The organism is Halobacillus sp. Marseille-P3879 (assembly GCF_900240285.1).
In the GTDB taxonomy this organism is placed as follows: Bacteria; Bacillota; Bacilli; order Bacillales; family Halobacillaceae; genus Halobacillus_A.
Window position 1 is genome coordinate 1,323,093 of sequence record NZ_OESS01000001.1, and the last position, 230,686, is coordinate 1,553,778.

Here is a 230,686-nt window from a genome sequence, read left to right on the forward strand (position 1 = left end):
ATCTTGAGAATTTATAACGTCAAAGTTATGATGATTTTCTAGAATAAGCTTTGATAATAACTGCTTTCGCTGAAAGTCATTAAACAGCTGACCTTTACCGTGTTTCACTTTATTTAATAGGAACCCGGGCCCTTGAGCATATACTTTTCTTTTCCAATTTGGGAGCTCAGAGAAGGAGAGAACTTTTACGGAATGCCCACTTTGTTCCAATCCTTTCTTCAAAGTATAAATATGAGTGGAAAGCCCGCCTTCGTGGGGATAATCAAAAATGGTCGTTATTAAAATTCTCATGTTGAGGCACCTCGATTCAAAATGTAGTTCCATTCTCTTTTGAATGATTCAACGTTAAATACCCATAACATAATTCCGAATAATGGGAAAGTGATGGTGGTTACCACCATTAATTCCATCCACTTGTTTAGCGGAGAACAAAACTCCGCAATTCCCCAGGCTAACGGAAGGATGATTAAGAAAATAATAAGACACTTCACCCAGTCTTTTTTAAAAGGAGATGTGCTGTTACCAGTTTTCTTTATAAGATGTAAATATAAATATAGGGACTGAACTATCATAGAAGCACCGGTAGCAGCTGCGATGCCGCCCACACCAAAGAACGGTGCCAATGTAAGACTTAAAGCGATATTTATTATAACGCCTGCTACACAGGATTTTAACGCCGTATGATTTGAATGACATGCATAGATGCTGTTCATTAAATATTCACGCAGGGCGAAGAAAGGAAGAGCCGCTGAATAGAAAAGAAAAGCTGTTGATGTTAAAGCGGCAGCCCGTTCATCAAAGGCTCCTCTTTCAAAAGCGATAGAAACAAGGTGTCCGGCTTCTACGATCATAATACTCATGAGGGGAATGGAAAATAAAATGATGATAGTTATCCCTCTGTGCACCAATTGTATAAAGGAGTTAAAATGCTCGACCGCTTGTCTCGCTAATTGCGGGTAGAGTATGGTTGAAATCGGCATTAACAGAATACTCAATGGCAGCCAGAGTAACCGGTTTCCATAATTTAAAGCTGATACACTGCCGTCTGATAAGAAGGAAGCTATAACACGATCGACAACACTGTTCAATTGAACGACTAAAGCTGCAAGTATTATTGGCCAGAAGGGTAGAATTAAGTTCTTAAGAGCAGACCATTCTTTCCATGGCCAGATCCATTTAAAGTCTTTCAAAGGAAGAAATGGCCATTGAACAATGATTTGCAAAACACTTCCAATAAATACTCCAACAGCTAACCCGTAAATTCCTAACCATTGGTATAAGAGAAACATAGTAGCAATGATACCTGTATTATTAACAATCGGTGCCCATGCCGGAGGACCGAACTTGCCTTCAGCATGTAAAATCCCCTGGGTAAAAGATTGTGCAGTCATAAATAGTAACGAGGGCATCATTATTAAAGTAAGCCCCGCTGCTAAATCAGATTGTTCTGCATTAAATCCGGGGGCAAACAAATAAACTAGCGGTTGCACAGCAATCATACCTATTAAAGTGATAGCTAATGAAACAAGCAGAAACAGAGCAGCCAATTTATTTAACAATGCCCTGGCTTCCATTTGGGAGCTTTTTTGTTTCTGAACGTACAAAGGAATAATACCGGCCTGTATACCTGTTCCAAGGGCAGTGAATAAAATAGTAGGAATTAAATAAGCAACAAAGAAAACATCTGCTGTTTCACTTGCCCCGAATAGAGAAGCAATAAGGGCTTCTCTGAAAAAGCCTAAAAACTTACCTAATCCCGAAAGGACCGTAATCATCCCGAATACTTTAATCCATTTCATAACGATTCTCCATGCTTAGATTGTTATTTAATACGTAACCCATTAGGAAATAGAAGTAAAGAGTAAAAGTTTTATCTTCGAGAATATTATAAAAAAGCCCGGCTGTAAGTAGGACTGCAATAGCACTTAAGCTTATACTGCGCCATTGGTTATTTCCTATACTCCATGCTTTCTTTATTAATAGAAACATCAGGATCGCAGCCAGGATAACGCCGCAGAGTCCAGTGCTTACTAATAGAGAAATGTATTGGTTATCTGCATAAAGGTTTTCAGGAATTCCATATTTCTCGTAAATAGGTGATTTATAAGTTTGAGATGCCGCATCCCCATAAGTAGAAAATCCGGTGCCAAACAGTGGATGATCCGTGAAGATTTCAACTCCCTTTAAAACCACGTAAATACGACCCCATTCTGCACTCGCCTGAACTGTTTCACTTGAAAACATTTCTTTAAATCTTTCAATTAGCACATTGTTCTCTTTTATAATAGGGGAAGGTTCTTTTTTGCTTACTTCGTCGGGCGTATGTTCTTCTGATGCTTGGGAAAAATAACCCGATTCGTTAATCGCTTCGGAAGCATTTACAATTGGATAATAGATAACTGTAAAACTTAGAACGACATAAAGCAGCAGGGGCACAACTTGTCTCCATGCCCTTTTCAAAATGATAAACAAGATCACACCTGTGGCAAATGCAAGCATGGCTCCTCTGGAATACGTAAGTAAAGCTGTTCCCGCAATTAAAGTCCGAATAATTATTAGATGCCAGTTTTTCAGGGTAGTGCTCCTTAATAAGAAGGTGCTGAAAAATATTATGAGAAGATAGGTTGCAAGAACGTTAGGGTTGGCAATTAATCCATAAATCCGCATTTCATTGGCCGCAGAAAGGTTCCATTCTTTCCATGAAGCTGGAAGCAGCCATTGACGAAGGCTTAATTTTTCTATCCACCCATGGACACAAACAACTAATGCAGTACCAATAGATATAAGGATCAATCTGTTGAGATCGACCTTCGACCAAATTACTTCTTTTCCAATAATTAAAAGAAAGAATGTGATCAGCAGGGAACGAATTTGAAAGATACCTGCAGCGAAAGAAACACCGTTGTAAAGACCGGAAAACAGCCCAATAGCTAATAAAGCAGACACTAAAGTCAACCAGCGGTATTCTGTAATCCAATATTTCAGTGATGAAGACTTTTTTACCAGGACTACACATAAGGAGGTTAATATAATAAAATCAGCTAAATAGGCAAGTCCGCCATTAACTTCAACCATAAATGGACGAACTGGAAATACGACGAAGAGCAGCATGATTCCATTTTTGAGATAAAACAAATTTGTCCCCACAATAATAGCTGATATTATATAACCTAAAAATTCAGATGGGAAGGTAAGCCCTATAGCAATTAGGACAATATGTAAGGAAAATAGCCAGTATTTAAATTCATTCATTTGAACACTCCTGAAAAAGTGGTGCCTTCCTTCTATCATAAGCCTGCAATGGCTGTAAATCTATCCGTGTCATGTAAGAACTTTGTAAATATCATTTTAAACTTTGTTAAATAATAGGAAGGTGTCTTGTGATGAGAACAAATCAAGCGTATGTTGAAATTAAAGGAATTCCTTTTTTAAATACCACTCACGATCAATTACTTGGTCAGTATTTGTTTCCTGATTTGATGGAAAGCAACAATGTCTTTTTAGTTACTGCAAACCCAGAAATCGTAATGGAAGCCGATCGAGATCCTGAGTATGCAAACATTCTAAGACAGGCTGATTACGTAATCGCAGATGGGATCGGTGTAATCATTGGTTCTAAAATAATGCGGCAGCCATTACCAGAAAGAATCGCAGGTTATGATGTACTGCATGATTTACTCCAGAAAGCCGATCGTGAGAAGCTGAGATGTTATTTCTTAGGAGCGAAAGAAACCGTGCTCCAAAAAGCTGTCTCCGAAGTACAAAAACAATATCCTGATCTTGTGGTGGCAGGTTACCATCATGGATATTTTGAATTAAATGACCCCAAAGTGGTCAATACTGTTAAAAGCAGCTCACCAGACATTGTATTTGTAGGATTAGGATTTCCTAATCAGGAAAAGTGGATACATCAATTTAGGAATGAATTTTCCCACGGGTTATTTATGGGGGTGGGAGGAAGTTTTGATGGATTAGCCGGGCATGTTAAACGGGCGCCTGCAATCTGGAGGAAACTGAATCTTGAGTGGTTTTACAGATTAATCAAGCAACCGGCTCGCTGGAAACGAATGCTGCAATTGCCAAGATTCATTTGGCATATTTTATTAAAAAAGTAGCACTCTAATAGCAATGACGGTAGAAATGAGGGGATTTGCATATGAAAATACTTCATTTGAATGCGGGTAATGAAACGGGCGGTGGTATGAGCCATATCTTATCATTATTAAATATGCTGGATCATGATGAAGTGATCCTCGGCGTATTAGAAGATGGAGAAATGTTCCGCAGAGCCCGGCAGTTATCGATTGATACCGTAAATTTTAATCAAAGCTTCCCTTATGATTTATCAGTTCTGCTTCATATTAAGCGTTATATTGAGGAAGAAAACATCGACATCGTTCATACTCATGGTCCTCGTGCTAATGTATTAATGAACATGCTGAAGCCTTCATTATCTATTCCCTGGGTTTTGACGCTTCATAGCAACCCAGATGATGACTTCATGGGGAACGGAACAAAAGGAAAGCTATTTGCCAGACTTCATAAGGGAGCAATTCGTAAAGCTGATCGCTGTTTAGCGATTTCAGACAGCTTTAAGCATCTGTTATTAAATATCGGTGTGCACCATGGAAAAATCTCTACAATTTACAATGGCGTAGATTTTAATGTTCTCCCTGACCAAAATAGTTACCGTGAGGAATTTGGCTTTGAAGAGAATGATTTTCTTATAGGTATGGTGGCTCGTCTTGAACCAGTCAAACAACACGAATTAGCGATCCAATCTTTTGCAGAGTTGAATCGAAAAAATTCGAACACCCATTTAGTGTTAATTGGTAACGGTTCAAGAGAGCAGGAATTAAAACAAATGTGTACCACCTGTAAGCTCGACGGTCATGTGCATTTTTTAGGACATCGTGAAGATGTTTCTTCCCTTCTTCCTCTTATGGATGTTACTTTGCTTACTTCTAAAAGCGAGAGTTTTCCCTTGGTATTATTAGAATCTGCACGGGCCCGCGTTCCTGTTATTACAACAAATGTTGGCGGAGTTCCTCAGTTGGTCCCATCTAATAAATATGGGTGGGTAACCGAGTGTAATAATATTACCGCAACTCTTCACTCAGCTTATGAAAAGGATGCCGAGGAAAGAAAATTAATGGGAGACCGTTTTTATAATTTTGCTCGCAGCCGTTATTCCTCAAACCATCTCGCACAGCAAGTCACTAAAATTTATGACTTGATGTATAAATCACCCCTTGAAGTAGAATCACACGTGTAATTCAGCCGACATCATCAAGATCAAACAGAAAGGAGGCGCACAGTGGAACTTCAAGCGTTTCTTTTCTGTTTTATTATTACTGTTGCGATCACACCAATAATTATTAAATTAGCCGTTTATATTAATGCTTTGGATACCCCGGATATAAGGAAGGTTCATACGAAACAAATGCCGCGGTTAGGTGGACTGGCTATTTTTATAAGCGTTTTGTCAGGAATGCTTATTTTTACCCCTTACAGCTCTAATGTCTATCCCCTGCTGGTAGGCGGTATTATTATTGCAATCACCGGAGTACTGGATGACATTATTAGTTTAGCACCCATATACAAACTATCCGGACAAGTTACAGCTGCATTGGTTGTTATTTTAAGTGGAGTCAAAATAGAATTCGTTAACCTTCCATTCGGCGGTCCATTTGAATTTGGTGTATTAAGTATCCCAATCACATTGATGTGGATTATTGGGGTTACCAATGCGATTAATCTGGTAGACGGTCTGGATGGACTTGCAGCCGGTATTTCTTCTATTGCTTTGTTGACTATCACCAGTATGGCCGTCATGATGGGGAATGGGTTCGTAGTATTTACCGGCATTATTGTGTTAGGGGCAACCTTAGGGTTCTTAGTATTTAATTTTTATCCGGCAAAGATCTTTATGGGAGATACTGGAGCGATGTTCTTAGGGTTTATGATAAGTGTCCTCGCTTTACTGGGATTTAAAAACGTAACCCTGTTCTCTTTCGTAATACCAATTTTGATTTTGGGTGTTCCCATATCAGATACGCTGATTACAATTATAAGGCGTGTGTTGCAAAATCAACCCATTATGAAGCCGGACTTTTCTCATTTACACCACAACTTGTTAAAGCTCGGGTGTACCCATCCACAAACTGTAATCATAATCTACACATTAAGCGCACTGTTTAGTCTGGCGGCAGTTCTGTTTTCGCAGGCAACACTTATTAATTCTCTAGTCGTTGCCACTATTCTTATCTTCAGTACAGAAATCATGATAGAAGTCTCTCAGGTGGCTGGTGAGAAATACCGTCCTATATTGAATAGAGTGGGGTTATCCCGCAGTAAGGAGTGAGAATCCAATGTCGTACATTCTCGCTCTTTGTATTTTTTTAGGGAAATTTTTGGTTTGTTCCTACAAAATAAAACAGATTATGATATAATGTGGATATCTTTTTGAATATTTTACATAGTTGGAGGTACATTCATGGAGGAAACAATTTCTCTAAAAGAGATTTTTGAAGTTTTAAAAAAGAGATTATGGATGATTCTCGCAGTGACAGCTGGCGCTGCGATTATTAGTGCAATTGTAACATTCTTTATCCTAACGCCTACATACGAAGCATCATCTGAATTTATCGTTAATCAATCAGAGAGTATGGAGCAGGACACACCTTATGACGTGAACGATATTCGCACGAACGTAGAATTAATTAGTACATATAACGTCATTATTAAAAGTCCGGCAATACTAGATGAAGTTATTGAAACTATGAATCTTCAAATGTCTGCTGAAGAGTTAAGCAATAAGATTGAAGTTTCAAGTGCTGAAGAGTCTCAAGTGGTTACAGTAACAGTGACCGACGAAAGCCATCCGATGGCAGTAGAAATTGCTAATGGTACGGTAGAAACTTTCCAGGCAGAGATTCCGGAGCTTATGAATGTAGATAATGTTAATATCTTATCTCCGGCAGTAGAACGGGTGGATGCGTCACCTGTCAGTCCTAAACCGTTACTAAATATTGCTATTGCCATAGTAGTGGGCTTAATGGTAGGCGTAGGTTTAGCCTTCTTACTTGAATACCTGGATAATACCATTAAAACCGAACAGGATGTTGAGAAAACACTGGGCGTTCCATTAATGGGGGTAATTTCAACTGTTTCTGAAGAAGATTTAGGACCAGAAACAATGAACAGCCAGCCAAGCCGTGCATCGAAAGTAAGAGGTGAGTCAGTTGGTACGTAAATCAAGGAAGAAACAAATAGCTTTAAAAGCAAGGAAAATTATTGCAAACGATAACCCAAAGTCACCGATTGCTGAGCAATACCGTACAATTAGAGCTAATTTACAATTTGCTTCTGTTGACCATGACTTACAATCTCTTTTAATTACTTCTTCAGGTCCCTCTGAAGGTAAGTCTATGACTTCGGCCAATATGGCGGCTGTCTTTGCTCAACAGGGGAAACGAGTGTTACTAGTAGATGCTGATTTAAGAAAGCCGACTGTACACCATACTTTCCGACTAAGTAATACTAGAGGTTTAAGTAACTTCCTTGTCGGCCGCGAAGGTTTAAAAGAGATTGTGCAGGCCACTGCTGTTGACAATTTAGAGGTTTTGACAAGTGGTCCGATCCCCCCTAATCCATCAGAATTATTAGGCTCTAAAGCAATGCACAAATTAATGATGGAAGCCAGACAAAACTTTGACCTTGTTATTTTTGATACACCGCCTGTTTTAGCGGTATCTGATTCCCAGGTGCTGGCAAGCGATGTAGATGGTGTAATGTTGGTCATAAGAAGCGGCCAGACGGAATTCTCTGCTGCCGAACGTGCTAAAGAGTTGCTTGAACAATCTAGAGCTAACTTGCTGGGCGTAGTTTTAAATGATAGGGAAAAGAAAAACAGCAATTACTATTATTATTATGGGAATGGATAAGACAGAGCAGAATTTGCTCTGTTTTTTTTGTTTTAAAATGCTTGATAAGTGAATAAATATAAATTAGAAAATAAAGAGTTCATAAATAGATTTTTAAGTGAATAATCAAAATTTTCACCCGTATTAATATGAAATTACTTGCCATATGTATTAATTTCCATTATCCTATATTTTAAATTGCAAATGTTGAAAGGGGTCATTATTGTGTTTACACCAGATACAAAGGTAGCGAGCCCAGGAAATATTATAGAATTTAAGAGAAATGAAACAATGTTTAAAGGAAAAGTTATCCCGAGCCAGTGTCAAAGATCTGTTATTGTAGACTTGACGATTATGGATAACTTAGATGAAATTGACTTTGAATATGACCGCACGGTTGTAGCACATGAGAATTATCGCATATTGTCGTAATTTTTCCCCTCATAAAACACATAAAATTATAGGAAAAAGCATGAGCTTCTCAAAATGGGAAGCTCTTCTTTTTAAGAATTATGATAGAATAGAAGTAGTTTTGTGGAAAAAGGGGGAAAATTCTGATGGGAGATTGCCAAAAGTGTGGTAAGTCTACTAATGACCCACAACCATATTGTGATAATTGTCAGCCGAAACAGGATATCAAACAGCCGGCTGATTTTGCAAAAAGCAGTGAATGGCTTGAGGCGAGCAATTTCTATGAAGAATATCAGGAAGTACAGAAATCGTATAAGAAAAGAAACTGGAAAAAAATCTTTGCGTCTTTGGTTACCTTGCTATTATTTTTAGGTTTTGGTGTAACAGGCTGGTTTTATTTAACGAAAATTACTTCGGCAAATCATACAGTGCAGGAATTTGAAAGAGCTGTGAAAAATGAGGAAGCTGACCGTCTCGCCCAGCTTGTGACCTTTAACCATGCAGACAGTGATTTCAATAAATCCCAGGCTGCCGATATGATTCAATATTTTAATGAGCATACGGATCGGTTTGCTTCAACCATTGCTTATCTAAGGGCATCTGCAGAAGGAGCGGATGAAGAAAAAGATCAGCTTCTGCACGTAACTAACGTGGGAGACAGATTGGTTCTATTTAATCACTATAAGCTCACCCTTGAACCTGAACACCTTAACATTGAAACCTCACAGGAAAATGTCAGTCTATACATTGACGGAGATAAGGTGGGTGAAATGACGGAAGGGGTTTATGAAGTACAGGGGGTAACACCTGGAGAGCATGTTGTTAAAGGTGAAGTAGAAGTAAATGGGGAACAATATGACCAAATGATGTCAGTAAATACATATGAATCTAGAGAAGAGCCTGTGGCACTAGAGTTTGACGAACTATCGCCAGAGGCTGCGGAAGCAGATTTAAGAGAAACTCTTGATGATGATATCAAGCAGGCAGTGGAGCAGCACATTCAAGAATACATTAAGGCATACGAAACAAAAGATGTCACCGCCTTTACCGTGATGAAAAATGATTCCTACATTGAGGATACTGAACAAAGTATCGAAGAGATGGAGGACTCAGGGAAGAGCTTTTTCGGAGAAATAAAAAACATCACTTACGACGATGGAAGTATTGAGTTTAGGCATCATGAAGAAAATGAGCTATTTACTTCATCGATCATCGTTTCTTTCCTATTGGACACAGGTTATTATTTAAATGGGGATGACGCTGAAGACGTGTTGAGTAGTGAGTCTACCTACTCCTGGGAATATGAATTGTCTTATGACCAGGAGGACAGGCGCTGGGTCATTTCCTCAGGAACTCCAATGGCTATGTTTGAAACAGATGAATTAGATGTAAAGGAATACGATTAAAAAAAGAAAGCCGGGACATAAGTAAAACAAGGATGTCTAAAAAACGAGCAATAAATTTTAGCCACAGAGCATTAGTATACTTAAAAACACCGGTGGGACCACACGACCCGCAGTTTTGAGTGCCAGTTGGTAAAAACCTTTCTTGGCACATTAATAATCCGAACTGATTTCAATAAAATCGTTCGGATTATTTTATGTGTTATTTAGTTTTGTCCATAATTCTTAAATTTTTTCTTTTCCTAAAATCAAGTAGTTTAATTCCTCTTCTGAAAGCTTGTTGTATCGCCTTGAATTAAACAGGTAAAATAAAACACCTAATAGAACCCATACTCCCAGAGCAATTAGGGACTCTCTTCCTAAAGCAGCAGGCGATCCAGGAACTAATAATAAGGCGAGAAATACAAGGGAGCTTATCATTCCAAGTAATGCTAAAAACTTTTTACCAGGTGCTGCAATACTTGCCTGGTTTGTTGATTTGCTTTTCTCCGACCATTTAAAAACCTTATAAGCCGTGGCTGTACAGAAAAAATAGGCAATAGCTACGCCGGTAGATGACATATCTACTACCCATAGCAGCGCTTCACGTCCAAACCAGGGGGCGATTAAGCAGACACCCATAGTAAAAAGAATACCTACGTAAGGCGTTTGATATTTTCTGTGTAAGGATCTAAACGCATTGGGCAGAATACGCGCCCGCCCCATGGCAAAAGTTAACCGGCTTGCTGACAGGTAAAAACCGTTTAAACCAGTAAAAATACCCATACATATGGCTGCCGCAATAATGAAAACTCCGATCCGGCCCATATAACTTTCAATGGCATCCCCCGTACCCCAGACCGAATTCTGCTCATTAATTTGGGTGATTAATTCCTGCCAGGGCAGGGTGCTCGCGGTAATTGTAATCATAAACGAATACGCAAGGCCAGCTGCAATAAGTGACCAAATAATCAATCCAAAAGCCTTCTTTGATTCAAACTTAAACTCTTCGGCTGCTTGAGGAATATTATCAAACCCTACATAAGCAAATGGTGCTACAGCTAAGATGGTCAGGATCGATGCGATAGCAGGTTTTGAAGGTTCGAAAGCAGGTGTGAGGTTTGTCAAACTTGGTCCCTCTGCTGTAATGGCACCTGCAGCAAGCATCAGAATACCTAAAATCAAAATAATGCTGAATACAAATTGAGTTTTACCAGAAAAGCTGGCCCCTCTGATATTTAACAGTGCAAAAACAACTAGAGCCAAACTGGCAATCAGAATCTGGACAATAGAAACGTCGTAACCCGCTATATTATACAAGGTTCCTGCTGCGGCAAATTGCGGGAATAAAAACTTAGCCAGCAATGCAAGAGCTGAAGCATTTAAAGCAACGATACATATGTACCCGAGCGTTAAAAACCATCCTGCTACAAAGGCCCATTTTCTTCCGAATCCTATATAGGCATAGGAAAATTCGCCTCCTGTTACAGGGAATTTTTTTATTAAATATCCGTAGCTTACGCCGATTACCATCATAAGTACAGCGCCAAGTAGAATACCAATTATTACACCTAAAGGACCAGCATCTCCTATCCAGTCAGTGGGTAATACGAAAGCCCCCCAGCCAATTGCAGAGCCAAACGCAATTGCCCAGACCCAATGAGGTTTCAGGGATTTCTTAAGTTGTTTTCTTTCAAGTTCTGCCATAATTTCAATATAGCCTCCTACAAAAATGACATGCAAAACTCATTCTACTTATTATTCCGCACATGCACAAACATCATCCTTCGTATAGATGAAAAAACTATTCAAATGAAAAAAACCGCTCATAAAAGAGCGGTTTTTAGATATTTCCCCGGAAATATTATTAATATCGATTTTCTTCGGCACGTTCCGATTCAGATTTCTCCTGTTTTTGTCCTGCAAAAGAACTTGGATCTGCTTGCTGCTCGAGATCTAAGTGGGCTCGAAGTGAACTTTGGATCTCCGTTAGACTGGTTTCATCAATTTGGAAATACCAAACCCCATCGTTCATATAGCCTCCTTCACCATCCAGCTGCATCTCATCAAAATTCAGCCCGTTTTCGTTTATAACGTAATCTTTGTAAGAGGTCATTTGATCAAAAGTTAAATTCGTTTTCATGTTATTGCCAATCGAATCAATAATGTTGCCATAGTTGTTAATTGAGCCGACTGATGCAGTCTTGTCTACAATAGCCTCAATCATTTCCATTTGGCGCTCACCGCGGGCAAGGTCACTGTCATACTGTCTGGACCTTACGAGAGCCAGGGCTTCTTCACCATCTACCACTTGTCGGCCTTCTTCCAATTTAACAGCATTCTGGGTATCTTTACTGTTTTGTTCTTCTAAATCAAAAGGAACATTGAATTCGACTCCGTTAATCGCATCAACTACGTCCACGAAAGAATTAAAATTCAGCCGTACATAATAATCAACGGGTACGTTCAATAAGTTTTCCACGGTCGCAATTGTAGCATCTGTTCCTCCAAAAGCATGGGCATGGGTGATTTTGTCTTTATAGCCCACTTCCGGAATGTACGTATAAGAGTCTCGTGGAATACTTACAAGCTTAACGGACTTATCATCGTTATTAAAAGTAGCCAGTACAAGGGCATCAGATAAACTTCTTTGGTTCCCGTTTTCTTGATTTTCCCTCGTTTTACTATCATCGACCCCAATAAAAAGTACAGAAGTAGAATTCAAATCAGGAGTAACTGCTTGCTCTCTTTTATCAGATTTTTCTCCACGTTCCAATGATTCATGGGAAGAGTTGGCTGTGTCCTTTGCCTTATCTGTTAAAAAAGCAGCATAACCAGCAGTTGCCCCAATCGTTAATAGTACTAAAAAGGCAGTCATCCATAAGGCAATTTTTAACTTCTTCCTTTTCATCCGTGTATTCTCCTTAATATAGGTCTCTTTATATCTTTTATTTATCAGCGGGTGATTCCATATACTCGTAGTCCCCGTATGTGATTGAGGATTGTCCATTCGTTAGATTTGTTACCAAGTTATCAAACTCTTCAACTTCGTTTTTCTTCACATATACTTCTATTTCCACTTTTTCTAAGTAATGAACCTTTTTAATGGAATATTTAGAATTTCTGAGCTCATTTTCGAGCTTTCCAAGAAGTGAATAATCAGCACTTACTGTAACTTCCTGCACCAATTCTCTTATTATAATCCCTGTTGCTTTTATAGCTTCAGAAGCAGCGCTTGAGTAAGCGCGGATTAACCCGCCTCCTCCCAGCTTAATGCCTCCAAAATACCTGGTGACTACGACAGCCGTATCTTTTATATCCATTCTTTTCAGCACTTCAAGCATAGGTATTCCTGCTGTCCCGCTCGGCTCCCCATCATCGTTCGCTTTTTGGATTAGGTTATGTTCTCCGATCATATAAGCTGAGCAGTTATGGGTGGCATCAGGATGCTTCCGCTTGATGGACTGGATAAATTCCTGAGCTTCTTCTTCAGTCTCACATCTTTGGACATACCCGATAAATCGGGATTTTTGTATATTTATTTCATGGGTTCCTTGATATTTTACAGTTGTATAACATTCTAGCATCGACATTTAACCTCCTAAATTTTTATTATATAATGGGTAGTGCAAATGGGGCAAATTAATGTTCGATTTTTATAACATAAGTGTTCGACAAATCACCCCCATAAATAGACATGGGTCCGACGAATGATTATCGTGAACATGGAGGAGACTGCTATGAAATCTGGGAATAAAGAACTCGACGACATTATTAAAGATATGGTGTCAACAGTAACGAACAGTAAGGATGAAATTTTCCAGATTGGCGAGGACTCCCGGGGAGAGTATGATAAGTTACATCAAGAGCTCGAATCTATTAAACATCAAGTGGTGGGGCTGATCGATAAAGGAGATGAAATAGAAAGAAAGGTTCGCTCCTCGAGACTTCGTCTATCACAAGTCAGCAAGCAATTCAGACAATATTCCGAAGAAGATATCCGTAAAGTATATGAACAGACTCATGGATTACAGATGGACCTGTCTATGACGAGAGAGAAAGAGAAACAACTTCGGGAACGGCGCGATGAAATTGAGATGAGACTACGCAATTTGGATGCAACGATTGAACGGGCCGAGGCCCTGAGTGGTAAAATCTCTGTCGTGCTCAATTACTTAACGGAAGACTTTAAGAATGTGACACAAACGCTTCAATCAGCAAAAGAAAAACAAGAGTTTGGATTGCAGATTATTGAGGCTCAGGAAGAAGAACGCAGGCGGTTGTCCCGAGAGATTCATGATGGACCTGCTCAGTCGCTTGCCAACGTCATGCTTCGCTCTGATTTGGTTGAACGGATCTTTGATGAACGGGGGGCGGAAGAAGCCCTGGTTGAAATGCGCAATGTAAGAAAACTTGTACGTTCTGCACTATATGATGTAAGACGTATTATTTACGACCTTCGACCTATGGCTTTGGATGATTTAGGTTTAATCCCTACGTTAAAAAAGTATTTAGCAACGATTGAAGAGTACAACAAACTCCAAATTAACTTCACTTCCCTGGGAAGGGAGCGGAGGCTGGAAAGCAAGTATGAAGTGGCGATCTTCAGATTAATTCAAGAAGCCGTTCAAAACGCTGTGAAGCACGCGGAGGCAGATTCGATTGATGTTAAGGTTGAACTTAGAAATGAGAAGACGAGGATTGTCATTAAAGATGATGGAAAAGGTTTCGATCCGGAAGTAAAGAAAGATAAATCATTCGGATTGATGGGAATGCGGGAGCGAGTCGATATGGTAAATGGAGAATTACATATCCAATCCTCTCCAGGTCAAGGGACCATCGTCACAATTGAATTGCCATTAAATGAATAAAAATAGAGAAAAACTATGTAAAAAGGCATGAATCGTTTATAATAGGAATTAGGATTAGGGTCGATCGACTAAAGTTAGAGATAAAGAGACATAACAGATGATTCATTCGAGACATACAAACAATCGAATGATGAAAAATTTAGGAGGTAGGCTCAAAAAATGACCAGTATCGTTTTGATTGATGATCACAAACTATTTCGCGAAGGTGTAAAACGTATCTTAGACTTCGAATCCAGCTTTGAAGTTGTGGCAGAGGGAGACGATGGCTCTGTTGCTTTAGATTTAATTGAAAAACATAACCCGGATATCGTTTTAATGGATATCAATATGCCTAGTAAAAATGGAGTGGAAGCTACGGCTGAAATTACTCAGCGTTACTCTCACATCAAGGTGATAATTCTCTCCATCCATGATGATGAAAACTATGTCACTCATGCTTTAAAAACCGGGGCTCAAGGTTATCTTCTAAAAGAAATGGATTCTGACGCGCTTATAGAAGCCATTAAAGTAGTCGGTAACGGAGGGTCTTATCTTCATCCAAAAGTGACTCACAACCTAGTAGCGGAATACCGCCGTTTATCAGACACGAATTCCAACGAGGCATTCCGCACGATTGAATATCGCAAGCCGCTTCACCTGCTTACTCGTCGTGAGTGTGAAGTTCTGCAGCTGCTTGCGGATGGACAAAGCAATCGTGGAGTGGCTGAGGCATTGTTTATTAGTGAGAAGACCGTAAAAAACCACGTAAGTAATATTTTACAGAAAATGAACGTCAATGACCGTACTCAAGCTGTAGTCACTGCTATCAAAAACGGCTGGGTGGAAGTAATATAAGATGATAATCAATTCTCTCTGACTACTTATCTAGTCAGAGGGATTTTTTTGTATTTAAGAAAAACTATTAAAGAGTAACAATTACAGTGGCGAATGTGAGAATTGCCATCATTGTGAAACAGCAGGTGCAATTCGAAAGACGTTGATGTAAAATAAATACTAAATCAGGGACATACATATAGTGGGTAAATGATATAATAAGGAGCTTGATCTATGAAAACAGCAGTACTTACTGATAGTACAGCCTATATTCCTAAAAAGACACGCCAATCGAAGCAGATTCACATGGTTCCTCTTAATGTAGTGTTTGGAGAAGAATCATATCAGGAGGAAATCGACATTACTACTGACGACTTCTACGATATGGTAAAGGAAAACGAAGAGCTTCCTAAAACTTCCCAGCCATCGATCGGACTAATGACTGAAAAGCTGGAGGAACTGGCTAAGGATTATGACGCTGTAGTTGCGATTCACCTTTCAAGCGGCATCAGCGGGACGTATCAAGGTATGGTAACAGCCGGAGAAATGGTTGAGGAGATTGACGTCCATGTGTTTGATTCAGAAATGAGTTGTCTTATGCAGGGCTTTTATGTGCTGGAAGCTTCCGAGCTTGCAGCAAATGGTGCACTGCCTGAACAAATTATAGCAAGGCTGGATGAGATGAAGCAGTCGATGAACGCTTACTTTATGGCAGATGATTTATCCCATCTTCAGCGGGGAGGCCGGCTGAACGGAGCTCAGGCTTTTGTGGGCAGTCTTCTACAGGTTAAACCTGTGCTTCATTTCGTAGATACAAAGATTGTTCCATTCGAAAAGATACGTACGCGCAAAAAGGCACTAAAACGGATTCTTACTTTGTTTGAGGATTCGGTAACTCAAGAAGGACAGTATAAAGCAAGTGTTATTCATGCCAATAGAAGAGAGGATGCTGATCAGATCAAACAAGAGATTGAATCTCAGTTTCCGAATGTGGAAGTGACGGTCAGCTATTTTGGTCCTGTAATTGGAACCCATCTGGGTGAAGGTGCTATGGGGCTGGGCTGGTACCGCAAATCCTAATATTGCAGCACCTGTTTGTGAGACTCAGGCAGGTGCATAATTTCATTAAAAAGCAGGTGATGATTGGATGAAACTTTTCCGAAAACCTTCTTCTTCGTTTTCCCCTTATTTTTCCCCCTTCTCAGAAGATTCTCCCCACCAGCATTTAGCAGGCAAACTGTTAACTCGCAGTGAAATTACGTTAAAAGAGAGTGAACTTACTCAATTAAGAAAAAATTTGCTCGTCCAAATCGTTTCTTCCATCACAGGTCGGCAATGTCAACGCTGCGGCGTTCGTCAGTCTTATTTTCTCTGTTGTTTTCCCCACTCTGTCTGTCAGAAAGAATGTTGTTTCTGCCGCAACTGTATTATGATGGGACGAGTTACGGAATGTGAACCTCTCTATTTATTCAGTCCTCTTGCATCCTTTAAGAAGCATGCCTCACCTTGCCGTTGGAAGGGGGATCTAACACCAGGCCAGCAAGCAGCTGCAGACCGTATTATCAGTTCTATTCATAAGCGGGAGGAACTGCTTGTCTGGGCAGTTTGCGGCGCCGGGAAGACAGAAATGCTGTTTCCAGGTTTAACTCATGCCCTTAAGCAAGGAATGAGGATCTGCCTGGCTACCCCACGTACAGACGTGGTTCGGGAACTGGTGCCGCGACTTCGGTCTGCGTTTCCTGATGTTGAAATCGAAGCCCTGTATGGAGACAGTGAAGATAAAATGGGATCTGCTCAGCTGCTCCTCTCTACCACCCATCAATTGTACCGATACGCTGGAGCTTTCGATGTCATGATTATTGATGAAATTGACGCCTTTCCCTTTCATAATGATAATTCCCTAAAATGGGCAGCAGCTCGGGCTGCAAAGGTGGAGGCGGCAAAAATTTACTTAACAGCCACTCCGCGGAAAAAAGAAAAGCGTCGCATCAAAAATAAGCAGCTTCCCGCCGTCTTTATACCTTCCCGCTTTCATGGTCATCCTTTACCTGTGCCCAAACTCAAACTTACCCCAACGCTGCGTTCCCAATTATCTAAAGCTTCTCTTCCTAAGTCTGTCCTCAACTCGATTTCCATTCAGCAAAAAGGCAGGCGGCAGCTATTATTATTTGCCTCTACCATTTCCTACGCAGAAAAAATCGCCCGATTGTTATCATCCGATTATTCAATAGACTCCGTTCATGCTGAAGATCCAGAACGGGCGGATAAAATAGAAAGCTTTCGAAAGAGAGAGCTTGAGGTTCTTGTTACAACGACAATCCTTGAACGTGGTGTGACGTTTCCTTCCGTTGATGTATTTGTCATTGATGCAGGTCACCATGTGTTTGATGAGGCAGCCCTCGTACAAATTGCCGGAAGAGCTGGCAGAAGTCCTGAGGACCCTACAGGAGAAGTCATCTTTTTTCATATTGGAAAAACCGATGCGATGCTGGAAGCGCAGACAGCTATTGAAAAAATGAATCGGAAGGCAAAAAAGCTATGAGATGCGTGATTTGTTTTGCGTCTATTTTACCAAGCGTGAACTGGACTAACTTTTTATCACCGCAAAAAGAAGAAAAGGTTTGTCAGGTCTGCTGTGAAAAACTAGAATTCATCGATGACCCTGGCTGCCCCCGGTGTGGGCGGAGTGAGGGCACTCAACTATGTTTCGACTGTGAACGTTGGGAACAGTCCGACTATCAGAGTGTACTTACAAAAAATATATCGGTATGCACTTATAATGACTTTGCTAAGGAGCTGGTCGCACGCTGGAAATACAGAGGGGACTTTACGCTCATTGAGGCTTTTACTGAAGCTGTCCAGACGAAGTATAAAAACCACTTTAATGGGATGGAAGCTGACCTTGTCGCGATTCCCTTAAGTAAGGAGCGTTTAAGGGAGCGGGGGTTTAATCAATCTGAAGCGCTGATTACGCAGCTCGGTGCGTCTCCTGAACGCTTTTTAAAAAGAAAAGGAAGTGAGAAACAGTCCAAGAAGGGGCGCAGGGATCGGATAAGTGGAGAGAATCCTTTTGAGCTGATTGGCAGAACGGAGCGGCCGGTGGTGCTGGTGGATGATATTTATACGACTGGGATGACGGTGAGGCATCTGGCTCATCTGCTTCGGGAGGCGGGGTGTCCGGCTGTCTATTCCTTTACACTTTTTCGTTAGGAGCTCTTTTGATTTTGTGAGGTTTGCCGATATAATAGAAAAAGAGATTTATTGGAGGATTATATAGTGGCTGAGTTAGCGAATTGTCCAAGGTGTAATGCTTTATTTATGAAGGGTCCTGTAAAGGTTTGCAGGGATTGTGTGAAGCAGGAGGAAGAGGATTTTCAAACGGTTTATTCATTTGTAAGGCAGAAGAAGAATCGTACGGCTACAGTTTCTGATATTGTAAGGGAGACAGGTGTTGAGGAATATAAAATTCGTGAGTTTGTGAAAGCGAAGCGGCTGCATCCGGCTAAGTTCCCTGGATTGGCATACTCCTGTAAGAAGTGCGGAGCAGATATTAAGGAAGGCCAGCTGTGTGAAGGATGTACCGGCCAGCTTCAGGCCGACATGCAGAAGCAGGAGGAAATAAAAGCAATTGCTGAGAAAAATAAGAAAGAAGACGCAGGTCAAGTTACTTATTATTCAGTAAAGGGGAACAATCGCTAAATGAACCATAGGTGATGACCGATATAAGAGAAAGACAGTCCGATAGAAAGAGGTGGATGGTGTGAAGATCCAAGGCACGAATCATACGAATTTAAATCCATATCAGAAACAGTTTAATCAACAAAAGGATGTAAAAAATAATAGTAAGCAGCAACAGGATAAAGTGGAAATCTCTGAACACGGCAAAGCACTGCAGGATTCTGGGAAGAAGAGTGAAGATCGTCAGCAGTACATCAATGAGATTAAAGCCCAGGTTGATAACGGGAACTATAAGGTTGATTCGCAGCAGACCGCGAAGAATCTCGTTGATTTTTTTACGGATCATAAAGGAGAATAAGTGTGTTCATTAAACAGATAATAGATTACCTGGAAAGATTGAAGCAGCTGCATGAAAGTCTTCTTGCTTTATCGAAAAGAAAGACAGAAGCTTTGAAGACGAACGATATCGATGGCCTGAGATCATGCTTGAATCAGGAGCGGAAGCATATCTCTGCTATTGAGACGCTGGAGAAGAAACGGATTGCAGCTGTGAAGGAGTGGGCTGCCAATGAGGCTGACTACGAGGGAGAGAACCCGACGATCTCAGAAATTATTGAGTGGGTGGACTGGGCAGGACGGCAGCAGCTTAAAGAAGTGTATGACGCGTTCATTCTTGTACTGGCGGAGTTAAAGCAGCAGGAAGTATTGAACGGAGATTTAACGAGACAATCGCTTCAATTTGTAAATATGTCACTTGATTTATTACAGCCTACGATAGAGAGCGTCAATTATGGTGGGACCTCACGAGCAAATGGTCCCAAGCGTTCTGTATTTGATTCGCAGGCTTAAAGATAGAGGGGGAGTACGATGGGATCGACGTTCGGAGGTTTGGAAGTAGCGAAAAGCGGTTTGTTTGCCCAGCAGTCAGCGTTAAGCACGACGGGACATAACATATCGAATGCCAATACAGAGGGATATACAAGGCAGCGGGTCAATTTTGAACAGGCCGGTCCTTATCCGCCGTCTTCACGTAACCGCCCTGAAATTCCAGGACAGATTGGCGGCGGTGTTACGGCTGGGGCGATTGAACGGATTCGGGACGGTTATTTAGATGATCAATATCGAGCGGAGAATAATAAGTCCGGTTATTATGAGTCCCGGTCAGATGCGTTAGGCCGCCTTGAAGAGGTTATGAACGAACCGTCTGAGGACGGATTGTCTAAAACGATGGACCGCTTCTGGGACTCATTGCAGGACCTTTCAGTAGACCCGGAGGATTCGGGGGCACGTTCGGTTGTAAGGCAGCGAGGTCAGGCAGTGGCTGAAACTTTTAATTATTTATCCGATAAACTCAATGGATTAAAGGGTGATATCGGGAAAGAGGCAGATGTCACAACGAAAGATATTAATTCGATGGCTTCACAGATTAACAGCTTAAATCAACAAATTGCAGAGGTAGAGCCTCATGGCCAGGTGCCGAATGATTTATACGATGAACGTGACAACTTAATTGATAAGCTGTCAGAGCAGGTAAACATAGAAGTTACATATGAAAACCCACCTTCTTCTGCTGACGCGATGGCGACGGGGAAAGCGAATATTACTTTAATTGGTGAAAGTGGAGAGGCTATGGAGCCCAAGCTGGTAGATGGGTCGGATAATTCTACGAATGAGATTCAGGTAAATTACGACGAGGATCAGCTTGCTGAAAATGTAACGTTAGGTGACGAAGAATTTTCAATTAGTGAATTTACTTCAGCCGGTAAATTAAAAGGGCTGCTGGATTCAGGTGGTTTTGTAAACGAAGACGGAGAAGCGGACGGCACGATGGAAAACATGCTAATGGACTTAGATAAAATGGCAACAGGGTTTGCACAGGAATTCAATGAAGTACATACAGGTGGAGAATCTTTAAATAGTATCGAAGACGGAGCAGATGTTCCTGATTTCTTTCAAATGGATGGAGAAAAGGAAGATGGAGTTATTAAAGGTCTAGCAGGTACGCTGGATATTACCGATGAGATAAAAGAAGATACCGACCATATTGCTGCTGCCAAGGACCCTTATGCAGGAGATGGAGATAATGCAAGTGCGCTTGCCGAAGTGCAGAACCAGTCGAACGAATTGTTCGGGGAAGAAACCTCCCTGGATGATTATTACGAGTCTTTAATTGGCTCGATGGCTGTGGAAGCTCAGGAAGCGAATAGGATGAAGGGCAATGCAGATACGTTAAAAGAATCGGCGCAGGAGCAGCGCGATTCTGTAAGTTCGGTCTCTTTAGATGAAGAAATGACGAATATGATTAAGTTCCAGCATGCGTATAATGCATCAGCACGGAACATTACCACAATTGACGAACTGCTTGATCGTGTAATAAATCAGATGGGTGTAGTCGGAAGGTAGGTGAGTGAGTCATGCGCGTAACACAAGGAATGTTGTCTAATAATATGCTGGGTAATTTGAGTAAAAGCTATAGTGAGATGGGGAAATATCAGGAACAGCTTTCAACAGGTAAAAAAATCAGCAAGCCTTCACAGGACCCTGTGGTGGCCATGAAAGGGATGAATTATCGCTCTCAGGCCGGTCAGGTGGAGCAGTTCCAGCGTAATATTGGGGAAGTTCATAACTGGATGGACAACAGCGATTCGGCATTAGACGAAGGCACTCAGGCGATTCAGAGGATTCGCGAGTTGAATGTTCAGGCCAGTAACGGAACGTATGAAGATGATGAACGGGAAAATATAGCGAAAGAAGTCCGCCAGCTAAAAGAGCACTTAGGGGAGATTGCCAACACTGAGGTGAACGGAAAGCATATTTTTAATGGAGAAAATACGACCGAAAAGCCTGTGAATATGGATGATTTTACGATTGATTCGAATGATTCTCCTGTCGAGCTGGAAGTTTCCCCTGGAGTGAAACTGCAGGCTAATGTAACACCTAGTTCTGTTTTTAACGAGGATTTATTTGCGGATATTGAAAAATTTGCTTCAGATTTAGAAAACGGGGCAAGCGAAGATGAGTTAGGAAGCAGCCTCAGTCAATTTGATGATCACGTGGATAGCTTTGTCGGTGAGCGGGCCGACTTAGGTGCACGAATGAACCGTGTGGAGCTCATTGAAGATCGTTTAGGAACTCAGGAAGAAAGCGCAAAACGTATGATGTCTGATAACGAAGATGCTGAAATCGAGAAAGTGATTACGGAACTAAAAACGCAGGAAAGTGTTCATCGTGCAGCTATGGGGGTTGGAGCCCGCGTGATGCAGCCATCTCTGATGGACTTTCTTAAGTGATAAAGAGAACAGGAAAATCCAGTGAAAGCTGGATTTTTTCCTTTGAGGAGGTTTTGCTTATGAATGTACCTCAAATACAAATTCAATCAACACGGGCCAGGCTTGGACTAACTATTAATAAAGGACAGCAGACGATCCGTCAGCCCAAAGCCGAGCAGTCGATAGAGCAGCTGCAGGCGGAAATGTCGATTAAACAGCGGACCGGGCATCTGACGATTGATCAAACGAAAGCCTGGCATAATATTGATTTAAAAAGCATAGCTGAGCGTACAAAAGAAACAGCGCAGGTCGGTGACCAGAAATGGATGGAAGGTCTAGCACGGGTTGCGTCAGAAGGCGATGAATTAATGCGTATTGAAGACGGAGGAAATCCGATTGCCGCCCAGGCCGAAAGAAATGCAGGGTTTGAGTTTGAGATTCAGCCGGGCGGCCGTCCTGCCTATGAACTAGTAGATATCAGCTACGAACCCGGCGATGCAGAAATCTCTGTCGAACCGCAAAAACCGATTATACACACGACGAAGCGGGATCCACAAACTTCGGTGCAGCCAGGTAGCGTCAGCGGTTTTATGGAACAATATCCGGACTTAAAGATTGATTGGAAAGTGTAAGGAAAGGAGCTGCCTATGAAAATAGAAACAAAATATTTTGGTCAAATAAATGTGGAAAGAGATGGGATTATTCATTTTGAACAAGGGCTGCCGGGATTTGAAAGTTATCAAGACTTTGTATTGCTGCCTGTTGATGAAGACGGCGTGTATTCAGCACTGCAGTCTGTAGAAGAACCGGGTATAGCATTAATTGTGACCAACCCCTACTTGTTTTACAAAGATTACGAATTCGATTTAGATGAGAAATCACTGGAAGATGTTCAGTTAGAAAGGGCTGAGGATATAGCCGTGTACAGCGTAATTACTGTCCAGGAGCCTTTTACTCAATCAACTTTAAATTTGCAGGCACCCGTTATTGTGAATATAGAGAAGAAATTAGGAAAGCAAGTCATTCTGCACGACACAAGCTATCGAACGAAACATCCACTACTGCAGGAACAAGGCGGTGAAGCCCATGCTCGTCCTTAACCGCAAAGCAGGAGAGTCCGTTCAGATCGGTGAAGACATCTCGATTAAAGTCGTTTCTGTAGAAGGCGGGCAGGTCAAGCTTGGGATCGATGCACCGAAACACGTCGATATCCACCGTCAGGAAGTATACGCTGCAATTAAAGAAGAAAATGCCGAAGCAGCAGTATTTAAAGAAAATCTGCTGAATATGTTAAAAAGTACAAAAAAGAATTAAACTCCTGGCACAGCCGGTCGATATAAGTAATGTAACGCATTACAAAAGTCGGCCGGCTGTTTGTTTTGTATAAAAGAATTTCACAAGGACGTGGAATTACTTACACATTCAAGGAGGAATTATTAACATGAGAATTAATCACAATATTGCAGCTTTAAACACACACCGTCAAATGGGACAAGCCAACCAGGGACAGCAGGCGTCTATGGAGAAACTCTCTTCCGGGCTTCGTATTAACAAAGCAGGAGACGACGCAGCGGGTCTTGCCATCTCTGAAAAAATGCGGGGACAGATTCGCGGTCTTGACCAGGCTTCCCGTAACTCTCAGGATGGGATTTCAATGGTACAGACAGCTGAAGGTGCGTTGAACGAAAGTCATGATATCCTCCAGCGTATGCGTGAACTTTCGGTCCAATCTGCCAACGATACTAACACTGATACAGACCGTGAGGAGCTTCAGAAAGAAGTAGATCAGTTGTCAGAAGAACTAACTCGGATTTCTGACGATACAGAGTTTAACACGCAAAAACTTCTTGATGGCTCATTTGAAGGAACGCTTCAAATTGGATCTAATGAGGGACAAAATCTAGGCATAGAAATTGGTGAGATGGGGGCAGAAGCATTAGGAGTTGCTAGTAACGAAGGTGTTAATTTTGAAGTTGGGGACTCAACAGCTGCTAATACTACAGGGGCTCTAGAGAATGACACAACTTATTCAGTAGTAGAGCTTGGAGAAGAAGTGAATATTGCGGACGATGGAGATAATGGTAGCATAGATGCTAAATTTGGCCTTGAAGATTCTAATGGAGAGGTCGTAGCTGTTAGTGAGGATGGAAGTGAATACCATGCTTTGAAAAATGCTACAAAAGAATCTGAGCTAGGTGAGGACGCTTTGGCGGAATCTGATATTACATCTAACGATGGAGCAAAATTTGATGACCCTGTAACTTCAGGAACAGTTACTACAAATGGCGCAGGTGACAGTTTAACTGGTGCTACTGCCACTATAAAATTTGATGGGGGAGAGAGTCTTACATCTGGTGAATATACAGTTGTAGACGATAGCCATAATGATATATCTTCTGGAGAAAATGGGCTTGTGGATAATAAAGGTAACTTAGTAGCAGTGAGCTCGGATGGAGAAGATTGGGATACTGTAAGTGGAGAAGATTTATTTACCTCTACCACTACTCTAGATACATCAGACCAAAAAATATCAGTTGAAGGTGACGGAGGGATTGATATTTCGTCTCAAACAGCAGCTGACAAAGCTATTACCACCATCGACGGTGCAATTGAATCAGTATCAGCTGAACGTTCTAAACTAGGTGCTGTACAAAACCGTTTAGACCACACAATCAATAACCTTGGTACATCTTCTGAAAACTTAACAGCTGCGGAATCCCGTATCCGTGACGTTGATATGGCAGAAGAGCAGATGAACCAAACAAAGAATTCTATTCTTGGGCAGGCATCTCAAGCGATGATGGCTCAAGCAAATCAGTTACCGCAGGGAGTTCTTCAACTTCTTCAATAATGAAAGAGTCAAAGGAGGCGCCAATGAGGTGTCTTCTTTTTTCGTGTTTATTCGCTGAATTACTAGGGAGTAACCTACTAACTCTTTAACTAACTTTATGAGACTTCATTATTTATATAAAAACGTTACTAGGAAGTTTAATAGTTTAATTTCCTCAACATTTGACTAATAAGTCCGATATAAAAAAAAACTACATAATATGAGGAGTTGTAGAAGGTGGATGTCAAACAAAACATGACCCAATCACAGCTCCTGCAGAGAAGTGCACAGCAGCTTGGTGACGTTACAACGGTTCAGGAGAATTTAAGAGAATTAAAGAAAAAGCCTTTAAAAGAAGATACAAACTATGATCTTTACCCTTCTCCAAAGGAAGAGAGTAAAGAGATGGTAGATGGGTTAAATGAAATATTGGAAAATAAGGAAACGTCTCTTCGTTTTCAATTTCATGACAAGCTTGAGGAATACTATGTAACAATTATAGATAGTGACACGGAGGAAGTGGTGAAGGAGATCCCTCCTAAGAAGATGTTGGATTACCACGCTGCGATGGCTGAATTTCTCGGCTTACTCGTAGATGATAAAGGATAAGAGGTGAAAATATGAGTGGCATGAGAGTAGCGGGTAACGCTACAGGTATGGATATCAATCAGATCGTTGATGATTTAATGACAGCGGAACGCGAGCCTTTAAATAAAATGGAGCAGGATAAGACGAGCATTGAATGGGAGCGCGATGCTTATCGTGATGTGAATAAAGACTTTCTAGAACTCGATAATCTCGCTCTTGATATGAAGCTGGATCGTACATTCCAATCGAAAGAGGCTTCTTCTTCAGGGGCTGCTGTAAGTGCCGAGGCTGGATCTGAAGCCGGAGAAGGCCGTTATGATGTAGAAGTGACGCAGTTAGCTTCAGCTGCCTATAACATCAGTGAGAATAAATTATCTCCTTCTGAGGAGGAAAAGATTGATCCTGATGGAGCGGTCAGCGAACAGTTTCCTGACTGGACGAATGATGGATCCTTTACTATTACGACTAGTGAAGGAGATGAAACATTTGAAATCGAAGATGCTGATTCTTTAAATGATGTTTTAAGAGATATAAGTGATGCGGGTATTGGGGTGCGCGCATTCTATGATGAAAGTGCAGATAAAGTAATGATGGAGCGGTCAGAAACCGGAAATCGAATGGAAGGAAATGAAATACAGTTCTCGGGTGACGGTGCCGGTTTTCTAGAAGATACTCTTGGCCTGAACAATGAAAGAGGCGGAGAAGACGCTGAATTTAATTATGGGGATGAGGATTTTAAAGTAACTTCTCACGACAACAATTACTCTATTAACGGTTTAGACCTTACGTTTAATGAAGTCGGCTCCTCTACTGTCAATGTGACGAATAATGTGGATGGTGCAGTAGAAAAGATTACTGATTTCGTTGATAAATACAACGACATCATAGAAGGACTCGGCGAGAAATTAAATGAACGGAAGAATCGAGATTATCCTCCCCTAACCGAAGAGCAGAAGGACGAAATGGAAGACGATGAAATTGAAAAATGGGAAGAACAGGCGAAGAAAGGTCTTCTTCAGAATGATTCTGTTATCTCAGGTGCTCTCTCTCAAATGAGAAACAGTTGGTATAGTAATGTCGAAAATAATGGGGACTTCGAGCATCTTTCTGAAATTGGAATAGATACTTCTTCTGATTATCGTGAACGTGGAAAGCTTGAAGTGGACGAAAATAAGCTTCGTGATGCGTTATCGCAGGATGCCGATTCGGTGAAGAAGTTATTTGCTAATGATGGAGAAGGGAACTCCAAAGGAATTGTCCGTCAGATTGAAGATACGATTGCAAATACGCGTCAATCTATTGAACGTAAGGCAGGTAAGGAGACCAGCTTGAATCAATCGTTTACTTTAGGCAGGGATATCGTTGACCTTGAAGAACGTATGCTGAATTTTGAAGATAAGTTAACGACTGTAGAAAATCGCTACTGGGATCAATTCGGTGCAATGGAAGAAGCGATCCAGGAAATGAACTCACAGTCTGCCTATATTCAGCAGAACTTCGGTGGAGGCATGATGTAATGATTATAAGGAGTGGTTTTTAGATGTCTATTCAAGCCTATCAAAACAATTCAGTAGAAACGGCTTCTCCCGGTGAGCTGACGTTAATGCTTTATAATGGCTGCATTAAGTTTATCCGTGCCGGGAAGAAAGCAATGGAAAAGAAAGATTTTGCTAAAAAAAATGAAGGGCTGCAGAAAGCGCAGGCGATTATCCGCGAGCTGATGGTGACGATGAATCAGGATTATGCGGTAGCGGATGAGGTACTTCCTTTATACGATTACATGCTTCGTCGCTTGATCGAAGCGAATACGCAGAATGACGTGGAGATTCTTGATGAAGTCGAGAAGCTCGTTACGGAATTTCGTGATACGTGGAAGCAGGTTCTCATTCAATCACGCAAGGCTCAATATGGAAAAGGCGGTACGGCTTAATGAGCAGCTGGGCCGTCTTTTTGCAGTATACGGAAGAGTTATCACAGCAGGTAAATCAAAAGGTGAAGGACGAGAACCGAAGCCAGGTGATACAAGAGGTGCAGCGGCTGCTGGAGGAGCGTGCTAAGTTATTAAAGGATTTGCCGCAGCCAGCAGATAATGAGGAGAAAGAAATGGTTAAACAAGTGATGCGTTTAGGCCTGGATATTAATCAGAAGCTTGAGTTTTTATTTAAGGACTTAAAGGTAGAGATGAGGCATATGAAACAGCAGAAGTCGAGTAATCAGAAATATACCAACCCCTACCACAGTGTGGCTTCTTATGACGGCATGTTCATGGATCGTAAGAAATAATGAGGCAGAATCGATTAACAGTTTCCCAGTTTTATGAACTGAAGGACTATATGAGGACATTATCTGATATTAGCCATCACTTTTATGGTCTGGAAAAGGGATACTCCGATATGGAGCTTGCTCATATGATCGCTGATTTTGAGAAAGCTGATCATCATCACTCTACTGTCGCTGCTGTGCTTGGTGAGAAAGCTTCAAACGAAAGGTTCAATGAGTTCCGTGACATTGTTTTATTACTGGAGGAGTGGGTCGAAGCCCATATGGGAGATAAGAAAAATCAACTGCTGAGTGAAAAGCTTATGCCTCGTTTTGAACAATGGAAAACTGACATTCAGGCTGGTTTACTGCCTTATCTTACTCATTAAAAAGAGCCTCTCCGCTTAAGGGAAAGGCTCTTTTTTTTCGATTAATTATTGATAAATGTGGTATCTACTAACCCATTTAAGTTCGGTTTCTCTTCAAGGAACTGCAGTTCATAGGAAGAGTCGGCAAACATTTGGATTTCTTTTTCATCCACTTCGTAGGTGAAGTTCATGCGTTCCCAGGAGCTGTCAACTACTTCCTGAGATAATTCCTGATCTGTGATTTCTTTGATTTTATCAATCGCAATTTGTTTGGATTCTTCAGGGTTCTCGTTTACAAAGTCTGTTGCTTTTTTGTGGGCATCCACCAGGTTTTGAATAAGGGCTGGATCTTTTTCTTTTAATCTTTCAGAAGTAACAAATACAGAAGCCGGCATATCAGCATTGTGAGCCACTTCATCATTCTGGAACATCACTTCGCCTGTACCCTCCGCTTCAATGTAAGCTGCCCATGGTTCCGGAACAGCCGCTACGTCTACTTTGCCTGCTTCAAACATGCTGCTGTAAGTTGCTGGTTTGCCTGTTACGTGTTTCATTTCTCCATCAAGACGGTCCGATGTAATATCGAATTCATTCATCATCAATGTTTCAAACTGGACATCGTGTGTACATCCAACGCGGGGTGAAATAAAGGTTTTGCCTTTAATATCTTCTGCGGACTCGATATCTGCACCATTTCTTTTCATAATCACGGTTCCGCCGGTAGCTCCTGCAGCTACGACGTTAATCTCTGCTCCGCTTGTAAAGTGGTTCATGGCAGGGCCTGGTCCGACAATCCCACCTTCGATTTCTCCCGTTTCAACTGCCGTCATAAACGCCGATCCATCTGGAAAGTATTGATAATTTACTTCTGTGCCATCCGGCAGTGTTTCTTCATAAAATTCTTTCTCTTCAGCTACCATTCCTGCAGCGTGGTCAATGTTAGGGAAGTATCCGATCGTTACTTCATCCCCTGAACCAGAACTGCTGGTAGAGCCTTCTTCGCTTCCGCATGCTGCTAGAATGCCTGCTAGTGCGATTAAACTTATGATGGTAAAAATTCTCTTCATCTATCCTCTTCCTTTCTTTATTTACGCTAATCCCCAGCGGCTTCTTACGTTTTTCTCAAGTTTAGAAAAAATGAACTGATCCGCAATGGCCCCAATTACACCAATAATTATAATAATTCCAACTACCTGATCCATTCGAGCATAGTCCTGTGCATAGGCTAGTGAGTAGCCGAGGCCGGGACCGTTACTTAGAAGCTCTCCTGCCATTAATGCTCTCCAGCTGAAAGCCCAGGCCAGTCTCAGACCGCTCATGAAGTAAGGTACGCTCGATGGTACTTCTACTCTAAAGAACATACTTAAACCGCTTGTTCCCATTGTTTTTGCAGCTCTGACGAATTGCGGGGGAACGCTTTGGATCGCTGTCCGTACATTCAGGGCCATAACAAACGTCCCGCCGAGAACAACAACAAAGATAACGGCAAATTCGGAAAAACCAAACAGCATAATGGCTAACGGTACCCAAACAATACTTGGAATACTCTGCATCGCGATTAAGTACATACCGGCTGTTTCATCTGCCTGTTTTGATTTTCCTAAGATCACACCTAATGCGGTGCCAAAAGCAATCGCCATAGAAAGCCCGATTAATAAATGTTTAAAGCTTGCTCCTAATGCACTAAAAAAATCTCCCTGTGTAAAACCGTTGTACAAAGCTTCTCCTACACTGACTGGTGATGGAAAAACGATTTCTTCAAGCAGTCCAGAAGTAAAAACCAATTGCCATGATCCGATAACAACGAGTAAAAAAACAATACGTTTAATAAGAATATTCAACTTCATCCGTCAATTCTTCCTTTAAAACTTTATTAATTTCCCCTTTGAGCAGGTTCATGACCTGATCCTCAAGTTCAATCACCCGCTCGTCAGCACGACTTCTTGGCCGGGGGATGTCAACTTGAAAGTCAGCGATAATACGTCCTGGCCGTGTTCCCATTACAATAACCCGGTCACTCAGTTTGATGGCTTCCTGAATACTGTGGGTGACGAAGAGGATCGTTTTCTGTGTTTCTTCCCATACTTTGATTAATTCGTCATGGAGAATATGCCTTGTTTGTTCATCCAGGGCACCAAACGGTTCATCCATGAGGAGAATTTTCGGGTCCATAGCAAGTGCTCTCGCTATAGCGACACGCTGCTGCATCCCTCCTGAGAGTTCGTAGGTGTAATGCTTTTTAAACCGGCTTAAGTGCACCATTTTTAAAAAGTGATCCGCACGCTCTCCTGCTTCCTTTTTACTCATCGTCGATTTGAGTGGAAACATTACGTTATCCCGAACGTTCAGCCATGGAAACAAGGAGGCCTGCTGGAAGACCATTCCGCGGTCGGGTCCTGCTTTTTTTATCTCTTGACCTTCGAGTACTATGGATCCTGCTGAGGCATTCTCAAGTCCGGCTACCATGGAGAGAAGGGTTGATTTTCCACAGCCCGAGGGACCTAATAAGGAAACGAATTCTTGTTTCTCAATCGTTAAGTCGATATCGGAAAAAACTTGAAAACTTCCTTGATCTTTATCTTTAAATGTTTTACCGACTTGATTTAATTCAAGAAACATCCTAACCCCTCCTTTATCTATAATTCCTATTGATTTAGTTGGTTATGTCATAATGTATGATTATACCGTTGTTTCAGGACGGTTGCAATATTTTTATACTATTTAAAAAAATAAACACCTTCATGAAAAGAAGATGTTTATAAAGTGTATGATTTAATCATCGTTTGGGTTTCATCCATATTGTATTTTATATTTTTTCGATTGGAAGGGACCAGGGTCACAATGTACTGACTATAAGGTAATAGTGAAATCACCTTTAGGACGATGACACAAATCAGCACGACCATAATGTGGAACGGAATGATATAAAAAGGTTCTGCAAATACATCGTAAGGAGCATAGCGCTGGTACATATCGATTATAAAAGGATGGATAAGGTAGATCCCCATTGACATGTTCCCAAGCTTAATAAATGATTCCATAATAAAATTCTTCCAGAAAATCAGTTGATAATACAGACTGATCAGTACAATAAACGCAATTGGAATTGTAATAAAATGAAGGATATTCTCATTTGAATTAATAATCTGCTGGTGAGAGTGATAATCAAGCACGGTAAACAAAAGAACGAAAAGTCCTGTTACCAAAGCGTATATTTGGTTAATTCTTTTTAATAAAATTTGATGAATATAGGGCCATAGCTTCACGAGTAAAGCACCAAGCATAAAATAATAAATCCATTGCAGCAAAAAGGTGCGGCTGTTAATAAATGATGTCACATAGGAGTTCATGAATTCGAACTCATTTGTGATAAAGAGGTAGTTAACGTAAAAAGAAATGATCGTTAGTAAGGTAACGGTCTTTAGATTCATCCACTTTCTAATCAACAGAAACAGGAAGTAAAATTGAATAACTAAACTAATAAAGTATAAATGAAAGTAAGAATCACCGGTCACGAACATATAAATGAAGTCAAAAACTTCGGTTGAGTTAGAAAAATCCGGGAAAACCTCGGTGCCATAAGAAGCGGAGTAAATTAAATAAAATAGACTCCATACGACAAACGGGGAAATAATTTTAGTCATCCGGCTTTTTAAAAAACGATGCACATTAAACTCTTTTTTTGCCATCTGGTTATAAAGCAGAAAACCACTCATTACAGCAAACAAAGGAGTACCAATTCGTGATATTTGGTTGAAAAAATTAGTTAATGTAGTATGGCTTCCATCATACGCTCCGTAAAAACGTGCGCCTACGTGAACCATTACAACCAGTAAACAGGCGATGGCCCGAACGAAATTGATTTCGTATAAGTATTTTTTCTCCAATGACATTCATCCTCATGCAGATTCTAGGTGTACCCCTTATAGAATTAGACAATTCGCAAATCTTTTGGCCGTATTTTAAAAAATCGAAATAAAATATATTAAGAAAATATTAAATTCGTATGTAAAAGGGTTGGTGATCTATTTAAATTATTTAAGGAAAGTATGTGTGTTCAACGTGTATTTAAAAAAGAAGCCAATCCCTTTGCTTAGTCTGCACGTCATTTCCGGATATAACGCCTTTAAAATTGATATTCCATCATTTACCGACATAAAATAGTCAAAAGATTGCGTAAGTTTATGCAGGAATAGGCCAGGGTATGGTAGAATATAAACTACATAAGGATGAAAGGAGGACACTTCTAGATGTTAACTTACAACATTCGTGGTGAAAACTTAGAGGTGACGGATCCTATTAAGGATTATGTGGAGAAAAAGGTGGGCAAGCTGGAACGCTACTTTGAAACTCCCCCGTCTTCTGAAGTACACGTTAATTTAAGTGTCTATAATGATGAGCAGACTATCGAGGTTACAATCCCGATGAAGAACTTGCTTCTTCGTGCCGAGGAACACAATACAGATTTATACGCTGCCATCGACCTTGTGGTAGATAAATTGGAAAGACAAATTCGTAAGTACAAAACAAAAGTAAATCGGAGATCACGCCAGGAAGGCGCACCGAAGTATGTGTTTGCTGAATTGGAGAGAGAAGCTCAAGAGCAACGCGAAGAGAATTATAATGAAGATTCAGATGTTGAAATCGTAAGAACGAAGCGTTTCGATTTAAAACCGATGGATAGTGAAGAAGCTGCATTGCAAATGGATTTACTGGGCCATGCTTTTTATGTATTTACCAACGCAGAGACTGATGAAACGAACATTGTGTACAAACGACGTGATGGGCGTTATGGATTAATTGAAACGTAATAACTATTAGGAAGAGCAGTCCTTTTGCAGGGCTGCTCTTTTTTGAGAATAACTATGAAAGTACTTTTACGATTATATTATTACATATGAAAAATGCTTTTTAATGTATAAAAACGTTATTTTTATCGCTTAAACTGCTTGAAAAAAACTCCAAACCCCGCTTTTTATTCCCTCCGTATCTCATGATATAAAGATTATGTAAGAATCCTACCTCGGAGGCGATAGTATGTCAGATACTTATACTTGTTCTGATTGTCTTTATCTATATGAAAAGATAAAGCAGCAGGAAGAAACGATTGCTCAGCTTGTCGAGATCATAGGTGCGGCCAACCGTCGGATATTTGACGTAGATCAGCGTCAATTGAAGTTGGAGCATCAGCTTGTTCGTGAGCACAGCCTCGCCTGGCCCCATCCCTTAACCCCATAATCGCCTCCAGCGAATGAACAGTTCACCCCCGTTCTGTTCATTCGTCTCCTTTTTAACCCAGTCCCCTCAAATTAGGTTTTGTTGTCACTATGCTTCCTTTAGTGTTATGATAATGGGTGGATTAAACTAAAAAATTCAACCGGGGATAGGTAATTAAAGAGGAGCGGTTGCAATGATTGGAACGCTTAAGAAAATCTTTGGCGATGGAAACTCACGCCAATTAAAAGGTTTAGAGAAAACGACTGAGAAAGTGAATGAATTAGAGACAGATATATCAAAACTCTCTGATGATGGACTACGTAAGAAGACAGAAGAGTTTAAAAAACGCTATGAACAAGGTGAAAAGCTGGATGACATGATGGTGGAAGCTTTTGCAGTCGTGCGTGAAGCTTCTAAACGTGTACTTGGCATGCGTCCATTTGATGTTCAGGTTATGGGAGCTGTTGCTCTCCATGAAGGTAATATTGCAGAAATGAAAACAGGGGAAGGTAAAACGTTAGCCTCCACCATGCCTGCCTATTTAAATGCGATCACCGGCAAAGGCGTTCATATTATTACTGTAAACGACTACTTAGCAAGCCGTGACTCAACAGAGATGGGTGAGCTTTTTCAATTTCTTGGACTAACCGTGGGTCTGAACCTTAATGGGATGTCCAAGGATGAGAAACGTGAAGCTTATCTGGCTGATATAACGTATGGTACAAATAACGAGTTTGGGTTTGATTACCTGCGTGACAACATGGTTTTATATAAAGAACAAATGGTGCAGCGTCCTCTCCACTACGCTATTATTGACGAAGTCGACTCCATCTTAATCGATGAGGCGCGTACACCGCTTATTATTTCAGGAACGGCTTCCAAATCGGCGGACTTGTATCAAGGAGCCAATTCCTTTGTGCGTCTGCTTAAACGTGATGATGAATATACGTACGATGAGAAGACGAAAAACGTTCAGCTTACTGAAGAAGGAATTAATAAAGCCGAGAAGTATTTTAAAGTGGAAAATTTATTCGACCTTGCCAACGTCTCGCTGATCCACCATATCAATCAGGCATTGAAGGCTCATACTACCATGCAGCGTGATACAGACTATGTCGTTGAAGAAGATGAAGTGGTGATCGTTGACCAATTTACCGGTCGTTTAATGAAAGGGCGCCGCTACAGTGACGGGCTGCATCAGGCGATCGAAGCTAAAGAAGGTTTACGTATTCAAAATGAGAGCATGACGTTAGCCTCGATTACATTCCAGAACTTATTTAGAATGTATGAGAAGTTGGCAGGCATGACAGGGACAGCGAAAACAGAAGAGGAAGAATTTCTAAATATTTACAACATGCGTGTTATTTCTATACCGACCAATAAACCGATCGTAAGGGAAGATAAACCCGACCTCGTCTATAAAACTATGGACGGTAAATTTAAGGCGGTCGTGGAAGATATTAAAGAGCGCTATCAAAAAGGACAGCCCGTACTTGTGGGTACAGTAGCAGTTGAAACTTCTGAAATCATTTCGCGTTATTTAACGAAAGCGAAGGTCCCGCACAATGTGCTTAACGCGAAAAACCACTTCCGGGAAGCTGAAATCATTGAAAATGCAGGGCAGCGCGGTGCGGTTACGATTGCCACAAACATGGCCGGACGTGGTACTGATATTAAACTAGGTGATGGCGTGCGCGACCTTGGCGGACTGGCTGTACTAGGTACAGAACGTCATGAGTCCCGCCGTATTGATAATCAGCTTCGTGGGCGTTCAGGGCGTCAGGGTGACCCGGGAATGTCTCAATTTTATCTGGCTACGGACGATGAATTAATGCGTCGTTTTGCTTCAGACAATATGCGTAATATGATGGAACGTCTGGGAATGGACGATTCACAGCCAATCGAGAGTAAAATGATCTCTCGAGCGGTCGAATCTGCACAAAAACGAGTAGAAGGGAACAACTTCGATGCTCGTAAGACCATTCTTTCTTATGATGACGTACTTCGACAGCAGCGTGAAGTTATTTATAAGCAGCGCTACGACGTGCTTACTTCTGACAATCTTCGTGAAATCATTGAGCAGATGATCGAACGAGTCGTACAGCTGACGGTCCAGGCACATACAAGTGAAGAGCTGGACGAAGACTGGGAGCTCGAGGCTATCGTAGAATATTGCCGGGCGAACCTGCTTCAGGAAGGCGATGTAACCGTTGATGACTTAAAAGGTAAAGATCCTCAGGAAATGGAAGAGTTGATCTTGAAGAAGGTTAAAGAACGTTACGATGAAAAAGAAGCCGAGCTGTCTGAAGAACAAATGCGCGAGTTTGAAAAAGTAATTCTTCTGCGTACAGTGGATCAGAAATGGATGGACCATATTGACCAAATGGATCAATTACGTCAGGGTATCCACCTTCGTGCCTATGGTCAGAATGATCCTCTTCGCGAGTATCAATTCGAAGGCTTCAGTATGTTTGAAACCATGGTGCAAACCATAGATGAAGAAGTGGCCAAGTACGTTATGAAAGCCCAGATCCGAAATAATCTTCAGCGGCAGGAAGTTGCTCAAGGAGCAAAGGCTGTGTCTGGAGACAGCGAGCAAAGTAAAGAGAGCAAGAAAAAGACACCTTTTGTCAAAAAAGATACGGTAGGTCGTAACGACCCTTGTCCTTGTGGCAGCGGAAAGAAATATAAAAACTGTCACGGCGCATAACAAACGAGACACTTCCTGGCTGGAAGTGTCTTACCTTGTGTTCAGTACCATTTTAATAGGAGTGATGGAATCATGGATATGGCCGATATTCGCCACCAATTAGACAATACAGCTAAACGTTTAGCGGACTTCAGGGGGTCTCTTTGACGTCGATCAAAAGAAGACCCGTATTGCAGAGCTTGAAGAAGAGATGACTGAGCCTGGCTTTTGGGATGATCAGGATAAAGCCCAAAAAGTCATTAATGAAGTGAACGGGCTTAAAGGTCTCGTTCATACTCTCGAAGAGCATGAGGAAACACATGAAAATTTAGAAGTATCGTATGAGCTTGTGAAGGAAGAAGACGATGAAGACTTACGTGTTGAGCTTGAGGAAGAAGTAACTCAGCTGTTGAATAACTTAAATGAATTTGAACTGAATATGCTCTTAAGCGAGCCTTATGATAAGAACAATGCCATCCTGGAACTGCACCCAGGGGCAGGAGGCACAGAGTCACAGGACTGGGCCAGCATGCTGCTTCGCATGTATACCCGATGGGCTGAAAAGAAAGGATTTTCCGTAGAAACGCTGGATTATCTGCCTGGTGAAGAAGCTGGTGTAAAAAGCGTCACCCTTCTTATTAAGGGGCATAACGCTTATGGTTATTTAAAGGCAGAAAAAGGGGTTCACCGTCTTGTGCGGATCTCACCATTTGATTCATCCGGCCGCCGTCACACTTCTTTTGTATCCTGTGAAACGATGCCTGAATTTAATGATGAAGTCGAGATCGACGTAAAAACAGAAGATTTAAAGATTGATACGTACCGTTCAAGCGGAGCCGGCGGTCAGCACGTAAACACTACTGACTCAGCCGTACGGATCACTCACTTGCCGACCAAAACCATCGTTACATGTCAGTCGGAGCGTTCTCAGCTGAAGAACCGTGAGCAAGCGATGAAAATGTTGAAGTCTAAACTGTATCAGCTTGAGATCGAACGTCAGCAGGCTGAAATGGACGAAATTCGTGGGGAACAAAAAGAGATTGGATGGGGAAGCCAAATACGCTCTTACGTTTTCCACCCCTACTCCATGGTGAAGGATCACCGTACTAATCTAGAGAATGGTAATACTCAGGCAGTCATGGACGGGGAGCTTGATAAATTTATCAATGCTTATTTACGCTCCCGGATGGATTAATAATAAAAAGCTCCTTTCTTTAGGTAGAGAGGAGTATTTTTTATACTTGAAGAATGTTTAATTTTGTTAAAGAACTAAACTATAAGAAAAGCTGGAACGTAAGCCAAGTTTTTCTCATACATTCGAAGAAGGTGAACAAATGGATATTAGACACCTCAAATATTTTATAGAAGTATCAAAGTTTAAAAGCTTTACCAGGGCAGCCGACCATTTATTTGTAACCCAGCCGACGATTAGTAAAATGATCAAAAATTTAGAAGCAGAACTTGGAGTCGAACTTTTTGAACGTTCCAGGAAACAGCTGGTACTAACCGATGCCGGGCGTGTAATTTTGGATCAAGCTCAAACCATTGATAAAGCTTTTAACAATCTTCAAACTGAACTCGATGATTTACTTGGTTTACAGAAAGGGCACATACGAATCGGACTTCCTCCCATTATGGATGCTGATCATTTTATAAAGATACTTGGCGAATTTCATCAGCATTATCCTAATATTACTTTTCAGCTGCTCGAGAATGGGGCGAAAAAAATCGAGGAAGATATCCTACAGGAGAATCTGGATGTTGGAATTACTGTGCTGCCAACAGAAGAAGAGGAGTTCCATTACTTTTCCTTTATGAAGGAAGAACTGCGAGTGGTCGTGCCTCCCTCTCATCCTTTAGCGGGTCGAAAGCAGGTTAGGCTTGAAGAGCTCGAGGAAGAACAGCTGATTCTGTTTAACAAGGATTTTGCATTAAATGACCGGATTACAGGAGCCTGTAAGGAAGCGGGATTCCAGCCGAAAGTCGTATCCGAAAGTTCGCAATGGGATTTTATTGGTAAAATGATTGCCTCAAAGCTCGGAATTTCGATATTACCTTACAGTGTGGCACAGCTTTTAAAAGAAGAAATCCGTACGATTAAAGTGGTTAAACCGATGATTGAATGGGACCTTGCTATTATTTGGCGTAAAGACCACTATTTGTCTTATGCTACAAAAGAATGGCTTACTTTTACGCAAGACTTTTTGTCTGTAGGGAGCATCTCCAAGTAGGAGGTGCTTTTTTTGTTATCGATTTCGCTAATTATATGCTTATACGGCATAATTGAAAGCAGTTGCATAGATGTTGTCTATCTTAATCATGATTAATAACCATTTCACTTATGTGTAAGGGAGTTTTACACTTGTACTAGAATTTAAATAAGGGAAGGGAACTTGATATGACTGAAATCAAAAGTCCGAAAGAAAGTTTAATTGTAAATACAGATCAAGTAATGATTAATGATTTAAATAATTACAACACATTGTTTGGCGGGGTTTTGATGAAAAAACTTGATAACAACGCTACACTGTCTGCCCGTCGTCATGCAAGAGTGAAAGAGTGTGTAACTGCCTCAACGGATTCAATTGATTTCTTATACCCGATCACGCAATCCGATTCAGTGTGTGTTGAGTCTTTTGTTTCCTATACAGGGGAGAAATCCATGGAAGTCTTTTGTAAGGTAATTGCTGAAGATATGATGACGGGAGAACGCCGAATGGCAGCCACTGCATTTCTTACTTTTGTTGCTTTAGATGAAAATAAAAAACCGATGACTGTTCCGGAACTGCGGCCAGAAACGGAGGAAGAGATATTCCTTTATGAATCTGGTAAGGCACGTGCAGAGACACGACGAATTCGAAGAAAACACAGTAAAGAATTAACGGAGAAGGTCGGATTAGACAAACCTTGGGAAGAAGGAGAGATGAAAGGTGAGTACAATGTTAGCGGGATTAAATGATATTTATAAAGCACAGGAAGACTTGGAGAACCTCAAGCTGAATTATCCGGATCTTTATGAACAGCTGCATCACGTCGTCAGTTTAACACGACAGCTTCAGATCAAATATGGTTACATGGGTTCTTTATTGAGAGATGAAGACCTTCCTAAGTATCGGCCGCAATTTGTTCGGGATTCGATCCTTTCCCTGTATCAGAACGAAGTCGAAAAACTGAAACAGAACCCCGACTTTGGGAAAGTTAAAGAACTAATAAAGGATCACGCCAAAGTTGGCGATCCCAAATTGTTTCTCTTAATACTTGGAGCTAAGCCTGAGCTGCTTCAAGGGTCTACCATTATGAAATAACAGAGAGAAAGCAGCGCTCTTAATGTAGGGTGCTGCTTTTCTTATTTTAATTGGGTAACCTGTAAATAAAGACATTGTTCTGCTATGCTGAAATTAAAGTCTAAGAAGTGAGGCGATCAATATGACCGTAAAAAAAGCAATTATTCCTGCAGCTGGATTAGGTACTCGTTTTCTCCCGGCTACAAAAGCTATGCCTAAAGAAATGCTCCCTATTGTGGACAAGCCTACGATTCAATACATAGTAGAGGAAGCGATTGCTTCTGGTATTGAGGACATTATTATTGTAACAGGCAAAGGGAAGCGAGCGATTGAGGATCATTTTGATCATTCCTTTGAACTGGAAGACAATCTTTATAAGAAAGAGAAGTTTGAGCTGTTAGAGAAAGTGAAACAGCCGGGGTCAGTTGATATTCATTACATTCGACAAAAAGAACCTAAGGGGTTAGGGCACGCTATTTGGTGCGCGCGTAAATTTATTGGAGAGGAACCGTTTGCCGTCCTTCTGGGCGATGATATTGTAGAGTCAGATACACCATGTCTTAAACAGCTTATTCAACAGTATGAAGCAACCCATGCCTCAGTCATTGGTGTAAAACAAGTGCCTGAAAATGAAACCTCGCGCTACGGGATTATTTCTCCTATTGAACAAACAGGCAGACGGTATCAAGTTGATCATTTCGTAGAGAAGCCGAAACAGGGAGAAGCACCTTCCAATCTGGCGATTATGGGGAGGTATATATTAACTCCTGAAATCATGGAGTTGTTAACTAATCAATCCGAGGGCGCCGGAGGGGAAATCCAGCTTACCGATGCCATTGAACGGCTTAATCAATCACAAACAGTATATGGATACGAGTTTGAAGGTGAACGGTACGATGTAGGAGATCAGCTGGGTTTTATCGAGACTACGATTTCTATGGCTTTAAAAAGAGAGGATGTGCGGGAAGATGTTTTACGGCTTATTCGTTCTATTGTTAAGGAAGAAACTACGAAGAAGAATGAGTAGTTCTTTAGCATGTTAATGCGTTATCTGAGTTGCGTTTACACGTTCGCTGCTCAGTGTTATACTCCTATCGGTAGTTACCGATTCGGGAGGAATTCAGCTTATGATGATGGCAAAAAAATATAGAAGAGAACCTATGCCCCCATTAGTAAAACATGTGATTGAATATAGTCTCGTGGTACTGGGGTCTTTTTTTGTAGCTTTAGCATTTAATATCTTTTTACTTCCTAACAATATTGCTTCTGGCGGAGTTGCTGGCATTAGTACCATTACAAAAGGAGTTTTTGGCTGGGAACCGGGAATTGTTCAAGCTGTACTTAATGTTCCCTTATTTATTACAGGGATCGTCCTGTTAGGTAAAAACTTCGGGATAAAGTCTTTTGTAGGTACTATGGTTCTTCCTCTTTTTGTACTGCTGACCAATAATTTAGAGCCGGCTACACCGAATCCGCTGCTTGGAGCAATTTTTGGCGGCATGGGCGTTGGACTTGGGCTTGGGATTGTTTTCCGGGGACGAGCTTCAACTGGCGGTATTGATCTGGCTGCCCAGGTTCTTCATAAATTCACACACCTCCCGCTTGGAATAAGTGTGGCTTTGCTTGATGGAATGATCGTCTTAACTTCAGCTTTTGTATTTTCCGTAGAAGAAGGCCTGTATGCGTTAATCGGGCTGTTTGCAACAAGCCGAACGATTGACTTTGTCCAAGTAGGGCTGAATACTTCTAAAAATGTCATGATTATCACAGAACATGTGGAAGAAGTACGAGCTGCTATTTTAAATGAGATTGATCGGGGAGTTACGGTTCTGCAAGGATCTGGAGGCTACACAGAGCGGGAACGACAGGTCATCATGTGCGTGGTTCAGCAGAACGAATTCATCAAATTGACACAAACAGTTAAAACAATTGACCCGGGGGCGTTTGTGGTAGCTATGAACGCTACAGAGGTCTTAGGCGAGGGTTTTAAAACAACGTAGCTGGGTTATACTATTTTATATCATTTACTATAAAATTGAAATTGGGGGATCGGTATGAAAAAATTTTTATGGGCCATGCTGATAAGCTTCTTGTTTATCTTAGGCGCCTGCGGTGGCGGTGGAGATGAAGAAGGCGGGAACGGCGGAGATACAGAGGAATCTTCAGAAGAGCAGACAGATGGTGACGTGGATGTAGAAGCGGCCGAACAAGTTTACGAACAAAGCTGTGCAAGCTGCCATGGTGGGGACATGGAAGGAAATGTAGGACCTGCTTTAAATGAAATCGGATCAAAATATTCCTCAGAAGAGATTCAGGAAATCATCCATAATGGAAAAGGATCCATGCAAGCACAGAATGTAGAAGACCAGGACGCTGAACTCGTAGCAAACTGGCTTGCATCAATGGAATAAAAGTAAATAAACATATGGAAACCTGACAATGACTGTCAGGTTTTTTTGTTGGGGTAATTTAGGAAGGGGAGGTTAATTGAAGTAATTAGGTTGAGATCTCCTTCAAAATTAATTAAAAGTTATAAGCCTTTTTATCTATTTTTTTGAAAGGTATTTTAATAAAATGTTGTTTTTTTATAGTATTTCTTATACTAAAACGCACGTAATTAAATTTTAAAATAGAATAATCAACAGTTGATGCTATCATGTTTATTAACTTTTAGAACCCTTACATATCAAGCAGGATAAATGAATTTTTTGTCGAATATTATCTATAAGTCGAAAAGTTTGAAACAAAAATGTAATAATTTTTTGTCTTAAAAACTCGAATCTAAATGTTATAATGTACGAGGACTTGAGACGAAAGATTAATAGAATGCTTATTTATAGCAACATAGAACAACGACAACAAAGGAGTTAAGGTGATCACTTTATGATAGAAATGAAGGGTGTCTATAAGACTTACCCGAACGGTGTAACTGCGTTAAATGGAATTGATGTACATATTGATCAAGGCGAATTTGTGTATGTAGTAGGTCCAAGTGGCGCAGGTAAATCAACGTTCACAAGACTTATGTTCAGGGAAGAGAAAGCAACTAAAGGCTCAGTTAGTGTAAACGATTTTAATTTGACGACTATTAAAGAACGGCAGGTGCCTTATCTGCGTCGTAATGTCGGTGTCGTTTATCAGGATTTTCGTTTACTTCCAAGACTGACCGTTTATGAAAATGTAGCGTTTGCTTTAGAGGTTATTGAGGAGGCTCCTAACCAAATACGGCGGCGTGTAATGGATGTTCTCGATCAGGTGCGTTTAAAGAATAAAGCCCGGTTTATACCTGATGAACTTTCCGGTGGGGAGCAGCAAAGAGTTTCAATTGCCCGTGCAATTGTTAACCACCCGCAGTTGTTAATCGCAGATGAACCTACAGGAAACCTCGATCCGGATACCTCGTGGGAAATTATGCACATTCTTGAAGAGATTAATGAAAAAGGTACTACAGTATTAATGGCTACCCACAGTCAGGAGATTGTAAACACGATTCGTAAACGAGTGATTGCAATTGAGGATGGCCAAATTGTACGTGATGAAGCTCGGGGGGAATATGGTTATGAAATTTAGGACCCTTGGGCGGCATACGCGTGAAGGTGGAAAAAGCGTTTGGCGTAACGGCTGGATGACTGTTTCAGCTGTAGGAGCAGTAACTACAACATTATTACTTGTAGGTGTTTTCCTCGCTCTTATGCTGAATTTAAACGAAATTGCCGGAAATATTGAAGACGATGTTGAAGTGAAGGTTTTAGTCGAATTAACAGCCAGTGAAGAAGAAGTGTCAACTTTAGAAAATGAGCTGGAATCTATACCTGAAGTCGATGAAATTAACTATTCATCTAAGGAAGAAGAATTGGATGAACTGATTGACAGTTTAGGTGATCAAGGGAAAGCTTTTGAATTGTTTGAACAGAGCAACCCGCTAAATGATGCATTTGTTATTGAGCCGGATGATCCTGTAGAAGCTTTAGCGATTGCTGATCAGGCTGAATCTATGGATCAAGTGGAGGAAGTAGATTTTGGTGAGGAAATTGTTCAACGTTTGTTCCAATTTAACGAATATGCGAGGTATATAGGATTAGGGCTGATTGTCGGCTTAGTCTTTACGGCTATTTTCTTAATCTCCAACACTATAAAGATCACGATTATAGCACGTAAGAAAGAGATTGGGATTATGAAGCTGGTAGGTGCAACCAATTCCTTTATCCGCTGGCCGTTTTTTATTGAAGGACTGCTTCTTGGAGTGCTTGGGTCAATCATTCCAATCGCAGCTGTATTAAGCGGTTATTACTACTTGTACTATAACCTTCAGGACAGGATTCAATTTGATTTTATTCAATTGCTTCCATATAATCCGTTTGCCTTTCAGCTGGCTGGACTAATTTTAGCCATCGGGGCGTTCATCGGCGTTTGGGGAAGCGTGATGAGTGTACGCAAATTCTTAAAAGTATAACAGAATACAGGGGAGGATCTTTACCAGATGAGAAAGTTTTACACAGCAGCATTTACAACTCTACTCGTAGCTGGCACTCTGCTTTCGCCATTAAAAGCAGATGCCAATTCAGAATTAGACGAAGTACGTGAAGAACTCGATGAATTGCAGGAAGAACAAGGCAGTGTAGACGAAAAGAAAAATGAAGTTTCCGACGATAAAAGCAGTACAGAAAAAGAAATTGCTGAAAATGAGAAGGAACAAGATGAAACTGAACAGCAGATGGAAGAGATAGACAACCAGTTAAGTGAAACGCAGGAGAAGCTGCGTGTAAAAGAGGAAGAAATTGCTGAAACAGAAGATGAGATTGAACAGCTTAAAGCAGATATTGCTGATTTAAAGCAAAGAATTGAAGAACGTGAAGAGCTTTTGACTGAACGTCTCCGTGCCCTTCAAAAAAGTGGCGGAGATGTTCAATACTTAGAAGTACTAATGGGTTCACAAAGCTTTGGTGATTTCTTAGATCGAGCTTCTGCTGTTACGACCATCATGGATCAGGATAAAGACATTATGGATACCCACATGGAAGAGAAACAGCTTCTTGAGGAAAAACAAGTAGAAGTTGAGCAGAAGATGGAAGAATTAGAGAAGCAGAAAGCTGACTTAGAGGGAATTAAGGCAGACCTTGATCAGCAAATGGCGGAAAAAGAAGAACTAATGGAAGAATTAGAAACACACGAAGAAGAACTACATGATCATAAGATGGCGCTGGAAGAGGAAGAAGAACTTCTTCAGAGCCAGGAAGCATCGATTCAAGAAGCAATGAAAAATGCGGAAAATGAAGAAGCTAATATTCAAGCGGAAATTGAACGTCAAAAAGAATTAGAAAAGCAGCGTGAAGAAGAACTACAGAAACAAAAGGAAGAAGAAGCAAAACAGGAAGAACAGACTTCCGGCAGCAGTGCAAGTGCTTCTAGCAGCTCAGAAAGCGCGTCAACGAGCAGTTCTGCAGCTTCTGTTCCAAAACCGACATCAAGCGGTAAGTTCATGCGTCCTGCAAGTGGTCCGGTAACTTCAGAGATGGGAGCCCGCTGGGGAACTACTCATGCTGGAATTGACATTGGTGGTAATGGTACTCCGATTGTTGCTGCCGCTTCAGGAGAAGTGTTAAGATCCTATTATTCTAGTTCTTATGGTAATGTAGTATACATTACTCACTACATTGATGGACAAGTCTTTACTACCGTATACGCTCATATGCAGAACCGTGAAGTAAGTTCAGGAGATTCTGTGACCAAAGGACAGCAGCTGGGCCGTATGGGGAACACAGGCCAATCAACTGGTCCTCATCTTCACTTTGAGGTTCACGAAGGAGCCTGGAATGCGGATAAGAGTAATGCTGTTAATCCTAGAAACCATGTAAACTTTTAACCGAATAATTTAATAGTATGCCAGGCCGTCGAGAAAGTCTCGACGGCTTTATTTGTTTTCGACAAGGCCGGTGAGCCTCTAGTTATTATGGTGTATTTAAAACTCGTTGACTGGCTTTGTAGGCTGGGCGTTTAAAGTCAGCGTTTATATCTTCACTGAATTGTTCTTTTTCTTAGTAGCCACTTGCTTTTTTATTTGGTATAAATAAAGTAGATTCTTTACCCAAGAGAGACATTGGCACAGGGTTAAGTTCCCTATAACAGCGGGAGCTCATACTCATTTAGAAAGCTCCTCACCTGAAGCCGGGGACACCGTGACCGAGGAAAATCCTCAAATTACGTTGACTTGGTATGCTTTTATTGAATGGTTTACTTTCTTTGCTATAGGCTGTATTGTCCTGCTTTCATTTACAGGTATGTTTATGAGCTTTTCACTAACTGAAAGTGTGGTTTCATCGTGGACCTTACCGTATGGACAGGCTTTGTTAATCAAGTACCTGCTTTTTTTGATTCTGCTTGTTTTTGCTTTTATTAATGGATTTTTAATCAGACAAAAAGTAAAAAACAACCCTCACTTTTCTCCACGTCCCTGGTGGAAAGCTGAGAGTGCAATTGTCCTGGCAATCTTCAGTATAACTGGTTTTATGACTGAGCAGGAGCCTCCTCATAACTTGGAGCCGACATAAAATAGGGAGGGGGCTTCGGTCCTCTTCCGGACATTTAGTTCAGTTGGCGTTAATCAGGATTTGTTGTTACGTCCTAACCTGATTGGTTTGTTTTTTATTGGGTTATCCATGTTATTTTTACTTTTAACGCTTTTTCTATTTGTAAAGCAAGAAACCGTCGGGGGAGTCCTGTTCATGAGTGGAATCACTATTGTCAGTTTATATATGGGGCTTATGAACAGTTTGGAAAGTATGCAGGAGGCTGCAATAACACCAGCATTTCTCGTCTTCGGACATGCTATAATAAATTGTGGCATAAGTTTATAAAAAGAGTATCGCACATTTACGTGGCGGTGTTTTTTTTGCTAGTATAGAATCATCTAGTAGAAATTTTTTACACAGAAGGGTGAATGCGATGAATGTAAGGACACGTTTCGTCGCGATCATAGTGGTGCTTGCTGTTCTCATAGGGGCCGCCGGGTCGTATGTCGGAATGCAATACTTCGGGACGACATCAGATGATAATTCCGATCAAACTGCCAATGCTGATCAGGAAGCAGAGAATTTTGCAAGTTTATCCGAGGATGAGCAAAAAGAATTCATTGAAGGATTGTCGAATGGCGCAGACATAGAAAAAGTTGAACAGGCCTATAACGTTATTCAGGAAAACTCCTTAATCGAAGCTGATAAAAGTCAGTTGGTTGAAGGAGCTATTGAAGGTATGCTTGAAACTTTGGACGATCCTTATAGTACTTATATGGATAAAGAAACAATGGAAGAGTTTGATCAGTCGATAGAATCGTCCTTTCAAGGAATTGGTGCCGAGGTCAGCATGGTCAATGAGAAAGTTACTGTAGTCGCACCTATTAAAGGCTCTCCTGCCGAAGAAGCTGGATTAAAGCCGAATGATCAAATTCTGGAAGTAGATGGAGAAAGTGTAGAAGGTTTAGACTTATATGATGCGGTATCGAAAATCCGCGGGGAAAAAGGAACTGAGGTTACATTAACTGTAGAACGTCCAGGTTCCAGCGAACCATTAACAGTTGATTTAGTAAGAGATGACATACCTCTTGAAACAGTATATACCGATACAAAAACGATAGATGGGAATAAAGCTGGCGTGATTGAAATTACTTCATTCTCAAAAGAAACGTCTAAGGAGTTTGAGGAGGCGTTAACTGAGCTTGAAGGTGAAGATATTGATGGACTCGTAATTGACGTGCGTGGAAACCCTGGAGGGCTTTTTACTGACGTTCAAGACATTCTTGAAGAGTTTATTACAGATGACCAGCCATATGTCCAAATTGAAGATAGTGAAGGGGAAGTTACGGAATATGCTTCTGAGTTAAAAGAAAAGAAGGATTACCCAATAACTATTCTGCAGGATGAAGGAAGTGCTTCTGCTTCTGAGATTTTATCAGCAGCGATGAATGAGGCAGGGGGATATGATATAGTTGGTACGAAAAGCTTTGGAAAAGGTACCGTTCAACAGACGATTCCAATGGGAGATGGCAGTACGATTAAGCTCACTCTTTATAAATGGTTAACACCTGAAGGGAACTGGATACACGAGGAAGGTATTGAACCTACTGTTGAAGTAGAGCAGCCGGAATACTTTTATACCAACCCTGTTGAGATCGAAGAAACATTATCTTATGATGAAAATAATGAGCAGATTGAAAACGTACAGATTATGCTTAAAGGATTAGGATACGATCCAGGTCGAACTGATGGTTATTTCAGTAAAGAAACACAAAACGCTGTTTCTGAGTTTCAAGCTTCTGAAGGAATGAAGGAGACAGGAGAAGTAAATGAAGAAACAGGTGGAAAAATTCAAGAGTTAATTGTTGAAGAAGTTCGCAGCGAAGAAAATGACCGTCAGATGGAGAAAGCATTCGAGGTCTTGTTCAATTAAGCAGGAATTGATGGTTTTATCTCGAATATAATCCGTAGTCGAAGGACTGCGGATTTTTTCGAGAGAATGGAGAAGGGGAGATCGCTTGTGGAAATTTGGCTGGAAGAAATAAGCCGGGGACTGTTAAGGCTGGGAATGCAGCCGCTGATTTACTGGTCCGTTTTGTTATTGTTTATCATTTCAGTTCGCAGGATGAAAGAAGAAAGAAGATGTTTTGGCACACGAGTGTACGATGTATTCACAGAAGGGCGGAGCACATGGAAGATTGCTTTACTTTCAGGAGTAGGATTGTCTATATTTGCCGTCGGAGCGGGAGTCGTATTGACTTATGAATTTCTTTTGCTGCTGGCAGCAGTAACGATACTTTTTAGTCTGCCGCTTAAGTTAAAGCTGCTCTCCCCTGTGTTTACTGTTGGTCTGACTGTTATACTGCTTTACTTTCTCCCTTTATATCCTATGGGGAACATATCTGATGACCTCGTTCAACCGTTATCTTCAGTTTCACTACCTGCAGTAGTTGTATTGCTGAGTTTGCTTCTAATGGTGGAAGGCCTTTTCCTGACGAAAACTTCTTCCCGGAGGACGTTCCCTGAACGAATAACAAGCCCTCGAGGTAAAAAGATTGGGCAGCACCGTGTGAAAAAACTGGCTGTCATCCCGATGGCTTCCCTATTCCCTGCAGGCCTGATTGAACCCCTGGCTCCTTGGTGGCCGCTGTTCGACATTGGTGAGCATACATATGGTGTAGTCGTCTTTCCGATTTTACTTGGATATGAATGGATTGCGCGTGCACAGTCTCCGAAACTAGCCTCAATTAATTTAGGCAGACAGACTATAGGATTGTCTGTACTGGTCTTTTTTACAGCTGTCGGAAGTATATTTGTGCCTTTACTCGCCCTTGCCGCGGTAGTTATAGCGCTTTTAGGCAGGATTCTTATTTATTCCTTTCATAACAGCAGAGAAAAGAATAAACCGTATTTTACGGAGGATCACCATGGCGTAAGGATACTTGGCACGATCCCTGGGAGTCCTGCTGATCAAATGGACCTGCTTCCGGGTGAGTTGATCATTAAGGTGAATGGTATTCCTGTGAAATCTGTACATGAATTCTATGAAGCGTTACAGTCGAATCGGGCTCTTACAAAAATAGAAATAAGAGATTTCAGAGGAGAAAATAGATTTGAACAAAGAGCACTGTACGAAGGAGACCATCATCAACTGGGGCTTTTATTTGTACAGGAAAATTCCTATGAATCTATGGCACAATAAGGGAGGGCGGCCCGTGGGCTGTCTCTTATTTTTTGAAAATTTAATGAAATGTCAGTAATTTTAATGAAAATGATTCTCAAATTCATTGACATTAAGCAATTTAGATTCTAAACTAAAGAGAGTTGAAACACACATTCTTGCACATAATTTTTTCGAATATACATGGAATTGTACTTACACCATAAGGCAAACTGGGCATTTGTAAAGGAGAGAGAGCAGATGGAGTCACTTTTGGCAAACAATCTGACGTTAGGTTACGGAGACCAGGTAATTATTGATTCATTAGATATTAAAATTCCTAAAGGGAAAGTGACCGTATTAATCGGAGGTAATGGATGCGGAAAGTCTACACTGCTTCGATCACTGGCACGCTTACTGAAGCCGAAATCAGGCGAAGTTATTCTGGACAGTTCAGACATCTCAAAAATGAGAACTAAAGATGTAGCTAAGAAAATGGCGATTCTCCCTCAAAGTCCGACTACACCAGAAGGGCTTACAGTATATCAGCTTGTTAAACAAGGACGTTACCCTTACCAGAGCTGGGCGAAACGTTGGTCTTCCGAGGATGAAGAAGCTGTTACAAAAGCCTTAGATGATACGAACTTAACAGAATTAAAAGACCGCTCAGTTGATTCCTTATCAGGCGGTCAGCGCCAGAGGGCCTGGATTGCAATGACACTTGCACAGAACACGGACCTGCTGCTACTAGATGAACCAACGACCTACTTAGATATGACTCATCAAATTGATATACTAGACTTGCTGTTTGATTTAAATCAGGACAATGGACGTACAGTTGTAATGGTGCTTCATGACATTAATCTTGCCTGTCGTTATGCTGACCACATTGTTGCTGTGAAAGATAAAGAAGTGTATGCGCAAGGTAAGCCGGAAGATGTAATAACTTGTGAGCTTATGCAGCATGTGTTTGAAATGAATTGTGACGTTCGTCAGGATCCTTTGTTTGGAACACCGATGTGTATTCCACATGGGAAAGGTCGGTGCCTCATTAAACAAGCACAAGCGGAAGCTCAAGCCCAAGCCCAACAACAAGAGAAAACAGTCATTTAACTATTAAAGCCCCTCACGGACTTAACCGTGAAGGGCTTTTTTTAATGCTGTCCAGGAATTTCTTTTAAATTTTGCAGGATATAATCCGGTTCCAGTCCTATACTGGGCCAGGCTTGTTTTTCCCTGTTTACCCAGGCCGTGTGAAACCCATACTGGCCTGCGCCTGCAATATCCCAGGGATTACTCGAGAAGAACAGGACTTCATCTTTATTTACGTTGAGCTGGCTGGCAGCATATTCATAAGCAGCAGGTTGAGGTTTGTAAACCCGTACGTCATCAGCACTAAGCAAGGTGAAAGAACGGCTGAGATTATTATTGATAAGCAAAGGCTTCAGCATAGAACGAGTCCCGTTTGAAAAAATAGTTAATTCAAGATGAGGATAGTTCTCCTTTAAAGAGTGGACCTCTTCATATGGTGATAATTTTTCATATTCTTCCATTAACGAAGCAATTGTACCTTGGTCTGGACTAATGCCATTTTTTATTAATGCATCATGTAGGGCCCAGCTTGTCACTTTATTAAACGGGACATAGCCTCCTATTAATTGACGCACCATAAAGTAGTGGACTTGATTGCTTCTCCACGCCTGGCTGATATGATCACCTTTCTCCGGAAACTGGTTATGAAGGCCTTCAGCAACGGAGTGTACATCAAATAATGTGCCGTAAGCATCAAATACGAACGCTTTATAACTCATTGTGACCTCCTCCTTCTATGAATTCTTTTCCTCTGAAATCACTTCAATAAACTGTTTATAAATGACAAAGAATCGAAAGAAGAGTAAACTAGAATGTGATTTCAATCCATTTATGTGGAGATGTTCACAAAAATTTCAGAGGGTAAAGCCTTATGACTCGGCTATTTCATGATATGATTTGTTAGTAAGATTTTTAATACATGACTTCAGATATAGGAAGGGTAAGACGATGAAGAAATTTTCAATCCTGACAACGGTCGTCACGTTTGTTGCTCTTATCCTTGGAAACCTTGTAGTGGCTACAGATTCCGGGGATGCATGTGGTACGACTTGGCCCGTTTGTAACGGCCGGATCATTCCGGACCTGACAAATTATCATATCCTCATTGAATATTCACACCGCTTAATGGTTCCATTACTAGCACTGTTAACCTTTATTAATGCAATGGGGGCCATTAAAAAGCATAGAAAGCGTAAATCCGTATTAGTTCTTGCTCTTTTAAGTTTAGGAATGCTTGTCTTTCAATCGGCTGTCGGCGGACTTAACGTGTTATTGGGCACACCGCCTGGATTTACCACACTGGACGTTACCTTCAGTCAAGTCCTGCTGTTAGTACTTGTGCTTCTCAGCTACAGTCTGCATGAGAAAAAGATGGAACTCAATCAAGTAAGCTGGTCAACCGTCAGTATGAGCTACCGGGCATTCGTGCTAGGTTTTGTTGTGTATGTAGCACAAGTTATTCTAGGGGCTTTCTTTAAACACAGCAGAGCAAGTAATGTGCTGCTAGATATACCTGCTGCAGAGTATTTGATTGAAAGTGAGTCCATCGCAAATATGGTCTATTCCCTCCATTGGGTAGCTACGGTTGTCATCTTTGTTGCTGCATTGTGGTATGTCATCTATGCGACACGATTTAAGTATCATAAATTTTTAGCGTGGGCGTACTTCGTTACAATCCTATTAAATGCTGTAGTTGGGTTTGTTATTGTGATTACGGGGAATGTAGTACTTGCTTCTTCTATACACATGATTATCTCCACCTTAACGATGGTGATTGGCGGAATGATCTTAGGAGGGTATTGGTTTAAGCTTCAGAAGAAATCGATCATAACTTCTTAATAGTATAAGGTGTTCATCAACAACCATTAATAGACAAATAAAAAGGCTGCTCCCAGGACATTACCTTACCTGGAGGCAGCCTTTCCTTATTATTGAAACAATTCACGGATTTCTTCTTCGCTTAACGAGGTGAGCATGGATTCTCCGGGTTGAATAATTTGATCAACGAGGTCACGTTTTTTCTGCTGTAATTGAAATATCCGTTCTTCAATGGTTCCTTCAGAAATCATGCGAATCACCTGGACTGCTTTCTCCTGTCCGATTCGATGGGCGCGCCCAGCGGCTTGTTCTTCAATAGCAGGGTTCCACCATAAGTCGTAAAGAATTACCGTATCGGCACCAGTCAAGTTCAGTCCGGTTCCTCCGGCCTTAAGAGATATAAAGAAGGCATCTTTCTCGCCGCTGTTAAAGCGTTCAACCATCTCGACCCTTTCTTCGCTTTTTGTACCTCCATCTAAATAAAACGAGCTTACACCTTCTGTGGAAATTTCTTCATGAAGAATTTTCAGCATACTTGCAAACTGGGAAAAAATTAAAACACGGTGTCCACCGGCTTTTAATTCATTCATGAGCTCCTTGAGCTGCTCAAGTTTCCCGGACTCCCCTTCATAGTTTTCTAAGAAAAGTTTTGGATGACAGCAAATTTGCCGGAGTCGCGTCAAGCCAGCTAAAATCTCCAGTTTCCCACGCTGTATACCTTTGGTTGCAATTGTTTCATTCACTTCGGATTGAATTTTTTCCAAATAACCAAGGTAGACTTCTTTTTGGTCACGGGTAAGTTCAGAATATTGGACAGTTTCGATTTTGTCGGGAAGCTCTTCTAGAACTTCTGTCTTCATTCGTCTTAAAATAAACGGCCTTGTCATACGGGCGATTTTCTCAGGTTTCATCTGCAGAAATTTCTTTTTGCTCGTATAAAAGCCGGGCATAATCGTACGAAACAGAGACCATAGCTCATTCAGAGAATTCTCAATAGGCGTCCCGCTTAAAGCAAATCGGTGGGTCGCTTTTAAGGCCCGTACCGCTTGAGATGTTTTAGTGGATTCATTTTTGATAGCTTGTGCTTCGTCTAAGAACATAGCATGAAACGTCTTGCCTTCATATAATTGGATATCCTGCCGCAGTAAAGGGTACGAGGTAATAAATACATCGACATTCTCCTGTAGCTTTTCCTGCCGCCCTGCTGGATCCCCGGAAATAACCTGAATGGATAGCGATGGCGCAAACTTTTCTAATTCCTTTTTCCAGTTATAGACCAATGAAGCTGGAGTTACTATTATCGTCGGTGCAGTTAGTTCTTCATATTCTTTTTCGAATAAAAGGAAGGCAATGCTTTGAATCGTTTTACCTAGACCCATATCATCTGCTAATACTCCTCCGAGCCCGTAAGTAGACAATGTCTTCAACCACCTGAATCCAGTAAGCTGATAGTCTCGTAAATCAGCATCTAAAGCAGCGGGCGGCTCGATATTAAAAGACTGGGGAGACTTTAACCGTTGCACTAGTTTCGTAAAGCGCTCATTTTTTTCCTGCTCTTGTAATGAAAGAGCATCGTTTACTTGCAGACTGCGGGCTTTCGAAACTTGAAGGCTCGAGTGATTTACATCTGAAGAGCTTAAATCGAGCTCTTCAGCAAACGATTGGAACCGTTCAAAAGACTCTGTCGTCAAGGAAAGAAGGGCTCCATCTGAAAGCCGGTAGTACCGTTTCCGTTCAATCGCAGCGCGCAAAGCGTTTGTCACATCTTCCTCTGAAATCCCATCAATGCCAAAGCGGATATCAAGCCAGCTTCCCTCACTGGTAATATCAACAGAAGGAACAAGCTCACGATCCTGATCCATAATCAAGGACTTCACAGAATTTGAGGTGTATACTTCTGCTAACTGATTGAGCTCGGGTAAAAATTCCGTTAAAAAGACATGTAAGGCCTCATCATCTTCGAGATAAACCGTTTCTCCGTCAAATTTAAACTCTGCCTGTTCAATCACGTGGATAATCGCCTGCTCTGTTTTTCGGTCACGTTTTATAATATATTGGGAATTGTCATGAGTTTTGAATGGGTGTACCTCATGACCGCCGTACACAAATTTCACATCCATCGTTAATGCCCATTTTTCAAAATCAAGATAGACCTCGGCCTTTAAGTCCTCCTGAATAATTTTGGACTTCGCTTTTGAATCTAAATTAATCTGTGCAATGGTTTCCAGCTCTGGCAGAACGTAAGATACAATGCCTTCCATATCGGCCTGGCCTACTGTATGATTCCCATTTGAATTATAAGGCAATAGTGAATGAAGCGTCTGGAGAACTTCTTCTTTATCTGGATCCACTGGGAAAAAGGTTCCATTATCATGGAGTAGGTGATAATCCTTCAAGTATTCATACTGCTTTAAGTGATTCATATGAAGGTGGTACCGGCCGCGTTCCTCGGCAACGTAGAATGTAAGTTCAGGAAAATCTTCTTTCACCGTTAACTGCCCTTTAGACTGTCCTCGCTCCACCACTTCACAATACTGCAATTGCAAGTCCTTTAAAAGGTTGGAAGCTATAGAGGGAGGAATAGTTAACATCCGCTGCTCCCCTGCACCCCAGTGCCGGTCGTAAAATAATTCCTGTTCGTAGCTGTGGTAAAGCTGTTCGATAATTTGGCGGTCCTTTTCGTCAAATCTGTGTTCAGCAGGGTCGTATGTGAATTTCTTTGAGATATTATAAGGTTTTTCTTGTTGAATATGCTGGAGAAGAGCTCTTATGTCCTTGATTACATAGGCGTAACTTTCTCCGAGCTTAACTTCTATGCCTAGACTTTTACTTCCAAGCCAAGTCTGAACATGAAGGTAATATTGAACATTCAGTTTTGATTTGTGAGCATCATGATAGCGGTTTTCCTGTCGATCCCGGAATGTCTCAAACAATCTCGCAGCAAATACACGATCAATTTGAGGGTCAGGACTGTCAGTTTGCTCTGCTGTTACTCTTTCTGCTAGATTAAGAGAGCTTTCACTGATCGCCCTTTCCCTGATGGCACAAAGGACAGCTGCAATATGCTTGCAGCTATAGTAGGTTTCATAGGCGGGACATTCGCAACGGGCTTCTAGGTCTTCATCTTCAAAAAAGAAAACGCGTACTTCATAATCATGAGTACCCGTCACGACAGCGCGCCAGGAGCGAATAGCGCTATTATGGGTGAGTCCGTACACTTTCCCTTGTTTGTAATACTGTTCTCCTCTGGAATAAAAGGTAGAACCGGTTATTTTTTTTATATCACTTGGTTGTAAGAGGTATGACTGCATAGCTTGCATCCTAACTAATCTTTTTTTTCATTATAACAGGTGAAGGGGGAAGATATCTGCCTTAACCTCTTGTATTTTTCCCTGAAAGGTTTTAAAGCATACGCTTTAGCCTGGGTGGAGACTTTCCATGATTGATTTTACTGCCGTCTTATGCTAACTTTCAAGTTAGAGAGTTTTTTAATTCGACCAGCCGCTCATTTTGAGGGAGCGGCTTTTGTTATGGAGTGAACATGCCGATGTAAAACGTATATCCTGCCCACTATTCAAATCAACTTAATTAATCAAATGGAGGATATGACGATGACGATACAAGAAGAAATGAAAAAGCGACGAACGTTTGCCATTATTTCCCACCCTGATGCGGGAAAAACGACGATGACGGAGAAAATGCTTCTGTTTGGGAATCTAATTCGGTCCGCAGGGACGGTTAAAGGTAAAAAGTCGGGAAAATTCGCTACCTCGGACTGGATGGAAATTGAAAAGCAGCGAGGAATTTCGGTTACATCCAGTGTCATGAATTTCCCTTATCAAGGCTACCAGGTGAATATTTTAGATACTCCAGGGCACGAAGATTTCAGTGAAGATACGTATAGAACATTAACCGCAGTGGACAGTGTAGTAATGGTCATTGATGGAACCAAGGGGATCGAGGCTCAGACTTTGAAATTATTCAAAGTGTGTAAAATGCGCGGGATTCCTATTTTTACTTTTATCAATAAAATGGATCGTGAAGGTCGTGAACCTCTAGAGTTAATGGAAGAAATTGAATCTACCTTAAATATTGAAACATACCCAATGACATGGCCGGTAGGAATGGGTAAACGATTCATGGGCGTATTTGATCGGGAGAATGATCAGTTTGTCCGTTATACAGGAAATGAGGAAGAAGAGTATATTCCTTTCTCCCAGCTTGAGCAGCACCCTGAATTAACAGAAAATCCGACTTATAAGGAAGCAGAAGATGAGCTGATGCTTGTTGATGAAGCAGGCGATGGATTTGATCTTGAAAAAGTAATGAAAGGCGATCAAACGCCCGTCTTCTTCGGCAGTGCCCTTGCGCCTTTTGGAGTGGAGACATTTTTCAATACGTTTATCCGTTATGCACCCGAGCCTGCTCCCCGCCGCTCGACTGAAGGTGTTGTGTCTCCAGATCATGAGGAGTTTTCCGGGTTTATTTTCAAAATTCAGGCGAACATGAATCCGCAGCACAGAGATCGAATTGCTTTTGTGCGGATTTGTTCAGGAAAGTTTGAACGGGGCATGAATGTCAGCTTATCAAGAACCGGGAAAACATTTAAACTTGCCCAATCTCAACAGTTTGTTGCTTCTTCTCGTGGCACTGTGGAGGAAGGATATGCAGGAGATATCATCGGGATTTACGATCCGAATGTATATCGAATTGGGGATACGATCGTAACAGGAAAGCAGAAGTTTGAGTATGATGAACTGCCGCAGTTCCCGCCGGAGCTTTTCAAAAAAGTAACAGCGAAAAACGTCATGAAGTCCAAACAGTTTAAAAAAGGACTGGAACAGCTCGTGCAGGAAGGTGCTATTCAACTGTTTAAGCATTACCCCTTTGAAGACTATATCATTGGTGCTGTTGGAGAACTTCAATATGAAGTGTTCGAATACCGTATGAAAAATGAGTACAATGTTGAGATCGAGCTGACATCAATAGGTGAACGTATTCCCCGCTGGCTGCGTGAAGACCAGGTGGATGAGTCGATGTTTGACGAACGTAATATGCTCGTACTGGATCGTGAACAAAAGCCGCTGGTTTTGTTTAAGAATGATTTTTCACTTCGCTGGTTCCAGGATAAGCACGAAGATGTTGAATTAATTGATTTGTTTGAAGTAAACAAGTATGATCAATCGTATGACTAATAAGATGAAAGCCTAAGGATGACCTCATCCTTAGGCTTTTTCGTATGTAATTCCTTCTCACCCAGGGACCCATTCAAATTCGCCAGAGACTGATTTATCACATAATAGCCAGGTGAAAAAAGTGATCAAGAAAAACTTACCACAGAAATACGGATGCGAATGTTTGTTCGTTTTATGTTAGAATGGTAAAATATTGTGGTAAACTATTGAAGAACTAATGTAGATCGGAGGATTGTGAAAATGAACAATCAATTTGAATTAGTTTCTGAATACGAACCTCAAGGTGATCAGCCTCAAGCGATAGAAGAACTCGTAAAAGGTATTCAAAACGGCCAGAAGCATCAGACCCTTTTAGGTGCAACAGGTACGGGGAAAACTTTTACGATGTCGAATGTGATTGAACGTGTTAACAAGCCGACGTTAATTATCGCTCATAATAAAACGCTGGCCGGCCAGTTGTATAGTGAGTTTAAAGAATTCTTTCCAAATAATGCAGTTGAGTACTTTGTGAGTTTCTATGATTATTATCAGCCGGAAGCATATGTACCCCAAACCGATACGTTTATCGAAAAGGATTCAAATATAAATGATGAAATTGATAAACTGCGTCACTCTGCCACGACGTCTCTTTTTGAGAGAAACGATGTCATTATTGTTGCCAGTGTCTCCTGCATTTATGGCTTAGGTTCACCGGAAGAGTACAGCAGCCAGGTGTTATCATTGAGACCGGGAATGGAAAAGGATCGCGACGAATTGCTGCGGAGCTTGGTTGATATTCAATATGCCCGGAATGACATTGATTTTCAACGTGGAACCTTTCGTGTACGTGGAGACTCTGTAGAAATTATTACGGCGTCACGAGAAGAGCATGCGATCCGTGTAGAATTGTTCGGAGATGAGATCGACCGGATTCGCGAGATTGACGTATTGACCGGAGAAATTATCGGCGATCGTGATCATGTTGCTATTTTCCCTGCATCTCACTTCGTTACCAGGGAAGAAAAGCTGAAAAGAGCCATTGAGAACATTGAGAAAGAAATGCATGAACGGGTCAAAGAGTTAAAAGATCAGAACAAGCTTCTCGAGGCTCAAAGGCTGGAACAGCGCACAAATTATGATTTAGAAATGATGAACGAAATGGGATTTTGTTCAGGAATTGAAAACTATTCCCGGCATTTAACCTTTCGGGAAAAAGGGGCCACTCCCTATACATTGATGGACTATTTTCCGGAAGACTCTCTCATCATGATCGATGAGTCTCACGTCACCTTACCGCAGATACGTGGTATGTATAACGGAGACCAGGCGAGAAAACAGGTCCTTGTGGATCACGGGTTCAGGCTGCCTTCTGCACTGGACAACCGCCCGTTACGATTTGAAGAGTTCGAAAAACATATCGATTTTATTACGTATGTATCGGCAACACCTGGGCCTTATGAGCTTGAACATACGCCACAAATGACAGAACAAATTATACGTCCGACAGGTCTGCTTGACCCTGAAATTGAAATTCGTCCGATTCACGGACAGATTGATGATTTAATTGGTGAAATTAACAAGCGACAGAAGCGCAATGAGCGTGTCCTGGTGACCACATTGACGAAGAAAATGTCAGAGGACCTTACGGATTATTTAAAAGAGATTGGCATTAAGGTCGCTTATCTTCATTCCGAAATCAATACGATGGAACGAATAGAAATTATTCGGGATCTACGTTTAGGTAGGTACGATGTTCTGGTCGGTATAAACCTGCTGAGGGAAGGTCTCGATATACCTGAAGTTTCTTTAGTAACTATATTAGATGCAGATAAAGAAGGATTTCTGCGTTCGGACCGGTCGCTTATACAGACAATCGGAAGGGCGGCCCGTAATGAGAACGGACGTGTCATTATGTATGCCGACAAAACGACAGCTTCTATGCAGTATGCAATTGATGAAACTTACCGACGTCGTGAAAAACAAATAGCCTATAACGAAGAGCATGGCATTACGCCAAAAACGATTAAAAAAGAAGTTCGCGACTTAATTCAGGCAACAACCGCCGCAGAGGAAACAGAAAGTTATGGAACAGAGAAGAAGCCGTCTGAAATGACGAAAAAAGAACGTCTTGAACTTGTGGATAATCTGGAGACAGAGATGAAGCAGGCAGCGAAGGATCTGGACTTTGAACGAGCAGCAGAACTGCGCGATGTGATCCTTGAATTAAAAGCGGAAGGGTGAGGACCTTTATGGCCAGTAAGAACATTAGCATTAAAGGCGCCAGAGCGCATAATTTGAAAAATATAGATATTGATATCCCCAAGAATAAATTAGTAGTGATGACAGGCCTGTCCGGTTCAGGTAAATCATCTTTAGCCTTCGACACAATTTATGCTGAAGGGCAGCGCCGTTACGTCGAATCATTAAGTGCATACGCCCGGCAGTTCCTTGGGCAGATGGATAAACCGGATGTGGATTCCATAGAGGGACTTTCGCCTGCTATTTCAATTGACCAGAAGACCACAAGTAAAAACCCGCGTTCAACAGTTGGAACAGTGACTGAAATCTTTGATTACCTCCGTCTTCTTTACGCCAGAGTAGGTCGCCCGACATGTCCAAATCACGGAATAGAAATCAGCTCGCAGACTGTCCAGCAAATGGTTGACCAAATTATGGATCACCCTGAACGTACAAAAATGCAAATTCTTGCTCCGGTTGTTTCCGGCAGGAAAGGGGAGCATGTCAAGGTCTTTGAGGATCTGCAGAAAGAAGGGTACATCCGTCTAAGAGTAGATGGAGAAATGCGTGAGATTTCCGAGGAAATAAAGCTGGAGAAAAATAAAAAGCACTCTATAGAAGTGGTCGTCGACCGTATTGTAATAAAAGAGGGCGTCCAGGGACGTCTGTCTGACTCACTTGAAACAGCTTTGAAACTTGGAGGAGGGCATGTGCTCGTTGATATCATTGATGGCGAAGAGTTAATGTTCAGTGAACATCACGCCTGTCCAATTTGTGGGTTTTCTATTGGAGAACTCGAGCCGCGCATGTTTTCATTTAACAGTCCATTTGGGGCATGTAATCGATGTGATGGACTTGGCACTCAGTTGGAAGTTGATTTAGATCTCGTCATTCCTGATTGGAGTAAATCGCTTAAGGAGCATGCTATAGCGGCATGGGAGCCTACAAGCTCTCAGTACTATCCTCAGCTTCTCCAGAGCGTAGCAAACCATTACAATATTGATATGAACAAGCCGGTCAAAGACCTGTCCAAAGATCAATTGGATCGAATTCTATATGGAAGCGGAGATGAGAAAGTTCAATTCCGCTACGAGAATGATTTTGGAAAAGTACGGGAAAATGAAATCTTTTTTGAAGGCGTTATCCCTAATATATCAAGGCGGTACCGAGAGACAGGATCAGATTATATTCGGGAGCAAATGGAAAAGTATATGGCTCAAAAACCATGCCCTAAATGTAATGGAAACAGGCTGAATGAAGAAGCATTAGCTGTTTTGGTCGGTGGTAAACACATCGGTCAAGCAACCGAGGCGTCTGTAACAGAAGCGAAAGAATTTTTTGAGTCTCTTGATTTAACAGAAAAAGAGAAAACGATTGCTAAAATGATTTTAAAAGAAATATGTGAACGTTTGAGCTTCTTAGCAAATGTCGGTCTTGATTACTTGACCCTGTCACGCTCTGCCGGAACTTTATCCGGAGGAGAAGCCCAGCGTATTCGTTTAGCTACCCAAATTGGCTCTGCGCTGACGGGTGTTCTTTATGTTCTTGATGAACCTTCTATTGGACTTCATCAACGAGATAATGATCGTCTGATTAACACACTGAAAAGAATGCGGGATTTAGACAATACATTGATCGTAGTGGAACATGATGAGGATACGATGCTTGCCGCCGATTATCTTATCGATATCGGACCCGGGGCCGGGGCTCATGGTGGTCAGATAGTAACCCAGGGGACACCTAAGCAAGTCATGAAAAGTGCAAAGTCGTTAACCGGGCAATATTTGTCCGGAAAAAAATTCATACCGCTTCCTGCAGAGCGTCGTAAGCCCGACGGACGCTGCCTTAAAATTAAACAAGCCGAAGAAAATAATCTAAAGAAAGTGGATGCTGAAATTCCGCTGGGACTGCTGACGGCCGTTACAGGAGTATCGGGTTCAGGAAAAAGTACGCTGATAAATGATATTTTATACAAAACCCTTTCTATGAAGCTGCATAACGGCAAGCAGAAGCCCGGAAAGCACAAAGAAATTCATGGCATTCATCAGCTTGAAAAAGTAATTGATATCGACCAGTCTCCTATCGGCCGAACACCAAGATCGAATCCGGCCACATATACCGGAGTGTTTGATGACATCCGCGAAGTATTTGCTCAAACAAACGAAGCTAAGATTAGAGGCTATAAAAAAGGCAGATTCAGTTTTAACGTTAAAGGCGGCCGCTGTGAAGCCTGTCGCGGAGACGGTATAATAAAGATTGAAATGCATTTCCTTCCGGATGTTTATGTTCCTTGCGAAGTATGTGACGGAAAGCGATATAACAGGGAAACACTGGAAGTGAAATATAAGGGAAAAAGTATTTCCGATGTGTTGGGAATGACCATAGAAGAAGCCCTGGACTTTTTTGCTAACATTCCTAAAATAAAGCGGAAAATGCAGACAGTGGCTGATGTAGGACTTGAATACATTAAGCTGGGTCAGCCGGCCACGACTTTATCAGGCGGGGAAGCCCAAAGGGTGAAACTGGCAAGTGAACTCCATCGCCGCTCGAATGGAAAATCGTTTTATATTTTAGACGAACCGACAACCGGCTTGCATGTAGACGATATTTCCAGATTGCTTCAGGTTCTTCAGCGTCTTGTAGACAACGGTGATTCTGTTCTTATTATTGAGCACAGTCTTGACGTAATTAAAGAAGCCGATCACATAATTGATTTAGGGCCCGAAGGTGGAGAAAAAGGCGGCCAGATCATTGCAACCGGTACACCAGAACAGGTAGCTGAAGAAAGAGAATCTTATACAGGTAAATATTTAAAACCTGTTCTTGAGCGGGATCGCGAGCGTATGAACGCCAGAGTTAAGTCAAAAGAAAAAGTCTCCAGCAAGTAGATGCTTTGACGGCAGATAGTGAATTAAGTATCGTTAAACAAGAGACGGTTTAACGGGAGGAATTTTTTAAATGAGAGCAATTGAGCAGTCTGTTGTACAGGAATATATCAACCAGTTTGCGAATAAAGATGTCTATATTCATTTAGAAACGACAAATGGTGCTTATGCCAGTCATTTCGATGAAAAAGCTTATAATGTCGGTGCCTTCATTCGCAATGCCCGCGTGAATTACCAACATGGGAAAATAGTGAGCACCAACGGCTCTTACCGGGTGGGCTTAAAGCTTGATCTTGGCTGGGTTTATGCTGAAGGTGTCAGTGATTTTGAAGTAGATGAACTTGGCCGTTTACTCTTAGCCGGGCATGACCGCGAGGGCCGGTTAATGGTTGCGCTGGAAATTAGCGAGAAACCATTTACTCATGAGGCTGAAGAAGATGAGGAATAAGGAAAAGCATGTATTAGTTATTTTCCCCCATCCTGATGATGAATCGTTCGGGGCCTCAGGGACGATTTCAAAGTTTCGCAGCGAAGGTATTCCTGTCACTTATTTATGCGGCACGTTAGGTGAAATGGGCAGGAACATGGGGAGTCCAGTTTTTGCTAATCGCGAGACATTGTATACTTTTCGTAAAAAAGAACTTCAGGAAGCGTCACGCAAGCTGGATATTAATGTAGAACTTCTTGGATACCGTGATAAAACACTGGAATTTGAACCGCTTGAAGAATTGGCCAGCCACCTAAAAGCGCGAATCCTTGCCTGGGGGGGAACGACAATTATTACCCATTATCCAGGTTACGGCGTTCACCCGGATCATGATGCTTTGGGAAGAGCAGTCGTAAAAGCAGTAGAAATGATCGAGCCAGAGGCACGCCCTGAAATCTGGATGCATGCGATTAGTAATGACACAGAAGATCAGTTAGGGAAGCCTGATTTCATTTTTGACGTGACTCCATATTGGGATAAGAAAGAAGCGGCCATTCGGTCACATCTTTCACAGGCGGATGGAATGATGAAATTAATTGAAACACAGGACAAAGATTCTGAACACGTGCAGCGCCTGAAGATGGAACGATTTTATCGCTGGACGTTCACAACTTAACGCACACGTGAAGACACCTTGATTCTCTTACTTTCGCCTTCAAGGTGTCTTTTTTATAAATTTCTTTTAAGTGTCACAGTTTTTTCTATAAGAAGTCAGGGAATAAAAAAGTAAAAGGAGAGATCTATGATGAGCGAAGAAAGAATGAAAATACTTAAAATGATTGAAAGTGGAACTATCTCTGCTGAAGAAGGTGAGAAACTTCTTAAGGCAGTTGAATATTCTAAAGATGAAGAAGGGAAAGCCGCTGGTAAGAAATATGGTTTTAAGGATTTTGTAGGTGAAGCACTGGAAAAAATAAAAAATGCTGACTTTGACCTTTCCTTTGGGGAAGCCGTTGAATTCCAGTACCATTTGGAGACTTCGGATGAGGCTTTTCATGACTTAGATATTTCGATTGCTAACGGATCTCTCCATTTGGAACCCTGGAAGGAAGGCTATGCCCAGGCAGAGTGTCACGTGAAAGTGTACCAGGCTGCTGATGAAAAAGAGGCGAAGGAGCAGTTCCTGACAGGTGGCCAATTTGATGTCACAAATGGTATTCTGCGGATAGCTAATCCATCCAAAAAAATTAAGACGTTTGTAAAACTATATCTCCCATCCAAGCGCTATGATTTTATTAAGGCAAGGCTATCAAATGGAACGATTACTTCGCACGACGTCTTATCGAATCACTTTCATTTAAAGACGACGAATGGTTCGTTAAGGGTGAAACGTTCAAAAGGAGAATCGTGTAAGCTCGAGACAGGAAACGGTTCAGTGACCATCAGTGAAAGTCAGTTTGAGGTATGCGAAGCAGACACTATCAATGGTTCCGTCAAGCTTGATGGGCAGTATGGTAAATCTGATGCTTCTGCCGTGACAGGAAGTATCACAGTTAACAATGAGGGCGAGACCGCTCATACTGGTTTCTTTAAGACCACAACAGGTCAAATTACTGTAAGCCTGCCGGAAAACAAAAGAATTGATGGTAAAATCAGTACGTCGATGGGAAGCCTTCATTGTGATATAGAAAATTATAAGATTCTCAGCAATAAAAAAGAAATGATTAATAAAGAACTCATCTTTGAAGCGCATGAGAATATAGAACAGGTGTATCATTTTGAAGCTGAGACAAAAACGGGATCTGTCACTGTGAAAGAGAATAATGGTTGATTTGAGGTAAAAGGAAGGGATAAGAATTGAAAAATTGGCTGCTTCATATTTTAGTCAATGCGGTTGCGATTATTTTTGTTAGTTTCGTTTTTGACACGGTTGAGATCGATGGATTTGCGGGGGCATTGATAGCTGCGTTGATCCTTTCGATTTTAAATGCTGTGGTTCGTCCGATATTAGTTATTTTAACATTGCCGATAACTTTGATTACGCTGGGGTTATTTTTATTGGTTGTGAATGCGGTGACCTTAGCAATGACCGACGGGCTGTTAGGGTCAATGTTTGAAATCGACGGCTTTGGGATGACGATTCTCGCTGCTCTTGTCATCTCTTTAATTAACCTTGTGCTGAATAAAATGATTAAAGATTAATAGGAAAGCCCTGAAGGTGGTCATTCACCTTCAGGGCTTTTTTTATCCAAGACTTTGACAAAACGTGCTACAATAAGGGACAGTGAAGTTACGATTTCAAGGAGGATTAAGTATGAGCAAGGTGAGAACAGAGCATTTGTTAGAGCGGTTTGAGCTGGAGTTAGTCGCAGGGGGAGACGGCGTTCATCGTGAAATACATATGAGTGATATTTCTCGTCCAGGAGTAGAAATGACCGGGTATTTCAAGTTTTATCCTAAAGATCGGCTGCAGCTGCTTGGTAAAACGGAGTTGTCATATTTTAATGAATTGACACATGAGCAAAGAAAGCATCGTGCCGAGCAGCTATGTACTGATATTACCCCCGGAATTGTTATTACCAGAGGAATGGATATCCCTGAGGAACTGGCGGTTGCTGCCAGAGAAGCCGGTGTTCCTTTGATGCGGTCGCCTTATAAGACTACCCGGGTAATCAGCAGGTTAACAAATTTTCTGGAATCGAAGTTTGCTCCTTTTACTGCTATTCATGGTGTCCTTGTTGATATCTATGGGATTGGAGTTCTTATAACCGGCCAGAGCGGTGTAGGTAAGAGTGAAACGGCTCTGGAGCTTGTAAAACGTGGCCATCGGTTAGTTGCTGACGATAGCGTTGAAATTAGACAGGAAGACTATGATACATTGATCGGCAATAGTCCGCCATTAATTGAGCACCTTCTGGAAATACGAGGTCTGGGAATTATTAACGTAATGACATTGTTTGGCGCCGGTGCTGTAAGAAGCTATAAACGTATTACGTTAGTTATCAATCTTGAAATATGGGATAAAAACAAACAATATGATCGTTTAGGTCTGGAAGAGGAAACCATGAAAATTATGGATGCAGAAATACCAAAGGCCACCATTCCAGTACGGCCGGGTCGTAACTTAGCGGTCATAATTGAAGTAGCGGCTATGAATTTCCGCCTGAAACGCATGGGAGTAAATGCAGCCGAAGAGTTTTCTGAACGTTTAACAAAAGTTATTGACGAAGATCATACAACAGACGAGTAAGGAGAGAACTATTTTGTCTTGTACACCTGAATCATTGGATCGAGTCCTGCTGCAGCTGGGACCGTTATCCATTTATTGGTATGGAGTCATTATCGCTACGGGGGCATTCCTCGGGTTGCTTATAGCTACTCGTGAGACAGAACGGCTTGGTTTAAAAAAAGATTATATGGTCGACATTGTGGTTTATGCCATACCTATTGCCATCTTGAGTGCCCGCCTTTATTATGTGATTTTTGAGTGGGATCGCTATGTAGGAGAACCATGGTGGAAAGTATTTGCCATTTGGGAAGGCGGCATTGCCATCCATGGTGCCTTAATCGGTTCTTTCTTAACGGCGTATTTCTATACAAAAATAAAAGGTTTATCGTTCTGGATGATAGCGGACATAGCTGCTCCAAGTATAATTCTTGGGCAGGCCATAGGACGATGGGGAAATTTTATGAATCAGGAGGCACATGGCGGCCCGGTTTCGGAAGCCTTTTATAATAATTACATGCAATACCTGCCTGATTTTATTAACCAGCAGATGTGTATAGAAGGAACGGTTTATCACCCCACCTTTCTATATGAATCCTTGTGGAATATCTTAGGGTTTGCTCTTTTATTAGTCCTGCGTCATAGGTTCAACCCGCGCCGTGGAGAAGTATTCCTTAGTTATGTAATTTGGTATTCAATCGGCCGTTTCTATGTAGAAGGTCTACGTACCGATAGTTTATACTTGTTTAGTGAAATAAGAACTGCACAGTTTATTTCTATTTTACTTATTGGGGCTGCCATTGTTCTTATTGTATATCGCAGGAAAGCCGGACTGGCAAATAAGTATTACAATGGAAAAAAAGTGAAGTAAGGGAGGGGTCAAGTATGCAGTCTATTTTACTGGAAGGGCTGAAAAAAGGAGTGCAGTTAACGTGGACACTCGGAAAGGTAATTTTTCCAGTGACATTGATTGTGACAATACTACAGTTCACTCCTGTCTTACCATGGGTAATGAAACAACTTGAACCGCTTATGAGTCTTCTTGGTCTTTCCGGGGAAGCAGCTGTACCATTAGTGCTTGGTAATTTTTTGAACTTGTATGCGGGCATTGCAGCGATTATTACTTTTGATTTTACCGTAAAAGAAGTATTTATACTGGCTGTTATGCTTTCGTTTTCACATAATCTTATTATTGAATCAACGGTAGCTAAAAAAGTTGGAGTCAGCTGGTGGCTGGTGATCGGTGTACGTATAGGACTGGCTTTGGTCTCAGCCATCCTCATAAATTTAGCATGGAGCGGCGGTCAGGAGCAGGCTAAATACGGATTTGCTCCAGAGAGTCAGGCAGCCCCTGATGGCTGGGCTGAGATTATAGTACAAGGATTATATACAGCGGGTATGGGAATTGTTCAGCTGGCCTTCATTGTTATTCCATTAATGATTGTCATGCAGTATTTACGTGAAAAAGGATGGCTTGACCGTTTCTCTGACTGGCTCGCACCGGCAACTCGTTTTCTTGGTATGGAACGTAATACTTCTATGACGCTGGCTGCTGGGTTGACCATAGGGTTAGCTTATGGAGCTGGACTAATGATCCAGGCTGTTGAAGAAGACGGCGTTTCTAAAAAAGATATGTTCTTAGCGATGATCTTTCTCGTTTCCTGTCATGCTGTCGTAGAAGATACTTTAATTTTCATTCCGTTAGGTATACCGATCTGGCCGTTGCTTGCTATTAGATTAATAACAGCCGTTTTATTAACTGCTGGGGTTGGTTACGTATGGAACAAAGCACAACGAGAGAAAAGGGGAAGTTTAACTCATGAGTATTAAAACGATTTTATTTGATTTAGATGGGACACTTATTGATACAAACGAACTGATTATTGCCTCATTCACCCATACCGTCGGCCAGTATGCCCACCGTCCATATACGCGTGAAGAAATCCTGCATTTCATTGGTCCGCCTTTACGTGAAAGCCTTGCTGCTGTTAATGCAGAACAGGTGGAAGAAATGGTGACAACTTACCGGGAGCATAACGTAGCAAACCACGACAGCTATGTTAGGGCTTATGATGGTGTTGTTGAAACCATTAAAGAGTTAAAAGCAAGAAACTACCGGTTAGGTATTGTAACCACCAAAATGCGTAATACTGTACAGATGGGGTTGGATTTAACAGGGCTCAACGATTTATTCGAAGTTGTGATAACCCTGGATGATGTGGTGCATGCCAAGCCCCACCCTGAACCTATTGTGAGAGCCCTGAATCTATTGGATGGGCAAGCAGATGAAACTCTTATGGTCGGAGATAACACCCACGACATTGAAGCGGGAAAAAATGCCGGGACCTTAACAGCAGGAGTAGCGTGGACCATTAAAGGTCGTCAGGTTCTGGATGAGTTGAATCCTGATTATATGCTGAGTCATATGAGTGATCTGCTTGATATTTTAGGAGGATAAGAAATGCGGCGTACCGATCGTTACCAGGTTTATGGAGCGAATTCCCTTTGGCATATCTATAAGACCGTACCTTTCTTAAAAGTGGTTAAAAATTTTATTATTATTCAGCTGGCGAGGTACACTCCATTTTTAAATATTAAAAATGGAATGTACCGCCGTTTTTTAGGAATGAAAGTAGGGGACCATACGGCGTTTGCCTTAATGGTAATGGTAGATATTATGTTCCCAGAGAAGATTTCGGTAGGGCGCAACTCGGTGATTGGTTACAATACGACCATTCTTGCTCATGAGTATTTAATTGAAGAGTACCGTCTGGGTTGTGTTGAAATTGGTGACGAAGTATTGATTGGTGCAAATTCCACGATTCTGCCCGGAGTAAAGATTGGAAACAGGGCGGTGATTTCTGCCGGGACACTGGTACATAAAGACGTTCCTGAGGGAGCTTTTGTGGGCGGAAATCCAATGAAGCTTATTTACACTAAAGAAGAAATGGACGAACGAAAGCGGGAGGAGCAGGAAAGAAATGAGTCTTGACCAAGTAGTTTTACCAGCTGTTAAGAATATGAAGGATTTTGAAAAGCTCCTTTCAACTTCTACTGAATATATCATCATACTAGAAAGTAGATTGGGTCTCCTTCATAAAATCGTACGAGCAGGTCAGAAGGCTGGAAAGAAAGTATGGGTTCACGTTGACTTAATACAGGGATTGAAAGCGGATGACTATGGAATGGAATTTCTTGGTAGAGTCGTGATGCCTGATGGCGTAATTACTACTCGCTCTCATGTTATCCAACAAGCAAAAAAATATAACCTTACTTCCATTCAGCGGTTGTTTCTTATAGATAGTCAGGCCGTCGAACATAACGCGGCCATTATTAAAAAAGTGAAGCCTGATTACGTGGAAGTTTTGCCAGGAATTGTTCCGGGAATGATAAGAGAGATAAAGGATCAATTAGGAGTTCCAGTTATTGCAGGCGGTTTAATTCGTACAAAAGAAGAAACAAAAGCAGCCATACATTCAGGAGCTTCAGCCGTTTCCACTTCACGTTCAGAGCTTTGGGAATTCAACTGACACTTTGATCATGAAGGGTATTGAAAGATCCACACAAATAACAATAGCATGCAGCTATTTTATCTGTGTGTTTTTTTAGTTCTAGAAAATTATAAAATTCCAAGCTGTGGGTAATTTCCTTGTGGAACGACATTCGGAAAGACTACATTCTTCCGGCTGTTTTACTCTTGGGTGTTGTATTTATCAGGGCGTCTTCTTCGCATTGAAAGGGGATTATGATGACCGAATTTACGGGTGAGTTGATTGGAACGATGATTCTAATCATCCTCGGCGGCGGTGTTATAGCAGGGGCTAACCTAAAGCATACAAAAGCAGAAGGAAGCTGGGTGCTGATTACCATAGCCTGGGGATTGGGTGTAGCCATGGGTGTTTATGCCGTAGGTGAATTAACAGGGGCTCATATTAATCCGGCAGTTACCCTGGGGCTGGCTGCAGTCGGAGATTTTGAATGGGGAAAGGTCCCAATGTATATTGCTGCTCAATTGACAGGGGCGTTCATTGGAGCTGTTCTCGTATTCTTTCATTATCTTCCTCACTGGGCAGGGACAGAGGACCCTATGGCGAAGCTGTCTGTTTTCTCTACAGATCCAGCCATTGAGAGCCCGATTTCAAATTTACTTAGTGAAATAATAGGTACATTCATACTGGTTATGGGGATTTTATTTATAGGAGCTAATGAGTTTACGGATGGACTCAATCCTCTAATTGTAGGTCTGCTTATCGTTGCGATCGGTATGTCTCTTGGATCCACCACCGGTTATGCTATAAATCCAGCCCGTGACCTCGGTCCGCGGATTGCACATGCTGTACTGCCCATTCCAGGAAAAGGTGGTTCAAACTGGGGGTATTCGTGGATCCCGGTATTAGGGCCATCGATTGGCGGCATATATGGAGGATTGTTTTACCAGGCCATTTTTGAGGCTTCTCCTAATCTGCCTTTTTGGCTAATGAGTGCTTTGATCATCGCTATAATGACCGCATCAATGAAAGTAGAACTTAACAAAGTAAAGAAAGCATAGAAAGAGGAGGACTTTATCATGGAAAATTATATTTTATCAATAGATCAGGGTACTACTAGTTCACGAGCGATTTTATTTAATCATGACGGGGCTATTGTAGAAACGGCTCAGAAAGAATTCGAACAATATTTTCCTAAGCCCGGTTGGGTGGAACATGATGCAAATGAAATTTGGACCTCCGTTCTCGGGTGTATAGCTGATGTGCTTACTCGGGCCGATGTGGAAGCAGAACAAATTGCCGGTATCGGTATCACAAATCAGCGGGAGACCACAGTAGTTTGGGATCGCAACTCCGGGAAACCGATCTATAAAGCCATTGTTTGGCAATCCAGACAAACGCAGGGAATCTGTAATGAATTACGCGAACAGGGATATAACGACACGTTCCGTGATAAAACAGGGCTGCTGCTCGACCCGTATTTTGCAGGTACAAAAGTAAAGTGGATTCTTGATAATGTAGACGGGGCAAAGGAAAAAGCGGAAAAAGGCGATCTTATGTTTGGCACAATTGATTCATGGCTCGTTTATAAATTGACTGGGAGAAAAGAACACGTTACTGATTATTCCAATGCATCGCGAACACTTATGTATAACATTCATGACTTGGAGTGGGATGAAGAGCTGCTTGATATTTTAGGTGTACCTAAATCGATGCTGCCGGAGGTGAAGCCTTCTTCGGAGGTATACGGTCACACGGTGGATTATCATTTCTTTGGCAGTCAAATCCCTATCGCAGGGATTGCGGGCGATCAGCAGGCTGCATTATTTGGACAGGCTTGTTTTGAAAAAGGGATGGCGAAAAATACTTATGGCACAGGTGGATTCTTGCTTATGAATACAGGCGAGGAAGCTGTTCATTCTGAAAATGGTCTGCTTACTACACTGGCCTGGGGCATTGATGGAAAAGTAGAATATGCTCTGGAAGGAAGTATTTTTGTTTCCGGCTCTGCCATTCAGTGGCTGCGAGACGGGTTAAAGATGATTGAATCTTCCAAGCAAAGCGAAGAATTTGCAAGCCAGGTAGATACAACAGAGGGAGTGTATGTGGTACCTGCTTTTGTCGGGTTGGGAACTCCCTACTGGGACAGTGAAGCACGTGGCGCAGTATTTGGTTTAACAAGAGGAACGAAAAAAGCTCACTTTGTTCGGGCAACATTAGAATCGCTGGCTTACCAGGCTAAGGATGTAGTGGACGCCATGGTCGAAGACTCCGGCATTGAACTTAAACAGCTGAGGGTAGACGGTGGGGCTGTTAAAAATAATATGCTGATGCAATTCCAAAGTGACTTATTGCATTCATCGGTGGAACGCCCTAAAGTTAATGAGACTACGGCTCTGGGAGCGGCTTATCTAGCAGGATTGGCTGTAGAATTTTGGGAAGATCGTAAAGAGATTTCCAACCAATGGAAAATGGACCAGGAATTTAACCCTCAAATGGAGGAAGAAGAGAGTAAGAAGCTTTATAAAGGATGGCAGAAAGCAGTCGAAGCTACCCGTGTATTTAAAATGGATGATTAAGGATAGATTTTTCCTTTCAGGTTTGGTATACTCTATGTAAGTTAATAGATTTAGGTCGGAGATTCGGAGAGACCGCGGACCTTTGTAATTTTAAATTGCAAAGCTGTTCGTGGTCTCTTTTTTTATTAGCTAATGCTCATTCTTACACATAAACCATTAAAGAATAGGGAATAAAGGAATCAGACGCCCTAAATTTAACCGATGGATAAAAGGAGAGGTAACATGAAGACATTTTCTAACTACAACCGAAAAGAACAATTCAATCAGCTCGTCCAGGAGGATTGGGACGTACTTGTAGTCGGTGGTGGAATAACGGGCTCTGGAATTGCCCTGGATGCGGCAAGCAGGGGAATGAAAACAGCTGCAGTTGAGATGCAGGATTACGCTTCAGGTACGTCAAGCCGTTCCACAAAGCTTGTCCACGGAGGCTTGCGCTACTTGAAACAGTTTGAAGTAAAAATGGTGGCTGAAGTAGGAAAAGAGCGTGAGATTGTTTATGAAAATGGTCCTCACGTGACGACTCCTGAATACATGATGCTTCCTTTCCATGAAGGAGGAAATTTCGGACCGTTCAGTACGAGCCTGGGTCTTAGAGTGTATGATTATTTAGCAGGTGTGAAGAAGAAAGAAAGAAGAACAATGCTTAACGCCAAAGAAACGATCGACCGTGAGCCGCTCGTTAAAAAAGAAGGGTTAAAGGGAGCAGGCATTTATGTAGAATATAAAACAGATGATGCTCGGTTAACACTTGAAGTAATGAAAAAAGCGGTTGAACACGGTGCAGCTTCCTTAAATTATGCAAAAGTTAAAGACTTTTTATATAACAATACAGGAAAAATAATAGGAGCTGTTGTTGAAGATACAGTGAGCGGGGAAACCTATAAGGTAAATGCCAAGCGGGTAGTAAACGCAGGGGGACCTTGGGTAGATGAACTTCGGGAAATAGATGGATCTAAAAAAGGAAAAACCCTTCAATTAACAAAAGGGGTACACCTTGTATTCGATCAATCTGTTTTTCCCCTGCAGCAGGCGGTTTACTTTGATACTCCAGATGGGCGCATGATTTTCGCCATTCCTCGTAATGGAAAGACTTATGTCGGCACGACGGATACTCCTTATGATGAGGAAATTGCTCACCCAACGATGACAACCGCAGACAGAGATTATATTATCGACGCCATACACTTGATGTTTCCATCAGTAAAAGTGACAATAGATGACGTGGAATCAAGCTGGGCAGGAGTACGCCCGTTAATTCATGAAGATGGAAAGGACCCCTCAGAGATCTCTCGAAAAGATGAAATCTTTGTATCAGATTCAGGCTTGATCTCTATGGCAGGAGGAAAACTGACGGGCTATCGCAAAATGGCTGAGACGGCTGTCAATCTTGTTCGTGATCAGCTAGCGGAAGAGTATGGCGTTCTCTATTCAGACTCTGAAACGAAGCATATGCCTATTTCCGGCGGTGAGGTAAAAGGGTCAGAAGGGTTTAAAGAATTTAAAGAAGAACGTGTAAGAATTGGAGAATCAATAGGGATGACTTCAGAAACAGCGACAGCGCTTGTTGAACTGTACGGAAAAAATGTGGACACAGTATTTCAGTTTTTTAAAGATGATAAGGCTGAAGCTTCTGCCGCATTAATTGACCGGGTGGTGTTTGCTCAATTGAAGATGGGGCTTGAATATGAAGCGGTGTACAAGCCAGTTGACTTCTTTGTTCGGCGTACAGCTGCTCTTTTCTTCAATATTGCCTATGTTCATGAGCATAAGCAGGCCGTCATTGACTATATGGCAGAAGAGTTAAATTGGACAGAAGCTCAGAAGATCGAATATACAGAAGAACTTAATAAGCTTTTAACGGAAGCAGTGGAACCTGTAAAAGTATAATATAATTAGGCGAACTCCTTATTGAGGGGTTCGCTTTTTTTGATATACTAAAGGTATCCAATTTTTGTTAAGGGGGTGTTCTTATAATCAGTGTCCAGCAGTTAATTCGAAAAGATGGGGTCAGACAGCTGATAACAGGCATTATTTTAATCGCCGTGATGACTTTATTTCTTGTTTCTTTTTTTATTCTAGGTTTTGAGTCTATACTGCTTAATTCAATTTATATCATTGCTTTTGGATTAGCTGGTATCGCTGTATTTAGAAGTGGTTGGCAGGACGTCATACAGGCCGATAACTCTGTTGGATTTCACCAGGACTTACACCATGTCAGCTATGATCAATTTCCTGAACGGATGTATATTGGACATCAGCCATCCTCCATATTTCATGCGTGTTTATATGATATGGGAGGTAGAGAGTATAGTGAAATCAGTCAATCCACTCATTTTGATATTAAATTTTTCCGTCCTTTTATTTATTTCTTTTCAGGAGGAAATATTTTTCCTGCTGCTTATGACATGACAGATGAGGAAGGTTTATTATCCTATCGTTTAATCAAAAAAGGCGGCTTTACGTGGAGGGGTTATGTCCAGCATCCTGACGGCCCGTACCTGGCTTATACTATCCAGACGAAGCAGAGCGGCAGGAGCAAATTCCGATATATTGAAGGTGATCAATGCCGATGGGAGGCCGAAGGTGATGCATTTATTGGCCACTTTACGGTTACAGATGAAAAAGGACACATATGGGCCGTTATCAAAAGGGATGCCGTTCCGTCCGAGGCTGCTGATCGGTTTGACCGAATAACTGGTTACTTGATTGAGTGGAAGGAAAGAAGAGATATTCCTCAATCGCTTATCGCTTTTCTCTTTTTAATTCAGACGAATACGAGTATATAGAACTATGACTGTTTCGGTCATAGTTTTTTATATAAAATTACTTGATATTTACGTTAACGTTAATGGTACGATTTAATTATCGGAAAATTTGAAAAACAAGGGTGAATGAACCATGCATGAATCGATTTCAGATATTGCACATGCTTATCAAGTATCGGCGAGAACCCTTCGTTATTATGAGGAACTGGGTATGCTCTCCCCTCAACGATTAGAGGGAAAGCGTGTCTATACCTCACGGGAAAAAACAAGACTAACTCTCATCTTGAGAGGAAAGAAATACGGGTTCACTTTGCAGCAGATTAGGGAAATGATTCAGCTTTTTGATCAGGATCCTACCGGGGTTCAACAATTAGAAGCAACGATTAAGTACGGTCAGGAAAAAATTGAAGAGATGGACCAGCGGATTGAGGAATTACAAGAATTACGGACTGAAATGAATGGCTGGCTTGCAAAGTTCAGGGACGAATTAAAAAGCAGAAAGAGAGAATCCATATAAATCTATATGAAATCTAACCAGTCGATTTATCCATATACCCAGGACCCGTTTCTCGTTGATAAATCGAATGCACTAAACTCAGTTAGAACCAGGACATGGGGGGCAGGGAGGGAAATCGATGAATTTTTACAGTCTGGATGAGGATTTGAAGACGATTTTGAAGAAGCAGCTTGATGACTCAATGTTCTCCTGGGCGGAAGAACAACTTACTGAATTTGGAAGGAAGTGTGGTGAAGAAATAGATGAGAGGGCTGTGCACACAGACAGAGAAGGCCAGCCCCGGCTGATTAAATATGATCAGATGGGAGAAGACATTTCTGAAGTATGGGTAAATGAAGGGTATAAAAAAACGGTTGAAGAAACATACAAAGAAGGAATTGTCGGCTATATTCATAAACCGATCCCTGATTTAAATAGAAAAGGGAACTACACATATTCTTTTGCTCAGGGCTACTTGTTATCACAGGCCGAGCCTGGATTTTACTGTCCTGTCACCCTTACGATGGCAACTGCGTATTTAATTGAACATTATGCCAGTGAGGAAATAAAAAACAAATACTTTCCTCACGTCATCTCAACGGGAGAAGTAGAGTTATATGAGGGAGCTACTTTTTTAACAGAACGCCAGGGCGGATCAGATGTGGGAGCCAACAAAGTAAAAGCAGTAAAAGAAAAAAATATCTACCGAATCTATGGAGAAAAATACTTTGCAAGCAATGCCGGAATGTGTGGGGTTGCTATGGTACTGGCTCGTATAGAAGGGGCTGGAGAGGGGACAAAAGGGCTGAGTTTATTCTTAGTCCCCTGGCGAAAAGACGACGGAAAACTTAATGGAGTATCGATTCGTAGACTGAAGGATAAATTAGGTGTGCGGGCTGTCCCTTCAGCGGAAGTTGAATTTCAAGGAGCAGAAGCCTATTTAATTGGAGAAGCTGACCAGGGATTTTATTACATGATAGAAGCTTTAAACTTATCGAGAGTATGTAATGCGGTTGCTTCTATAGGAATTATGCGCCGTGCATATTTGGAAGCTGAATTATATGCTAACAAACGAACTGCTTTTGGACAGAAACTTATTCAATACCCTATGATCCAGGACACTTTAGTTCGTATGAGAGTGAAACAAGAAACAGAAACGAGTTCCGTTTTTAAAATGGTTGAGATGTTTGACCAGGCGGCCCGTTTTCCGAGAGAAAGAAGCCATAAGGAACAAGTGATTAACAGACTACTTATTGCAATTATGAAGAAAGAAACAGCTGAGCAATCGATTCATTTTTCCCATGAAGCCATTGAAATGCATGGGGGAAACGGATTTATTGAAGATTTTGTAACTCCAAGATTACTAAGAGATGCTCAGGTGTTAACGGTTTGGGAAGGGACAGCTAATATTTTAGGGTTAGAAGTACTTCGTCTGCTGAATAAGTTTAAAGCACATAAACTGTTTTTTTTAGACCTGAAAGGTGTATTAAATCGAATTTCTATTCTGCCCTCAGAGAAACAAATGGTTGAGGAATCGATTCATGAAACCGATCAATTTATTGACTCAGTGCTTGCAATGACTCAAGAAACTCAAACATACTACAGTAAGAAAATCGCTAAGAAACTCGCCGATTTATATGAAGGAGCTCATGCCCTGTCAAGAGCGGATGAAAATGATAGAAAACGAAAAGTAGCTGAAGTATTCATCTCCATGACTTTTGGTCAGGAACTCCCTCTGCAGGATCCGTTATCATTAAAGTATGCAGAAGATGTGCTGGAAACTGCTGATGACTTTGTGAACAAAAACTGATGTGAATGCTCACATCAGTTTTTTTGTTCACTTTCCGGTAGTAAGCAAAGGTTTTAAATGATTAGATTCTTAATAATGATACGAATCGATTTTGTTATTATAAATAGGGAAGAATAATCCTGTAACGATTGACGGTCAAACTTCAACATGTTAGCATATTAGCAGACTAAAGGATTTGCGGAGAGAAGGGAAGGAATCTATTATGGCGAAACGGCTAATGTTTGAAAAGCCACTAGGAATGCGCGACACGCTTCCTTTTTTTTATAATCAAAAGTCAAAAGCGAGAGAGCAGTTAAAGACATCGATTCTATCTTATGGGTATGTATTTATGGATACACCATTTCTTGAGTATCACGAAACCATAGGGAAGGTCAGTGCTACCAAAGAACAACGACTATTTAAGCTGTTGGATCAGCAGGGTCATACACTCGTTCTTCGTCCAGACATGACAGCACCAATTGCCAGAGTAGCAGCTTCTCAACTAAAAGATGCAGAGTACCCTCTGCGCCTGGCCTATGATGGTCCTGTATTCCGTGCCCAGCAGGCTGAAGGGGGCAAACCTGCACAATTTGAACAAGTTGGAACGGAATTGATCGGGGATCATTCCTCTTATGGGGATGCAGAAGTGATTGCCCTGCTTGTTGAATCGTTAAAGCAGACGGGTTTAGATGATTTTGTTATTACTATCGGACATATAGGATATGTAAAAGCCTTTTTTAAAGACGTAATGGGAGAAGATATAGAAACTACTGAGCAGCTGTTGGAATACCTTTATCGGAAAAACTATGTAGGATATCGTGAGAAAGTAAAGCAGCTGGGCTTAAATGACGAGAAGAAAAAAGCACTGCTTGCTCTGCTGGAACTTCGTGGGGGAGAAGAAGTATTTACAAGAAGTAAATCCCTCGCTCGCAACCAAGTGTGCATGCAGGCTGTAAATGAACTAAAGCAGCTGTTTAAATTGTTGAGCAATTACGGGGTAGATAAACATATACGTTTTGATTTAAATCTCATTAGTCATATGAATTACTATACAGGCATTCTCTTTGAAGGATATGCACCTAATCTTGGAGCACTGTTATGTAACGGAGGCCGATACGACACATTGCTTCCTTCTTTTCAATTAAATGCATCGGCTACAGGTTTCGCTATTCACTTAGAGCGTCTGGTAGAAGCTTTGAGTGATTATTCAAATGGGGAAACACGTGTGGGAATTATTGTAGACGATGAGACGCATGCCCAGGGAATAAAGCGAGCTGCTGAGTTGAGAAGAGAAGAAGGATATCAAGTTCTTCTGCAGCATATCGATCAAATTCCTGATCTAAATGAATTTAAAAGCCAATTAAGAGAATATGAAGATTTTACTTTGAAAGGGGCGGAAGGGAATGAGTAAACCTTTAACAATAGCCATGCCTAAAGGGCGTATTTACGAGGAAGCCGCTGAACTGATGCAGCAGGCTGGCTACGATTTGTCTGCTGACGCCGAAAAATCGAGAAAGCTCATTCTCGAATTCCCAGAACAGAACATCCAGGTAATGATGGCTAAACCTATGGATGTGGTAACCTATGTAGAATACGGAGCTGCCGATATAGGAATAGCAGGAAAAGACGTGCTTTTAGAACAGGATCGAGATGTTTATGAAGTACTCGACTTGAAGATCAGTCCATGTTATGTGGCTGTTGCTGGATTGCCAAATCAACCATTAAGTCGTATCGCCCCTAAGATTGCAACGAAATATCCGAAAATTGCTTCTGATTATTTCCGTGAACAAGGCGAACAAATTGAAATTATTCCACTTAATGGTTCGATTGAACTGGCTCCCATTATTGGACTGACTGACAGAATCGTGGATATTGTTTCTACAGGAAGAACACTAAAAGAAAATGGGCTTATCGAGTACGAAAAAATCTCCGATATTACATCAAGACTTATTGTGAACCCTGTCAGCTATCGTCTTAAGAGTACAGAGATTGATGAAATGGTAGCAGGTCTCAGTCAAGCAGTGGGGGTAGAAGCCTAATGAAAATTATAAAGAAAGAAGAAATCAGTTCTTTAAAGAGAAGTGTCGATCAGGGCACAGAAGCACAGCGCGAAACCGTGAAGAAGATTATTGAAGAAGTTCGCACTCATGGAAATATGGCCGTTAAGCGTTTTACTGAACAATTTGATGGAACGACACTGGATCAATGGCGAGTTACAGAAGACGAAATTGATGAAGCTTATGAGACATTAGACGGGGAATTTGTTCAAGTGCTGAGTGAAGCTGCAGAAAACATTCGCAAGTTTCACGAAAAGCAACAAGCTAACTCCTGGTTTCAAACGGCTGAAGATGGATCGATAACAGGACAAAAAATCACCCCGATAGATGCAGCAGGCGTATATGTTCCAGGCGGCACAGCAGCCTACCCTTCTTCTGTGTTTATGAATATAATCCCGGCCCAGGTGGCCGGTGTTAAAAGGGTTGTTATGGTAACTCCCCCTGGACAAGACGGCAAGGTTCCTTCAGGAGTTTTAGTTTCAGCGAAATTACTCGGCGTTACTGAGATATATAAAGTCGGCGGTGCTCAAGCTGTTGCAGCTCTAGCCTACGGAACTGAAACCTTGTTACCTGTAGATAAAATTACCGGCCCGGGGAATGTTTATGTCGCGTTGGCTAAACGAGAAGTGTTTGGTGATGTGGATATTGATATGATCGCTGGACCAAGCGAAATTGCGGTCTTAGCTGATGAAACGGCCCGTGCAGCAGAAGTAGCAGCAGATTTATTATCTCAGGCAGAGCATGATGCACGTTCCTCAAGTGTCCTTGTTACAACAAGCAAAAAGCTGGCCGAAGAGGTCCATCAGTCCCTTAATGAGCAGCTCAGTACTCTACCTCGTTATGAGACTGCTAAGGCCAGTATTGAGGATTATGGGGCCGTAGTTTTATGCAGTAGTAAAGAGGAAGCAATCGATGCTGTTAACGAAATTGCTGCTGAACACCTTGAAATTGTTACTGAGAACCCTTTTGAAGACATGGCAAAAGTAAAACATGCCGGGGCAATATTCCTGGGCCCTTACAGCAGCGAGCCTGTTGGTGATTATTTTGCAGGCCCGAACCATGTATTACCTACAAGCGGAACGGCCCGTTTTTCCAGTCCGTTATCCGTAGATGATTTTCAAAAAAGAACAAGTATTATTTCTTACAGCTCGGAGGCGCTTAAAAGAGATGGTGATAAAATTGCCCGGTTTGCCCGGTTAGAAGGGCTGGAAGCTCACGCGAGGGCAGTAGAAGCCCGGAAAGGAAGATGGAAATGACCAATATCCGTAAAGCAAGTTTAAATAGGAAGACGAGAGAAACAGATATCGAGCTTGCCTTTTCAATCGATGGAGAAGGTAAGTCAGAACTCGATGTCCAGGTCCCTTTTATGTCTCATATGCTGGAATTGTTTACAAAACACGGATTGTTTAATTTAAAGGTAAATGGAAAAGGCGACGTTGAAGTGGACGATCACCACCTGACAGAAGATATTGGTATTGTCCTCGGTCAAGCTTTACGGGAGGCATTAGGGGATAAGTACGGAATAAAAAGGTACGGATCGATGACCTTGCCGATGGATGAAACTTTAGTTACTGTAGCCGTTGATTTAAGCGATCGTCCACATTTGGAATGGCGGGCTGAGCTTCCAAAAGACCGGGTAGGCACTTTCGACACGGAAAATGTTCATGAGTTTTTCTGGAAGCTGGCTGTCGAAGGACGGATGAACCTACATATTGTGGTGCATCATGGTCACAATACCCATCACATTATAGAAGCCATGTTTAAGGCTTTTGCAAGAGCACTGGATGAGGCCACTCAGGTGGACCCGAGGATAAAAGGGGTTCCCAGTACGAAAGGAAGTTTATGATGATCGGGATTATTGACTACGGCATGGGTAATTTGTTCAGTGTTTCCAAGGCATTAGAGCGTCTGGAAGTTCCCTATAAAATTGGTGCCCGTCCAGACGAAATCTCTGACTGCGCAGGATATATTTTACCTGGTGTGGGAGCCTTTCCTGATGCTATGAAAGCATTAAATGAACATGGTTTTATTGATTTTATTAAACATAAAGTCGTGAGCGGTGTACCGATTTACGGAATCTGTTTAGGGATGCAGCTTCTATTTGAAGAAAGTGAAGAGGGCGGACTGACCAGGGGCCTTGAATTATTTCCCGGGAAAATAACCAGGTTTCCGGGTGAGGATGAAGCAGGCCGGCATTATAAGGTTCCTCATATGGGATGGAACCAGCTGCAGCTGCATGAAACAAGCCATCCACTAATGCAGAATGTCGGAGAGGAATATGTATATTTCGTCCATTCATACGTCGTTAATACTTCATCTGAAGATATATTGTTCGCTGCAGCGGATTATCATAGGAAAGTTCCTGCTATTGTAGGAAAAAGCAACCTAGTAGCAAGCCAGTTCCACCCGGAAAAAAGTGGACGGGCAGGTATTCAATTATTAGAAAACTTTTGCAAAAGAATGGTTAAACAGTGAGGAGCATTTACAATGAGCTTTACAATTTTTCCGGCGATTGATATGAGGAATGGCCAATGTGTCAGATTAGAACAAGGGGATTTTAATAAACAAACCGTATATGGAGATCATCCATTTGAAGTAGCGAAAGGTTTCGCTGAGGCCGGGGCTTCCTGGATTCACATGGTTGATTTAGATGGAGCCAAGCAGGGCTCTAAACAGAACGCGGCCCATGTGGTGAAAGCTGCCAAAGAGCTTGATGTGAAAATTCAAATCGGGGGCGGCATTCGTTCGGAAGCTGATGTTGAATATTATTTAAGCCGAGGTGTGGACCGTGTAATTATCGGCTCGCTTGCCGTGCGTGATTTGTCCTTAACGAAAGAACTCTTAAATAAATTTGGCGAGCAGATTGTCATCGGGCTTGATGCAAGAGATGGCTACGTAGCGACAGAAGGCTGGCTTGAACGTTCAGAAGTGACAGCTGTGGAGCTTGGAAAAGAATTAGCGGATGCCGGAGCAGCTACCTTTATATACACAGATATTGCAAAAGACGGTATGCTGCAGGGACCCAATGTAGATGAAATTGTAAGACTTGGCCAGGAAACCGGTGTAAGTGTTATTGCTTCAGGTGGAATTAAAGGTATTGAGGATTTGCAGGAACTTAAAAAGCATCAATCAGATAATGTGATCGGTTCTATTGTAGGTAAAGCTTTGTACACCGACCGTATTCAATTAATTGACGCGCTGCGAGAGGAGGAACGCTAATGCTCTCAAAAAGGATCATTCCCTGCCTTGATGTTAAAGAAGGCAGAGTTGTAAAAGGAATCCAGTTTGTTGATATTCGGGATGCAGGCGATCCGGTTGAGCTGGCTAAAGTCTATGATGAACAGGGAGCGGACGAACTTGTTTTCCTTGATATTTCTGCTACCCACGAGGGAAAGGAAACGATGATTGATGTCGTTCGTTCAGTAGCATCAGAACTGGCGATTCCTTTTACAGTCGGCGGAGGTATACGTACATTGGAGGACATGAAAGCCACCCTCCGAAATGGAGCAGATAAAGTCTCCTTGAATTCAGCAGCTGTAAAAAGGCCAGAGCTGATTAAAGAAGGAGCCGACTATTTTGGTGCTCAATGTATCGTAGTAGCTATAGATGCACGTTATGATGAGGAAGTGGGCACATGGCGTGTCTACACGCATGGAGGCCGGACACCTACTGAACGTCTTGTGACTGATTGGGCTCAGGAAGCCGTCAGGTTAGGGGCTGGAGAAATACTGCTAACTTCAATGAACCAGGATGGTGAAAAATCAGGTTTTGACCTTCCTCTGCTTAAAGCTGTGCAGGAAGTGGTGACTGTTCCGGTTATCGCTTCGGGAGGGGCTGGATCAGCCGAACACTTCAGTGAAGTATTTAAAGAAGTTGATGCTGATGCCGCATTAGCTGCTTCTATTTTTCACTATAAAGAAACATCGATCGAGAACGTTAAACAGCATTTGCGTTCGAAAGGAGTAATTGTACGATGAATATAGACGAAATCAATTTTGATGAAAAAGGTCTGGTTCCTGCAATCGTACAGGATGCCAGATCAAAAGCAGTACTTACTCTCGCTTACATGAATAAAGAATCATTAAAAATGACAATCGAAAAAGGGGAAACCGTATTTTACAGCCGTTCCCGCGAGGAGCTCTGGCATAAGGGTGCAACCTCCGGTAACATTCAGAAGGTAGAGAGTCTCCATTATGATTGTGATCAGGATTCGGTTTTAGTGCAGGTTACTCCTGCAGGTCCTGCCTGTCATAAAGGAGATTACAGCTGTTTCTCAAACTCGCTTATTAATAAAAAGCCTTCTCCCAAAGAGGAGCCTTATGCGATTATAGATAAGCTTCGTGACATTCTAGCTGAACGTAAAGCAACCCTTCCAGAAGGGTCCTATACTTCTCAGCTTTTCCAAGAAGGTGTCGACCGTATCGCCAAAAAAATAGGTGAAGAAGCAGGCGAAGTAATTATTGCTGCCAAAAATAATGACAAAGACGAGTTATCTATGGAATCTGCTGATCTGTTATTTCATTTACTGTTATTACTAACGGATCGCGATGTAAGTTTGGAACAAGTTCTAAGCGTATTAGAACAACGCCATCAATAATGAATTAAAGAAAATAACAATTTCTCCTATTTCAAGCCAGCTTTCTATGTTATACTCCATAATTAGTGAGTACGGATATGGAAGTAGGAGGACAGTCATGACGACATCACCGAATCCAACCATTACAGAAAAACAGTCCAACATTATTCCGTTTTTACACACGGGTAATTTCTATTTTTCTTATGGCATACAAGCCTTTAAAAAAAGACGATTTGATTCGGCTGTTAAATGGTTAAAAAAAGCAATTGAATTATCACCAGATGAACCGCTCTATCCATGCCAGCTTTCGGTTGTATATACGGAAGTTGGCTCTTATCATGCCGCCAACCAGGTGCTTAGTGATGTTGTGACCAACTTTGGGGAAGAGTATGTGGACTGCTATTACTTAATGGCAAACAATTACGCCCACCTTGGTTTATTAAGCGATGCCAAAAAATATGCGGAAAAGTACATGGAACGTGCGGAAGAAGGAGATTTTCAGGAAGCGGCCCATCAACTGCTAGAAATGCTGAATTCTTTGGACGAAGAGGAAGCTGAAGATGACTTTACTTTCGAACACGAAGATGAACTGATCATCTACCAGGAAACGGCATTCTATCATCTAGAGCATGAGGAGTGGGAAGAAGCTCTTCCTGTATTACAGGAGATGATACAGCTATTCCCTGAATTCACCCTCGCAAAGCATCAATATGCATTTGCTCTCTTTAACAGCGGGAATGAAGAAGAAGCAATTGAAATGGAAAGAAAGTGGCTGGAGACAGATAATAATGACATCCACAGTCATGTAAATCTAGCTACCTTTTATTTGCTAAATCAACAAAAAGACTCCGCAACTCAGCATATTGAGCCCCTTCGGAATGTTTATCCGATGCATGAACAGCAGAAATTAGCAATTGCTGAAATTTTGACGAGAGCCGGGCACTATGAAGAAGCGGTTGAACGTTTCCGTGGATTGAAAAATAAAATAGTGGTAGGCAGGAGAGGCTACTATAAATGGTTTAGTATTGCCTCTTACCAAACAGGAAAACCTTCCCGTGCGCTCCAGCTTTGGGAAAAGGGGTGCAAGCAGTTTCCTCTTCTGAGTGAAGAAGGCGGGCCCTGGATTCACCAGTAAGCACATTAATGGACGCTTTTTCGACAATTTATTATGATAGGTAAGAAATATGGCAGAATGAACTGAGGAGTTGATCATCATGACAGAAGAGCGTATTTATGATGTTATAATTGCAGGTGCTGGTCCAGCTGGTATGACAGCTGCTGTGTACACCTCACGTGCGAACCTTGATACCCTGATGATTGAACGCGGGGTACCTGGAGGGCAGATGGCGAATACGGAAGACGTTGAGAACTATCCGGGATTTGAAAGTATTCTTGGACCAGATCTTTCTAATAAAATGTTTGAGCATGCTAAAAAGTTTGGAGCCGGGTATGCTTATGGAGATATTAAAGAGATTGTAGACGGCAAAGAATATAAAACAGTAAAAGCCGGATCTAAGGAGTATAAAGCTCGCAGTGTTATAATTACAACTGGTGCTCAATATAAAGAATTAGGCGTCCAGGGTGAGAAAGAACTTGGTGGCCGTGGGGTTTCTTACTGCGCGGTATGTGACGGAGCGTTTTTCCGGAATAAAGAACTAGTAGTTGTCGGCGGGGGAGACTCAGCTGTAGAGGAAGGCGTGTATTTAACTCGTTTTGCCAGCAAAGTCACTATTGTTCACCGTCGTGACGAACTGCGTGCACAAAAGATTTTACAGGACCGCGCGTTCGATAATGATAAAATTAACTTTATCTGGAATACTGAAGTCAAAACAATTAACGAAGAAAACGGAAAAGTAGGCAGCGTAACTCTGCATAATAATAAAACCAATCAAGAATATGAATTCAAGACTGACGGAACTTTTATTTATATTGGCATGAATCCTTTAAGCGTTCCTTTTGAATCTTTAGGGATTACGAATGAACAAGGATATATCGAAACTGATGAACGCATGGAAACGAAGGTGCCGGGCGTTTTTGCAGCGGGAGACATTCGAGAGAAAGAACTGCGGCAAATCGTTACTGCTACGGGTGACGGAAGCATTGCAGCCCATTCAGCTCAACACTATATCGAAAACCTGTTAGAAGAGTTAAAAGTCGTTAACTAAAAAGTAACCACTTCTTAACGATTCTGTAACATGAACGAAATATTTATGGGTTACACTTAAAGTGATTAATTGACCCCCTTTTAATAGATAGATCTCTATTAGGCACAGGTGTACATCACCTGTGCATTTTTTTGTGCGTGGAGTTCGTGAGCGCATAACATTGTGGCGAATCACGTATTCATTGTATAATGAATAAAGGTGTCCTCGTGATGGATAAATTGAGGTGAAAAGATCGTGCAGCGTGTTGCTAACTGTATTTTACGAGTAGATAATCAAATTCTAATGCTTAAAAAGCCAAGGCGCGGCTGGTATGTTGTGCCTGGAGGAAAGATGGAGGCCGGGGAGAATATTAAGGACTCGGTGATCCGGGAGTTTAAAGAAGAAACCGGGCTGGACATTTTAGAGCCCGAGCTTAAGGGATCCTTTACATTCATAATGAAGGAAGAGGGGCGAACTGTTCAGGAATGGATGATGTTTACGTTCCAATCAACTTCATTTCAAGGGGAACTTCTTGAGGTCAGTGAAGAAGGAGAATTAGAATGGGTCGAAGTGAACAGAGTCTTGGATAAACCGATGGCTGAAGGAGATCGTTATATTTTTAAACATATCTTAAATAGTGAGGACCAATTATATGGAACTTTTGTATACACAACTGATTTCACATTAATTGACCAGGATATGGACCCTTCTCGACCTAAGTAACCAGGGGGCGGATGCAATGTCAGAAAAAGAACAAAACACTCAATTAGTGATTATTACAGGGATGTCAGGAGCAGGTAAAACGGTAGCCATTCAAAGTTTTGAAGACTTAGGTTACTTTTGTGTTGATAACCTTCCTCCGGCTCTTTTGCCGAAATTTCTGGAATTAATGAAAGATTCAACCAACGATATTCGTAATGTCGCACTTGTAATGGACTTGCGGGGGCGTGAATTTTTTGATGCTTTATTTGATGCACTGGATCAAGTAGGGACTGAAGACTGGCTTGAAGCTCATATTTTATTCCTTGACGCAGAGGATCAAGCGCTTGTATCAAGATATAAAGAAACGAGAAGGTCGCACCCTCTTGCGCAGGATGGTCTTCCTCTTGAAGGAATTCAACAGGAGCGTAAATTACTGGACGAATTACGAGGCAGGGCTCAAACCATTATCCATACAACAAGTCTGAAGCCGAGAGAATTAAGGGATCGCATCTTAGAACAATACAAAGCCAAAGAACAACAGGTGTTTTCTGTTCAGCTGGTATCCTTTGGTTTTAAATACGGAATCCCGATTGATGCTGATCTGATGTTTGATGTTCGTTTTCTTCCAAACCCGCATTATGTAGAACAAATGCGCCCATTAACAGGATTAAATTCCGAAGTATCCTCTTATGTATTAAAATGGACGGAAACTCAGAAATTTTTAGAAAAACTAACCGATTTACTTCAGTTTATGCTTCCCCAATATCGGAGAGAAGGCAAAAGCCAGCTTGTGGTTGCCATTGGTTGTACAGGGGGGCAGCATCGTTCGGTTACCTTAGCAGAACACCTTTCTAATTATTTCTCAAAAGATTTTACAACTCATGTAACCCATCGAGATATAGATAAAAGAAAGGGACTGTAAGTATGAATCATTCAACGAAACCAAAAGTGGTTGCCATTGGCGGCGGTACTGGAATGCCTGTTTTGCTCCGGGGTCTTAAGTATTTTCCAATAGACCTTTCGGCGATCGTTACGGTTGCTGACGACGGTGGAAGCTCCGGCCGGCTTCGGAATGAATTGTCAATACCCGCGCCTGGAGATATTCGAAATGTTCTTGCCGCCCTTTCTGATGCAGAGCCAATGCTTCTTGATTTGTTTCAGCATCGATTTGCAAATGGGAACGGGCTCTCGGGGCATTCTATGGGGAATCTTCTATTAGCAGCCATGACCTCGATGACAGGGGATTTTTATAATGGAATTAAGGAAATATCTAAAGTACTAAACGTACGAGGAAAGATCTACCCGACAGCAAACCATTCAATGAATCTTCATGCTGAAATGGAAGACGGTACGATCGTTTCGGGTGAATCCAACATTCCAAAGCAAAACAAAAAAATCAAGAGAGTTTTTGTGAGCCCTTTACCTATACAGCCTCTCCCTGAGGCCACTTCTGCTATTAAAAATGCTGATTTGGTAGTCATAGCACCAGGAAGTTTATATACCAGCATCATGCCTAACATTATTGTCCCTGAAATAAGAGATGCCATCCAAACAACGAAGGCCAAAGTAACATACGTTTGTAATGTTATGACTCAGCAGGGAGAAACATCCGGATATTCAGCCGGGGATCATGTGCAGGCTTTGCATGATCACGTAGGAAAAGGAACTATACATTCTATTATTGTACACAATCAACCGATTTCTCCCGCAGTAAAAAAAGTTTATGCGGAAGAGAATGCTGAACCCGTTATTTATGATATAGAACGAGTGAAAAAGATGGGACTGGAAATTATAGAAGAAGACATTTTAGACCGTAATAAGTCGACGATTCGTCACGATACGAATAAGTTGGCACACTTATTGTTTTCTATGATTTAAAAAGGTTAGGGGTGATCAGTCATGTCATTTGCTTCGGAAATAAAAAAAGAGCTGACAAACGTGGAGGCGGATGAATGCTGTAACGAGTCTGAGCTTGCTGCCCTTGTTCGTATGAACGGTACTTTCTCGCTTTCGAACCAAAGTTATCTGCTGGATATACAAACCGAAAATGCAGCAATAGCAAGGCGTATTTATACTTTAATTAAGAAATTATATCCATACCCTGTAGAATTGCTGGTAAGAAAGAAAATGAGGCTTAAAAAGAATAATGTCTATATCGTCAGGTTGAAAGAAAGTGCCGAGAAGGTTTTAAACGATCTTGAGATTTTAAAAGGCCCTCTTTCGATTAATCCGAATATCCCTGGGAAATATTTAAGAACAACTTGCTGTAAGAGAGCTTATTTGCGGGGAGCATTCCTGGCAGGCGGATCAGTAAATAATCCGGAAACTTCCTCCTATCACTTAGAAATTTATTCTTCTGATAAGGAGCATAATGATGCACTTTGTAAGCTGATGAACAGTTTTGGATTGCACGCACGTACACTTGAGCGGAAAAAAGGTTTTATAACTTATCTAAAGGAAGCAGAGAAAATAACAGAGCTGATTAGTAATATTGGGGCTCATCAAGCTCTTTTTAAGTTCGAAGATGTACGGATTGTAAGAGATATGAGGAACTCGGTAAATCGTTTGGTGAACTGTGAGACTGCTAATTTGAATAAAACCATTGGAGCAGCGTTTAGACAGGTGGAAAACATTAAATTCATTAAAAGTACTGTCGGACTGGAAGCTTTGCCTGATAAATTACAAGAAATTGCACGACTGCGATACGACCATCAGGAAGTATCCTTAAAGGAGCTTGGTGAATTGGTTTCAGGAGCTCCAATCAGTAAATCAGGTATAAATCACCGATTGAGAAAAATTGATGAATTTGCTGAAAAGGTTCGTCGCGGAGAGATTCAGGAAAGTAGTCAAAAATAATGTAAAAAACGTTATTTCGTGCTATAATGAGTTCAATAAAGAGCGCACTCTTTAGAGTAGCGTTCTTTCTTTAAACTTTTGTGAATGCGCTTTCTAAATTTACATAAAGTTAGGAAGGAGAAATGATAGATGAAGGAACAAAATATTACGATTGATTTAAATACGGGGCTTCAGGCGAGGCCTGCTGCTCAATTTGTACAATTGGCTAACCGTTATACTTCTGATGTATTTATTGAGAAAGATCGTAAAAGGATCAATGCCAAGAGTATTATGGGGTTAATGAGTTTAGCAGTTGGACAGGGAGAAGAAGTCAAGTTAATTGCTGAGGGCTCAGATGAAGAAGAGGTCATTAAGCAGTTAAGTGAATTTGTAAAGCAAACGTGAGGACATACATGTGAAAACATGAACAGAATAAATAATTAAGCACCCGCTGAAGATTTTCAGCGGGCGCTTAATAAGCTAAATGTACAAATTACTCGTTTGTCTTCTCCATGACTTTATCGATGAGACCATAATCTACAGCTTCGTGAGCTGACATGAAGTTGTCACGGTCTGTATCACGTTCGATTACTTCAATAGGCTGACCCGTTCTTTCGGATAGAATCTGGTTAAGTTTCTCACGCATTTTAATAATTCGTTTTGCATGGATTTCAATATCAGCTGCCTGACCTTGCGTTCCTCCTAAAGGTTGGTGAATCATGACTTCACTATTAGGAAGCGCATAACGCTTGCCTTTAGTACCAGCATTTAGAAGGAATGCACCCATGGAAGCAGCCATCCCTGTACAGATTGTTGATACGTCCGGCTTAATAAATTGCATTGTATCAAATATCGCCATTCCGGCTGTAATAGAGCCACCCGGTGAATTAATATAAAGAGAGATGTCTTTATCTGGATCATCTGCAGCTAAGAAGAGCAGCTGAGCAACAACTGAGTTGGAGATGTTGTCGTCAATAGGCGCACCTAACATAATAATACGATCTTTAAGCAAGCGTGAATAAATGTCATAGGCACGCTCTCCTCTGTTTGTTTGTTCAATAACTGTAGGGACTAAATTCATTTCAATTCCTCCTTATTATCATACCTTTATGATGGAATGTAATTTTATAATACAGTTAAGGTCAGAAAAGGTCAAACAAAACCCTTTGACATATTTCCTTTAACCATCTTTCCCTAATTTTTACTGGATAAACGTACGATTCTTAATAGAGACTAAAGAAGATTGGACGAACACGGTTGCGTTTCTCCTCGTTTATGAGTATAATAGATTTTGCCCGTTTTCATTTGCGCCCGTAGCTCAGTTGGATAGAGCGGTAGATTCCGGTTCTACGTCAGTCGGGGGTTCGAATCCTCTCGGGCGCGCTCTTTAAATAACCCGGCATAAGCTGCCGGGTTATTTTTTTGAATTTATTTGCTATATCTAAATAGTGAAAGATGGTTGATAAAAAGACCGGCGGTGACGTAAACGTTCAAATTTTTATTGTTCAATATAATAGTACGGGTTTGTAAAAATAGGAAAGTGTGTTATTCTAAAAGATGAGTTAGGAACTGTTGCTTGTTTTTGTTAGAAAAGGAGTTTTTATGACAAACGTTCTTCGATTTAAAATCGTGTCGACGGAAAAAGTTTCAGATGATCGTAGAATACATGTCTTTGATATGATGAACCAGCGTAACTTATCGTTTAACTTTGATTCGATTAAACGATCCCCAGAGCGCTTGGAAAGCGAAGAAGAGCTTTCGCAGTTTTTGAATACGAAAAAACACAAAATTGAACATGGTTATTATGATGAAAATGAAGGGCACGTATCTTAACGTGCTCTTTTTGTTTTCTTAATGTCCCTTATTGTTAATATTGAGCTTTTACTCACAGGTTTCCCTGGTTGTGAACCTCAATTGCAGCCTGTAGAAAGAGAAGCTTCCAGATGTATGTAGAGGACCTGTTAACTTTAAACTGGAGGTATATATGATGAATGAGATAACAATTTACCGTAAACCCGCATGTGGTTTATGTGATGAAGTGGAAACATTAATTGAAATTATCCAGCAAGATTATGAAATAAAGGTTAATAAAATCGATATAACGGGTAATATAAACTTAGAGCAAAAATATTTACTGGAGATTCCGGTTCTCTTAATTAATGGAGAAGAACTGGAATACCGTCAAATAGATCTCTTGACAATAAGAGAGCGTTTACATTGACGTTCAGTTGTTTTATAACTTGCGCAGGCATTTTCACACTGTTAATATAATAGGTGAATAAAATATTTTTTTGCTCCTAGTGGGACAGAATATGGCTGCCTGGGACGCATTTAGCCCGGTTGATGTATTTCGCAATTTTAAAGGAGCTATTACGATGAGAGCTTTAATTGATCTGCAAAAAAAATTATTCCCTGATGTGCTCGAAATCATGCAGCGTCGTTATCAGCTGCTTCACTACATACAACTCATGCAGCCGGTAGGGAGAAGGACATTGTCCGACAATATTGAGCTTGCTGAGCGTACCGTGCGTAGTGAAGTGGATTACTTGAATAAGCTTGGGACGATTGAGATTACTTCTAGAGGAATGCATTTAACCTATGAAGGACAAAGTATATTGGACCAGCTTTCCGAGTTTATTAAAGACGTAACAGGCATAAAGGTTTTAGAAAATCGTTTAAGGGAAAAATTAAAGTTAGATTACGTCGTGGTAGTACCCGGGGATAGCGATGAGCTCGATTGGGTAAAACATGAAATGGGAAAAGCTTGTGTCACTTTCCTGCAGAGTAAACTTAAGTCGAATAATACCGTAGCCATCACGGGTGGCACCACAATGGCAGCAGTAGCGGAGAAGATGACGCCGTTTGCTGACGCCGAGCATTGTATGTTCGTCCCTGCAAGAGGTGGACTTGGGGAACGAGTAGAGAATCAGGCGAACACTATCTGTGCAGAAATGGCTAAAAAGGCTAAAGGGGATTACCGTCTCCTGTATGTTCCGGATCCCTTGAGTGAAAGTTCTTATCAGACCATCATTGAGGAACCTTCGATTAAAGAAATTCTCAATATGATTCGGAATGCGGATATTGTCATTCATGGCATAGGCGATGCCGTAACAATGGCGGAACGCAGAAAGACATCTAAAGGTGAAATGCAAAAGATTCAAGAGAATAACGCCGCGGGTGAAGCTTTTGGTTATTATTTCAATCAGCATGGAGAGATTGTTCACAAAGTAAGGACAGTCGGACTGCAGCTTGAAGATTTGAAATACGCCGGAAATATAATTGCCGTTGCGGGCGGGCACTCTAAAGCACAAGCCATAGAATCCTATTTCAAACCTGGGCAGAGTAATGTGCTCATCACAGATGAGGGAGCAGCACAAGAGCTTTTAAGGGATTCGTCCCTTTAAGATAAATTTTTCAATCAATTTCAAGGAGGAATTTTGAATGACTGTAAAAGTAGGAATTAACGGTTTCGGCCGTATTGGACGTAACGTATTTCGCGCATCTTTAAATAATGAAGAGGTAGAGGTAGTAGCTGTTAACGATTTAACAGATGCAAACATGCTGGCTCACTTGCTGCAGTATGATACAGTTCACGGTAAACTTGATCAAGAAGTTACAGTTAACGGTGACAACCTGGTTGTTGGCGGTAAAGAAATCAAAGTAATTTCCGAAAAAGATCCAGCACAGCTTGGCTGGGGCGACCTGGGTGTAGAAGTAGTTATCGAATCTACCGGCCGCTTCACACAAGGTGAAGATGCTAGAAAACACCTTGAGGCAGGAGCTAAAAAAGTTGTCATCTCTGCACCAGCTAAAGGTGAAGATTTCACAGTGGTTATGGGTGTGAACGAAACTGATTACAACAAAGATGAGCATGATGTTATTTCAAACGCGTCTTGTACGACAAACTGCCTGGCACCATATGCTAAAGTTCTTAACGACAAATTTGGTCTTAAGCGCGGTATGATGACTACAGTTCACTCTTACACGAACGATCAGCAGATTCTTGATCTTCCACACAAAGACTACCGTCGTGCTCGTGCGGCTGCTGAAAACATCATTCCAACTACTACTGGTGCTGCGCAGGCAGTAGCTAAAGTTCTTCCTGAATTAGAAGGCCGTCTTACTGGAATGGCAATGCGTGTTCCAACTAAGAACGTTTCTATCGTTGACTTAGTAGCAGAACTGGATCAAGATGTTACAGCTGAACAAGTTAACGAAGCTCTTAAAGCCGAAGCTGAAGGCGAGCTGAAAGGCATCCTTGGTTACAGTGACGAAGCGCTGGTTTCTTCTGACTATAACGGCAGCACTTACTCTTCAGTAATTGATGGGCAGTCTACTCTAACTCTTGAAAACAACATGGTTAAAGTTGTTTCCTGGTACGACAATGAGTTTGGTTACTCAAACCGTTGTGTCGATCTTGCTGCGTTCCTTAAAAAGCAAGGACTTTAATATAAACAACTTTATCGGTCATACTAAGTAATCCATTGTAAAGGAGGGGGTCTCATGTCCTCCTCCTTTATCCATGTTCAAAAGCCTTATTCATGTGTTTCCATAAGTATAGTTTGTGGAAAAGTACATAATGGATAAGGGCAGTATTTGATTAATAGAGGAGGGTGTCGTTCATGAATAAAAAAACAATTCGTGATGTAGAAGTACAAGGGAAAACGGTGTTTTGCCGCGTTGATTTTAACGTTCCTATGAGTGGTGGAGAAGTCACTGATGATACCAGGATTAAAGCAGCACTTCCAACTATTCAGCATTTAACGGGGAATGGCGCCAAAGTTATTCTTGCAAGCCACCTTGGCCGACCTAAAGGAGAAGCAGTCGAAGAACTTCGGCTTGACCCTGTGGCTAAACGACTTAGCGACCTGGTAGGGAAAACGGTAACGAAGACGGATGAAGTATATGGAGACGAGGTAAACACAGCTATCTCTGAAATGGAAAATGGAGACATCCTGCTGGTAGAAAATGTTCGCTTCCATCCAGGTGAAGAGAAAAATGATCCTGAACTTGCGAAAGCTTTTGCTCAAATGGCAGATCTTTATGTCAATGACGCCTTCGGGGCAGCCCATCGTGCCCATGCATCTACAGCGGGCGTAGCTGAACATATCCCTGCAGTTGCAGGCTTTCTATTGGAAAAAGAAATTAATGTACTTGGAAAAGCTTTATCAAATCCTGAACGTCCTTTTACCGCGATTATCGGCGGTGCTAAAGTAAAAGATAAGATCGGTGTAATTGACAATCTGATCGATAAAGTAGATCACTTAATTATCGGTGGAGGTTTGGCTTATACCTTTGTCAAAGCTCAAGGACATGAAATCGGCAAGTCATTACTAGAAGAAGATAAAATTGAACTAGCAAAAGAATATATGAAAAAGGCAGAAGAAAAAGGTGTAGATTTCGTTATGCCTGAAGATGTTATTGTTGCAGACGATTTCTCTGATTCTGCTAATACGCAGGAAGTGGATATTGCCAGCATTCCTGCCGATTGGGAAGCACTGGATATTGGTCCGAAAACGCGTGAAAAGTACGCGAAGATCATTAATGATTCTAAGCTGGTGATCTGGAACGGCCCAATGGGAGTGTTCGAGTTAGAAACATTTGCTAACGGAACAAAAGATGTAGCACAAGCACTTTCTGAAACAAAAGGTTACACTGTTATTGGAGGCGGCGATTCCGCAGCTGCTGTAGAGAAATTCGGCTATGCAGATGATATGGATCATGTTTCTACAGGTGGAGGAGCTTCCTTAGAGTTCATGGAAGGAAAAGAACTTCCAGGTGTCGCACTGCTCAACGATAAATAAACTGGAGAGGTGATGAAACAATGCGTAAACAAGTCATTGCAGGGAATTGGAAAATGAACAAAACTCATACAGAAGCAGAAGATTTTATTCAAACTGTAAAAAATGAGGTTCCATCTTCAGAGCAGGTTGAATCTGTAGTCTGTGCACCTTTTCCTTTTCTTCAAAAGCTGGTTGAAGAAACAAAAGGAACGTCCGTTGAAATCGGAGCCCAGAACATGTACTTTGAAGAAAGCGGTGCTTTTACGGGTGAAGTCAGTCCTGTCATGCTTAAAGAGCTTGGCGTAAAGTATGTCGTTCTCGGCCACTCTGAGCGTCGTGAGATTTTCAAAGAATCAGATGAAGACGTGAACAAAAAAGTTCATGCTGCATTTAAACATGAACTTACACCGATTGTTTGTGTAGGAGAATCTCTAGAACAGCGTGAAGCGAATCAAACCATGGACCATGTGGAAAGTCAAGTCAAACAAGCATTTGAAGGATTAACAGATGAGCAGGCATCTAAAGTCATTGTAGCGTATGAACCGATTTGGGCGATCGGCACTGGACGTACAGCTACGTCTGAACAAGCGAACGAAGTGTGCACCCACATCCGTCGTGTTCTCATCGATTTCTACGGTTCAGAAGTAGCTGATGAAGTCCGCATTCAGTACGGAGGCAGTGTAAAACCAGCTAATGCAGATGAGTTACTTTCCCAATCAGACATCGATGGAGCCTTAGTTGGAGGGGCAAGCCTTGAAGCGGAATCTTTCCTAAAATTAGTGGAGGCAGGTAAGCATGAGTAAACAGAACTTAGCCGCATTAATTATTCTTGACGGCTACGCTCTTCGTGAAGAAGAAAAAGGAAATGCCGTTAAGCAGGCTAATACCCCAAACTTTGATCGATACTGGAATCAGTATCCTCATTCTCAACTACAGGCGTGCGGAGAAGCTGTAGGGCTCCCGGAGGGGCAGATGGGTAATTCAGAGGTTGGTCACTTGAACATCGGTGCCGGCCGAGTGGTCTATCAAAGTTTAACTCGTATTAATTTGTCTATCCGCGAAAAAGAGTTTGAAAAGAATCAAGAGCTTGTAAATGCTGTTAAACATGCTAAAGACAATGATAAATCCTTTCACATTTTTGGTTTATTATCTAATGGTGGCATTCATAGTCACATTGATCATATGTATGCGCTATTAAAGCTGGCCAAGGAATATGATCTCGAGAAGGTTTATGTCCATGGTTTCTTAGATGGACGGGATGTAGATCAGAAGTCAGCGAAAAAGTTCATCACAGAGGCCCAGGATAAAATGAAAGAAATCGGCGCAGGCCAATTTGCGACAATTGGCGGCCGATACTATGCCATGGACCGCGACAACCGCTGGGAAAGAGTAAAAAAATCCTACGATGCTATTGCCTATGGGGAAGGACCGAAATATTCTGACCCAATTAAAGCAATTGATGAATCTTATGATCAGCAAGTTTATGATGAGTTTGTCGAGCCATTTGTAGTAACAGATGAAAACGGGGAACCAATTGGGAAAATGGAAGATGAGGATGCCATTGCATTTTATAACTTCCGCCCGGACCGTGCGATCCAATTGTCACGGTCATTTGCAAATGACGAATTTAACGATTTTGAGCGCGGTGAAAACGCACCTAAAAACCTTTACTTTGTAGGAATGACGCAGTACAGTGACGCGGTGAACAGCAAAGTTGCTTTTCCGCCGAACGACCTTAAAAACACAATTGGGGAAGTCCTTTCAAACAATGGGTTGAAACAGCTTCGCATTGCTGAAACGGAGAAATACCCCCACGTTACATTTTTTATGAGTGGCGGCCGTGAGGATAAATTCGATGGGGAAGAGCGCATCCTTATCGATTCTCCTAAAGTAGCTACGTATGACTTGAAACCTGAAATGAGTGCATATGAGGTCACGGATGCATTGTTAGCAGAGCTTGATGCAGATAAGCACAATGCCATTATTTTAAACTTTGCAAACCCGGATATGGTTGGCCATTCAGGAATGCTGGAACCAACGATAAAAGCGGTTGAAACTGTAGATGAATGTCTTGGCAGGATTGTTGATAAGATTCATGAAAAAGGTGGTAAAACGATCATTACAGCCGATCATGGAAACTCTGATGAGGTGACGACCTTAGAAGGAAATGCCATGACTGCCCACACGACGAACCCTGTTCCAGTGATTGTTACGGAAGAGGGCGTACAACTCCGTAAGGACGGAGTTCTTGGAGACCTTTCTCCAACATTGCTGCAGCTCTTAGAGGTAGAACAACCAGAAGAAATGACAGGAAAAACATTAATAAAAGGAGAGAAATAATTATGCCATATATTACTGACGTATACGCACGTGAAGTTCTGGATTCCCGCGGGAACCCAACAGTAGAAGTTGAAGTATATACCGAATCAGGTGCTTTCGGCAGCGCATTAGTGCCAAGTGGAGCATCTACAGGAGAGTATGAAGCTGTAGAACTGCGTGACGGAGATAAAGACCGTTATCTTGGAAAAGGTGTCCAAAAAGCAGTAGACAATGTAAATGAAAAAATTGCACCAAACCTTTTAGGGATGGACGTTACTCAGCAAGTAATTATTGATCAAATGATGATTGAGCTTGATGGAACAGAAAACAAAGGCAACCTGGGTGCTAATGCGATTCTTGGAGTGTCTATGGCCGTAGCTCATGCCGCAGCAGACGTACTTGATCTTCCACTTTATAAATACCTGGGAGGCTTCACAGCTTCTACGCTTCCAACACCAATGATGAACATTCTTAATGGAGGAGAGCACGCGGATAATAATGTAGACATTCAAGAATTCATGATTATGCCGGTAGGAGCACCGACCTTCAAAGAAGCAATTCGTATGGGTGCAGAGATTTTCCACGCCTTAAAGAAAGTTCTTAAGTCCAAAGGTTATAACACAGGCGTTGGTGACGAAGGCGGTTTTGCTCCAAACTTAGGCTCTAATGAAGAAGCTCTTTCTACTATTATTGAAGCAATTGAAGAAGCCGGCTACAAGCCCGATGAAGAAGTTAGACTGGCCATGGATGTGGCATCTTCTGAAATTTATGAAGATGGCAAGTACAATCTTAAAGGCGAAGGTGTTGTCCGCACTTCTGAAGAGATGGTTGACTGGTACGAAGAACTCGTTAATAAGTATCCAATTGTTTCAATTGAAGATGGCTTAGATGAAAATGACTGGGAAGGAACTAAGCTTCTTACTGACCGCATCGGTGACCGCGTACAGTTAGTCGGTGACGACTTGTTTGTAACGAATACGAAAAAATTAGGTCGCGCCATTAAAGAAGGAGTCGGAAACTCTATTCTGATTAAGGTTAATCAAATCGGAAGTCTTACTGAAACGTTCGAAGCGATTGAAATGGCCAAGCGTGCAGGATATACTGCCGTTATTTCGCACCGTTCTGGTGAAACCGAGGATGCCACAATTGCTGATATTGCAGTAGCTACAAATGCTGGTCAAATTAAGACAGGAGCACCGTCCCGTACGGACCGTGTTGCGAAGTACAACCAACTTCTACGTATCGAGGATCAGCTTCTTGGTACAGCTAATTACGCTGGCAACGAGGCGTTTTATAACCCTAATAAGTAATTTTAGCTGTAAAGTCTCTCTCGTAATTTCGAGAGAGGCTTTTTTTAATGTTTTCCTGTATGATGAAAAGTACTTAATATCTTACAAATGAGCGGTAAAACCATTGAGTATGTTTCGCACGAGTATGGACCGGCTATCGTTAGTCGAGGAGTATTAACTGAAAGACTACAGTTTCAATGAATAATAGAGGTGGATATTTATGGATTTATATAAAGCAATAACGGAAAGAAGATCGATTCACGAGTTTAAATCCACACTAATAGAAGAAAAGGAATTAAGGGGAATATTTCAAACAGCCAGCTGGGCTCCAAATCATAGGATGAAACAGCCCTGGAACGTGAAAATGTTTCAAAAGGATGGGGCAGTTGATCTTGCACAGCTTATAATTGATAGTTATAAAAGAAGTGGATTTACTGATGGCTATTCTGAGGAAAAAGCGGAGAAGATGATGGAGGGTATAAAAAAATTTCTTTTAAAGATACCTCATCATGCGCTTATTTATATGGAAAAAGATCAGGATTTTCATAGATATGAAGAAGACTATGCGGCAGTATGTGCTTTTATACAAAACGTTCAATTGGCAGCCTGGGGAAAGAATATAGGGGTATTATGGACTTCAAGCCCGTATATTTCAGACGAGAAGTTTATTGAAGAAGTCGGATTAAATGAAAAAAAGCATAAAGTGGTTGCAGTATTGCAAATGGGCATTCCTGAGAGAATTCCTGGGGCAAAACCAAGAGATGAAGTGCCGATTACTTTCTGCAGGGAATCGTTTATTAAAAGAAGCTGAGCCTTTTATTTGTGCTCAGCTTTGGATAGAGATTGCTGGTGGTTGTTATCATGCAGGTCATCTGGGTGGGGATCAATTGTATGCTTATAATCGTAGCCTTTTGAAATAGCTGCCCAGAATGCTCCCGCAACACCGAGCACAATGATAATACATACAATCATTACAATAGTAAAAGTCATGCCATTCCTACTTTCTAAAAATCATTATTAAAAGAAGGAGGGGGATCCCCCTCCTTCTTTTAATAATAGTGTAACATGCCGTACTTTCAAAGATTTATGATTGGTTTGTTTTTTCTTTGACAAATTGGACGACTTCTTCAGATGTCCCCATGGAAAGGATCTCACTCTTAAAGGAAGCTAGTTCTTGTTTAGATAGCTCCTTGATTTGAGTACGAGCCGGAAGAATTGAAGTCGCGCTCATACTAAATTCATCTAATCCAAGCCCGAGAAGGATAGGGATTGCGATTTCGTCGCCTGCCATTTCGCCACACATACCTGCCCATTTACCTTCCGCGTGAGCGGCTTCAATTACATTATTAATCAGGTTTAAAATGGCTGGGTTATATGGTTGGTATAAGTACGAAACCCGCTCATTCATACGGTCGGCAGCCATCGTATATTGGATAAGATCATTTGTTCCAATACTGAAGAAATCAACTTCTTTAGCAAATTGACGTGCAATGACTGCAGTTGCTGGAATTTCAACCATCATTCCAACTTCAAAAGTCTCAGCTACTTCTTTTCCTTCGTCTATGAGGTTTTGTTTTTCTTCATTAAGAATTGCTTTCGCTTCACGAAACTCTTGAAGAGTCGCAATCATAGGGAACATGATTTTTAAATTTCCATGTATACTTGCACGCAGTAAGGCACGCAGCTGAACACGGAAAATATCATCACGCTCTAAGCATAGGCGGATCGCACGATAGCCTAAGAATGGGTTCATCTCATCCGGGAGGTCTAAGTAATCTAATTCCTTATCTCCGCCAATGTCCAGAGTACGTACTACAACTGGCTTGTCTCCCATTTGCTTTAAAACAGAAGAATAAGCTTCATACTGTTCTTCCTCGGTAGGGAGCTGGTTTTTACCCATATAAAGGAACTCTGTGCGGTATAGACCCACACCTTCGCCTCCATTGTTTAGAACACCTTCAACATCTTCGGGAGTACCAATATTAGCAGCAAGTTCTACATGCTCTCCTTCAGAAGTCACTGTTGCTTCATCTTTAAGTTTTGCCCATTCCTGCTTTTTCTTCTCAAATTCCTGCTGTTTTTGCTCGTATTTATTAATCTCGTCAGACGAAGGATCAATAATAACGTCTCCATCAATACCGTCAACGATGATCATGACATCTTTCTCTGCTTTTTTCGTAATTTCCTTAGTTCCAACAACGGCTGGAATTTCTAAAGAACGTGCCATAATCGCAGAGTGGGAGGTACGTCCTCCAATGTCCGTAGTAAAGCCTTTAACAAACTGTTTATTTAACTGGGCTGTGTCTGAAGGAGTTAAGTCGTCGGCAACAATTACTACTTCTTCATTGATAAGAGCAGGATCCGGGAAAGTAACATTAAGAAGATGTGCCATTACACGTTTGGTCACATCCTGAATATCAGCCGCGCGTTCACGCATATATTCATTGTCCATTCCCTTAAACATATCGATAAACATGTTAGCTGTTTCGTCTAATGCCGCTTCAGCATTTACATTATCAGCTTTAATCTTATCTTCAATTGGTTTAATCAATTCAGGGTCACTTAATACAAGCAAGTGTGCTGAAAAGATTTCCGCATGCTCATCCCCTAAGGATTTTTTGGTGTGATCTTTAATTTTTTCAAGTTCCTGTTTGGATATATCTAAAGCATCATGCAGTCTTTTAACTTCTTGTTCCGGATTGTTTACTTCTGTTTTGTTATAAGAAAGGTCTGGAGCTTCCAGACGGTATACTTTAGCAATTGCTATACCGCTGGAAGCTGCAATCCCTTGAAGCTGTGTCATGCTGTTATTCCCCCAACCCTTCGTTCTTCATCGTAGTAGAAAGGTGATCGATTGCTTCCTGCTCATCGCTGCCTTCTGCTGTAATCTTTACATCAGCACCTGCAGGAATACCAAGGCTCATGATCCCCATAATTGACTTTAAATTGACAGCCTTCTCTTTGTAGTGAAGGTTAATATCAGACTCATACTTCCCTGCGTTTTGTACAAGTACTGTTGCTGGACGAGCGTGTACGCCATCTGATGATGTAATATTGAATGTTTTCTCTACCATATTAATTCCTCCTCAAAATAAGTCTCATTGAAAGATTACCCTAACTCTATTATTTTAAGCTTTTCTCAGGTCTTTTTTCAAGGTTCCTACAATAATTGCTGCAACTATCGAACCAATTAAGATGGCTGCGATGTAAAGAGCCGCTTGTACAAACCCGCCTTCAACTAATCCAATTACCACTACGCCACCATGGGGTGCAGTCAGTCCGATGCTGAATAACATGGTAAGAGCACCGGTTATAGCTGAGCCTACGACCATCGAAGGGATAACTCGTGCAGGGTCGGCTGCCGCAAATGGAATAGCTCCTTCAGTAATAAAGAAGGCACCGAGTGCATAGGCCGTTTTACCTGACTCACGCTCTTGCTTCGTAAATTTGTTTTTAAAAATAGTGGATGCAAAGGCCATTGCTAATGGAGGTACCATACCGCCAGCCATAGCAGCCGCGATAATTGTGTAGTTTCCTGCATCCAGTGTAGCAATTCCGAACGTGTAAGCAGCTTTGTTAATCGGTCCGCCCATATCTACTGCCATCATACCGCCAATAATTATACCGAGAAGAGCAACGTTAGCCCCGGTCAGTCCTTCTAACCAGTCCAGTAGACCTGTGTAAATACTGGTTAACGGCGGATTAATTAGAAGCATAATCATTCCTGTACCAAAAATAGCTAATACCGGATAAAAAAGCACCGTTTTTAAGCCATCAAGAAATGCTGGTAGGCCTTCTAACATCTTTTTAACTCCGAGTGTTAAATAACCAGCTAAGAAACCTGCAATTAAACCTCCCAGAAAGCCTGAGCCACCGTCAGCACCTTCTACGCCGGAAGTGGTAGCTATTAACCCACCTACCATACCAGGGGCAAAGCCCGGGCGGTCAGCAATACTCGAAGCGATAAATCCAGCCAGGACTGGTACTAATAAGAAAAAGGCATTTCCTCCGCCAATGGTATTCAGCATTTCAGCAAAACGGTTGTATTGTTCGCTCTCTGGATCTGCTGAATTAATTCCAAAGAAGAAGGAAATAGCAATAAGGATCCCACCTCCCACAACAAACGGGAGCATGTTGGATACACCATTCATTAAGTGCTTATAAATACCGGTCCGCTGCTTACTGTCTCCTGCGGGTTCTGATCCTCCGCCTTCATGACGGTAGACAGGAGCGTCTTGATTTACAGCTTTAGTGATTAACTCTTTAGGCTCGTGAATCGCTTTTGCTACTGGCACTTCTATTACAGGTTTTCCGTCAAAATCGCTCATATCTACATGAGTATCTGCGGCAACAATAATAGCACTGGCTTCTTCAATATCTTCAGCTTTTAACTTGTTTTTTACTCCACTTGAACCGTTAGTTTGAACTTTAATATCGACGCCCATTTCTTTAGCTGTTTCTTTTAGTTTGTCGGCTGCCATATAAGTGTGCGCGATTCCTGTTGGACAGGCTGTAACAGCAAGAACTTTTCCTGCTGAATCCGTTGATTCTTCTACGTCTTCGTCATTTTCTTCAGCTTCTTTAGCATTAATCGCTTCAATGACGTCATCCTCTGTTTTAGCTGTCTCCAGTTTCTCGCGGAATTTCTTATCCATTAAGAATGAAGAAAGGCTGGAAAGGGTTTCTAAGTGAGCCTGGTTAGCACCTTCTGATGCCGCTATCATGAAAAACAAGTTTGTAGGCTGGCCATCCAGGGATTCGTAATCCAAACCTTCCTGAGATCGACCAAATGCAATAGCTGGCTCTTTAACGGCAGAGGTTTTTGCGTGTGGAATCGCAATCCCTTCGCCAATTCCGGTTGTACTTTGTTGTTCGCGTTCCTCGATTGCCTGCTTATAACCATCGCGGTCATTCAACTTGCCTGCCTGATCAAGTTTGCCAATTAATTCGTCAATCGCTTCAGGTTTTGACGAAGCCGTCATATTTAATAAAATCGTATCTTTTGTTAATAGATCGGTAATTCTCATTATTGACCCTCCTTTATATGAATAGGGGTGATTTCAATCTCGTCCTTTAATCGTTCTGCATCTTCTTTGTGACATAGATCGTCCTGGAAAGCTGTGGCACTTCCTGCCGCCACGCCGCTAATAAAGGCTTCTTTTATATCTTTACCGTTATTGATCGAAGCAATAAATCCAGATACTACGGAATCACCGGCGCCTACTGAATTTTTAACCTCACCTTTAGGGACAGTAGCAAACAAATGCTCTTCTTTGCTGACGTATACTGCCCCTTTTCCTCCCATCGAAACGACCACATGCTCTGTACCCTGTTCAATCAGTTTACTTGCAAAGTAGGCTGCCTGTTCTTTTGTTTCAATTGTCGTATCGAACAGTTCTCCTAATTCATGATCATTCGGCTTTAAGAAATACACCGGCTTTCCAACTAATTGGCGAAGAGCATCCCCGGATGTATCAGCCACAAAAAGGATATTCTTCGAAGAACAGAGATCAGCGACCTGCGAGTAAAAATCCTCAGGCAGGGAAGAAGGTACACTTCCTGCAAGAATGAATATATCGCCTGAATTCAATGATTTAATTTGGTCAAAAAGTGCTTCCAATTGCTCGTCCGTAACCTTTGGGCCGGGTCCGTTAATCTCGGATTCTTGTTCTCCTTTAAGCTTTACATTAATTCTCGTGTAATCGTTGGTATTTACAAAATGATGATGGATATTTTCTTTCTCCAGGAAGTCTGTTATAAATTGACCAGTAAACTGACCAATAAATCCTAAAGCGGTCGTTGATACGCCGAGCCGTTTCATCACCCGTGAAACGTTGATTCCTTTCCCTCCTGGATAGTACATGGCTTTATTCGCTCTGGTAAGACCTCCTGGATGGAACTCATCTACATGCATGATGTAATCAATAGAAGGATTTAATGTACATGTATAAATCATGATGTCACAACCTTTATATTCGTTATTTCTTCGATTTTGTTTACTAACGGTCCATTATAGTTTGTAATAATCTCTGCTTCAGCAATCGTACCAATATGTGAAAAAGTGACTTCATTAAACTTTGAAGAGTCGATCAGCATGTGTCTTTTTTGAGATAGCGAGAGAGTTGTTTTTTTAACTGCCGCTTCTTCTGGATCAGGTGTAGTATACCCATCAACCATGCTTATACCATTGGCTCCCATAAAGCATTGATCAAAACGGTACTGCTTGAGGTTCTGAAGCGCACTGGCACCTACAACAGCTTGTGTCTTTTCTTTTACAAACCCTCCTAAAACATAAGTCGGGATACTATGAGCTGTTAATGCATTTAAATGCTGTAATCCATTGGTTACGACAGTGATTTTTTTTCCTGTGAGGTGAGGGATCATCTCATACGTTGTGGTTCCGGCATCTATATAAATAGATTGTCCGTCTCTGACTAACTGAGCAGCTTCTTTAGCAATTAACATTTTCTCGTGATGATGTTTGGACAGTTTTTCCCCTACGCTTGGCTCTTCGATGGCTGGTTTTCTTATGGAAGCTCCACCATGAATTCTGCGTAATTCCCCATACTGCTCTAACTGATCTAAGTCCCGGCGGATTGTTGACTCGGAGGCCCCTGTGAAATCGACAAGTTCTTTTAACTTAACGGTGTGCTGTCTGTTTAGAAGATCTAAAATAAATCGATGACGTTCAGGAGTAAGCAACCAGCTGCCCCCTTTCGTAGAATCTTTAATCTTATTTTAAAGTAAGCCCTTACAGAAATCAATCAAAAACATTCATGTTCGCCCAAAAACTTTCGTTATTTCTTTCAAAATCAATCAAAGAAGGCTTGGATTATTATGTAGTTGCCGTGCTCTTTGTTTTGTGCTACATTTAAAATAGTTTATTGTGCGTCTTTAGGAGGTGTCGGTACATCATGGAAACACTTGCGATTACTTTGCTGGCTATTGATACGATCATCTTAATCGTGCTCGTCCTCCTGCAATCCGGAAAGAGTGCAGGGTTATCAGGGGCGATTTCTGGTGGTGCTGAGCAGTTGTTCGGAAAACAAAAAGCCAGAGGAATAGATGCGGTCTTACACAGGGCAACAGTCGTAACGGGAGTATTGTTTTTCGTTCTTGCATTTTTATCAGCTTATATTTTAGGGTAAATTACAACTGTTTAAGCCGTGCAGCCTGCACGGCTTTTATTATTGTTGAAAATCGCCTGGAATATGAAGAGGATTTGGGAACGATAGGAGCACTCTATATAGAAATAGGATTGGCACCAGGCGCCGGAGGGCATAATTAAAGAGCGCTAATTTTTATCATAGTAAAGGAGAATTGACACAAATGAAAATCAAACAACCAGAACCGTTTACTTTTGAAGGCGGAGATAAAGCAGTCCTTTTATTACATGGATTTACAGGCCACTCGGCAGATGTACGTATGCTGGGGCGTTTTTTACAAAAGAAGGGTTATTCCTCTCATGCTCCAATCTATCGCGGGCATGGCAAAGAACCAGAAGCGCTTGCTGAGGCAACCCCTGAGCAGTGGTGGAGTGATGTCGTAGATGCCCTAAATCACCTTCGTGAGGAAGGATATGAAAAAATTGCCGTTGCTGGTTTATCTTTAGGGGGAGTTCTAGGATTAAAACTTGCATATTCTGAGCAGATTAAGGGTATTGTGACAATGTGCAGTCCTATGTTTTTCGATAACGAAGAGCAGTTGACCCAGGGATTTCGCTTTAAAGCTAAACAGTACAAGCAATTAGAAGGAAAAGATCAAGAGACGATTCGTCAGGAAGTGGAAGAATTGATGGATGAATCAAAAGATATGTTTAAGCAATTGGGTAACTTCATCACAAGCGTTCATGATGAAATTGATCAAATCTACACGCCCACATTTGTTGTTCAAGCTGAACAAGACGAAATGATTAACACAGATAGCGCTACATACATTTATGAGAATGTAGAAGCGGATCACAAAAACATTAAATGGTACAAAAACTCTGGCCACGTGATAACGATGGATAAAGAAAAGGAGCAGCTGCATGAAGATATACTCGAATTTCTCGAGTCGCTGGACTGGTCCTAAAGCAGGTTAGAGTCTTGTTCCTTTAAATAAGGAGGAAAGGTAATGAACCCAGAATTAAAACAACAAATATTACATTATTTTACTGAAGCAGCCTCAAAGCCTCTTTCTGTTCAAGAGCTGGAAGAGGTCCTGGAACTAAACGACTCTCAAGAAGTAAAAGTGTTGATGAAAGCATTAAATGAATTGGAAGAAGAAGGCGAACTAGTGCGCACGCGTAAAAACAGATTTGGACTGCCGGAAAAAATGAATCTGATTCGCGGTAAAATTCAAATGCATGCGAAAGGATTTGCTTTTCTGATCCCGGATGATGATGCAAAGGACGATGTTTATCTGCATCATTCTGATCTAAACTCAGCAATGAACAATGATAAAGTATTGGTGCGTGTGGAGAAGAGAGATGAAGAAGGCAATCGTCCTGAAGGTACAGTTATCCGCATTTTAGAAAGGGCCACTACTCGCGTTGTCGGCACATATGAATCCAGCCGTAATTTTGGTTTTGTTGTTGCTGATGATAAACGGATACCACACGACATTTTTATACCTAAATCTCAGGCAAACGGAGCAGTGGATGGTCATAAAGTAATCGTTGAAATTACTAAATTTCCTGAAGAGAGAATGAGTGCAGAAGGAGAAATTGTAGAGATACTAGGCCATAAGAATGATCCTGGTATCGATATTATATCCATTATCCATAAGCATGGGATAAAAACAGAATTCCCCGAAGAGGTTCTGGCCCAGGCTGGAGAGACCCCGGAGAAGATTTCCGAGGATGAGATCAAAAACCGGCGCGATTTACGGGAGGAAACGATTGTAACCATTGATGGAGCAGATGCTAAAGATTTAGACGATGCGGTAACCGTAAAAAAACTGGACAATGGCAATTACAAATTGGGTGTTCATATTGCTGATGTAACGTACTACGTGGAAGAGGGCTCACCTATTGATAAAGAAGCAAGAGAACGTGCAACGAGTGTCTATTTAGTTGACCGCGTGATTCCGATGATCCCTCACCGCCTTTCGAACGGCATATGTTCATTAAACCCTCAAGTAGACCGTTTAACGCTTTCTTGTGAGATGGAGATCAATGCAGAAGGTGAAATTGTAGGTCATGAAATTTTTCAAAGCGTTATTAAGACCAATGAAAGAATGACGTATAAAGATGTCAACTTAATACTGGAAGAAAACGATGAGGAATTAAAGGAGAAGTATAAAGATCTTGTCCCGATGTTCCAGGAGATGGAAGACCTGGCTGCCACTCTCCGCAAGAAAAGATTTGAAAGAGGGGCAATCGATTTTGATTTTAAGGAAGCTGGAGTTGTTGTAAACGAGGAAGGAAAGGCAGTAGACGTTAAATTAAGGGAACGGTCTGTGGCTGAACGTCTGATTGAAGAATTTATGCTGGCGGCTAATGAAACAGTAGCTGAGCATTTTCACTGGATGGACGTCCCGTTTATTCACCGTATTCACGAAGACCCAGATGAATCTAAACTTCAGAATTTCTTTGAGTTTGTTGCTAATCTCGGTTATTCTGTAAAAGGTTCAGCTGAAAACGTTCACCCACAGGCATTGCAGAATGTGTTGGAATCCGTTAAAGATACACATGAGGAAATGATTATATCAAAACTCATGCTCAGGTCGATGCAGCAGGCTAAATATGATCCACAAAGTCTGGGACACTTTGGTTTATCAACTGAATTCTATACTCACTTCACTTCTCCTATACGCCGCTATCCGGATTTAATCGTTCATCGATTAATCCGTACGTATTTAGTAAATAAAGAAATGGATTATCAAACACGGAAGCATTGGAAGGACCAGCTTCCTGAGATAGCTAAGCATTCGTCTGAAATGGAAAGAGCAGCAGTGGATGCCGAACGGGAAACAGATGATTTGAAAAAAGCAGAGTATATGGAAGATAAAATTGGAGAAGAGTATGATGGTGTCATCAGCTCTGTTACCAGCTTTGGCTTATTTGTAGAACTGCCAAATACAGTAGAAGGCTTAGTGCATGTCAGTACGCTGACCGATGATTATTATAATTTCCAGGAAAAGCAGTTTGCTATGATTGGTGAACGTACGGGCAACATCTATCGAATCGGGGATGAAATTACGATTCGTGTTTCAAATGTGAATCTCGATGAGCGAGTCGTTGATTTCGAAATTGTAGGAATGAAGCCTCGCAAACAAAAAGAGCGCCCTGCACGGCCGAAACAAATTGATGCGAAAGGTCCGGAGAATAAAAAGAATAAGAAGAAAAAGAAACAAAAAGGGAATAAACCATTTTATCGAAACAAAGGGATGCCGAAAAAAGGAAAGAAAAAGAAAAAATAATAGAAAGAGGCTGCCCCAAAACTTGCCGATAATAGTAAATAAGGGTTCCGGTCATCGAATTTTCGTGACTGGAACCCTTTTGCTGAATTAACCTCCTATTTGGTTTACGGTTTCCGTTTCCAGCCGTGTACTTCTTAAATTCACAGCGAGGAAGGTAAAACCCCCATTCATTTTCCCCACACTCTTTGCCCCTCACGGTCATTTCGAGTCAAACATAAATTAGCCTTCAGAAATACAAAAACCGGTTCCACGTCCACCTTGAATTGTGTAGTAATTTTTATCACATGGTGCTCTTATTTTTACGGCGAATGAAATTGTCAACATCAATGGAGGAGCCCTATAAACCAATGTGGTTTGTAGGGCCCCTCTCTGTTTTAAAGACGGAGTTTTTTTATCAAGCTTCTTTTTACTATTAAATTCCTGGTCGATAAGATGTTTCTGGAATCTCTTCATAGCGTTGTGGATCAAGCTCATTTACTGAGCCGTCTGCTACACCCTCAATAATTGCTTGTAACCCTGTTTCTACAGCATTAACAAGCATTCCTTTTTTCTTTTGTCCCATGCTTTGTGTTTGTCCAGTAACTTCAAAAAGAACCGTTCCACTTCCGTTTAAAGCAAAAGAACCTAGCGCCGTACCCGGCAAGTCCAGGCCTTGACTGTACAACGTAATATTGTCAAATGGTGAATTTCCCATAGATTGAAGAGCATCATAAGCGGCTAAATTTAGCTGACGGGAGAAATCGTAGTCATAGTTGTCTTCGTACTCTGTATATTTAGCACCTGCTTCGCTTGAAGGATCAGGCACGAACTGTCCAGATAACGACAATGTGACAGGATCTGACGTCCCTTCCACGTAATAAAGTCCCTGGTGATGTAAGTCTACAAATACATCGACTTTACCGAATTCGTCTTCTAATCCTTTATACACATCTCGAACGGTTTGAGCTTCAGGAGTGATATACCAACCGGGTTCTGAAGAAGAACCAGGCACATCATCTGGTTCAGGAGTGTAGTCTAAGTCTGGATTGAAATCTCGGTTTACATCAAACCCAGGTTGAGAAGAATAGTCATCTCCTTGCAAGGAGGAAGAATAGAAGTTCCACGTCGGACCATCTGCTCCCTCTAATTGAGGGAAGTCTTGTAGAACTTCATCCCACGACATGGCATTTCCGCGACGATCGAGTTCTGAAGCATCTGGGTTCATTTTAGGCAGCGTAACAAGCGTAACCTCTTCGAGCAAGGCTCTTACATCAGGAGAGCTGCTGGACCCTAAATGCTGAAGTAAATTTAAAATTGCCTCTGTCCCTGTTTTCTCATTGCCGTGTATTTCACTTTCGATTAAAATGACACGATCTCCCTCACCGACACGTGCCTGATGAATGTCTCGGCCGTTGTTGGATTGTCCTACAACTTCAACATCTACACGCCCCTGGCTTGATTGTTCAATCTTCTCAAGTTTCTTACCAAGCTGTTCATAGTCCGTAAAACCAGAGCTGTTGTAGTTTTGCTGATCAGGTGTACCTGGGTGGTTACCTGCTGCATATGTTGGCATTGCTAAACTTGTACAAAGGGCTAGAGTACTGACAAAAGTGAATACTTTATTCCTCATGTTTTCCACTCCTCAAATTTTGTTGTCTAGACCACTTCAACAATGAATATTAGACTTCCTTTTATTTTGAGGAAAATAATAACAAGTGACTAGATAAGGGTAGGTGATTAGAAGGGGAGAGTGTTAAATTTTTAGGACGATAGTACTGGATCGACGAGATTGAAATTTTGGGTTAAATGACACAAAAAAGGTTGAACAATCATCATAATGACTCTTATTAAAGTCAATTCAGATGATTTATGTGTCAGGAAAGGATTTTTACCTTCGCTTCTCCAAAATACTTCCCTTTTCTTAGGAACGGACTCAGATTTCTCGAAAAGCTAAGAGCACATCCTGCGGGAGCTTCGACTCGCGCTGTTATCAAATGAGTCTTAAGCATTTTGATTACGCTAATGCTCTCCTTTTAAACGAGTTGAATTTTTCATTTGTTTTTGACTCCTCCTTATGTCCATGAACCATATAACATCCAGGGCTTCTGCACGTCGTAAGGAGTAAGATCAGGGATGTTTCTAAATCCCTGGTCTGAAAAATCAATCCAGCACCCGGTGTTTTGCGGGTTTTGGTGCCAATGTTGGAGAACGGTTTCAAAGAATCCGGGCTGTTCATAATGGTCATTCCAGAAATACTTGACATGGGAGTAATCATGCTTTTTTTGATCATTTTTAATAAGTACTACTCGAGAATGTGATGAGTTCATGTATAAATGAGCATCGGCTAAATATTGATTGGTGAAGAAGGCCTCATCGTATGGGAAAGGGTAATAACACTCATATGGGAATAATCCTAACTCGTTATTGTTTAGACTAGAAAGAATTTCACGTTTTTTCTGTGTGTCGGTTACTTCTTCCCATAAAAAACCTGGGGTGTGTTGAGTTAACGCTTGCTGATTAATTAATGTTAAGTAGTGAGTGACTTTCCATGGAGCGAGACCTGCTTTTTCAAGCAAGCGCCTTGCTGAGAGATTGTGGACTTGGGTGTTCGCTCCCATCCACTTCACTGTATTCAGCTTTTTAATATGGTCTGTGACGTGTGCAAGGAGTTCAGTTGCGTACCCCTGTGCTTGATACCGCAGGTCACTGCGCAGCCGGCCGATCATCGCAAACTGGCATTGTCCAAACAGGCTGTAGCCAGCAATAGAAATTAACTGTTTCTGTTTAAAGAGTCCAAACAATTTTTGTGTCGGTGATTCCATTAAACGATCGAAGATATGAATGACATAATCGTCTTTAATCCCTGTTTTCATTCTTTCTAAAGCAGGTAAGTCTTCTGGTGTTAATTGACGGACTTGAAGAAGTTGCTTCTCCATGTAATTAAGCTCCTCCATTTTATGTATTTTCAAAAAGTATATTCTCATATTCATTCTCCCAATTCTATCAAAATAACCTCGTCAAAATTGGATTAGTCTTTCATTTTTGTTACAATAAATAAAGCTGAAATAGGAGGAAACCGCTATGCCACGAGGTCAAGGAAAAACTATCGCACAAAATAAAAAAGCCGGACATGATTATTTTATAGAAGAAACCTTTGAAGCAGGAATTGTCTTACAGGGGACAGAAATAAAAGCGATTCGAGCCGGAAGGGTAAACTTAAAAGAGAGCTTTGCCCGTATCAGTAAAGGGGAAGTCTTTATTCACAACATGCACATTGCTCACTATGAGCAGGGCAATATTTATAACCATGAACCGACCCGAAGCCGTAAATTGCTGCTGCACCGAAAAGAAATTAATCAACTTATCGGAGCAACTCAGCAAAAAGGATACGCCTTAGTGCCGTTAAAGCTGTACATTAAAAACGGTGTAGCTAAGCTTCTGATTGGGCTTGGCCGCGGTAAAAAGAAATATGACAAGCGTGAAGATCTAAAACAAAAGCAAGTGAAGCGTGAGATCGACCGCGCGATAAAAGACAGCCTTAGGTAACGCGGGGTTGAAATTTACTGTGTTTGTGATATAATTATTTATGTCGTTAAACTGATATCAATTGAGCTTGATGCTCTCTTTTTAATCCTAACGGGGACGTTACGGATTCGACGGGGATAGGTCGAGCTCGGGTTGCAGGTCGAGGCGACGACTCGTACAACGTCATTTGCCTAAAATAACTGGCGAATCTAACGATAACCTAGCTGTAGCTGCGTAAGTAGACTATAGCTGATCCTTCCTGGCATTGCCCGTGTGCCAGATTGAAGGGTCTCAAACTGAAGCGGGCTACGCGTTCTTCCACCACCTGAGGAAGGACGAAGAGACTAATCAGGTTAGCTGCTCGGAAGCCTGTTGATAGGCTGAAGAGTAAGCGAAAGATAATATATCAACTAAGCTTGTAGAAGCCCGAGTGCCGATATCTCCGGACGTGGGTTCGACTCCCACCGTCTCCACCAATACATAATTGGTGGTTTTTTTATATTTTAAGAATGTTTAATTTTGTTAAAGGACTATAGTATATTTGAGTTCATGTCAGTAAGTTTATTGCCTGGTTTCGTATATCACGTCTTCATAATCGAACATTGAAAAATCCGTTCACTTCTCATAAGTGAACGGATTTTTTTTTAGGCAAAGGACACAATAAAAACTACTTATCCAGGAAAGGAGCTACGGTTAATGGAAACAAACAAAAACAGGTGGTTGATTGCTTTATCAGCAGTTGCCATGCACTTGTCCATCGGTTCGGTTTATGCTTACAGCGTTTATAAGACTCCAATGTCTGAAGAGGTAGGTTGGAGTGGGACCGACGTTGCATTTGCTTTTACAATTGCTATATTCTTCCTCGGTCTGACGGCTGCATTTATGGGGAAATTTGTAGAAAACCAGGGACCCCGGAGGTCGGGTTTCCTTGCAGCAGGATTATTCAGTGGAGGGATGCTGCTTACAGGCTTAATGGTACAGTTCGAATGGCTGTATGGATTTTATATTACGTACGGAGTTATTGGAGGAATAGGATTAGGGATTGGGTATATTGCACCGGTGTCCACGCTTGTAAAATGGTTTCCTGACCGCCGTGGGCTGGCTACAGGAATGGCGGTGTTTGGGTTTGGAGCTGGAGCACTGATTGCTGGACCTACAGCTGAGTACTTAAATAATACACTAGGGATCCATTGGTCTTTTTATATATTAGGAGCTTGTTATTTGATTCTTATGCTGCTCGGCTCTGCTTACATTACAGTGCCTCCGGAGAACTGGAAACCGGAAGGGTATGAACCTGGGAAGGAGAATGATAAAAACAAAGGGGATCTTGATCAGATGACGCGTGGCGAAGCTGTCAAAACAGCGCGTTTCTGGATGTTATGGTGGATGATGTTTATTAATATTTCGGCCGGAATAATGCTTATCTCTGTAGCTTCTCCGATGGGACAGGAAAAAGCGGGCATGTCTGAAGCAGCAGCTGCAACGATGGTTGGAATAATGGGGCTGTTTAATGGGGGCGGCCGGTTGGTTTGGGCTGCTTTATCAGATTATATTTCGAGAGCCTATACGTATATTATCTTTTTCTCCATTCAAGTTGTTCTTTTTTTCTCTCTGCAATTTGTTACAAGTGATATTGTATTTCAGGTATTTATGTATATCATTGTATCGATTTATGGCGGTGGATTCTCTAATTTGCCAGCCTTCATAGGAGATTTGTTTGGAACAAAACAACTGAGTGCCATTCACGGATATTTACTTACTTCCTGGGCGGCTGCAGGGGTGGTAGGCCCTATGGTGGTGTCTTTTATCAGAGAAACAACCAATAGTTATGAAGCTACGTTTATCATTTTTGGAGTCTTAATTGCCACGGCCCTTCTTACCGCCATAGCCATGAAAATACTCATCGTTCGTTATCGTAAAAAACAAGCAGAGCCTGAGCTCAGCCCTGCGTAAAAAAGTATAGATCTACCATATAAGGTAACACTTATGAATAATGCAACTTTTATATAGGCAGGTGAAGAGAATGGCAGATGATAAAATCACGATTAATGGTGATTCTTATTCGTTCAATGAGGGAGAAACCATATTAGAGACAGTTCGAAATTTAGAAGTCTACGTTCCGGGTATCTGTTCCACACAGCCTGATCTTGGAATAGGTGTCATTCAGACGTGTGATACGTGTTACGTAGAAGTGAATGGAGAAATGAAGCGGGCATGCGCAACTAAATCCGCCCCGGGGATGCAGGTAAATACTCAATCTGGAAAAGTAAAGGAAGCGCAGCATGAAGCCATGTCTCGAATTCTTGAGAATCATGAGCTCTACTGCACTGTTTGTGATAATAATAATGGGAATTGCGAGGTTCACAACGCGGCGGAGTATTTGGAAATAGAACATCAGGAATATGATTTTCGGCCAAAGCCTTATCCTCAAGATAACTCCCATCCTTTTTACCGCTATGAACCGGATCAGTGTATTCTTTGCGGTATGTGCGTGGAAGCGTGTCAGGACTTACAGGTAAGCGAGGTCTTATCCATAGACTGGGAGCGGGAGATTCCAAGAGTGATCTGGGATAATGATGTCCCTATTGATGAATCTTCATGTGTCTCTTGTGGACACTGTGTATCCGTTTGTCCATGCAATGCCCTTATGGAAAAATCGATGCTCGGTGAAGCGGGTTATATGACAGCCATCCCAAATGATGTTCTCGAACCAATGATCAATCTCACAAAAGAAGTAGAACCAGGTTATAGAGAAATTTTAACTATTTCAAACATCGAAGCAACAATGAGGGAAGACCGTATTAAAAGAACGAAAACCGTGTGTACGTATTGTGGTGTCGGGTGCAGCTTCGAAGTATGGACGAAGGGGCGCCATATTCTTAAAATACAACCAGATGAAAAAGCACCTGTTAACGGGATTTCAACTTGTGTAAAAGGGAAGTTTGGCTGGGATTACGTGAACAGCGAGGAGCGTTTGACGACCCCTCTTATCCGAAAAGGTGAGAAATTTGTAGAAGCTACGTGGGAAGAAGCTCTTACGTTAATGGCTGAAAAAATGAAAGATCTTCAGAAGACATACGGAAACGACTCCATTGGTTTTATTGCTTCTTCAAAATGTTCAAATGAAGAAAACTATTTGTTTCAGAAATTAGCACGCACTGTATTCGGAACGAACAATATTGATAATTGTTCCCGCTACTGTCAAACACCTGCTTCTACCGGTTTGATGCGCACAGTGGGAATAGGAGGAGATGCGGGCACAATTAAAGACATTGAGAGCTCAGAGCTGGTTCTTGTCGTCGGTGCAAACCCGGCTGAATCCCACCCTGTATTAGCTACACGAATAAAACGAGCCCATAAACTATTTGATCAGAAGCTTCTTGTATTTGACTTAAGAGAGAATGAATTGGCTCACAGAGCTGATATGTTCATTAGTCCAAAGCCAGGCACTGACCTCGTATGGCTGAATGCCATTACGAAATACATTATTGATAAAGATTGGCATGATAAGGACTTTATCGAGAAACGGGTGAATCATTTTCCTGAATTTGTTGAATCTTTATCACAGTATACTCTGGAATACGCAGAAGAGAAAACAGGGCTAAGTAAAGAATTATTGATAAAAGTGGCAAACATTATCCACGAAGCTAAAAGTATGTGTGCTTTGTGGGCAATGGGAGTGACTCAGCACATTGGAGGTACGGATACGAGTACGGCGATTTCCAACCTCCTTCTCGTCACTGGAAATTACGGCAAGCCGGGGACAGGCGGATATCCGTTGCGAGGCCATAATAACGTGCAAGGGGCGAGTGATTTTGGCACGATGCCAAACTATCTGCCTGGATATGAATCGATCGAAGATGATGCTATACGAGCCAAATATGAAAAAGCGTGGGGCACAAAACTCCCGAAAGAGCCGGGTTACAACAACCATGAAGTTGTTGAGGCCATTCAAGATGGAAAAGTAAAAGCAATGTATTTGTTTGGCGAAGAAATGGGGCTTGTTGATTCTAACATTAATTATGTGCATACGGCTTTTGAAAAATTAGACTTCTTTGTCGTCCAGGACGTATTTTTTTCAAAGACTGCTCAGTTCGCAGATTTAGTGCTTCCTGCGGCACCAAGTCTAGAAAAAGACGGAACCTTTACAAACACAGAAAGAAGAATTCAGCGTTTTCACAAAGTGTTCGAGCCATTAGGCCAGGCAAAAGCAGACTGGGAGATCTTTCAGGATCTGGCTAATAAAATGGGGGCCGATTGGAATTATCAACACCCAGGTGAAATTATGGAGGAGGCAGCTTCTTTAGCTCCTGTCTTTGCCGGCGTAAGCTACGAGCGACTGGAAGGCTGGAAAAGTCAGGTTTGGCCGGTTCAACATGACGGCACTGATACACCGCTTCTTTATGAAGAAGAATTTGCTTTTGAGGATGGTAAGGCGAATTTATTTCCGGTTAAATGGTCCCCTCCATACCATCCAGGAGAAGAGTACGATCTCCATTTAAATAACGGTCGAATTCTGGAACATTTTCATGAGGGGAACATGACTTATCAATCCGAAGGTATTACTCATAAAGTTCCTGAGCCGTGGTTGGAGGTTTCTCCTCAGCTTGCAGAAAAACGGGGAATAAAAACAGGATCACTTGTCCGATTGAAATCCCCTTATGGAGAAGCAGAAGTACGCGTCTGGGTTACTGATCAGGTAAAAGGAAATGAATTGTATTTTCCGATGCATACAATGGTTGAACAGAGTGCTGTAAACCGACTAACGAGCAGTTATCATGATACGGTCACTCATACTCCTAACTATAAAGAAATGCATGTAAAAATGGAGGTAATAGAATTTAGAGGACCAAGTCCCATCCCGGATCATAACCACCGATTTGGAAATCCTCAGCCGCAGGCAGGCGTGGAAGTGGAAAGGAAATGGAGTCGTCCTGAATTCACTACGATTGCAGAATTTATAAAGAGAAAGGGGTTTGACCATGGCGAAAGCGATCAAGCAAATTGATAGAAAAATACGAACCCCTGAAGATCGGCGGACGGAAGAGTTAAATGACATTTTGTCGTCTCTCGCCGAACAAAAAGAATCTTTGCTTCAGTTATTAGAAATAATTGAAGAACTTCGAAAAAGCGGCGTGCTGGATATGATTCAAGGTGTGCTTGCTACGCGTCATAAGCTCGGATTACTTGCCATGGAGGAGCTTGATAAGCCAACTGTCCACGATCTTGTGAAAAGTGGGATAGGGGCATTTAATTTTTTAACTAAAATAGATCCCGCACAGCTTGATCGAATATTAAATGGAATGAGTGAAGGACTTAAACATTCATCGGAACAGCTGGATAAAGACGAGAAAATTGGTGTATGGGGAATGATGAAATCTGTTAAAGATCCAGCAGTAAATCGTTCTTTATCAACCTTCATTCACTTTCTCGAAGGCATGGGCAGCGGATTAAAGGCGAAGTAATGAGGTGGAAAAGTGAAGGAATTGGTAATTAAAATAGATGGAGTTAAGAGCTCAAGTGAAGAGTTGCTTTCAAAACACGTAGCTGCTGTGTGGGGAGTAAGAGAAACGAAAGTGAATTCAAAATTGGGGGAAGTCGCAGTCCTTTATAACGAAGAAGCAGCTTCTCCTATCGACATTGAGCAAGCCGTGATAGACAGCGGATATACGATTAAAAAATAAATGAACAAGAAGAAGAACGTCCAAATTTGGTCGTTCTTCTTTTTTTTAGGAGAAAGGTAGAAGTCTACTAGTATGGACAAAACCCTTTTTTTAGCTTAATAGGGCGCTTTAGCCATTCATTTTAGCTGGTGGCGCATATGGTAGTTAAGAGACGTCTCCTAAAAGATGATAGAGGGAGGGGAAATAAATGATTCTAACTACACTAGCTGCACTTTTGATTGTAGTTCTGCTGCTGCTAGCTTTACTAATTGCGCTTCTTCTTGGTTCCGAGGAACAAAGAGACATTATTACTCAAGCAATTAGTGACATTCTTGGAACTATTGGTTGTTAATTTAATTAACCCCATGTGAGAGTCCCTCTCGTGTCCTCAAGGTAGCTGTACCGGGCCGCTTTGAGGACTTTTAACTATAAGATATTCATTAAAAGCAGAAGGAGTGAATAAAGAAATGGGTAAATCTAAAAAAGAAAATAAAGAGATGGATGGAATTATGGAATTAGCGTCAAATTTGTTAGGGCAGCTTAACGATCCAAAAAATGTTGAAGCTTTAGAGGAAAAAGTGGAGCTTGAATCTGAAACTTTAAAAAAAGCTGAAAAGTCTATTAATTCCCTGTTGAATAACTACGAGGTTACAGGAGATTCAGCTAAATCCGGCGGCAATTTCATGATGGAAGTTCAAAAGTTTAATCAACAAGTTCAGGACCTGAAACAGCAGATGAATGAAGTTCGAGCTCAGTATACAAAAGTTTCAAAATTGATTAAGAAAAAATAGACAATACTTCCTGGTTAAGAAAAGCATAAATGCTGCTCATTTATGCTTTTCTTATTCATTGTGAAAACTATTAAATTAAATATTTATAGTGGAAAATAGTTGACAGCGCTTACAATATAGTTTAGATTAATAACAACAAGTTAACTATGTGACGGAGATTAGGAGACTCACACGAAATTAAGTACTGCATACAAGCAGTTTACTTTATTTTTGTGTGGGTCTCTTTTTTTTACCTTCATAGTTGACGGGATAAAAGGAGGAGAAAGCAATGTCGGAATTCGCAGCAGAGGTCATTGGCACAATGATTCTTATCATTTTTGGAGGAGGAGTCGTTGGAGGGGTTGTTCTCAAAGATTCTAAAGCAGAAGGTGCTGGATGGGTAGTCATTACGATCGGCTGGGGACTTGCAGTGGCAATGGGTGTATATGCTGTAGGGAATTTCTCCGGAGCGCATATTAACCCTGCTGTAACGTTAGGATTTGCAGCAATAGGAGAGTTCGACTGGGCTAAAGTACCGTTATATATTACAGCACAAATGATTGGTGCCTTTATAGGTGGTGTCATAGTATTTTTTAATTATTTGCCTCATTGGAAGAAAACGAGAGACCAGGGAGCAAAGCTTGCAGTTTTTTCAACAGATCCAGCGGTTCGAAGCCCATTTTCCAATTTAGTCAGTGAAATGGTTGGTACCTTCGTTTTACTTATGGGCCTATTGTTTATCGGTGCGAATGAATTCACGGACGGTTTAAACCCTTTGATCGTAGGAGCTTTAATTGTGGCGATCGGTATGTCGCTTGGGGGAGCAACGGGCTATGCGATTAATCCTGCGCGAGACTTAGGACCACGGATTGCCCATGCTTTACTTCCTATCCCGGGAAAAGGAGGGTCAGACTGGGGGTATGCCTGGATTCCTGTAGTAGGCCCGATTCTTGGAGGAATTTACGGTGCAGTTTTTTATCGAGCCTTGTTTATAGGAGATTATACTCCTCTATTCTGGGGATTAAGCGTGATTGTGGCTGTTATCTTAGTTGGAGCCGCTTCATCGGAATTGAAGAAAGGAGAAACTAAAGCGGATCAAATCGAAGAAAAAGTGGTTTAATTAAATTTACGGAGGGGACAAAATATGAGTGAAAAATTTATTCTATCGTTAGACCAGGGGACGACCAGTTCAAGAGCGATTCTATTTAATGAAGCGGGAGAGATCGTTGAAACCGGCCAGAAAGAGTTTGAGCAGTTTTTTCCTAAACCGGGCTGGGTTGAACATGATGCGAATGAAATATGGACTTCCGTATTAGCATGTATAGCTGATGTATTAAGAAAGGCGGACATCGAACCTGATCAGATTGCTGGAATCGGTATTACGAATCAGCGGGAGACTACTGTGGTTTGGGATAAGCATACTGGAAAGCCGGTATATAAGGCAATTGTATGGCAGTCCCGGCAGACGGAGGAGATTTGTAAAGATTTACGAGCAAAAGGACACAATGATCTTTTTAATAAAAAAACGGGCCTGCTGCTTGATCCTTATTTTTCAGGAACTAAAGTGAAATGGATACTGGATAACGTCGAAGGTGTCAGGGAGAAAGCGGATAACGGGGATCTGTTGTTTGGAACGATGGACACGTGGCTGGTATACAAATTGTCAGGTGGGAAATCTCACATTACTGATTATTCTAATGCCTCACGTACACTTATGTTTAATATTTATGACCTTACATGGGATGAAGAACTGCTCGACATCTTGACAGTACCTAAAAGCATGCTTCCAGAAGTCAAGCAATCTTCTGAAGTGTATGCAAAAACCGTGGATTATCATTTCTTTGGTCACGAAGTTCCTATTGCCGGAATCGCAGGGGATCAGCAGGCCGCCTTATTTGGACAAGCCTGCTTTGAAAAAGGAATGGCTAAAAACACGTACGGTACCGGGTGCTTTATGCTTATGAACACCGGAGATGAAGGGGTTAAGTCTGAAAGAGGATTGCTGACTACGCTTGCATGGGGTGTAGACGGCAAGGTTGAATATGCGCTGGAGGGCAGTATTTTTGTTGCAGGATCAGCGATTCAATGGCTGCGCGATGGGCTGCAGCTGATTGAAAGTGCCCCAGCCAGTGAGCAGCATGCACTGAAAGTAAACTCAACAGATGGAGTTTATTTAGTCCCTGCATTTGTAGGGCTTGGAACACCATATTGGGACAGTGATGCTCGTGGAGCCATGTTTGGATTAACGCGTGGCACATCAAAGGATCACGTGATTCGTGCTACGCTGGAATCTCTAGCTTATCAAACGAAAGACGTGCTTGATGCGATGATCGCAGATTCGAACATTGACTTAAAAACACTACGTGTGGATGGAGGAGCTGTAAAGAACAATTTCCTCATGCAGTTTCAGAGTGATATTCTAGGGGTGCCTGTTGAACGGCCTGTCGTACAGGAGACGACCGCGTTAGGGGCTGCTTATTTGGCTGGGCTCGCAGTAGGGTATTGGAAAGATAAAAATGAAATTGCTAACCAATGGAAGACTGAAAAAACATTCTCGAATGAGATGGATGAGACGGAACAGGAGGAGTTGTACAGAGGATGGAAGAAGGCTGTAGCTGCAACTCGTGAATTCAAATAAAAAGGTGCCCGCGGGCACCTTTTTTATTATGTGTAAACGATCTGCATCAGACCTTTAAATTTTTCAGTACATCGAGCAGCTGCATGCCTTCAGTAATAACGTTTGAGTTATTCATAATACCTGTTAGATCAGTAAGATCAACATTCATGAGTACAAGCACAGCGATCAAGAATAATAAAAAGTTATCTTCTTCATTTTCTGTACCGTTTTCCAGTTCTTCCTTAAGCTCCTCAATTTGCGCTTCTAATTCATAGATTCGCTGGTACATATCATAAGCGGACATAGGAGAACCCCCTTTTCCTTTTTCTCTATCCTATGAAAGGGTCCTATTTAAAGAGAGGGTATATGTCCAGCCTTTTTAATAAAAGCAAAAGCCGGCTGAAAATTCAGCCGGCTAATCTTCTCCAATAATCCGCACTTCTCGTTCCAGGTCAACACCGAACTTCTCTTTTACCGTTTTTTGAACGTGTTCAATCAGGGAGATGTAGTCTGTTGTCGTAGCGTTATTTTTATTAACAATAAATCCCGCATGCTTTGTAGAAACTTCTGCCCCGCCAATGTTTGTCCCCTGGAGCTGGCTGTCCTGTATAAGTTTTCCCGCAAAGTAACCAGGAGGACGCTTAAACACACTGCCGCAGGAGGGATACTCTAACGGTTGTTTAGATTCTCGTTTATAAGTTAAATCGTCCATCACTTCTTTAATATCTTGATACTTACCTGGTTTCAAGCTGAAAGTTGCTTCAATCACAATATCTTTCTGTTCTTCAATGTTACTTGTTCGATAATCAAGTTCGAGATCCGATGCCAATCGTTTTACTAAGTCACCGTTGCGGTCAACCACATACGCGTAATCAAGCACATCTTTAATTTCACCGCCATATGCTCCAGCGTTCATGTAGAGTGCCCCTCCCACTGTCCCAGGAATGCCGCAGGCAAACTCTAATCCAGATAAGCTTTCCTTAAGGGCATGACGGGAGGCATCGATAATCCGAGCACCGCTTTGGGCCACGATAGTATTACCGTCCGTAGAAATATCATCGAGGTTTTTAAGGCTGATTACGATTCCCCTGATGCCGCCGTCTTTAATGATAAGGTTTGAACCATTCCCCAGCAGGGTGAAGGGAATGTTCTCTTCATTTGAGAATTTCACTACGTTTTGAATTTCTTTATAATTTGTAGGTGTTATAAAAAAGTCTGCTTTGCCGCCAAGCTTTGTGTATAAATGATTTTTAAGTACTTCATCTGTCTTAACATTCTCTTTCTTAACGAGCTCCAGCAGTTTATTATAAATTCGCTTTTTCTCCATTCATATCATTCCTATTAAATAGTTTATTCCTTATGAAGTTTATAACAAAACAACTGCAATTCAAAGCATTTTAACAAAATTGTATTATTTGTAAACTGCCTTAAAGGCATGTATTAATTGCTTTCTTGTACGTTTTCTTTCATTAGTATATGGATGTATGAGAAAAAGTTACACAAACAACAAACATGAAAGCGTTTTACTTAAGAGAAAGTTTCCTATTTTCAGAATATTGATTGCGATATTTAGTCGAAATCTGTATCATCATTGTAAGTAGCTAAATTTTACTCTTAATTGTATGGATATAAGGAAGGATGAGCTTAATGGATGAGCAAAAAGATCTACGAATCAGAAGTAAAGTTATCAGTGAAGGAGTGAACCGTGTTCCGAACCGTTCCATGCTGCGTGCGGTAGGCTTTAAAGATGAAGATTTTAAGAAGCCGATGATTGGGATCGCCAGTACTTGGAGTGAAGTAACGCCTTGTAACGTCCATATCGATGAATTAGCTAAAGAGGCTAAATCCGGCGCATCGAATAATGGTGGGGCACCCATGATTTTTAATACGATTACTGTTTCGGACGGAATCGCTATGGGACATGAAGGAATGCATTATTCTCTGCCAAGCCGTGAAATTATTGCAGATTCCATTGAGACGGTATCTAACGCTGAGCGTTTGGATGGAGTAGTAGCGATAGGTGGCTGTGATAAAACGACTCCAGGGTGTTTGATGGCACTGGGCCGCATGAATATTCCATCCGTATATGTATATGGAGGAACTATTCAACCAGGTAAATTAAAAGGCAAAGATATTGATATCGTTTCATCCTTTGAAGCTGTTGGTCAGTATCATGAAGGAAATATGAATGATGAAGAACTACATCAGGTTGAATGCCACGCGTGTCCAGGAGCAGGAGCATGCGGAGGTATGTATACGGCCAATACGATGGCCTCAGCAGTAGAAGCCCTTGGAATGAGTATCCCAGGCTCCTCTTCAACTCCAGCTGTTAATGATTATAAGGAACAGGAATGTAAGCAGGCAGGTGAGATGGTAGTAGAACTTCTGGAAAAAGGGATTTATCCTCGTGATATTATGACCAAGAAAGCATTTGAAAATGCGATAACGGTTGTTATGGCTTTAGGCGGGTCGACAAACGCATTTTTACATCTGACAGCTATGGCACATTCTGCTGGTGTTGATTTGTCCCTGGATGATTTTGAACGTATTCGTCAAAACGTTCCCCACCTGGCAGATATGAAACCAAGTGGAAAATATGTCATGCAGGATCTTTATGAAGTGGGCGGCGTACCTGCAGTGATGAAGGTGTTGCTTGAAGAAGGTCTGCTTCATGGTGACTGCCTGACGGTGACAGGAAAAACTCTGGCTGAGAATTTAGCAGAAGCCGATCCTTTGAAAGAGGGACAAAAAGTCATTGTACCATTTGACGAACCGATTAAGCCGAACGGTCCACTTGTGCTTTTAAAAGGTAACTTAGCTCCTGAAGGCGCAGTAGCTAAAATGTCCGGCCAGAAAGCAAGCCGTTTTGAGGGGCCGGCCCGTGTATTTGACAGTGAAGCTGAAGCTACTACTGCAATTGTTGACAATAAGGTTAAAGAAGGAGACGTCGTAGTCATCCGCAATGTTGGACCAAAAGGCGGACCAGGAATGCCTGAAATGCTTTCGATAACAGCGATGATTGTAGGTAAAGGACTCGGCGGCAAAGTTGCTCTTCTTACGGATGGCCGATTCTCTGGAGGATCTCACGGATTTGTTATTGGGCACGTAGCTCCTGAAGCAGCAGTCGGAGGACCGGTAGGACTGTTGAAAGAAGGAGATACCATAACAATAGATAGTGAAACCCAACAAATTAATTTTGATGTGACTGATGAGGAACTTGAAAAAAGAAGCAGAGAATGGGTTAAACCAGAACCGAGGCATAAAACGGGTATGCTTGCTAAATATGCGAGACTTGTTTCTTCTTCTGCCAAAGGTGCGGTCACGGATCTAGATTTAGAATAAAATAATTGTTTTTACTGTGTAAAGTTAGTGAGAAATACCCCGTTTATATTACAGTTTAAAACGAATTAAAATAACTTTGAGAAGAGACGCTGTTTCTGGCGTCTCTTTTTTTATGGCCGGAAATTGCAGGCTCCTCTTTGTCATTTATCGTAGTTGTATTTTCCTAAAAGAGATATTTTTATTTCTTTTCATTAAATGGGAAGTGAGACCCAAGTATCATTGACAATGAAAATCATTATCAATTAAGCTGAAGTAGCACATTCATTGATAATGATTTTCATTTAGAAAGGAAGATGTCAGATGACAATAGATACAGCAACAAACCAGTCCTTACTTCAATCTCAATCAAAAAGGGAGTCAAATGCGAGGTCATATCCTCGGAGAATTCCAATTGCAATTGATAAAGCTCGGGGAATTCATGTTACAGATATGGATGGCAGGTCTTATATAGACTGCCTGGCCGGGGCCGGGACGCTTGCTCTAGGACATAATCACCCTGTTGTAATTGAAGCGATGAAAAAAGTATTAGACGATGAAAGTCCATTGCATACGCTTGACATTACAACAGAAGTAAAAGAGAAATTTGTCAGTGAACTGTTTTCCAATGTACCTGAACCTCTAGCTTCTAGAGCAAAAATACAATTTTGTGGACCCACGGGCGGTGATGCTATAGAAGCGGCTCTTAAATTAGTGAAAACCGCAACGGGGAGAAGAGGGATAATTACATTCCATGGCGGCTATCACGGTTCGACCCACGGAACGATGTCGATCAGCGGAACAATTGGGCCAAAAGAAAAAGTGAACAGTCTCATGCCGGATACTTATTTTATGCCATATCCATATGAATACCGCTGTCCTTTTGGATTAGGGGGCAAACAATCTCATCAAGTAAGCAGTCAATATCTTGAGAATATGCTCGATGATCCTGAGAGCGGTATTCTTCCTCCTGCTGCAGTGATTCTAGAAGTAGTTCAAGGAGAAGGGGGTTCAGTGCCTGCCGATCTGGAGTGGCTGAAAGAAATTAGAAGGATAACGAAAGAGCGGGGCATTCCCTTAATAATCGACGAAATACAAACAGGTATTGGAAGAACAGGTGAGTTTTTTGCCTTCGAACATGCCTCCATTGTTCCTGACGTGATAGTCTCATCTAAAGCAATAGGAGGGAGTCTGCCTCTATCGGTAGTGATTTATGACAAAGAATTTGATCAATGGGGACCGGGAGCTCACATCGGAACCTTTAGAGGGAACCAGATGGCAATGGCAGCAGGAACAGCAACTATGAAATATATTAAAGAACATCGACTAACTGAGCATGCTGCTGAAATGGGAACCCGGTTAATGGATGCTCTCTCCCACGTTAAAAGTTCGATCCCGGAAATTGGTGATGTAAGAGGAAGAGGACTAATGATTGGAGTGGAAATGGTAAAACCTGAATTGAAACAGGCTAACAATGGAAGTCACCCGGCAAATCCGGAATTGGCAAGTACAATTCAAGCGGAGTGTCTTAAACGCGGACTAATTGTAGAAGTAGGCGGAAGGTATGGAGCTGTGATTCGGATTCTTCCTCCATTGATTATTACGAAAGAAGAGGTAGATATAGTTGCCGGCATTTTAGAAGATTCTATTCAACAAGCTGTGAAAATGGAGGAAGGTTCATGAAGTGGGAAAATCATCAAGCGCTTTATACAGACGAGGAAGATACGTTTGATCAATTATTTTTCCACGACGGACAGGAAGGGATTAAAGCTTTCGAAGAAGTGATCGAATTGGTTATGAATCAATTGATAGACAGACAAATGGTTCACCATAAACCTTACTGTGGCAAACTCCCTGCTGAAGTTAAAGAAGCAGTGAAAGCAGTAAAGACTTCGAGTCACAAAGGAGAATCTCTTTCCCATTTCCTTAAGGAAATGGATCAGACCATTCTACGGAATAACATACAAATCACCAATCCAAAGACGATCGGGCATTTGCATTGCCCCCCTTTACTCACTGGGATAGCAGCAGAATTAATTGCTGCAGTCTACAATCAGTCTATGGATTCCTGGGATCAAAGTCCTTCAGCTAGTTTTATGGAAGAAGAAATGATTCACTGGCTTACGGAGCAATTTCAGCTAGGGCGAGATTCGGGGGGCACCTTTTCAAGCGGTGGAACGCAATCAAACTACATGGGCCTTCTTCTGGCAAGGGATCATGTTTGCGAGAACAAATTTGGACATAATGTTCAGCAGGACGGCCTGCCCCCCCAATCGAATAAGTTGAAGATTCTGTGTTCTAAGGAAGCGCATTTTACAGTGAAAAAGTCAGCCTCCCAGCTTGGTCTGGGAGAGGGGGCGGTGGTAACCGTTGAAACGGATGACGATCATAGGATGTGCATCCACGATTTAACCAGTAAGGTTGATGAATTAAGGAAGAACGGGGATATACCTTTTGCCCTTGTTGCTACATGTGGCACAACAGATTTCGGAAGTGTAGATCCATTAAGCGAACTGGCGGACTACACAGCCGATAATCAACTCTGGTATCACGTAGACGCCGCCTATGGTGGAGCTCTTATACTAAGTGATTCCCATAGAAATAAACTTACAGGCATTGAAAAGGCTGATTCGATTACTGTTGATTTTCACAAATTGTTTTATCAGCCGATCAGCTGTGGTGCTTTTCTCGTAAACAATGAAAGTCATTTTAAATATCTAAATCATCATGCCGATTATTTAAACCCAAAGGAAGATGAGGATGAAGGCATCCCTCATTTAGTTAATAAAACTGTAGCTACTTCAAGACGCTTTGACGCGTTAAAGCTATGGATCTCCCTGCGTGTAGTAGGAACGGACAGGTTCCAGAAAATGATTGACCATACATTTTTGGTAGCTCAACAGGCAGCTGAGGTGATTGACGGATGGAAGGATCTTGAGGGAGCCAACCGGGTTCCAGAACTTAACACTGTACTGTTTCGTTTCAATTCAAAAGAGGTTCCAGAAGGAGAAGCAGATCAGTTGAATCGAGAAATTCAAAAAAATCTTTTCCACGAAGGTTCAGCTTTTGCAGCAAAAACGAAGGTAAACAATAATGTTTATTTAAAATTTACGATTCTTAACCCACGGACAACGCTGGCAGACGTAAAAGAAATTCTATCCGATGTGACACGAATAGGCATACAGGAATTAGAAAAAAGGAGGGTCTTATTATGAAGAATGCAAAATCGTTAGCTGAAAAAGCGTCAATGCAAAGTTTTTTGAACTGTTATTTAAGAGAAACCGATAATTACCAATTCACAGAGGAAGAAGAAGGATTGGAACAAAAAGTGCAGGTTCATTTAAAAAATTTAGATCAGACCATTATTGCTCCTGTTAGATACTGGTCGCCTACAGGAAGGCATTCATTCAGCTTTCCTATTTATTTAAACAACAATCGATCAGTGATCGAGCTGGACTACGTTAGTTTTGTCTCGGCTGTTATTAAAGAGTTGTCCCTACAAAACAACCGTAAAGAGGCTGAGGATGAATTAATGCTGCGTGTCTTGTTAAGCTGTCAAAAAATACAGCAGTATATTGCTGAAAGACAACATGAATCTGAAGATCTTTTATCTTTAGATTTCACCTACATTGATGCTGAGCAGTCCCTGCTTCTCGGCCACCTCCTGCACCCAACACCAAAAAGTAAGCAGGGCTTGTCTGAACAGGAGGACCAGCTTTACTCTCCTGAACGACAGGGAGAGTTTCAACTCCACTATTTTAAAGTGAAAAATCATCTTCTTCTGCAGGATTCTTCCCTTGAGGAGTCAGCTGCACAAGGAGTAAAGAACCATTTATTAAAAGATCAAGCGGTAGATCAACGATGGTTAGAGAGCATCTCTGAAGAGCAGTATTCTTTCCTGCCTATTCATCCTCTGCAGGCGAAAGACATGCTCGAAAATGAGGAAGTAAATGAGATGATGGAGCACCGGGACTTATTTTACTTAGGACCTGTGGGTTCAAAATTTAAAGCTACTTCATCTTTCAGGACGGTATACAACGAAAAATCAGATTATATGTTTAAATTCTCGCTGCCAATAAAAATCACGAATTCCTTGCGAGGGAATCTGCAAAAAGAACTGGACCGCGGAGTGGAAATATCGCGATTGCTTCGTACGGAATTTGGAGATCAGGTCAAGCATTCGTTTCCTGGTTTTCATGTAATCGAAGATCCTGCTTATATCAAGCTTAACGTCGGAAACTCAAAGATAGCGTATGATGCGGTCATGCGGGAAAATCCGTTTAAAGAGAATAACACTAGCGGGGTTACATTGATTGCCGGGCTTTGCCAGGAGCAAGTGTACTCAGGACATTCTCGTCTATATACCATTATTAATCAAATTGCTGCCAGCGAAGGAAGATCGACAGCAGAAGTAAGTAAAGACTGGTTTAGCAAATATCTATCCATTTCGCTCGACCCCATCCTTTGGTTATTCAAACGTTATGGACTCGCACTTGAAGCACACCAGCAGAATTCCTTAATTAAATTGTCATCAGGTTATCCAGCAGAATTTTATTATCGTGATAACCAGGGCTATTATTTTAGTGAATCTAAGGCAGATGAGCTGAAAGGTTACCTGCCCTCCTTGAATCATTCGAGCGACACAGTCTGTACAGATGAAATCGCCGTCGAACGACTTCGTTATTATTTCTTCTTCAATCATTTATTTGGTTTGATTAACAGCTTTGGAAGTAACGGTCTAGTGAGCGAATATGACCTGCTCGGTATTCTTCGGGAGAAATTGGAGTTGGATGATGTCCACTTAACGTTAATTAATAGTCTGTTAAATGAAGACAAGCTGCCGTGTAAGGCAAATTTGTTAACACGATTTCATGATATGGATGAACTACAGGGGTCATTAGCTACCCAGTCCGTTTATAAAAAAGTGAACAATCCTTTAGCGAGTAAGGTTGGTTGCTATGAAGCATAAGGTGATCGATACAGAAGTAAAAAGAGAGATTTCTTTTAAGCCGTTTACTATGGAAGATGATTTCCAGAAGATCTATCGCTGGATGCATGAGCCCCATGTCATTCCATACTGGCAATTAAATTTGCCAAAGGAAAAGTTAAAGAAACACATGAAAAAAGCCAGCACGGACTCCCATCAAACCTTATATATAGGCTTTATTAACGAAGACCCAATGAGCTATTGGGAAGCTTATTGGGTTCAAGGGGACATAGTAGAGAAATATTACGATCCCGCTCCATATGACCAGGGTATCCACTTATTAATTGGAGACCCTTCCTACCTTGGGAAGGGACTGGCCCTGCCCCTTCTCAAGGAGATGGCGGCATTCCAGTTCAAATGGAGTAAAACAACAAAACTTATAGCTGAACCAGATCATCGAAATGAAAAAATGATTCATGTATTTGAACAATGCGGGTTTAAAAAAGAAAAAAAGATTAATTTGCCGGACAAAACAGCATGGCTTATGTTTTGTGAACGCGAAGATTTTGAAAAGAGGTGCAGAGATGAGTAAGCAAATCTATGATGTCATAGGAGTAGGCCTAGGCCCATTTAATTTAGGGCTGGCGGCTCTTTCGGAAGAGAGCGGGGAGATAAGGAGCTTGTTTTTCGAAAAAGAAAATGAATTTAATTGGCATCCGGGAATGATGATCGAAGGCACTACCCTTCAAGTTCCTTTCTTTGCTGATCTCGTCAGCATGGCGAATGTGAGAAGCGAATTCAGCTTTCTTAATTATTTACAGAAAAATGGACGCATGTATCAATTTTACTTCCTGGAAAAATTCCATGTCTCAAGAAAAGAATACAACGCTTACTGCCAATGGGTTTCTACTCGTTTAGAAAATTGTCAGTTCGGCAGGGAAGTGACGGGGGTATATGTCGTGGATGACCGTGAAGAGCAGTTGTATGAAGTATGCGTGCATAACCTTGCCACTCAGCAAGCAGAAAGCTATTATGCTAAAAATCTTGCAGTTGGAATAGGAACCATTCCTTCTGTGCCTGAGCACTTGCGCGGAACTCTTGGTGAATCAGTGTTTCATTCATCGGATTATTTATATAAGAAGGGGTCAGTTGCTCATGCTGAATCTATAACCGTCATCGGTTCGGGCCAGAGCTCGGCAGAAATTTTTCTTGATTTATTAAAGGAAAAAGGAACGAGCGCTGATCTTCATTGGTATACACGCTCGAATGGCTTCTTTCCTATGGAATACTCAAAACTTGGGCTGGAGCATTTCTCGCCTGAATATACGCAGTTCTTTTATCAGCTGCCTCAAGTGAAAAAAGATGAACTTCTAAAACAACAAGATTTACTTTACAAAGGTATAAGTGCCGAAACAATCGCTGAAATCTATGATGCCCTTTATGAAGGAACCGTGGACAATGAGCCTTTAAATGTGCACCTTCAAGCTATGTCTGAAATTGAAAACCTCGAAGCTGAAGGAGAGCAATGGAGATTGCTCGGAAAGCAGCTTGTAAATGGAGAGAAGTTCGAGCGGAACAGTGAGGTCGTGATACTAGGCACAGGCTATGAACAGGCAAAACCGGACTTCCTGTCTCCGATCAGTCATTGCCTTACTGGAGATCGTTATGGCAGATACAGAGTTGAAGAGAACTATGCAGTTGAAAGCGAATTGGATGCAGATATTTATGTTCAGAACGGGGAAATGCATACTCATGGCGTAGGTGCTCCCGACCTGGGGCTAGGAGCTTATAGAAATAGTATTATCATTAACAGCATAGCCGGCAGAGAAGTATACCCTCTACAGGAAGACTACGTTTTCCAAACTTTTGGGGTGCAAAAAACAAATAGAAAGAAGGCGACTTATGCTATACGCTGAACAAATCGAAACAGTACTTCAACGAAATGAATGGACAAAAGTAAATCAAAAACTGCTTGCAAAAATGATTTCTGAATACATGTATGAAGACATGATCAAACCAGAGTTAATTGAAAGTAAAGAGTGGTCAAGTTACAAACTCAGGATCACAGAGCAAAAATGCTATAAATACAAAGCTAAAGCTCGATACTTTGACAGTTATCAGGTAGATGAGACCTCTATTACTGTTAGAGAAGGGAATGAAGAGAGAAGAGCCACCAGTGCGATTGAATTTTTGCTGGATATTCAGCCGCAGATAGGAATGTCCTCGGAAACTGCCGGGCATCTAGTCAAAGAATTAAATCATACACTGCTGGCCGATGCCCATATGCTTAAGGAAGCTTCAACCCCTTCAGATCAGTTAATCTCTCAAGACTATGCTCAACTGGAGGGAGAAATGGCCGGCCACCCATGGATTACGTATAACAAAGGGCGTATAGGATTCGGATATGATGATTATTTACAGTATGCTCCTGAACAGCAGAAGCCGGTAAGATTATTATGGATTGCAGTTCATCGAAAATTGGCAAGCTTTCAATCTGTCCAGGACTTAACGTTTGAGGACCTTGTCTATGAAGAGCTGAGTCCTGATGAAAGAGAAAGACTGTATCATAAACTAGAAATATATGATGCGGCACTGGAAGACTATTTTATCATGCCGGTCCATGAATGGCAGTGGAAGAAGGTGATCATCCAACAATATTCCGAGGATCTGGCTAATCGGTTGATCATCCCTTTAGAAACCGGAGATGATGAATATTTGCCTCAGCAATCAATCCGAACGTTTGTCAATCAGGATTATCCTTTGAAAAAGCATGTTAAAGTCCCTATGAGCATATTGAATACGCTTGTATATAGAGGGCTTCCAGCAGAACGAACCTTAATTGCACCGCAAATTACTGAGTTTATTAAGGGAATTTATGAAGCAGATTCGTTTTTAAGTAAGGAGTGCCGTGTCATCCTGCCAGGAGAAGTAGCGAGCATCAATGTGCCGCAAAAACATTATGAGCAGTTAAAGAATGCGCCCTATCAATACCTGGAAATGCTTGGGGTCATTTGGAGAGAGAGCATTTATGGATATCTGGAAGATGGGGAGCAGGCGATTACACTCGCTGCACTGCTTCACGAAGATGTTGAAGGGAAACCGTATGTTCAAAGCTTAATTGATAAGTCAGGTTTACCTGTAGAAGAATGGGTAGACCAGCTGTTTAAAGTTATTATGGAACCTTTGCTGCATTTTCTTTATCAATATGGAACAGTGTTCTCCCCTCATGGTCAGAATACAATTGTTGTGTTAAAGGACTACAAGCCGCACCGGCTCGCAGTAAAAGACTTTGTGGACGATGTTAATATAAGTGATCAGCCTTTTGAGGAGTTAGATCAGTTGACAAGTGAGATAAAAAGCGTGTTACGAAGCGAGCCGCCGGAAGGCTTAACCCAATTTATTTTCACTGGCCTGTTTATTTGCCATCTAAGGTATTTAGCCCGTCTATTAGATGATCATACACGTATGGATGAAAAAGATTTCTGGCACGCCCTGGCCAAGTCAATTCATAACTATCAGGAAAAATTTCCTCATCTTAAAGAGAGATTTAAAGTTTTTGATTTCTTCAAGGAAGAATTTACAAAGCTTTGCTTAAATCGAAATCGAATGGTTGACTATGGATATGAAGATGGAGATGACCGCCCTCATGCATCTGAATATGGAAAGGTAAAAAATGTCCTTTCCTTATGGAAAAAGTAAAGTCCTCGCCCTGGTGAGGGCTTTTTCCTATGGTAAAATATGGGGAGTGAGGGAGGGGTTTATATGAGAATCGGTTTTATTAGACATGGCACTACTTCCTGGAATAAATCGGGAAGAGCACAAGGACATTCTGATGTACCTTTAGATGAACAAGGATACAAAGATGCCAGGGCGCTGGCAAAAAAACTAAGCAGGGAAAAATGGTCTTATATTTACAGCAGTGACCTGAGCCGTGCCAGTCAGACAGCTCAGGCGCTTATTGATGAAGGATTGATAAACAACGTAATTCATGATCATCGTTTGCGCGAGCTTGGCGGCGGTCAAATTGAAGGCACTACGGAAGACGAACGACTGAACAAGTGGGGGCGGGGATGGAGAGAGCTGGAACTCGGTCTAGAAACGAAAGAGGAGGCTCTAAAACGAGCACTGGCTTTTCTTTCTGATATAACCGATTGTCATCTTAAGGATGATATTCTAATTGTCAGTCATGGTTCTTTCTTAAAACACTTAATTGGTGAGCTAACAGGGAAGAAAATCGAACAATCGTTAGAGAATACTTCCTTAACCATTTTAGAACTGAAAGACGGAGAATGGAAAGTTGAAGTTTTAAATGATGTGAGCCATTTACATGCATAAAGTTTGGTTTATCCAAAACGTGGTAATAGGATTATGTGACTAAAACCAAAGAGAGGGATGAAGGGATGCATAAGCAAATCAAACTTGGAAAGTCGGATATAACAGTCAATCCTATTGGTCTTGGAACGAATGCCGTGGGCGGTCATAATATTTATCCAAACCTTGATGAGGAAATCGGTAAGGACGTAGTCAGAGAAGCTATTTATAACGGAATAAACTTTCTCGATACAGCATATATATACGGCCCGGAACGCTCGGAAGAACTGGTAGGCGAAGTCGTTAAAGAGACTGGTCGACGGGAAGATATAGTCATTGCTACGAAAGGCGCTCATCAATTTAAAGGAGAAGAAGTCATCTTTAACAACACTCCAGGTTTTTTGAAAGAATCTGTGGAGCAGAGTTTAAACAGATTGGGGACAGACTATATTGATCTGTACTACATTCACTTCCCTGACGAAGATACACCTAAGGATGAAGCTGTGGGTGCATTAAAAGATTTAAAAGATGAAGGAAAAATTCGTTCGATCGGTGTTTCAAACTTTTCTTTAGACCAGTTAAAAGAAGCAAATAAAGATGGGTACGTTGATGTGGTTCAGTCTGAGTATAATTTGTTTAAGAGAGAGGCGGAGAGAGACCTTCTGCCATATACAGCAGCTAATCAAATCACTTTTGTCCCTTATTTTCCATTAGCATCTGGTCTGCTGGCAGGCAAGTATAATGAGAATTCTACCTTTGACGATATTCGAGCAAAAAATCCGCTTTTTCAAGGGGAAACGTATAGACGTAATTTGGAAAAAGTCGATCAAATCCGCAGTTTGGCTGACTCTAAAGGGATAGAGGTTGCCCATCTGGTGCTCGCCTGGTATTTAACTCAGGATTCTGTGGATGCAATTATACCCGGGGCGAAAAGAAAAGAGCAGGTCATCGATAATCTTCGTACTCTAGAAGTAGAATTATCGCAAGGGGAAGTCCATGAGATTGACCGTATTTTTAAATAAATCAAAATGAAGAACCCCGCCGGATCAGGCGGGGTTTTTACTTTAAAAATGTTTAACTTTGTAAAAAGATAAGAAACTTCCTCCATTGGACGTGGCGTAAGCTAAGTTTTCTAATGTTGGAAAGTTAATTAAATGTGAAGAACTATATTTTGATATCCTTATTTTTCTAATTAAAAGTTTTTTGCTGAAGGCTTGAGACGGCGGGCATTCTAATTAAAAATTCAAAAAAATCAAAATTAGGGGTTGCATTTTCAAAAGAAGCATCGTAGACTGTTTTATAACAGAAATTAAACATTTAAATCTGTTATATAAAAAGGAGGAGAAACAAATGAAAAACAATCAAACACGTAGAAATGTAGGCGTTCCTTGCCCTCAATGCGGATCAGATATTGAAGGTGGTAATTATACCTATATGATGGAATGTAACCGCTGTCTTGCCAAAAAAGAAGAGTAATTTTTATGAGATTTCTGTTATATAACATTAAATTATAAAAGTTTTTAATATATAACAATAGAGGGGGTGATTAATGAGTGAGGATAAATTTACATGAGGGCCGCTAAAGAAAGTTGGTTTAAATAAGAAGGTCTAGATAGCTCGAGCATCTGCACCTTACCATTGCACTGATGAAAGATGATATTTTAGGGCTTAAGATTCCACAGTTTATGAAAGCCTGACCCTTGTTACTGAACCTATCGAAATGACATCAATCAGCGACCAGCGTTATAACAATGATCCATTATCCGATGAATTCCTAATAAGTAACACTAGAATTATGATGAACAAGACGGGACATGATCAGCCCGCCCGGGCATAATGGGTACCGCGCCAGACGCGAAGATTATCTATATTAAGGAGGAACAAAAATGAGAAATGAAAGAATTGAAGCGTTGCGTAACGATTGGGAAAACAATGAGCGTTGGGAAGGGATTACGCGTCCTTACGAACCAGAGGATGTTATTAGACTTCGTGGCTCGATTGATGTTCAGCACACATTGGCTGAACTCGGGTCAAGTAAGCTTTGGGAACTTCTACATAAGGAGGATTATGTTCACGCATTGGGAGCCTTAACTGGTAACCAGGCTATGCAGCAAGTAAAAGCAGGACTAAAAGCAATTTACTTAAGCGGTTGGCAGGTGGCTGCAGATGCAAACCTTTCGGGGCATATGTATCCTGACCAAAGCTTATATCCGGCTAACAGTGTTCCACAAGTAGTAAAGCGAATCAATCAAGCATTACAAAGAGCTGATCAAATTCATTATATGGAAGGAAAAGATGAAATTGATTGGTTTGCTCCAATAGTTGCTGATGCGGAAGCTGGTTTTGGGGGACAGCTCAATGTATTTGAGCTCATGAAAGGAATGATTGAAGCGGGAGCAGCTGCAGTACACTTTGAAGATCAGCTGTCTTCAGAAAAGAAATGCGGTCACCTGGGCGGAAAAGTACTGCTCCCTACTCAAACTGCCGTTCGAAATTTAATCTCAGCGAGGTTTGCAGCTGACACGATGGGAGTACCTACTATTATTATTGCACGGACAGATGCCAATGCTGCTAATTTGATAACGAGTGATATTGATCCTATAGATAAGGAATTTATTACGGGTGAAAGAACTGCAGAAGGGTTTTACAAAACAAGAGCAGGAATTGACCAGGCGATAGCGAGAGGACTTGCGTATGCTCCATATGCTGACTTGATTTGGTGTGAAACATCTGAGCCGAATATTGAGGAAGCCAAGAAATTCGCTGATGCAATTCATAAAGAATTTCCTGATAAATTGCTGGCCTATAATTGCTCTCCATCATTCAATTGGAAAAGTAAACTGAATGACCAAACAATTGCTTCGTTCCAGAAACAGCTTGCGGAAATGGGATACAAGTTCCAATTCGTTACACTGGCTGGTTTTCATGCTTTAAATCACGGCATGTTCGAGCTAGCGAGACAATATAAAGATCGAGGAATGGAAGCTTATTCCGAACTTCAGCAAGCTGAATTTGCCAGTGAGCAGTATGGATATTCAGCGACCAGGCACCAAAGAGAAGTTGGAACTGGATATTTTGATGAAGTGGCACAAGTAATTTCAGGAGGTACATCTTCCACTACTGCTCTTGAGAATTCAACAGAATCCGATCAGTTTAAAAGCCAAACTATTAAATCCTGATTCAAACGAGGCTGAGACATAAGCTCAACAATAAAAATTGAATAATATAAACGCAGATCATTGAGCGTAGTCAAAATGCTTAAGACTCCTGTGGGAAACACGAGTCGAAAATCCCGCAGGAAAGCGCTCTTTGCTTTATCGAGGAAGCTTAAGGCCGTGCCAACGAAAAAGCGAAGAGTTTTGACGGAGCGATGGTCAAAATCCTTTCTTGGCAAATAGCTAATCCGAACTGATTTCAACAGAATCGTTCGGATTATTTTATGCTTTATTCAGTTTTGCCCCAATCGTTATTTTAGTGTAGACACTTTTTCTATACCTGGCCATAAACTGTAGTAGTGACTTTTAAAGGAGCAGGGATAATTAATGGCTATTATTACAGGGGCTGAATACTTAGAAAGAATCAATCATTTAGGAACGGAAACTTGGGTATCTGGTGAAAAGATAAAAGGACCAGTTTCAGAGCACCCTGCATTTAAGGGAGTGATGAAAAGCCAGGCGGAGCTGTATGATATGCAGCACAATAATGAGGCGGCGGAATGGATGACTCACCTTTATAATGGAGAACGGATAGGCTCTTCCTATTTAATTCCAAAATCGAGAGAAGATTTAGAAAAAAGAAGAAGAATGATTCAAACCTGGGCCAGCCATACAGGAGGATTAATGGGGCGGAGCCCTGATTATATGAATACCGCCGTGGCTGCATTTGCGAGTTCCGTTTATTTGTTGGAAAACCAACCTAATTGTTTTCCTGAACATTTGAATGCTTTTTATGAATATGCAGTGTCAAAGGATTTATCGTTTACACATACATTTATAAACCCTCAGAATAATAGATCAGCTTTAAATTATTTAAATGAAGATACAACAAACGCACGAGTCGTTAAAAGAATAGAAGAGGGTATTGTAATTAAGGGTGCTAAACTGCTTGCTACACAAGGGGGTATTACGGATGAACTTATAGTGTTTTCAGCTCCGGGCATCCAGGATTCTTCTCATGCATTTGCTTTTTCTATACCGAGCAACACTAAAGGAGTAAAGTTTGTCTGCCGGAAATCTTTCGTTATAGATGAGTCTCCTTATACTTCTCCCCTTAGCTCCCGGTTTGAAGAAATGGATAGCACGGTAATTTTTGATAATGTTTTAGTACCGTGGGATCGTGTGTTTTTTTACGATAACCTTAAAGTGGCAAATGATTTTTACAAAAAAGGAAACTTCATACCATTTAATCTTCATCAAATTGTCTGCAGGCAGGTGGTAAAGACAGAATTCACGCTGGGTGTCGCAAAATTAATCGTTGATACGATTAACATTAATGAATTCCAACATGTACAAACTAAGATGGCTGAAATAATAAAAACACTTGAAAGCACAAAAGCTTTACTGGTGGCTTCAGAGATTCAAGCCGAAAAAGATCAATATGGCGTAATGGTACCTGACCGCACCCCTTTGTATGTAGCTGTGAATCAGTTTCAAGAACTCTATCCCCGCATTACAGAAATCATTCAACTGCTGGGCGCCAGTGGTATGGTTAATCTGCCGGAAGAAGAACAGTTTACTTCAAAAATTGGCCAAGAGGTTAATCATTATTTACAAGGATTTGAAGTTAGTGGAAAAGACCGGGTCCAGCTATTTCAGCTTGCTTTTGACCTCTGTATGAGCAGTTTTGGTTCCAGACAGACATTGTATGAACGCTTTTTCTTTGGTGATCCCGTTCGACTATCACAAATGATTTATCAGACATATAATTTAGAGCCATCCGTTGCTTTAGCAAAAGGGAAACTCTTAACGAAGAAAGCTGACTGAAGCCAGTCAGCTTTTACATTTTTTTATTATGTTTTTTCGCCTCTTGTTCGAGTTGAGAATCAGGTTGCTGATCAGCGATATCCTCAGATAATCCCTGCCGATTCACCGTTTTAGGATTTTTACTCTTATTTGCATTGCTTTTCTTGCTCAAATTTACCACCTCCTGATGGTAGTATGGAACGTGTATTACCTACTTTATTCAGGGATTATATTTGTTTCTTTAATTTTAACCATCCTCAGACAATAACACTTGCCGGCATAAACAAAAGATGAAGCTGAGTATTTGCATGTAATACTTCTTCCTGAACAGGCAGCCGTTCATAATAATCTCCCTGTTTCATGCAGCATCTTTCGATTTCCTTCTTAAGTCCTTTTAAGTAGCGGAATTGGACAGGCCCATAGTTACACAAAAAGAATGGTTCCAATTATTATTAGAAATGTCCAAATATTAACCCCCTCCATATAAGGTAGATTATACTGGTTGACGATAAAATTAATATTAATGAATTGGTTGCAATAAACTCAGGTTTAATGACTCCTTTACTCCAATATCGTAGCCTCTGTTATACCACACCCTAATGGATAATCCTCAGGCATTTCACTTATAGGAGATCTCTATGTTTATTCAATCGGAAATTGCAAATAAATATAATAAGAGGAGGTTATAATATGAAGAGAGAAGAAAGAAAAACGATAGGTGATCGAAAATATGAAGCCGCTGATTATGAACGTAATGATGAAACTTCAAAAGGACTGGCAGACACACACGAACAAGTGTCTGATACTCTGACTGAGGGAACATATGATGCTAAAATCGATGAAGTAGATGAAGACGGCCACTTAATCACTCATAAAGGAAAGGATATTCAAAGCGATAAAAGAAAGTAAACAAAAACCCTGCTGTCTAGTTTTAGGCAACGGGGTTTTTGTTCTCTCCATAAGAAGAAAGCAGCATTTCAATTTCGTTTAATTGAGAAGCATACAATGAAAAATGATCTTTATCATGAACATCCAAAGATTGATTTACTTTGTATTGTAAATAGTTTCTCTTTAATATAAGGTCATCGTAAGTTGTCACATATCCTTCTCTATAGTATTCCTCCAATTTATCAGAAGACATATGAAATGTGGTGGTACTATTAACTAAAGGTATATACCAGCCAACTGGATCTATATAATGTGGAGATCCATTAAGAGAAATTGTTTCAAATTTATGAAAGGGTATCGATTGTCGAAGCTCAGGAAAAGCTGCATTTTGCACGTGATTGAAAGCTTGGGTCACAATTAATGACTGTTGCTGCATCCTTATTCACCTCATTATCAGGTTTTCTCTTATTTTAATTGATAATGATTATCAATGTCAATAAAGAAGTTGTATATTTCAAAAAATAATTCTCAAAGAAGCTGTATTAAAATTAACTACCACTGATGGCATTGAGAATAGTTTGTTATTCTTCTTCACAAGCTAAATAACGAAAAGGAGGAAAACTCTATGACGAAAAGAAGAAAAGGGCCAAAGCAGAAGGATCATCCAGATTTACCTCAAAGCCCAAAGCAGGGTTATGGTGAAAAAATGGAGGGCTCGCATAAAGTAAAGCAAGCCAACCACAGCCGACAAAATCAACATTCTGATCATGATCTATAACACAGTTCTTAAACCGCTTAACACTTGTTGGCGGTTTTTTTATGTAGGAATAATCAAATAAACTATATAACGGATTTCATTTTCAATAAAATCATTATTTTTAGATAAATTTTGCTATAATGGGGAAAAGAAGTTCTGTAGAGGGGATGACCATGAAAACGAAAAACATTGCTGAATTAGTTCAGGATGTTCGGTTTGTTGATCAAAAAGTGAAGAATATTCCTGAGGAGTTTTCGTTAATTGGGCAGGGAAGAAGCGCGGCAGTATTTAAGGTGACGGGGTTCAGGTCCCTGGCAATTAAGGTATTCTATCCTGAATACAAGGATTTGGCTTTCAAAGAAGCGGCTATTTACTTAAAGCTGGAGGATCACACCTATTACCCTGAACTTATTGAATATGGGGAAGGTTATTTAGTAATGGAATACTTAAAGGGTATTACTTTTTATGACTGTCTAGTGAATGGAACTCCTATTACACCCAGTATGGTAGCAATGGTAGATGAAGCTCTAAATTATGCAAGAGCGCGCGGGCTGAACCCTTCAGATACTCACTTAAAAAATATTATCCTTACAGAAGATCATAATATTAAAGTAATTGACGTTGTGCGTTTTACCCAGTCTGAAGAATGTCCGCATTGGTCTGATCTCAAGAAAGCTTATTACAGTTATTATCAGAAGCGCTATTTTCCTAAACGGTTTGCTCCGTTATTTATCGAACTGATTATTCGTCTATACCGCAAGCGATTATTACCTATTTAGTACGCTCGTAACGTTTTACCCACTGAATTCCTGGGAATTGTTATTCAAAAGGAAAAGAAAGGTGGGGAAAAGATGTCACAATACCGTCTTGATAACGTAGAGGTCGGGAAGAATTACTCTGCCAAAGAGTTAGACAGCTTTGTGAGTACAACAGATGTAGTGCTTCTCGCCAATAATGAATCACAGCTTTTTACAGATCCAGATAGAGAATATAAAGTCACAGATGTATTTGAAGGTTTTTTTGAGCATTCCTCAGAGAATGGAGAAAAATACTTTCGAGAGAAAAAAGCCTACGTAGTGGAAAAGGCATAAGGCTTTAAAGACTCCCGCACAGCAGGGGGTCTTTTTTAATACCTTAATCTCATTAACAGCTTCTTAATCTCTTCATCTTCAAGGAGAGTTTTTTCATATTTTTTTGTAATAGTAGTTAAAGCTACATCGTGCTGAAAGAACTCAATAAAGAATTTAACGAGAGGTTTTGCCTTCGTAGTTATACCCTGCCATAAGTCTTGTTCGACACCAGCAAAAATTATTTCTTCTTCATCAATAATGACAAGTTGATACTGTTCTAACGCTTCGTGCTTTTCATTTGGATGTAAGACGTGCAAGTTTGGAAGTTCGGTTTCTAAAGCACCGACTGAAAGGATCTCAACTTCCACTCCTTTATCCTTTTTAGTTTCTAGGGTTTTTAGAACAGATTTTAAGTCATGATTCCAACCAGATAATTGGATAGAACTTTCAGCCTCCAGAAGCTTATCATTCATTAACGAGTCAATGCTTTGTTTGTTTTGTAAGGTCCATACACGTTCATCACCGGGCGGCAAAGAATATTTTTTTTCTTTCAATTCCTGAATATGGGATTCAAATTCTAATGTTAACTTTTCAATTGTTATCTCAAGGGGAAGGGCACGATAAAGCTTCTTATTTTTTTGAAAAGAAGTCAGGAGGAGTCCTTTTTCAACCAATCGATTTAACACTTCATAAACCTTCGACTTGGGAACACCAGAATACTTAACAATCGAAGTGGCGTCTAATGGTTCAGGACTGCTCGTTAAGGCTTCAAATACTTGACTTTCGTACTGCGTAAATCCAAATTTTTGTAACATAAATCCTTCCTTCCTTTCCGTCTTCTCTTGTATTCAGCATACCGTAAATTTTCTTTTCGTAAAATGGTTGTCTTTTTCTGTTTATAAGGTTACCCTTGTAGTGGTAACCCTATAAAAAGGAGGAAGAGAATGAATAAAAAAGTTTATATGTTAGCGGTTGTGTCTTTTGTTGTGGGGACGGTTGAACTCATAATTGGCGGTACACTGGATTTAGTTGCGAATGATTTGGGTGTCAGCATCGGACAGGCTGGTTTATTAATTACTATATTTTCACTGGTATTTGCCATCGCATCGCCTATTCTATTAACCATGACCGCGAATATCGAAAGAAAAAAATTAACTTTGATATCACTGTTCGTCTTCTTCTTAGGTAATCTGCTTGCTTTCTGGAGTCCCACATACTCTGTAATATTATTAGCCAGAATCATATCAGCAGCAAGTGGATCTCTTCTCGTAGTCCTTGGAATTACAATTGCTTCATCCATCGTCCAAAAAGAATTTCAGGCCCGCGCCATCGGCATTATTTATATGGGAATCAGTGGTTCCTTAGTACTTGGTGTACCCATTGGTCTTACTTTAAGTAATGCTTTTGGCTGGCGCTCGCCTTTTTTATTAGTTGCTGTTCTTACAGTGGCTTCAATGATAGGTGTTACGTTCTTATTAGAGAAAATAGAACCTAAACCTGCTCTGCCTGTAAAACAGCAAATTCGCACATTAAAAAACAGTAAAGTATTCTCGGCCCAGCTTACTTCATTTCTATTTCTTACCGGGCATTTAACTTTGTATGCTTATTTAACACCTTTTTTAAAAACAATGCTAGGGCTCAATGGAACGTGGGTTAGTATTGTATATTTCATATTCGGCGTGGCGGCCGTATCGGGTGGAGGGATTGGTGGTTTAATATCAGACAAATGGGGAAGAGAGCGCAGTATTTTAGCGATAATTGGATCTTTTGCTGCTGCTATTTTTCTTATTCCGTTTGTAACCTTCTCTTTTCCTTTGTTTTTAATCGTTATGGTGGTATGGAGTATGTTAAGCTGGGCTATTACCCCTGCTCAACAGAGCTATCTTATTGCATCTGCACCAGAAACTTCTGACATACAGCAAAGTTTGAATAATTCAGCGCTTCATTTTGGAATTGCCATGGGGTCAACAGTGGGAGCGGTAGTCATTGAACAATCCTCAGTCATTCACAATGCTTCCATTGGAGGTTTGTTTGTATTGCTCGCGTTAGGTACGGCTTATTTCTCAATCACTCGAACCCAGGAATCTCTGGCTGCTGAGAATGCAGGTTGAAAACAAACAGGGTTACTCTTTGTATAAAAGGGCGATCCTGTTTTTTATTTAACAAATTCTTCATGAAAGGTCTATCGTTTACAGCGGATAAGTAATCTTCTCCTTTATGATAAAATAAATGACAAGGACATTTTTGAGGAGGGATTAAATGTTTAAGAAAATGGCAACCGATGCTTTAGGTTTAAGTGATATAGGTAGTGTGATTTCTCCTGAAGACTATGACAAAGTGGATGCAGACGATTATGTAATGCATGAGGATGGAGAGAAAATTTATTTTTTAATTAAATCTAAAGCTGATGAGTACTGCTTTACAAATAAGGCGCTCATTCACGTTGATGGCACAAGTGCCACCAGTAAAAAACGTACATTGAGAAGATACCCTTACTATACTCATACGTTTTCAAGTATCGAATTAGAGACGGCAGGCACGATCGATTTAGATGTTGAAATAAAATTTAATCTAGGCAGTGAAGAATTTGATATTGATGTGCATAAGAAGTTTATTGAGGAAGTTAAAGATCTGTATAAATCACTTCTGAAAATCGCCGAAATTTCTGAAGAGAACCAGGTGTTTACGGAATATGCAAATCAAAGTCTGAATACAGCTTCAGTAACCCTTCAAAACAGCCGTACCCATGAAACACGCCTTTCTCACGAATTCAGGGATATTAATGAGACGACGTTTAATTGGTTGTTGGAAGCGAAAAACCAATACCATATAAAAGATTTCGGTCATGTATTTGAATTATTTATAAAGAATTAAGCAGGAAAAAAGGGGCTTAAAAAGCCTTATAAAAGTAAAGGGAAACCCACAGAGAAGTAAAACTTTCTGTGGGTTTTTTTAAGTTTAAAAATCCCTCCGTTTGAATAACTGGAGTAAAATTTGCTTCGAAAGAATAAGAACTATTTAATGACAAATCATAGTAAAGAAAAATACAGAAGGAGGGTAACCATGGGCAGAGATGAGCATAAGAAATCAAACGCCAGAAAACAGCAAAAATTATCTCAAACACCTAAGCGTGAAAAACATGATGGATTAGATGTAGAATTCTCTCAGGATATGGCTGACCATGATGACATGGAAGCAATGAAACGCAGCGAAGCAGCTGACCGTCGTGCCAATCACGAACAAAAAAGAAGACGTTAAGAAATAAACCAGGCTGAAACAAAAATGAATAAATCATAAAATAATCCGAATGATTCTGTAGAAATCAGTTCGGATTATTTATGTTAAAGAGAATTCACACCATTGCTCCGTTAAAATACTCCGCTTTTAAGTGGGCACGGCCTTAAGCAAAGAACGCTTTCCTGAGGCATCTTCCGCTCGATCTATTCCCACAGGAGTCTACGTATTTTGACTACGCGGATGATCTGCGTTTATAAGAAAGTTCGTTTTTTGACATCACTGCTTTACTTATGTCGCAGTCCTGTTTTCTATAAGAAGAATATTCAGTTTCATTTTTTTGTACAGTTTAAATTGTTTTAACTTTCGACAATTTATGATATACTTCGTAACTGTGTTGAAAAATCATTGTAATATTCAAAAAAGTAGAGGGGGAAATACTTATGCAACGTGTACGTAAATGGCTTCCAGCTGTTTTATTAGGTTCTTCTTTAGTGCTAGCAGCATGTGGAAACGATTCTGACTCAGATTCATCAGGTGACGGTGGCGGAGAATCTTCAGGGAGCAAGGAAGTAAGTATTGGGATGAACAACTGGGCTGAAAACATTGCAGTCTCCAACATGTGGAAAATTGTTCTTGAAGAAGAAGGATATGATGTAGAACTTGAGCAAGTTGAAAAAGGCGTATTATACGAAGCCCTGTCTGAAGGAGACCTTGATATCGGTATGGAAATATGGCTTCCAAATACGGATGCATCTTTCTACGAAGAATATGAAGAAGAAATTGACTGGCGTGAAACTTGGTATGAAGGAACAGAGTTGGGTCTCGTTGTACCTTCTTATATGGAAGATATTAATTCAATTGAAGACTTAAACGATCACGTGGATGAATTTGACGGACAAATTGTTGGGATTGATTCTGGAGCAAGTATTATGTCTCTTACAGATGATGCAATTGAAGAGTATGATCTTGACTACACATTAGCTGCCTCGTCTGAAGGTTCAATGATGACGGAATTGACAGGGGCAGTTGAAAACGAAGATCCAATTGTGGTTACCCACTGGACTCCGCACTGGGCATTCTCAGAAATGGACCTTAAGTTCTTAGAAGATCCGGAGAATGTTTATGGCGACTCGGAGGATATATCTTATGCAGCCAGACTAGATCTTGAGGAAGATAACCCTGAACTCGTTGAAATGTTTGATAAGTTCATGTTGGATGATCAACAGTTAGGAGAACTTATGTCTTCCATAAATGAAGCAGATTCAGAAGAAGAAGGTGCTCAAGCGTGGGTTGACGAGAATCAGGATGTCATTGATGAATGGATAGAATAAAATTTGTAGAAAACAGTCTGCCCTTATAAGCAGGCTGTTTTTTAATGTCTGGAAATAGGAGAGGCAAGACAAGTGAAAAAGCAAAGAGAGAATGAAGTTTAACATCACTCCGTAGAGGAAACATAGTAACTAGAACAGATAAAGCAGAAAAAGGAGTCGATGTAGTTTATGGATTTAAATAAGGAAATTAAGAAACTAGAGAATATACATTTAGAAAAGCCTCAGCAAGTGTTCACTATGTACTTGAACACAGATCCTTCTGACCCTGAGCAGCAAGGAGGAGAATGGAAGATCCATTTAAAGAACGGCTTAAATAATTTTGAAGCCTATCTAAAGGAAGACGGTGATTCAGAAGAAAAAAGAAACTTTTGGGCCGTCAAAGAGAAAGTCCAGACTTTCATTGAAGAAAATGAACAGAACTTTGCTAAAAGTGCAGTAGTGATTGCGTCTGCTGATGATACCGTTTGGTTTGCGGAACGGTTTCAGATGCCAGTAGAAAGTGAGTTTTATTGGGAATCTGAGCCGGTACTTGATCAATTAAAACAAATGCGTGAAAAATTTCCAAAAACAGGAATTATTTTAACTCAAAAAAACCAAATTAAATGTATTGATGCTAATCTAGGAATGGTTAACGATACTCAACTATTTGAATTAGATTTAGATACTGAAGATTGGAGACAGCATCAAGGGCCCCACCGTGCGGATGCTTCCATGGGATCTGGCGGAGCTAAAAATACGAAACAGGATCAATTTCAAGAGCGCTTTGAAGCCAACCGCTACCGCTGGTACAAGAGTGTAGCACCGAAATTAGATAAGCTCGCAAAGGATAACGAATGGGAGCGGATTTATATGGTGGGAGATAAAGAAGAGCTTAAAGACTTAGAAGACAACATGAACAAACAGGTGGACGACTTTGTGAATAAGAATTTATTGGACCATGAAGAGACTAAAGTGGTAAACGAGATTGTCCAACATTTATAAAAATATATTAAAATAATAAAAGGGCTGAACAAGAGTTCAGCCCTTTTATAGTGGTTTTATCAAATCCTTCTATGTTAAGTGGATGGCTGCAGGTTATCACCTGATCCAACAATATGATAGAATAATATTCAGTAGAAATTAACGAAGAGGAGCTTTAAGCTATGTATGTTGTAGATTCAACTGTTGTGGTACCTGATCATAAAGCAGATGAGTTAATTTCCATTTATCAAAATCGGTCCCGGCTGGTTGATGGAGCAGATGGATTTTTATCCTTTCAATTACTGCAGAACGAACGAAAACCAGGAGAGTTAACTGTCCATATGGAATGGAAAGATAAATCATATTATTTAAATTGGGCCCGCAGTGAACAGTTCAAGAAAATTCACGAATTAGAAAAGAACTACCCGGATCAGGAATTGCAAGGGATCGTACCTCATGTAAAAAAATATGAGGTAGTGGCCCAGTGAACCCTAATGAAAGAGACACATTAGTTGATCAGGTCGTAACGGAAATATATGATGCTTACCCCTGGCTGTGGGCTGAGTTTGGCCAGCACGGCCGTGAACGGACTAAAGAAGACAACTATCATCATATTGATCATTTATATACTGCTTACGAAATGAAAAGCGCTGTCTTTTTTATAGATTATACCTTGTGGCTGCAAAATGTCTTAACATCTCGTGGTATAGGCAATAAATTAATAATTGATAATTATGAACGGCTGATTCAAAATCTGGAGATGATGGAATGGGAATCTAAAGCAGAAAAGCATTCATTCGTTCATCATTTGAAACTGGCGCTTGGAAGTCTTCGTGACTGATAGCAATTAGGGGTGAAATCTTTGACGCAGCATCATGAAAAATTAGCTCACTATTTCTTAGATGGTGATGAGGAGAAAGCTTTGACTTATATAGAGGACCGGTTGTTAAACCATCCAAGGCTTTATCTTTATGAGGATATTATCACCCCCGCGATGTATTATATAGGAGAACTTTGGGAGAACAATGAGATCTCTGTGGCTGATGAGCATCTTGCTACTGCAATTTGTGATTTTGTTTTATCAAAGATAGATGCCGAAGCAACTTATATTCGTGGGGATCATCAGAAGAGTTTTAAAGCTATTTTATTTGGAGTAGAAAAAGAACAACATTATATAGGATTGAAAATGGTGGCTGATTCATTTAAGGAACAAGGGTGGAGAGTGCGTTACTTAGGGCCGGATCTGGGTATGGAACACTCTCTTACTCAAATTCACCGCTATAAGCCGCACGTCATTGGAGTATCTGCAGCTCTTTCTTATCGTCTCCCCACTTTAAAAAAACTTGTGCAGAAATTCTGTTCACTGGAATGGAAACCTTTAATTATGATTGGAGGAAGAATGGCGAGGAAATTTGATCTAAAAGAATTTGAGTCTGATCAGGTTATAATTATTAAGGATCTAAATCATTTAAATAAATGGTTTATGGATGGAAGGGCAGGAGTAGTTAATGAAACAAGCTGACCGAACTCTCCCGCTCCCTTTCTACAAGATTAACAAAAACTTTACCGTCCAGGCTTATTCAGAAGAGGCTATGAAACTCGGGAAGATCCCAGAAAACCTCTTGGAGATTATAGATGATGGAAGCGTGGAAAAAGTTAAGAAATGGGTATCATCTGATATCTATAAATCAGTCCTGGAAATTCATCTGAAACCTTTAGAAGAACAAGCTGATCCGATAACAGCGGATATGTATGTCGTATGGAATAACGACTTGTATGCAGAAGTTATTCTTATGATAAAAGATGAAAAGCTGATACAGGTAACTAATAGGTTATCTCAACTTCGCTCGCGGCTGAATGAAACCAACTTTGAATTACTCGAAGAAAAAGAAAAGCTTGAAGAAGCCATTGAACAAAATAATAGGCTTTCCGCCCCTTTTATTGAACTAACTAAAGATACAGCTTTAGTACCTTTGTTCGGAGATTTAACTTCAGATAAAATGCAAGCAGTAGAAGACTACTTGTTAAAGGCTTCCCAAAAAGAGGAGATCGACCAATTGTTATTTGATTTTACTGCAGTTGGTGAGATAAACAGAGAGGGTATTTATATGCTGGTCAACCTGATAACCTCACTATTTTATATGGGCATAGAGATTATCATCACTGGAGTAAGGCCTAAACAGGCTAAAATGCTGCACGAGCTTAATCTTCCTCTTCAAGTAAGCTTTATTCATTCCCTGCAACAAGCAATTGCCAAATATTGTACGTAAACCGGCTCACAATCTGAGCCGGTTTTTTTAGTGCGAAGCAGAATAGTTTCATTTTATACGATACCCGGGTATAGTATATATAAGAAATACATCGAAAAGGATGGGAGTTACCAATGAGTCAATTACCTGACCACAGTGGAAAGCAGCCAGTAAAGAAAAGAACGGAGGATGAGAAAACCCAGGTTATTAATCGCCTAAGGAGGATAGAAGGCCAGGTAAGAGGTATACAAAGCATGATTGAAGAGGATAGATATTGTGTAGACGTTTTAGTTCAGCTTTCTGCCATCGATTCAGCTTTAAAAAAGGTTGGTTATTCTCTCATGGAAAGACATGCGAAGCATTGTGTAAGCGATGCTGTCCGCTCTGGTAATGGGGAAGAGGCAATGGATGAATTAATTAAAGTAATGAAGCAATTCAGTAAATAAGGAGTGAATCGAATATGAGGCAGCAATTATCACTTCCTATTGAAGGAATGACATGCTCTGCGTGTTCCTCACGGATTGAGAACGCATTAAACAAACAAGAAGGACTCACAGCTGCTGTTAATTTAACTTTAGAAAGGGCCAGTGTAACTTATGACGATCAACAAACGAACTTAAGTGATATTGTAAATCAGATAGAACAAATGGGTTATAATGTTCCTTCACAGAAAAAGGAATTTAGGATTTCAGGAATGACTTGCGCAGCGTGCTCTACCCGAATTGAAAAAGTTCTTCAGAAAACGGATGGTATTGATACAGCTTCAGTTAACCTCACAAATGAAACTGCAGCGGTTACCTATAAAGAAGGGATTATTGATGTAAATACGATTATTGATACAGTTCACCAACTTGGCTATGAAGCGAAGGAGCGTGAAAGTGAGGAGATATCGGGTAAAAGAAAAGAAAAGGAATTATCTCATAAAAAGAACTATGTGATTATCTCTTCAATTCTTTCGTTTCCTTTACTCCTTACAATGCTTGATCACCTGCTGCAAATAGATGTGCCGATGATTCTTATGAATCCCTGGGTGCAATTTGCATTAGCGACCCCTGTGCAATTTGTGATGGGGTGGCAGTTTTATCGCGGGGCCTATCATACGTTAAAAAACAAAAGTGCTAATATGGATGTTTTAGTAGCCCTGGGTACAAGTGCTGCCTATTTTTATAGTTTAACTGAAGCGATTCGAAGCAGTACTGGCGGAAACGGAGAAATTCATCTGTATTTTGAGACAAGTGCAATTCTTATCACACTAGTTCTACTTGGTAAGTATTTCGAAACTAGAGCCAAAGGCCGTACAACTCAAGCTTTGTCCGCTCTTCTAAATTTACAGGCAAAAGAAGCAAGAGTACTGCGAGACGGAAAAGAAACAACTATTCCACTTCAGGAGGTTGAAGTAGAGGACATTGTTATAGTTAAACCTGGTGAAAAAATTCCGGTAGATGGAATGGTACTCAGTGGGGAAACTTATGTTGACGAGTCTATGGTGACGGGAGAATCAATTCCAGTTTCTAAGAAACAGGGGGAAGAAGTCATTGGTGCAACATTAAATAAAAATGGCTCGATTCAAATGAAAGCAACTAAAGTAGGTAAAGATACGGCTTTAGCTTCAATTGTAAGAATTGTAGAAGAAGCTCAGGCTTCCAAAGCCCCTATTCAGCGCATGGCTGATGTAATATCAGGTTATTTTGTCCCGGTTGTTGTAGCCGTTTCCGTGTTGACATTTCTCGTTTGGATCAGCTTCATTGATCCTGGAGCGACCACACCTGCCCTGGTAGCAGCTATTGCTGTCCTGGTTATTGCCTGCCCGTGTGCACTGGGCTTGGCGACCCCAACTTCAATAATGGTTGGAACTGGTAAAGGGGCAGAGCAGGGAATTTTATTTAAGGGTGGAGAACACCTTGAAAAAGCTCAAGGAGTAGATACAGTAATATTCGATAAAACCGGAACGATAACTAAAGGCAAACCCGAAGTTACAGATTTCACAGGGGATAAAGAAACATTAGAGTTAGCAGCTAGTGCCGAAAAATTATCAGAACACCCCCTGGCAGAAGCCATTACCGCATATGGTGAATCTTATGGAGTAGAGTTTCATGATGTTAGTCAATTTGAGGCGGTTACCGGCCACGGTATAAAAGCAGTAATAGAACAACAATCCGTATTAATTGGGACCAGGAAGTTATTTAATGAGGTAAATGTGGAATACAACAAATATGAAAGCCGCATGACTGAATTAGAAAATGAAGGCAAAACCGTAATGCTTATTGGTGTTAATGGTGAAGCTAGAGGTCTAATTGCTGTTATGGATACAATTAAAGAATCAGCAAGACCAGCATTACAGCAGCTGAAACAACAAGGAGTTCAGTTAGTACTACTGACGGGAGATAATTGGCGTACAGCACGTTACATTGCTGAGCAGGCTGGAATTGATCAAGTAATTGCCGAGGTACTGCCGGAGCAAAAAGCAGAAGAGGTAGAGGATATGCGCAGGAAAGGCCATGTAGTAGCCATGGTTGGAGATGGAATAAATGATGCCCCTGCATTAGCTGTAAGTGACCTGGGCATCGCTATAGGAACAGGTACAGATGTCGCAATAGAAGCTGCCGACGTAACCATTCTTGGTGGAGACTTAAATCTTATCCCAAAGGCTTTTCAACTGAGTCAAAAAACAATGAGGAATATCCGTCAGAATTTGTTTTGGGCTTTAGCTTATAATACAGCGGGGATTCCTATCGCGGCAATAGGATTACTTGCTCCCTGGATTGCGGGAGCTGCCATGGCCTTTAGTTCAGTTAGTGTGGTATCTAATTCATTAAGGTTGAAAAAAATAAAATTGTAATAGAAAGGTGAGATTGTTCATGCAATTAACTTTAGAAGTAAACGGAATGAGTTGTGAACATTGTGAAAAATCAGTAAAAAATTCCTTGAATGCGTTGGAAGGCGTTCATGGTGTGAATGTAGACTTAACAAGTGGAAAAGTTGACGTTACGTTTGATGAGGCATATGTAACAAAATCAATGATGAAAGAAGCAATCGAAGCCCAGGGATATGAGCCTGTGGGATAAAAAATAGGTCCAATTCGTTTTTCGAATTGGACCTATTTTTATTGCACTGCATACGGAAACTGGTTTTTATAGCCTGAGAACTGCTGGTAAGAATTTTGGACTTTTGTTTGTTCTGCTTGCTCTACGGAATACCAGCCGTTTTTAAACATTAAATTATATAAGTTGCGCTGGCAGTCCTGCGTTTCCTTGAAAATGGTGGCAATATCTTGATAAAGTGTCTGGTTACTAGCTTCATTAAGGGCTACATTATACGCACTAGTCATGTATTTTTCCGTCGTCAATAAATCATTAACGAAATCACGTTCATTCATTTGAGGGGTCTTTGGAACTTGAGTTTCTGGGTTTTGAATTTTATTTGTCTGATTTTGCGGCATGATCTGCACTCCTTAGTTCATGTTTTGGGGGCTTGTATTTAAGTGCTCTAAAATCTTATTGTAGTGGCGTTGATGCATTTGTCCGGCATTCTCCAGAGCCTGCTGCAATTCAGGGGTCTGGCATTGTTCTGCAAAGAAATGGGCTTTCTTACAAGCGTTCAAATTCCAAGACAGCATATCCGTAATATACAGCTGATCTTTCGTGCTCACGATCTCAGGCACCTGAGCCATAGGCTGGGATGACTGAATATTAGGGTTCGGGTTCTGTTGTTGCATGAGTGCATCCTCCTTTAATAAATTCATTTTTAATATGTCCTAATAATTGTCGAATATGCCGGATACAACATGTAGAATAATTAATAATTTATACGAATTTATACCCAATTTTGTAAACTGGTGATAAAATATAAGGAGGCGTTACCGCTTACAAACAAAGTATTCCTGTTATTAATAGAGGAGAGCCGCTGAAGTATAAAGATTAGCTTATTTTTGGGGGTAGGGTTTGCATGGAACAACTACTAAGAAACTTTTTCCTGTTTTTATCTAAAAATAAATTTTTTACAAAATTGGCAAGAAAGTATGGACTTCGGTTTGGAGCTGGACGGTTTGTAGCTGGGGAAACCATACCAAATGCTGTGGAGACTATACAAAAATTAAACAACCAGGGTATGAGTGTCACGATTGATCACTTAGGAGAGTTCATTGACACAGAAGAAGAGGCTAAGGAGGCAGCTGAGGAATGTATAGAAGCTGTTAAAGCTATTGCTGAGCATCGCCTTGATTCGCAGCTGTCTCTTAAATTAACTTCAATGGGACTGGACATTTCTTATGAGCTGGCTCTGGAAAACATGAAGAAAATTTTAAAGGCAGCTGAGGAAAATGATGTTTTTATTACAATTGATATGGAAGATTTCGAACGCTGTCAAACAACGATAAAACTTTTCAAAGAATTAAAAGCCGAATATAAGAACATTGGAACCGTTATTCAGTCTTACTTATACAGAGCAGTAGAAGATATTGAAGATTTAAATCAGTATAATCCCAACTTGAGGCTGGTAAAAGGAGCCTATAAAGAATCACCAAAAGTAGCTTTTCCAGACAAGAAAGATGTGGATGAGAACTTTAAACGTATTATAAAAATGCATTTACTGAATGGCAATTATACGGCTGTCGCTACTCATGATGATGCAATGATCGAATATACCTTAAATATAGTGGAAGAACATAATATTCCTCTTCAACAATTCGAGTTCCAAATGCTTTACGGCATCAGGGTTGAACGTCAGGAGGAATTAGTCAAAGAAGGTTACAAAATGAGAGTATACGTCCCTTATGGCACTGACTGGTATGGTTACTTTATGAGACGTTTGGCTGAACGGCCGGCGAACGTAGCATTTGTGTTAAAAGGTGTAGTGGGGAAATAAAAAAGTACGTTTTACAAATTGCTCAGCTTGTAGAGAAATTTCTGTTTTTCTGCAAGCATTTTTATATTTTCGAGTTAAAGGGGTATTAAGTGCTCTTCGATCAAAATAAAAAGGGGGATGGTACCGGGCGGGGGAAATAAAGGATTTAAGAAGCGATTTGATTTCCGTTGCTTGCATTGACTTCCTCAGGCTTCACCATGTTTGCATCCAACCTTGCTTGTTTTTACGTTTTCTTAAACTTTGATATGAAAGAACTAAAGAATAACAAGTGTCGGTCCTTCAATTTTTAAAATCATAAACAAGCATCCTGGTTATTTAATGAAGGAGCAAAATCGGTCCTCTGAATTGGTTTCCTTTAAACAGCGTTTGTCAAAGCTTTAATCTATAATTTTAGAAAATGTCTTTCTGGTTTTTTTATTATTGAAAACGATTGCGAAATATCTGAATATAATTTATAGTATAGACAGAAACCAATATTTGCTCCACAATATTTTTTTATCCACAAAATGAATGAGTATTCATTCAAAAATGATAGGGGGATAACTCATGAATCAGAAAATCAAGCGTGCTGCAGTGTTGGGCTCTGGGGTAATGGGGGCCGGTATTGCTGCTCACTTGGCAAATGTAGGGATACCAACATTAATGTTAGACATGGCACCTCGTGAACTTAATGATGCAGAAAAGAATAAAGGATTAAGCCTGGAAGATCCTGCTGTGAGAAATCGAATTGTTTCTGCAAATAAAGAAGCATTAAAAAAACATAAACCTTCACCATTAACAAGCCGTAAAAATCTTGACTTAATTGAAGTTGGGAATTTCTCGGACGATATGGATAAGCTTGGAGAAGTGGATTGGGTAATCGAGGTCGTTGTAGAGAACTTAGAAATTAAAAAGGAAGTTCTCGCTAAAGTGGACCACTACCGCAAGGATGGAAGTATTATAAGCTCGAATACATCAGGAATTTCGATAGAGGCCATGGCAGAAGATTGCAGTGAAGATTTCCGAAAGCACTTCTTAGGCACACATTTTTTTAATCCTCCACGCTACCTGAAGCTCCTGGAGGTTATACCTACGAAAGATACAGATGACAACGTATTGCAGTTCATGAAGCGTTTTGGTGAAGACACGCTTGGTAAGGGAGTCGTTGAAGCAAAAGATACCCCTAATTTTATTGCTAATCGGATAGGAACGTACGGTTTATTGATTACTGTAAAGGAAATGCTGAAAAACGGATATAGTGTTGGCGAGGTAGATTCTGTTACAGGTCCTTTAATTGGTCGCCCGAAAAGTGCAACTTTCCGAACATTGGACGTGGTCGGATTAGATACATTTATCCACGTAGCCAGGAATGTTTATGATCAAGTAGAAGGCAAAGAAAAGGAAGCATTTGAAGTCCCTGAATTCATGAAAGCCATGCAGGAAAATGGCTGGTTGGGGGCTAAGACAGGGCAGGGATTTTTCTTGAAGAAAAAAGGGCAGGAAGGAAGTCAAATTCTTCAATTAAATCCTGACACCATGGATTATGAACCAAACGAAAAACTAAAGTCTAAAGCAGTGGAGCTCGCAAAACAGGAAAAGGATTCAAGACGTAAATTAAAGGTGCTGGCAGCAGCTGAAGGTGACCGGGCAGGAGATTTGATATGGTCAATTGTAAAACCAGTACTTATTTACTCTGCTGAGCTGCTCGGTGAAATAGCAGATGATATTCCTTCGATCGATGAAGCGATGCGATGGGGATTCGGCTGGGAATTAGGACCTTTTGAGATGTGGGATGCAATAGGTGTAAAAGAGTCAGTTACTCGTATGAAGAAAGATGGCGAAACGATCCCGCAATGGATTGATAACATGATCGATCAAGGCTTTGAAAGTTTTTATAAACAAGAGAACGGCAGCGTTTTCTATTATGATAATGGAAGCTATGAGCCTCAAGCATTCAACCCTAAAGCTATTAATGTAAAAAGGTTGAAGCAGACAAGTGAAGTAATAAAGAAAAATGCTGGAGCGAGTCTGATTGATTTAGGGGATGGAGTTGCCGGGCTAGAATTTCATTCGCAGAGTAACGCTATAGGGCTGGACATTATCCAGATGATTAACTATGCCTTAGAAGAAGTAGATGCTCACTATGAGGGGCTCGTTATCGGCAATCAAGGTAAAAATTTCTGCGTTGGTGCTAACCTTGGAATGATTTTAATGGAAGCCCAGGACTTTAACTTTTTTGAAATTGAAATGGTGGTTAAACATTTTCAAGATGCAGCTATGCGTATTAAGTATTCCGATAAACCAGTTGTAGCGGCTCCATTTGCTATGACACTAGGTGGAGGAGCAGAAGTTTGTCTTCCTGCTTCGTCCATTCAAGCATCTTCTGAGACTTACATGGGACTTGTAGAGGCGGGAGTCGGCTTAATCCCTGGAGGAGGCGGAAATAAAGAATTATATATAAAGCATTTACGCAACATTCCAAAAGGCGTGGACTTTGATCTGCAGAAAGTTGCTAACAGCGTATTTGAGAAGATTGCCATGGCTAAAGTTTCTACATCCGCTGAAGAAGCAAGAGAAAATGGTTTTCTCGATAGCCAGGATGCAATAAGCACAAACCAGGATCATTTGTTACATGATGCAAAACAAAAGGTTCTCGGGCTAGCTCATTCAGGCTACCAGGCACCTAAACGTACGAGAGTACCAGTTGTAGGTGAGCAAGGTTATGCAACTATGCTCCTTGGTGCAAAATCACTGGCTCTGAGTGGTTATGCCAGTGAGCATGATTTAAAGATTGCTGAAAAACTTGCGTTTGTATTGGCAGGAGGACGTGTGCAGGAAGGTTCGGTAGTAGATGAACAATATTTATTAGATTTGGAGAGAGAGGCTTTCTTAAGTCTAGTAGGTGAAGCTAAATCTCAGCAGCGAATGCAGCACATGTTAATGAAAGGAAAACCATTAAGAAACTAATTTTTAAAGGGGGAAAAATCGTGAAAGAAGCAGTCATTGTTGCAGGAGCTAGAACCCCTGTCGGCCGTGCGAAAAAAGGGTCACTAGCCAATACTAGACCAGATGATCTAGCTGCCATAACGATAAAAGAAACTCTAAAAAGAGCCGGTAATTATGAAGGAAACATAGATGATGTAATCATTGGTTGTGCAATGCCAGAGGCAGAGCAGGGAATGAACATGGCTCGAAATATTGCAGGGCTGGCCGGCCTTCACTATAAAGTTCCAGCTATTACAATTAATCGGTATTGTTCTTCTGGCTTGCAAAGTATTGCTTATGCTGCTGAAAAAATTATGCTGGGCCATAGCGACACTGCGATAGCAGGCGGGGCTGAATCAATGAGTTTAATCCCGATGGGTGGGCATGTCATTAAACCTAATGTACAGCTTGTAGAAAATGCACCGGAATATTATATGTCCATGGGCCATACGGCTGAAGAAGTAGCAAATCGTTTTAAAATTTCAAGGGCGGACCAGGACGAATTTGCAGCTCAAAGCCATAGAAGAGCAGAAGCTGCAATAAAAGAAGGAAAGTTTCAAGACGAAGTAGTACCTGTGGAAGTGACTTCACGTACTGTAGCAAGTGATAACAAGGTTTATGAGTCTGTGAGTACCTTTTCTATGGACGAAGGAGTCCGACCGGGGACAACGGTAGATGTACTAGGTAAATTAAAACCTGCTTTCTCAGTTACTGGTTCCGTAACAGCTGGAAATTCTTCGCAAATGAGTGATGGGGCTGCAACTGTCCTGGTTATGGAACAGGAAAAAGCGAAGGCTGAAGGACTAACTCCTTTAGTGAAATTTCGCTCCTTTGCTGTAGCCGGAGTGGAACCGGAAGTGATGGGAGTTGGTCCTATAGAAGCTGTACCTAAAGCATTAAAAATTGCAGGTTTACAGCTGGAAGATATCGGGTTGTTTGAATTAAATGAAGCATTTGCTTCCCAATCCCTCCAAGTAATTAGAGAACTAGGGCTTGATATAAACAAAGTGAATGTGAATGGAGGAGCGATTGCGTTAGGTCACCCTCTTGGGTGTACAGGTACAAAACTGACATTAAGCTTAATCCATGAAATGAAACGAAGAAATGAACAATTTGGTGTAGTTACGATGTGTATTGGCGGCGGAATGGGAGCTGCGGGAGTTTTTGAATTAATATAATCCAGGGAGGAACTAGAAGATGAGTGAAATAAAAGAGATGGTTAAAGGTGGAGGGTTTTTAGTAGAAGACTTAGCAGCAGCTGACGTGATTACACCAGAAGACTTTACAGACGAACATAAAATGATTGCAAAAACTACAGAAGATTTTGTATTGGGGGAAGTTGTTCCTAAAATTGATAACCTCGAAAATCACGAGTTCGAGCATTCAGTAGATTTATTAAAAAAAGCTGGCGAATTGGGCCTCTTAGGTGCAGATGTGCCAGAAGAATATGGAGGACTTCAACTCGATAAAATCAGTTCTTCATTAATTACAGAAAAATTTTCCCGGGCGGGCGGGTTTTCAGTTACCCATGGGGCTCACGTTGGAATAGGCTCCCTTCCTATTGTATTTTTCGGAAATGAGGAACAGAAGCAAAAGTATCTACCGGTTCTGGCCACCGGGGAAAAGATTGCGGCTTATGCTTTAACAGAGCCGGGGTCGGGCTCCGATGCACTCGGGGCTAAGACTACAGCAAAATTAAATGAAGCAGGCACCCATTATATTCTAAACGGGGAAAAGCAGTGGATTACCAATTCGGCATTTGCTGATGTGTTTGTCGTCTATGCAAAAATTGATGGAGAGAAATTTACCGCCTTTATTGTTGAGAGAGACTTCAAGGGTGTATCTACAGGACCTGAGGAGAAGAAGATGGGAATTAAGAGCTCTTCGACCCGCACTTTGGTTCTTGAAGATGCGGAAGTACCTGTTGAAAATGTACTTGGTGAGGCAGGGAGAGGCCATGTGATTGCGTTCAATATATTAAACGTTGGACGATACAAGCTTGCAATCGGCGGAGTCGGCGGATCTAAGCGTGCATTAGAGCTGGCTGTTAAATATGCGAATGAAAGAAAACAGTTTAAAACCCCGATCTCTAGTTTTCCACTCATTCAGGAAAAGCTTGCTTCTATAGCAGCTAACACGTATGCGAATGAAAGCTCGGTTTATCGCACAGTTGGTTTGTTTGAACAAAGTATGGGTAAGCTGTCACAAGAGCAATTAAATGACGGAAAAGAAGTCGCCAAAGTGATTGCGGAATATGCAATAGAATGTTCATTAAATAAAGTATTCGGCACAGAACTACTGGACTTTGCTGCCGATGAAGCTGTACAAATCCATGGTGGTTACGGTTTTATGCAAGAGTATGAAGTAGAAAGAATATACCGTGACTCAAGGATTAATCGCATATTTGAAGGTACGAATGAAATCAATAGAATGATTGTTCCCGGAACACTGCTTAAAAAAGCGATGAAAGGAGAGCTGCCTTTACTCCAAAAAGCACAGAAGCTTCAGGAAGAATTAATGACTCTTATGCCTGAAGAGCCGGGGGATGAGGCTTTGGAGCAGGAGAAGTACCTGCTTAAAAATGCCAAGAAGATTGCACTGCTTGCAGCTGGATTAGCTGCACAAAAGTACGGTGAAAAACTAGAAAATGAACAGGAGCTATTAGTAAATATAGCTGATATTACTGGAGAACTCTATAATATGGAATCTGCGGTTCTGAGAACTGAGAAAGCTATATTAAAAGACGGGGAAGAAAAGAACGCCCAAAAGCTCCTTTATACTCAAATCTATGTTCAGGAAGCTTTCAACCGAATTGAAGCTCATGCTAAGGAAACGTTAATTGCTGCTGAATCTGGTGATTCGTTACGTATGATGCTGGGAGCCTTACGAAAGCTGACTCGTCACACTCCAACAAACGTCATAAGGAAAAAACGAGAAGCGGCACAAACATTAATCACAGCACAGAAGTATATAGTTTAACCCAAAAACCGGCTGCCATAAAGGCGGCTGGTTTTTTAAATAGAGAAGTTACCGAATTCAAATGAATTGAGGGAGTTGAGTATGGTAAAATAAGAATCAACCTAGTAAAAGAAGGGTATGATAATCATGTCGTTAACCTTTTATTGGTATCCAAACTGCGGAACCTGTAAAAAAGCAAAAAAATACCTGGACGACAATAACATCTCTTACACTCCGGTACATATAGTGGATTCTCCCCCGAGTGAAGAGGAGTTGTCAGTACTTATTCAAAACAGCGGCTTATCCGCCCGGAAATTCTTTAATACAAGCGGTAAAAAGTATAGAGAATTAAACATGAAAGATAAACTGCGTGATGCCACAGAGCAGGACATGATTAAATGGCTCGCTTCTGAGGGAATGCTGATCAAGAGACCTATCGTCACGGATGGGGAGAAGGTAACAATTGGATTTAAAGAGGAACAGTTTAAAGATTACTGGGATTAGTGAGCAGAACATTGGAAATAAAAGCGGAAAGCTTTTATGTTTATAATTGTTGTTTATATTAATTTTAATCTGGAGGGATATTAATGAGTTTACCAAATGAATTGCTTTATTCTGAAGAACATGAATGGGTTAAAAAAGAAGGCGAAAAAGTTCGCGTAGGAATTACTGACTTTGCGCAATCGGAATTGGGAGACATTGTTTTTGTGGAATTGCCTGAAGAAGGCGATGAAGTAGAAGCGGATGAGCCATTTGGAAGTGTAGAATCGGTGAAGACTGTTTCTGAGCTTTATGCACCGGTAAGTGGGAAAGTTGTTGAAATCAATGAAGAGCTTGAAGACAGCCCTGAGTTTGTTAATGAGTCTCCTTACGAAAAAGCCTGGATGATTGTTGTAGAACCAAGTGACTCTTCCGAACTGGATGAATTGATGTCTGCTGATGAATATAAAGAAATGATTGATGAAGACTAAACAGATTTAATGATGTCATGTACGTATCAGATTACATAGGTGCATGACAGTTATGGTCTAATTACAAGATACAGGCCGTGCTTAACAGCATGGTCTGTTTCTGTATAGTAGGTGACTATGATGATGGATGATAAAATTTTGATCGTTGAAGGAATTACCGATAAGAAGCAAATTAATAAAGTGCTGCAGGCACCCGTTGAGATTTTGTGTACCCACGGAACTCTGGGAATTGAGCGTATGGAAGAACTAATTATGGACTTTAACCTGGACCACAGGCCTGTCTTCATTTTAGTTGATGAAGATGACTCAGGAAATAAATTAAGAAAACAACTAACAGCCGAACTTCCACATGCAGAACATATATACATCGATAAAATGTTTAGAGAGGTGGCTGCTACACCTGAATCTGAGTTAGCTCGAGCATTACTAAGCCACCACTTTAAAGTGAAATCCATTTATCTTACCTAATGCAGGGGGACTATTTTGCAAGTAATCGAAAGATCTGAAATAGTTGAAGTTGCTCAGAAAGAATTGGCATTAACATATATATATACTCCATTTTGCGGGACCTGTAATCTCGCCAGGACGATACTCGAAACTATTGAGCATGCATTTGGACGCACAGTATATTATGAAATGAATGCATCATTACACCCGGGTTTTATGCAGAGTTATCAAATTGAAAGCGTACCGTGTTTATTAGTAACGAAGAACGGTGAAATAATTGAAAAAGTTTATGCCTTTCATTCCGTTTCACATATGTATGAAAAAACAAAAGAATATGTTTTATAATAGCGTCATTTCCCGGGAAATGGCGAAAGATTTTTAACAGGAATATAAAGGAAAACCCTCCTTTGTTGCAGAAGTAATAGATAATGCATAAGAGGAGGGTTTTGTATGGAAACTGTTCTTGAGTGGATGAATAATGTAAACGAGCGGCCTGATTTACTTCCTTTGTGGAAAGAGAGACCTATTGTGATTTTCATTGAGGAAGAAGAGGGAGTGGTACCGCTAACCGTAAATTCCAACGAAATTAAAATAGATTATGATTACGAGTTTCATCGTCAAGTTTACATTCAAGGCAATTCTCGTGTTATTAAAAAAATTCTAGAAGGGGAGGTGAAATTGACCTCCCTTGGAAAAGATAATGGCAGTGTCAAAGGAAAGCTTAGAGACCTTTTATATGTGGAATCATTATTCTTGCTTGCTAAATAACTTTCCCTATTGCTTCTACAATTTCCAAAAATTCAGATTTATCACCGAAGCGATTTGTGATAAATCCTTCCTTATTGATTATAACAGTAGTGGGTACGCCTTGAGCTTTAAAGTTGGAATAGGTTTCAATTCCGTTATCCACTAAAGTTAATTCCCGTAAATGACTTTGGTAAAAGTCAACGGCATCCTCGGAATAGCGTTCTCTGCCTGCAACATTTATTGTGATCATTTCTACCTTTTCGGTATTTAATGTCTGGTAGAGATGTTCTTTTTTAGGTAAATCCTTTTGGCAATCCGGACACCACGAAGTCCAAAACGTTAATATTACTGCTTTACCTAGAAAGTCTTCCAATTGATAAAATGTATTTGATTGAATTTGTGGCAGTCTAAAGTTTGGGGCTTTTTCCATTGTATTCACTCCTGCTATTTATTGACGTCTCTAATGAACAATGCTAACATATAAGATAATTTCATAGCGACATCTTCACTTATCCAGAGAGGCGGAGGGGACTGGCCCTTTGAAGCCCAGCAACCGGTTTAAATCGCACGGTGCTACTTCCAGCAAAGCAGAAGCTGCTTTGAAAGATGAGAAGAGATAGCAGGTACTGCTCTTCTTTAATGTGAAGAGTTTTTTTGTGGGTAAAATTCTTTGATTGTATCACGGAGTTGACAGCTTTACGAGCGGGTGCTAAAATCCATTCTGGTATATTAATTGTTTAGTGCATTAATAAATTAAAATACAAATTTACCTCTTATCCAGAGAGGCGGAGGGACTGGCCCGTTGATGCCCGGCAACCGTCAAGTAAATTACGCTTGAAAAGGTGCCAAATCCTGCAAAGAGTCAATCTTTGATAGATGAGAGAACAGATATGAAGTCCACGCTTTTCTGTTCTTATGCAGAGAAGCGTTTTTATTTAGGAGGAAAGATTCATGATTTCAATAAATAACTTATCAAAGGTCTTTCACACGAAAGATCAGGACGTTCGAGCTGTCGATGAGTTAAACCTATCTATAGATAAAGGTGAAATCTTTGGAGTGATCGGATATAGTGGTGCGGGTAAAAGTACTTTTATTCGATTGCTCAATCGACTGGAAGAACCGACAAGCGGTAATATCGAGCTAAACGATCAGGAGATAACAAGCCTCAAAAAAGGTGAACTAAGAGTAGCCCGTCAGGAAATCGGGATGATCTTCCAACACTTTAATTTGTTATGGTCAAGGACTGTATTCGATAACATTGCGTTTCCTCTGGAGATAGCGGGTGTTTCTAAAGCAAAAAGAGAGGAGCGAGTCAATGAACTTATCGAATTGGTCGGCTTATCCGGACGCGGCGGCTCTTATCCTTCTCAATTAAGTGGAGGACAGAAACAGCGAGTTGGAATTGCTAGAGCGTTAGCTAATAATCCAAAGGTACTTCTTTGTGATGAAGCTACTTCTGCTCTGGACCCGGAGACCACGGATTCAATTCTTGATTTGCTTGTAGATATTAATGAACAGTTAGGGCTTACTATTGTGCTCATCACTCATGAGATGCACGTCATCAGAAAAATTTGTCATCGTGTTGCAGTTATGGAGAAGGGGAAAGTCGTTGAGGATGGAGATGTTCTGGACGTCTTCCTTCACCCAAAAGAAAAAGTAACCAAACGTTTTGTTGATCAGGTAATGGGTGATCCTGACCGTGAAGAATCATTACACCTCATACAGGAGAATTATCGTTCTGGAGAAGTCGTGCAGCTCCATTTCATAGGAGAAAACACGAACCAGGCTCTCATCAGTGAAGTTTCAAGGAAGTTTAATCTTGATGTTAATATCCTTCACGGTAAAATTACACAAACTCAAAAAGGGGCATATGGTACAATGCTTGTCCAGCTGGTTGGGGATGCGGAAGTTGTGAATCAAGCCATTGCTTTCATCCGAACAACTTCAGTAGAAGTGGAGGTGAGTCCGGATGCTTGAGGCATTGATTCCGAATGTAAAAACTGAAGACATGATTGAAGCGACAAATGAAACACTATATATGACCTCAGTGTCTGTTATAGGAACGTTTATTTTAGGGTTATTACTTGGTTTACTCCTGTATCTTTCAGGTCCAGGCGGTTTATGGGAGAACAAACTGCTGAATTGGATTACCGCATCAGTAGTTAATGTGTTTAGGGCAATTCCTTTTATTATTTTAATCTTATTACTCTTTCCATTTACCGACTTTTTAATGGGCACTATACGCGGCCCGGGTGCTGCATTACCCGCTCTCATTATAGGGGGGGCACCGTTTTACGCGAGGTTAGTTGAAATTGCGCTCAAGGAAGTGGATAAAGGTGTCATAGAAGCAGCAAAAGCTATGGGAGCTAAATACCGAACCATAATATTTAAGGTTCTTCTTCCTGAATCTATGCCGGCCCTCGTATCAGGGATCACAGTAACAGCTATTGCTTTAATCAGCTATACGGCAGTTGCGGGAGTTATTGGAGCCGGCGGTCTTGGTGACTTCGCATATTTCTATGGTTTTCAGCGCAGAGATTTCGACGTTGTAGCTGTATGTACTATTTTAATCGTCATTATTGTGTTTATTTTTCAATTTATTGGAGACTTTGTTTCCCGTAAATTGGATAAAAGATAATAATACTAATATAAAAAAGGGGTAAGTATCATGAAAAAAATTTGGTCAAGTTTAATATTTACAGTTTTAATACTTGTTTTAGCAGCGTGTGGAACTTCAGAAGAGGAAGGCTCTTCAGATGATGGAGAGGACCAGTCAGAAATTACAGTAGGGGCTTCAAGTACCCCGCACTCTGAAATTTTAGAGGAAGCTCAGCCGCTTCTAGAAGAAGAGGGAATCACATTAAATGTCGAAGAATACCAGGACTATGTATTACCTAACCGAGATTTAGAGGAAGGTGAAATTGATGCCAACTATTTCCAGCACATTCCTTATTTAGAAGAACAGGAAGAGCAGAATGGCTACGACTTTGCTAATCTTGGAGGAATTCATATTGAACCTATGGGAATTTACTCTAAAGACTTTGAAAGTCTGGATGAAGTAAAAGACGGTACTACGGTTTTAATGAGCAACTCTACAGCTGACCATGGACGAATCCTTTCTCTATTAGAAAAAGAAGGATTAATTACACTAGATGAAGATGTGAATAAAGTGGATGCTACAGTAGATGATATTGCGGAGAATCCAAAGAATTTAGAGTTTGATACCGGTATTGATGCAGCGCTTCTTCCTGAGAATTACGAGCGTGAGGACAATGTATTAGTAGCAATTAATACAAACTATGCAATTGAAGCAGACTTAAACCCAAGTGAAGATGCACTTATTTTAGAGGGCTCGGATTCCCCATATGTAAACGTTATTGCCGCTCAAAGTGATGACGAGGATAATGAAGCGTTAAATAAGCTTGTTGAAGTTCTTCGTTCTGAAGAAATTCAAACGTTTATCGAAGAAGAATATGAAGGAGCAGTCGTTCCTGTAGACGAGTAATATGAATGAAATCCATCGTGTGGTTGATACTAACCTCATGATGGATTTTTTTATTGGAAGGAGTTTAAGTAGTGGAAATGGAAAATACCGAAATTAATCTCGCAGAAGCTTATTTACAGGAATACAAACATGGAATGGGTGTATTCTCTGAAAAAATGCCTCATGTTTCCCATGCTTTTAGTGAGTTTTCTGAAGCTTGCTTTAGAGAGGGAGAACTTTCTAAAAAGGCAAAGCAGTTAATGGCCTTAAGTATTAGTGTTGTAGCTCAAGATGAATATTGTATTGTTTATCATACAAAGGGTTGTATAGATCAAGGGGCAACTGAACAAGAGTTAATGGAAGCATGCGGTGTTGCAGCTGCGTTTGGAGGAGGTGCTGCTCTTAGTCAGGCGGTAACTCTGGTTCAAGAAGCGGTCTCAGATTTAAAGCATCATTAACTGAAAAGTTAGAAAATAAAAGCATGTATTAGTAATAAGGATAAAATCAAAGGTACAATCGCTTACATCCGATATATAAACTATAAAATCGAGCAGAAAAGTCTTTAAAGGAGTTTGGAGTAAATACCAGTGTATGGTAACCTGAATTGTGTAAAAAATCTGAAAGGATTGATTTATTATTACTGACAATTTAGGTTTGAATTACACCCCTGATATGGAAAAAGCAATGCACCAGAAGCATAATATGAGCTATGCTGAGTATGCTAACAGTCTAGATCAAATGATGAAGGTTGAGAAAGAGCGGGAAAAGGAATTCAAACAAAGTCAGAAGCTTGTTACTGAAGTTGATCGTCAAATCTTTAAATAATAAGTTTTATAAAGAAATCGGATGACTGGTGAAGTTATCCGATTTTTTTATTTATATATTTTTGTTATTATATTAAGGAAGTAAACGGGTTGAAAATTCTTTGTGAAATAACCATTACCAACTGGTGTCGAAACATGGAAATCAGTTGATATCAGTTTCGAAATGATATAAGATTGTAATGAGAATAAATTGAGAATGGTTTTTGATCCAATTCAACCAGAGCATGAAATAAAATAGATACTGGAGGTATTATTTATGGCAGGATCAACTCTTGAAATTAAAGATCTTCATGTAGAAATCGAAGGTCAGGAAATCTTAAAAGGTGTAAACCTTACAGTAAAAGGTGGAGAATTCCACGCAGTTATGGGACCTAACGGAACTGGTAAATCAACTTTGGCTTCAGCAATTATGGGTCACCCTAAATTTGAAGTTACACAAGGACAAGTTCTCCTTGATGGTGAAGATGTGCTTGAAATGGAAGTTGATGAGCGTGCACAAGCTGGTCTTTTCCTTGCGATGCAATACCCAAGTGAAATTAGCGGCGTAACGAATTCTGATTTCTTGCGTTCAGCTATTAATGCTCATAGAGAAGAAGGCGACGAAATTTCTTTAATGAAATTTATTAAAGAAATGGATACTGCAATGGATACGCTTGACATGGATAAAAACATGGCGCAGCGTTATTTAAATGAAGGGTTCTCCGGCGGTGAGAAGAAGCGTAATGAAATTCTTCAGCTAATGATGATTCAGCCGGCAATTGCCATCCTGGATGAAATTGACTCCGGACTTGATATCGACGCACTTAAAGTAGTAGCAAAAGGAATAAACGAAATGCGCGGCGAAAATTTCGGCTGCTTAACCATTACTCACTATCAGCGTCTGTTAAATTATATTACTCCTGATAAAGTACACGTAATGATGCAGGGGCGTGTTGTAAAATCCGGTGGACCAGAATTGGCTGAACGATTAGAGGCCGAAGGTTATGATTGGATTAAGCAGGAGCTTGGCATCGAAGACGAAACGATTGGTCAAAAAGCGTAATAGAGATAGGAGGGATACAATGACTGTAAAAGTCTCACTACCATACGATAAAGATTATGTTTCAAATTTCTCTCAAGGCTTAAATGAACCAGACTGGATGAAGACCCTTCGTCTAAATGCGCTGGATAAAGCAGAATCTTTAGAAATGCCTAAGCCTGATAAGACAAATGTTAAAGATTGGAATTTTACTGAATTTAAACATCAGGTAGAAGGTGAAACGATTCAAACGATCCAGGACCTTCCAGAGGAAATGCTCAGCCTGATTGATCAAGATAAAGAAACACAAAATTTAATATTGCAGAGAAATCATTCTGTGGCTTTTGCTAATCTTGAACCAAGTTTAGCAGAGCAAGGTGTTATATTTACAGATATTCAAACAGCTATACGCGACCACAGTGAGTTGGTAGAGAAGTATTACATGACTGAAGCAGTTCATGTGGACGAGCACAGGCTTACAGCCCTGCACGCAGCCCTTATGAACGGCGGGATCTTTCTCTATGTTCCTAAAAATGTAACGATCAAAGAACCTCTACAAGCTATCTTCTGGCAGGAAGACCCTGAAGCAGCGTTAGTAAATCATGTGCTGGTTGTGGCTGAGGAAAATAGTTCTGTAACGTATGTAGAAAATTATACGTCTAATAATAAAGAAGAGAAGACTTCTGCCAACACGATAACTGAAGTTTTTGCAAAAGCGGGCGCCAAGGTTTCCTTTGGTGCAGTAGATAACTTTGAAGCAGGGACCACCGTTTATGCAAATCGTCGCGGAGTAACTGATCGTGACGCTGTTATTGAATGGGCACTTGGACAGATGAATGAAGGAGATACTGTCTCTGAAAACATTACACATCTTATTGGTGACAACTCCCAGTCTCATGCCAAAACTGTTGCTATCGGCCGCGGTTCCCAAAAACAAAATTTCACGGCTAATATCACTCACTTTGGTAAAGGCTCAGACGGTTATATTCTTCAACACGGTGTTATGAAAGATAAATCTTCCGGAATCTTTAATGGCATTGGAAAAATTGAGCATGGAGCTTCAAAATCAAATGCAGAGCAGGAATCTCGTGTATTGATGTTAAGTAAAGATGCTCGCGGGGATGCCAACCCAATCTTATTAATTGATGAAGATGATGTAACAGCAGGACACGCAGCTTCTGTTGGCCGTGTTGATCCTATGCAGCTCTTTTATCTAATGAGTCGCGGAATCTCCAAATTTGAAGCGGAGCGTTTAATTATCCATGGCTTTTTAGCACCTGTCGTCAACCAACTTCCAATTGAAGCTGTTAAGCAGCAGCTAAGACAGCTTATCGAAAGGAAAGTATATTAATGGATGTAAAAGCCGTCCGTGATGCGTTTCCTATTCTTCATCAGGAAGTAAATGGACATCCACTTGTGTATTTAGATTCTTCAGCAACTTCTCAAAAGCCGGCTCAGGTGATTGAGAAGTTGGAGGAATACTATAAAGGATATAATTCTAATGTCCACCGTGGAGTTCATACTCTTGGAACAAAGGCAACCGATGAATATGAAGGTGCTCGTGAGAAAGTAAGAAGGTTTATTAATGCGGGCAGCACGCAGGAAGTTATTTTTACAAGAGGGACGACGACTTCTATAAATACAGTTGCTGCAAGTTATGGACGTGAGAATTTAACAGAGGGTGACGAGATTGTCATCACTCCTATGGAACACCATAGTAATATCATTCCCTGGCAGCAGCTTGCTAAAGAGACAGGGGCCGCTTTGAAATATATGCCATTACAGGAAGATGGCACGATTTCAATTGAAGATGCTGAAAACACGATTACCGATCAAACAAAAATTGTCGCAGTTATGCATGTTTCTAATGTTTTAGGAACGATAAACCCTGTGAAAAAAATTGGTGAAATTGCTCATAGCCATAATGCTGTTATGCTTGTTGACGGAGCCCAGAGCGCACCTCACTTAAAAGTAGATGTGCAGGATATGGACTGTGATTTCTTTGCATTTTCCGGCCATAAAATGTGTGGACCTACCGGAATCGGAGTTCTTTACGGTAAACGTTCTTTGTTAAAAGACATGGAGCCTGTAGAGTTTGGAGGAGAAATGATTGATTTCGTTAATCTTTACGACTCTACATGGAAGGAGCTGCCTTGGAAATTCGAAGGGGGTACGCCAATTATTGCCGGAGCTGTAGGGCTTGGAGCTGCAATTGAATTCTTAAATCAAGTGGGATTAGAAGAAATAGAAGCTCATGAACACAAACTTGCTCAATACGCTCAGGAAAAAATGACTCAAGTGGATGGTCTTAATATTTATGGACCTAAACAAAGAGCAGGCTTGGTTACTTTCAATATTTCTGATGTACATCCTCATGATGTAGCTACTGTTTTGGATGCGGAAGGAATTGCTGTACGTGCTGGTCACCATTGTGCACAGCCGCTTATGAGGTGGCTGGAGGTAACAGCTACGGCTAGAGCCAGCTTCTATTTGTACAACACAGAAGAAGATATTGATCGCCTCGTTCAGGGATTACAAACTACAAAGGAGTATTTTGGCGATGTCTTTTAATAATTTAGATACGCTATACCGCCAGGTTATCATGGATCATTATAAGAACCCTCGTAACCGCGGATCCGTTGAAGGCGATCATCTGACGGTTGATATGAATAACCCTACTTGCGGCGACCGTATTCAATTACAGCTGCAAGTAGAGGATAATGTCGTTCAGGATGCCAAGTTCGACGGGGAAGGCTGTTCGATCAGTATGTCTTCAGCATCTATGATGACCCAGGCGATTAAAGGAAAGTCAGTTGATGAGGCACTTAAGATGTCAAACTTTTTTTCGGAAATGATGTTGGGTAACGAAGTAGATGATGATAACCTAGACTTAGGGGACATCGAAGCCCTTCAGGGTGTTGCTAAATTCCCCGCCCGAATAAAATGTGCCACTTTAGCTTGGAAAGCAATGGAAAAAGGTGTAGATGAAGACGAAGCGTAATTGCTTGATATACCAAAAGGAGGTATTTAACAATGGCTAAAAAAGCGCCAGAAGTTGGAGAGTACCAATACGGGTTTCACGAAAAAGATGTCTCTATTTTCCGTACTCAAAAAGGTTTAACAAAAGAAGTTGTTAAACAAATCTCTGACTATAAAGAAGAACCGAAGTGGATGCTTGATTTCCGCTTAAAAGCATTGGAACAGTTTTATAAAATGCCTATGCCTCAGTGGGGCGGAGATCTTTCAGAATTAGATTTCGACGATATCACGTACTACGTTAAGCCATCAGAACGTTCTGAACGTTCCTGGGATGAAGTACCAGAAGAAATTAAAAACACGTTTGACCGACTGGGTATCCCGGAAGCTGAGCAGAAATATCTTGCAGGGGTTTCTGCACAGTACGAATCTGAAGTGGTTTACCACAACATGGAGAAAGATCTGGAAGACCTTGGTGTAGTATTTAAAGATACAGACACAGCGTTAAAAGAAAATGAAGATATCTTTAAAGAATACTTTGCTAAAGTAATTCCAGCTTCTGATAATAAGTTCTCAGCATTAAATTCTGCTGTATGGTCCGGCGGTTCATTCATTTATGTACCAAAAGATACAAAAGTAGAAACACCGCTCCAGGCTTATTTCCGAATTAACTCTGAGAACATGGGACAATTTGAGCGTACCCTCATTATCGTAGATGAAGGTTCTTCCGTCCACTATGTAGAAGGCTGTACAGCACCAACGTATTCTTCCAGCTCTCTTCACAGTGCGGTAGTTGAAATCTTTGTTAAGAAAAATGCGTACTGCCGTTATACCACGATCCAGAACTGGGCGAATAACGTGTATAACCTTGTTACGAAACGTGCAGTTGCTGATGAAAATGCCACAATGGAGTGGGTTGACGGTAACTTAGGTTCCAAACTTACAATGAAATATCCTTCTGTTATCCTTAAAGGAGAAGGAGCACGCGGGATGACTCTATCTATCGCGCTTGCAGGTAAAGGACAGCATCAGGACGCTGGTGCGAAAATGCACCACCTTGCGCCTAACACATCTTCCACAATCGTTTCTAAGTCAATCTCCAAGCATGGAGGAAAAGTGACGTATCGTGGAATCGTGCAATTTGGCCGTAAAGCGGAAGGTGCACGTTCCAATATCGAGTGTGACACATTGATTATGGATAACGAGTCCACTTCTGATACCATCCCTTACAATGAGATCATGAATGAAAATATCTCACTTGAGCACGAAGCTAAGGTATCTAAAGTATCTGAAGAGCAGTTATTCTACTTGATGAGCCGCGGCCTTTCAGAAGAAGAAGCAACAGAGATGATCGTAATGGGCTTCATTGAGCCATTTACGAAAGAACTGCCTATGGAGTATGCAGTTGAAATGAACCGTCTCATTAAGTTTGAAATGGAAGGTTCTATCGGTTAATATAGTTAGAAACGTGCAGGTGGTCTTCCATCTGCATGTTTTTTTTTGCAGCCGCAGAGGCTGTTGACAGAGGCGGTTTTTATGATCGTTAGATGAATTTCGCATAGGAATCGTGATACTATAATAATATCTTATATATAGATAGAAGGCTGAATATGTTAATTGCACTTTCTTTGTTTATTGGATTTATTACTGCTTTTATTGGTAGTATAGCAGGATTAGGAGGGGGAGTAATCCTTGTACCTGTACTACTGTTTTTAGGTGACCAGCTGGAGTCTTTCCATTGGGTGACACCTCAGTCCATTGTAGGAATTTCACTTGTGGTAATGGTTTTTACCGGACTTTCCTCAGCTCTTTCCTATGTAAAACACAACAGGGTGGACCTAAAGATGGGTTTCCTCTTAATGGGAGGAAGTATCCCGGGCGGCCTTTTTGGTTCCTGGCTTAATCAGTTTTTTAAAACGGATAGCTTTGAATTATTCTTTGGAATTGTGATGATTGGGGTTTCCTTAGTTTTTTTTCTGCCCAGAGATACGAATTGGCGTCTATTTAAAGGGGGCATTCCCCGGGAGAAAAGAGTAAATGGACAAACTTATTTTTACCGTGTACCTGTAATAGTTAGTATAATTTTCGCCTTTGGAGTCGGGGTGCTTTCCGGTCTGCTTGGAATTGGCGGTGGATCTCTTATTGTGCCGGCGTTAATTTTATTGTTTAAGGTCCCGCCACATATTGCTACAGCTACCTCAATGTTTATTATCTTTTTTGCCAGTATTACAAGCTCAGGGGCACATGTGTATTTAGGAAACGTGGATTGGATGCAGACTCTGCTCTTTATTCCTGGGGCATATATTGGAGGAACTGTGGGGGCAGCTGTAAACCGTAAGTTGAACAGTAAATCTGTCGAATGGTTCTTAAGAATATTACTTATATTAATCGGTATTCGTCTAATTTGGCAAGGGATCGGATAAGGAGAATGGACATGAAGGAAAAAATCTTTCTTTATTATACGAGCGACTTACATAGCCACTTTGAGAACTGGGCACAGATTGTAGGTTATTTTAATCAAAAAAAAGAGAAGCATATTTACCGAAATGAAACGTATTGGCTTCTTGACAATGGGGATCATGCTGATCGATTTCATCCGATTACTGAAGGACTGATGGGACAAGGAAATGTAGAGTTATTAAATGAAGCAGGTTATAACTTTGCAACTCTGGGTAACAACGAAGGAATTACTCTCTCTTATGACGATCTTTATCGTTTGTATGACGAAGCTGAATTTAAAGTGTTGTGTGCAAATCTTCGTTCACTAAAAGACCCCCAGCCCAGTTGGCTGCTGCCATATACGATAAAGACCACACCCTTAGGCACAAAGGTCGCTGTTATTGGCTTGACAGCTCCATTTGAAACGTTTTACCGAATGTTGGGATGGGAGATAGCCTCCCCCTATACTGTATTGGATAAATATTATGAAGAAATCTGTAACCAGGCCGATATTTTTATCCTTCTTTCTCATTTAGGTATTCATGATGATGAAGAAATCGCAAGACACTATCCGGCTATTGATGTAATTATTGGAGGACATACTCATCACTTATTTCAAAACGGAGAGCATTATGGAAACACTCTATTAACAGCAGCCGGTAAACATGGAACCCACCTGGGCGAAGTTCTATTGGAGTGGGACCATACAAGCTGTGGTTTATCTAAAAAAGAAGCCTATGCTGTGTCTACGGAAAACCTTTTGAAAGATAAAAAGGTTACTGACGATATCGACAAAATGAGAGAGAAAGCTTTAAAGCATTTACAAACCAGTGTAGCTGTATTGAAAAAACCTTTGCAAGTAGCCTGGTTTAAGGATACCTTGTTAATGAGAAGGTTAACAGAAGAGTTACGGGAATGGACCAAAGCTGATGCAGCCATGCTGAACGCAGGGGTGCTACTTGACCATTTAAACCCGGGGAGAATTACGTATGAAGATATACACCGCATTTGTCCACACCCAATGAACCCTTGTAAGGTAGAAGTTACTGGTGATGAACTTCTGGAAATAATCAGGGTGGGCCATACAAAAAAACTTACCCAGATTCGTTTAAAAGGCTTAGGATTCCGTGGTGAAATTATAGGTAAAATGATATTTTCCGGAATAGTGATTCAAACGGTTGTAGGCAGTGATGGAGAAGAGAGAGTTCGTCATGTTACAATCAATGGCTCACCAATTGACCGATATAAAACTTACACGCTGGGGACTGCTGATACATTTACTTTTGGGCGGTTATTTCCCGAAATTGCTTATTCTAAAAATAAGCAATATTATATGCCTGAGCTTTTACGCGATGTGTTGGCAAAAGCCTTAAAGAATATCGATTGAACTAGTCTAAAATTACTGCCTGCTGTCACGGTCGGTATTTAATTGAGAACCAATAACTTACATTTCACGTTATCCCTAAGGAGTTGGAGGAAGGTGAAGTGGTTGCCTGTCAGGGACTTTTGTAACAAGAGACACTCTTAATATCATGGGCTGTCTCATAATTTTATTTAGTTAGTTTTAAACCCTTTCTGCTTATCATATAGATAAGGGCAGGAGGGGTTGTTTTATGGGAAAAATCAGGGCGAGTCCACCCTCATTTGGTAAACGTATCGTACTAACCTTGTTATTCTTTATTATTTTTACAGGAATTTGTTTAGTTATTATCGATCGTGGAATCACCCCCACCCTGGAAGAAATTGCTGAAACAAAAGCACAGCAATTAGCAAGGGATGCAATCAATGAAGCAGTAAGCAAGCAAATCTCAGAAGAAATTCAATTCGAGGATCTAATACGAATGGAGAAAGACAATGAAGGTAATGTTGTTTACATGGGTTGGAATTCTGTGGTCGTTAACAGGACTTTGCGGAACACAACTTTACGAGTACAGAACTTCTTAAAGCGAATGGAGTTAAACGAACTTCCGTTAGAAGATACTTCTTTAGATGCTGAGGTTTTTCCTGATGAAGAGGCACCTGAAGAACCAGGAGAGGAACCTGCTACTCTAATAGAAATACCCGTCGGTTTAGCGACAAACAATTCTATCCTTTCCAACCTGGGTCCAAAAGTGCCGGTACAGCTGCGGGTCATAGGAGATGTGCAGTCTGAATTTAAGAATGAAATTACAGAGTACGGAATCAATTCTGCTCATTTTCAATTATCGATTAATTTTACTGTCAGCTTGCGAGTGGTAATTCCGTTTTCTACAGAAACAACGGTGGTGGAAAACGATATTCCAATTGATTCAAGCACGATTATGGGAGAGGTTCCGCAGTTTTTTAATGAAACTGGAGAAACGGGAAAATCGCCAACATTTTCCTATCCTATGGATCCCTTGCAATAACAACGTCCACCTGTTAAAATGTGAAAGAATTAAATATGCGTGACCTTATCAGATCGGTGAGGTAGAGGTGCAGGCTTCATTAGTATTCAGTGGGAGTGGACAGCAAAGATCACATGAAGAAAGGGGAGACTTGCCGAAGTTTATTGGAGTTGTCAGCTCCTATAAGCTGGTATATGTCTAAAGAAGAGATATACTGTCATGCAATCACTTTGGGTGCATGGTGCGCTACTGATCGAAATGGAGGATAATCAAATTGCTATTTTAGGCAGTGGTAGGTTATTTTCTATCATTGCCTTTTTGTATGCATTTTTATTTGCAGCTAGAGATAGCACAACTTGAAGTGCTCCGCTTCATCATCCCTCATTTTCAAAAGTAGTTTTCCACACACCCCGTTTTCATCAATAGAAACACGGAGGGAACCACACATGGAAGGAACAATTTATTCAGTTATTCCAGCATTACTAATGCTGATTCTTGTTATAGCTACAAGAAAAGTAATTTTATCTTTAGGGATTGGTATTCTTGTCGGTGCATTTATGCTGACCCAATTTAATCTTGTAGAAGGATTTAATTTAGTTTGGGAAACGTTTTACACGATATTTTTTAGTGAAGGTGAAGTAAATACCGGCAACTTGTACTTGTTAACGTTTCTGATTCTTCTAGGGATTACAACAGCTTTTATGACCGCTTCAGGTGGAAGCCGAGCATTCGGGCTTTGGGCGATCGAAAAGATAAAAAGCCGTAGGGGTGCTAAACTCATCCCGTCTTTGTTAGGGATTATGATTTTTATTGATGATTATTTTAATGCATTGGCTGTTGGTCAGGTTGCCCGCCCGGTAACAGATCGTCATAAAATTTCCCGGGCTAATCTGGCGTACTATATCGACTCCACGTCGGCACCAATTACCGTTATTTCTCCTATTTCAAGCTGGGGAGCCTACATTATAGGTACAATCGGTTATATTCTGGCTGACAACGGAATTGAAAATTACCAGGCTTTAGAAGCGTTTATCTTGATGATTCCGGCAAACTTCTACGTATTTGCTGCTTTACTTCTCGTCTTTTTAACAATCTTTTTAAAGTTAGATATAGGGGCAATGCGTCATCATGAAAAACGTGCATTAGATACAGGAGAAGTGACGAATCTCGATAAAGGGAATGTACCTGGTGATTTAAACGATGAATTTAAAGAGCATAACAACGGTCGTATTTATCATCTGGTATTACCTATTGCAGCTCTAATTCTTGGTACCGTTACGTCTATGGTTGTTACTGGGATTCAAAATGGAGAGAATGCCACCAGTATCTTATCTATTTTTGAGAATACTGATGTAAACATTTCATTATTCTTGGGTGGTCTGGCAGCAGTCGTACTGGCAGCGGCACTCTATTTTACACAGCCGACACCAAAATCAGGGATCAGCCACGTAACCTATGAAGGAATTAAAGCTATGCTTCCTGCTATTTATATTCTTGTTTTTGCATGGATGATTGGAGATGTAATCGGCCAGCTGGAAACAGGGGAATATCTGGCTGAGCGTGTTACACAGTCTTCTATTAATACAGCCTATTTACCGTTTTTATTATTTATTGTTTCGGGTTTTATGGCTTTATCCACAGGTACATCCTGGGGAACCTTTGGAATTATGCTGCCCATTGCCGGAGAAATTGCTGCTGTTACAGATGTGAATCTAATACTGCCGGCATTAGCTGCTGTATTAGCCGGGTCAGTATTTGGAGACCATTGTTCACCAATCTCTGATACCACTATTTTATCCTCAACCGGGGCAGGAGCTAACCATATCGATCACGTGATTACTCAGCTGCCTTATGCTCTAATAGCTGCTGCAGGTGCTTCAATTGGATACCTCGTCTTAGGTATTACTGGACAGGTGGTCTTTCCTCTGTTGATAACCTTAGTGGTTGTATTTATTGTAGGTATTTTGATTCATTTAATGAATCGTCAAAAATATTAAAATTGGAAAAATATAAGGGACAACGAAGTGCGTCAAATGTACTTTGTTGTCCTTTTTTTGTATCAAAGAGAAAAATAGTAATTTTCTTATATTACTTTGACATCGAACTAAGGTACCGGTATAATAAGCATGAATAATCTGAAAAAAATAAAAATTAGAAACATTCTCTTCTGTACATGCTCATATTATAAACAGAAGAGAAATGTATCTAAGGGAGGTCTTACACATGGAAAATCGTGCACAATGGGGGACGAGAGCCGGGTTTATCTTGGCAGCTGTCGGGTCTGCAATCGGCCTGGGTAACATATGGCGTTTTCCTTCAGTCGCCTACGAAAATGGTGGAGGGGCATTTTTTATTCCGTATTTATTTGCTCTTATAACAGCTGGTATACCGTTACTTGTCATGGAATTCACGATAGGTCATAAGTACCGTGGATCAGCACCGCTATCATTTTTCCGTATGAATAAGAAAACAGAATGGCTTGGATGGTGGGCCGTAATCGTATCCTTTGTTATTTCAACGTATTACGCTGTCATTATTGCCTGGGCAATTTCGTATAGTATTTTTGCGTTTAATTTATCTTGGGGTGAAGACACGGAAGGCTTCTTGTTTAGCGAATATTTGAATTTATCCGTAGATCCTGGCCAAGCAGGAAGCTTAGTACCTGGAGTCTTAATCCCGCTTATCGTCGTCTGGGTAATTACCCTGGGAGTATTGTTTAAAGGGGTCAAAAAAGGGATTGAGGCAGCCAACAAGATATTTATTCCGACGTTGGTCGTATTGTTCTTGATCATAGTGATCAGGGCGATTACACTGCCAGGTGCTGCAGAAGGTCTGCAAACCTTTTTTGCACCGAATTTTGAAACGATTACTTCAGGTTCAGTATGGGTGGCAGCTTATGGACAGATTTTCTTTAGTTTATCCATTGCATTCGCGATCATGATCACATATTCCAGTTATCTGCCGAAGAAATCAGATATTACTAATAACGCTTTTATTACTGGTTTTAGTAACTCTAGTTTTGAACTTTTAGCTGGTATAGGTGTGTTCGGAGCTTTAGGGTTTATGGCATCACAAATTGACGTACCTGTTGAGGAAGTCGTTAGTGGAGGCGTAGGACTTGCGTTTGTAGTTTTCCCGCAAATTATTAATGAATTCCCTGCGTTGAATGGACTATTCGGTTTCTTGTTTTTTGCATCTTTAGTTTTGGCAGGTCTGTCTTCCTTGATCTCTATCTCGGAGACCTATGTTGCAGGGATCAGCGAGAAGTTTGGTTTATCAAGAAAAGCTGCAGTTGGCTTTGGCGGCGGAATTGCTGCCCTTATTTCCCTTACTTTCGCCACGCAGGGCGGTCTGTATTTCTTGGATGCGGCTGATTACTTTATTAACCAGTTCGGCGTAGCATTCGTCGGGTTAGTTGAAGTTATCGTCATTGCATGGTTTGTTCGTAATCTTAATGACTTTCAGACTCATGCAAATGGGATTTCTGATTTGCATCTGGGTGGGTGGTGGAAGATTTGCCTTGGTGTAATTACCCCACTTGTACTTGGTTATATGATGTTTGATCTTTTCAAAACAAACCTGCTTGGTCAGTTTGAAACTGAAACCGGCAACTACGAAGGATATGGTGATACGTTCATATTGTTTGGCGGATGGGCTGTAGCAGCTTTTGCTTTAGTAGTTGGTTTCCTGATGACTTTGAAGCGTTGGGATGCCAAAGCTCTTGAAGAAACACACAGGGAGGTAGAATGATATGACAGCAAGTGCAATATTAATGATGATCATAGGAATGGTTGTAATTTGGGGAGGCCTTGTTGCGAGTATCATGAACGCAGTCAAAAAATCTAAACAATCATAAATATAAGAAGTAAAGCAGTGATGTAAAAAACGAACATTCGTATAAACGCAGATCACTAGCGTAGTCAAAATACGCAGACTCCTGTGGGAATAGCGCGAGCCGAAGATCCCACAGGAAAGCGTTCTTTGCTTTCCTAGGAAGCTGAGTCCGCGCCCACGGAAAGCGAAGTGTTTTGACGGAGCGATGGTGTGAATTCTTTTTAACATAAATAATCCGAACTGATTTCTACAGAATCAGTTCGGATTATTTTATGATTTATTCAGGTTTGTCCCAGCCTGTTAATTTTTTGCTGCTATGCGCTCCCATCTTTTTAAGTATGGATAGGGATCGAAGGACCATTCGTTCTTTCCGTTATCCTGATACATTCCGTAATGCAGATGCGGGGGAAACTTTCCTGAAGTCCCGGGTGGTCCATATCCGGTTGACCCTACGGACCCTATAACATCTCCAGGCTGGACTACATCTCCCACTTTTTTATCTTCTTCAAAACCGCTTAAATGAGCGTAATAATGATAAATGTTATAGATATCTCTAATTCCAATTCTCCAGCCCCCGAATTTATTCCACCCTTTCATTTCAATTACTCCATAAGTAGTGGAATGGACAGGAACTCCATAGTCAGCAAAGATGTCAGTACCCTCATGGATGCGACGCCCCCCAAAACCACGTGCGTCCCCCCATGTATTATGATACGTATAATTAGCAGTGATCGGTAAAGGAAAGTCTCGATCTGTTAATGTCACGGTTTGGAACTTTTCAAACACCTCAGCTGTATTCATAATAGTCTGGACTGTCAGGTCTCTTTTGTAGTAATTCCACAAGGCAATACGGATATCTTCTTCTGAAGTACCATAGGATTTTAAATATTTCCCAAGGCTCCACATAATATCCTCATCATTCGTCATATCTATTTTCTTGTTTCCGTCGCCCGTATCACCCCAGCCTTGCGGGAAAAAAGAAGGTTCGGTGTCTATTCCATTCCAAAATAGTGGGTCAGGACGAAAAGCAGTCACTCTTCCTTCAGGGGGGTCATCATGCACCTGCCGTTCATATTGGTCGATAGCGGCGAAGTAAGTCCATGGAATGCTGCTGACAGCTGCCGTCTTTTTATATATCGACATTCGTTCCACATCTTCTTCCTCAGTTGCTGCTGAGGCGAAGGAAGGTATAGAACTTATTAGAAAGAAAAGAGTGAATAAATAAAGTACTTTCATGTTGTACACCTTCCTAAAAAAATTTAATTTTCTTTAATATTTTCACTATTAACAGTCCCTTGAGGAGACTCTTTCATCTTTTCTACGATCCGCTCTACCACTTCACTATATTGTTCATCGTATACGGTTGAGTTACTAAGACTTTGAATATCTCCAAAAGAAGCAGGGTCATCAGATACGTAAATCTTATAAAAACTTGGAACTAATGAATAGGCTGTTTTCTTAACCATATCCGCAGCTTCGTCTCTGCTTTTATTCTCGGGAGCCTGGTAAGCAATAAGAATTTCATCGTCGGCTACAAGTGTGGCCACATCCTCGAATTCTTTATAGCGGAGAATCATCCTGGTGATCATGTCTGCCATCTGTTCCCTGTTTACCTTAATTTTGTGGTTAGCTTCTTCTTCCTGATCTAATTGATCTTTCTGAAAGCGAACATAACCAACCTGCCCATTATTCGAAGGCTCGTTATAATTATCCATCGCGTTCCCTTCTATAGAATGATCATTATCAGCTTCATGTTCAAGTTCCATTCCTTGTTCTTCCGTGTTGTTACAGCCTGTCATCAGTGCAATTGGAATAAATAGGGCTAGTATCAACTGATATATCTTCATACGACTCATCCTTTTTTCGTTCTTTTTTTTAGCTTGGACGGAATTTGAATTATGATACAAATTTTTCTGATCTATTTCCTTCAACAAATGGAAATATGGTACACTAAGAACTAGTTAGAGGTGATGGTATTGATCGAATTGTATGGAAAAAATTATGAATTAATTGAAGATCATAGAGAGGGGTTCAATGAAGAGGAAATTGAAGCCCGTTTTAGTGATATTTTGAGCAAGTATGATTATATTGTCGGGGACTGGGGTTACGGACAGCTAAGATTAAAAGGGTTCTACGATGATCAAAATACAAAGGCTTCATTTGATACAAAGATTACAACCCTGGACGATTATCTATATGAGTATTGTAATTTTGGCTGTGCATATTTTGTGTTAAAGCGAGTTGATTAATAAACCGACGTGTCCATAATCAGCACGTCGGTTTTATACTTACATATTCATTTGAATTAGACCGGGATTGTACTCCGCTAGTCATCGCTCTCGAAGCAATTTTTACAAATACTGGTCAAGGCATTCTCTTAGCTCATCCGCCTGCACTTGGCTAATGTGAAACACTTGTTCAAGGTGGCCTTTTTCATGAAGGGTCTGATGGTTCAATGAAAAATTATGATTCCCGAGCAAGTCGACAACTAACGTATCATCTTTCAAATAGTCTGCCTTTAAAAAGGCAAATTCAAAGCGTCTGCCACTTGCAGAGAAATTAATAAAACGAGTTAAAGCATGTTCTTCCTGGTCTTTAATTACTTTAATTATCGTCATATGAGGAACTCCTTTTTAAATTTTTTACTAAAAATACGCAATAGTAGGAGGAACGTCCATGTATTTTGTTAACCGCCAGCATATTGAAAATATCTTACAATATATGGAGGAGCTTCTGGAAGAGCAGCAGAAGCACCACTATCAAACTTTTGCTGAATCTCTATTGTTGGAACGTATCACTCATCTCCTAATAGAAACCATTATTGATACAGGTAATCAAATCATTGATGGGTTTATTATGCGGGATCCAGGCAGTTATGAAGACATAATAGATATTCTGACTGATGAAAAGGTACTTCCTGCTAATCAGGAAGAAAGTTACAAAAGTATAATAAGGCTTCGCAAATCTGTTGTGCAAAACTATATTAAAGTGGATCATCAAGAGATCAAATCCGTTTGGGAAAAGGAGTATGATACTTTACTGCAATTTCCCGAGCGTGTAAGAAATTACTTAGAAAACGAGCTTGGTCCTGTATCAGCTTTTTCAAAAGATGGAGTGAAACAAAAAGAAGATGACCAATTATAAAGGCTACCTTATTGATTTAGATGGCACCATGTACAGAGGAAATGAACGCATTCCGGGTGCAGCTGAATTTATTCATCGTTTAAATCAGGCTTCTATTCCGCATTTATTCATTACGAATAATTCCTCCTCAACTCCAGAGGAAGTGGCATTAAAATTAAAAAGCATGGGGATAGAGGCAGATTCTAATCAAATCTTTACTTCAAGTATGGCTGCTGCAAAGTATATTCATACAAAAAATCCTAAATCTAAAGCATACGTAATTGGGGAAAATGGACTTTATCATGCGTTAGCCATAGAAAATATTGATATTGACGATCATACTCCAGACTATGTAGTGATGGGGATCGACCGATTGATTACGTATGAAAAACTGGCAGAAGCATGCCTGCTGATTAGAAATGGAGCAAAATTTATAAGTACTAATTCAGACCGCGCTATTCCAACCGAACGAGGGCTCTTGCCGGGAAATGGAGCACTAACCTCCACAGTGGCCGTCAGTACCGGGGTAGAACCTATTTACGTAGGGAAGCCAGAACCCATTATTATGGAACAGGCGATCAGCTATTTAGGAATTCATAAAAAAGATATTATTATGGTAGGGGATAATTACCAAACTGATATATTGGCAGGAATTCGCGCTGGGATTGATACATTGATGGTAGAAACAGGAGTAAGTTCACAGGAAAGCATAAAAGGGATGAGTTCACAGCCGACTTTCGCAATAGGTAGCTTGTCAGAATGGGAAATCGACAGAACGCATATTTAAGCGTCCTGTCGATTTTTTTATAATAAATATGGACCAAAAAATATAGTAATAAATAATAGGTGAATCCCTACGAAATAACTCAATTTAAGGGAGACCGACCAATCAAGACTTTTTCTGTGCCCCATCAGTATCCCGAATACCAGCAAAGCGAAAATAAAAATATAAATAAACGGACTTGCTGGAAAACTCAAATAATCGGGAGCCCGTACCATTAATTCAGGTGTAAACACTCTATCCTTATAGAAAAAAGCAGCAAGTAAATATACACCAATACCGGTAAATAGAATCCAAGGTCGGTCACGATCGAGTGCTGAACCTTTTCCAAACATAATAAACAGCATAAACACCATAGGCCAGATAAACCAAAGCAGCCCCAGGATAATGGTTAAAAAGCTGTATGACAGCATCCCAAGTGTTTTCCCAAGGGCATCCATTAAATAATGCCCGGCTATTTGTTCGGATATTACAACCGCTTCGTCTGCAGTTGAAGATAGAAGCAGTTGATTTTCCTCTCCCATAATATCCAGCCAGACGATCGTATCTTTGTCAACCCACTGAGGGGACGCTGAGGATTCAGGTGTATTGCTTACTCTTGTGACACTGCTCGCAGAGTCACCCTTCAAAGCAGCCTTATATATGTTGAATTGATTATCGGATCTATATTTAGTTTCTGTGTAACCCAGACCTTTAAATAAAATCTCATTTTGGTCCTCTGTCACCCTCATCGTAATATCCGAGATTTCAGCTAGTTTTTGATCGGCCTTTGGATCCTGGAACTGTATTTTTTTGAATTCAGGGTCTTCATCTAAAGCGTGACTCGCGAAATAGTTAAAGCTTTCAGGTGATCCTGACATGTTTTTCTTTAGATAAGTAGTCAATACAACGGAATAGGTTTCGTTCTGAATGGTAAATTGAAGGTCTTCTATAACTTCAGATTGATTTACTGTAAATTCACTTTCTCCAATCAATTCTGTTCCCTTTTCGCTCACTTCATAAAAATTTAACTGAGTATTCCCATTTCCATTATATTCAGTAAGCAGATAAGTGTTTTGCTCATTTTCGTATGTATGCAGTTTAGTTTTTTCGTTTTCCAGAGTTAAAATTGAAGTGGACTCTGAGGTCTCCGGGTTATAGAGGTAAACCTCCATATCATATTGATAAAGAACGAATTGATCTAGAGCAATAAACTGTTGGATATCCGATATCTTTTCATTACTTTCCCCGTCATACATGGAATAATAGTCAGAATAGAGGAGGTGATCTTCGTCTAAATAATATTTAGTCCACTTATCATAAGGAATAGGGTGCATTTCCTCCTCGATTATAGTAAAAGAGTTGTCAAAAGATCGTATGTTGACCCCGTCATTAGTTAAATAAGATGTTTTTAAATTATCGGTTGTTTTCTGAATGATGGGAAGGTTCGTTGAAGGAGTTAACCCCAGTTCAATCTCTCTGCTCCAATTTTTACTTGGGGGTTCTGTAACTTTGAGATAATTTTCATAAAAAAGAAGACCAATTCCAATTAAGATAACCAATGTAGGCCATATCCATATATACCGTTTTCTCATTTTTCCTATCCTTTCCATAAGTGTAATTATATTACGATTATATACGAAAAAATATGAGAAAAGTTTCGATATGTTAAAAAAACCACGCAAGATTTTTTGCGTGGTTTTTTTAGCAGATGGTATATTTAATATTCTTCACCGACTGCACTATGGGCCAGCCGGCTTGAAGCTGCTGCTGCAATAGCACCGACAATATCATCAAGGAAAGTGTGGCACTGGCCTGATGATTTATCGTTTAATTTTTTTAATATTCCTGGTTTCTGTTTGTCTATATATCCGTAATTGGTAAATCCAATAGAACCGTAGACATTTACAATCGAGAAGGCAATGATTTCATCCACTCCGTACAGTCCTTCATCTGCTTCAATGGTAGATTGAAGGGGTTCCTCAAGCGTGTTTTGTTCAGCTAATACATCTAATTGAATGCCTGTAATGATTGCGTTTTGAACTTCTCTTTTTTTAAGGACCTGATGCACATTGAACCGGCAGTCTTCCATGGTTAGATTAGGATGATATTTGGATTGCAAGTAATAGACCAACTCTGCCATATCGTCGATGGTAACGCCTCTTTCTATCAGCCAATCTCTGGCTTTCTTTTCAAGTGTACTCACTTTTCGATTTTCGTCTGACACTGTGATGACCTCCCTGTGTACAATGATGTCCTGATTAAACATTGGATGCGATAACAGTATTATACCAGAAGTAATTGCGTTATTTCTAAAATATGTGCTATACGCTTTCATTTCCTTTATAATGACAGTTGAGGTGATAACGATGGCCAAACCGTATATTTTTATTACAAGGAAGCTTCCTGAAGAACTGACAGCACCTTTAAGAAAAGACTTTGATATTCACATGTGGGAAAGTGAAAATACTGCCGTACCTAGAGAATTATTGGAAGAAGAAGCAATGAAAGCTGATGGGTTATTAACGATGTTAACAGAAAAAGTGGATGACAATTTGCTAAAGCAGGCGCCGAACCTGAAAATTGTAGCTAATCTGGCTGTTGGTTACGACAATATTGACTTAGAATCAGCCAGGAGTCATAACGTGATGGTGACAAATACGCCGGATGTATTAACGGACACGACCGCTGATCTCACTTTTACTTTATTGCTGACGACAGCAAGGAGGATTGTAGAAGCAGCAGAGTATGTTAAACAAGGAAACTGGCAGCATTGGTCTCCTTTTTTGCTCGCAGGATCTGATGTACATCACAAAAAAATAGGAATAGTTGGAATGGGGAGAATAGGGGAAGCGGTAGCCAGGCGTGCTTTAGGTTTTGACATGAACGTTTCATACTATAATCGTTCGCGAAAAATAGAGGTAGAACAGAAATACGGAATTCAATACGAAAAATGGGATGACCTCATTGCAAGTTCAGACTATATTGTATGCCTTGTTCCTTTGACTGATTCAACTAAGCACTTATTCAATGAGAGTGCATTTAGAAAAATGAAAAGCAGTGCTGTTTTTGTAAATGCTTCAAGAGGAGCTACAATGAATGAAGAACATCTTTATGAAGCATTAAAAGCAGGAGAGATAAGAGGAGCCGGACTGGATGTTTTTGAAGATGAGCCGATTCCTTCAGACCATCCGCTTCTTACATTAAACCAGGTGGTATGTCTTCCACACATAGGTTCGGCTTCACTTGAAACCAGAGAAGCCATGATTAAGCTCAGCTTGAGTAACTTAGAGAGCTTTTTATTAGGAAAGGGAGCAGTTACTCCTGTGTCTTAATGAAAGATCCGTACACGTTATTCGCGTACGGATCTGTGTTAAGGCTAATTTAAAATACTTGTTCGACTTCATAAATCCCTGGAACTTCTTGAGCAAGAGCACGTTCGATTCCTGCTTTAAGAGTTATTGTTGAACTCGGGCAGTTTCCGCAAGCTCCCATAAGGCGCAGGCGTACGATACCATCTTCAACATCAACAAGTTCTACGTCTCCTCCATCACGAAGTAAAAATGGGCGAAGTTTATTAAGCACTTCTTGAACTTGAGCTTCCATGTTCAATCTTCCCCTTTCATTAATCTTATTATAAATCGGAATCATTAAAAAATCTATTCATGACTCATAGAAAATAAAATTGAGAACCATTTTCATTTTATCTTTTTTATGAAGTTTTGTAAACTTGAAGAACGAGTAAAACAAGTGACAAGGGAGAATGGCCATGAATGAAAAAGTGCAATTGACCGTATACGGTTCTAGTGAACGCTGTGCAAGCTGCGTTAACGCTCCGGGGTCTAAAGAAACGTATGAATGGCTGCAAGCTGCGATTGGAAGAAAGTATGATCCTGAAAGGTTGACCTACCGGTATGTAGACGTCTTTGAAGACGAATACACTGAGGATGACGAAAAATATGTGGAACAAATCAAGGCTGACGAGTTATTTTACCCGTTAGTCATTATCAATGGAGAAATTGCCGGCGAAGGAAATCCAAGATTAAAAGATGTCTATATTTGCTTAGAACAAAATGGCCTACAGCCTTTAAAATAAGTTCTTACCTACTTTGAATGAATTATGATATCATAGGAATGGACTGGGGTTTCATCCAGATTAAAGAGGTGAATTGGATGAATCCATTAATCGAGTTTTGTGTTAATAATTTAATTAGCGGGTCTGATGAAGCAATGGAAGAGCTTGAGAAAGACCCGGACTTGGATGTTGTTGAATATGGATGTTTAAGTCATTGCGGCATATGTTCGCAAGGCTTGTTTGCATTAGTAAATGGAGAACGAGTTATGGCTGATACTGCTGAAGAACTTGTTTCAAATATATATCAACATCTGGAGGAAAACCCCTTGTTTTAAAAGCAGGTCGGTATACAGCCCTTTGCAGAGTTATTCTGCAGGGGCTTCTTTAATCGTTAATAACCTGCCATTTATTAAGGGCAATAGAATTATTTTAAACCTCATTTGTTTGATAAAAGTAATGGCAGTTAGTATAATTTCATTAAGGAATGGAAAGGAGAGTCTTAACATGATTCTTAACATTACAGATGCGGCTAATCATCAGATTCAGCAAATGTTGAAAGAAGAAGAGTCGACTGAGGTCAGCCTTCGTTTTGGCGTAAAAGGCGGCGGGTGCAGTGGATTGTCGTATGCCATGGGCTTTGAAGACGATATTAATGAAGAATTAGATACGATAGAAGAACACAATGGAATTCCAGTAGTTATTCGAACGCAGGATATTCCGATTATTGAAGGGACCACGATTGATTTTAAACAAAACATGATGGGCGGCGGGTTTACGATCGATAATCCGAATGCCATTGTATCGTGCGGCTGCGGATCTTCTTTTAAAACCGCAACAAATGAAGGTACGCCGGATCCTAACTGTTAAGCTGAAGAATAATAAAAGGAAGAGATTCAGGTTGTCGACAAAGTCTCGACAACCTGATTTTTTTGCGTTTTTCCGTAATTTTCACTAGTTAGCTCAGAGATCGACTGCTATAAAGGGAAGGCGGGGTTTCGGTGCTGCCGACAAGAAAAAAGCTTGCGGAAAAAATCTCCACAAGCTGAACCACTTTCTAATTATGAAAACATGCTGGTCGAATGCTTAGGCTGGACCCGCGCATCTGGATCCATATAAGCTTTTGCATTATTTACCGCAGTAGGCCCTTCTCCGAATCCTGAAGCAATTAATTTAACCTTTCCAGGATATGTGCAAATGTCTCCAGCTGCATAAATCCCCTTTATATTAGTTTCCATCTTCGAGTTAACAACAATGCTGTTCTTTTCAATTTCGAGCTCCCAGTCTTTAATAGGGCCGAGAGAGGAGATAAACCCATAATTGACAATCACTTCATCCACATCGATGAGTTTCACGTCATCGCCTTTTACCTCATGAAGCTCGATTTGTTCGATTCTATGGTCACCAACCATTTTTTCTGGCGTATAAGGAGTCAGTCTGTTAACTTTTGAGTTGGTTAACTGTTCCACACTATGTTCATGAGCTCTAAACTTATCACGCCGGTGGACAAGGTGTACCTGGTTGGCTATTGGCTCAAGCATAAGTGCCCAGTCTACCGCTGAGTCCCCGCCGCCGCAAATCACAACATTTTTGCCGGCAAACTTGTTCATATCATCCACATAGTAGTGAAGATTTGTCTCTTCAAATTTTTCGGTATCAGCAATCTTCAAACGTCTAGGCTGAAATGCTCCATTACCAGCAGTTACGATAATGGTTTTTGTATAATGAACTTCATTGTTGGTCGTAAGCTTAAAAGAACCATCCTCCAGCCGTTCAATGGTTTGCACTTCCTGCTCTAATGAGATTGCTGGATCGAAAGCCAAAGCTTGTTCTTTTAGATTGTCGACTAACTCCTGTGCCCCTACTCTAGGAAATCCGGCTACATCAAATATATATTTTTCAGGATAGAGAGCTGACAGCTGACCACCCAGGTGAGGTAAGCTTTCAATAATTTTAACACTGGCTTGGCGCATGCCACCATAGAATGCAGTAAATAATCCGGTGGGGCCGCCGCCAATAACAGTTATATCGTAAACTTTATCGCTCATACTAGTTGTCCCCCTATAAGAAATCAAATTACACTTTTTCTATTCTATCATAAAACATGACATATGATCATGTAAGTTGGAAGGAAAGCGCTTACTAATTATTTAAATATTTAAACTTTTCGGATAAAAAGGCAAAGGGTTGAAAATGCAAATAAAAAGGTCTAATATTGAGACTAGAAACCATAACGATTTTGTGACAGAAATATATACGAAACGACAGGCTTTTTTTTATGCATGATTGTGTGAAACGAGTCACAAGGGAAACAAGTCACAAGGGAAACAAATTAAATGAGATGGAAGTGATAAGGATGAAAAACCCTAACATTGTCATTCTTGGCGCTGGTTATGGCGGGATTATGACAGCAGTTAAGTTACAGAAGAGTCTTGGACCAAATGATGCTAATATTACATTAGTGAATAAGCACAGCTATCATTATCAAACTACCTGGCTTCATGAAAATGCGGCTGGAACTCTTCATCATGATCGTACTCGTATTAACATTAAAGATGTCATAAACACTAGTCAGGTTAATTTTGTACAGGATACAGTTGCAAGTATCCTTCCTGAAGAGAAGAAAGTAGTACTAGAGAATGGCGAACTTTCTTATGATTACTTAGTTATCGGTCTGGGATTTGAAGCAGCAACGTTCGGCATTCCCGGTCTTAAAGAGCATGCGTTTACTATTAACAGTATTAATAGCGCACGTCTGCTTCGTCAGCATATTGAATACAATTTTGCAAAATACAACAATGAAGTTAGTCCTAAAGAAGAACGCTTAAATATTGTGGTCGGTGGCGCCGGCTTTACTGGCATCGAGTTTGTTGGTGAGTTAGCTAATAGAATTCCTGAATTGTGCAAAGAATACGATATTCCACGTGAAAAAGTTCGTATTATTAACGTAGAGGCTGCCCCAACGGCTCTGCCTGGATTTGACCCTGAACTTGTGGAATATGCCATGAACTCCCTGGAAGCAAGAGGAGTAGAATTCAAGATTGGTGCTATGATTAAAGAGGTTACTGAGAACAAACTCGTGTTTGAAAAAGACGAGCAGCGTGAAGAGATAGCTACCAATACCGTTGTGTGGGCTGCAGGTGTAAGAGGAAATTCACTTGTGGAAGAATCAGGGTTTGAAGCAAACCGCGGGCGTATACCGGTTGAAGCTGATTTAAGAAGCAAGCAATATTCTGATGTGTTCATCGTTGGGGATTGTGCCTTAATCTTTAACGAAGAAACAGAACGTCCTTATCCTCCAACTGCACAAATTGCCATTCAAATGGCTGAAAACACAGCTGCGAACCTTACGAAACTGGTAAAAGGTGAGGATCATATCGAACCATTTAAACCAGATCTTAAGGGTACAGTTGCTTCTCTAGGTCATAATGATGCAATTGGTGTCGTTTTTGAAGATAAAAAGCTATTTGGCTGGTCTGCAACAGCGATGAAGAAAGTTATTGATAACAGATACCTTCTTAAATTAGGTGGACCAAGTCTATTGTTGAAAAAAGGAAAGTTGAATTTCTTAAAATAAAGGAAGATTGAAAAGCAAAGACAGTCAGTCTGTCTTTGCTTTTTTACAAGTAGGGGGATCTTCTGTTGAATGTTGTACAATTTGCTGTATCCATGCTTCTGTTTTTTGTTCTTTTCTTCGGAATCGGGTTCTTGTTAAACATGATTCTGCGCTCTTCGTGGATAATGGCTGTATTCTATCCTGTTGTAGTCTTGCTTATTGTAGATAACTTTAAGACTGGTTTATATTTTACCAATCCGGCTGAAGCCTTTTCTACTGTGTTCAGTATGCTTACTAATTTAAAAGTGGTAGATATCATTATTTTATCAGCCGGTTTCATCGGTACGATAGCAGCTGGAATTGTGATTAGATGGCTTAGGAAAAATGGTTATCAAATGTTCTAATTCACACTTTAAAATTGAATAAAAATTCACTACTTTGGACATGATGAACATCGAGAGGTGATTCATCATGTTTTTGGTGCTTAAGCGGCTGGGATTGCTTTTATTGTTTCTAGGGGCTGTATACAGCACCTGGTATAATATTTCTAATGTATCGGTGAAAGATCTAAATGAATGGTTTAGAAATAAGGATAGAGATAAAAGTATGCAGGCGAGCTTTTATACCTCCAGTCAGCAGGCGGCATCTGCCCAATCTCTCGAACACTCAGAGTTGACCAACTTTCTCGATCTTGCTCAATACCCTTCACGTAATGTTGTAGCAACTGGGTATACAGCGGGTTATGAGTCTACCGGCAAGAATAAAGATCACCCTGCATATGGTATTACTTATTCAGGTGTAGAAGTTACCCGGGATTTATATTCTACAATTGCGGCTGACACGGATATTTTTCCTATTGGAACTATTCTTTTTATACCTGGTTATGGATATGGTGTGGTAGCTGACACAGGCTCAGCTATAAAGGGGGATAAAGTAGATTTATATTATCCTACAGTGGACGCAGTTTATCAAAATTGGGGTAAGCAGAATGTGGAAGTATATGTAATTGAAGAGGGAGACGGCACATTAAAAGAAGAAGAGCTGATCCATTATAATAACAACGAAACTATGCAAGTATTTCGTGAAGCCATATTAAATGAGTAAAAATCCGGCTGTGTAGTACAGGCCGGATTTTTGTTTATTTTATAAGTGCATGTAATAGGGTGGTTAACAGAACACCTGTAAGACCACCAAAGAATACTTCGATCGGTTTGTGGCCTAACAATTCTTTTAACTCTTCCCTCTTTTGGAACTGCTCCTTATTTGCCCATTCTCTTGCTTCATTCACAAATCGATGGAAATCATTCAGTAAGATATTCAACATAATTGCTTGTTCTCCCGTTTGCCGTCTAACTCCGGTAGAATCAAACATAACAATAATAGTAAATACAGCGGCCACAGCAAACATCGAAGAATCAAATCCCTGATCTAATCCCACTGCAGTTGAAAGAGCTGTCACTGCTGCGGAGTGACTGCTGGGCATGCCTCCAGTACTAAAAGCGAGGCCGGGATTGAGGGTTCTGGATGCGATAAATTGAATGGGTATTTTTACTATTTGAGCAAATAGGATAGCTGCAATAGAAGCCCAAAGCGGAAAGTTGTGGAGTAAATCCATTTCTGTAACGAACATCCTCTCTCAACTGATAATACGTGTCGTATAATGATTGTAGCATATTACTAAAATATTTGTCTGTTCTGTAATAGGAAGAAATAAAATATTTTAGTATACTTTAGTTGGGAGGAGATCAGAATGTTTCAAATTACTAAATCTTATAAGAATGAAGAGGAGACGCTTGTAATAGGTTTATTTACGAATAAGGCCCCTTCGCCGACGTTTAATAATTTAAATGAGCAATTAAAAGGGGCTCTTCAGCGCTACATACAAGACGGAGATATATCGACTAATTATAAAGAAATAGAAAAAGTATTGGTCCCTGAATATTCAGGGGTTAAAAGAATTTATTTTATCGGACTAGGGAATGAATCGAGCATAAATAAAAGCAGGTACCGTAAAGCTTTCGGGAATTTATTTAAGAGAATGCAGAAGGATGGGATCCAGCGTGCTGCTGTTGATGTAAACAGCATTCTTTCAGTTTTTGCAACTGAAAATGATTGTGCTTCCCTTATTTCAGAATGTATGGGAATGGCTACTTTTCAGCTCTCTCACTTTAAAACAAAAAAACAGAAAGAAACAGCTTATATTGACCAGTTAACCCTGATTACAGAGGCAGAGGAAAGCGAGTTAATGTTTTCTTTAGCTGCAGGGTACGCTTTTAGCAAAGGCGTAAATACTGCAAGACATCTTGTTCATTCTCCTGCAAATTTATTAACTGCATCATCTATGGCAGAATTTGCGAGAGAACTGGCATTGATGCATGATTTTTCTGTGGAAATATTAGAGGAAGAGGATCTTGAGAGATTAGGTATGGGAGCTTTATTGGCTGTAAATCAGGGGTCGACAGAACCGCCGGCCTTAATTGTATTGAAGTATCAGGGACTTGAACAATGGGAGAACGTGACTGCATTTGTAGGAAAAGGAATTACTTACGATACTGGAGGATATTCTCTAAAATCGAAAACAGGGATGCCTGGAATGAAGGGGGACATGGGAGGAGCTGCGGCTGTTCTTGGAGCCATGGAGACCATAGGCAGAGTAAGACCTAAGTGTAATATTTTAGCGGTGATTCCTTCTACTGATAATATGATCTCAGGAGGAGCGTTTAAGCCGGATGATGTCATTACTTCAATGAGCGGGCGGACCATAGAAGTATTGAACACTGATGCAGAAGGGCGTTTGGCCTTAGCAGACGGTGTGACCTATGCCAAACAGAATAAGGTGGACCGTATTATTGATGTCGCCACACTTACCGGAGGCGTTGTCACTGCTTTGGGTTCCTGGATGACCGGTGCAATGACGAACAACCAGGATTTCTATAAAGAGATTGAGCAGACTGCCGAAGAAATGGGAGAACCTATTTGGCAGCTTCCTTACAACGAGGATTATAAAGAACAGGTTAGAAAAAGTGACGTAGCGGATTTAAATAACTCTCCAACTAGAAAAGCACATCCTATTATGGGAGGAGCATTTGTTGGAGAGTTTGCGGAAGATACCCCATGGGTACACCTTGATATAGCTGGGACTTCAATGGCAGATGCCCCACATGAGCTTGGCCCTAAAGGACCTACAGGAGTAATGGCGAAAACATTGGCTGCCTATGCAATTAATTCATAAAAAGTACCCTCTATGAGAGCACGCAGGCTGTCGAGAACTTTCTCGACAGCCTTATCTGTGTGCCCGCCTGCCGCTGTCAGACTAGAAAAGGCTCTGTGGCTAAGTGGAAGTACCAGTAGGACGTGTATGGGAAAAAAGAGCGGTTTCGTTTGAATCGACTTTTCAATGAGGGAAATGGATTATCGTCGTGTGAGAATAGAGAAAGCGGAGCGTTGCTTACCAGGTTATAAAGAACAGGTTTCTTGGAAAGGAAAATGTCTGCGAAAAGCGAGTGGGTTTTGGCCGCACGTGCGCATAAAAAAGCTTGTAGAAAAACACGAGGTTTCTCTACAAGCTGAGTGCCCTCTATTGATGACACTTTTTTATTCCTGGATCGCTGCTTCTAATGCTACTTCAATCATTTCGTTAAAAGTAGTTTGACGTTCTTCAGAAGAAGTTTCCTCTCCTGTTAGGATATGATCGCTTACTGTTAGAACGGATAACGCTTTCCGGCCAAACTTGGCAGCTAACGTATAGAGTGCCGTTGTTTCCATTTCTACGGCAAGAACGTTATACTTAGCCAGCAGGTTGAACAAATCCATCGCATTATCGCGATAAAAGCTGTCACTTGTGAATACGTTACCTACACGGAGTTTCAATCCTTTATTAAACCCAGCATCATAAGCGTTCTTCAATAAATTAAAATCAGCGGTTGGAGCATAATCGATACCGCCGAATACCATGCGGTTCATTTGGGAATCTGTAGTTGATGTTGAAGCAAGAATAACATCACGAACCTTGACGTCTTTTTGAAGAGCTCCACATGTACCTACTCGAATCAATTTCTGAACATCATAACTTTCCATCAATTCATTGATATAAATAGAAATAGAAGGAACACCCATTCCGGTTCCTTGAACGGAAATACGTTCACCTTTATAGGTTCCTGTGTACCCATACATTCCTCTAACTTCATTATAGCAAATTGCATCCTCTAAAAAGTTCTCAGCTATATATTTTGCTCTTAGCGGATCTCCGGGTAATAGAATTTTATCAGCAATATCGCCAGGTTTAGCACCAATATGTACACTCATTGGTTGACCTCCTTTTCATTCTTTCGCACTATTAAAATTACCACACTCGTTGGGATAAAACAAATAAACAAGTGGAATGGCAAATAAGCAGCTGATAGAATAAAAATAACCGTATGGATATTATGTAAGCGTTTTAAAGTCAAGGAGCTGTGAAATCCTGAATTAAAGAGGAAAATCTGGCGACCTTATGGTTAGATATTACGATAATGAGTTCGACGAAAACAAAGGGCTTCCGCAATAACCAATTATTCGCTGTTTTAAGGACGATCATTCTTTTAATACGTATAGTATAGAAATTATTGATTTATCTAAAGATACAACGACGCGTTTCCATGAATAACAGCGTCGTGGCAGAAAGGAAGGACGACATGAATATTTCTATTTCTCAGCTGCCGGGAATCGGGCAGAAGATTTCTCTGAAAACAGCCGAAGAAAGTATGCTTGTACTTATTGTTCATCATACCGGCAAACGGGAATTATACTTTTTCGATGATAAGGATAGTGAGGAAGCTGACTTCGCTATGGATTTAACTTCTGATGAAACAAGAGAGCTTGGTGCTCAGCTGTTAGGGGCAACCTATCAGCCTGTGAATGCAGACCAGCTGAAGATATTTAAAAACCAAATTGTGATTGACTGGATTGAACTAAAGCCTGGTTCTCCACTTGTACACAAAACAATAGAAGAATCTGAAGTTCGTAATTTAACTGGCGTAACTATTATCGGTATTGTCAAAGGAGACGAAACAATTGCTATTCCGGATGCAGACACTAAATTGCAGCCTGGAGATGTTATTATGTCAATAGGGAAACAAGATCAAATAGATAGTATGACATCTTTGTGTAATGGAGGGGAATGATCCAACTTGCATACCGACTTTCCTGATTTGTTAGGGGCGGGGCTCATTTTATTATTCATTTTTTATTTGGGGTACCTGAGCCTTAAAATCAAAATGCCAAACGTTATTCTTTATATTCTATTAGGAATTATTTTGGCAGACGCGCTTGCTGAAAGTGAGATCCTTCACTTTGCGAGCGAAGTAGGGATAGTTCTGCTGTTTTTCCTGCTTGGGTTAGAGTTTAATGTGAAACGTCTTGGAGGGATTGCGAAGAAAGTTTGGCCTGCAGGCTTGCTGGATGTGTTTTTAAGCCTGGGAATTACAACGGGAATTGCCTTGTTATTTAATCTTGATTTATTTTCCAGTTTTCTTGTTGGTGGTATTGCATACGCTACAAGTTCATCGATTACAGCAAAGCTGTTGGATGATCGAGGAAGAATGGCGAATACAGAGACAGAATTCATACTTGCGATTTTAATTTTTGAAGACTTAGTAGCACCTATTGTTGTGGCTGTATTATTTGGAGTAAGTTCAGGAGAAAATTTCACAAGCCTGTCTACACTATACTTATTAGGAAAAATAATAGGGTTAACCTTATTAGCAGTCATTATTGGTAAAACTTTATTCAAGAACTTTGAACGCTTTCTTGATCGAATATCAGATGAGGATTTTAAGATTTCACTGCTTATAGGGATTGCTTTAACTTATGGAGGGCTTGCTCTGTTTTTGGGGCTCTCAGAAGTACTGGGAGCTTTTTTGGCAGGTATGATGCTTGCTGAACTAGGAAAGATCGAGAAGGTGGAACAGACGGTGTTTCCTGTTAGGGATTTAATGCTTCCCGCATTTTTTGTTTATTTTGGGACAACCATTGAGCTCGGTAATGGTGTCCCTATGGCTTTGTTATTAGTTATCGTGATCATGTGGTCGATCCTTTCAAAGCTCCTTGTTGGAATCGTGGGAGGGCCTATTTATGGTCTGTCTAAGCGATCGTCTCTGCGAGCAGGTTTATCCTTGTGTGCCAGAGGCGAATTCTCAGTTGTAATAGCAAGTGTCGCAACCGGCACTTTAAAGGCTTTTAGCGGGCTTTATATATTAATCGCTGCATTTATCGGCATGTTTCTATTTGAAAAAGCTCCAAAAATCACGACAAAAATCTATGGTCAACCCTTGAAGAAAAAGAAGAATCTTAAAGTGCCGGGAGATTGAAATTACTTGAAATATTGTTTTTCTAAATCATCAAGCTGTCTTAGAGCTGATTGATTAAAATTGGTTTCACGTCTAATGAGTTTTTCTTTCAGTTTTTCTACTGATTTTCTTAACGAGTCTGTATAGTCGGGAACTTCTTGGTCTTCGAGTATTTCTATTGCTTGTTTGTTTATGTTTGCTTTTTCCAAATAGCTTAACGCCTTTCTTTGGTGAAAAAATACTTCATCTGTCTGCCCGGGATTATGCAAATCACCTTGCATCGGGTGTTTATCAACAGCTAACACCTTAACTAAATAAGCGTGGGGGCGTTCTTCTATAAATTCTCCTATATAAATTCCGGTCTTATAATGAGCCTTTACAATATCACCTTGTTTTAATTCAGTCATATTATTCCTCCTCTTTGTAAGCTCAAAGTATTTTAAATGTGATGGAATGGTTAACATTATTCCACTGCATCTTTTACATGTTATAATATCATCGAAAGGTAGTGGTTGTCTTATGATGGAATTTCTATATTTTCCCGAAGATAAAACAGAATACATTCCAGCTGTTTTAATGCTTGCGGTTTTTGTTATTCTAGCTGGGGTTACAATGTACTTCATTATTAAAAAATCCCGTAAGGAAGAAAGAAAGACGGAAAACTTCTCCCGGTCACATACGGTAAGTGAACAATCAAGTAAAGATTACTCAAACAAGGCTTAGATTATTATATAGTCTTGTTTTTTTTGTTATAAAGTGGACTGCTTATGGAAAAACTAGCCACTATACTGTCTTCTGAAAGGGCGTTGATTATGAAGAAGTGGCTAGGTTTAGCAGGTTTGGTATTATTAATAGGTTGTAACGATGCCAGCCGCTCTCCTCTTGAAACACCAATTTATAACCAAGAAGGGGATCGAATAGGAAATGCAATTTTTACTGAACAGCCTGATGGAGTGGAAGTAAGTGTTACTGCTGAAGGACTTTCTTCAGGCGTACATGGGATTCATGTTCATGAACGACCGGAATGTAAAGGTCCTGATTTTAAGAGTGCAGGCAACCACTTTAATCCAAAGAATGCGGACCACGGGTTAATGAATGAAAAAGGAGCTCATACAGGTGATCTTCCTAATATTGAAGCCGGCGGTGATGGCAAGGTTGACGTAGAATTAATGCTTCCAGAAGCTACACTTAAAGATGGACAAACTTCTCTATTGAGAGATAAAGGGACTTCGTTGGTGATTCACAGTGAGGCAGATGATGGGATGTCTCAGCCGGCGGGTGATTCTGGGGAAAGAGTGGCTTGTGCAGAGATTACCCAAGAGGCTGATAAAGATGAAACCAGTGATCCAACAGAGCTGGATGAGAATAATGAATAAAAACAACTTCCTAGTGTGACTAGGAAGTTGTCAGCTTGTAGAGAACTCCCGTGTTTTTCTGCAAGCTTTTTTTGTGTGCACGGGCGGGCGAATACCGCTCGCTTTCCGCGGACGAACGCCCGGGCCTCCTCGTGAAACCCACACTGCGGGGTCTCGGATCGCCCGGTTTTCCGCAGGAGTCTCGCAGTATTCGCCAGCCCGTAACAGAAAACGACTCTCCTTCACCTGGCTAACCCTGTCCAGGTGAAGGGCAATCTTTTTTCATGTTCAAACAGGCAGCTGTCAGTAATGCCTTTGAACCGGCTTTTGAATGAAGTCAAGTGGATTTATCGAATGAGAAAAGAAAAAGTGGAACGTAGCTTCGCAGATACCAAAGAACTGCACGGGCTGCGTTATTATCGTTTTGTCTTTCCAATTCCAGTTCCGAACGAATCCCATAGAAATAGCCGATAAACATCATTTTGAATACCACAAGAAGATCAAGAGAAGGACGGCCATTGTCTTGCACGTACTCTTTCAGGGATAAAGGAAAAATCTATGTATTGATCAATCTTACGAAGCAAGTGATCTTCGGGCACCAATTCTTCAATGGTCAATATTTCGATTTCATTTTGGCGTTCTTTTCTAGAGTGAAACATGACTAACACCGCCTTAGAGAATTCTTACCTATAGTGTACCAAACTAACGCGGTGAAAAGTGAAAGTTACAGAAAAAAATAAAGACTGTCGAGACTTTCTCGACAGTCTGACAACTTCCTAGCATGACTAGGAAGTTGTTTTTTGCCGTACGGCATCGACGATACGTTGAACCCCATTTTCTATTATTTCCTGGGGAGCAGCAAGGTTCATCCTCATAAACCCTTTCCCTTCTTCTCCGAAAGAAACTCCATCGTTTAGCCCTACTTTAGCTTGCTTTTGCATAAATGATTTAAGTTCAGCCTGGGACAAATTTAGCGAGCGGCAATCCAGCCAGAGTAAATAAGTGCCTTCAAGTGGAACTGCCTTTATTAAATCCGTATGTTTTCTAAACTGTTCTGCAGCGAAGTCTCTATTACTCTGGATTGTTTCAAGGAGCTCCTCCAGCCATTCCTCTCCGTGTATATAAGCATTCTCCATGGCAGTTAACCCCAACGTGTTTAGCATATGCATTCCTTGTTTATCAAAGTTCTTCTTAATGGATTCACGTTTTTCTTTATCAGAAGTCACTATATAAGATGCTTGCAGCCCTGCTAAATTAAATGTTTTTGTGGGAGAGTAGCATGTTACTGTTTGATTGTTCAATTGATTACTTACAGATGCAACAGGGATATGCTTGTGCTCATCCAAAATCAAATCCGCATGAATTTCATCTGAGGCAATGATTACATTATGCTTTACGCAAATCTCGCCCATTTTCTTTAATTCTTCTTCTTTCCACACTCTGCCGACAGGATTGTGAGGGTTACAGAGAATAAACATTTTTACGTTATTTTTTACTATCTGGTTTTCAAAGTCTTCAAAATCGATCGAATACATGCCTTCACTATAGATTAAAGAGTTCTTAACAACATTACGCTGATGTTCTTTGATAACACTGTAAAAAGGTGGGTAGACAGGTGTCTGAATAAGTATGTTATCTTGTTCTTCAGTCAGGGCCTGCACGATCATGTGTAAGCTTGGTATAACTCCAGGACTGTAAGTAATCCAATCGGATTCTATGTTCCACTGATGCCTTTTAGCAATCCAGTCTATTATAGAGCGCTTTATCTCTTCATCAGGCATGGTGTATCCAAAGATTCCATGCTCTACCCTTTGTTTTAAAGAATCGATGACCTCTTGTGGTGCCTGAAAGTCCATATCAGCTACCCACATTGGGAGTATTTCTTTGTCTTGATATAAATGTTCAGCATAATCCCACTTGACTGAGCGGGTACCTTTGCGTTGAATAACATTTGAAAAACGGCTCATATCCTACCACTCCAATCCATTCATTCACTTTCTTAATCATACCTAAAAAAGCTGTTAAGAAAAAATAATGTGATTTCATTTAAAAGCAAAAAAAAAGCAAAGCGATAAAATCGCTCTGCTACACAGGGGGAATACGAGAAAGTCTTACGCTAATAAATATAGCCATTATTTAGGCACTTTAAACCTATTTTTTTATTTTTTTTCGTTTTTTAAGTCATAAAGTAGATTCATAGCTTTTAATACTTCCTCCTCCGAGAAGTCTAACGCTTTTCGAAGCAGAAGTTTAGTTCGTTTCACGCCTACCTGGTTAACCAGTTCCTGTAATTCTTCGTCCATTACCTGGGTTTCGTCGTCTTCCATAAGCTCTGATGCAGGGATATCAAGGACGGTTGAAATTTTCAGTAAGGTGTCCAGTTCGGGAATTCTTTCATTAGATTCGTAGGATTTCAACGTTTGGGTACCGATTCTTGCTTTTAAGGCTAACTCTTCCTTTGATATTTCTTTGAGGTTGCGATACTTTTGGATATTCTCACCAACAGCCATTTATTATCCCTCCTCATTTATAGTTTTATTATAGCATGAACGAGGCGGTGTATCTTTCATGAACTCTTTGCTTAAAGTGTAAAGGTGTGGTAAAATCAATAATTGCGTGAAAAGAAACGAATAATTTATATCAGGAGTTGTATAGCATGTCAGATAAGTTTCAAGAAGGTCAAGTTCTAGAAGGAAAAGTTACAGGTATTCAACCATATGGAGCGTTTGTTGCTTTAGATGAGAAAGTACAAGGTCTTGTTCATATTTCTGAAGTAACACATGGTTATGTAAAGGATATTAACGAACATCTTACTGAAGGTGACGAAGTACAAGTTAAAATTCTAAACATTGATGAAGAGAAGAATAAATACTCTCTTTCTATTCGTGCGACTCAGGAAGCACCAAAGCAGGAACAGCGCCGTCCACGTAAACAAGCTGTTGCAAAACCTCAACAGGAAGAAGCATCTGCAGGTTTTAACACCCTTAAAGATAAACTTGAAGACTGGATTAAGCAGTCAGACGATCGAGAGAAATATCGTAAATAATCAAAAACCCGGCGGTTAGCCGGGCTTTTTTATTTTTCTGTAACATCCGCAGTGGCATCATGGTATTCAGCGGCACGTGAGAAATAGATCGAAATGGCTATAAGTCCGCTAATTCCTACAAGTGTATAAATAACACGTGCGAAAGCTCCACTTTGCTCGCCGCCTCCAAACAAACCTGCCACGAGGTCATATTGAAAGAGACCGATTAAACCCCAGTTAATCGCTCCGACGATAATTAAAAACAATGCTGTTTTTTGGATCCAGCTCATATTATCCCTCCTTTTAATGTTTACATGTATAGGTTAAACATTCTTTTAATTTTTATACACAACGCATTTCTTTTGAGTATCAACTTAATATAAGGGATAATGAGATACTGTAAGAACGATCTTCATACAAGGAAGGAGAATTGAAATGGATTCATTTACATTCCATAATCCGACGAAGTTAATTTTTGGTAAAGATCAAATCCAACAATTATCAGAACAGCTGCCTGAAGGCACCAGAAACGTCCTGGTGGTTTATGGCGGTGGCAGTATAAAGAAAAACGGTGTATATGATCAAGTTATGCAACAGTTAAATCAAGTTAATGTTAACGTGTTTGAATTAGCAGGAGTAGAACCTAACCCTCGCTTGACAACTGTGAGAAAAGGAGTAGAGCTCTGCAGACAAGAAAACATTGATTTCTTGTTAGCAGTCGGGGGCGGAAGTGTGATTGACTGTACTAAAACTATTGCAGCCGGAGCGAAATATGACGGAGATGCATGGGATTTAGTTACCCGCCAGGCAACTCCAGACGGGGCTTTGCCTTTTGGTACAGTGCTGACTTTGGCAGCTACTGGGTCAGAAATGAACGGGGGTGCGGTTATTACAAATTGGGAAACAAATGAAAAATATGGATGGGGATATGCACCATATACTTATCCTGCTTTCTCAATTCTGGACCCTCAAAACACAATCTCTGTTCCGCGTGACCAAACGATTTACGGAATTGTAGATATGATGAGTCATTTATTTGAACAATACTTCCACAATGATACTCAATCCCCGATTCAGGATGAGATGATCGAAGGTGTGCTTCGAACAGTTATAGATACAGCACCTAAGCTTCTTGATAATTTAGATTCCTATGAACACCGCGAAACTATTCTTTATGCAGGTACGATTGCTTTAAATGGGATGCTGCAGATGGGTTATCGCGGCGACTGGGCCACTCATAATATTGAGCATGCGGTTTCAGCCGTCTATGACATTCCACATGCAGGGGGACTGGCTATTTTATTCCCTAACTGGATGAGGCATACTCTTGAAACAAACGTTGAACGATTCGCTCGACTTGCTGTTAAGGTATTCCACGTAGAGGAAGAAGGCAGATCAACTCGCGAAGTAGCAGAACAGGGGATTGAAGAACTACAATCCTTCTGGTCCTCCCTCGGAGCTCCTAAGACTTTAGCTGATTATGAGATCGGAGACGATCAATTTGAAGTAATTATTAACCGTGCGATGAAACGCGGCGCATTTGGTAACTTTACCAAGTTAGAAGAGAATGACGTTGAGAAAATTTTAGAGCTATCGAAATAAAAAAGAGGGCACACATATGTGCCCTTTTTTAAATGAAAACGATTACAAAAACAACTCCACTTGATTTGGTTGTAAGGTTTCGATAAAGTGAAATTGACATAGTAAATAAAGAACCTGGAGGAATTTATACATGACACATGTGCGGTTTGATTATGAAAAAGCACTGCCATTCTTTGGCGAGCACGAACTGGAATATATGGAAGACGCGGTGAGCCTTGCTCATAAAGCTTTACACGAAAAAACCGGGGCGGGAAATGATTTTCTTGGATGGCTGGATCTTCCAGAGAATTATGATCGCGACGAGTTTGCCCGAATCCAGAAGTCAGCAGAAAAGATTAAACAGGATTCGGACGTTCTTCTTGTTATCGGAATCGGAGGGTCTTACCTCGGTGCACGTGCGGCTATCGAAATGCTGAATCACAGTTTCTACAACGAGCTTTCTTCAGCGCAGCGGACAACCCCGCAGGTATTCTTTGTCGGGAATAGCATAAGTGCTCCTTATTTAAATGATTTGTTCACTTTATTAGAAGGTAAAGATGTTTCTGTAAATGTTATTTCTAAGAGTGGTACAACCACGGAGCCGGCGATCGCATTTAGAGCTTTCCGTAAGTATCTTGAAGATAAATACGGCCAGGAAGAGGCTCAGAAACGAATTTATGCCACGACTGATAAAGAAAAAGGGGCTCTTAAAACACTAGCAGATGAGCAAGGCTACGAATCTTTTGTGGTTCCGGATGATGTTGGCGGCCGCTACTCTGTCCTGACAGCTGTTGGACTCTTACCTATTGCCGTAAGCGGCGTCAATATTGAAGAAATGATGCAAGGCGCACATCAAGCCCAACAAGATCTAAGCTCAGAAAAGCTCTCAGAGAACCCTGCTTATCAGTATGCAGCAGTTCGAAACACTTTATACAGTAAAGGAAAGACAATAGAGATGTTGATCAATTATGAGCCATCTCTCCAATATTTTTCAGAATGGTGGAAACAGCTTTTTGGAGAGAGCGAAGGGAAGGATCAGAAAGGGATATTCCCTTCTTCTGCGAATTTCTCGACAGACCTTCATTCATTAGGTCAGTACGTTCAGGATGGCCGCCGAGACCTATTTGAAACAGTGTTACACGTAGAAAAGCCGAAGTCAGATTATACGATTGAAGAGGACGCTCAGAATCTGGATGGATTGAATTACTTAGCCGGACAGACGGTAGACTACGTAAATGAAAAAGCCTATCAGGGCACCATGCTTGCTCACACTGACGGGGAGGTTCCTAACTTAATCGTTCACGTTCCAGAGCTGGATGCTTATACGTTTGGATACCTTGTCTATTTCTTTGAGAAAGCTTGTGCCGTAAGTGGTTATCTACTTGGTGTTAATCCATTTGATCAGCCGGGTGTTGAAGCTTATAAGAAAAACATGTTTGCGCTGCTAGGTAAACCTGGCTTCGAAAAAGAAAAAGAAGAACTTGAAAAACGATTATAATTAGTATGAAACCACCTCCAATTATTGGTTAATCGGAGGTGGTTTTTTTGGGTAAACTAAGCGCTAAAGGAGGGATGAAAGTGATTACGTTGGACTCAGAACTAACTAATAAATTTTATGTCTATCACGAAATGGAAGAAGCGCTGGCCCCGCTGGGTTTTACTCTTGCTGATAATTGGGATTATGACCATGGATATTTTGATTATAAAATAGATAATCACGATGGATATCTTTTTTTACGTCTGCCTGTAGAAGTAATGGGGGGTTTTATGGATTCACCTACAGATTCAACAATGGTAAAAATTAAAGAACCATTCTTGCTTTATCATCAATTTCAAGATGAAATTGATGATCACGTAAGAGAAGGAAATTTCAGAGCATCCATCGATCAGTTCCAGGAACCGAAGGATCGTGATGCCCAATTTCCTAAAGAGTATGTTGAAGCAGGGAAGCAGGCGCTTCAAGAAGCGGAGCAGGTTCTACGGGCGCAGCGGGATAAGTAAAATCAGTGTTTGAACGTTCTTTAATGGGGTAGAAGGATCCAATGAAAAATAAAGCTTCTTATTGTAGCGATACCCTATAACGATAGTTCCTTTTTTTAGATAAAACTGAATGGCATCCGATAAAAACCTGTCATTATAACCTGGAGGAATAGCTTCTTCATGAAACTGCCTGGACGTTAACAACTTAAGCAAAAGATCAAATGGCTCAATAGGGTCCGTGTGATACAGTTCATGATAGAATAAGGTACTCATAAAATCATTTGAACGTATCACACGGTCCGCCCCTGCTCGTTCAGCGTTAATTTTTTGTTTTTCTGTCAGTACTTCAGCAATAATAAATAATTTGGAATTGTGTCCTTTTAGAGATACAATTTGATGAATGACGGACTGATCGGCAGCATGCTCTGATTTAGAAGGATCTGCCGTTACAATCGCAAGTTTAGATTCACTTGTATTCGCTTTCTCCAAAGTATCTTCCAGTGTGGCGTCACCATGTATGAAATGGACGTTTGAATGGTTTTCATAAAGCTGTTTCATCGACCGGTCAATCAGCACAATGGATTCATGGCACTGGTTCTCAGTCATCATTTCAATCAACTGGCGGGTGCGCTCATTCCAACCAATAATCAGAATATGGTCTTTTCCTTTATAGTTAACTTTTCCTTTGGATAGGTCCCGTTCGTGTTTGACAGTAGCTGCAGACAAAGTAGCCATATAGAAGGTTACTAATCCACCTCCTGAAAGAATTAATAATATAGCTGTTACTTTACCTGCCGTACTTAAAGGCACATAATCTCCATAACCCACCGTGGCGCCGGTTACGAAGGCCCACCAGATACCATCAAATACCGTAGGGAAATTGTCCGGTTCAATCATATGAATAACGATTCCAAATGAAATCATTAATACAAATACTGTACTGAGAAGCCTTAGAAATAAAGGAAGCTGAAAATAATAGCGCATCAAGTGCTGCACAACACAAGCACCTCTTTTTTAAAATTAGTATGGCTTTTAAACGCATTCTTCAAACATGAAAAAGAAGCTCCCTGCGTGGAAATTAGTTTCCGTACAGACCGCTTATCCTCTAATTTCAAGAGGTTTGTGCCATCTATTCTTTCAGTAGTTTGACGATTCGTTGTACAGTTGCTTTAAAATCGCCATCGCACCCTGAATGCGCATACCTTCGAGACCCGAAGATGAGGCGTCCTCATATCCGTGTCTATGCTTCAATCCGCTGTTTTTTCTTCAATCTTATATCGTTCCTTCGCCCTTTCTTTAAAGGTATCACTGTTTTGAAAGGTGAGTTGATCGATCTGTTCTTCTGAATCACACCTTTTTCAAGAGCGACTTCCACGGTTTTTCCAATCAGAAGATCTAAAAGGTTTTTGTCTTTTAGACGTGGGCGACGGAAGTAAGCTAATGAACAGCGTTCCGCCCATTGTCATGACACTATTTGTCCTTGAATTCGTCATAAACGAAGGAAAAGTCTATTTAAGGAAAAAATGGCAAAAATTAAAGCTGTCGAGAACTTTCCCGACAGCCTGAGAAGCTTCCTGCGAGGAGCTTCTTTTTTAGTACTTGCAGATTAAAGAATTTTGTTCCCATTGATTTTCTAATTGGTTATGCTAGTGAGTTTATTCTTTAAATCCCTATAGACATAAAATCTGAAGTCTTCATTGTCTCTATAAGCTTTGGTGACGAATTGAAACATTTCTTTTTGCTTTTCTTCAAATTGAGGATTGTCTCTGGAAGGCAGTGATGATGAGGCATCATCTATAAATTGCTGAAGTTCCGGAGCACGAGGGCCCCAGTTGAGCACTTCTTTCCCTTTTTCGTTAATGATGATGATTTTTGGGATTGCTCTTGCTTTGTTATTGGAAAGATACTGATCCATTAATTCAATATTTTCATCTCTAGATAAAAATTGAGTATTTATCTTTCCAGCTTCCGCAATTCTTAAGAAAATAGGGAGATTCAGCATAGCATCTCCACACCAATCCTCTGTTAATATAATAGCTCTCCAGTTCTTTCCCCTTAAGCTCGCAAATAAAGGTTCATCCTCGGTCGGGATTTTGAAATGTTCATAAATATAAATAAAGCCCTCCTGGTGTTTGTTCATAGAGTCTACATATTCTTGGGCACTTAAACCTCTTGAATACCAATCATTTAATTCCATCGTGATACCTCCTCCTAAACCGCATCTTTATACTCATTCCCTAATTCAGGAAAGTTTAAGCTCCCTTTTATATTTTCCAAAAAGGAGTGGTATAATCTAGTTAGACACGAATGGAGGGTATACATATATGAGCTTACAAAACCAGAATTTTTTATTAGAGCTTTTACAAACTCCTTCACCGTCCAGCCAGGAAATGATGATTCAAAAGCGCTGGATCAAGGAAATGAGGGATCATGCCGATGAAATTCGAACGGACAATGCCGGAAATGCCATAGCAGTATTAAATCCCGACGCAGAATTTAAGGTGCTGCTCGCTGGTCACTGTGATGAAATTGCTTTGGTTATTAACCGAATCGATGATCAGGGGTTTTTATACTTCGATAAAATGGGAGGAATAAACCCGAAGGCAGCTGTCGGGATGAAGGTCACGGTTTTAAGTGAAGAGAAACCACTCAGTGGTGTAATAGGTGTAAATGCTCAGCATCATGGGGGGCTTAAAGGAGATTTTGGATTAGAAGATCTTTTTATCGATTGTGGAGCTCACTCGAAAGAAGAGGTTGCTGCTTTAGTTAAAATTGGAGATCTGGCTGTATATAAACGTGAACCTGAAGTTATGATGAATCGTTATGTTACTGGCCGAGGCCTCGACAATCGCACTGGTCAATTTGTAGTAGGAGAAGTGCTTCGTAAGCTTTCCGGAAAGAAACTGAATGTTGGTTTGTATGCGGCAAGTACCGTGAATGAAGAAACAAATATGGGAGGGGCATATTTTGCTGCTGCTGGTATTAAACCAACTATGGCCCTTGCCTGTGATGTAACATTCGCAACCGATTACCCGGGAGTTAATAAAAACAAGTACGGAGATATAAGACTTGAAGGAGGACCTGTGCTGGCTAAAGGGGCTCCCATTAACCGAAAAATTAATAATCTCCTGGAATCCAGTGCTCGTGAATTGAATATGGATGTCCAGTACGAATTAACTTCCCGTGCAACAGGAACGGATGCCGATCGAATGAGATTAACCGGTAAAGGAGTACCGGTTAGTCTTGTCTCACTTCCTCTGCGCTATATGCATTCTCCAGTAGAAACTGCCAGTCTGGCTGATATCAACCAGGAGATTGATTTATTAGTGCATATGATTGAAAACATGACAGGGCAGGAAAGCTTAAATCCATTAGACAATTAAAAACATGTTAAAGAAGAGCGGGATATCAGCCTCGCTCTTCTTCTGCTTCTTCTACTGTAAAACGGGCTGTCGGCATAGCTTTCAGTCGTTCCATAGGGATCGGTTTGCCTGACTTTTCGCTCTTTCCGTAAGTGCCCTCATCAATACGTTTTAGCGCATCGTTAATTTCCATCAGTTTTTCTTTGGATTGTTCATAAAAAGTTTGATCTTTTTCACGTTCATGCTGGACGGTTCCAAGATCCCCCGGATGGTCAGAAACGCTTGATAATTCACCTTCGTAATCGCTTGAAGACTGATCCTGATTCTGTACATAGCCAGCGAGTTCTTTCTCCGTTTTTTCTTTCATTTCTTCTAATTGTTTCTTAAATTGTGAAAGTTGTTTTTCTGACAGCATTCTAATATTCTCCTTTCTTTTCGTTAGGAGTTTTGTATAGGAACCACCCCCACTGTACAGCGGGAGATAGAAATAAGCTCATTGTGTTCGTCTGTCACTTTAATTTCCCAAACCATAGTCCTTTTACCGATATGAAAGGGTTTGGCTGTACCGAAGACAACCCCTGAACGAACACTCCTAATATGGTTAGCATTGATTTCGATTCCGAAAATTTGTTGAGTCTCTGGATCAATATTTAAGTAACCCGCTATACTGGCAGCTGATTCAGCCAGAGCTACTGTAGCTCCACCATGTAAATATCCCATAGGCTGGTGAGTGCGTTCGTCTACCGGCATTTTTAGAGTAACTTTTTCGGGGGCAGATTCTACAACCTCTATACCTAACGTGCTCATTAAAGTATTTTCCATAGATAGCTTCATACAAATCATTCCTTTTTATTATTCCCTTGCACGGGTTTGTCAAACCTATTGAAAAAGGATGGTTGTGAACCATCCAGATGTTTACAGCGTAAGAGGTATATATAATTGTAAGAGTAAAGAAAGGCCGAGCAGCAGGCCGTAAAAAGTGTTTGTCTGTGCAGTGGCCTTCATAGCGGGCATCATCTCAATCGGTTGATTCTTGGCAATAAACCCTTTAACGGAGGCGATTGCTTTTAATACACTTATAAAAGTAAGAATCGACCATAAAGGCAGGATCCCTAAAATGATAAAAATTAATGTTAACCCGTATGCCACAGTATAATTGGCTGTTAAAAAGCGTATTGAACCCTTATGACCAAACAGGATAGCCAGCGTTTTTCGTCCATTCAGTTCATCGCCAACCCTGTCTCTTATATTGTTTGCTAATAAAATCAGGCCAATAAATACAGCTACGGGGATGGAGATAATTATAACGTGGGCATGTAAGGTTAAAGTTTGAATATAATAACTGATGCCGATTATAACGGTTCCCATAAAAATTCCAGCAGTAAGTTCACCGAATGGGGTGTAAGCTATGGGATAAGGACCGCCGGTGTAGAGATAGCCAAACAACATACAAATAATACCAATTAATGCGATCCACCAGCTGGACGAGGCGCAAATATAAATCCCTAAGAGAGTAGATAAGCCGAGGAAAGTATAAGCTAAGCCCTTAACGGTACCAGGGCTGATCCCGTCTCGTACAATTGCCCCCCCAATCCCGACAGATTGGTCATTGTCAAGGCCGCGTACGTAATCGAAGTACTCGTTGAACATATTCGTCGCCGCTTGAATTAAAATTGAAGCCAGCAGCATGGCTGAAAACAAACCAAAATTAAGCGATCCTTCTAAAGCAGCAAGCATTGAACCAATAAAAACAGGAACGAATGCAGCGGTCAGGGTATGGGGACGTAATAATCGCCACCAGACTTGAAATCCTTCTCGCTCATTTAAGGAAGCTTTCAGATCTTGATTAGATACCGTGCTCATGGAGGTCATCTCCCTTAGATTAAGTAATATCAATTTAAGTTTAGGGAAACGGTACCCAAGTGTCAATCGTTGTAAGAATATGCTTGAAAAAGTGAGGATTTCTTGAGTCCGAGACAGAAAGAGAATAAAATAGAAGAGGGTCTGTTTAATCTTTGATAGGACCGATTAAATGCAGCGTCCCTGTTTGGGATGGGAGGAATTTTCATGCTTCATACAAAAATACCTCAGATCGAAGAGATCATCGAGGAAGCTATAAACCAGGCTTCTTTAAGTGAAGAGCCACAATTTATCAGTATTGTTAACCAAATAGAATATACAGACAGCATTGCTTTTTTGGATCGAGCGAGAAATGTGGACAAGCATCGGTTGTTCTGGCAGAGTGCTGACGAAAAATTCACCTTAGCCGGGGTTGGATCTACCAAGAAAATTCTGTCTTCAAGTTCTTACCGGTTTAATGAAATTGAAGCGGTCTGGAATGAATTACAGAAGAAGGCGAGTGTGTATGATATTCTTCACGAGAAAGGGACAGGTCTTGTTACCATTGGTGGCTTTAGTTTTGATACAGAACAATCAAACGACAGCCCATGGGAAAACTTTCCTGACAGTCAAATGACAATCCCTATGTATTTGTTAACAAATAAAGGAAGTCAATCTTTCCTGACAACCAATATTCTAATCTTCAAAGAAGATCACAAGCAGCAAATCGTTCATCAGATTCTTAACGACCATGAGCAATTATTATTTGGTGAAAGAGAAGAGTTAAACTTGCCGATCAGGGTAAATAGAGAAGACCTTCGATCCGTTGATTGGAAAAAAACAGTGGAAGACGCCACTGAAGACATCAAAGATAAAGCACTTGAAAAAGTTGTGTTAGCCAGAGAAGTCAGAGTCAAATTCAGGCAGGATGTCGAGCTGGCAGCAGTTATTCAAAAGCTTTGTGAAACTCAAATGAACAGTTACGTTTTTGCTATAGAAAGCGGTGGGGATTATTTTGTCGGAGCCACTCCTGAAAGATTAGCCAAAGTGGATAACCAGAAACTTGTGTCTACTTGTTTAGCCGGTACAGTACAGCGGGGTCATTACCCAGAGCAGGACCGGCAGCTTGGAGACGCCTTGCTGAATGATCCTAAGAATCGCCAGGAGCACGAGTTTGTTGTTCAAATGATTCGTGAAGCTGTGGAAGCGTGTTGTTTTAATGTTGAAATTCCTGATGAGCCGGTGGTTTATCCGCTTAGGAACTTACAACACTTATATACACCCGTTACAGCTACTCTGGAGAAGGGTTACACACTCTTAGACGTAGTGGCAAGGCTTCACCCTACACCTGCCATTGGCGGCTTACCTCAGCAAAAATCAGTGGACTATATACGAAAGAATGAACAGTTAAATCGTGGATGGTATGCAGGGCCTTTAGGATGGTTTGATGGAAAAAACAACGGAGAGTTTGCTGTAGCTATTCGTTCAGCATTAATTCAGAAAAATGAAGCCTCATTGTTTGCTGGCTGCGGTGTAGTTGAGGATTCCGATCCTGAAGCAGAATTCGAGGAAACAGGGGTTAAATTAAAACCGATGCTTTCAGTTTTAGGAGGATACTAATGGAACATACAGCTGCACTGACTAAATATATGACAAACTTTGTCGATCAATTAAGCTATTCAGGAGTTCAAGACGTTGTCATTTCTCCCGGCTCCCGTTCCACTCCTCTGGCCTTAACTTTTCGTGAACATGGTGAATTTAAGTACTGGATTAACCTTGATGAACGTTCGGCCGCATTTTTTGCATTAGGTATAGCAAAAGAACAGCAGAAACCTGTAGCGTTAGTTTGTACTTCAGGTACAGCAGCTGCTAATTATTACCCTGCCATAGTAGAAGCATACTATAGCAGGGTTCCTTTACTTGTATTGACAGCTGATCGACCTCATGAATTAAGAGATGTAGGTGCACCTCAGGCGATTGAACAAAATCATATGTTCGGCGGCTATGTTAAATGGTTTCATGATTTAGCGTTGCCTGAGGACCGGCTGGTTCCATATGTAAGAAAGCAAGCCTTACGTGCTATAAGTGAAAGTGCTTCAGGACATCCGGGTCCTGTACATTTGAATATCCCTTTAAGAGAACCTCTAGTTCCTGATTTCTCGATACCGGGCATATGGAGAAATCATACACGGCCGGTTCCTCATTATATTCAGGGGAATGCAAGCTTAACGAAGGAACAGTCTGCCATCTTTAAAGAATTATTATGGAGTGGCCAAAAGGGTTTGATCGTTTGTGGGCCCCAGGCGAACCAGCAGCTTCCGGATTTGATCGCGAAACTTGCCTCCAAGGCAGGTTTGCCTGTGCTGGCAGATCCCTTATCACAGCTTCGATCAGGCGGTCACGACAAAAGAAATGTAATTGAGAGTTATGATGCCCTTTTAAGGTCAGATACTTTTAAAGAATTAAACAAGCCTGATTTCATCATTAGGTTTGGCGCAATGCCTGTATCTAAAGCGTACCTTCAATGGATTCAAATGCACGGCAGTGATATAGAGCATTTTGTCATTGATGAATTTTCTAGTTATCGAGAGCCCTCAGGGGTTCCAACTGCTTTTATTTATGCAGATCCAGTTGACTTCTGCCGGCAGTTGACCGGGGAACTCGGGGAAGACGGTAAGAATTCACATTGGCTTGATAAATGGCGTGGATTGAATACTGAAGCAAAAAAAATTATGCTTTCAAGTCCTGATGACACATTAAATGAAGGTCATGCGGTTGTATTCTTAAGTGAAGCGATTCCTGAAAAGTCCGTTTTATTTGCTGGCAACAGTATGCCTATTCGTGAAGTAGACAGTTTCTTTACAGCTTCACCTAAGAATATTACAACGATGGCCAACCGCGGGGCAAATGGAATTGATGGAGTTGTCTCTACCGCCTTAGGCACTGCAGCGAGTGGAAGGAAAACGACATTGATTCTTGGTGATTTATCTTTTTTCCATGATTTAAATGGGTTATTAATCGCCAAGCAAAACAAGATAAACATTACGATCATCGTTATAAATAATGACGGCGGGGGGATCTTTTCTTATCTTCCACAGGCCTCGCAAAGCCATCATTTTGAAGAGTTATTTGGGACACCTACAGGGCTCGACTTTCAAAAAGCGGTATCCATGTATGGAGGGACTCATAGAGCAGTAAAGGACTGGAGTGCTTATAAGGAAGCTTTATCATTAAGCTATGAAGAAGAAGGGCTGTCAGTAGTTGAAGTTATAACCGATCGCAATAATCAAGTGGCTTTTCACCGTGAAAAATGGAATCAAGTTAATGACTTAGTTGAAAAGTGGGGGAGTTAAGACCATGTATGTCGCGACGGCAAATCGTAAATATTGGGTCGAAGAAGAGGGAACAGGACCTCCTCTCTTTTTATTACATGGTTTTACAGGGAGTTGTCACTCTTTTGATAAAATAAAGCCTTCCCTGTCTTCTAAATTTCGGGTGATTTCAATTGATATGCCCGGCCACGGTAATACGGGGGAAATCGGGCCGGTTAGTATGGAAGATTTTACAGGGGACTTAAAACAGATAATTGAGCATTTCACTTACAAATCCGTTCATTTACTCGGTTATTCAATGGGGGGACGTTCAGCTCTTTCATTTGCCATGCTTTACCCTCAATATGTGAATTTATTAATACTTGAAAGTGCCTCACCTGGATTAGAAACGTTAGAAGAGCAGTTAGCACGACAGTCTAAGGACCAATCCCTCATAGATAAATTGCTGGAGCAAGGATTGAATGCCTTTGTTCAATACTGGGAGGACATTCCTTTGTTTTCCACCCAACGCAAGCTGCCTGAGTGCGTTAGTCAGCAGCTGCGGGAAGAGCGGTTAAGCCATACAGCCCGGGGGCTGGCTCAATCTCTTGAAGGGATGGGAACAGGTACACAGCCTTCATGGTGGCCTCAGCTTCCTGACTTAAATAAACGAATATTGCTGGTTACCGGGGAAAAGGATGAAAAGTTTGTAAAACTAAATCAAAGAATGAATAACCTTCTGCCTGGGAGTGAATTATTTACGGTAAAAGGGGCTGGTCACGCGGTTCATGTCGAGGACCCGAAAGCTTTCGCTAAAATTGTGGAAGAATTCATGCTATAATGAGTGATGGAAAACGGGATAATGCCGTTAATTTTTTGATCAAGGAGGCTTATTTGTGAGTTATAATTGGATTTCAGAACGAGAGTATGAAGATATTTTATATGAAACTTATGAAGGTATTGCTAGAATTTCGATCAATCGTCCCCAGGTGAGGAATGCTTTTCGTCCAAAGACTGTGCAGGAATTGATTGATGCTTTTGCCTACGCACGTGATGATTCTAATATTGGAGTCATTGTGTTAGCAGGAGTGGGAGATGATGCCTTCTGTTCAGGAGGAGATCAGAGTGTTCGAGGACACGGAGGTTATGTAGGAGACGATCATATTCCTCGTTTGAATGTTCTTGATCTGCAGCGTTTGATTCGTGTTATTCCGAAACCGGTAGTAGCTGAGGTGTCCGGTTATGCAATTGGTGGAGGACATGTCCTACATATCGTTTGCGATTTAACGATTGCCGCAGACAATGCTGTGTTTGGCCAGACTGGTCCTAAGGTAGGCAGCTTTGATGCAGGCTATGGTGCAGGATTGCTGGCCCGTATAGTCGGTCACAAGAAAGCTCGTGAAATTTGGTATCTCTGCCGTCAATACAGTGCAAAAGAAGCTCTTGACATGGGGCTCGTTAACACAGTAGTGCCGCTTGATCAGTTGGAAGATGAAGTGGTTCAGTGGGGAAGAGAAATGCTTGAGAAATCACCTACAGCTCTTCGCTTCCTTAAAGCTTCCTTTAATGCAGATACGGATGGCTTAGCTGGGTTGCAGCAAATGGGCGGGGACGCGACATTGCTCTACTACACCACGGAAGAAGCGAAGGAAGGCCGCGACTCATTCAAGGAAAAACGAAAGCCTGACTTTAAACAGTTTCCTCGTTTCCCATAATATTTCTTAAATTAGGGCTTTCCCAGGACGGGAGAGCCCTTTCTTTGAAAAATATTATAAAGAAAGAAGGATGAGTGATGACAGAGATTCCTCACTGGCTGGAGAAACAATTTGAAATACAACCGGATGCAATTGCTATAGAGACAGAAAATGGTCTATCGTTAACCTTTGCAGAATTAAGAACACAAAGTCGACGGATAGCTGCCGGTCTAAAAAGTAAGGGTGTTTATAAAGGACAGCATATCGCTTTCTTAGCGGGGAATCACCTTCATTATGTTGTGCTTATTCACGCTGTAAGTTATTTGGGAGCGGTTGTGATTTGTTTGAACACAAGATTATCGCCTAATGAGCTTGCCTATCAAATAAATGATTCAGACGCCGCGCTTCTAGTTGCAGATAACCAATTTATAGAATTAGGTGAGCAATCAATCTCAAAAGGTGAAGCTGAAATCCCGTTAATATCGTTGGAAAGCATACCGAAAAAAGAGAAAACAGAGGATCTCGTTGAAAGTCTTGATTTAAGTAAGCCATTTACAATGATGTATACTTCTGGCACCACCGGCAAACCCAAAGCTGTGATTCACACTTACGGGAATCATTGGTTTAGTGCGGTTGCCTCCGCGTTAAATCTTGGTTTGAGAGAGAACGATAAATGGTTGGTGTGTTTACCGCTGTTCCATGTCGGCGGTTTTTCGATTTTAATGAAAAATGTCATTTACGGGATGCCGGTCGTATTAATGGAGAAATTTAGTGCTGAGGCTGTTAATCATCAAATTACTGAGCGTAAAGTGTCTCTAGTTTCACTGGTTACCGTAATGCTCCAGAGATTAATGGATCAACGACAGAAAGAAGTCCCTGGTACTTTTAGGGGGGCGTTGCTCGGCGGCGGCCCTGTGCCTGAATCCCTTCTTCGCAAAGCCTCTCAAGCCAATGTTCCTGTTTTTCAAACTTACGGAATGACAGAAACGAGTTCACAAATTTCTACATTACGGCCAATAGATGCTGTTCGTAAGCTAGGTTCGGCCGGAAAGGCCCTTTCCCCGGCCTCATTAAAAATTTTATCACAGGACAAGATCTGCTCTCCTTATGAAATAGGTGAAATTCAAGTAAAAGGTCCAATGGTATCGAGCGGATATTATAATCATGCTCCGCACCGTGAAGAATATTTCTCAACAGGAGACTTAGGCTATTTAGATGAAGAAGGATATTTATATGTTGTGGATCGCGTGACCGATATGATTATTTCAGGTGGTGAAAATATTTATCCGGCTGAAATTGAAAGTACTCTTCTTGAAATAGAAGGAGTGCAGGAAGCAGCTGTAACTGGTGTGGACCACCCTGAATGGGGAGAAGTGCCTGCTGCTTTTATTGTAAGAAATCATAATCATAAAGTGACAGAAGAAGATATTCATGCTTATTGTAAAGACAAACTGGCTGGCTACAAACTGCCTCGCTCAGTTTATTTTATTAAAGAAATTCCAAGGAACGCTGCGAATAAAATGGTAAGAAGAAACCTTCAGGCTGCCATTCAGAAGGAAGATATTGATGAATATAAATAAAATAACATTAAATGAGGTTACCATTCCTTTAAGGAATCCCTTTAGCACTCATTTAGGAGAGCTGAGGGAAAGGTCTGTCATTATCGTTGCTGTGGAGGATAAGGAGGGGATGACAGGGTATGGAGAAGTACCCGTTTTTTCTACTCCCTTCTATACCCCTGAAACGCTGGGGACGGCTTGGCATATTCTTAAAGACATTTGTCTTCCATCTATTCAATATGCTTCTATAACCCATCCATCTGATTTTGAAGAAGCATCCTCTTTCATAAAGGGGCATCAAATGGCTAAGTCAGGTATAGAGGGAGCTTTATGGGATTTGTATGCCAGGCAGCATAATCGTACTCTAGCAGCTATGATTGGGGGTACCCGCAGGATTGTTAAAGCGGGAGCTGTGTTAAGCTTATCGAGCAACTTAGTCTCAGAGGTCGATCATTTACTTGATAAAGGGTATGAACGATTTAAGTTGAAAGTTGAGAAGGGCAGAGAAGAAGAAATTATTTCGTCCGTAAGGGAAGCTTACCCTGATATTCCTCTTATGATTGACGCAAATGGAATGTATACCTTTGATGATCTTGATGTACTGAAGCGCCTTGATCAATATAATCTTCAAATGATTGAACAGCCTTTTAGGGCGGGGGATTATTATATGCATCAGCAGCTTCAGCAAATGGTAAATACACCTCTGTGTCTGGATGAAACCATTAACAGTTTTCAAGATGTTGTCCAGGCCGTTTCTATGGAAAGCTGCCGGGTAGTAAATATAAAAATAAGCAGAGTCGGGGGTTTGACAGAAGCTGTCCGCATTCATGACTATTGTCAGGCATATAATATCCCTGTATGGTGCGGTGGAATGGTGGAGACCGGAGTATCTAAAGCACATAACCTGGCCCTTGCGTCTTTAAGTAATTTCACAATACCTGGAGACCTATCACACTCTACGCGTTATTTGGAAGAAGATATTATACAGCCATATGTAGAAGTAAATGATGGACAAGTAGAAATCCCCTCAGATCCAGGAATAGGTTTTAGTGTAGATGAGGAGAGATTGGCTCGGCTTTCGAAAAGAAGCTGGGCTCATCATATATAGAAGAGGTGAAGTTGTTTGAATTCCTTAAGCAGGGAAGAAGAATATTTTCTTCATAAGCATTTTAGGTATTTTATTGAGGAAGAAGACGAGAAATATGGAATCACAGAAGGAACAACGCTATGTACTAAATCAGGAGTTCAGGAAACAATCGACTTTATACACGTTTATATGCAGTCTGAATTTCTATTAACGTCAGCATCTATTCTTTCAAAAAGATATAGCTATTACATCGCTTCGGTTCCATTAGCTTCCATGACCTTGTTTAACAAAATGCCCAATATGAATTTGGAAAACATAGAGTTAATACGTACGACTGAAGAAAAGAAATGGTTTCCTAAAATTAGGCTCCTTTCGCAGGAAGTCAGTCAACCAGCTGAAGGAGAGCGGATGGATTGGATGCTTAAGGAACTTACAAACCTCTTTTCATTTCATATCCGTCCATTATTTTTACACATCAATCAATTAACCAGACTATCTATGGACGTTATGTGGGAAAATATTGCACTATATATGTTTCGGTTTTATGAAAAAGAATTAAGTTTATGGTATGACGAAGCTGATGTTAGAAACCTTAAGGAGGATCTCTATTTTATAGTAGAGCGTCTGCCGGGAGAGGTGTTCGGCATGAAGAGGAATCCATTTAGTTATTTCTTATACCAGCCCCTACTGAGCAGCGGCGCAAGGAAAAGAAAATGCTGCTGTTTATCCTATAAGCTATATCAGGACAGTAATTTTTGTAAGACATGCCCTCATTTGGCAGATCAGTAGCCATTTCTGTAATAAAAGCCGTCTTTTTGTTCAACCTAAGTACATAAAGGAGGCTTTTTGTGTATGGATAAGAAACCGTATTTTGTAAATATAGGTACCAGAGAAATTTCGATTAATCATGATGGCAACAACGATGATTTCGTAATTTATGCCGATGGAGAGGATTTGTTATTGTTAAGGGAAATGTTTGATGAAATGTATAATTCAGACACGCGGGCATTCTTTAGGGCTCACGTTCCATTTGATCCTTACCATAGAGATCAGTCAAATGATGAGTTTGATGAAGGAATGAAATCTGCTTTTCGGAAAATTTACGAGCTTGGTGATGAGCAGACGAAGCAGCACATTTCATCAATGGGTGTCCTTGAAGATTTAGACAGTAATAAGCCGCTTCAAGACTGAAGCGGCTGAAAAATGGATTAATTTAATTGTCCCATATCAGGTAATTCCTCAGCGTTTTCTTTAACATCATCGGGAATTTGAATATCTTCGACTTTATTAAAGTTGCTATAGTTTCCGCTTATCACCTGGTTTATGGAGGTTTTCTCGCCATCCATTTCGATTGTGAAATCCAATTCAGCATCAAGCTTTCTAGGGTAGTAACTTTCTTTGTCTACTTCAAAGGAGTAATCGACTTTCTCTACTGTTAAGTCCTCCATCGCATCTTCAGGCATTGTGCCATCAGGAAATGTTTCTTCCAACGAATCTTCGATGAGAGACTGAACGTTTTCGCCTTCTGAACTAAAAGATAAAATATAAGAGTTATCATCTTCTCCTAGGTTGATTTCGTCGACATAACCTTCAAGGTTTTCAAGCTGATTTCCTGGAGACTGCTCTTCAGAGCTTATCTGATTAAGCTGATCCACAAGATCTTCAGGTGCTTTAAACCACCCATCTTCTCCGGGCATCGACATATACATGCCCTCTTCCGTATAGTACTGTTCCATGGACTGCCCCATAAATTCTATCGTTTGATAAAAGGCAACTGGATCCATCTGCATGTCTGAATCCATTTTCGTTTTTAAAGGTACGCCTTCCGGAACAGCTTCTTCTGAGTTACTGGAATTAACATCCATATTCTGGGTCATTTCCATATCCATAGAGAAGCTCTCGAGCTCTTCAGACGCTGCTGCTGATTTCTCGAATACGTCTTTCGCTTTTTCTCCCTCGGCACTTGAGCAGGCAGTAATAAAAAGCAGGCTCAGTATGGCAAAGGGAATTAGTTTTAATTTCATCATGGTCCCCCTTTTATTCTACTCTCTATACATACGATTGGATTAAGAGAAAGTTTCAGAAATTCAACATTTGTGTAACATAAGTGTAATAATCACTATTGTTTTTAATCTTGTAAGCTTATGATACGATTTAATGCAGAAGTACATATCTCGTTAATTAAAGGCAGTTGATTTAACATGAAAACTTTTTACGATTATTATAGAAATCAAGTGAAGCTCTCTTTTGAGGATCACCCTTTTTCAACTGCACCTAAGCATGTCTGGGTTATTTGCCGGTACGATGATCAATGGCTGTTAACTAAACATAAGGACAGAGGTCTTGAGTTTCCTGGAGGGAAAGTAGAAGAAGGAGAATCAGCTGACGAAGCGGCTGTAAGGGAAGTGCGGGAAGAAACGGGTGCGGAGGTTAAGCGTCTGTATTATATTGGCCAGTATTATGTGGCGGGCAAGGGTGGAACAATCATTAAAAACGTATATTTCGCCAACATTTCATACTTAATGGAACAGCCTCATTATTATGAGACAGAAGGCCCTTTTCTGCTTGAGGAATTACCTGCATCTATAAAAAATAATCCGCTTTACAGCTTTATGATGAAGGATGAAGTGTTAATAGAGTGTTTAAAAGTAATTAAAAGGAAGCATTTAGAATCTCATTAAAACACCGTGCCAGAAGAGGCACGGTGTTTTGTATATATTAAAGAAATGAGGAAACAGTATCATCAAGCTCTACCGTAATTTGGGCCCGCCTTTATAATATCATTGCTTGCTTGCTTAAATTGTTTAAAGTTCTCATGGAATTGCTTTGCCAGGTCATTAGCTTTCTTATCATAGGCATCCGGATCTTTCCACGTTTTTTTAGGGATTAATACATCATCAGGTACACCAGGGCAATGGACTGGGATGTTTAAGCCGAATACCGGGTCTGTATATGTGTCTGCAGAATTGAGCTCACCTTCCAAAGCAGCGTGGATCATGGCCCGCGTATAAGAGAGTTTCATACGCTTACCTTCCCCATAAGGTCCGCCGGTCCATCCCGTGTTTACCAGGTAGACGTCTGAATTAAATTGGTCAATTTTTTCTCCGAGCATTTCAGCGTACACAGAAGGGGCTAACGGAAGAAAAGGTGAACCGAAACAAGCTGAGAATGTGGCTTGAGGTGAAGTTACTCCCCGTTCAGTGCCTGCAAGCTTACTCGTATAACCACTTAAAAAATGATACATCGCTTGCTCTTTAGAGAGCTTACTGATAGGAGGAAGAACCCCTGTAGCATCAGCTGTTAGAAATACAATTGCATTTGGATGCCCTGCTACACTAGGAATCACTGTGTTTTTAATATGATCTAGAGGATAGGCGGCTCTAGTATTTTCAGTTAAGGATGTGTCGTCATAATCAGGCTGATTCGTTCCTTCATTTAAAATGACGTTTTCTAAAACTGTTCCAAAATGAATAGCATCGAAAATTTGAGGTTCTTTATCATAGGATAGATTGATGCATTTAGCATAACACCCACCCTCAATGTTTGAAATGCCGTAGTTTGACCACGCGTGTTCATCATCCCCGATCAGTTTTCGATCTGCATCCGCTGACAGTGTAGTCTTGCCTGTTCCTGACAATCCAAAAAAGAGAGCGACATCGCCTTCTTTCCCTACATTTGCTGAGCAGTGCATAGGAAGAACATTTTGTTTAGGTAATATATAATTCATTACAGAAAAAATAGATTTCTTAATCTCCCCCGCATATTCCGTGCCTCCGATAAGCACCACTCTATGCTTAAAGGAAATCATAATGAAAGCTTCTGAATTTGTACCATCAGTATCAGGGTCAGCCTTAAATGTAGGAGCGGAAATTACTGTAAATTCAGCATCATGGTCAGTTAATTCATCATGTTCTGGTCGGATGAACATTTGTCGTGCAAACAGGTTGTGCCAGGCAAATTCGTTGATGACTCTTAAAGGAAGGCGGTATCTTTCATCTGCACCGGCATAACCGTTGAATACAAAAAGTTCATCCTGCTTCTTTAAGTAATCCAACACCTTATGATAAAGCTTTACAAACGTAAGCTCATCAATCGACTGATTTACTTTACCCCAGTTTACAGTATCAGCAGCTTCATCGTCTTTTACGATGAATTTATCGTGCGGAGAACGGCCTGTATATTCTCCTGTTGTCGCTTGAATAGCGCCACTATTTGTCAGAGTGCCTTCATTGCGCGCAAGGATTCTCTCGACAAGATGTGGGACTGATAATTGGTGTTGAACATTAGGCTCATTTAATAGTTGAGTCAAATCAGACATCTGATTAATGGTGCTCATATGGGACTACCCGCCTTTACTTAAAGATTTGGTGCTACTTTGAAATAAAGTATAACACATTAGTTTGTTTAGTCCATACTATTAATTGAAATTGCTTTCATTTTATTTTATTACATAATGAGCTATAATGTTATTGAAGGGATGTGAAATAGTGAGCAAATCTATAATTCTCTACGATGCCGGGTGCTATTTGTGTCGGCAGAGTAAAAAGTGGATACAAATTTTAGACTTTTTTAAGTTTTTTCAATGGGAAACAATCCAGAATGCCGGAAGCACTGAATGGGAGAAAGACGTGAATTTAAATGAGGAGAATTTGTCTAAAGAGATTCACTTGATCACCCCTGATGGAAAGATACTAAGAGGCTTTTATTCACTGAGATACGTATTAATAAGAACGCCTCTGACATTTATTGCAGGATTATTTATGTATATCCCGGGTTCTGGATTGGTTGGTGTTCCCGTCTATAAATGGATTGCCCGAAATCGATACAGGATCTTTAAGAACCGCTGTAAAAACGGCTCTTGTTCAATTTCTTAAAGGGGAAAATTGATTGACATGCTTACAGTATTTCGATACTATTAGTCCGAACGGATACTCTCTTATCCAGAGCTGGTGGAGGGACAGGCCCAATGAAACCCGGCAACCGTCAATTATTTGACATGGTGCTAACCTGCAGCAAGGTCGTGTTTACGATCTTGGACGATAAGAGCGAAAGGAACGGATGCCTTTCCTCTTTAAGAAGGAAGGGTTTTTCTTTATGTACAACCTTAATTGGAAATATAGATAAACAAATATGAAGTTCCTAGCGTAATATAAACTTCTATAAAGTAATACTGGAAAGAGTGCCGTCGAATCTTTGTATTGACAGAAGGAGGAGTTTTTAAGAATGCCTGCTAATCGCCGGTTATTCACGTCAGAATCTGTCACAGAGGGTCATCCTGACAAAATTTGTGACCAGATTTCTGACGCGATTTTAGATGAAATATTAAAAAATGATCCAAATGCACGAGTGGCGTGTGAAACTACAGTTACCACTGGGTTAGTATTAGTATCTGGTGAAATAAGTACCAATACTTACGTAGATATCCCTGCAATTGTTCGAAAAACGATCAAAGAAATAGGATACACCAGGGCGAAGTACGGGTTTGATGCTGATACTTGTGCCGTGCTTACAGCTATTGATGAACAATCACCTGATATTGCCGGAGGGGTAGATGTAGCACTAGAATCCCGTGAAGGTCAAATGAGCGACGACGAAATTGAAGCAATAGGAGCGGGGGACCAGGGATTAATGTTTGGATTCGCTAATAATGAAACCCAAGAATTAATGCCTCTTCCTATTTCATTAGCACATAAAATCGCAAAACGCCTTTCTGATGTAAGAAATGACGGAACTTTAAGTTACTTGCGCCCAGATGGTAAAACGCAGGTTACGATTGAGTACGATGAGAATGACCAGCCAGTTAGAGTGGATACGATTGTTATTTCTACTCAGCATGCTGAAGAAACTACGTTAAAGCAAATTCAAAAGGATTTAAAAGAACAAGTGATTAATCCTGTGGTTCCAGGTCATCTGATAGACGAACAGACAAAATATTTTATTAACCCTACAGGTCGTTTTGTTATCGGAGGTCCTCAAGGAGATGCAGGGTTAACAGGAAGAAAGATTATTGTTGATACTTATGGTGGATATGCCCGTCATGGCGGGGGCGCTTTTAGCGGAAAGGACGCTACCAAGGTAGACCGTTCAGCTGCTTATGCTGCCCGTTATGTGGCTAAAAATATCGTCGCTGCCAAATTAGCTGAGTCTTGCGAGGTCCAGTTGGCGTACGCTATAGGAGTTGCCCAGCCTGTCTCTATTTCTATAAATACCTTTGGGACAGGAAAGGTTTCTGAAGAGAACCTTGTAAAGGCGGTACGGGAATTATTTGATTTAAGACCAGCCGGTATTATAAAGATGCTTGATCTGAGGCGCCCGATTTACCGCCAGACTGCTGCTTATGGTCACTTCGGCCGTACGGATGTCATCTTTCCATGGGAACAGACAGATAAAGCAGAACTACTGAAAGGAAAAGTAACACAATAAAGAGGAAGCGCCGTTCCAAACGGCGTTTCTCAGGCTGTCGAGAAAGATCTCGGCAGTTTTATTTTTTGCTTTTTTCCAGGAATTTCTTTTTCTTAAGAAAGAACTCCTGGAGCCGGTGGTGAGTGGTTTCAACCAAAAAGAGTTGGATCGTTTGAACGAACTTTTAAATGAAGGAAAGTGGGTTTTTAGTATGGGAAAAGACTTCCCGGATTCGAAAGCACTCCATGGGCTGAAGTATTGGCGCACACCGAAAGGTAAATGTCCGTCAACAAGCACTGATGACGGGTACCTGCCAGAACACAGAATATTGCCCTTCACCTATCCAAAGTAAGTTAGAATAGGATAGTCTTTTTCGGTGGAAGGCGGGCGAATACCACAAGACTCCGGCGGAAAAATAGCAGGCGTTATGAGACTCTGCAGCGGGGTATTCACGAGGAGGAGGTCGCATTTACCCGAACGATCTCACAAAAAAGCTTGTAGAAAAACTCTACAAGCTGTGAAGCACCGTTCTATACGCCACTTCTTTTAATTTTTTTCTATGTTTTTATAAACTTGCCCTTTCTCCACATAAGTGGCTCTGATTCGATCAAGTTCTTTGTAATCATCTTCAGTTAATTCCCGGATGACTTTAGCGGGACGCCCTAAAGCTAAGGTTCGTGGAGGAATTATTTTTCCGGGCGGAACTAAACTTCCGGCTCCGATAAAAGCTTGTTCCCCTATGACAGCTCCATCTAATATGAGGGACCCCATCCCGATAAGCGCATTCTTCTTTATATGTGACGAATGTAACGTCACCTGATGCCCGACTGTGACACCGTCCTCAATAACTAATGGCTGGTTCGGGCTTTGATGAAGCATACTTAAATCCTGGATGTTTACTTCACTGCCGATATATACAGGAGCTACGTCTCCCCGTATTACTGTTTTAAACCAGATGCTCGATGATGCGCCAATGGTAACATCTCCAGTGATAACAGCGTCTTCAGCAATATAGGCACTTTCATCAATCTTAGGCTGGATGCCTTTATATTCGCAAATCATGGTCAACCCCCTTATAATTAATAATAAATTCAGTATAACAAATAGACAGGGAGAACAAAGTGATGATTAAGGATAAGTTAGCAACGATTATAGTTGTCCACGGAGCATTCGAACACTCCGGGCGTTACACTTATTTAGTAGAGAAGCTGCAGAGGGATGGCTTCCATGTTGTGATTCATGATCTCCCTGGCCAAGGAAAATCGGAAGGATTAAAAGGCCATATCCGTTCTTTTGATGATTATTTACATAAGGTGAAAGAATGGGTGAAGGCAGCGGATCCTGATTTGCCCGTCTTCCTGCTAGGGCACAGCATGGGGGGTCTGATTGTTGTACGAACGCTTCAAAAGTTGGGAGTTACAGTGGATGGGGTTATTTTATCCTCTCCGGCGTTTGGTATTTTGAATGGGGCAAGTAAACCTATGGCTGCCTTATCCAGGTTGTTGAATTTCGTGTGGCCTTCTTTTCGTGTGAATTCAACGCTCCAGCCGGAATCCATAACAACAAATCCCCAGGTAATTAAGAGGGATCATAACGATCCCCTCATTATTGATAAAGTATCGGTAAGGTGGTATAACGAATTTCAACGCTCCATTAAAAAAGCGTTTAAAAACGTGGATAAGTTTCCTGATGTACCTTTACTTGTTATGCAGTCCGGAGATGATCTGGTTGTCGATCGTTTAAAGACTTACCAATGGTTTCATGAAGTGAAAACAAATGAAAAAAATTACAAAGAATGGCCGGGTTTTTACCATGAACTATTTAATGAAGCAGAATGGCAGCTCCCTTATATGTATTTGTATAACTTCGTACAACAGCAGATGACTAAGCATCAAACACAAAGGAGAGATTAATGTGGGCGAGAAAGTACCTGAACGTGCGCTTCCATTAATGGTGCGCGTCTATAAACAAATTTTCCCTTACGTGCACAAGCAGCTTAACCAATGGAGGAAAAAAGCTGAAACCATTCCAAATACAGAATTAAAAACTCAGGCACTGGCCAGTATTCAGCATAAAACCTTCCATTGTGAAGGTGGAGGAATATATTCTTTATTAGCCAGGGAAAACTGGAGAGAAGCCGTTCGGTTTATTGTAGCTTATCAAACCATTAGTGATTACTTAGATAATTTGTGCGACCGCAGTACTTCAATGGACCCTGAGGATTTTCGGATGCTGCATGCTTCAATGACGGATGCACTTAACCCAGGGAATGAATTAAAAGACTATTATTATTACAGGGAAGATAAAAATGATGGAGGATATTTACACTCACTTGTTCTAACCTGTCAGGAAGTATTGCGTGATGCTTCACCTTATTCATTTGCCCAGCCTTATACTAGTAAACTGGGTTATCTCTATAATGATCTTCAGGTCCATAAGCATGTGCAGGAGGAAGAAAGAATACCGAGGCTGAAGGGGTGGTTTGAGCATTATCAGCAAGAATGTCCGAATCTTGAATGGTATGAGTTCTCAGCTTGTACAGGTTCCACTCTCGGCATCTTTTGTTTAGTATCTTACTCGCTAAGCGGAGAGATGACAGAGGAGTTGGCTGAACAAGTAATGTGCAGTTACTTCCCTTATATGCAAGGCCTCCATATCCTGCTTGACTACTATATTGATCAGCAGGAAGATGAGGAGGAAGGAGACTTGAACTTTTGTTCCTATTATGAACACGAAGAATTAATGAGGGATCGGTTTGTTTATTTTGTGAAACAAACGAACCTCTCTGTGAAAAGTCTGCCTCATGCAGCTTTTCACGAGATGATCCGGGAAGGGCTGGTCGGATTATACTTAGCAGATCATAAAGTTAAAAGGATAAGTCATGCAAAGAGCTTTGTAAAAGCACTGCTCAGGGCAAGTGGAAAAAAAGCTACCTTTTTTTACTACAATTCGAAAATGTACAACAGATTAAGGAGTATACAGTCATAGTCTATTTCTTTTCTATGGCCAGGACGAATGGGGGAGAGTTCTTTTGATTAATAAACCCGTATTGAAGGACGCTGTAACTATTTTGTTCAAGAGAGGTTACAAATTGGAGAACCTCATCTTTTTCCTCTCTGCCTCCGGGATGACCGTGGTAAACCACCAATACAATTAATCCACCGGGTTGGAGGTGCTGTAGGATTGAATTAATTGAACGCAGTGTCCCTTCAGGTGTAGTGATAATAGATTTATCACTTCCTGGAAGGTAGCCTAAATTAAAGATCGCGGCTTTTAATCGGGACAAATCTTTATGTGGAATCGTAGAACCGATCTGATCATGGCTTTGTTGGAATATCGTTGCACGTTCAGAGAGTAGGTCAGCTTCCAGGCGGGCTATGGTATTATTAACAGCCTGTTTTTGAATGTCATATCCGTACACATGACCGCTTGAACCGACTAATTTACAAAGGTGTAGGGTGTCGTGCCCGTTACCACATGTTCCATCAATCGCTATATCCCCTTCTGTAAGGGTATCTTCCATTAAGTCATGAGCATATTGCAAAACTCTTTTTAATTTCATTTGCGTTAAACTCCTCTGTTTAAAATCGTAGAAACACTGCATTATTTTAGCATGAACCATAGTTCTAATAAACTTTTTTTGTATAGAAAGAAGGGATAGAATGGAGTTACATACCATTGATGCTCATTCATCGCATGTAAATAAAGTGAAATACCACCCTGAGGAAAGTTTGATTTTATCCGCTGGGTTTAATGGAGAACTTTACTTATGGGACGCTGTGAAAGGGAAGAAAATGGAGGAATATTCAGGACATAAGGTTAGTGTAAATAGTGTGCAGTGGATTGAAGGTGGAAATAAACTCGTCTCTGCTTCAGCAGACGGGACTGTTCTGCTCCATGAAATTTCAGCCTCTGAGCCTCTTAAGACCATACATGATTTAAAATCCGGCGTCAGTCATTTGCGTTTCACCTACGATCACCGTTATTTGCTGACGAGTAATAAGCAATCGATGTTACGAATCAGAGAATGGCCGGATGGAGAGCTGGTCCATAAATTGAAGAGTGACCAGCAAAACAGCGGTGTTCTAACAACAGCAAGCACGGATCTGCATGCGATTGTAGGTGGTGTAGGTTCGAAGCTCCGACGTTATTTAATTCCTTCAGGCGAAATTTTAGAGGAATTTGAAGGTCATGAAACCGCAGTAATGGGGTTTAGGTTCATTAGGGAAGATTCACATGCAGTGTCAGTAGGGTATGATGGTACATTAAATATTTGGGACATGGAGAACCACCAAAAAATCGAATCATATAGCTTAGGAGGGGAAGGGTATTATTCGATCGCAGTCTCTCCTGATGAAAAAGAAGTAGCTATAGCCATGCCTTACAAGTTGTTAAGGCTAAGATTAAAGGATTTGAAAACAGAGCAGCACGGACTCCCAGCTAAAGGAAATTACAGTGTGGATTATCTTTCTAACGGTAAACAGTTGGCTATAGCTTCAGCAGACAAAAAAGTAAGGCTGATTTTCTTATAAACGAGTAAAACTACTCTTTACTTCTTCCTTTTTTGTCTGTTTGTACTACTCGTTTAGGGGTATTAATTGTACGCTTTAAATTGTTTTTGGCAGGAGAACCGGGGTTTCGGATCGTTTTTTTATGAATAATATCGCCTCCTTCAATTTATTTTGTACCCAGTATAGTAGATATTATAAACATGACAACTTGACAAAGACGTATGCTTTCAATAGTATACAAAATAGATATGTAAAGACGTTGAAAAGGAATAGTAATAAATCTACTCAAGTTATAGAGAGGCAGCGGTAGGTGTAAGCTGCTCTTGAGCATTTATGAACTCACCTTGGATGTCGAAGAGGAGTAATCTTCCGGCCTAATCACCGATATCGATTGCAAGTGAACGTGCAGAGCGTTAATTTGGGTGGTACCGCGGGAGAAGTCTCTCGTCCCTTTTTCAGGGATGAGTGGCTTTTTTTATTTTATCTAAATGGAATGAAAAGATAGTTTACTTTGTTGATTAATTTAGGAGGAAGACAAATGGCATTCGACCACAAAACTATTGAAAAGAAATGGCAGAATTACTGGTTAGAGAATAAAACCTTTAAAACGGATACAAATACAGACAAGAAAAAGTACTACGCCTTAGATATGTTTCCATACCCATCAGGAGCCGGGCTGCATGTTGGACATCCTGAAGGATATACAGCTACAGATATTCTTTCCCGTATGAAGAGAATGCAGGGATATGAAGTTCTCCATCCTATCGGGTGGGATGCTTTTGGTCTTCCTGCTGAACAGTATGCCCTTGATACAGGGAATGACCCTGAGGAATTTACGAAACAAAATATTGCAACTTTCAAGAGACAAATTCAAGAGTTAGGCTTTTCCTATGACTGGGATCGTGAAATAAATACTACTGATCCTCACTACTATAAATGGACGCAGTGGATCTTCCTCAAACTTTATGAAAAAGGGCTGGCTTACATTGATGAAGTGGCAGTAAACTGGTGCCCCGCACTAGGGACTGTACTTGCAAATGAAGAAGTAATAGAGGGCAAGAGTGAAAGAGGCGGCCACCCGGTTGAACGCCGTCCTATGAAGCAATGGATGCTGAAAATTACTGAATATGCAGACCGTCTTCTCGAAGACTTGGAAGATCTGGACTGGCCAGAAAGCATAAAAGATATGCAAAGAAACTGGATTGGCAAATCAGAAGGAGCAGAGATTACTTTTGATATCGCCCACCACGACGCTTCTTTTGAGGTGTTTACTACCCGTCCGGACACTTTGTATGGTGCTACCTATGCTGTTCTTGCACCAGAGCATCCTCTTGTCAGTGAAATTGTAAC

General features: G+C 40.8%; 240 protein-coding genes, 1 tRNA gene, 1 other RNA gene, 2 pseudogenes, 4 riboswitches and 1 other annotated feature (2 of these 249 only partly in view). Of the genes and pseudogenes, 190 read left to right on the forward strand and 54 right to left on the reverse strand.

Going from position 1 to position 230,686, the window contains the following annotated elements; translation table 11 throughout:
• The 3 genes in view from C1A12_RS06470 to C1A12_RS06480 are tightly spaced (each overlapping or abutting the next) and all read right to left on the reverse strand, a layout consistent with a single transcriptional unit that may run on beyond the window.
• A protein-coding gene (locus C1A12_RS06470; RefSeq protein ID WP_101843009.1) for a glycosyltransferase family 4 protein crosses the window boundary here: on the reverse strand, positions 1-291 show its 5' end (the start). 891 nt of this gene lie to the left of the window's left edge; only the first 291 of its 1,182 coding nucleotides appear in the window; the start codon lies at positions 289-291; the stop codon falls past the left edge of the window.
• Entirely contained in the window at positions 288-1,799 is a 1,512-nt protein-coding gene (gene murJ / locus C1A12_RS06475) for a murein biosynthesis integral membrane protein MurJ (protein WP_101843010.1), read from the reverse strand. Before murJ ends, C1A12_RS06470 begins: the two co-directional genes overlap by 4 nt.
• Entirely contained in the window at positions 1,786-3,252 is a 1,467-nt protein-coding gene (locus C1A12_RS06480; protein ID WP_159462153.1) for an O-antigen ligase, read from the reverse strand. Before C1A12_RS06480 ends, murJ begins: the two co-directional genes overlap by 14 nt.
• A 131-nt stretch (positions 3,253-3,383) precedes the next feature.
• On the opposite strand from C1A12_RS06480, the gene C1A12_RS06485 reads away from it, so the two are divergent.
• From C1A12_RS06485 to C1A12_RS06515, 7 genes are all read left to right on the forward strand, one after another.
• Entirely contained in the window at positions 3,384-4,115 is a 732-nt protein-coding gene (locus tag C1A12_RS06485; RefSeq protein WP_101843012.1) for a WecB/TagA/CpsF family glycosyltransferase, read from the forward strand.
• Between the two features lie 41 nt (positions 4,116-4,156).
• Positions 4,157-5,275 carry a glycosyltransferase family 4 protein gene (locus C1A12_RS06490; protein WP_101843013.1) on the forward strand — a complete coding sequence of 373 codons (1,119 nt, stop codon included), beginning with the start codon at positions 4,157-4,159 and terminating at the stop codon, positions 5,273-5,275.
• A gap of 42 nt (positions 5,276-5,317) precedes the next feature.
• Positions 5,318-6,364, forward strand: coding sequence for a glycosyltransferase family 4 protein (locus tag C1A12_RS06495; protein WP_101843014.1), 1,047 nt, complete (start codon positions 5,318-5,320; stop codon positions 6,362-6,364).
• A 132-nt stretch (positions 6,365-6,496) separates the two neighbouring features.
• Positions 6,497-7,255, forward strand: a complete 759-nt coding sequence (locus C1A12_RS06500; protein WP_101843015.1) for a YveK family protein — start codon at positions 6,497-6,499, stop codon at positions 7,253-7,255.
• On the forward strand, positions 7,245-7,946 hold the full coding sequence (locus C1A12_RS06505) for a CpsD/CapB family tyrosine-protein kinase (RefSeq protein WP_101843016.1): 702 nt from the start codon (positions 7,245-7,247) through the stop codon (positions 7,944-7,946). Before C1A12_RS06500 ends, C1A12_RS06505 begins: the two co-directional genes overlap by 11 nt.
• Before the next feature lie 204 nt (positions 7,947-8,150).
• A complete protein-coding gene (locus C1A12_RS06510) occupies positions 8,151-8,357 on the forward strand; it encodes a YkvS family protein (RefSeq protein WP_200816554.1) in 207 nt (68 codons plus the stop codon).
• Between the two features lie 125 nt (positions 8,358-8,482).
• Positions 8,483-9,742: a hypothetical protein gene (locus C1A12_RS06515; RefSeq protein ID WP_101843017.1), complete on the forward strand. Its 1,260-nt coding sequence runs from the start codon at positions 8,483-8,485 to the stop codon at positions 9,740-9,742.
• Between the two features lie 222 nt (positions 9,743-9,964).
• Here C1A12_RS06515 and C1A12_RS06520 read toward each other — a convergent pair whose 3' ends face one another.
• From C1A12_RS06520 to C1A12_RS06530, 3 genes are all read right to left on the reverse strand, one after another.
• Positions 9,965-11,425, reverse strand: a complete 1,461-nt coding sequence (locus C1A12_RS06520; RefSeq protein ID WP_101843018.1) for an APC family permease — start codon at positions 11,423-11,425, stop codon at positions 9,965-9,967.
• A gap of 160 nt (positions 11,426-11,585) precedes the next feature.
• Complete coding sequence (locus C1A12_RS06525) at positions 11,586-12,629, reverse strand: LCP family protein (RefSeq protein WP_101843019.1); 1,044 nt, start codon at positions 12,627-12,629, stop codon at positions 11,586-11,588.
• A 37-nt stretch (positions 12,630-12,666) separates the two neighbouring features.
• On the reverse strand, positions 12,667-13,305 hold the full coding sequence (locus C1A12_RS06530) for a YigZ family protein (protein WP_101843020.1): 639 nt from the start codon (positions 13,303-13,305) through the stop codon (positions 12,667-12,669).
• Positions 13,306-13,458: 153 nt separating this feature from the next.
• Here C1A12_RS06530 and C1A12_RS06535 point away from each other — a divergent pair, with 153 nt between their 5' ends.
• The 19 genes from C1A12_RS06535 (at position 13,459) to C1A12_RS06625 (ending at position 28,415) form a co-directional block, all read left to right on the forward strand.
• Positions 13,459-14,589, forward strand: coding sequence for a sensor histidine kinase (locus C1A12_RS06535; protein ID WP_101843021.1), 1,131 nt, complete (start codon positions 13,459-13,461; stop codon positions 14,587-14,589).
• Between the two features lie 159 nt (positions 14,590-14,748).
• Entirely contained in the window at positions 14,749-15,423 is a 675-nt protein-coding gene (locus C1A12_RS06540; RefSeq protein WP_101843022.1) for a response regulator transcription factor, read from the forward strand.
• 213 nt (positions 15,424-15,636) lie between these two features.
• A complete protein-coding gene (locus C1A12_RS06545) occupies positions 15,637-16,482 on the forward strand; it encodes a DegV family protein (protein WP_101843023.1) in 846 nt (281 codons plus the stop codon).
• Positions 16,483-16,549: 67 nt separating this feature from the next.
• Positions 16,550-17,944 (forward strand): DEAD/DEAH box helicase, encoded by a 1,395-nt coding sequence (locus tag C1A12_RS06550; protein WP_101843024.1) that lies wholly within the window; start codon positions 16,550-16,552, stop codon positions 17,942-17,944.
• Positions 17,941-18,612, forward strand: coding sequence for a ComF family protein (locus C1A12_RS06555; protein ID WP_101843025.1), 672 nt, complete (start codon positions 17,941-17,943; stop codon positions 18,610-18,612). Before C1A12_RS06550 ends, C1A12_RS06555 begins: the two co-directional genes overlap by 4 nt.
• Positions 18,613-18,678: 66 nt before the next feature.
• Complete coding sequence (locus tag C1A12_RS06560; protein WP_101843026.1) at positions 18,679-19,101, forward strand: TIGR03826 family flagellar region protein; 423 nt, start codon at positions 18,679-18,681, stop codon at positions 19,099-19,101.
• Positions 19,102-19,162: 61 nt separating this feature from the next.
• The gene (flgM, locus tag C1A12_RS06565; RefSeq protein ID WP_159462154.1) at positions 19,163-19,438 is read left to right on the forward strand and encodes a flagellar biosynthesis anti-sigma factor FlgM; all 276 of its coding nucleotides are present in this window, start codon (positions 19,163-19,165) and stop codon (positions 19,436-19,438) included.
• Between the two features lie 2 nt (positions 19,439-19,440).
• Positions 19,441-19,929, forward strand: coding sequence for a flagellar protein FlgN (locus C1A12_RS06570; RefSeq protein ID WP_101843028.1), 489 nt, complete (start codon positions 19,441-19,443; stop codon positions 19,927-19,929).
• A gap of 18 nt (positions 19,930-19,947) precedes the next feature.
• Positions 19,948-21,483, forward strand: a complete 1,536-nt coding sequence (gene flgK, locus C1A12_RS06575; RefSeq protein WP_101843029.1) for a flagellar hook-associated protein FlgK — start codon at positions 19,948-19,950, stop codon at positions 21,481-21,483.
• An 11-nt stretch (positions 21,484-21,494) separates the two neighbouring features.
• Complete coding sequence (gene flgL, locus C1A12_RS06580; protein ID WP_101843030.1) at positions 21,495-22,370, forward strand: flagellar hook-associated protein FlgL; 876 nt, start codon at positions 21,495-21,497, stop codon at positions 22,368-22,370.
• Positions 22,371-22,429: 59 nt separating this feature from the next.
• Complete coding sequence (locus tag C1A12_RS06585) at positions 22,430-22,981, forward strand: DUF6470 family protein (RefSeq protein WP_101843031.1); 552 nt, start codon at positions 22,430-22,432, stop codon at positions 22,979-22,981.
• 15 nt (positions 22,982-22,996) lie between these two features.
• Positions 22,997-23,449 carry a flagellar assembly protein FliW gene (gene fliW / locus C1A12_RS06590; RefSeq protein WP_101843032.1) on the forward strand — a complete coding sequence of 151 codons (453 nt, stop codon included), beginning with the start codon at positions 22,997-22,999 and terminating at the stop codon, positions 23,447-23,449.
• Positions 23,436-23,663 (forward strand): carbon storage regulator CsrA, encoded by a 228-nt coding sequence (gene csrA / locus C1A12_RS06595; RefSeq protein WP_101843033.1) that lies wholly within the window; start codon positions 23,436-23,438, stop codon positions 23,661-23,663. Before fliW ends, csrA begins: the two co-directional genes overlap by 14 nt.
• A 127-nt stretch (positions 23,664-23,790) precedes the next feature.
• Positions 23,791-25,200: a flagellin gene (locus C1A12_RS06600; RefSeq protein WP_101843034.1), complete on the forward strand. Its 1,410-nt coding sequence runs from the start codon at positions 23,791-23,793 to the stop codon at positions 25,198-25,200.
• Positions 25,201-25,416: 216 nt separating this feature from the next.
• Positions 25,417-25,788 (forward strand): flagellar protein FlaG, encoded by a 372-nt coding sequence (gene flaG / locus C1A12_RS06605; protein WP_235001545.1) that lies wholly within the window; start codon positions 25,417-25,419, stop codon positions 25,786-25,788.
• A gap of 11 nt (positions 25,789-25,799) precedes the next feature.
• On the forward strand, positions 25,800-27,284 hold the full coding sequence (locus tag C1A12_RS06610; protein WP_101843035.1) for a flagellar hook-associated protein 2: 1,485 nt from the start codon (positions 25,800-25,802) through the stop codon (positions 27,282-27,284).
• 23 nt (positions 27,285-27,307) lie between these two features.
• On the forward strand, positions 27,308-27,697 hold the full coding sequence (gene fliS, locus C1A12_RS06615; RefSeq protein ID WP_101843036.1) for a flagellar export chaperone FliS: 390 nt from the start codon (positions 27,308-27,310) through the stop codon (positions 27,695-27,697).
• Positions 27,697-28,050 carry a flagellar protein FliT gene (locus C1A12_RS06620; RefSeq protein ID WP_101843037.1) on the forward strand — a complete coding sequence of 118 codons (354 nt, stop codon included), beginning with the start codon at positions 27,697-27,699 and terminating at the stop codon, positions 28,048-28,050. Before fliS ends, C1A12_RS06620 begins: the two co-directional genes overlap by 1 nt.
• A gap of 50 nt (positions 28,051-28,100) precedes the next feature.
• Entirely contained in the window at positions 28,101-28,415 is a 315-nt protein-coding gene (locus C1A12_RS06625; RefSeq protein WP_145997036.1) for a hypothetical protein, read from the forward strand.
• A 41-nt stretch (positions 28,416-28,456) separates the two neighbouring features.
• Here the strand turns inward: C1A12_RS06625 and C1A12_RS06630 are convergent, their stop codons facing one another.
• The 4 genes from C1A12_RS06630 to C1A12_RS06645 all read right to left on the reverse strand — a co-directional run bounded on the left by C1A12_RS06630 (position 28,457) and on the right by C1A12_RS06645 (position 32,281).
• The gene (locus C1A12_RS06630) at positions 28,457-29,461 is read right to left on the reverse strand and encodes an aliphatic sulfonate ABC transporter substrate-binding protein (RefSeq protein ID WP_101843039.1); all 1,005 of its coding nucleotides are present in this window, start codon (positions 29,459-29,461) and stop codon (positions 28,457-28,459) included.
• A gap of 21 nt (positions 29,462-29,482) precedes the next feature.
• Entirely contained in the window at positions 29,483-30,241 is a 759-nt protein-coding gene (locus tag C1A12_RS06635; protein WP_200816555.1) for an ABC transporter permease, read from the reverse strand.
• The gene (locus C1A12_RS06640) at positions 30,219-31,013 is read right to left on the reverse strand and encodes an ABC transporter ATP-binding protein (protein WP_101843040.1); all 795 of its coding nucleotides are present in this window, start codon (positions 31,011-31,013) and stop codon (positions 30,219-30,221) included. The genes C1A12_RS06635 and C1A12_RS06640 overlap by 23 nt, the downstream gene beginning before the upstream one ends.
• A 137-nt stretch (positions 31,014-31,150) precedes the next feature.
• Positions 31,151-32,281 (reverse strand): acyltransferase, encoded by a 1,131-nt coding sequence (locus C1A12_RS06645; RefSeq protein WP_159462155.1) that lies wholly within the window; start codon positions 32,279-32,281, stop codon positions 31,151-31,153.
• Between the two features lie 363 nt (positions 32,282-32,644).
• Between C1A12_RS06645 and hpf the strand changes: the two genes are divergently transcribed.
• The 17 genes from hpf (at position 32,645) to C1A12_RS06730 (ending at position 50,366) form a co-directional block, all read left to right on the forward strand.
• A complete protein-coding gene (gene hpf, locus C1A12_RS06650; RefSeq protein ID WP_101843042.1) occupies positions 32,645-33,205 on the forward strand; it encodes a ribosome hibernation-promoting factor, HPF/YfiA family in 561 nt (186 codons plus the stop codon).
• A gap of 226 nt (positions 33,206-33,431) precedes the next feature.
• Positions 33,432-33,632 carry a hypothetical protein gene (locus C1A12_RS06655; RefSeq protein ID WP_101843043.1) on the forward strand — a complete coding sequence of 67 codons (201 nt, stop codon included), beginning with the start codon at positions 33,432-33,434 and terminating at the stop codon, positions 33,630-33,632.
• Between the two features lie 172 nt (positions 33,633-33,804).
• Positions 33,805-36,321 carry a preprotein translocase subunit SecA gene (gene secA, locus C1A12_RS06660; RefSeq protein ID WP_101843044.1) on the forward strand — a complete coding sequence of 839 codons (2,517 nt, stop codon included), beginning with the start codon at positions 33,805-33,807 and terminating at the stop codon, positions 36,319-36,321.
• 72 nt (positions 36,322-36,393) lie between these two features.
• Positions 36,394-37,495, forward strand: a protein-coding gene (gene prfB, locus C1A12_RS06665) for a peptide chain release factor 2 (RefSeq protein WP_145997037.1) whose coding sequence is annotated in 2 segments (ribosomal slippage) — positions 36,394-36,465 and positions 36,467-37,495 — 1,101 coding nt in all. Because the reading frame shifts where the segments join, the coding sequence is not laid out codon by codon here.
• 139 nt (positions 37,496-37,634) lie between these two features.
• The gene (locus tag C1A12_RS06670) at positions 37,635-38,531 is read left to right on the forward strand and encodes a LysR family transcriptional regulator (RefSeq protein ID WP_101843045.1); all 897 of its coding nucleotides are present in this window, start codon (positions 37,635-37,637) and stop codon (positions 38,529-38,531) included.
• Between the two features lie 167 nt (positions 38,532-38,698).
• Positions 38,699-39,259 carry an acyl-CoA thioesterase gene (locus C1A12_RS06675; RefSeq protein ID WP_101843046.1) on the forward strand — a complete coding sequence of 187 codons (561 nt, stop codon included), beginning with the start codon at positions 38,699-38,701 and terminating at the stop codon, positions 39,257-39,259.
• The gene (locus C1A12_RS06680; RefSeq protein ID WP_235001568.1) at positions 39,240-39,605 is read left to right on the forward strand and encodes a hypothetical protein; all 366 of its coding nucleotides are present in this window, start codon (positions 39,240-39,242) and stop codon (positions 39,603-39,605) included. The genes C1A12_RS06675 and C1A12_RS06680 overlap by 20 nt, the downstream gene beginning before the upstream one ends.
• Before the next feature lie 121 nt (positions 39,606-39,726).
• A complete protein-coding gene (galU, locus tag C1A12_RS06685) occupies positions 39,727-40,611 on the forward strand; it encodes a UTP--glucose-1-phosphate uridylyltransferase GalU (RefSeq protein WP_101843048.1) in 885 nt (294 codons plus the stop codon).
• A gap of 106 nt (positions 40,612-40,717) precedes the next feature.
• Positions 40,718-41,584, forward strand: a complete 867-nt coding sequence (locus C1A12_RS06690) for a YitT family protein (RefSeq protein WP_101843308.1) — start codon at positions 40,718-40,720, stop codon at positions 41,582-41,584.
• A gap of 54 nt (positions 41,585-41,638) precedes the next feature.
• Positions 41,639-41,995 carry a cytochrome c551 gene (gene cccB, locus C1A12_RS06695; RefSeq protein ID WP_101843049.1) on the forward strand — a complete coding sequence of 119 codons (357 nt, stop codon included), beginning with the start codon at positions 41,639-41,641 and terminating at the stop codon, positions 41,993-41,995.
• Between the two features lie 472 nt (positions 41,996-42,467).
• Entirely contained in the window at positions 42,468-43,154 is a 687-nt protein-coding gene (ftsE, locus tag C1A12_RS06700) for a cell division ATP-binding protein FtsE (protein ID WP_101843050.1), read from the forward strand.
• Positions 43,144-44,037 (forward strand): permease-like cell division protein FtsX, encoded by an 894-nt coding sequence (gene ftsX / locus C1A12_RS06705; protein WP_101843051.1) that lies wholly within the window; start codon positions 43,144-43,146, stop codon positions 44,035-44,037. Before ftsE ends, ftsX begins: the two co-directional genes overlap by 11 nt.
• Before the next feature lie 27 nt (positions 44,038-44,064).
• Positions 44,065-45,447 carry a murein hydrolase activator EnvC gene (locus C1A12_RS06710; protein WP_101843052.1) on the forward strand — a complete coding sequence of 461 codons (1,383 nt, stop codon included), beginning with the start codon at positions 44,065-44,067 and terminating at the stop codon, positions 45,445-45,447.
• A 313-nt stretch (positions 45,448-45,760) separates the two neighbouring features.
• The gene (locus tag C1A12_RS06715) at positions 45,761-46,132 is read left to right on the forward strand and encodes a copper resistance D family protein (protein ID WP_159462156.1); all 372 of its coding nucleotides are present in this window, start codon (positions 45,761-45,763) and stop codon (positions 46,130-46,132) included.
• Positions 46,133-46,526: 394 nt separating this feature from the next.
• Positions 46,527-48,026, forward strand: coding sequence for a S41 family peptidase (locus C1A12_RS06720; RefSeq protein ID WP_101843054.1), 1,500 nt, complete (start codon positions 46,527-46,529; stop codon positions 48,024-48,026).
• An 87-nt stretch (positions 48,027-48,113) separates the two neighbouring features.
• Complete coding sequence (locus tag C1A12_RS06725) at positions 48,114-49,295, forward strand: PDZ domain-containing protein (RefSeq protein WP_101843055.1); 1,182 nt, start codon at positions 48,114-48,116, stop codon at positions 49,293-49,295.
• 219 nt (positions 49,296-49,514) lie between these two features.
• Positions 49,515-50,366, forward strand: a complete 852-nt coding sequence (locus tag C1A12_RS06730; RefSeq protein ID WP_101843056.1) for an ABC transporter ATP-binding protein — start codon at positions 49,515-49,517, stop codon at positions 50,364-50,366.
• Between the two features lie 41 nt (positions 50,367-50,407).
• On the opposite strand, the gene C1A12_RS06735 is transcribed toward C1A12_RS06730, so the two are convergent.
• Positions 50,408-51,064: a haloacid dehalogenase type II gene (locus tag C1A12_RS06735; RefSeq protein ID WP_101843057.1), complete on the reverse strand. Its 657-nt coding sequence runs from the start codon at positions 51,062-51,064 to the stop codon at positions 50,408-50,410.
• 229 nt (positions 51,065-51,293) lie between these two features.
• Here C1A12_RS06735 and C1A12_RS06740 point away from each other — a divergent pair, with 229 nt between their 5' ends.
• Positions 51,294-52,184 carry a heme A synthase gene (locus C1A12_RS06740; RefSeq protein WP_101843058.1) on the forward strand — a complete coding sequence of 297 codons (891 nt, stop codon included), beginning with the start codon at positions 51,294-51,296 and terminating at the stop codon, positions 52,182-52,184.
• An 89-nt stretch (positions 52,185-52,273) separates the two neighbouring features.
• Here C1A12_RS06740 and C1A12_RS06745 read toward each other — a convergent pair whose 3' ends face one another.
• Entirely contained in the window at positions 52,274-55,474 is a 3,201-nt protein-coding gene (locus C1A12_RS06745; RefSeq protein WP_101843059.1) for a DEAD/DEAH box helicase, read from the reverse strand.
• A 300-nt stretch (positions 55,475-55,774) separates the two neighbouring features.
• Here C1A12_RS06745 and C1A12_RS06750 point away from each other — a divergent pair, with 300 nt between their 5' ends.
• From C1A12_RS06750 to C1A12_RS06915, 34 genes are all read left to right on the forward strand, one after another.
• On the forward strand, positions 55,775-57,358 hold the full coding sequence (locus C1A12_RS06750; RefSeq protein ID WP_101843060.1) for a peptide chain release factor 3: 1,584 nt from the start codon (positions 55,775-55,777) through the stop codon (positions 57,356-57,358).
• A 240-nt stretch (positions 57,359-57,598) separates the two neighbouring features.
• A complete protein-coding gene (uvrB, locus tag C1A12_RS06755; protein ID WP_101843061.1) occupies positions 57,599-59,578 on the forward strand; it encodes an excinuclease ABC subunit UvrB in 1,980 nt (659 codons plus the stop codon).
• Positions 59,579-59,586: 8 nt separating this feature from the next.
• A complete protein-coding gene (gene uvrA, locus C1A12_RS06760) occupies positions 59,587-62,463 on the forward strand; it encodes an excinuclease ABC subunit UvrA (RefSeq protein WP_101843062.1) in 2,877 nt (958 codons plus the stop codon).
• A 70-nt stretch (positions 62,464-62,533) separates the two neighbouring features.
• Positions 62,534-62,908, forward strand: coding sequence for a YojF family protein (locus C1A12_RS06765; RefSeq protein WP_101843063.1), 375 nt, complete (start codon positions 62,534-62,536; stop codon positions 62,906-62,908).
• The gene (bshB2, locus tag C1A12_RS06770) at positions 62,898-63,563 is read left to right on the forward strand and encodes a bacillithiol biosynthesis deacetylase BshB2 (protein WP_101843064.1); all 666 of its coding nucleotides are present in this window, start codon (positions 62,898-62,900) and stop codon (positions 63,561-63,563) included. The genes C1A12_RS06765 and bshB2 overlap by 11 nt, the downstream gene beginning before the upstream one ends.
• Positions 63,564-63,692: 129 nt before the next feature.
• A complete protein-coding gene (locus C1A12_RS06775) occupies positions 63,693-64,718 on the forward strand; it encodes a DUF4097 family beta strand repeat-containing protein (protein ID WP_101843065.1) in 1,026 nt (341 codons plus the stop codon).
• A gap of 26 nt (positions 64,719-64,744) precedes the next feature.
• Positions 64,745-65,089, forward strand: coding sequence for a phage holin family protein (locus C1A12_RS06780; RefSeq protein ID WP_101843066.1), 345 nt, complete (start codon positions 64,745-64,747; stop codon positions 65,087-65,089).
• 112 nt (positions 65,090-65,201) lie between these two features.
• The gene (gene hprK, locus C1A12_RS06785) at positions 65,202-66,137 is read left to right on the forward strand and encodes an HPr(Ser) kinase/phosphatase (protein ID WP_101843067.1); all 936 of its coding nucleotides are present in this window, start codon (positions 65,202-65,204) and stop codon (positions 66,135-66,137) included.
• Between the two features lie 13 nt (positions 66,138-66,150).
• Positions 66,151-66,984, forward strand: coding sequence for a prolipoprotein diacylglyceryl transferase (gene lgt, locus C1A12_RS06790; protein ID WP_101843068.1), 834 nt, complete (start codon positions 66,151-66,153; stop codon positions 66,982-66,984).
• Positions 66,985-66,998: 14 nt separating this feature from the next.
• The gene (locus tag C1A12_RS06795; protein WP_101843069.1) at positions 66,999-67,943 is read left to right on the forward strand and encodes a nucleoside recognition domain-containing protein; all 945 of its coding nucleotides are present in this window, start codon (positions 66,999-67,001) and stop codon (positions 67,941-67,943) included.
• Positions 67,933-68,571, forward strand: coding sequence for a pyrophosphatase PpaX (ppaX, locus tag C1A12_RS06800; RefSeq protein WP_101843070.1), 639 nt, complete (start codon positions 67,933-67,935; stop codon positions 68,569-68,571). The genes C1A12_RS06795 and ppaX overlap by 11 nt, the downstream gene beginning before the upstream one ends.
• Before the next feature lie 3 nt (positions 68,572-68,574).
• Positions 68,575-69,105 carry a DapH/DapD/GlmU-related protein gene (locus tag C1A12_RS06805; RefSeq protein ID WP_101843071.1) on the forward strand — a complete coding sequence of 177 codons (531 nt, stop codon included), beginning with the start codon at positions 68,575-68,577 and terminating at the stop codon, positions 69,103-69,105.
• Entirely contained in the window at positions 69,095-69,643 is a 549-nt protein-coding gene (locus tag C1A12_RS06810; protein ID WP_101843072.1) for a glycerol-3-phosphate responsive antiterminator, read from the forward strand. The genes C1A12_RS06805 and C1A12_RS06810 overlap by 11 nt, the downstream gene beginning before the upstream one ends.
• Positions 69,644-69,861: 218 nt before the next feature.
• A complete protein-coding gene (locus C1A12_RS06815; protein ID WP_101843073.1) occupies positions 69,862-70,662 on the forward strand; it encodes an MIP/aquaporin family protein in 801 nt (266 codons plus the stop codon).
• Between the two features lie 18 nt (positions 70,663-70,680).
• Positions 70,681-72,180, forward strand: coding sequence for a glycerol kinase GlpK (gene glpK / locus C1A12_RS06820; RefSeq protein WP_101843074.1), 1,500 nt, complete (start codon positions 70,681-70,683; stop codon positions 72,178-72,180).
• Positions 72,181-72,402: 222 nt separating this feature from the next.
• Positions 72,403-74,067 (forward strand): glycerol-3-phosphate dehydrogenase/oxidase, encoded by a 1,665-nt coding sequence (locus tag C1A12_RS06825; RefSeq protein ID WP_101843075.1) that lies wholly within the window; start codon positions 72,403-72,405, stop codon positions 74,065-74,067.
• A gap of 155 nt (positions 74,068-74,222) precedes the next feature.
• Positions 74,223-74,966 carry a hypothetical protein gene (locus C1A12_RS06830; RefSeq protein WP_101843076.1) on the forward strand — a complete coding sequence of 248 codons (744 nt, stop codon included), beginning with the start codon at positions 74,223-74,225 and terminating at the stop codon, positions 74,964-74,966.
• A 112-nt stretch (positions 74,967-75,078) separates the two neighbouring features.
• Positions 75,079-75,462, forward strand: coding sequence for a MerR family DNA-binding transcriptional regulator (locus C1A12_RS06835; RefSeq protein ID WP_101843077.1), 384 nt, complete (start codon positions 75,079-75,081; stop codon positions 75,460-75,462).
• 118 nt (positions 75,463-75,580) lie between these two features.
• On the forward strand, positions 75,581-77,251 hold the full coding sequence (locus C1A12_RS06840) for an acyl-CoA dehydrogenase family protein (protein WP_101843078.1): 1,671 nt from the start codon (positions 75,581-75,583) through the stop codon (positions 77,249-77,251).
• Between the two features lie 202 nt (positions 77,252-77,453).
• Positions 77,454-78,641, forward strand: coding sequence for an ATP phosphoribosyltransferase regulatory subunit (locus C1A12_RS06845; protein ID WP_101843079.1), 1,188 nt, complete (start codon positions 77,454-77,456; stop codon positions 78,639-78,641).
• The gene (hisG, locus tag C1A12_RS06850) at positions 78,634-79,269 is read left to right on the forward strand and encodes an ATP phosphoribosyltransferase (RefSeq protein ID WP_101843080.1); all 636 of its coding nucleotides are present in this window, start codon (positions 78,634-78,636) and stop codon (positions 79,267-79,269) included. Before C1A12_RS06845 ends, hisG begins: the two co-directional genes overlap by 8 nt.
• A complete protein-coding gene (hisD, locus tag C1A12_RS06855; RefSeq protein ID WP_101843081.1) occupies positions 79,269-80,543 on the forward strand; it encodes a histidinol dehydrogenase in 1,275 nt (424 codons plus the stop codon). Before hisG ends, hisD begins: the two co-directional genes overlap by 1 nt.
• Complete coding sequence (gene hisB / locus C1A12_RS06860) at positions 80,540-81,133, forward strand: imidazoleglycerol-phosphate dehydratase HisB (protein WP_373420422.1); 594 nt, start codon at positions 80,540-80,542, stop codon at positions 81,131-81,133. Before hisD ends, hisB begins: the two co-directional genes overlap by 4 nt.
• The gene (gene hisH / locus C1A12_RS06865) at positions 81,133-81,762 is read left to right on the forward strand and encodes an imidazole glycerol phosphate synthase subunit HisH (protein WP_101843083.1); all 630 of its coding nucleotides are present in this window, start codon (positions 81,133-81,135) and stop codon (positions 81,760-81,762) included. Before hisB ends, hisH begins: the two co-directional genes overlap by 1 nt.
• Positions 81,763-81,774: 12 nt before the next feature.
• Positions 81,775-82,506, forward strand: coding sequence for a 1-(5-phosphoribosyl)-5-[(5-phosphoribosylamino)methylideneamino]imidazole-4-carboxamide isomerase (gene hisA / locus C1A12_RS06870; RefSeq protein WP_101843084.1), 732 nt, complete (start codon positions 81,775-81,777; stop codon positions 82,504-82,506).
• Positions 82,506-83,264 carry an imidazole glycerol phosphate synthase subunit HisF gene (hisF, locus tag C1A12_RS06875; RefSeq protein ID WP_101843085.1) on the forward strand — a complete coding sequence of 253 codons (759 nt, stop codon included), beginning with the start codon at positions 82,506-82,508 and terminating at the stop codon, positions 83,262-83,264. Before hisA ends, hisF begins: the two co-directional genes overlap by 1 nt.
• Positions 83,261-83,884 carry a bifunctional phosphoribosyl-AMP cyclohydrolase/phosphoribosyl-ATP diphosphatase HisIE gene (gene hisIE / locus C1A12_RS06880; protein WP_101843086.1) on the forward strand — a complete coding sequence of 208 codons (624 nt, stop codon included), beginning with the start codon at positions 83,261-83,263 and terminating at the stop codon, positions 83,882-83,884. Before hisF ends, hisIE begins: the two co-directional genes overlap by 4 nt.
• Positions 83,885-83,981: 97 nt before the next feature.
• Positions 83,982-84,998, forward strand: coding sequence for a lipopolysaccharide assembly protein LapB (locus C1A12_RS06885; protein WP_101843087.1), 1,017 nt, complete (start codon positions 83,982-83,984; stop codon positions 84,996-84,998).
• Between the two features lie 79 nt (positions 84,999-85,077).
• Positions 85,078-86,028 carry a thioredoxin-disulfide reductase gene (trxB, locus tag C1A12_RS06890; protein ID WP_101843088.1) on the forward strand — a complete coding sequence of 317 codons (951 nt, stop codon included), beginning with the start codon at positions 85,078-85,080 and terminating at the stop codon, positions 86,026-86,028.
• 234 nt (positions 86,029-86,262) lie between these two features.
• On the forward strand, positions 86,263-86,730 hold the full coding sequence (locus tag C1A12_RS06895; protein ID WP_101843089.1) for an 8-oxo-dGTP diphosphatase: 468 nt from the start codon (positions 86,263-86,265) through the stop codon (positions 86,728-86,730).
• Positions 86,731-86,746: 16 nt separating this feature from the next.
• Complete coding sequence (gene rapZ / locus C1A12_RS06900; RefSeq protein ID WP_101843090.1) at positions 86,747-87,631, forward strand: RNase adapter RapZ; 885 nt, start codon at positions 86,747-86,749, stop codon at positions 87,629-87,631.
• A 2-nt stretch (positions 87,632-87,633) separates the two neighbouring features.
• Positions 87,634-88,587 (forward strand): YvcK family protein, encoded by a 954-nt coding sequence (yvcK, locus tag C1A12_RS06905; protein ID WP_101843091.1) that lies wholly within the window; start codon positions 87,634-87,636, stop codon positions 88,585-88,587.
• Between the two features lie 21 nt (positions 88,588-88,608).
• A complete protein-coding gene (whiA, locus tag C1A12_RS06910) occupies positions 88,609-89,565 on the forward strand; it encodes a DNA-binding protein WhiA (RefSeq protein ID WP_101843092.1) in 957 nt (318 codons plus the stop codon).
• 129 nt (positions 89,566-89,694) lie between these two features.
• A complete protein-coding gene (locus C1A12_RS06915) occupies positions 89,695-89,949 on the forward strand; it encodes an HPr family phosphocarrier protein (protein ID WP_101843093.1) in 255 nt (84 codons plus the stop codon).
• A gap of 88 nt (positions 89,950-90,037) precedes the next feature.
• Here the strand turns inward: C1A12_RS06915 and clpP are convergent, their stop codons facing one another.
• Positions 90,038-90,625, reverse strand: coding sequence for an ATP-dependent Clp endopeptidase proteolytic subunit ClpP (clpP, locus tag C1A12_RS06920; protein WP_101843094.1), 588 nt, complete (start codon positions 90,623-90,625; stop codon positions 90,038-90,040).
• Between the two features lie 226 nt (positions 90,626-90,851).
• On the opposite strand from clpP, the gene C1A12_RS06925 reads away from it, so the two are divergent.
• From C1A12_RS06925 to C1A12_RS06970, 10 genes are all read left to right on the forward strand, one after another.
• Positions 90,852-90,927 (forward strand) — tRNA-Arg (locus C1A12_RS06925).
• A gap of 219 nt (positions 90,928-91,146) precedes the next feature.
• Positions 91,147-91,377 carry a hypothetical protein gene (locus C1A12_RS06930; RefSeq protein ID WP_101843095.1) on the forward strand — a complete coding sequence of 77 codons (231 nt, stop codon included), beginning with the start codon at positions 91,147-91,149 and terminating at the stop codon, positions 91,375-91,377.
• A 154-nt stretch (positions 91,378-91,531) separates the two neighbouring features.
• Positions 91,532-91,765 (forward strand): glutaredoxin family protein, encoded by a 234-nt coding sequence (locus C1A12_RS06935; RefSeq protein WP_159462157.1) that lies wholly within the window; start codon positions 91,532-91,534, stop codon positions 91,763-91,765.
• 154 nt (positions 91,766-91,919) lie between these two features.
• The gene (locus C1A12_RS06940) at positions 91,920-92,948 is read left to right on the forward strand and encodes a sugar-binding transcriptional regulator (protein ID WP_101843309.1); all 1,029 of its coding nucleotides are present in this window, start codon (positions 91,920-91,922) and stop codon (positions 92,946-92,948) included.
• 37 nt (positions 92,949-92,985) lie between these two features.
• Entirely contained in the window at positions 92,986-93,993 is a 1,008-nt protein-coding gene (gene gap, locus C1A12_RS06945) for a type I glyceraldehyde-3-phosphate dehydrogenase (protein WP_101843097.1), read from the forward strand.
• Positions 93,994-94,166: 173 nt separating this feature from the next.
• Positions 94,167-95,348, forward strand: coding sequence for a phosphoglycerate kinase (gene pgk, locus C1A12_RS06950; protein ID WP_101843098.1), 1,182 nt, complete (start codon positions 94,167-94,169; stop codon positions 95,346-95,348).
• Between the two features lie 20 nt (positions 95,349-95,368).
• The gene (gene tpiA, locus C1A12_RS06955) at positions 95,369-96,130 is read left to right on the forward strand and encodes a triose-phosphate isomerase (RefSeq protein WP_101843099.1); all 762 of its coding nucleotides are present in this window, start codon (positions 95,369-95,371) and stop codon (positions 96,128-96,130) included.
• Entirely contained in the window at positions 96,123-97,667 is a 1,545-nt protein-coding gene (gpmI, locus tag C1A12_RS06960; RefSeq protein WP_101843100.1) for a 2,3-bisphosphoglycerate-independent phosphoglycerate mutase, read from the forward strand. Before tpiA ends, gpmI begins: the two co-directional genes overlap by 8 nt.
• Positions 97,668-97,669: 2 nt before the next feature.
• Complete coding sequence (gene eno / locus C1A12_RS06965) at positions 97,670-98,956, forward strand: phosphopyruvate hydratase (RefSeq protein ID WP_101843101.1); 1,287 nt, start codon at positions 97,670-97,672, stop codon at positions 98,954-98,956.
• A gap of 199 nt (positions 98,957-99,155) precedes the next feature.
• The gene (locus C1A12_RS06970; protein ID WP_101843102.1) at positions 99,156-99,746 is read left to right on the forward strand and encodes a nitroreductase; all 591 of its coding nucleotides are present in this window, start codon (positions 99,156-99,158) and stop codon (positions 99,744-99,746) included.
• A gap of 5 nt (positions 99,747-99,751) precedes the next feature.
• Here the strand turns inward: C1A12_RS06970 and ytzI are convergent, their stop codons facing one another.
• The 6 genes from ytzI to C1A12_RS07000 all read right to left on the reverse strand — a co-directional run bounded on the left by ytzI (position 99,752) and on the right by C1A12_RS07000 (position 105,637).
• A complete protein-coding gene (ytzI, locus tag C1A12_RS06975; protein WP_101843103.1) occupies positions 99,752-99,925 on the reverse strand; it encodes a YtzI protein in 174 nt (57 codons plus the stop codon).
• A 94-nt stretch (positions 99,926-100,019) separates the two neighbouring features.
• Positions 100,020-101,738: a phosphoenolpyruvate--protein phosphotransferase gene (gene ptsP / locus C1A12_RS06980; protein ID WP_101843104.1), complete on the reverse strand. Its 1,719-nt coding sequence runs from the start codon at positions 101,736-101,738 to the stop codon at positions 100,020-100,022.
• Positions 101,739-101,742: 4 nt separating this feature from the next.
• Positions 101,743-102,009 (reverse strand): phosphocarrier protein HPr, encoded by a 267-nt coding sequence (locus C1A12_RS06985; RefSeq protein ID WP_101843105.1) that lies wholly within the window; start codon positions 102,007-102,009, stop codon positions 101,743-101,745.
• A gap of 54 nt (positions 102,010-102,063) precedes the next feature.
• Positions 102,064-103,962: a fructose-specific PTS transporter subunit EIIC gene (locus tag C1A12_RS06990; protein ID WP_101843106.1), complete on the reverse strand. Its 1,899-nt coding sequence runs from the start codon at positions 103,960-103,962 to the stop codon at positions 102,064-102,066.
• Entirely contained in the window at positions 103,962-104,891 is a 930-nt protein-coding gene (pfkB, locus tag C1A12_RS06995) for a 1-phosphofructokinase (RefSeq protein ID WP_101843107.1), read from the reverse strand. Before pfkB ends, C1A12_RS06990 begins: the two co-directional genes overlap by 1 nt.
• On the reverse strand, positions 104,888-105,637 hold the full coding sequence (locus C1A12_RS07000; protein ID WP_101843108.1) for a DeoR/GlpR family DNA-binding transcription regulator: 750 nt from the start codon (positions 105,635-105,637) through the stop codon (positions 104,888-104,890). The genes pfkB and C1A12_RS07000 overlap by 4 nt, the downstream gene beginning before the upstream one ends.
• 212 nt (positions 105,638-105,849) lie before the next feature.
• Here C1A12_RS07000 and secG point away from each other — a divergent pair, with 212 nt between their 5' ends.
• The 3 genes from secG to rnr all read left to right on the forward strand — a co-directional run bounded on the left by secG (position 105,850) and on the right by rnr (position 109,339).
• Entirely contained in the window at positions 105,850-106,083 is a 234-nt protein-coding gene (gene secG, locus C1A12_RS07005; protein ID WP_101843109.1) for a preprotein translocase subunit SecG, read from the forward strand.
• Positions 106,084-106,264: 181 nt separating this feature from the next.
• A complete protein-coding gene (locus tag C1A12_RS07010; RefSeq protein ID WP_101843110.1) occupies positions 106,265-107,008 on the forward strand; it encodes a carboxylesterase in 744 nt (247 codons plus the stop codon).
• Positions 107,009-107,050: 42 nt separating this feature from the next.
• The gene (gene rnr, locus C1A12_RS07015; RefSeq protein ID WP_101843111.1) at positions 107,051-109,339 is read left to right on the forward strand and encodes a ribonuclease R; all 2,289 of its coding nucleotides are present in this window, start codon (positions 107,051-107,053) and stop codon (positions 109,337-109,339) included.
• A gap of 412 nt (positions 109,340-109,751) precedes the next feature.
• On the opposite strand, the gene C1A12_RS07020 is transcribed toward rnr, so the two are convergent.
• The gene (locus C1A12_RS07020; protein WP_101843112.1) at positions 109,752-110,948 is read right to left on the reverse strand and encodes a M14 family zinc carboxypeptidase; all 1,197 of its coding nucleotides are present in this window, start codon (positions 110,946-110,948) and stop codon (positions 109,752-109,754) included.
• 442 nt (positions 110,949-111,390) lie between these two features.
• Positions 111,391-112,254: a GNAT family N-acetyltransferase gene (locus C1A12_RS07025; RefSeq protein WP_101843113.1), complete on the reverse strand. Its 864-nt coding sequence runs from the start codon at positions 112,252-112,254 to the stop codon at positions 111,391-111,393.
• A 145-nt stretch (positions 112,255-112,399) separates the two neighbouring features.
• On the opposite strand from C1A12_RS07025, the gene smpB reads away from it, so the two are divergent.
• The 10 genes from smpB (at position 112,400) to glpK (C1A12_RS07070) (ending at position 121,914) form a co-directional block, all read left to right on the forward strand.
• The gene (smpB, locus tag C1A12_RS07030) at positions 112,400-112,864 is read left to right on the forward strand and encodes an SsrA-binding protein SmpB (protein WP_101843114.1); all 465 of its coding nucleotides are present in this window, start codon (positions 112,400-112,402) and stop codon (positions 112,862-112,864) included.
• Positions 112,865-112,956: 92 nt separating this feature from the next.
• Positions 112,957-113,319: a transfer-messenger RNA gene (gene ssrA, locus C1A12_RS07035) on the forward strand.
• A 220-nt stretch (positions 113,320-113,539) separates the two neighbouring features.
• On the forward strand, positions 113,540-114,796 hold the full coding sequence (locus tag C1A12_RS07040; RefSeq protein ID WP_101843115.1) for an OFA family MFS transporter: 1,257 nt from the start codon (positions 113,540-113,542) through the stop codon (positions 114,794-114,796).
• A 70-nt stretch (positions 114,797-114,866) separates the two neighbouring features.
• On the forward strand, positions 114,867-117,851 hold the full coding sequence (fdhF, locus tag C1A12_RS07045) for a formate dehydrogenase subunit alpha (protein ID WP_101843116.1): 2,985 nt from the start codon (positions 114,867-114,869) through the stop codon (positions 117,849-117,851).
• A complete protein-coding gene (locus tag C1A12_RS07050) occupies positions 117,826-118,308 on the forward strand; it encodes a DUF1641 domain-containing protein (RefSeq protein ID WP_101843117.1) in 483 nt (160 codons plus the stop codon). The genes fdhF and C1A12_RS07050 overlap by 26 nt, the downstream gene beginning before the upstream one ends.
• A gap of 12 nt (positions 118,309-118,320) precedes the next feature.
• Positions 118,321-118,527, forward strand: coding sequence for a hypothetical protein (locus tag C1A12_RS07055; protein ID WP_101843118.1), 207 nt, complete (start codon positions 118,321-118,323; stop codon positions 118,525-118,527).
• A 187-nt stretch (positions 118,528-118,714) separates the two neighbouring features.
• A complete protein-coding gene (locus C1A12_RS21215; RefSeq protein WP_200816556.1) occupies positions 118,715-118,858 on the forward strand; it encodes a hypothetical protein in 144 nt (47 codons plus the stop codon).
• A 115-nt stretch (positions 118,859-118,973) separates the two neighbouring features.
• Positions 118,974-119,297 carry a hypothetical protein gene (locus tag C1A12_RS07060; RefSeq protein WP_101843119.1) on the forward strand — a complete coding sequence of 108 codons (324 nt, stop codon included), beginning with the start codon at positions 118,974-118,976 and terminating at the stop codon, positions 119,295-119,297.
• Between the two features lie 268 nt (positions 119,298-119,565).
• The gene (locus C1A12_RS07065) at positions 119,566-120,396 is read left to right on the forward strand and encodes an MIP/aquaporin family protein (protein WP_101843120.1); all 831 of its coding nucleotides are present in this window, start codon (positions 119,566-119,568) and stop codon (positions 120,394-120,396) included.
• A 24-nt stretch (positions 120,397-120,420) separates the two neighbouring features.
• A complete protein-coding gene (gene glpK / locus C1A12_RS07070) occupies positions 120,421-121,914 on the forward strand; it encodes a glycerol kinase GlpK (RefSeq protein ID WP_101843121.1) in 1,494 nt (497 codons plus the stop codon).
• 46 nt (positions 121,915-121,960) lie between these two features.
• Here glpK (C1A12_RS07070) and C1A12_RS07075 read toward each other — a convergent pair whose 3' ends face one another.
• Together C1A12_RS07075 and murB are read right to left on the reverse strand one after the other, a co-directional pair.
• Positions 121,961-122,197, reverse strand: coding sequence for a hypothetical protein (locus C1A12_RS07075; RefSeq protein ID WP_101843122.1), 237 nt, complete (start codon positions 122,195-122,197; stop codon positions 121,961-121,963).
• Between the two features lie 111 nt (positions 122,198-122,308).
• Positions 122,309-123,220, reverse strand: coding sequence for a UDP-N-acetylmuramate dehydrogenase (gene murB / locus C1A12_RS07080; RefSeq protein ID WP_101843123.1), 912 nt, complete (start codon positions 123,218-123,220; stop codon positions 122,309-122,311).
• Positions 123,221-123,540: 320 nt separating this feature from the next.
• Between murB and ilvD the strand changes: the two genes are divergently transcribed.
• From ilvD to hpaB, 12 genes are all read left to right on the forward strand, one after another.
• Positions 123,541-125,235, forward strand: a complete 1,695-nt coding sequence (ilvD, locus tag C1A12_RS07085; RefSeq protein WP_101843124.1) for a dihydroxy-acid dehydratase — start codon at positions 123,541-123,543, stop codon at positions 125,233-125,235.
• A gap of 300 nt (positions 125,236-125,535) precedes the next feature.
• Positions 125,536-126,894, forward strand: a complete 1,359-nt coding sequence (locus tag C1A12_RS07090) for an aspartate aminotransferase family protein (RefSeq protein ID WP_101843125.1) — start codon at positions 125,536-125,538, stop codon at positions 126,892-126,894.
• Positions 126,891-128,426 (forward strand): aspartate aminotransferase family protein, encoded by a 1,536-nt coding sequence (locus tag C1A12_RS07095; RefSeq protein WP_101843126.1) that lies wholly within the window; start codon positions 126,891-126,893, stop codon positions 128,424-128,426. The genes C1A12_RS07090 and C1A12_RS07095 overlap by 4 nt, the downstream gene beginning before the upstream one ends.
• Entirely contained in the window at positions 128,423-130,180 is a 1,758-nt protein-coding gene (locus tag C1A12_RS07100) for an IucA/IucC family siderophore biosynthesis protein (protein ID WP_101843127.1), read from the forward strand. Before C1A12_RS07095 ends, C1A12_RS07100 begins: the two co-directional genes overlap by 4 nt.
• A 49-nt stretch (positions 130,181-130,229) precedes the next feature.
• Positions 130,230-130,730 carry a GNAT family N-acetyltransferase gene (locus tag C1A12_RS07105; RefSeq protein WP_101843310.1) on the forward strand — a complete coding sequence of 167 codons (501 nt, stop codon included), beginning with the start codon at positions 130,230-130,232 and terminating at the stop codon, positions 130,728-130,730.
• A complete protein-coding gene (locus tag C1A12_RS07110) occupies positions 130,723-132,054 on the forward strand; it encodes a lysine N(6)-hydroxylase/L-ornithine N(5)-oxygenase family protein (protein WP_101843128.1) in 1,332 nt (443 codons plus the stop codon). Before C1A12_RS07105 ends, C1A12_RS07110 begins: the two co-directional genes overlap by 8 nt.
• Positions 132,041-133,837, forward strand: a complete 1,797-nt coding sequence (locus tag C1A12_RS07115) for an IucA/IucC family siderophore biosynthesis protein (protein WP_101843129.1) — start codon at positions 132,041-132,043, stop codon at positions 133,835-133,837. The genes C1A12_RS07110 and C1A12_RS07115 overlap by 14 nt, the downstream gene beginning before the upstream one ends.
• A 63-nt stretch (positions 133,838-133,900) precedes the next feature.
• The gene (locus tag C1A12_RS07120) at positions 133,901-134,473 is read left to right on the forward strand and encodes a histidine phosphatase family protein (RefSeq protein WP_101843130.1); all 573 of its coding nucleotides are present in this window, start codon (positions 133,901-133,903) and stop codon (positions 134,471-134,473) included.
• A gap of 65 nt (positions 134,474-134,538) precedes the next feature.
• Positions 134,539-135,471, forward strand: coding sequence for an aldo/keto reductase (locus tag C1A12_RS07125; protein ID WP_101843131.1), 933 nt, complete (start codon positions 134,539-134,541; stop codon positions 135,469-135,471).
• Between the two features lie 328 nt (positions 135,472-135,799).
• Positions 135,800-135,925 carry a hypothetical protein gene (locus tag C1A12_RS21510; RefSeq protein ID WP_255408387.1) on the forward strand — a complete coding sequence of 42 codons (126 nt, stop codon included), beginning with the start codon at positions 135,800-135,802 and terminating at the stop codon, positions 135,923-135,925.
• A gap of 410 nt (positions 135,926-136,335) precedes the next feature.
• Positions 136,336-137,628 carry an isocitrate lyase gene (gene aceA / locus C1A12_RS07130; protein WP_101843132.1) on the forward strand — a complete coding sequence of 431 codons (1,293 nt, stop codon included), beginning with the start codon at positions 136,336-136,338 and terminating at the stop codon, positions 137,626-137,628.
• A gap of 363 nt (positions 137,629-137,991) precedes the next feature.
• A complete protein-coding gene (gene hpaB / locus C1A12_RS07135) occupies positions 137,992-139,431 on the forward strand; it encodes a 4-hydroxyphenylacetate 3-monooxygenase, oxygenase component (protein ID WP_101843133.1) in 1,440 nt (479 codons plus the stop codon).
• 13 nt (positions 139,432-139,444) lie between these two features.
• On the opposite strand, the gene C1A12_RS21220 is transcribed toward hpaB, so the two are convergent.
• Entirely contained in the window at positions 139,445-139,582 is a 138-nt protein-coding gene (locus tag C1A12_RS21220; protein WP_200816557.1) for a hypothetical protein, read from the reverse strand.
• 85 nt (positions 139,583-139,667) lie between these two features.
• Complete coding sequence (locus tag C1A12_RS21645) at positions 139,668-139,856, reverse strand: DUF3949 domain-containing protein (protein ID WP_101843134.1); 189 nt, start codon at positions 139,854-139,856, stop codon at positions 139,668-139,670.
• A gap of 244 nt (positions 139,857-140,100) precedes the next feature.
• Here C1A12_RS21645 and C1A12_RS07145 point away from each other — a divergent pair, with 244 nt between their 5' ends.
• Positions 140,101-140,319 carry a YozQ family protein gene (locus C1A12_RS07145; protein WP_101843135.1) on the forward strand — a complete coding sequence of 73 codons (219 nt, stop codon included), beginning with the start codon at positions 140,101-140,103 and terminating at the stop codon, positions 140,317-140,319.
• Between the two features lie 22 nt (positions 140,320-140,341).
• Here C1A12_RS07145 and C1A12_RS07150 read toward each other — a convergent pair whose 3' ends face one another.
• A complete protein-coding gene (locus C1A12_RS07150; protein WP_101843136.1) occupies positions 140,342-140,734 on the reverse strand; it encodes a hypothetical protein in 393 nt (130 codons plus the stop codon).
• 189 nt (positions 140,735-140,923) lie between these two features.
• Between C1A12_RS07150 and C1A12_RS07155 the strand changes: the two genes are divergently transcribed.
• From C1A12_RS07155 to C1A12_RS07165, 3 genes are all read left to right on the forward strand, one after another.
• Positions 140,924-141,076, forward strand: a complete 153-nt coding sequence (locus tag C1A12_RS07155; protein WP_101843137.1) for a small acid-soluble spore protein P — start codon at positions 140,924-140,926, stop codon at positions 141,074-141,076.
• Between the two features lie 152 nt (positions 141,077-141,228).
• Positions 141,229-141,834, forward strand: a complete 606-nt coding sequence (locus C1A12_RS07160) for a serine/threonine protein kinase (protein WP_235001546.1) — start codon at positions 141,229-141,231, stop codon at positions 141,832-141,834.
• Positions 141,835-141,906: 72 nt separating this feature from the next.
• Entirely contained in the window at positions 141,907-142,146 is a 240-nt protein-coding gene (locus C1A12_RS07165) for a hypothetical protein (protein WP_101843139.1), read from the forward strand.
• Between the two features lie 35 nt (positions 142,147-142,181).
• On the opposite strand, the gene C1A12_RS07170 is transcribed toward C1A12_RS07165, so the two are convergent.
• The gene (locus C1A12_RS07170) at positions 142,182-142,940 is read right to left on the reverse strand and encodes a TrmB family transcriptional regulator (protein WP_101843140.1); all 759 of its coding nucleotides are present in this window, start codon (positions 142,938-142,940) and stop codon (positions 142,182-142,184) included.
• 129 nt (positions 142,941-143,069) lie between these two features.
• Here C1A12_RS07170 and C1A12_RS07175 point away from each other — a divergent pair, with 129 nt between their 5' ends.
• The 12 genes from C1A12_RS07175 to copZ all read left to right on the forward strand — a co-directional run bounded on the left by C1A12_RS07175 (position 143,070) and on the right by copZ (position 152,967).
• The gene (locus C1A12_RS07175; protein ID WP_101843141.1) at positions 143,070-144,236 is read left to right on the forward strand and encodes an MFS transporter; all 1,167 of its coding nucleotides are present in this window, start codon (positions 143,070-143,072) and stop codon (positions 144,234-144,236) included.
• Positions 144,237-144,384: 148 nt separating this feature from the next.
• On the forward strand, positions 144,385-144,999 hold the full coding sequence (locus C1A12_RS07180) for a PH domain-containing protein (RefSeq protein ID WP_101843142.1): 615 nt from the start codon (positions 144,385-144,387) through the stop codon (positions 144,997-144,999).
• Positions 145,000-145,188: 189 nt separating this feature from the next.
• The gene (locus tag C1A12_RS07185; protein ID WP_101843143.1) at positions 145,189-145,383 is read left to right on the forward strand and encodes a YfhD family protein; all 195 of its coding nucleotides are present in this window, start codon (positions 145,189-145,191) and stop codon (positions 145,381-145,383) included.
• A 419-nt stretch (positions 145,384-145,802) separates the two neighbouring features.
• Positions 145,803-146,693, forward strand: coding sequence for a glycine betaine ABC transporter substrate-binding protein (locus C1A12_RS07190; RefSeq protein ID WP_101843144.1), 891 nt, complete (start codon positions 145,803-145,805; stop codon positions 146,691-146,693).
• Between the two features lie 168 nt (positions 146,694-146,861).
• The gene (locus C1A12_RS07195; protein WP_101843145.1) at positions 146,862-147,674 is read left to right on the forward strand and encodes a VLRF1 family aeRF1-type release factor; all 813 of its coding nucleotides are present in this window, start codon (positions 146,862-146,864) and stop codon (positions 147,672-147,674) included.
• A 161-nt stretch (positions 147,675-147,835) separates the two neighbouring features.
• A complete protein-coding gene (locus C1A12_RS07200; RefSeq protein WP_101843146.1) occupies positions 147,836-148,141 on the forward strand; it encodes an antibiotic biosynthesis monooxygenase in 306 nt (101 codons plus the stop codon).
• Entirely contained in the window at positions 148,138-148,494 is a 357-nt protein-coding gene (locus C1A12_RS07205; RefSeq protein ID WP_101843147.1) for a hypothetical protein, read from the forward strand. Before C1A12_RS07200 ends, C1A12_RS07205 begins: the two co-directional genes overlap by 4 nt.
• A 12-nt stretch (positions 148,495-148,506) precedes the next feature.
• A complete protein-coding gene (locus C1A12_RS07210; RefSeq protein WP_235001547.1) occupies positions 148,507-149,175 on the forward strand; it encodes a B12-binding domain-containing protein in 669 nt (222 codons plus the stop codon).
• On the forward strand, positions 149,162-149,923 hold the full coding sequence (locus tag C1A12_RS07215) for an STAS domain-containing protein (protein ID WP_101843149.1): 762 nt from the start codon (positions 149,162-149,164) through the stop codon (positions 149,921-149,923). The genes C1A12_RS07210 and C1A12_RS07215 overlap by 14 nt, the downstream gene beginning before the upstream one ends.
• Before the next feature lie 113 nt (positions 149,924-150,036).
• Positions 150,037-150,348 (forward strand): metal-sensing transcriptional repressor, encoded by a 312-nt coding sequence (locus C1A12_RS07220; protein WP_101843150.1) that lies wholly within the window; start codon positions 150,037-150,039, stop codon positions 150,346-150,348.
• 14 nt (positions 150,349-150,362) lie between these two features.
• Positions 150,363-152,741, forward strand: coding sequence for a heavy metal translocating P-type ATPase (locus C1A12_RS07225; protein ID WP_101843151.1), 2,379 nt, complete (start codon positions 150,363-150,365; stop codon positions 152,739-152,741).
• Positions 152,742-152,760: 19 nt separating this feature from the next.
• Positions 152,761-152,967: a copper chaperone CopZ gene (gene copZ, locus C1A12_RS07230; protein ID WP_101843152.1), complete on the forward strand. Its 207-nt coding sequence runs from the start codon at positions 152,761-152,763 to the stop codon at positions 152,965-152,967.
• A 38-nt stretch (positions 152,968-153,005) separates the two neighbouring features.
• Here the strand turns inward: copZ and C1A12_RS07235 are convergent, their stop codons facing one another.
• Both C1A12_RS07235 and C1A12_RS07240 read right to left on the reverse strand, forming a co-directional pair.
• Positions 153,006-153,341, reverse strand: coding sequence for a spore coat protein (locus C1A12_RS07235; RefSeq protein ID WP_101843153.1), 336 nt, complete (start codon positions 153,339-153,341; stop codon positions 153,006-153,008).
• A gap of 12 nt (positions 153,342-153,353) precedes the next feature.
• Positions 153,354-153,617: a hypothetical protein gene (locus C1A12_RS07240; RefSeq protein WP_101843154.1), complete on the reverse strand. Its 264-nt coding sequence runs from the start codon at positions 153,615-153,617 to the stop codon at positions 153,354-153,356.
• A gap of 230 nt (positions 153,618-153,847) precedes the next feature.
• On the opposite strand from C1A12_RS07240, the gene C1A12_RS07245 reads away from it, so the two are divergent.
• The 9 genes from C1A12_RS07245 to C1A12_RS07285 all read left to right on the forward strand — a co-directional run bounded on the left by C1A12_RS07245 (position 153,848) and on the right by C1A12_RS07285 (position 162,873).
• Positions 153,848-154,765 (forward strand): proline dehydrogenase family protein, encoded by a 918-nt coding sequence (locus C1A12_RS07245; protein WP_101843155.1) that lies wholly within the window; start codon positions 153,848-153,850, stop codon positions 154,763-154,765.
• A 546-nt stretch (positions 154,766-155,311) separates the two neighbouring features.
• Positions 155,312-157,711 carry a 3-hydroxyacyl-CoA dehydrogenase/enoyl-CoA hydratase family protein gene (locus C1A12_RS07250; protein ID WP_101843156.1) on the forward strand — a complete coding sequence of 800 codons (2,400 nt, stop codon included), beginning with the start codon at positions 155,312-155,314 and terminating at the stop codon, positions 157,709-157,711.
• A gap of 20 nt (positions 157,712-157,731) precedes the next feature.
• Positions 157,732-158,907: an acetyl-CoA C-acetyltransferase gene (locus tag C1A12_RS07255; protein WP_101843157.1), complete on the forward strand. Its 1,176-nt coding sequence runs from the start codon at positions 157,732-157,734 to the stop codon at positions 158,905-158,907.
• Positions 158,908-158,926: 19 nt separating this feature from the next.
• Positions 158,927-160,708: an acyl-CoA dehydrogenase family protein gene (locus tag C1A12_RS07260; protein WP_101843158.1), complete on the forward strand. Its 1,782-nt coding sequence runs from the start codon at positions 158,927-158,929 to the stop codon at positions 160,706-160,708.
• 126 nt (positions 160,709-160,834) lie between these two features.
• A complete protein-coding gene (locus C1A12_RS07265; RefSeq protein WP_101843159.1) occupies positions 160,835-161,191 on the forward strand; it encodes an arsenate reductase family protein in 357 nt (118 codons plus the stop codon).
• 83 nt (positions 161,192-161,274) lie between these two features.
• A complete protein-coding gene (gcvH, locus tag C1A12_RS07270) occupies positions 161,275-161,658 on the forward strand; it encodes a glycine cleavage system protein GcvH (protein ID WP_101843160.1) in 384 nt (127 codons plus the stop codon).
• A 123-nt stretch (positions 161,659-161,781) separates the two neighbouring features.
• On the forward strand, positions 161,782-162,126 hold the full coding sequence (locus C1A12_RS07275; RefSeq protein ID WP_373420423.1) for a topoisomerase: 345 nt from the start codon (positions 161,782-161,784) through the stop codon (positions 162,124-162,126).
• 15 nt (positions 162,127-162,141) lie between these two features.
• Positions 162,142-162,450: a thioredoxin family protein gene (locus tag C1A12_RS07280; protein WP_235001548.1), complete on the forward strand. Its 309-nt coding sequence runs from the start codon at positions 162,142-162,144 to the stop codon at positions 162,448-162,450.
• Between the two features lie 105 nt (positions 162,451-162,555).
• On the forward strand, positions 162,556-162,873 hold the full coding sequence (locus tag C1A12_RS07285; protein WP_101843162.1) for a hypothetical protein: 318 nt from the start codon (positions 162,556-162,558) through the stop codon (positions 162,871-162,873).
• On the opposite strand, the gene C1A12_RS07290 is transcribed toward C1A12_RS07285, so the two are convergent.
• Positions 162,866-163,282, reverse strand: coding sequence for a TlpA disulfide reductase family protein (locus C1A12_RS07290; RefSeq protein ID WP_101843163.1), 417 nt, complete (start codon positions 163,280-163,282; stop codon positions 162,866-162,868). The two genes, C1A12_RS07285 and C1A12_RS07290, sit on opposite strands and share 8 nt — an antisense overlap.
• A gap of 76 nt (positions 163,283-163,358) precedes the next feature.
• Positions 163,359-163,465, forward strand: a riboswitch (SAM riboswitch).
• 157 nt (positions 163,466-163,622) lie between these two features.
• A riboswitch (SAM riboswitch) is annotated at positions 163,623-163,735 on the forward strand.
• A 68-nt stretch (positions 163,736-163,803) separates the two neighbouring features.
• On the opposite strand from C1A12_RS07290, the gene C1A12_RS07295 reads away from it, so the two are divergent.
• The 17 genes from C1A12_RS07295 (at position 163,804) to C1A12_RS07365 (ending at position 179,815) form a co-directional block, all read left to right on the forward strand.
• Positions 163,804-164,829: a methionine ABC transporter ATP-binding protein gene (locus C1A12_RS07295; RefSeq protein WP_101843164.1), complete on the forward strand. Its 1,026-nt coding sequence runs from the start codon at positions 163,804-163,806 to the stop codon at positions 164,827-164,829.
• Positions 164,822-165,490, forward strand: coding sequence for a methionine ABC transporter permease (locus C1A12_RS07300; protein WP_101843165.1), 669 nt, complete (start codon positions 164,822-164,824; stop codon positions 165,488-165,490). The genes C1A12_RS07295 and C1A12_RS07300 overlap by 8 nt, the downstream gene beginning before the upstream one ends.
• Positions 165,491-165,520: 30 nt before the next feature.
• Positions 165,521-166,357 carry a MetQ/NlpA family ABC transporter substrate-binding protein gene (locus C1A12_RS07305; RefSeq protein ID WP_101843166.1) on the forward strand — a complete coding sequence of 279 codons (837 nt, stop codon included), beginning with the start codon at positions 165,521-165,523 and terminating at the stop codon, positions 166,355-166,357.
• Positions 166,358-166,434: 77 nt separating this feature from the next.
• Positions 166,435-166,794 carry a carboxymuconolactone decarboxylase family protein gene (locus C1A12_RS07310; RefSeq protein ID WP_101843312.1) on the forward strand — a complete coding sequence of 120 codons (360 nt, stop codon included), beginning with the start codon at positions 166,435-166,437 and terminating at the stop codon, positions 166,792-166,794.
• Positions 166,795-167,038: 244 nt separating this feature from the next.
• Positions 167,039-167,161, forward strand: a complete 123-nt coding sequence (locus C1A12_RS21515) for a hypothetical protein (protein WP_255408394.1) — start codon at positions 167,039-167,041, stop codon at positions 167,159-167,161.
• A gap of 255 nt (positions 167,162-167,416) precedes the next feature.
• The gene (gene sufC / locus C1A12_RS07315) at positions 167,417-168,202 is read left to right on the forward strand and encodes a Fe-S cluster assembly ATPase SufC (RefSeq protein WP_101843167.1); all 786 of its coding nucleotides are present in this window, start codon (positions 167,417-167,419) and stop codon (positions 168,200-168,202) included.
• Positions 168,203-168,221: 19 nt separating this feature from the next.
• Positions 168,222-169,529 (forward strand): Fe-S cluster assembly protein SufD, encoded by a 1,308-nt coding sequence (gene sufD, locus C1A12_RS07320; protein ID WP_101843168.1) that lies wholly within the window; start codon positions 168,222-168,224, stop codon positions 169,527-169,529.
• Positions 169,529-170,749 carry a cysteine desulfurase gene (locus C1A12_RS07325; protein WP_101843169.1) on the forward strand — a complete coding sequence of 407 codons (1,221 nt, stop codon included), beginning with the start codon at positions 169,529-169,531 and terminating at the stop codon, positions 170,747-170,749. Before sufD ends, C1A12_RS07325 begins: the two co-directional genes overlap by 1 nt.
• Positions 170,739-171,179, forward strand: coding sequence for a Fe-S cluster assembly sulfur transfer protein SufU (gene sufU, locus C1A12_RS07330; protein ID WP_101843170.1), 441 nt, complete (start codon positions 170,739-170,741; stop codon positions 171,177-171,179). Before C1A12_RS07325 ends, sufU begins: the two co-directional genes overlap by 11 nt.
• A gap of 32 nt (positions 171,180-171,211) precedes the next feature.
• Positions 171,212-172,609, forward strand: a complete 1,398-nt coding sequence (gene sufB / locus C1A12_RS07335; protein WP_101843171.1) for a Fe-S cluster assembly protein SufB — start codon at positions 171,212-171,214, stop codon at positions 172,607-172,609.
• Positions 172,610-172,764: 155 nt separating this feature from the next.
• Entirely contained in the window at positions 172,765-173,577 is an 813-nt protein-coding gene (locus C1A12_RS07340) for a sulfite exporter TauE/SafE family protein (RefSeq protein WP_101843172.1), read from the forward strand.
• Positions 173,578-173,588: 11 nt separating this feature from the next.
• Positions 173,589-174,980: a bifunctional UDP-sugar hydrolase/5'-nucleotidase gene (locus tag C1A12_RS07345; protein ID WP_101843173.1), complete on the forward strand. Its 1,392-nt coding sequence runs from the start codon at positions 173,589-173,591 to the stop codon at positions 174,978-174,980.
• A 226-nt stretch (positions 174,981-175,206) separates the two neighbouring features.
• Complete coding sequence (gene yunB, locus C1A12_RS07350; protein WP_101843174.1) at positions 175,207-175,980, forward strand: sporulation protein YunB; 774 nt, start codon at positions 175,207-175,209, stop codon at positions 175,978-175,980.
• 54 nt (positions 175,981-176,034) lie between these two features.
• A riboswitch (Lysine riboswitch) is annotated at positions 176,035-176,216 on the forward strand.
• Positions 176,179-176,319, forward strand: a complete 141-nt coding sequence (locus C1A12_RS21070) for a hypothetical protein (protein ID WP_159462159.1) — start codon at positions 176,179-176,181, stop codon at positions 176,317-176,319. Its footprint overlaps the riboswitch before it by 38 nt.
• Before the next feature lie 86 nt (positions 176,320-176,405).
• On the forward strand, positions 176,406-177,956 hold the full coding sequence (locus C1A12_RS07355) for a Na+/H+ antiporter NhaC family protein (RefSeq protein WP_101843175.1): 1,551 nt from the start codon (positions 176,406-176,408) through the stop codon (positions 177,954-177,956).
• Between the two features lie 226 nt (positions 177,957-178,182).
• Positions 178,183-179,709 (forward strand): sodium-dependent transporter, encoded by a 1,527-nt coding sequence (locus C1A12_RS07360; protein WP_101843176.1) that lies wholly within the window; start codon positions 178,183-178,185, stop codon positions 179,707-179,709.
• Between the two features lies 1 nt (position 179,710).
• On the forward strand, positions 179,711-179,815 hold the full coding sequence (locus tag C1A12_RS07365; protein WP_101843177.1) for a methionine/alanine import family NSS transporter small subunit: 105 nt from the start codon (positions 179,711-179,713) through the stop codon (positions 179,813-179,815).
• A 278-nt stretch (positions 179,816-180,093) separates the two neighbouring features.
• Here C1A12_RS07365 and C1A12_RS07370 read toward each other — a convergent pair whose 3' ends face one another.
• Positions 180,094-181,029: a M23 family metallopeptidase gene (locus C1A12_RS07370; protein ID WP_101843178.1), complete on the reverse strand. Its 936-nt coding sequence runs from the start codon at positions 181,027-181,029 to the stop codon at positions 180,094-180,096.
• A gap of 23 nt (positions 181,030-181,052) precedes the next feature.
• The gene (locus C1A12_RS07375) at positions 181,053-181,640 is read right to left on the reverse strand and encodes a YhcN/YlaJ family sporulation lipoprotein (protein ID WP_235001549.1); all 588 of its coding nucleotides are present in this window, start codon (positions 181,638-181,640) and stop codon (positions 181,053-181,055) included.
• Between the two features lie 129 nt (positions 181,641-181,769).
• Here C1A12_RS07375 and C1A12_RS07380 point away from each other — a divergent pair, with 129 nt between their 5' ends.
• Positions 181,770-182,042 (forward strand): YutD family protein, encoded by a 273-nt coding sequence (locus C1A12_RS07380; RefSeq protein ID WP_373420424.1) that lies wholly within the window; start codon positions 181,770-181,772, stop codon positions 182,040-182,042.
• A gap of 102 nt (positions 182,043-182,144) precedes the next feature.
• Here C1A12_RS07380 and C1A12_RS07385 read toward each other — a convergent pair whose 3' ends face one another.
• Positions 182,145-182,411: an SAV0927 family protein gene (locus C1A12_RS07385; RefSeq protein WP_101843180.1), complete on the reverse strand. Its 267-nt coding sequence runs from the start codon at positions 182,409-182,411 to the stop codon at positions 182,145-182,147.
• Between the two features lie 58 nt (positions 182,412-182,469).
• Here C1A12_RS07385 and C1A12_RS07390 point away from each other — a divergent pair, with 58 nt between their 5' ends.
• Together C1A12_RS07390 and C1A12_RS07395 are read left to right on the forward strand one after the other, a co-directional pair.
• Positions 182,470-182,937: a DUF86 domain-containing protein gene (locus tag C1A12_RS07390; RefSeq protein ID WP_101843181.1), complete on the forward strand. Its 468-nt coding sequence runs from the start codon at positions 182,470-182,472 to the stop codon at positions 182,935-182,937.
• Complete coding sequence (locus C1A12_RS07395; RefSeq protein WP_101843182.1) at positions 182,924-183,703, forward strand: TIGR01457 family HAD-type hydrolase; 780 nt, start codon at positions 182,924-182,926, stop codon at positions 183,701-183,703. Before C1A12_RS07390 ends, C1A12_RS07395 begins: the two co-directional genes overlap by 14 nt.
• A gap of 17 nt (positions 183,704-183,720) precedes the next feature.
• Here C1A12_RS07395 and C1A12_RS07400 read toward each other — a convergent pair whose 3' ends face one another.
• Both C1A12_RS07400 and C1A12_RS07405 read right to left on the reverse strand, forming a co-directional pair.
• On the reverse strand, positions 183,721-185,271 hold the full coding sequence (locus tag C1A12_RS07400) for a hypothetical protein (protein ID WP_101843183.1): 1,551 nt from the start codon (positions 185,269-185,271) through the stop codon (positions 183,721-183,723).
• Between the two features lie 125 nt (positions 185,272-185,396).
• Positions 185,397-185,945 (reverse strand): phosphatidylglycerophosphatase A, encoded by a 549-nt coding sequence (locus C1A12_RS07405; protein ID WP_101843314.1) that lies wholly within the window; start codon positions 185,943-185,945, stop codon positions 185,397-185,399.
• Between the two features lie 100 nt (positions 185,946-186,045).
• On the opposite strand from C1A12_RS07405, the gene C1A12_RS07410 reads away from it, so the two are divergent.
• On the forward strand, positions 186,046-187,011 hold the full coding sequence (locus C1A12_RS07410; protein ID WP_101843184.1) for a D-glycerate dehydrogenase: 966 nt from the start codon (positions 186,046-186,048) through the stop codon (positions 187,009-187,011).
• A 49-nt stretch (positions 187,012-187,060) separates the two neighbouring features.
• Here C1A12_RS07410 and C1A12_RS07415 read toward each other — a convergent pair whose 3' ends face one another.
• The gene (locus tag C1A12_RS07415) at positions 187,061-187,327 is read right to left on the reverse strand and encodes a NifU family protein (RefSeq protein WP_200816558.1); all 267 of its coding nucleotides are present in this window, start codon (positions 187,325-187,327) and stop codon (positions 187,061-187,063) included.
• A 118-nt stretch (positions 187,328-187,445) separates the two neighbouring features.
• Here C1A12_RS07415 and C1A12_RS07420 point away from each other — a divergent pair, with 118 nt between their 5' ends.
• The 3 genes from C1A12_RS07420 (at position 187,446) to C1A12_RS07430 (ending at position 188,618) form a co-directional block, all read left to right on the forward strand.
• Complete coding sequence (locus C1A12_RS07420) at positions 187,446-187,772, forward strand: YuzD family protein (protein WP_101843186.1); 327 nt, start codon at positions 187,446-187,448, stop codon at positions 187,770-187,772.
• A 77-nt stretch (positions 187,773-187,849) separates the two neighbouring features.
• Entirely contained in the window at positions 187,850-188,086 is a 237-nt protein-coding gene (locus C1A12_RS07425) for a YuzB family protein (protein ID WP_101843187.1), read from the forward strand.
• 169 nt (positions 188,087-188,255) lie between these two features.
• Complete coding sequence (locus C1A12_RS07430; protein WP_101843188.1) at positions 188,256-188,618, forward strand: iron-sulfur cluster assembly accessory protein; 363 nt, start codon at positions 188,256-188,258, stop codon at positions 188,616-188,618.
• A 191-nt stretch (positions 188,619-188,809) separates the two neighbouring features.
• Here the strand turns inward: C1A12_RS07430 and C1A12_RS07435 are convergent, their stop codons facing one another.
• Positions 188,810-189,796, reverse strand: a complete 987-nt coding sequence (locus C1A12_RS07435) for an NAD(P)/FAD-dependent oxidoreductase (protein ID WP_101843189.1) — start codon at positions 189,794-189,796, stop codon at positions 188,810-188,812.
• Positions 189,797-190,104: 308 nt separating this feature from the next.
• Here C1A12_RS07435 and C1A12_RS07440 point away from each other — a divergent pair, with 308 nt between their 5' ends.
• From C1A12_RS07440 to C1A12_RS07450, 3 genes are all read left to right on the forward strand, one after another.
• The gene (locus tag C1A12_RS07440) at positions 190,105-191,325 is read left to right on the forward strand and encodes an NAD(P)/FAD-dependent oxidoreductase (protein WP_101843190.1); all 1,221 of its coding nucleotides are present in this window, start codon (positions 190,105-190,107) and stop codon (positions 191,323-191,325) included.
• Positions 191,326-191,390: 65 nt separating this feature from the next.
• On the forward strand, positions 191,391-191,708 hold the full coding sequence (locus C1A12_RS07445) for a YuiB family protein (RefSeq protein WP_101843191.1): 318 nt from the start codon (positions 191,391-191,393) through the stop codon (positions 191,706-191,708).
• A gap of 67 nt (positions 191,709-191,775) precedes the next feature.
• Positions 191,776-192,408, forward strand: a complete 633-nt coding sequence (locus C1A12_RS07450; RefSeq protein ID WP_101843192.1) for a 3D domain-containing protein — start codon at positions 191,776-191,778, stop codon at positions 192,406-192,408.
• A gap of 34 nt (positions 192,409-192,442) precedes the next feature.
• Here C1A12_RS07450 and C1A12_RS07455 read toward each other — a convergent pair whose 3' ends face one another.
• Entirely contained in the window at positions 192,443-192,919 is a 477-nt protein-coding gene (locus C1A12_RS07455) for a divergent PAP2 family protein (protein WP_101843193.1), read from the reverse strand.
• Positions 192,920-193,054: 135 nt separating this feature from the next.
• Here C1A12_RS07455 and C1A12_RS07460 point away from each other — a divergent pair, with 135 nt between their 5' ends.
• The gene (locus C1A12_RS07460) at positions 193,055-194,536 is read left to right on the forward strand and encodes a leucyl aminopeptidase (RefSeq protein ID WP_101843194.1); all 1,482 of its coding nucleotides are present in this window, start codon (positions 193,055-193,057) and stop codon (positions 194,534-194,536) included.
• Between the two features lie 362 nt (positions 194,537-194,898).
• On the opposite strand, the gene deoD is transcribed toward C1A12_RS07460, so the two are convergent.
• Positions 194,899-195,609, reverse strand: a complete 711-nt coding sequence (gene deoD, locus C1A12_RS07465) for a purine-nucleoside phosphorylase (protein WP_101843195.1) — start codon at positions 195,607-195,609, stop codon at positions 194,899-194,901.
• A 368-nt stretch (positions 195,610-195,977) separates the two neighbouring features.
• Between deoD and C1A12_RS07470 the strand changes: the two genes are divergently transcribed.
• Positions 195,978-196,466, forward strand: a complete 489-nt coding sequence (locus C1A12_RS07470) for a cation:proton antiporter regulatory subunit (RefSeq protein WP_101843196.1) — start codon at positions 195,978-195,980, stop codon at positions 196,464-196,466.
• Positions 196,467-196,472: 6 nt separating this feature from the next.
• A complete protein-coding gene (locus tag C1A12_RS07475; protein WP_101843197.1) occupies positions 196,473-197,651 on the forward strand; it encodes a cation:proton antiporter in 1,179 nt (392 codons plus the stop codon).
• Between the two features lie 2 nt (positions 197,652-197,653).
• On the opposite strand, the gene C1A12_RS07480 is transcribed toward C1A12_RS07475, so the two are convergent.
• On the reverse strand, positions 197,654-198,037 hold the full coding sequence (locus tag C1A12_RS07480) for a kinase-associated lipoprotein B (protein WP_101843198.1): 384 nt from the start codon (positions 198,035-198,037) through the stop codon (positions 197,654-197,656).
• 112 nt (positions 198,038-198,149) lie between these two features.
• Between C1A12_RS07480 and C1A12_RS07485 the strand changes: the two genes are divergently transcribed.
• Positions 198,150-198,353 (forward strand): hypothetical protein, encoded by a 204-nt coding sequence (locus C1A12_RS07485; RefSeq protein WP_101843199.1) that lies wholly within the window; start codon positions 198,150-198,152, stop codon positions 198,351-198,353.
• 44 nt (positions 198,354-198,397) lie between these two features.
• A complete protein-coding gene (locus C1A12_RS07490) occupies positions 198,398-199,006 on the forward strand; it encodes a superoxide dismutase family protein (protein ID WP_235001551.1) in 609 nt (202 codons plus the stop codon).
• 364 nt (positions 199,007-199,370) lie between these two features.
• Here the strand turns inward: C1A12_RS07490 and C1A12_RS21350 are convergent.
• From C1A12_RS21350 to C1A12_RS07505, 3 genes and pseudogenes are all read right to left on the reverse strand, one after another.
• Positions 199,371-199,644 (reverse strand): annotated as a pseudogene (locus C1A12_RS21350) (transposase); the annotation flags it as partial.
• Positions 199,645-199,770: 126 nt separating this feature from the next.
• A complete protein-coding gene (locus C1A12_RS07500) occupies positions 199,771-200,952 on the reverse strand; it encodes a MalY/PatB family protein (protein ID WP_101843201.1) in 1,182 nt (393 codons plus the stop codon).
• Positions 200,953-201,144: 192 nt separating this feature from the next.
• Positions 201,145-201,495, reverse strand: a complete 351-nt coding sequence (locus C1A12_RS07505) for a helix-turn-helix domain-containing protein (RefSeq protein ID WP_101843202.1) — start codon at positions 201,493-201,495, stop codon at positions 201,145-201,147.
• A gap of 146 nt (positions 201,496-201,641) precedes the next feature.
• On the opposite strand from C1A12_RS07505, the gene yugI reads away from it, so the two are divergent.
• Positions 201,642-202,031 carry a S1 domain-containing post-transcriptional regulator GSP13 gene (gene yugI, locus C1A12_RS07510; RefSeq protein ID WP_101843203.1) on the forward strand — a complete coding sequence of 130 codons (390 nt, stop codon included), beginning with the start codon at positions 201,642-201,644 and terminating at the stop codon, positions 202,029-202,031.
• 29 nt (positions 202,032-202,060) lie between these two features.
• Here yugI and C1A12_RS07515 read toward each other — a convergent pair whose 3' ends face one another.
• Positions 202,061-202,300 carry a DUF378 domain-containing protein gene (locus C1A12_RS07515; RefSeq protein WP_101843204.1) on the reverse strand — a complete coding sequence of 80 codons (240 nt, stop codon included), beginning with the start codon at positions 202,298-202,300 and terminating at the stop codon, positions 202,061-202,063.
• A gap of 145 nt (positions 202,301-202,445) precedes the next feature.
• Between C1A12_RS07515 and C1A12_RS07520 the strand changes: the two genes are divergently transcribed.
• The 3 genes from C1A12_RS07520 (at position 202,446) to C1A12_RS07530 (ending at position 205,592) form a co-directional block, all read left to right on the forward strand.
• Entirely contained in the window at positions 202,446-203,612 is a 1,167-nt protein-coding gene (locus C1A12_RS07520; RefSeq protein ID WP_101843205.1) for an iron-containing alcohol dehydrogenase, read from the forward strand.
• Between the two features lie 130 nt (positions 203,613-203,742).
• Positions 203,743-205,089 (forward strand): glucose-6-phosphate isomerase, encoded by a 1,347-nt coding sequence (locus tag C1A12_RS07525; protein WP_101843206.1) that lies wholly within the window; start codon positions 203,743-203,745, stop codon positions 205,087-205,089.
• A gap of 80 nt (positions 205,090-205,169) precedes the next feature.
• Positions 205,170-205,592 (forward strand): YugN family protein, encoded by a 423-nt coding sequence (locus C1A12_RS07530; protein WP_235001552.1) that lies wholly within the window; start codon positions 205,170-205,172, stop codon positions 205,590-205,592.
• On the opposite strand, the gene C1A12_RS07535 is transcribed toward C1A12_RS07530, so the two are convergent.
• The 3 genes and pseudogenes from C1A12_RS07535 to C1A12_RS07545 form a co-directional block, all read right to left on the reverse strand.
• Positions 205,569-206,567, reverse strand: coding sequence for a TrkA family potassium uptake protein (locus C1A12_RS07535; protein WP_101843207.1), 999 nt, complete (start codon positions 206,565-206,567; stop codon positions 205,569-205,571). The genes C1A12_RS07530 and C1A12_RS07535 overlap by 24 nt on opposite strands.
• Before the next feature lie 133 nt (positions 206,568-206,700).
• Positions 206,701-206,917: pseudogene (locus C1A12_RS21355) on the reverse strand (IS5/IS1182 family transposase); the annotation flags it as partial.
• A gap of 287 nt (positions 206,918-207,204) precedes the next feature.
• Positions 207,205-207,768, reverse strand: a complete 564-nt coding sequence (locus C1A12_RS07545; protein WP_101843208.1) for a thioredoxin family protein — start codon at positions 207,766-207,768, stop codon at positions 207,205-207,207.
• 127 nt (positions 207,769-207,895) lie between these two features.
• Between C1A12_RS07545 and C1A12_RS07550 the strand changes: the two genes are divergently transcribed.
• On the forward strand, positions 207,896-208,954 hold the full coding sequence (locus C1A12_RS07550) for a M20/M25/M40 family metallo-hydrolase (RefSeq protein ID WP_101843209.1): 1,059 nt from the start codon (positions 207,896-207,898) through the stop codon (positions 208,952-208,954).
• Between the two features lie 25 nt (positions 208,955-208,979).
• On the opposite strand, the gene C1A12_RS07555 is transcribed toward C1A12_RS07550, so the two are convergent.
• The 3 genes from C1A12_RS07555 to C1A12_RS07565 form a co-directional block, all read right to left on the reverse strand.
• Positions 208,980-209,348: a hypothetical protein gene (locus C1A12_RS07555; RefSeq protein WP_101843210.1), complete on the reverse strand. Its 369-nt coding sequence runs from the start codon at positions 209,346-209,348 to the stop codon at positions 208,980-208,982.
• A gap of 23 nt (positions 209,349-209,371) precedes the next feature.
• Positions 209,372-209,767 carry a hotdog fold thioesterase gene (locus C1A12_RS07560; RefSeq protein WP_101843211.1) on the reverse strand — a complete coding sequence of 132 codons (396 nt, stop codon included), beginning with the start codon at positions 209,765-209,767 and terminating at the stop codon, positions 209,372-209,374.
• An 81-nt stretch (positions 209,768-209,848) separates the two neighbouring features.
• Positions 209,849-210,796 carry a 1,4-dihydroxy-2-naphthoate polyprenyltransferase gene (locus C1A12_RS07565; protein WP_101843212.1) on the reverse strand — a complete coding sequence of 316 codons (948 nt, stop codon included), beginning with the start codon at positions 210,794-210,796 and terminating at the stop codon, positions 209,849-209,851.
• A gap of 204 nt (positions 210,797-211,000) precedes the next feature.
• Between C1A12_RS07565 and C1A12_RS07570 the strand changes: the two genes are divergently transcribed.
• The 8 genes from C1A12_RS07570 to C1A12_RS07605 all read left to right on the forward strand — a co-directional run bounded on the left by C1A12_RS07570 (position 211,001) and on the right by C1A12_RS07605 (position 219,614).
• Positions 211,001-212,392, forward strand: a complete 1,392-nt coding sequence (locus C1A12_RS07570) for an isochorismate synthase MenF (protein WP_101843213.1) — start codon at positions 211,001-211,003, stop codon at positions 212,390-212,392.
• Positions 212,392-214,125 carry a 2-succinyl-5-enolpyruvyl-6-hydroxy-3-cyclohexene-1-carboxylic-acid synthase gene (menD, locus tag C1A12_RS07575; RefSeq protein WP_101843214.1) on the forward strand — a complete coding sequence of 578 codons (1,734 nt, stop codon included), beginning with the start codon at positions 212,392-212,394 and terminating at the stop codon, positions 214,123-214,125. Before C1A12_RS07570 ends, menD begins: the two co-directional genes overlap by 1 nt.
• A gap of 4 nt (positions 214,126-214,129) precedes the next feature.
• Complete coding sequence (gene menH / locus C1A12_RS07580) at positions 214,130-214,924, forward strand: 2-succinyl-6-hydroxy-2,4-cyclohexadiene-1-carboxylate synthase (protein ID WP_101843215.1); 795 nt, start codon at positions 214,130-214,132, stop codon at positions 214,922-214,924.
• Positions 214,925-214,979: 55 nt separating this feature from the next.
• On the forward strand, positions 214,980-215,798 hold the full coding sequence (menB, locus tag C1A12_RS07585; protein ID WP_101843216.1) for a 1,4-dihydroxy-2-naphthoyl-CoA synthase: 819 nt from the start codon (positions 214,980-214,982) through the stop codon (positions 215,796-215,798).
• Between the two features lie 77 nt (positions 215,799-215,875).
• Positions 215,876-217,357, forward strand: a complete 1,482-nt coding sequence (locus C1A12_RS07590) for an o-succinylbenzoate--CoA ligase (protein ID WP_101843217.1) — start codon at positions 215,876-215,878, stop codon at positions 217,355-217,357.
• Entirely contained in the window at positions 217,344-218,444 is a 1,101-nt protein-coding gene (gene menC / locus C1A12_RS07595) for an o-succinylbenzoate synthase (RefSeq protein WP_101843218.1), read from the forward strand. The genes C1A12_RS07590 and menC overlap by 14 nt, the downstream gene beginning before the upstream one ends.
• A 15-nt stretch (positions 218,445-218,459) precedes the next feature.
• Positions 218,460-219,212: a hypothetical protein gene (locus C1A12_RS07600; RefSeq protein ID WP_101843219.1), complete on the forward strand. Its 753-nt coding sequence runs from the start codon at positions 218,460-218,462 to the stop codon at positions 219,210-219,212.
• A 63-nt stretch (positions 219,213-219,275) separates the two neighbouring features.
• Positions 219,276-219,614 carry a hydrolase gene (locus C1A12_RS07605; RefSeq protein ID WP_101843220.1) on the forward strand — a complete coding sequence of 113 codons (339 nt, stop codon included), beginning with the start codon at positions 219,276-219,278 and terminating at the stop codon, positions 219,612-219,614.
• A gap of 17 nt (positions 219,615-219,631) precedes the next feature.
• Here C1A12_RS07605 and C1A12_RS07610 read toward each other — a convergent pair whose 3' ends face one another.
• On the reverse strand, positions 219,632-220,447 hold the full coding sequence (locus C1A12_RS07610) for a DUF6612 family protein (protein WP_101843221.1): 816 nt from the start codon (positions 220,445-220,447) through the stop codon (positions 219,632-219,634).
• 177 nt (positions 220,448-220,624) lie between these two features.
• Between C1A12_RS07610 and ytkD the strand changes: the two genes are divergently transcribed.
• Entirely contained in the window at positions 220,625-221,104 is a 480-nt protein-coding gene (gene ytkD, locus C1A12_RS07615) for an RNA deprotection pyrophosphohydrolase (RefSeq protein WP_101843222.1), read from the forward strand.
• 62 nt (positions 221,105-221,166) lie between these two features.
• On the opposite strand, the gene pckA is transcribed toward ytkD, so the two are convergent.
• Complete coding sequence (gene pckA / locus C1A12_RS07620) at positions 221,167-222,759, reverse strand: phosphoenolpyruvate carboxykinase (ATP) (RefSeq protein WP_101843223.1); 1,593 nt, start codon at positions 222,757-222,759, stop codon at positions 221,167-221,169.
• 151 nt (positions 222,760-222,910) lie between these two features.
• On the opposite strand from pckA, the gene C1A12_RS07625 reads away from it, so the two are divergent.
• A complete protein-coding gene (locus tag C1A12_RS07625; protein ID WP_159462162.1) occupies positions 222,911-223,297 on the forward strand; it encodes a thiol-disulfide oxidoreductase DCC family protein in 387 nt (128 codons plus the stop codon).
• A 59-nt stretch (positions 223,298-223,356) separates the two neighbouring features.
• Positions 223,357-223,469: riboswitch (SAM riboswitch) on the forward strand.
• A 177-nt stretch (positions 223,470-223,646) separates the two neighbouring features.
• A complete protein-coding gene (metK, locus tag C1A12_RS07630) occupies positions 223,647-224,846 on the forward strand; it encodes a methionine adenosyltransferase (RefSeq protein ID WP_101843225.1) in 1,200 nt (399 codons plus the stop codon).
• Between the two features lie 525 nt (positions 224,847-225,371).
• Here the strand turns inward: metK and C1A12_RS07635 are convergent.
• Positions 225,372-225,887, reverse strand: coding sequence for a gamma carbonic anhydrase family protein (locus tag C1A12_RS07635; RefSeq protein ID WP_101843226.1), 516 nt, complete (start codon positions 225,885-225,887; stop codon positions 225,372-225,374).
• A gap of 62 nt (positions 225,888-225,949) precedes the next feature.
• Here C1A12_RS07635 and C1A12_RS07640 point away from each other — a divergent pair, with 62 nt between their 5' ends.
• Both C1A12_RS07640 and C1A12_RS07645 read left to right on the forward strand, forming a co-directional pair.
• Positions 225,950-226,738: an alpha/beta hydrolase gene (locus C1A12_RS07640; RefSeq protein ID WP_101843227.1), complete on the forward strand. Its 789-nt coding sequence runs from the start codon at positions 225,950-225,952 to the stop codon at positions 226,736-226,738.
• A gap of 37 nt (positions 226,739-226,775) precedes the next feature.
• Positions 226,776-227,813, forward strand: a complete 1,038-nt coding sequence (locus tag C1A12_RS07645) for a tetraprenyl-beta-curcumene synthase family protein (protein ID WP_101843317.1) — start codon at positions 226,776-226,778, stop codon at positions 227,811-227,813.
• A 1-nt stretch (position 227,814) separates the two neighbouring features.
• Here C1A12_RS07645 and C1A12_RS07650 read toward each other — a convergent pair whose 3' ends face one another.
• A complete protein-coding gene (locus C1A12_RS07650) occupies positions 227,815-228,387 on the reverse strand; it encodes a class I SAM-dependent methyltransferase (protein WP_101843228.1) in 573 nt (190 codons plus the stop codon).
• A gap of 82 nt (positions 228,388-228,469) precedes the next feature.
• Between C1A12_RS07650 and C1A12_RS07655 the strand changes: the two genes are divergently transcribed.
• The gene (locus C1A12_RS07655; protein WP_373420429.1) at positions 228,470-229,357 is read left to right on the forward strand and encodes a WD40 repeat domain-containing protein; all 888 of its coding nucleotides are present in this window, start codon (positions 228,470-228,472) and stop codon (positions 229,355-229,357) included.
• 229 nt (positions 229,358-229,586) lie between these two features.
• Positions 229,587-229,791, forward strand: a binding site (T-box leader).
• Between the two features lie 83 nt (positions 229,792-229,874).
• Positions 229,875-230,686 carry the 5' portion of a leucine--tRNA ligase gene (leuS, locus tag C1A12_RS07660; RefSeq protein WP_101843229.1) on the forward strand. It continues 1,603 nt past the right edge of the window, so 812 of the gene's 2,415 nt are visible here — the first part of the coding sequence; the start codon lies at positions 229,875-229,877; its stop codon lies off the right edge, out of view.

What these genes read in the sequence shown, in the direction of transcription:
- murJ (WP_101843010.1), bottom strand. Translation starts at nt 1,799, where the DNA reads ATGAAATGGATTAAAGTATTCGGGATGATTACGGTCCTTTCGGGATTA.
- C1A12_RS06480 (WP_159462153.1), bottom strand. Translation starts at nt 3,252, where the DNA reads ATGAATGAATTTAAATACTGGCTATTTTCCTTACATATTGTCCTAATT.
- C1A12_RS06485 (WP_101843012.1), top strand. Translation starts at nt 3,384, where the DNA reads ATGAGAACAAATCAAGCGTATGTTGAAATTAAAGGAATTCCTTTTTTA.
- C1A12_RS06490 (WP_101843013.1), top strand. Translation starts at nt 4,157, where the DNA reads ATGAAAATACTTCATTTGAATGCGGGTAATGAAACGGGCGGTGGTATG.
- C1A12_RS06500 (WP_101843015.1), top strand. Translation starts at nt 6,497, where the DNA reads ATGGAGGAAACAATTTCTCTAAAAGAGATTTTTGAAGTTTTAAAAAAG.
- C1A12_RS06515 (WP_101843017.1), top strand. Translation starts at nt 8,483, where the DNA reads ATGGGAGATTGCCAAAAGTGTGGTAAGTCTACTAATGACCCACAACCA.
- C1A12_RS06520 (WP_101843018.1), bottom strand. Translation starts at nt 11,425, where the DNA reads ATGGCAGAACTTGAAAGAAAACAACTTAAGAAATCCCTGAAACCTCAT.
- C1A12_RS06525 (WP_101843019.1), bottom strand. Translation starts at nt 12,629, where the DNA reads ATGAAAAGGAAGAAGTTAAAAATTGCCTTATGGATGACTGCCTTTTTA.
- C1A12_RS06530 (WP_101843020.1), bottom strand. Translation starts at nt 13,305, where the DNA reads ATGCTAGAATGTTATACAACTGTAAAATATCAAGGAACCCATGAAATA.
- C1A12_RS06535 (WP_101843021.1), top strand. Translation starts at nt 13,459, where the DNA reads ATGAAATCTGGGAATAAAGAACTCGACGACATTATTAAAGATATGGTG.
- C1A12_RS06540 (WP_101843022.1), top strand. Translation starts at nt 14,749, where the DNA reads ATGACCAGTATCGTTTTGATTGATGATCACAAACTATTTCGCGAAGGT.
- C1A12_RS06545 (WP_101843023.1), top strand. Translation starts at nt 15,637, where the DNA reads ATGAAAACAGCAGTACTTACTGATAGTACAGCCTATATTCCTAAAAAG.
- C1A12_RS06550 (WP_101843024.1), top strand. Translation starts at nt 16,550, where the DNA reads ATGAAACTTTTCCGAAAACCTTCTTCTTCGTTTTCCCCTTATTTTTCC.
- C1A12_RS06555 (WP_101843025.1), top strand. Translation starts at nt 17,941, where the DNA reads ATGAGATGCGTGATTTGTTTTGCGTCTATTTTACCAAGCGTGAACTGG.
- flgK (WP_101843029.1), top strand. Translation starts at nt 19,948, where the DNA reads ATGGGATCGACGTTCGGAGGTTTGGAAGTAGCGAAAAGCGGTTTGTTT.
- flgL (WP_101843030.1), top strand. Translation starts at nt 21,495, where the DNA reads ATGCGCGTAACACAAGGAATGTTGTCTAATAATATGCTGGGTAATTTG.
- C1A12_RS06585 (WP_101843031.1), top strand. Translation starts at nt 22,430, where the DNA reads ATGAATGTACCTCAAATACAAATTCAATCAACACGGGCCAGGCTTGGA.
- fliW (WP_101843032.1), top strand. Translation starts at nt 22,997, where the DNA reads ATGAAAATAGAAACAAAATATTTTGGTCAAATAAATGTGGAAAGAGAT.
- csrA (WP_101843033.1), top strand. Translation starts at nt 23,436, where the DNA reads ATGCTCGTCCTTAACCGCAAAGCAGGAGAGTCCGTTCAGATCGGTGAA.
- C1A12_RS06600 (WP_101843034.1), top strand. Translation starts at nt 23,791, where the DNA reads ATGAGAATTAATCACAATATTGCAGCTTTAAACACACACCGTCAAATG.
- C1A12_RS06610 (WP_101843035.1), top strand. Translation starts at nt 25,800, where the DNA reads ATGAGTGGCATGAGAGTAGCGGGTAACGCTACAGGTATGGATATCAAT.
- fliS (WP_101843036.1), top strand. Translation starts at nt 27,308, where the DNA reads ATGTCTATTCAAGCCTATCAAAACAATTCAGTAGAAACGGCTTCTCCC.
- C1A12_RS06620 (WP_101843037.1), top strand. Translation starts at nt 27,697, where the DNA reads ATGAGCAGCTGGGCCGTCTTTTTGCAGTATACGGAAGAGTTATCACAG.
- C1A12_RS06625 (WP_145997036.1), top strand. Translation starts at nt 28,101, where the DNA reads ATGAGGACATTATCTGATATTAGCCATCACTTTTATGGTCTGGAAAAG.
- C1A12_RS06630 (WP_101843039.1), bottom strand. Translation starts at nt 29,461, where the DNA reads ATGAAGAGAATTTTTACCATCATAAGTTTAATCGCACTAGCAGGCATT.
- C1A12_RS06635 (WP_200816555.1), bottom strand. Translation starts at nt 30,241, where the DNA reads ATGAAGTTGAATATTCTTATTAAACGTATTGTTTTTTTACTCGTTGTT.
- C1A12_RS06640 (WP_101843040.1), bottom strand. Translation starts at nt 31,013, where the DNA reads ATGTTTCTTGAATTAAATCAAGTCGGTAAAACATTTAAAGATAAAGAT.
- hpf (WP_101843042.1), top strand. Translation starts at nt 32,645, where the DNA reads ATGTTAACTTACAACATTCGTGGTGAAAACTTAGAGGTGACGGATCCT.
- C1A12_RS06655 (WP_101843043.1), top strand. Translation starts at nt 33,432, where the DNA reads ATGTCAGATACTTATACTTGTTCTGATTGTCTTTATCTATATGAAAAG.
- secA (WP_101843044.1), top strand. Translation starts at nt 33,805, where the DNA reads ATGATTGGAACGCTTAAGAAAATCTTTGGCGATGGAAACTCACGCCAA.
- C1A12_RS06670 (WP_101843045.1), top strand. Translation starts at nt 37,635, where the DNA reads ATGGATATTAGACACCTCAAATATTTTATAGAAGTATCAAAGTTTAAA.
- C1A12_RS06675 (WP_101843046.1), top strand. Translation starts at nt 38,699, where the DNA reads ATGACTGAAATCAAAAGTCCGAAAGAAAGTTTAATTGTAAATACAGAT.
- C1A12_RS06680 (WP_235001568.1), top strand. Translation starts at nt 39,240, where the DNA reads ATGTTAGCGGGATTAAATGATATTTATAAAGCACAGGAAGACTTGGAG.
- galU (WP_101843048.1), top strand. Translation starts at nt 39,727, where the DNA reads ATGACCGTAAAAAAAGCAATTATTCCTGCAGCTGGATTAGGTACTCGT.
- C1A12_RS06690 (WP_101843308.1), top strand. Translation starts at nt 40,718, where the DNA reads ATGGCAAAAAAATATAGAAGAGAACCTATGCCCCCATTAGTAAAACAT.
- cccB (WP_101843049.1), top strand. Translation starts at nt 41,639, where the DNA reads ATGAAAAAATTTTTATGGGCCATGCTGATAAGCTTCTTGTTTATCTTA.
- ftsE (WP_101843050.1), top strand. Translation starts at nt 42,468, where the DNA reads ATGATAGAAATGAAGGGTGTCTATAAGACTTACCCGAACGGTGTAACT.
- ftsX (WP_101843051.1), top strand. Translation starts at nt 43,144, where the DNA reads ATGAAATTTAGGACCCTTGGGCGGCATACGCGTGAAGGTGGAAAAAGC.
- C1A12_RS06710 (WP_101843052.1), top strand. Translation starts at nt 44,065, where the DNA reads ATGAGAAAGTTTTACACAGCAGCATTTACAACTCTACTCGTAGCTGGC.
- C1A12_RS06720 (WP_101843054.1), top strand. Translation starts at nt 46,527, where the DNA reads ATGAATGTAAGGACACGTTTCGTCGCGATCATAGTGGTGCTTGCTGTT.
- C1A12_RS06730 (WP_101843056.1), top strand. Translation starts at nt 49,515, where the DNA reads ATGGAGTCACTTTTGGCAAACAATCTGACGTTAGGTTACGGAGACCAG.
- C1A12_RS06735 (WP_101843057.1), bottom strand. Translation starts at nt 51,064, where the DNA reads ATGAGTTATAAAGCGTTCGTATTTGATGCTTACGGCACATTATTTGAT.
- C1A12_RS06740 (WP_101843058.1), top strand. Translation starts at nt 51,294, where the DNA reads ATGAAGAAATTTTCAATCCTGACAACGGTCGTCACGTTTGTTGCTCTT.
- C1A12_RS06745 (WP_101843059.1), bottom strand. Translation starts at nt 55,474, where the DNA reads ATGCAGTCATACCTCTTACAACCAAGTGATATAAAAAAAATAACCGGT.
- C1A12_RS06750 (WP_101843060.1), top strand. Translation starts at nt 55,775, where the DNA reads ATGACGATACAAGAAGAAATGAAAAAGCGACGAACGTTTGCCATTATT.
- uvrB (WP_101843061.1), top strand. Translation starts at nt 57,599, where the DNA reads ATGAACAATCAATTTGAATTAGTTTCTGAATACGAACCTCAAGGTGAT.
- uvrA (WP_101843062.1), top strand. Translation starts at nt 59,587, where the DNA reads ATGGCCAGTAAGAACATTAGCATTAAAGGCGCCAGAGCGCATAATTTG.
- C1A12_RS06765 (WP_101843063.1), top strand. Translation starts at nt 62,534, where the DNA reads ATGAGAGCAATTGAGCAGTCTGTTGTACAGGAATATATCAACCAGTTT.
- bshB2 (WP_101843064.1), top strand. Translation starts at nt 62,898, where the DNA reads ATGAGGAATAAGGAAAAGCATGTATTAGTTATTTTCCCCCATCCTGAT.
- C1A12_RS06775 (WP_101843065.1), top strand. Translation starts at nt 63,693, where the DNA reads ATGAGCGAAGAAAGAATGAAAATACTTAAAATGATTGAAAGTGGAACT.
- hprK (WP_101843067.1), top strand. Translation starts at nt 65,202, where the DNA reads ATGAGCAAGGTGAGAACAGAGCATTTGTTAGAGCGGTTTGAGCTGGAG.
- C1A12_RS06795 (WP_101843069.1), top strand. Translation starts at nt 66,999, where the DNA reads ATGCAGTCTATTTTACTGGAAGGGCTGAAAAAAGGAGTGCAGTTAACG.
- ppaX (WP_101843070.1), top strand. Translation starts at nt 67,933, where the DNA reads ATGAGTATTAAAACGATTTTATTTGATTTAGATGGGACACTTATTGAT.
- C1A12_RS06805 (WP_101843071.1), top strand. Translation starts at nt 68,575, where the DNA reads ATGCGGCGTACCGATCGTTACCAGGTTTATGGAGCGAATTCCCTTTGG.
- C1A12_RS06810 (WP_101843072.1), top strand. Translation starts at nt 69,095, where the DNA reads ATGAGTCTTGACCAAGTAGTTTTACCAGCTGTTAAGAATATGAAGGAT.
- C1A12_RS06815 (WP_101843073.1), top strand. Translation starts at nt 69,862, where the DNA reads ATGACCGAATTTACGGGTGAGTTGATTGGAACGATGATTCTAATCATC.
- glpK (WP_101843074.1), top strand. Translation starts at nt 70,681, where the DNA reads ATGGAAAATTATATTTTATCAATAGATCAGGGTACTACTAGTTCACGA.
- C1A12_RS06825 (WP_101843075.1), top strand. Translation starts at nt 72,403, where the DNA reads ATGAAGACATTTTCTAACTACAACCGAAAAGAACAATTCAATCAGCTC.
- C1A12_RS06835 (WP_101843077.1), top strand. Translation starts at nt 75,079, where the DNA reads ATGCATGAATCGATTTCAGATATTGCACATGCTTATCAAGTATCGGCG.
- C1A12_RS06840 (WP_101843078.1), top strand. Translation starts at nt 75,581, where the DNA reads ATGAATTTTTACAGTCTGGATGAGGATTTGAAGACGATTTTGAAGAAG.
- C1A12_RS06845 (WP_101843079.1), top strand. Translation starts at nt 77,454, where the DNA reads ATGGCGAAACGGCTAATGTTTGAAAAGCCACTAGGAATGCGCGACACG.
- hisG (WP_101843080.1), top strand. Translation starts at nt 78,634, where the DNA reads ATGAGTAAACCTTTAACAATAGCCATGCCTAAAGGGCGTATTTACGAG.
- hisD (WP_101843081.1), top strand. Translation starts at nt 79,269, where the DNA reads ATGAAAATTATAAAGAAAGAAGAAATCAGTTCTTTAAAGAGAAGTGTC.
- hisB (WP_373420422.1), top strand. Translation starts at nt 80,540, where the DNA reads ATGACCAATATCCGTAAAGCAAGTTTAAATAGGAAGACGAGAGAAACA.
- hisH (WP_101843083.1), top strand. Translation starts at nt 81,133, where the DNA reads ATGATCGGGATTATTGACTACGGCATGGGTAATTTGTTCAGTGTTTCC.
- hisA (WP_101843084.1), top strand. Translation starts at nt 81,775, where the DNA reads ATGAGCTTTACAATTTTTCCGGCGATTGATATGAGGAATGGCCAATGT.
- hisF (WP_101843085.1), top strand. Translation starts at nt 82,506, where the DNA reads ATGCTCTCAAAAAGGATCATTCCCTGCCTTGATGTTAAAGAAGGCAGA.
- hisIE (WP_101843086.1), top strand. Translation starts at nt 83,261, where the DNA reads ATGAATATAGACGAAATCAATTTTGATGAAAAAGGTCTGGTTCCTGCA.
- C1A12_RS06885 (WP_101843087.1), top strand. Translation starts at nt 83,982, where the DNA reads ATGACGACATCACCGAATCCAACCATTACAGAAAAACAGTCCAACATT.
- trxB (WP_101843088.1), top strand. Translation starts at nt 85,078, where the DNA reads ATGACAGAAGAGCGTATTTATGATGTTATAATTGCAGGTGCTGGTCCA.
- rapZ (WP_101843090.1), top strand. Translation starts at nt 86,747, where the DNA reads ATGTCAGAAAAAGAACAAAACACTCAATTAGTGATTATTACAGGGATG.
- yvcK (WP_101843091.1), top strand. Translation starts at nt 87,634, where the DNA reads ATGAATCATTCAACGAAACCAAAAGTGGTTGCCATTGGCGGCGGTACT.
- whiA (WP_101843092.1), top strand. Translation starts at nt 88,609, where the DNA reads ATGTCATTTGCTTCGGAAATAAAAAAAGAGCTGACAAACGTGGAGGCG.
- C1A12_RS06915 (WP_101843093.1), top strand. Translation starts at nt 89,695, where the DNA reads ATGAAGGAACAAAATATTACGATTGATTTAAATACGGGGCTTCAGGCG.
- clpP (WP_101843094.1), bottom strand. Translation starts at nt 90,625, where the DNA reads ATGAATTTAGTCCCTACAGTTATTGAACAAACAAACAGAGGAGAGCGT.
- C1A12_RS06930 (WP_101843095.1), top strand. Translation starts at nt 91,147, where the DNA reads ATGACAAACGTTCTTCGATTTAAAATCGTGTCGACGGAAAAAGTTTCA.
- C1A12_RS06935 (WP_159462157.1), top strand. Translation starts at nt 91,532, where the DNA reads ATGAATGAGATAACAATTTACCGTAAACCCGCATGTGGTTTATGTGAT.
- C1A12_RS06940 (WP_101843309.1), top strand. Translation starts at nt 91,920, where the DNA reads ATGAGAGCTTTAATTGATCTGCAAAAAAAATTATTCCCTGATGTGCTC.
- gap (WP_101843097.1), top strand. Translation starts at nt 92,986, where the DNA reads ATGACTGTAAAAGTAGGAATTAACGGTTTCGGCCGTATTGGACGTAAC.
- pgk (WP_101843098.1), top strand. Translation starts at nt 94,167, where the DNA reads ATGAATAAAAAAACAATTCGTGATGTAGAAGTACAAGGGAAAACGGTG.
- tpiA (WP_101843099.1), top strand. Translation starts at nt 95,369, where the DNA reads ATGCGTAAACAAGTCATTGCAGGGAATTGGAAAATGAACAAAACTCAT.
- gpmI (WP_101843100.1), top strand. Translation starts at nt 96,123, where the DNA reads ATGAGTAAACAGAACTTAGCCGCATTAATTATTCTTGACGGCTACGCT.
- eno (WP_101843101.1), top strand. Translation starts at nt 97,670, where the DNA reads ATGCCATATATTACTGACGTATACGCACGTGAAGTTCTGGATTCCCGC.
- C1A12_RS06970 (WP_101843102.1), top strand. Translation starts at nt 99,156, where the DNA reads ATGGATTTATATAAAGCAATAACGGAAAGAAGATCGATTCACGAGTTT.
- ytzI (WP_101843103.1), bottom strand. Translation starts at nt 99,925, where the DNA reads ATGACTTTTACTATTGTAATGATTGTATGTATTATCATTGTGCTCGGT.
- ptsP (WP_101843104.1), bottom strand. Translation starts at nt 101,738, where the DNA reads ATGACACAGCTTCAAGGGATTGCAGCTTCCAGCGGTATAGCAATTGCT.
- C1A12_RS06985 (WP_101843105.1), bottom strand. Translation starts at nt 102,009, where the DNA reads ATGGTAGAGAAAACATTCAATATTACATCATCAGATGGCGTACACGCT.
- C1A12_RS06990 (WP_101843106.1), bottom strand. Translation starts at nt 103,962, where the DNA reads ATGAGAATTACCGATCTATTAACAAAAGATACGATTTTATTAAATATG.
- pfkB (WP_101843107.1), bottom strand. Translation starts at nt 104,891, where the DNA reads ATGATTTATACATGTACATTAAATCCTTCTATTGATTACATCATGCAT.
- secG (WP_101843109.1), top strand. Translation starts at nt 105,850, where the DNA reads ATGGAAACACTTGCGATTACTTTGCTGGCTATTGATACGATCATCTTA.
- C1A12_RS07010 (WP_101843110.1), top strand. Translation starts at nt 106,265, where the DNA reads ATGAAAATCAAACAACCAGAACCGTTTACTTTTGAAGGCGGAGATAAA.
- rnr (WP_101843111.1), top strand. Translation starts at nt 107,051, where the DNA reads ATGAACCCAGAATTAAAACAACAAATATTACATTATTTTACTGAAGCA.
- C1A12_RS07020 (WP_101843112.1), bottom strand. Translation starts at nt 110,948, where the DNA reads ATGAGGAATAAAGTATTCACTTTTGTCAGTACTCTAGCCCTTTGTACA.
- C1A12_RS07025 (WP_101843113.1), bottom strand. Translation starts at nt 112,254, where the DNA reads ATGGAGAAGCAACTTCTTCAAGTCCGTCAATTAACACCAGAAGACTTA.
- smpB (WP_101843114.1), top strand. Translation starts at nt 112,400, where the DNA reads ATGCCACGAGGTCAAGGAAAAACTATCGCACAAAATAAAAAAGCCGGA.
- C1A12_RS07040 (WP_101843115.1), top strand. Translation starts at nt 113,540, where the DNA reads ATGGAAACAAACAAAAACAGGTGGTTGATTGCTTTATCAGCAGTTGCC.
- fdhF (WP_101843116.1), top strand. Translation starts at nt 114,867, where the DNA reads ATGGCAGATGATAAAATCACGATTAATGGTGATTCTTATTCGTTCAAT.
- C1A12_RS07050 (WP_101843117.1), top strand. Translation starts at nt 117,826, where the DNA reads ATGGCGAAAGCGATCAAGCAAATTGATAGAAAAATACGAACCCCTGAA.
- C1A12_RS21215 (WP_200816556.1), top strand. Translation starts at nt 118,715, where the DNA reads ATGATTCTAACTACACTAGCTGCACTTTTGATTGTAGTTCTGCTGCTG.
- C1A12_RS07060 (WP_101843119.1), top strand. Translation starts at nt 118,974, where the DNA reads ATGGGTAAATCTAAAAAAGAAAATAAAGAGATGGATGGAATTATGGAA.
- C1A12_RS07065 (WP_101843120.1), top strand. Translation starts at nt 119,566, where the DNA reads ATGTCGGAATTCGCAGCAGAGGTCATTGGCACAATGATTCTTATCATT.
- glpK (WP_101843121.1), top strand. Translation starts at nt 120,421, where the DNA reads ATGAGTGAAAAATTTATTCTATCGTTAGACCAGGGGACGACCAGTTCA.
- C1A12_RS07075 (WP_101843122.1), bottom strand. Translation starts at nt 122,197, where the DNA reads ATGTCCGCTTATGATATGTACCAGCGAATCTATGAATTAGAAGCGCAA.
- murB (WP_101843123.1), bottom strand. Translation starts at nt 123,220, where the DNA reads ATGGAGAAAAAGCGAATTTATAATAAACTGCTGGAGCTCGTTAAGAAA.
- ilvD (WP_101843124.1), top strand. Translation starts at nt 123,541, where the DNA reads ATGGATGAGCAAAAAGATCTACGAATCAGAAGTAAAGTTATCAGTGAA.
- C1A12_RS07090 (WP_101843125.1), top strand. Translation starts at nt 125,536, where the DNA reads ATGACAATAGATACAGCAACAAACCAGTCCTTACTTCAATCTCAATCA.
- C1A12_RS07095 (WP_101843126.1), top strand. Translation starts at nt 126,891, where the DNA reads ATGAAGTGGGAAAATCATCAAGCGCTTTATACAGACGAGGAAGATACG.
- C1A12_RS07100 (WP_101843127.1), top strand. Translation starts at nt 128,423, where the DNA reads ATGAAGAATGCAAAATCGTTAGCTGAAAAAGCGTCAATGCAAAGTTTT.
- C1A12_RS07105 (WP_101843310.1), top strand. Translation starts at nt 130,230, where the DNA reads ATGGAAGATGATTTCCAGAAGATCTATCGCTGGATGCATGAGCCCCAT.
- C1A12_RS07110 (WP_101843128.1), top strand. Translation starts at nt 130,723, where the DNA reads ATGAGTAAGCAAATCTATGATGTCATAGGAGTAGGCCTAGGCCCATTT.
- C1A12_RS07115 (WP_101843129.1), top strand. Translation starts at nt 132,041, where the DNA reads ATGCTATACGCTGAACAAATCGAAACAGTACTTCAACGAAATGAATGG.
- C1A12_RS07120 (WP_101843130.1), top strand. Translation starts at nt 133,901, where the DNA reads ATGAGAATCGGTTTTATTAGACATGGCACTACTTCCTGGAATAAATCG.
- C1A12_RS07125 (WP_101843131.1), top strand. Translation starts at nt 134,539, where the DNA reads ATGCATAAGCAAATCAAACTTGGAAAGTCGGATATAACAGTCAATCCT.
- C1A12_RS21510 (WP_255408387.1), top strand. Translation starts at nt 135,800, where the DNA reads ATGAAAAACAATCAAACACGTAGAAATGTAGGCGTTCCTTGCCCTCAA.
- aceA (WP_101843132.1), top strand. Translation starts at nt 136,336, where the DNA reads ATGAGAAATGAAAGAATTGAAGCGTTGCGTAACGATTGGGAAAACAAT.
- hpaB (WP_101843133.1), top strand. Translation starts at nt 137,992, where the DNA reads ATGGCTATTATTACAGGGGCTGAATACTTAGAAAGAATCAATCATTTA.
- C1A12_RS07145 (WP_101843135.1), top strand. Translation starts at nt 140,101, where the DNA reads ATGAAGAGAGAAGAAAGAAAAACGATAGGTGATCGAAAATATGAAGCC.
- C1A12_RS07150 (WP_101843136.1), bottom strand. Translation starts at nt 140,734, where the DNA reads ATGCAGCAACAGTCATTAATTGTGACCCAAGCTTTCAATCACGTGCAA.
- C1A12_RS07155 (WP_101843137.1), top strand. Translation starts at nt 140,924, where the DNA reads ATGACGAAAAGAAGAAAAGGGCCAAAGCAGAAGGATCATCCAGATTTA.
- C1A12_RS07160 (WP_235001546.1), top strand. Translation starts at nt 141,229, where the DNA reads ATGAAAACGAAAAACATTGCTGAATTAGTTCAGGATGTTCGGTTTGTT.
- C1A12_RS07165 (WP_101843139.1), top strand. Translation starts at nt 141,907, where the DNA reads ATGTCACAATACCGTCTTGATAACGTAGAGGTCGGGAAGAATTACTCT.
- C1A12_RS07170 (WP_101843140.1), bottom strand. Translation starts at nt 142,940, where the DNA reads ATGTTACAAAAATTTGGATTTACGCAGTACGAAAGTCAAGTATTTGAA.
- C1A12_RS07175 (WP_101843141.1), top strand. Translation starts at nt 143,070, where the DNA reads ATGAATAAAAAAGTTTATATGTTAGCGGTTGTGTCTTTTGTTGTGGGG.
- C1A12_RS07180 (WP_101843142.1), top strand. Translation starts at nt 144,385, where the DNA reads ATGTTTAAGAAAATGGCAACCGATGCTTTAGGTTTAAGTGATATAGGT.
- C1A12_RS07185 (WP_101843143.1), top strand. Translation starts at nt 145,189, where the DNA reads ATGGGCAGAGATGAGCATAAGAAATCAAACGCCAGAAAACAGCAAAAA.
- C1A12_RS07190 (WP_101843144.1), top strand. Translation starts at nt 145,803, where the DNA reads ATGCAACGTGTACGTAAATGGCTTCCAGCTGTTTTATTAGGTTCTTCT.
- C1A12_RS07195 (WP_101843145.1), top strand. Translation starts at nt 146,862, where the DNA reads ATGGATTTAAATAAGGAAATTAAGAAACTAGAGAATATACATTTAGAA.
- C1A12_RS07200 (WP_101843146.1), top strand. Translation starts at nt 147,836, where the DNA reads ATGTATGTTGTAGATTCAACTGTTGTGGTACCTGATCATAAAGCAGAT.
- C1A12_RS07215 (WP_101843149.1), top strand. Translation starts at nt 149,162, where the DNA reads ATGAAACAAGCTGACCGAACTCTCCCGCTCCCTTTCTACAAGATTAAC.
- C1A12_RS07220 (WP_101843150.1), top strand. Translation starts at nt 150,037, where the DNA reads ATGAGTCAATTACCTGACCACAGTGGAAAGCAGCCAGTAAAGAAAAGA.
- C1A12_RS07225 (WP_101843151.1), top strand. Translation starts at nt 150,363, where the DNA reads ATGAGGCAGCAATTATCACTTCCTATTGAAGGAATGACATGCTCTGCG.
- copZ (WP_101843152.1), top strand. Translation starts at nt 152,761, where the DNA reads ATGCAATTAACTTTAGAAGTAAACGGAATGAGTTGTGAACATTGTGAA.
- C1A12_RS07235 (WP_101843153.1), bottom strand. Translation starts at nt 153,341, where the DNA reads ATGCCGCAAAATCAGACAAATAAAATTCAAAACCCAGAAACTCAAGTT.
- C1A12_RS07240 (WP_101843154.1), bottom strand. Translation starts at nt 153,617, where the DNA reads ATGCAACAACAGAACCCGAACCCTAATATTCAGTCATCCCAGCCTATG.
- C1A12_RS07245 (WP_101843155.1), top strand. Translation starts at nt 153,848, where the DNA reads ATGGAACAACTACTAAGAAACTTTTTCCTGTTTTTATCTAAAAATAAA.
- C1A12_RS07250 (WP_101843156.1), top strand. Translation starts at nt 155,312, where the DNA reads ATGAATCAGAAAATCAAGCGTGCTGCAGTGTTGGGCTCTGGGGTAATG.
- C1A12_RS07260 (WP_101843158.1), top strand. Translation starts at nt 158,927, where the DNA reads ATGAGTGAAATAAAAGAGATGGTTAAAGGTGGAGGGTTTTTAGTAGAA.
- C1A12_RS07265 (WP_101843159.1), top strand. Translation starts at nt 160,835, where the DNA reads ATGTCGTTAACCTTTTATTGGTATCCAAACTGCGGAACCTGTAAAAAA.
- gcvH (WP_101843160.1), top strand. Translation starts at nt 161,275, where the DNA reads ATGAGTTTACCAAATGAATTGCTTTATTCTGAAGAACATGAATGGGTT.
- C1A12_RS07275 (WP_373420423.1), top strand. Translation starts at nt 161,782, where the DNA reads ATGGATGATAAAATTTTGATCGTTGAAGGAATTACCGATAAGAAGCAA.
- C1A12_RS07285 (WP_101843162.1), top strand. Translation starts at nt 162,556, where the DNA reads ATGGAAACTGTTCTTGAGTGGATGAATAATGTAAACGAGCGGCCTGAT.
- C1A12_RS07290 (WP_101843163.1), bottom strand. Translation starts at nt 163,282, where the DNA reads ATGGAAAAAGCCCCAAACTTTAGACTGCCACAAATTCAATCAAATACA.
- C1A12_RS07295 (WP_101843164.1), top strand. Translation starts at nt 163,804, where the DNA reads ATGATTTCAATAAATAACTTATCAAAGGTCTTTCACACGAAAGATCAG.
- C1A12_RS07300 (WP_101843165.1), top strand. Translation starts at nt 164,822, where the DNA reads ATGCTTGAGGCATTGATTCCGAATGTAAAAACTGAAGACATGATTGAA.
- C1A12_RS07305 (WP_101843166.1), top strand. Translation starts at nt 165,521, where the DNA reads ATGAAAAAAATTTGGTCAAGTTTAATATTTACAGTTTTAATACTTGTT.
- C1A12_RS07310 (WP_101843312.1), top strand. Translation starts at nt 166,435, where the DNA reads ATGGAAAATACCGAAATTAATCTCGCAGAAGCTTATTTACAGGAATAC.
- C1A12_RS21515 (WP_255408394.1), top strand. Translation starts at nt 167,039, where the DNA reads ATGAGCTATGCTGAGTATGCTAACAGTCTAGATCAAATGATGAAGGTT.
- sufC (WP_101843167.1), top strand. Translation starts at nt 167,417, where the DNA reads ATGGCAGGATCAACTCTTGAAATTAAAGATCTTCATGTAGAAATCGAA.
- sufD (WP_101843168.1), top strand. Translation starts at nt 168,222, where the DNA reads ATGACTGTAAAAGTCTCACTACCATACGATAAAGATTATGTTTCAAAT.
- C1A12_RS07325 (WP_101843169.1), top strand. Translation starts at nt 169,529, where the DNA reads ATGGATGTAAAAGCCGTCCGTGATGCGTTTCCTATTCTTCATCAGGAA.
- sufU (WP_101843170.1), top strand. Translation starts at nt 170,739, where the DNA reads ATGTCTTTTAATAATTTAGATACGCTATACCGCCAGGTTATCATGGAT.
- sufB (WP_101843171.1), top strand. Translation starts at nt 171,212, where the DNA reads ATGGCTAAAAAAGCGCCAGAAGTTGGAGAGTACCAATACGGGTTTCAC.
- C1A12_RS07340 (WP_101843172.1), top strand. Translation starts at nt 172,765, where the DNA reads ATGTTAATTGCACTTTCTTTGTTTATTGGATTTATTACTGCTTTTATT.
- C1A12_RS07345 (WP_101843173.1), top strand. Translation starts at nt 173,589, where the DNA reads ATGAAGGAAAAAATCTTTCTTTATTATACGAGCGACTTACATAGCCAC.
- yunB (WP_101843174.1), top strand. Translation starts at nt 175,207, where the DNA reads ATGGGAAAAATCAGGGCGAGTCCACCCTCATTTGGTAAACGTATCGTA.
- C1A12_RS21070 (WP_159462159.1), top strand. Translation starts at nt 176,179, where the DNA reads ATGCAATCACTTTGGGTGCATGGTGCGCTACTGATCGAAATGGAGGAT.
- C1A12_RS07355 (WP_101843175.1), top strand. Translation starts at nt 176,406, where the DNA reads ATGGAAGGAACAATTTATTCAGTTATTCCAGCATTACTAATGCTGATT.
- C1A12_RS07360 (WP_101843176.1), top strand. Translation starts at nt 178,183, where the DNA reads ATGGAAAATCGTGCACAATGGGGGACGAGAGCCGGGTTTATCTTGGCA.
- C1A12_RS07365 (WP_101843177.1), top strand. Translation starts at nt 179,711, where the DNA reads ATGACAGCAAGTGCAATATTAATGATGATCATAGGAATGGTTGTAATT.
- C1A12_RS07370 (WP_101843178.1), bottom strand. Translation starts at nt 181,029, where the DNA reads ATGAAAGTACTTTATTTATTCACTCTTTTCTTTCTAATAAGTTCTATA.
- C1A12_RS07375 (WP_235001549.1), bottom strand. Translation starts at nt 181,640, where the DNA reads ATGAAGATATATCAGTTGATACTAGCCCTATTTATTCCAATTGCACTG.
- C1A12_RS07385 (WP_101843180.1), bottom strand. Translation starts at nt 182,411, where the DNA reads ATGACGATAATTAAAGTAATTAAAGACCAGGAAGAACATGCTTTAACT.
- C1A12_RS07390 (WP_101843181.1), top strand. Translation starts at nt 182,470, where the DNA reads ATGTATTTTGTTAACCGCCAGCATATTGAAAATATCTTACAATATATG.
- C1A12_RS07395 (WP_101843182.1), top strand. Translation starts at nt 182,924, where the DNA reads ATGACCAATTATAAAGGCTACCTTATTGATTTAGATGGCACCATGTAC.
- C1A12_RS07400 (WP_101843183.1), bottom strand. Translation starts at nt 185,271, where the DNA reads ATGAGAAAACGGTATATATGGATATGGCCTACATTGGTTATCTTAATT.
- C1A12_RS07405 (WP_101843314.1), bottom strand. Translation starts at nt 185,945, where the DNA reads ATGTTTAATCAGGACATCATTGTACACAGGGAGGTCATCACAGTGTCA.
- C1A12_RS07410 (WP_101843184.1), top strand. Translation starts at nt 186,046, where the DNA reads ATGGCCAAACCGTATATTTTTATTACAAGGAAGCTTCCTGAAGAACTG.
- C1A12_RS07415 (WP_200816558.1), bottom strand. Translation starts at nt 187,327, where the DNA reads ATGATTCCGATTTATAATAAGATTAATGAAAGGGGAAGATTGAACATG.
- C1A12_RS07420 (WP_101843186.1), top strand. Translation starts at nt 187,446, where the DNA reads ATGAATGAAAAAGTGCAATTGACCGTATACGGTTCTAGTGAACGCTGT.
- C1A12_RS07425 (WP_101843187.1), top strand. Translation starts at nt 187,850, where the DNA reads ATGAATCCATTAATCGAGTTTTGTGTTAATAATTTAATTAGCGGGTCT.
- C1A12_RS07430 (WP_101843188.1), top strand. Translation starts at nt 188,256, where the DNA reads ATGATTCTTAACATTACAGATGCGGCTAATCATCAGATTCAGCAAATG.
- C1A12_RS07435 (WP_101843189.1), bottom strand. Translation starts at nt 189,796, where the DNA reads ATGAGCGATAAAGTTTACGATATAACTGTTATTGGCGGCGGCCCCACC.
- C1A12_RS07440 (WP_101843190.1), top strand. Translation starts at nt 190,105, where the DNA reads ATGAAAAACCCTAACATTGTCATTCTTGGCGCTGGTTATGGCGGGATT.
- C1A12_RS07450 (WP_101843192.1), top strand. Translation starts at nt 191,776, where the DNA reads ATGTTTTTGGTGCTTAAGCGGCTGGGATTGCTTTTATTGTTTCTAGGG.
- C1A12_RS07455 (WP_101843193.1), bottom strand. Translation starts at nt 192,919, where the DNA reads ATGGATTTACTCCACAACTTTCCGCTTTGGGCTTCTATTGCAGCTATC.
- C1A12_RS07460 (WP_101843194.1), top strand. Translation starts at nt 193,055, where the DNA reads ATGTTTCAAATTACTAAATCTTATAAGAATGAAGAGGAGACGCTTGTA.
- deoD (WP_101843195.1), bottom strand. Translation starts at nt 195,609, where the DNA reads ATGAGTGTACATATTGGTGCTAAACCTGGCGATATTGCTGATAAAATT.
- C1A12_RS07470 (WP_101843196.1), top strand. Translation starts at nt 195,978, where the DNA reads ATGAATATTTCTATTTCTCAGCTGCCGGGAATCGGGCAGAAGATTTCT.
- C1A12_RS07480 (WP_101843198.1), bottom strand. Translation starts at nt 198,037, where the DNA reads ATGACTGAATTAAAACAAGGTGATATTGTAAAGGCTCATTATAAGACC.
- C1A12_RS07485 (WP_101843199.1), top strand. Translation starts at nt 198,150, where the DNA reads ATGATGGAATTTCTATATTTTCCCGAAGATAAAACAGAATACATTCCA.
- C1A12_RS07490 (WP_235001551.1), top strand. Translation starts at nt 198,398, where the DNA reads ATGGAAAAACTAGCCACTATACTGTCTTCTGAAAGGGCGTTGATTATG.
- C1A12_RS07500 (WP_101843201.1), bottom strand. Translation starts at nt 200,952, where the DNA reads ATGAGCCGTTTTTCAAATGTTATTCAACGCAAAGGTACCCGCTCAGTC.
- C1A12_RS07505 (WP_101843202.1), bottom strand. Translation starts at nt 201,495, where the DNA reads ATGGCTGTTGGTGAGAATATCCAAAAGTATCGCAACCTCAAAGAAATA.
- yugI (WP_101843203.1), top strand. Translation starts at nt 201,642, where the DNA reads ATGTCAGATAAGTTTCAAGAAGGTCAAGTTCTAGAAGGAAAAGTTACA.
- C1A12_RS07515 (WP_101843204.1), bottom strand. Translation starts at nt 202,300, where the DNA reads ATGAGCTGGATCCAAAAAACAGCATTGTTTTTAATTATCGTCGGAGCG.
- C1A12_RS07520 (WP_101843205.1), top strand. Translation starts at nt 202,446, where the DNA reads ATGGATTCATTTACATTCCATAATCCGACGAAGTTAATTTTTGGTAAA.
- C1A12_RS07525 (WP_101843206.1), top strand. Translation starts at nt 203,743, where the DNA reads ATGACACATGTGCGGTTTGATTATGAAAAAGCACTGCCATTCTTTGGC.
- C1A12_RS07545 (WP_101843208.1), bottom strand. Translation starts at nt 207,768, where the DNA reads ATGGAATTAAATGATTGGTATTCAAGAGGTTTAAGTGCCCAAGAATAT.
- C1A12_RS07550 (WP_101843209.1), top strand. Translation starts at nt 207,896, where the DNA reads ATGAGCTTACAAAACCAGAATTTTTTATTAGAGCTTTTACAAACTCCT.
- C1A12_RS07555 (WP_101843210.1), bottom strand. Translation starts at nt 209,348, where the DNA reads ATGCTGTCAGAAAAACAACTTTCACAATTTAAGAAACAATTAGAAGAA.
- C1A12_RS07560 (WP_101843211.1), bottom strand. Translation starts at nt 209,767, where the DNA reads ATGAAGCTATCTATGGAAAATACTTTAATGAGCACGTTAGGTATAGAG.
- C1A12_RS07565 (WP_101843212.1), bottom strand. Translation starts at nt 210,796, where the DNA reads ATGAGCACGGTATCTAATCAAGATCTGAAAGCTTCCTTAAATGAGCGA.
- C1A12_RS07570 (WP_101843213.1), top strand. Translation starts at nt 211,001, where the DNA reads ATGCTTCATACAAAAATACCTCAGATCGAAGAGATCATCGAGGAAGCT.
- menD (WP_101843214.1), top strand. Translation starts at nt 212,392, where the DNA reads ATGGAACATACAGCTGCACTGACTAAATATATGACAAACTTTGTCGAT.
- menH (WP_101843215.1), top strand. Translation starts at nt 214,130, where the DNA reads ATGTATGTCGCGACGGCAAATCGTAAATATTGGGTCGAAGAAGAGGGA.
- C1A12_RS07590 (WP_101843217.1), top strand. Translation starts at nt 215,876, where the DNA reads ATGACAGAGATTCCTCACTGGCTGGAGAAACAATTTGAAATACAACCG.
- menC (WP_101843218.1), top strand. Translation starts at nt 217,344, where the DNA reads ATGAATATAAATAAAATAACATTAAATGAGGTTACCATTCCTTTAAGG.
- C1A12_RS07605 (WP_101843220.1), top strand. Translation starts at nt 219,276, where the DNA reads ATGGATAAGAAACCGTATTTTGTAAATATAGGTACCAGAGAAATTTCG.
- C1A12_RS07610 (WP_101843221.1), bottom strand. Translation starts at nt 220,447, where the DNA reads ATGAAATTAAAACTAATTCCCTTTGCCATACTGAGCCTGCTTTTTATT.
- ytkD (WP_101843222.1), top strand. Translation starts at nt 220,625, where the DNA reads ATGAAAACTTTTTACGATTATTATAGAAATCAAGTGAAGCTCTCTTTT.
- pckA (WP_101843223.1), bottom strand. Translation starts at nt 222,759, where the DNA reads ATGAGCACCATTAATCAGATGTCTGATTTGACTCAACTATTAAATGAG.
- metK (WP_101843225.1), top strand. Translation starts at nt 223,647, where the DNA reads ATGCCTGCTAATCGCCGGTTATTCACGTCAGAATCTGTCACAGAGGGT.
- C1A12_RS07635 (WP_101843226.1), bottom strand. Translation starts at nt 225,887, where the DNA reads ATGATTTGCGAATATAAAGGCATCCAGCCTAAGATTGATGAAAGTGCC.
- C1A12_RS07640 (WP_101843227.1), top strand. Translation starts at nt 225,950, where the DNA reads ATGATTAAGGATAAGTTAGCAACGATTATAGTTGTCCACGGAGCATTC.
- C1A12_RS07645 (WP_101843317.1), top strand. Translation starts at nt 226,776, where the DNA reads ATGGTGCGCGTCTATAAACAAATTTTCCCTTACGTGCACAAGCAGCTT.
- C1A12_RS07650 (WP_101843228.1), bottom strand. Translation starts at nt 228,387, where the DNA reads ATGAAATTAAAAAGAGTTTTGCAATATGCTCATGACTTAATGGAAGAT.